Below are 230,686 nucleotides of genomic sequence, written 5' to 3'. Positions count from 1 at the left end.
AACCTGTACGAAAATCGTTTACTGAAATCATGTAAAAAAATCCTCCTGTGTATTACAAAATAATAAGTTCTTTTGGTGATTTCGTTATTACTTCATTACCTTCACTTGTTACAATGATATCATCTTCAATACGTACCCCGCCAACACCTGGAATATAAATACCTGGTTCTACTGTTACAGCCATACCTGGTTCAAGTACTGTATCAGAACGGAACGCTAAACCTGGTGCTTCATGGATTTCAAGACCGATTCCATGACCAGTAGAGTGTCCGAAGTATTCACCATATCCTTTTTCCGTTATGTAATCACGCGTTAATGCATCAGCCTCACGACCCGTTAAACCAGCTTTAATACCGTTCACACCACGTAGTTGTGCTTCTAAAACGATATTATAAATTTCTTTTAATTTATCAGATGGTTCACCGACTGCAATCGTACGAGTAATATCAGAGCAATATCCTTTGTAATAAGCGCCGAAGTCTAATGTAACGAAATCTCCTTTTTCTATCACTTTTTCAGATGCCACGCCGTGCGGTAATGCCGAACGAAGACCTGAAGCAACGATAATATCAAACGAAGAAGATGTTGCTCCTTGTTTTCTCATGAAAAATTCAAGTTCATTTGACACTTCAATTTCAGATACTCCCGGGCGAATGAATGATAGAATATGCTCAAAGGCAGCATCTGCAATCTGTGCAGCTTCCTTTAATATCTTAATCTCTGAATCAGTCTTTATCAAGCGTAACTTTTCTACAAGCCCAGAAGTTGGGATGAATTCAGCTTCGATCGCTTCATTATGCGTTACGTAAGAGCTATATGTAAGAGTATCTTGCTCAAATCCTAGCTTTTGAATTCCAAGTTCTTTAACTTGTTTCGCAACTTCATCAAGAATTAATCCTGCATGCTGCACTATTTCGTATCCAACCGCTTGCTTACTAGCTTGCTCTACATAACGGAAATCTGTAATAAATAGAGCACGCTCTTTTGAAATTAGTACAACACCAGCTGTTCCTGTGAAATTCGCCATATATCTACGGCTATGTTCATTCGTTAATACGATACCGTCAATACCAGCCTCATCAAACGCACTTCTTAATCTCTCGATCTTTTCCATTACTTTATGCCTCCCTCAATTTCTCCATTAATGCAAATAACGCTAACTTATAGCCATAAAAACCAAATCCAACAATTTGTCCCGCACAAACAGCCGCCGTCACAGATTCGTGACGGAACGATTCACGCTGGTGAATGTTAGAAATATGTACTTCAATAACAGGAATCGAAATGCTCGCAATTGCATCTCGAATCGCATAGCTATAATGCGTAAATGCTCCAGGATTTAAAATGATCCCTTCATATATATCTTCAGCCTCATGAAGACGATCGATAATAGCACCTTCATGATTCGATTGGAAACATTCTAACTCCACTCCCATTTTCTCTGCTTCGTGTTTCATATCTGTTTCAAGCGTCGCTAACGTTCCTTTTCCGTATACATTTACTTCCCTAACGCCAAGGCGATTTAGGTTAGGACCATTTACGAGGAGTAACTTTTTCATTTTCTTAAAACTCCTTAATATTAAAAAATGTCTATACGACATTTTAACATAGGAATCACTTATTTGAATAGTTTGTCTTCTCGACCCCTTCTCCTCTATTTGTATTATTCGATTCGAATGCTACAGAATACGAAATAAAAACACCATATAATATAAAGATACATATTGTCGTTACAATTGTTTCTTTCGGTAAATGGAGTGCACTTTTAATAACAGGTGCCATTAGCCCCATCCCCAAAAATAATAATGCCCACCAAAACAAACCGTATAGTACGCCAGGGAATACTCCTTCAAACTTTTTAAAAAGGGCTTTATAGAGAAATGCCACTAAAATTGAAAGAAGTCCCATACAAACGATACCTAGTACATTTCCCCAAACCCCTTCTTTCCAATCTCCAAATGCAAACGGTAAAAGTAAATAGTTAGGTCCAGCTTCTGTAAATGAGAATATATGAAGGAAATACCATATACCTCCCCAAAATAAGCCACCAAATAAACCAATTTGTACAAAGTTTCTTATTGTTGATTGTTCTTGATTCACATTGACACCTCCGCTCACTAGTATGCCCGAAACTATTTTGAGGCATGTTTAAATCCTGCAAAATTTGTCTATAAAAAGAATAAGAAATGTCCGACTCTCGTAACATTTTCCCTTGTCATCTGCCTGTATTTGTCGATAAAATAAAGGAAACTCGGTGATTGTCTTATTTCAAGATGACAAAACCAAGTATGACAATTGCCTCTTTTTCTACATAAGAGAGAAACAAATACAGGTTGGTGTTAACATGGCAGAAGAGTCAAAACAAATATATGGCGGGCAGGCAGTCATAGAAGGAGTTATGTTTGGTGGTAGAGAATATACTGTTACAGCGGTTCGTCGTAAAGATAAATCGATTGAATTTTATCGTTTACCACGCGTTCGTAATAAAGCATTGTCTCTACTAAAGAAAATTCCATTTTTACGAGGTATTGCCGCTATTGTGGATGCAAGTGCGAATGGAGCGAAACATTTAAACTTTGCTTCAGAACGATTTGATGTCCACCCAGAAGAAGATGAACAACTTGCAAATAAAAAAGAAGAACAATCAAAATTAACGATGGTATTAGGAGTTGCAGCAGTTGGTGTTTTATCGTTCATATTCGGTAAAGTAATTTTCACAGCAGTTCCTGCACTTTTAGCTGAATTAACGAGACCGATTTTCCCATCTCATACAGGGCAAATCATTGTCGAAAGTGTCATTAAGCTCATGCTATTATTGAGCTATATATACTTCATTTCTTTAACCCCACTTATTAAGCGGGTATTTCAGTACCACGGTGCGGAACATAAAGTAATCAATGCTTATGAGAATAATCTTCCACTGACTGTAGAAAATGTTCAAAAGCAAACTCGCCTCCATTATCGCTGTGGCAGTAGCTTTATTATATTTACAGTCATTATTGGAATGTTTGTCTATTTCCTCGTCCCTACAGATCCGCTTTGGGCAAGGGTAGTAAACCGAATTTTATTAATTCCAGTTGTTCTCGGTATTTCTTTTGAAGTATTACAATTTACCAATCGATTACGAGATGTCCCTGTTTTACGAGTACTTGGATATCCAGGATTATGGCTGCAACTATTAACAACGAAAGAACCAACAGATGATCAAGCGGAAGTTGCAATCGCATCGTTTGAAGAATTATTACGTTTAGAAAACAAACAATAATTATTTAAAAATGGTGTTCAACTCCTTTCCTCATCGTTAATATACTAATTTTAATATATGTTTTTAGGAGGTGTCCCTTATGAACGGTCGTTCGTTTACATTCGCTATATTTGTGCTTATTATCGGATTGGCAATATTCGGCCTTGTTTCATCTGTTATTACAAACCCAATGGAAGTATTGAAAAACATTGGTATCATGTTAGCTGTCGTCGGTATCTTTTACTTACTCTACAAAATGTTTACAAACTCTAGTGGTTCTGCAAATTCGCAAAGCTCATATAAGCGTGCAGCGAAACAATCGAACCGCAAACACGGGAAACAAAATGTAGCACCCCTAAGCAATTCTTTCTTGAAACGAAATGCTTCTGATGACAAGGGGAAAAAGGGTAATTCTCCATCGTTGAAAAGAAAAAGAAAACAATCTCATTTAACTGTCATTGAAGGTAAAAAAAACAAAAAGAAAGACCGTGCTTCCTTTTAGGAAATACGGTCTTTTTTTATCCCGGTTGGTGCGGGGCTAATAATCAGTGGAAGATGCGAAAAACCCTACTGATTAAAGTTTCACTTTATATGTTGAAGCACTTCTTTCAAACTTTTCTCTTTCATACTTTCGATACGAAGGTGATGGTTTTCAAATTGCAAATTTCTTGTCAAATCATTAGGTACGACGACACACTTTAATCCTGCTGCCACCGCTGCTTTCAATCCATTTAATGAATCTTCAAATACAACGGCTTCTGATGATTCAATTCCTAATTCTTCTATCGCAACTTTATAAAGAGCTGGATCTGGTTTTACCTTCTCTACATCTTCTCGCGTTTTAATCACTTCAAAATAATCTCTAATTTGTAGCTCTTCTAAAAAACGAACGACCCACTCCCTAGATGAACTAGAGGCTAATGCGATTTTCAATCCAAGTTCTTTCGCTTCTTCTAAATATTCTTTTACCCCGTCACGCGCTTTTGGTATTTTCATTTTCTCTTTATGTAAAGTTGTTACTTTTCCCTTTAATGCATGCTCGTTAAATTTTTCTTTTAATTGCTCTTTTAAATATGCATAAAGCACTTCATCTGTCGTTCCAATACATTTTGCAAATTCCTCTAAAGGTAACTCGCCGCCGTATTCACGAACAGCATCTCTGAAAGAGTGAAACCATATTGTTTCTGTGTCCACAATTAATCCATCAAAATCAAAAATAATTGCTTTCATTATTCTCCCGTCCTTTTCGATTGAAATAAAAAAGGAAACGCCACACGTTCCCCTTAATTACTTTTCTCTTCATTTGCTTTTTGAACACCACGAAGTGTTTCTACTCGAACTTCATCTTGTTCAAAGTATTGTACTAAATCACCGATACGGTCAATTGATTCCCAACTTAAATGATGTTCAATTCCTTCTACATCATTATAAATTTTGCTTTCATCCACACCGATAATGCGCATAAACTGTTCTAACAATTCATGACGATATACGAGACGTTCTCCGATTTTTTTACCTTTTGATGTTAATACAAGCCCTCTATATTTTTCATAAATTAGATATTCGTCTTTGTCTAATTTTTGTACCATTTTTGTTACAGAGGATGGATGTACACTAAGCGCTTCAGCAATATCAGATACACGGGCATAACCCTTTTCATCAATCAACAAATAAATTTGTTCAATATAATCTTCCATACTAGGGGTAGGCATCGGTTTCCTCCATCCAATTTCATTTTGCTTATTCCGTACGAAGCAATCAATAAAATGATACACCAGAAAGAATAACGTGACAAGGTGGAAACGAGCCTAAATATATAAAACAAAAAAAGAATCCAGATTCCCCTTATGTAAAATATTGAATTTCTGCATCGGGAAAATACTCATATATATAACCTCGTATTGTTTCTTCCAATACTTCTGCATCATCCTTTTGATATACATATTTCCCAATACCGTATCGTCCCCATTTATATTTCCGCTTCTCTTCATCCATTTCAAGTTTCGTATTCGGATAACGTTCTTGAATGACTTTTTTGGCTGGTTTCGTAAAACGATGTTGAATTAATTCGAACGTTAAATTTGGTATCGTCATGTCTTTTAACTCATTGTACAATCGTTCAAACAATTCACGGTACCCTTCTTCCCACCCTTCATGCATATAAATTGGCGCAACAATAAAGCCAAGAGGATAATTAGCCCCCGCTACTTTACGAGCAGCCTCAATTCGCTCTTCAAATGGCGATGTCCCTGGTTCAAAATTTTTAATCACATAACGTGAATTAATACTAAATCGAAAACGCGTTTTCCCATTATGCTTTGCATCTAATAAATGATCAACATGCGAATATTTCGTAACGAAACGTAAACGTCCATGTTCACTTTCTCCGATAAACTCTATCGCCCGCTTTAATGCATGTGTCAAATGATCAATTCCAACGATGTCTGATGTACACGCCGCTTCAAATCTTGTTATTTCAGGGGCCCTTTCATCCATATATTGCTTTGCCTTCTCAAAGATTTCATCTAGATTCACATACACCCTTACGTAAGGTTTACTCCCAAGTGTCGTTTGCAAATAACAATAATGACAATGTCCCATACACCCTGTTGCAAGCGGAATTGCATATTCAGCTGAAGGTTTTGATGTATCGAACTTTAACGTCTTCCTCACCCCAACGACAAGTGTTGCTTTTGCATTACGATACTTTTGCAATTCATTTTCCCCTGGAAAATTTCTAATTTGATTGTGTGATGTCGTTTCACGAATTTCTAATCCCATCTTCGTAAACTTCTCATAAAGCTCTTTTCCAAGCGGATATTCGAGTGCCCTCGGTTCAAAGTAAACGAGTTTTGGCATAAATGGTTTCATGTGCTTCCCTCCTCTCGTTAGTATGGGAAGCAAAAAAAAATTAACACAGATTAAAGTTTTCCACTTCAGTAACTTGCTTTGCAAGTTACTGACTGTTATAATTTAGATAACAGCTACCTTGCAAGGCAAGTTACCTGGATAAAAGGTGGTGAAATCATGCACAGCCAAATGTTAAAAGGTGTACTAGAAGGTTGCATTCTATATATCATTTCACAAGAAGAAGTGTACGGATATGAACTAAGTACAAAATTAAATAAACACGGCTTTACATTCGTAAGTGAAGGAAGCATCTATCCTTTATTGTTACGCATGCAAAAAGAGAAGCTTATTGAAGGAACATTAAAAGCTTCCTCACTCGGTCCAAAACGAAAATATTATCACGTAACCGATAAAGGATTAGAACAGCTTGAAGAATTTAAAAAAAGTTGGGGAATGGTTTCAACGACGGTAAATAACTTATTACAAGGGGAGTGATAGGGATGAAGGCGCAAGACATGGTTGAATTGAACAATAAAAAACGCGAATTTCTAACACCTGAAAACGAAGCTGCTTACGGTGATATGTTAGTATATGTTCGGTTATCTAACGTACCCGAACATCAAGTAGAAGAACTTTTATTAGAAATATTAGATCATCTCATCGAAGCACAAGCAGAAAATAAAAATGCTTATGATATTTTCGGAAATGATTTACGATCTTACTGTGATGAACTTATATCAGCTTTACCAACCCAAACAAAGCTAGAAAAAACTTCTTTAATCGGTTTTATTATTAGCTTACTTCTTGCTATACAGTTTGGAATAGATGCACTTGTTTCGACTTTCATTTTAATCTTCGGGAAGAATATCGAACAATTAAGCCCAGCTTTTAGCATCCCTGGAACCACTTTGTTCGTTTCACTTATTATACTAGGCATACTTTTCATTTTATATTTATTAAAGCGCTATTCCTTTGATCAAAAGATGAATTGGAAAAGAAGGATTCTATTTGGATTTGCATTTGCTACTCCATTTTGTTCAGCTGTATTTTTAAATGTCTATTTCAAAAAACAACCTTATCTCATTTATCATCTAACCTTTTGGCAAAACGCTTTAATCGCTATTCTATTTTATATTTTATATAAATTACTATACAAAAAATCAAATTTTTAACAGCCCTTCAAACGGCTGTTTTTCTTCTGTATAATTTTACAAATCGAAAAATTTCATAAAGAAAATAAGAAAAATGCAAAATAATTAAAGTTAATTGTTGACGTGATGCTTTTATTATCGGTATCATAAATCTTCGTGAGCAATTATTTTTCGTTATACGATTTTTTTATTATTACTGAATTTTTGAGAGGAGAAATTTGATGTCAGTTAAGAAGAAAACGCAAGTACGCACCGGCAAAATGGTACGTGAACTAATGTTAGCAGACGAAGATGTAAATGCTTCGCTAATTATGGTATATAGTGAAAACGGTGTAAACGCAGAAATTAAAATCGAGGGCTTAACGCCAAAATGTAACGAAGAATTATTTTTGAGCGGAAACGTGGATTGGAACAAGAGTGTTATTTATAAAATTGTTGATTTCACTGGGAACGCTGAGGTTGGTAAAGTTACATTAACAGCGATGAACAAAAACAATGTTTCTCTAGAAGTTGAACGCGTTATGTGGAGCAAAGAAAATAAAGAAGCTGCTGAGCAAGAAGAAACAGTTGTAGAAGCTACTCCGAAAAAAGAAGTAGTTGTAGAAGCTCCAAAAGCAGTTACACCTGCTCCAAAGCCTATTACGCGAGTAGAAACACCCGCTGCACCTAAACCTACTCCGGTACCAACGCCGAAGTCAGTAAGTGTTGAAGCAGCTATAGAACTATCTACTCCAGCACCTGTGAAAAAAGCAGTACCTACTCCAGTTACAAAGCAAGAGACAGCACCGGTTACTCCTACAAAACCGAAGCAATCTGCTTTGACTGAAACAAATACAAAACTACAAGAAAATTATGTTAAACTTGTGAAAAAGACAATTGAAGTTTGTCAAGATTACGAGCTTGGCATCGACATAGATGATTCTATTGAAGGATTAAAAAAAGAACTACAAAGCCAAGGTATTAGCGTTACATTCGACAAAGAAATTATGGACGTTGTAAATCGCCTTCGTTCTTTACAAGATAAAGGAATCAAAGTAGAAAAAGTACTTAATTTACTATAAAAATAAGGAGATGGCGGTCGCCATCTCCTTATTTTTTATAATTCCATTCATTACTTTCATACTTCTCTTTTGCTAAAGTTTGAACTTCATGAAGCTGTTCTTCTGTTAGTTCATACGGCACAAGCTCTATATCTAAACCTTTTTCAAATCCAGTTTCAAACGCTTTAATTAACTGTTCAATCGTAAATGTGCGGTCTGTTAATTCATTAATCGCTACCGCTTTAGAAGAAAACATGTTTTTCATACGCTCTTTTACTCGCTCATTTGGGAATAAAAATAGGTCGTATAACTCATCTAAATCTATTTCTAACGGAATAGAACCGTGTTGTAAGATAACACCTTTTTGACGTGTTTGGGCACTACCCGCGATTTTTCTTCCTTCAACTACAATCTCATACCAAGATGGTGCATCAAAACATACTCCTGAACGCGGATTTTTTAAATTCTCACGATCCGCTTCTGTTTTCGGAACTGCATAATACGCTTCTAATCCTAATGCCTTAAAACCGTCCAATAAGCCTTGCGAAATAATTCGGTATGCTTCTGTAACTGTTTTTGGCATATTCGGATGATCTTCAGACACAATAACACTGTACGTTAATTCTTTGTCATGTAGTACACCCCTGCCGCCTGTTTGACGACGAACGAATCCATATTTCTTTTCGTTAACTACATCCATATTTATATCTTTTTCAACACGCTGGAAATACCCGACTGTTAATGTTGGTACTTCCCATTCATAAAAACGAATTGTTGGTGACATTTTCTTTGCACTTTGCCAATTTAATAAACATTCATCTAACGCCATATTAAATGCTGGTGAACATTGACCAGAGTTAATATAACACCATTTTTCTTTTCCCATCCTGCACCTCATATAACCAATTATTTTTCACATTCTCTAGTCTACCAAATTCGACAAAATTTGTGAAAGAATACGAAATTTCTTCTTATATACAAATGAATCTGTTGCATAAATACATATGGGCATTATAATATTGAAAGTAGGATAAGAAAAAAGGGAGCGATAGAATCGTGTCAACAAACTTGATTATTATACTAGCCGCAATTGCAGCATTCATCGGCTACACTGTATGGATGTATTTCTATCAGAAAAAATTAATTAAAACACTTTCAGAAGATGAATTTCGCGCTGGCTACCGTAAAGCACAGCTTATCGATATTCGCGAAGCGGATGAATTTAACGCGGGACATATTTTAGGTGCGCGTAACATTCCATTATCACAAATTCGCCTTCGCCACAAAGAACTTCGCCAAGATCAACCGGTTTATTTATATTGCCAAAGCGGATTCCGTACAGGTCGTGCAGCTCAATACTTAAAAAAACAAGGCTACACAGATTTCTACCAATTAAAAGGTGGATTTAAATCTTGGTCAGGAAAAATTAAAAAGAAATAATATACAAAAAACTAGCTGCACAGTGCAGCTAGTTTTTCATTCCATATTGTTCGCAATGTACAGCAGATTTTGTTTAATCACATCTTCAGCTTTCTCATCTACATTACGATATAATAGCTGATATTCAATCCCCTTCTCTTTCCATATAAGCGTAGCAAATTCGTCCCCTCTCTCGTAATCATCCTTATTTTTAAAATAAGCAGGTGCTCCATTATTCAATTTCATTTGTTCTTGAAATCGATTCTCTTCTACGAGGTATGGAAAACTGTAAGAAAAGTTGGCCACTGTTAATTCTATATAATCGTGCCTTCCTTTCTCTTGTTGCTTATATTTAATCGTTAAGACAGCATTCTTCTTTCCCATCGTTCTTACCTCTCCCTTCACATCACTCGTAATGTCATAAGGTAAAAACGTTGGAACTTTAAACTTTGCCGGAAAATATTTTGGAAGTTCCTTTAGGGGAATCGGATCAGTAACACGGTCCTTAGCCCCTCCTGTTGTTCCTACAAATGTTTTTTCTTCTTGCATCGTTTGCTGAAATGAACATGAGCTAAGTATTACACTAGAAAACACGAAACAAATGATTCCTTTTTTCAATTTGTTTCCGCCCTTTCATACCGCTCTCTTAACGAGCGAAGCGTTTATACTCTCTTCTATTCGCTTCGTTATCAAACGCCTCCTCCGAAAACTTTCCACGTTATTCTCACACATTTTGACAAAAATTCTTTGCAGACATACAAAAAAGACCTCGCTATTCTTACGCCCAAATAAAAAGGTTACGCGAATAACAGAAGTCATGCTTATAACATAGATTGTGAAAAGCTTTTCAGGTCAAGATTTTTTCATTCTTATTATTTTCCCCTTATAATTAAGTAAAGAGGTGATACATATGGCCAATATAAAACAAATTGCAAAAACTGCTGGTGTATCTATATCAACTGTTTCTCGTGTTCTTAATAATCATCCTTACGTAAAAGAAGAAAAGCGTAAGCGTGTTTTAGATGCAGTTGAAGAATTGAACTATGCAAAAAATATAAATGCTATCCATTTAATAAAGGGAAAAACGTATACAATCGGGGTTATGCTCCCTTTTATTAATCTTCCGTACTTTAGCACGATCATTGAAGGAATCGGAAACGAAGCGTTAGCAGCTGGATATCATATTAATTTATGCCAAACGAATTACGATAGTATTGAAGAAATTCGCGTTCTTGAAATGATGAAAATGAAACAATTTGACGGGATGATTATTTGCTCTCGCACGAGTTCATGGGAACAAATTGAACCGTTCGCAAAATTTGCCCCTATTATTTCATGTGAAAAAATGAACCATCCCCTCATTTCATCTGTCTATGTAGATCATTACGAAGGATTCCGTCTCGGTACTTCCTATTTACTCAGTAAAGGTCATGAAAAAATCGGCATTTGTTTAGCAAGAAAAACAAGTGTTAATTCAATCGAGCGTGAAAAAGCTTTCGCCGATACTCTTCGTCACGAAGGAAAAACAGTATACCCTGATTGGATTTTCCATCAATGTTATACGATGCAGGACGGGGCAAAAATACTTCATCGTATTTTAAACATGAAAAATCGTCCAACCGCTATTTTCACAGCGAACGATCAAGTAGCTGCTGGTTTATTAACAGAGGCAAAAAAACATGGCATTCGCATACCTGAAGACCTCGCTATCCTGGGATTTGATAACCATGAAATTTCAAAAGCATTAGAAATTACAACTATTGAGCATCCTGGGCTCACAATGGGATCACGTGCTTTTTCTTTATTTCATAAACAGATACACAACGAACACATTATTGGAAACTCAGAAGAACTTTCATTCCATTTAATTGAGCGAAAAACAGTCTAGAAAAGAGTGCCAACCATAGCACTCTTTTTTCAGTTCTTCACCTATTGACTTTATATTTTTTATCTCATATAATGAACCTAACGAACGGTAGGTAGGGGATGAAAATGACAGCAAACCGCATTAAAGCTGTAGCACTTTCTCATTTCGCGCGCTACGGCTACGAAGGAACTTCATTAGCAAATATTGCTCAAGAAGTTGGGATTAAAAAGCCATCGATTTACGCACACTTTAAAGGAAAAGAAGAGCTATATTTTACATGCTTAGAATCCGCTCTTCAAAATGATTTGCAAAGCTTTACAGACGATATCGAAAATTTTTCCAAATCGTCTACTGAAGAATTGCTCTTAAATTTGTTAAAAGGCTATGCAAAACGATTTGGTGAAAGTGAAGAATCAATGTTTTGGTTACGAACTTCTTATTTTCCGCCGGATGCATTTCGCGAACAAATTATTGATAAAGCGAATGTACACATTGAAAATGTCGGAAAACTTTTATTCCCTGTGTTTAAAAGAGCAAGCGAACAAGATGAACTGCATAACATTGAAGTAAAAGACGCTTTGGAGGCTTTTTTATGCTTACTTGACGGCCTTATGGTTGAACTACTATACGCAGGTTTAAATCGTTTTGAGACACGTTTAGAAGCTTCTTGGAAAGTATTTTGGCGCGGACTTTCAAACTGACGGATTGCTCCTTTGCAATGCGTCGTTTTTAAGCCCTTTACCTAACGACTGGTAGGAAGGAGAAATGACATATGGCATGGATTTATGTAATCATAGCTGGTATTATTGAAATCTTTTGGGTTATTGGACTTAAAAAAGCGGAGGCACCACTTGAGTGGGCTGGTGTTGCTCTATTAATTACAATTAGTTTCGTCTTATTATTTAGAGCATATAAAGATCTACCTGTCGGCACTGTATACGCAGTCTTTACAGGAATTGGAGCTGGTGGAATCGTTCTTACAGAGATTTTCATCTTCGGAGAACCTTTCTCTATCGTAAAAGTTTTATTAATTGGTTTAATCTTCTTCGGAGTAATTGGTTTAAAACGAGTAACAGAAGAAAAAGAAGCGAAGGAGGCCGCATAAAATGGCTTGGGTATTTTTAATTCTAGCTGGTATTTGTGAAATTGTTGGTGTACTCTTTATGAAAGTAGCCACTGAAAAGAAGGGCTGGGCACCAAAAGTTATTTTAATCGCTAACTTCGGCGTAAGCTTCTTCTTCTTATCCCTTGCAATGAATACATTACCAATGGGAACTGCTTATGCAATTTGGACTGGAATCGGAACTGCCGGAAGTGCACTTCTCGGTATTCTTATTTTCCGTGAATCAGCGGATTGGCGCCGCCTTGCCTTCTTAAGCTGCATTCTATGCGGCGCTGTTGGCTTAAAATTATTAGGCTAACGTGAGGTGAATGTCATGTGGAAAGAAAAAGGAAAACAAATCTTAACATGGATCACACTTGGGGTCGTCATTCTATTACAAATAAGTTTTCATATAATAGAATGGCTGTTTCATAAAGTATTATCCATTCTTACATTCCTTCCTAACATGGCACTTGAAATTGCATCTATCGCTTGGTCAATTATCGCCTCCATTGCAATCGTAATTATATGGAGTATCGCCAAGCTATGGAACAAATTATTTAAAAAGGACAGTTCTTCTGACAAGAAGTAACTGTCCTTTTTTTATCCCGCTATTCGCGGGCAGTAAGACCCCCACCTCAAAATTCGGCGAATGCGAGGGAGTTAGGTGGGAGTCGGGCTGCCCGTAAACGCCCGATTGGTGAAGGCTAATAATCAGTGGGGATGGACAAAACCCCCACTGATTAAAGTTTCACTTTATATTCATTCAGATTTTCTATAGAAATTTGATGCGATCAGACAAAGCAGACCAGCTATGACAACACTCATACCAATCCCTTTATGCAAATTAGGAAATGGCGATGGTATATCTGAGTAAAAATTTGCTAATATGAGACCAATTGAAAATAAAAGGACTCCTATTCTATATAACCATTTTCTTTTTTTCATCATTCTCCCTCCTAAAATTTTTCATACCCTTCTTTCTTTTGGACATACTACCTAAAAAAGGAGTGGATAGTATGCAGAATTCTATACATAAGCAAATCCTGTTTTTATTTTTCCTCTTTCTCATTTTCGTTATCGTTTTCAGCTTTATATTACATACTCCGAAAGATGTGCCTAATAGCCTTTCTGTTTATAAACTTTTGCTCTCGTATTGCCGTTATTGAAAAAGGTGCCTTATATAAGGCACCTTTTAAAATTCTCTCTTCTCATACAATTTCACTGAAACGAAGATAGATACTATGAACATGCAAATTGAACTAACGAATAACACGCTGTTGTATAGTTGAATTTGTTCCAGGTTGATTTGAAACAAAGTTTCTAAAATAACAATCGGCGCCATGAATATTACTATCGTAATAAAAATAGTTTTTTTATACCCTAGCCAAAACGATATCGGTAAAACAAAACTTAAATACACTAAAATAAAGCTAATACTAGCAACCATTGTCGTTTCAATAAATTCAAATAGGTTAACCCCATTCTTCATTCCCATCGTGAAACAACCGATCGTTACGCTTATAAAAAGAATAATAATTGCTACTATATATTTCGTATACACAATTTGTTTTCTCAATATTGGCAAACTATTTACTATAACTTCACTCTCATTTTTACTATCTGCTTCAAATGTTTTTACTGTTGCCCCAATTGTAATAATTACTGACATAATTATGAACAGATTTTCCGTATCTGTTAAAGCCATATAAAAGAAAACAGGATACAATATGTACCAAATTAAAAATTTCCATTGAATGATGAAATCTTTTAAAATTAGTTGTTTCAACACTATTCTCCTCTCTCTTACAAATCACGCTCACTATACAAATTAATTGAGAATAACATAGACATGATATATAAAAGAAGCAGCACTGCTATAAAACAAACATTTACGACTAGACTCGTGCTCCAAACATTCTCTACATCTAACCATACGTTACTTACAATTAGTCCACTCAAATACCCAAATGCTATTCCGATAAAAGGAGCAATTTGTTTTGCACTGTTATATCCTACTGAGAATTCAATCGGAAGTACAATTATGCTACAAACAAGCCCACCTGTTATACCTCCGAGAATTTCTCCCCACAGCATAAATCCAGTTATATGTTCATTTTGTAACTGAATCAAACCAACCACAAGTGAGAGAATCCCCCCTAACGCAACTAAAATACTTACAAATATGTATTTTGCTATGACAATTCCTTTACGTTGTAACGGTAAACTATTTACTATTATTTCACTTTTATTTTTCCCCTCATAACTCATTGACAGTACCATGCCAAGAAAAGGTATAGATACGCTAATCGTCATAAGGAAGCTATCACTACGAAAATCAACAATAGCAAGGAAAAACAAACATATAAGATAAGCAAACCCTAACTTTCTTTGCAACATCATATCTTTTAAGACTAGTTGCTTGATCATTTATTGCACCTCCTAATATGAAAATGCTCCTTCTATAACTCTGTCTCCTGAAACATTTTCATTGAGAGCAACATGGATATGACTATACTTACTAACAATCCGATACCAAGAACACTCATTGATAATATAGCACCTTCAGAGTGAAGTACTTTTAGCATGATTGTTTTATCACCAAAAATATTGCACATAAGGCCAATCATACCCATTAAAGGAAAAATCATAATCACATTCAAGACAGTAGTAGCTTTATATCCTCCAATGTAATTAGTAGGTATCGTTACTACACAATAAATCAAAGTTGCTACTATTGCTGAAAATATTGCATATCCAGGAATAACTATATCTCTGTTCAACAAAATATTTCCTAATATTACGACTATAGAAGTTATACTCAAACCGACTATAATAAATAATGTGCTTGAAATATATTTAGCTATAACTATCTCTTTTCTCATTATAGGCAAACTCACTAATACTTTTTCTGTTTTACTTTTTTCTTCATAATAAAAAGAAATATATATAATCGTACTACATGTTATAAATAATCCTATTGCAATCCCCATCGGTTCTACGGAATTTCTAAAAACAGATAAAATAGGTATTAAAAAATAGAAAGGAAACATCTTCTTCTGTAAGAAAAACTCCTTCAAAATCAACTGTTGCATATGAATTCTCCTCTCTATAAATCACGCGTTTCATAAATTTTAATTGTAAGAAACATAGAAGCGATATATACACTAGCTAATATCATACCTCCAACTATAAACAAACCAAGATGTGATGGATTCATAATCCAATCAATGAATGATACAGTCGTACTTTCTCCGTCACCAATAAACATTCCAGTAATAACACCTATTCCAGCGGCTCCACCTGAAAATATTCCACGTACTATTTTTGATTTTGTCCCATAATAACTAGGGAACAATGCTGTAATATAAACTAAAGAATATATAGCCCCTCTGACTACTCCATACCAAGGAATTTCGATATACAAATTAGGATGATAAACTCCAATATCACCAATGACAGTGATGCCTCTTATAAGAAAAACAACTAGCATAGTAGAGATCATGCCACCTACAATGAATATTGCACCTGAAATATATCTAGCAATAATGATATCCTTTCTTCTTACAGGTAAACTATTTATAATAACATCACTTTTATTTTTTTCATCCATCGCTATTAATATCATAGAAGATGATATCGTTATGAGTAAGCAACTCAATGGAAATAACAATTCACCATCTGGCTCTAACCCAAAGAAAACAATGGGCATAATAAAATACACTAACCAAGTTACCCGAAAAAAGAATAAATCTTTATATACGAGCTGACGCATAGGCACCTCTCCCTTTCGCAGTGTAAACGATGATATCATCTAATGTAGGATTTTCTAGTACGACCTCATTTCCAAACCAATCTATAATTGCTTGTTTATCCTTCGCTAAACCTTCGAAACCAAACTTATTTTTTCGTAATCCAACAAATAGCTCTTTTCCTTCTTGATCTAATAAATCATTACTTCCCTTTACGATTACGTATTTCTCCATTAATTCATCTTTCTCACCAGTAAATATAATTTCTCCATCATTGATAAACGTAATATAATCTGCAATACGTTCTAAGTCTGTCGTAATGTGCGTTGAAAATAATACAGATACTTCATCTTCCATTACAATTTCTTGCAGCATATCAAGTAATTCACTTCGAACAACTGGGTCTAATCCTGCTGTTGGTTCATCCATAATAATGAATTCCGCATGGTGTGAAAGTGCGATTGCAATCGCAAATTTCATTTTCATCCCTTTGGATAACTCTTTAATCTTTTTATACGTTGGAACTTGTAATCTCTGCATATACGATTGATACTGCTTTTCGTCCCACTTTTTATATAACGGTGCAATAATCCGTTTCATTTGCTCACACGTTAAATCTTCGTAATAATGATTTTCATCATATACAAAACCAATATTTTGTTTTATTTCCTTTTCGGCTTTCTTATTGTCCTTACCAAAAATTTTTATATCACCGCTCTCTTTTCTGATTAAATTCATAATCATTTTGATCGTCGTACTTTTTCCAGCTCCATTCGGTCCGATAAATCCCATAATATATCCACGTGGCAATGTAAAACTTACATTTTTCACTGAGAAATCTTGATAAGTTTTACAAACGTTTTTTAGCTCTAACATCTCTTATTCCCCCTTGTATAAACACGCAATCATCTGTTGCAACTCTTCCAGTGAAAGCTGCAACACTTTACTTTCATTCACAATCTCTTCTACTTTACTTTCCAATAGACGTAGCCGCTGTTCTTTTAATAGTTCATTATTTTTACTTGAAACATAAGTCCCCTTCCCAGCAACAGTTTCTATATATCCTTCTTTTTCAAGCTCCTCGTATGCACGCTTCGTTGTAATTACACTAATTTGTAATTCCTTCGCTAAGCTGCGAATAGACGGTAATTGATCTCCACCCTTTAAACCACCATTTAAAATAAGCTGGCTTAATTGTTTTCTTATTTGCACATAAATAGGGTCTTGGGAAGAATTCGAAATAATAATATTCATGTTTTCCTCCAGTGTGTGTATATACTGTATATACCTTGTATACACAGTATATACACAACATCCTATTTTTGGCAAGAAAAAAAGACCAACATTTTCCTGTTGGTCTTTCGTATATGTATCACTTTTCAAAGCGATCTAACATTTCGTCTCTCATTCCGAAACTAACAACCGCAATTCCTACATACATAAAAAGAAGGAATGCTGGATGAACTGTATTGTACCAGCTGCTATCAACAATTAAATAAATCGTTAACGCCACAACAAGAACAAACGCTAAAATAAACATATAAAAGTGTCTTGTATTACCCATGATAAACTCCTCTCTTCTCTCTTCACCATTCAACAGTATATTGTATCGAATAATTCGATATGACTCAAGGTTAACTTTCTGTTATGTAATCAAGTTCTACCTTTACAATGTCCTCACACGCTATTGAAATGATTGTTCCTTGTTTATCAATCGCTGTCACTTCTCTATTATCCATTACACGGTGCGCTACTCTTTCTAACACTTTCCCTTGGTCTCGGTAACAAAATTCTTTTACATCTTTAATTGTTTCTCCATTTTCTAAATGGTATACCATTCTATAACATCGATATCCCACGCTTCCACCCCCGTCTTGCTCGTTTTTTCACATATACATAAAAATGAGTAATTTCTACCTCATCACATCTTCTTAATTTCAATAAAATTCTAACAAAAATAAATACTTTTATCAAACCGACTTTTTCAACAAAAACACCTATAAAACCGCATCTTTACAGCAATATGAAACAAAAAATATAAATTTTTAACATTTTTTTCATTCTATCCGCACCAATGTTGCAAAAAAAAAGAACCCGCATGTAGCGAGTTCTTTTTATTCCAATCACACTTGTACAGGTGCTAGCTTTTCATAACGTAAAACTGGTTTACGAGCAGCCAATGTTTCATCCAAACGCTTTATTACCGTTGTATGTGGTGCTTCTTGTACAACTTCTGGATTTTCTTCTACCTCTTTAGCAATTTGAATCATCTTATCAATGAAACCATCTAATGTTTCTTTTGATTCTGTTTCTGTTGGCTCAATCATAATACATTCTTCCACATTTAATGGGAAGTAAATTGTTGGTGGATGGTAGCCGAAATCAAGCAGACGTTTTGCAATATCTAATGTACGTACACCAAGTTTCTTTTGACGACGACCTGATAATACAAATTCATGCTTGCAATGTCTATCGAACGGAAGATCATAGAATGGTGCTAATCTTCTCATCATATAGTTCGCATTTAATACAGCATACTCAGTTACTGCACGCAAGCCATCTGGGCCCATAGAACGAATATATGTGTATGCACGAACGTTAATTCCGAAGTTACCATAGAATGGTTTCACACGCCCAATTGCTTCTGGACGATCATAGTTGAAGTGATAGCCATTTTCTGTTTTCTCCAAAATCGGTTTTGGTAAGTACGGAATTAAATCAGCTTTCACACCTACTGGACCAGAACCTGGGCCACCGCCGCCATGCGGACCTGTAAATGTTTTATGAAGATTTAAATGCACAACGTCAAATCCCATATCTCCTGGGCGTGCTTGGCTTAATACCGCATTTAAGTTTGCACCATCATAGTATAATTTACCGCCTGCGTTATGGACGATTTCTGCCATTTCTAAAATATTTTCTTCGAATAGGCCTAATGTATTTGGATTTGTTAACATAAGTGCTGCTGTTTCTTCGTTTACAACACGTTTTAAATCATCTAAGTCAACAAGACCATGTTCATTTGATTTCACCGTAATTGTTTCAAAACCAGCTACTGTTGCAGACGCCGGGTTTGTCCCGTGAGCAGAGTCAGGAACAATTACTTTCGTACGGTTAAAGTCACCGTTCGCTTCATGATATGCACGAATCAACATTAATCCTGTCCATTCTCCGTGTGCACCAGCTGCTGGTTGTAACGTAACAGTATCCATACCTGTAATTTCAATTAAATGTTCTTGTAAGTCATACATTAATTCCATTGCACCTTGCACTGTCTTTTCATCTTGAAGTGGATGAATATTTGCAAATCCTGCGAAACGAGCTACGTTTTCATTAATTTTAGGATTATACTTCATCGTACAAGACCCAAGTGGATAAAATCCAGAATCCACACCGTGGTTACGGTTTGAAAGCGCTGTGTAATGGCGCATAATATCAAGTTCAGATACTTCTGGAAGCTCTGCATCTTCTACTCGAATATAATCACTCTCAAACACATCTTCTAATTTTACTTCTTCTACATCTAATTTGGGTAAGCTATATCCTACGCGTCCTTCTTTAGTCACTTCAAAAATAAGTGCTTGGTCTTGGTTCTTCATTGGATAGCCCCCATTTCGTTTACAAGTGTGTCAATTTCCTCTTTTGTACGAAGCTCTGTTACTGCTACAAGCATATGATTTTCATGCTCTTTATAATCACGGCCTAGGTCGTAACCACCGATAATATTCTTTTGTATTAATACATCATTTATTTCTTTAACTGGACGTTTGCAATCTACAACAAATTCATTAAAGAATGGTCCAGCGAACGTTACAGTGAAGCCTTTCGCTTCGAATTGACGTTTTGCATATTGTGCTTTAGAAATATTTTGACGTGCCATATCTTTCACACCTTGTTTTCCAAGTGCCGTCATTGCAACTGATGCTGCTAATGCATTTAACGCTTGGTTTGAACAAATGTTAGACGTCGCTTTATCACGGCGAATATGCTGTTCACGTGCTTGTAACGTTAATACAAATCCACGTTTACCATCTGAATCTACAGTTTGTCCGACAAGACGTCCTGGAATTTTACGCATAAATGCTTTCGTTGTTGCAAAGTAACCACAGTGCGGTCCACCAAACTGCGTTGGGATACCGAATGGTTGTGCATCACCGATTACAATATCAGCACCGAATTTTCCTGGTGGTGTTAATGCGCCTAATGATAATGGATTTGAAGAAACGATAAATAATGATTTTTGTTGATGAACGATTTTTTCGATATCAGCTAACTTTTCCACTTGTCCGAAGAAGTTTGGATATTGAACGATTACACAAGCAACTGTATCATCTACTTCACTTTGTAATACTTCTAAATCTGTTACACCGTTTTTATGATCAATTTCAACAACTTCAAGATTTTGACCTTTTGCATATGTTTCAAGTACCGCTCTTGATTCTGGATGAACTGCCTTAGATACAAGAATTTTCTTTTTGCGAGTATGACCAGCTGCTAGCATTGCCGCTTCAGCTAAAGCTGTACCTCCGTCATACATAGAAGAGTTTGCTACATCCATTCCTGTTAATTCACAAATCATTGTTTGGAATTCAAAAATTGCTTGTAATTCCCCTTGTGAAATTTCTGGTTGGTATGGTGTGTAAGCTGTATAAAACTCTGAACGAGAAATAACATGATCAACAATTACTGGAGCGTAATGATCGTATACACCTGCTCCTAAGAAAGAAGCATATTCTTTTAAATTAGCATTTTTACTAGCCATTTGAGATAACTCTTTTAACAGCTCTGGCTCTGATTTTGCTTCTTTAATTTTTAAATCCCCTTTAAAACGAACACTCTCTGGAATATCAGAGAATAATTCGTCGATCGTTTGAACGCCGATCGTTTGTAACATTTCTTTTTTGTCTTCTTCTGTCATTGGAAGATAACGATGCAACATGAAATCTACCCCTCTCCCCGTTACTTTGAACGTTTATAAAATGGTGTTGGAACAACTACTGCTTTGACGCGTTTATTACGAATTTCAATTTCTACTTCTGTATCAACTGCTGCGTATTTTACATCAATTAGTGCTAAACCAATGCTTTTCTTTAACGTTGGAGATTGTGTACCACTCGTTACTTCCCCGATTTTTTCTTCTCCTATAAATACAGGGTAATGCGTACGAGGAATACCGCGTTCGATTACTTCGATGCCGACTAATTTACGAGATGCACCGTTTTCTTTTTGCTCTTTTAACGTTTCTTTTCCAAAGAAATCTGCTTCTTTATTTGGTTTTACCGCAAAGCCAATTCCCGCTTCAATCGGTGTAATATCTTTTGATAACTCTTGTCCGTATAACGGAAGTGTTGCTTCGAAGCGAAGTGTATCACGAGCACCTAAGCCACATGGTTTTAAGCCCTCTTCTGCTCCCACTTCAAGAAGTTTCTCCCAAAGTTTTGCTGCATCTTCACTCTTACAGTAAATTTCGAATCCATCTTCACCTGTGTAACCTGTACGAGATACAAGTGCAGGAATTCCATCTACAAGAATATTATTTTTAAATTTAAAGAACTTAATTTCTTTCAAATCTTCTGACACAACTTTTTGTAAAATGCCTTCTGCTTTTGGTCCTTGAATTGCAAGCTGCGCAACTTCACTAGAAACATTGACTACTTTCGCATCGCCAATTACATGGCTAGCTAACCATTCGTAATCTTTCTCGATATTTGATGCATTGATTACTAATAAATAGTCTTCTTCACCACGTTTGTAGATTAATAAGTCATCTACTGTGCCACCATTTTCATAGCACATAGCTGTATATTGTGCGCCCCCTACCTTTAAGGTAGATACGTCATTTGTAACAACACGTTGTAAAAATGCTAAACTATCTACACCTTTTACCTCTACTTCTCCCATATGAGATACATCGAACAAACCTGCTCCTATACGTACAGCTTCATGTTCCTCTTTAATGCTTGAAAATTGAACTGGTAATTCCCAACCACCGAAGTCGACTGTTTTCCCACCATACTTCGCGTATACATCAAATAACGGTGTACGTTGTAATGTAATCATGCTCTTTCCCCCTTATGCTCTGACAAATCAATAAAAGTTGCTTCCCATATCTAAACATTTTCATTCTGAAAAGATAAGGTTATACGGAATCTCAGTATATTTTTTTATGAAAGCGTAAATAAAAAGTTACTTTCTTGGATAAAATACGAAAGATTCCACACATTTCACACCATTATCCTAACATTATTCGCTATATTTCATCAATATTCTAGCATAAAAAATAATTTAGAATTTTTCATTCTTAATCTTATTAAATACAAATTTTGAAATTTAGCCCTTTATCATTGCCTATTCTTTAACTTTTAGTAATTGTGATAGCGCCTTATTACGAGGCTTATAATAAAGATTTTTTAAATAATCACTTTAGTTTATAAAAGGTGGGAGAGTCTTAATGAATGTCGATATTTCCGTAGATCGAACGTGGCAAAACAATTTTTTAAAAAGAATTGATGAAGATGGTCCTTGGACAAATTGGGATTTATATCATTTAGCTTATAAAACAGAGAAATCGTTACTCGTCCCTACTTTTGATGGATTGCAAGCACCGAAACATTTATCACATTTCACGCCGCTTCCACATCAATTAGAGGTCGCTCAAAATGTCATTGAACAAATGAATGGTAAAGCGATTCTAGCAGACGAAGTCGGACTTGGAAAAACGATTGAAGCTGGACTTATTTTAAAAGAATATATGGTTCGAGGACTTGTAAAAAAGGTACTCATTCTCGTTCCAGCTTCTCTCGTATCTCAGTGGGCGTATGAACTAAACACAAAATTTTTTATTCCTGCGGTCGCTCAAAAGAAAAGTTATTCTTGGGAACAAGCTGATGTCATCGTTTCATCAATCGATACTGCGAAACGTTCACCGCATCGCGATATCGTTTTAAACCTAGAGTATGACCTTATTATTATCGATGAAGCACATAAACTAAAAAATAATAAAACAAAAAACTATGAATTTGCACAGCGATTAAAAAAGAAGTTTTGTTTATTACTAACTGCAACTCCTGTTCAAAATAAAATCGATGAAATCTTCAACCTCGTTTCTTTATTAAAACCAGGTCATTTAGGCAATCAATCTAATTTTGAAGAATATTACGCTTCCAAAAATCGTTCCACTGAATCCGATGAAGATTTAAAAGCTCTTATCAATAAAGTAATGGTTCGAAATAGACGCAATAACACTGGCATTGATTGGCCGAAGAGGCATGTACGAACAATCTTCGTTGAATTCAATGAAGAAGAACAAGCTTTGTATAATGAAATTGAAAATTGGCGTGGACAAGATGCCGTCACATCTGCTTTCTCATCCTTAACTTTAAAACGGGAAGCATGTAGTAGTCGTGAAGCTGTTTACTATTCATTAAAAAAACATGTAGAAAAAAGACAGAAAGAAAATGAGCACTACATAAAGGACCCACATATTGATGTGCTGATGGACAAAATTAATCATATTCCGTTCAACTCCAAAGCAAATAAAGCACTAGAGCTTATAAAAGAAGTTGACGATAAAGTCATTATCTTCACTGAATATAGAGCTTCACAAATGTATTTACAATGGTTCTTACAACAACATGGCATTTCCTCTGTTCCATTTCGCGGTGGATTTAAGCGCGGGAAGAAAGATTGGATGAAGGAGCTTTTCCAAAATCATGCCCAAGTATTAATTGCGACCGAAGCTGGTGGTGAAGGAATTAACTTACAATTTTGTAGCCATATGATTAATTACGACTTACCGTGGAATCCAATGCGACTCGAGCAAAGGATTGGACGTATTCACCGTCTTGGACAAAAAAATGATGTTCATATTTATAACTTAGCAACAAAGCACACTGTTGAAGAGCACATTTTAAAACTACTATATGAAAAAATTAATTTATTTGAACGTGTAATCGGTGAACTCGATGAAATTTTAACGAGAATCAACATGAAAAATATTGATGCGCATATTCAAGAAATTTTCGCGCAGTCAAAAAGCGAAGGTGAAATTCGAATCAAGATGGAAAATTTAACATCTATTATCGATTTTGCGAAGCGCAATGAAGCAGAGGTGCAAGACTATGCAGCAAAATGAAATTCATAATTACTTATATAACTTTTTTGAGGCGAATAACTGCGAAATTTTAGAACGTTCCCCTCACCTATTAGACGTGCAGTTAACAATTGAAATGGATAAATTACTAATGAACCGCCCTTTCTATTGGCACTATCTTGAAAAAACAGGAGGCGTTCCGAACCCGATGCGCCTTACTCTTATTACAAATCCAGAAAACGAAGAAAACGACGGTGAACTTATTCATTACGGTTCACCCCGTTTGCATCAAATATTTGAAACAACAAAAGAACTAGGTTCATACATACGTTTATATGAGGAAGTGAAACATAGCGGGGCAACTCATACCCCCCTTCATCCTTGGCTTGGTGTAAATATAAAAGTATCTTATCAATGCGACCGAAAAAAAGACATACTTCATTCCATCGGTATTCATCTTATTTCCGGGACAATGATTGCAAACTTTCATGACACTTTAGCAGAGATCAAACTCACACCGAAAATACCTGACTTTTGTTTTACCCTCTCACCTATCATTAAGCCACAAAGTGGCTTACAACGTATAGAGGATGCTTTAAAAAATATAATCGCTGAAGATGACCACACGTGGGCAAAAGAAGCGAGAGTGCGTTGGAATCACGATTTAGACCTTTTAAATCGATTTTACGAAGATAGCGATGAACTTCCAGAAAGCTATGAAATTGAAAAGCAAGCATTACAAGAACAATACGAACCACGCATTACAATACAAATTATAAACGGTGGTCTCTTTTATGTTACCGCAAATCATTTTCTATCTTAAAGAAAGCTCCTTCAGATTGAAGGAGCTTTCTTTTAAGATATGTTCCCAGCCTATTCTCTATCTTCATTGCGCTCTTGCTGTTTTTTCTCTGTCATACGTTTCTGATATGCACGATCCTTTGCACTTACATGGTTTGCATCAGTTGGAAGATTCTCTTTTGAACGACCAATTCCATTACTCATCTTTTTCGCCTCCTTTTTGCATGTTTCAAAATGCATCTTTATTTTCAGCTAGAGGCACAATCCTTATACAAAAAAATAAGAGCAGCCAGTAGCTGCTCTTACTCATTCACGTATTTTTGAAACATATCATGGATGCCTTGATTTACGAGGTTCGAGATCTGTTCGTCAGATTTATTCGGATAACGATCACGTAATCTGATAGATGCCTTCACCATTAAATTTTCTAATACAGAACGGCCACCTTCTCCATAAATAATTTCAGCATACTTAACCAGTCTTCCATCCTCTAATGTTGCTGGATTATGATTGAAGAAAAATTTACTCATTGTCTCCACCTCTCTTTTGATAACGTTTACATTTATATAGATTATTTATGTTATTTATTTCACAATATTGTATGCATGTATATTTAATTAGTTTCATTATAAAGTAACATATCAATAGTAAATATGTGATTTTCCATCCATTTTGTGAACAAACCAAAAATGAAAGCGTTTCCTTTATTATATACTAAAAAAACTTACTAAGCTAGGGACAATTTTTTTAATCTACTAATCATCTACTTTTCTTTTTTTATTAAACCTTATACAATTTTCAGAAATTATATTATAAAATATATGTATGACTTAAGGAGGATTTGTATGAATCAAAATAAAAAAGCTATATTAGATCTTGTCTTTTATCTCGTATTCCCATTCCTCATTTGGAAATTTGCAAAGCCTTATATCGATCCTTATTACGCAATGTTAATTTCCTCTGTTCCGGGGATTATTTATACACTGTATACCTTTAAAAAGGAAAAACAGCTTAACGTTACAGGGTTCTTTATTTTAATTACACTCATTTCTAATACAACGGTAGACTTAATATCTGGATCAGCGGAACGAATGCTATGGAATGATGCATATTATCATATCGTACTTGGCTGCATCGTTATATGTACAATCTTTATAAAAAAACCACTTATGTTATATTTCGCAGCGGATATTTCAGCACTGCAAGGTCATGATCGTGATAAAAGTCGTGAGCTTTATCGTGATAGTCGTATATATCCAGCACTGCAATATTTAACACTATTTTTCGGCCTTCAATTTATATTAAAAAGCTTCTTAAAAATCTATTTCATCTCTGTTTTCGGTGTAGATGGATATGGTGAAATGAGAGCTATTATGACCGCTGTTGGCTGGGGTATTTCTATTTGCATCGGAATAGGGTTTGTATGGGTAAATAATAAGATACATGCGGTTACTGAAGAAAAAGAATCTGTGCAACAATAAATAAAGATCCCCTAGCAGCTTGTTGCACTAGGGGATCTTTATTTTGCCAGACATATTACGAAAAAGTTAGCTTGATTTTTTTCTTTTATTTTTTACATTTCGATAAAACAAAGCAGCGCTCAGTGGCATAACACCAAACCATTTATTTAAGAATGGCTCTTTCTCCGCACGACGTTGTTGTTTCTGTTGTTTTCGATCCTCTTTTGGAGCATCCATATATGACACAAATTGCTGTGTCACAAAGCGTACATAATCATTAGTAGACATATTATCATCACCTCTACTTGATTAGTATGTCCACTTTTTTATTCATTAATCTTTTGCTTTAATTCATTCATAATTTGCTTTACCGACTTATTTGTCGTATCGATATGAATATCAGCCTCTTCATAATAAGCTCGGCGCGATTCAAATTTCGTTATAAATGCATCTATATCTTTCTTCTGAAATAGTGGACGTGTCGTATCTTCACGAAGCCTTTCTGCAATTACATGTGGATCGCAATATAAATACACAACAGTTCCATTTTCCTTCATCCACTTTCGATTTCCCTCTCGTTCAATAATCCCTCCACCAGTTGTAATAATTACATTCTGAACCGGTAGTGAACGTAACATCTCACTTTCATACTCCCGAAAAGCCATTTCGCCTTCTTCGGCAAAAATATGCCGAATTGCCTTTTCCTGCTTCTCTTCAATTTTTTGGTCTGTATCGACAACATCCATATGAAGTTCTTTACTTAACGCTTTTCCAATTGTTGTTTTCCCAGCTCCCATATAACCGGTTATGTATATAGATTTCATTTTCGTTCCTCTCAATCATCCGTTATTATTTGTTATTATAACGAAAGATGTTACTTTATTTAATAAAAAAACGTTTTGTTCTTCTTATGCTATGAAGAACAAAACGTAACATACTCACTATTTTCTCGTAATCAAACAAGCTGGCTCACTTTTACTTATAAGTACCTCTTCTCACCCACTGCGTTGCAATCCATTTCTCACCTTTCGTTACAGGTGCTCCTCCATGTAACGTAAGCTCATTTAGTAATTGATCTTGATAAAAATACTCAAAGTATACTGCCATTCCCTTTCTAGGGTGTACAGAAAGATTTAATTTCGGAAAGAATGTTTCCCCGCCTTCTTCTACATCATTTAAGTACATCACAAGAGTACTTATACGATTATTAGCAGCTGACCTGCTATGTTCTGCAAAATAATCATAGTGCGCTTTATATTCTTGATCCACTTCATAATTTAAAATGTGCAATCCTTCTCCATGCGCTACAGGAACATTCGTGATAGATGAAATTCGTTTTTCAATCTTCGAAGTAAGTTCATTCTCTTCCAAAAATGCACCACTACTCGTTCGAATATCATTTACATCACGTGATGAACCAACTTTAGAACGTTTCATATTACTTTTAGACAATTCAATCAATTCAGCGCACTCTTCATCACTTAATACATTTGCTAATACAACAATAAGAGGTTCTTCGAATTTTGAAATAATTTGTATTTCCCTATCCTCTGTCATAATCGTATTTCCTTTATGATCAAAAATAGTTTGTTCCTTATTTTCACCTATTTGATTGTTATTTGTCATTTTCTTATCTCCCTAGAAAAAATGATTGGATAGCATGAATATATCACATTCTTTCTACCTTTCTCTTTTTTGAGAAAATTTAAACTTTTAAACATCGTTCTTATCCCTTTCCTCAAAGAAATTGACTCCCTCCACAATAGAAACTCATGGTTCTTCTCCATATATTTTACATATTATCCTTCTACCCAATCAAATATTTTATTATCCTTTTTCCTATAGTGAAAGCTCACTGTATAGAAAACTCTCTGTTTTGTAACACATTGCAAAGAAATGATAATAACATCATTTTCAAAGACGTACTTTCCACTCACTTCTCCTCTTTCATACTGAAATAAAAAAACATCCTCTTTTTCTTTTTGCTGTAAGTCTCTTTTTATATCTGAAATAGCTCGATCAACAAGTTCCTCCATGAAAAAACTTTGTTCTATTTCAGAATAAAATTTTTTATCCGAAAGTAACATATTCGTTTCGTACATCAAAAATGAAATGAATAAAATAAGAAAAATAATTGTTCCTGGCATTACAAATCCATCTTGTTTTCTCATGTTTCTATCTCAATTTCACTATAGCGCACAGCCACGCCTTCATATATTTCACCACTTATATCTTTCACATATATATATAACAAATGAGGTGTTAATTTATACGAAATCGCTTCAATCCTTTGTAATATAAATTCCCTTCCGCGCATATTTACTTTTCTTATTAAATTACTATTCAACTTTTCATACGTCACCTGATCACCATTACGAAGTTGGAAGCGTAAAATATTCCCACCGTTTTCTAGCTCTATCTTCCTCCCACTTAATACTTCACGAAACTCTAATTGCATTTGTCCTAAAAACACATCCCACTCCCAGTCATTTAATCCTTTTGAATGTGTATTTTCTATCCCCATAATATGAAGACGCGGTAAAAGTAAAAAGAACATTGATAAAAGCAACAAACATGCAATCATTTCTATTAATGTAAATCCCGCTTCTTTTTTATTTTTCCTTTGCATAAAGGCATTGCTCCATCGCTTTTCCTCTCATATCTTTCCACATCGTACAAACTTCATCTCCTCTCCAATATGTGTAATATACAATTCCTTTTATGACTTGCTCTTTTACTCGCTTTTCCTCATTCTCATACTTAAATAAGGCCGCTTCTTTTTTTAATAATATTAATGCTTTATAGCTCATTTTTATATTTTTTCTTTCTTGCATAATTAATAATGTTTGCGGGAGCAATAACGATGCCGCCATCATTATTAAACTTAACGCTACAACCATTTCAACCATTACTGATCCTTTTTGACACTTCACGATACGTAAATCTCCCTCTTCCAAGCTGAAATACAATCTCATATTTATACCCTCGATAGGAAAGTAAAATCGTACCACCCCTATTAATATTCCCGCTCGGATTATATGTCATTGGATTTGGAAAGGTATGCAAATCCATTTGGACATCTTTATCATATTCTCTCTTAACAATTAATAGGTCTGTCTCCGATTCCGAAATATAATACATATGTTTCTCTTTAAACCAGCGTAACGTATAATGTTTTTGACGCTTAATCGCTAACTGCTGCATATACAAAATATCATTTGAAAACTGTTTCAAAAACTGCTCAACTTTTTGTTTTTCATGTAATGAAGTAACGTTAAAATGCGTAACAACACTCAGTACAGAAATAGCAAATAAGACAAGTAGCATTTCTAAAAGAGTAAAACCTTTTTGCTTCACGATTTCCCAGCTGATACCGTACCATCATCGGAAATATGGATTGGTTCACCTTTCGGGCAAGTTTTTGAAGTAATATACTTTCCTGTTTCAAGTTCCTCTATTGATGGAATCTTATTATGTTGTAAGTGATATGCTTGTATTTGTGCTTCTATAGATTTCACATAGGCTGCACATCCTTTTCCTTGGACGGATGAGCGCTGTGTAACTACATTTGGAATAATTAATAGTAATAATACAGTTATGACAACCATAACTAATAACATTTCTAAAAGAGTAAAACCCTCCTCATTCTGCATGTAAATGCCCCCTATATAGAATTCATCATTTGAAACATCGGCATAATCATCGCTAAGTACATCAAAATGACTATAACCCCAAGACATGTAAATAAAATGGGTTGAATCACAAATAACATACGTTTAATTTTTTGTTCTACCTTTTCAATAATGAGCTCACTGTAATCACCAAGCTCATTTGCTAAATTACCGTTTGCTTGTCCATGCGTAATGATATAAGAAAGTTCTTTTTCGTAATAACCGCTTTTATCAATAATAGATTGTAACGGTTCTCCTGCAATTAATTGCCGCTCAATTCGGTCTGCTTCATACTGAAAGAACGGATGATACTTTTGCTTCATCATTATTGTTAATGCTTCGTGTACCGACAATCCACCGTGTAATAAACCACTTAATTGAGTGGAAAAATAATGCGAATGATTTAAAATAAGAAATGTTTTCATAAGGGGAATACGGATCATAATCTTTACCTTTTGAGTAGGCGGAAGTTTTCGGAAATAAAATATATATAAACTAAATCCCGTTATAACGATAAGAACAATCATATAAATGAAGTAGGGTAATAATTTAATTGCAACTAAAATTTGCTCCGTAAGTGGTGGTGCTGTAGAACGTAAAGAACTATACATCATTTCAAACTGAGGCAATAAAATGAGATTAAAAACAGAAAGCATAATCATTAAAAAAAATGATAAAAACATAGGATATCGCATTACTTTCATCATATCTTTCCTATATTTATCTTTCTTGTAAAGAAGTACGCTCCCTTGTTGCAAAGCAAAAGAAATGTCACCATGTCGCTCTGCATAAAACAAATAACTTAACATCTCAGAGTGAAACATTAATTGGTGAAAAGAAGCGTGCAAACTTTGTCCATTTTTCAATCCCTCGATCATACGCTGTAACTGTAATTTCTTCCCTAATGGTAGTTGCAACTGCAAAAATTCTAACGCCTGCAAAAGTGAGTAACCTTTCTCTAATAAATCACTTAATCTTTTACATAATAATGCTTGATCACTTAAACTCCATTTTCTCTTAAACATATACATCTTCTTCTAAAAAGCCTAAAGCATACCCTTTTCGAACCGACGATTCCAACGTTTTATAGTGATACGTAACATGTTCTCCACTTGCTTCTTTAATCGCTTGTTTTAATTCATATCCATATAACAGTTCATAAATGCTTGCCTGTCTCACTTTCCTCATTGATTTACATAAAGTTGCACACTTCCCTCTGCAAAATGGACATTTTAATTCGACGAGCCGCTGAGCAGCTACTGCTAATAATGATTGTTCAATTTCTTGCCTTGTAATACCATAATCCATAAATCGTAGTATCGCTCCTTTCGCATCATTTGTATGCAAGGTTGTCATTACTAAATGTCCCGTCAAACTGGCCCTTACAGCTACTTTTGCTGTTTCTTCATCACGAATTTCGCCAACTAAAATAATATCTGGATCATGGCGCAAAATAGCCTTTAATCCTGTTTTATATGTGATACCAGCTTTTTCATTTATTTGAATTTGTAATAAACCATCTTTTCTTTGCTCAACTGGATCTTCTAGTGTAATGATGCGACGTGTTTGCCATTTTCTAGCTACTTCTAATAACGCATACATTGTTGTTGTTTTTCCAGAACCAGTCGGCCCAGTAAATACGAGTAACCCATGCGAATGCTTTAAAAAAGAGAGTAATTTTTCCGCTGAACTTGGAAATAACGAAAGGTGAGACAACGGCTGTACAGATGCTTGTAAATGGAGGCGAATAACGAGACTTTCTTGATATACTGTTGGAAGTGTTGAAAGGCGTAAATACACTTCTTGTCCATCAATTTGTAAGTACAACGAACCATTTTGAGGTTTTCTCCTCTCTCCTATATCCATTGATGCTAAAAATTTAAAGTGCGAAACAAGCTTTTCTCCAAATCCCTTTTCAATACACCGTTTCGTAATTAAATCTTTTCCAATACGTAATTGAATCGCCACATCCTTCTGCCTGGGCACAATATGTAAGTCCGATGCTTGCACCCCACAAGCTTCTTTCATAATCATATTTGCAAAAAGCTCGACACTATTCATCAAGTTTCCCTCCTCACTATGTATATATCATGAAAAAATGCACAAGAAAAATTAGAGATTTTTTATTTTCACTAGGAGAAAAAGGGAAAATATGTTTGTGAAAATATGAACAATTTCTGAATTATTGTCTGAAATTACCTATATGGAAGTTTATCTGTATTATAATGTTAATATCTTGGATAAAGTGATAAAGGTGGAGATCCTAATGGAACAAGCTTTAAAAATTACAGGTGTGTTATCTGACCCTACTCGTTATTACATTTATAAATATATTTCGCAAAAGCATAATTACGTAACTGTACAAGAAATTGCAGATGAGTTTAACATTCATCCAAACGTAGCACGTTTACATTTATCTAAATTAGAAGATGTTAATATGCTCAAATCAGAAACAAAAAAAACTGGGAAAGGCGGAAGACCAAGCAGACTATACGTCTTGTCTCAAGATGTCATCCAGTTACAATTCCCATTTCGCGATTATCAATTATTAGCGCAGATAGCATTTAATTCACTGCTAAGCTTAGGTAGTGCTGGTGAAAAAGCGCTATATGAAACAGGGAAACAATTCGGCAAAGAATTAATGCAACAACATATGCATCGCTTAAATGTAAGTGCAGAAGCATTGACGATAGAACAAAAAATGCAAATCGCAAAAGAAGCATTCTCAACAGCTGGTTTATCTCCTGCTTTTGAAATAAGTACGGATGGTACAAAAATTTTCTATGATGTACACAATTGCCCATTTAAAGAAGTTGCTGTTCATCATCCAACTGAAATTTGTAATATGCACGGTGATATGATGAAGGGGATTTTTGAAATCCTATTCCCGAACGCGGAATTAACACGAAATGATAGCCTACTAGACGGATGTAAATCTTGTAACTATAAAGTGCAAATTTAATTTTCTATCTTATAAGAAGTCAATTATTGTAATTGGCTTCTTCTCTTTTATATGAATGAATATTTACAATAGTTAGAAAAATAAACTATAATGAAAAGAGGTTTTACTTTTTTAGAAAAGGAGGGAGATGGCATGGAGCGCATGTTTCGCGTTCTCGGCTTTTGGACTGGAATTTTCTCGGTTATGTTTTACGTAGGGGATATGCATTCGGCCGCACTACTATTTTTAGGACAAACAGGATTCTTCGTACTTTTAAGTTATTTAAAATTAACAGAGCGTATGTATATATACGTATTCGGGGCATATTTAACCGTTTTCTTCATCGGATTTACATGGTACACAACATTTTTACTTGTCCCTGGAGCTGGGCATTAAGAGATGGCAAATTGCCATCTTTTTTTAATCCCGCAATTCCCTAGTTGACTTATAGGTTTTATTACCTTATATTCTATATAACACATTGGAATTAGGGGGAATCAACATGAATACACTGCTTGTCGGAATTAACGTTGCAGTCATGCTCATTTTAGTTGGCGTATTATATTATATGCAACGTAAGCATGTATCTTTTAATAAACGTGTATTTACTGCTTTAGGAGTCGGAATTATATTCGGTCTTATATTACAATTTATTTATGAGCCTACTTCTAAAGTAATTATTGAATCAAATACCTGGTTTAGTTTAATTGGTAACGGTTATGTGAAATTACTTCAAATGATCGTTATGCCACTTATTTTAGTATCTATTATTTCAGCATTTACAAAATTACAATTAACGAAAAATCTTGGTAAAATCAGTGGTCTTATTATCGGAATTTTAATTCTTACTACAGGAATTGCTGCAGCTGTCGGTATAGCTGCAAGCGCGGGATTTGATGTATCAGCAACAGGATTACAACAAGGTGATGCAGAATCTGCTCGTCTGAAATTAGTAGAAGAAAGATTTACTTCTATTGAGAAGACAACAATTCCAGACAAATTATTAGAACTGTTGCCTACAAATCCGTTTCTTGATTTAACAGGTGCTCGTCCAACATCAACAATTTCTGTTGTAATATTTGCCGCATTTATCGGTATTTCCTTTATAGGTGTAAAACGAAAATATCCAGAACAAGCAGAGCTATTTAAGAAGATGCTTGATGCTGTATATGCAATCGTAATGCGTATGGTAACATTAATTTTACGTCTTACTCCATACGGCGTATTAGCTCTTATGGCAAAAACAGTTGCTGGTAGCGATATTAATGCTATTTTAAAACTTGGTAACTTCGTGTTAGCGTCTTACGTAGCTCTTATCGTAATGTTTATCATTCACTTATTATTAATCGCGCTATCTGGTTTAAATCCAATTCAGTATTTGAAAAAGGTGTTCCCTGTATTAACATTTGCATTCACATCTCGCTCTAGTGCTGGTGCAATGCCATTAAATATTGAAGCACAAAAAGAAAAGCTTGGTATTTCTGAAGGAATCGCAAACTTCGCAGCATCATTTGGGGTATCAATCGGTCAAAATGGTTGCGCAGGTATTTACCCAGCAATGCTTGCTATGATGGTCGCTCCAACTGTAGGAATCGATCCATTACAACCACAATTTATTTTAACTTTAATCGCTGTCGTTGCTATTAGCTCATTCGGTGTTGCTGGCGTTGGTGGCGGCGCAACATTCGCAGCGCTAATCGTACTATCTACAATGAACTTACCAATCGGCATTGTCGCTCTTGTTATCTCGGTTGAACCATTAATCGATATGGGTCGTACAGCTCTTAACGTAAGTGGTTCTATGACAGCAGGTCTTATTTCTAGTAAATGGCTTGGTGAATTAGATCAGGATACGTACAATCAAGATGATGTAAAAACTGGTGAGATTGCTTCATAATAAAAAAGGACGCTAACAAAAATGTTAGCGTCCTTTTTTAGTTCTTTTCATCTTCCTCTTTATCTTTTAAACATAAGGCATAACATATTGTTTCAAACACTATGTCTAAAGCTCTACCGATTACTTCAGCCATGGTAAAACACCACCTATATATTAGAATAGATAATTATAAATGAATTATATATATTTTCATATTTGTAAAAAAATTCATTTTTGTAATGTTTTACAAAAACACTCCGAATTTTATTCTTCTACTAAAAACTCTTCTAGTTGCTCTTTTAACTCCTCCTCAATCTCATAACAAGATTCATCAACAAGTTCCCCTACTTTCTTACTTCCCCAAATGCTTAATTGAATTTGCATTCCTAAAAAGATTCTTTCGCATTTCCAAATTGGAATATTATAAAATCCAATCATCTCTTTTTCTTCATCTATAGCTATGGCAACTGATGAATAATAACCCACCTCAAAAGGATGCTCTTTATCTTTAACAAGTTCCATAGATAGTTCCATGTTTTTCTCTATGTATAAATATGAATACTCTTTAAAAAGTTCAAGTGATATTCGCTCTATTTCATTCTCCATACATTGAATCTTCTCTTTCAACTCCAATGTAAGCTCCTTTGCTTTATATTTCATTTCCGCCTCCTTAAACATAGAAAAAGAGAATACAATAACATATTCTCTTTTCTCAAATATATTTCATTATCTCACAGCCCGTCCCTTTCACAAATAACCATTTTGCTCGCACCATTTATGAAATTGTCCTACATCTACTCCAACTAACACGATATCCTTTAGCTCTACATCAATACTTTGTTCCCCAATTACAATAGCAAAATGGGATTCTAATTGTTTTTCATTTTTCTTTACAGTTCCAATTCGGTTCCGATGCGGCCCATCTTTTATATATGCTTTTTGTCCTACAATATCAAAGTTCAAGATTCTCACCTCTTTTACTGCGCTCAAATTGGAAATACAATCTCCACCTCGGAAAATTTCCTTTCATTGCACTATTTCTCTATATATATGACGAAACAATAAAAGAGTCCTTCCTTCTTTACAATTATTTTTTCTTTGTTTCATTTTTATGATTGAAACGTAAAGTTTATAATAAAATACACTTGGAAGCGCTTTCTACGTATTTTTTTATGTTATAATATAAAAGTAGAACTTCGTAAAGAGGGTTAAAAAATGAATACAAACATGATTAACAAAGTAATTGAAGCATTAAAAGTATATGGCTTTCAGGATGTATCATTCTGTGAAGAAACGAAGCAATTTTTATTTCATAACGAAACCGATATTATGAGCGGCTATGCAGAAATAACATATAGTAGTCAATTCGAAAAATTCAATGTACAAATTCATCCAATTGAAACGCATCACCAAGCAGAGTTACAAGAGGTTGAAAGACATATACAAGCTTGCATACGAAAAGTAGAGTATTTAAATGCACTTCTTACTGGACAAACAAAGCTAGATGATAAAATTATTATTATGTAAAAAAAAAAGAACGTGAAGCTATCACGTTCTTTTTCATTATACGTTCATTTTCGCCTTCAGCTGTAATCCTATAACAGATTCTAATACATCCATCGCTTCTTCAAACGTCATATCAAAAATTGTCTTCTCTTCTATATAGGGAAACTGTCTAAAGCGCTTTTCTAACATTTTCACTGCATCCGATGTGAAGTTTGCGCTATCAATGCCAAATTCTGTTTCAAGAAGCACAATCCAATCTAACACATGAAAACCTAATCCATTTACGAATGAAATAAGTTTTTCTTCTGGCTGTGGAGATAAGAATACGTTTCGCTCCAGCTCACTGAAAAGTTCTTCTCCTAAAATTCCTGCTAACTCATCATCATGTTCGCGTTCAATAATCTCTTCATAACCGTAATCATCAACAAGCTCTTCTACTTCTTCACTATCCGCAAAAAGCAATTGACTAAGAATTGCATCTTTCTTAAATTCACTGTTTTGTACAACCTCTAAAAAACTTGTTTCCCATCCATTTTCTAATTTCATATTTATAACTCCTTTATATGCTTTACTTATAATAACTGTGCCCAAAATAGCCTAATGGTAACCTTCACTCTTTTTTGCAAGAAATATTTCTCGCTGCATTCCCACGTCTAACATTCCACTTTATTCAATATATATGAGACAAGCCCCTCAATTTCTCCTTCGAAAATATCAACTTCTCGTAAATGGTAGAATGTCGTTTGCAACTCATTGCCCTTGTGATATATATAAATTTTCTTTTCTAAAGCAATTGCCATCCCTAATTCTGTATGACTTCCATTCCCACCCTCTAGTATGAGTAAGAAAACATCAGCTTCTCGTATCGCTTCTTGTTCTTCTTCACCAATCTTTTGCAATTGTTCTCTATTGGTTGCTCTTTCATTTTTCGTCCAATCATATGTATGCTGCCATCCCACTTCTTTCAACTGGCTTGATACGAAACGAACAAGATGTTTATTTTGAAATCCTGAAGCAATATAAAATTTCATTTATATTCACTCCTTAAATATGTATGGGGAAACTCCTTTTTTAGCGTTAATGGGATTTTTTCAAAAAAAATCCCCATCCTTAGAACTTATTTGCGTTTCAATGATGGGGTGCCTCATGATCTTCTTTTATTTTTTGTTTTTTATAACTTTCATCAGCTAACATTTCTAGTTCAGCTGTTATTTCTGATTTTTCAAGCTCTCGTTCTTGTGAAAATTTCCGTGAAATATAAACAATAACACTACCAACGTACAACACAAAGCATATAATAAGTGCAGTATTTTCATAGAGACTTAGCTCCAACACAGTCACTCCTAATCCATTCGTATTTTCACGCTTAATCAATTGGAATTTCCCTATTAACCATTTGTTATCCCGCTATTTGAGGGCAGTAAGACCCCCACCTCAAAATTCAGCAAAAGCAAAGAAGTTAGATGTGGGATTAACTGCCCGTAAAAGCCCGATTGGTGAAGGCTAATAATCAGTGGGGGATGAACCCCCCACTGATTAAAGTTTCACTTTATTGTAACATAAAAATATCAATTCTTGGAATCTTTCATCCTACTAAAAAAGACATGATTGTTTAATCATGCCTCTGAAATATGTTGAATGATAGTTTTAATCGCTTCTTTTCCATTATATTTTTTTAATGCTGTTTTATACGTCTCATTATTATGAGATAGCTCTTCTATATGCTTTATAAGTGAGTTCACCGTTACATCCTCTTCATATAATACCGATGCATACCCTTGTCTTTTAAAGGATTCAGCATTTAAAATTTGATCTCCACGGCTTGCAAATTTCGATAACGGAATTAAAACCATCGGCTTTTGCATTGTTAAAAATTCAAAAATCGCGTTGGATCCCGCACGTGAAATAACAAAATCTGTTGCTGCTAATATATCCGGTAACTCTTCATGTACATATTCAAATTGTCTATATCCTTCTTTATTTTGTAAGGATTCATCAAGATTTCCTTTTCCGCAAAGATGCACAATTTGATAATTTTTCAGAAGATCTGGAAGTGCCGATCGAACCGTTTCATTAATTTTCTTTGCGCCTAAACTTCCTCCCATAACAGTAATAACTGATTTCTTCCGGGAAAACCCTAGAAACTTTAAACCTTTTTCAAGATTTCCTCTTAGTACGTCTTCACGTACAGGCGATCCTGTATATATTACTTTTTCTTTCGGTAAATGTTTCGCTGCTTCTTCAAATGTAACAAATATTTTCGAGGCAAAACGGAGCGCAATTTTATTTGCTAGTCCAGGTGTCATATCAGATTCATGTAATAAAACTGGCACCCTATTTAGCCATCCTCCAATTACGACTGGTACGGATACGAAACCACCTTTTGAAAAAATAACATCCGGTTTTAGTTTACGAATTGTTACATACGCATCCATAACACCCTTCATCACGAGAAAAGGATCTTTTATATTTTTTAAATCAAAATAACGACGTAGCTTCCCGCTTGCAATACTATGATACGGAATTCCTTCTTTTTCTATAATCGTTTTCTCAATCCCTTGATGAGAACCAATATAAGAGATATCCCAGTTCTGCTTTTGTAAATGTGGAATAATTGCTAAATTAGGCGTTACATGCCCTGCCGAACCGCCACCTGTAAAGACTATTTTTTTCATACGTCTCCCCCTTCTACACTATAGTACACTAAAATACCTTGCCTCAGGGTGAGAAAATACCATAGCCGTTACAGACGCTTCTGGCTCCATCATAAATCCTTCTGTTAATGAAATACCAATTTCTTCTGGATGAATTAAGCGAAATAATTTTTCTTGATCAGCAAGTTCTGGGCATGCTGGATAACCAAATGATACGCGTATTCCTCTATATTTCGTACGGAATCTCTCTTCCATCGTCAGTTCAGGTGAATCTGGAATTCCCCAACGATCACGAATGAGCATATGTGTTTTTTCAGCAAGTCCTTCTGCTAATTCAAGTGCTAACGACTGAATCGCATGACTGCGTAAATAATCTCCCTTCGCCTTCCATTCCTCTGCAATATCTCGAACCCCTTCTCCAACGGTAACAGATAAGAAAGCGACATAATCAATCTCATCTCCAATCGGGCGTATATAATCTCCTAAAGTACGGTATGGTGCTTTCCCTTGTCTCGGAAATTCAAATCGCTCTATAATACGTGTGTGATCTTCCGGATCGTATATAATTATATTTTGTCCATCACTTTGCGCCGGGAAAAATTGATACACCGCTTTTGGGCGTAACCAAGATTGTCCTTCTTGTAATAATTCATCAATTAAATCATTTAGCTCATGTGCTCTTTTATCCCCTTCTTGCAAGAGTTTTTTTACGTTTCCTTTTAACCCAAGATGGTGTCCAATTAACATTTGTCTATTTAAAAACGGTGCAAGATGAAGGGCAGGAATATCCCGTAATACAACTCGTTTCGTCGAATCTGGCACTATAACAGTTGCTTTTGGCAACGGCTCAATAACTGCGGGAATTTCTATCTTTTTCTCCTCTTGTTTCACAATATGAAGATGGCGTTGCTTTTTATCTCTCTTCATCTTTTCACGTTCTTCTTCTTTTTGTAATTTGTTAATAATATCAAGACCTGTCATTGCATCACTTGCATAACATACGAGCCCTTTATAAGATGGAGAAATACGATTATCTGTAAATTTCCTCGTTAGTGCTGCACCACCTACAACAATTGGAATATCAATATTCGCTGCTTTTAAATCTTCAGCAGTCGTTACCATTTGTTGTGCGGATTTTACTAACAGACCAGAAAGGCCAATAATATCAGGTTTCTTTTCTTGTACTTCTTGAACAATTCGATCCGAACGAACATTAATTCCTAAATTAATAATTTCATATCCGTTATTTGATAAAATAATTTCAACAAGGTTTTTCCCAATATCATGTACGTCTCCTTTAACAGTCGCTAATAATACTTTTCCTTTTTTTGCACTCTCACTAGATTCCATATGTGGCTCTAAATAACTTACGGCAGCTTTCATACTTTCAGCACTTTGCAATACTTCAGCAACGATAAGCTCATTACCATTAAATAATCGCCCAACCTCATCCATTCCTGTCATAAGCGGCCCGTTAATAATATCCAGAGGTTTTCGTCCTTCTGTAAGCGCGAGACTTAGATCTTCTTGTAGTCCTTGCTTCGTACCTTCTACAATATAATTTGCCAGTCTTTCGTCAAGTGTTAGCGTTTCTTGTATAACGACATCTTTCTTTTTGGCAACACGATAAAAGTTTGTAAATTTTTCTAACGTCTCTTTCGTCGTTTCAAATAATAATGCATCCGCAAGACGTTTTTCTTCCTCTGGAATTAACGCATAGCGTTCTAATTTTTCCGTATTAACAATCGCATAATCTAATCCTGCTTTCGTTGCATGATATAGAAAGACAGAGTTTAATACTTCACGTCCAGCTGGTGGTAAACCAAAAGATATATTACTCACACCTAGAATCGTTAAACATTCTGGTAACGCTTCTTTAATAAGACGAATTCCTTCTATAGTCGCTGCCGCTGAACCTATATATTCTTCATCACCTGTTCCTACAGGAAACACAAGCGCATCAAAAATAATATCAGATGGGCGTATACCATACTTTTTCGTTAGTAATTCATAGCTTCTTTTAGCAATCTCTATCTTTCTTTCTGCACTAACTGCCATACCATCTTCATCAATTGTCCCTACAACTATCGCAGCACCGTATTTCCGAAGAAGGGGTGTCACTTTTTCAAAACGTTCTTCCCCATCCTCTAAATTAATAGAATTGATAACACCTTTTCCTTGAATATAAGTAAGAGCTTTCGCCATAACATTTTCATCTGTTGAATCAATCATAATCGGTACTTTTAACACTTTCGTAACTTCTGCCAAGAATCTTTCCATATCTTCTATTTCATCACGATCAGGGTCTGCCATACAAATATCAATAATATGAGCATTTTTCTTCACTTGCGCTCTTGCCACTTCAGCAGCCTCTTCAAATTTCCCTTCTGCTACTAATCTTTTAAACTTACGCGATCCAATTACATTCGTCCTTTCTCCAACAAATAAAGGCCTCATAGAATCATCGTATTGCAACGCTTCTAGTCCACTAATTCCATGTCCAACCCTTTCATGATGCTCACGAGGATTAATCGAGGCAAGCGCCGATTTCATTACACGTATATGTTCTGGTGTTGTGCCACAACAACCACCAATAATATTAATCCATCCTTCTTCAGCAAAACGTTTTACTTTTTCAGCAAGTGACGCTGGAGATTCGTGATAATGCCCATCTTCATCAGGAAGACCAGCGTTTGGATAACACGAAATATAACACTCCGATAAATCAGATAGGGAACGTATATGTTCCCTCATAAATTCTGGACCAGTAGCACAGTTTAATCCAACCGATAATGGCTTCATATGCTCTACCGATAAATAAAAGGCTTCGATCGTTTGACCCGCTAAAGTCGTTCCCATCGGTTCAATTGTTCCAGAAATCATAATAGGTACTATTTTGTTTAGTTCTTCAAACGCCGATTGAATTCCAATGTACGCAGCTTTCACATTACGCATATCTTGACTCGTTTCAACGAGTAATACATCAACTTCTCCTCTTAATAGTCCTCTCGCTTGCCTTGTATAGGCTTCAATTAACTCTTCAAAAGTCACACCACCTGTAACACTAATCGCTTTCGTCGTTGGTCCCATCGCTCCCGCAACATACACTGCTTTCCCACTTTCTTTAACCGCTTGCTTCGCCAAAAGCGCTGCCCTTTCGTTTAACTCTTCATCTAAATGAGACAATGCATAATCACTTAATACAATATTTGTTGCACCAAACGTATTCGTTTCAATAATATCTGCTCCAGCTTCAATGTAGACTTTATGAATATTTAAAATAACATCCGGTCTTGTTTTTACTAAATATTCATTACAACCTTCGTATTCTTCTCCTCCAAAATCTTCCGCTGTTAAGTCTTCTTGCTGGATCATCGTTCCCATTGCACCATCTAATATTAAAATTTCATGTTGTAATCTCTCTTCTATTCGTTTCATCAATTAATACCTTCTTTCACTTCTTGCTTTTCTCTCACATATTTCACGAGATGTTCTGTAATTTCATATTTTAAAAACGGTGTAATAAGATAAATACCGTTAAAGTATTTCATCGCCGCATCGATCAACTCTTGTGAAATATGAATCCCTTCCTCTATGGCTGCCTCTTTCGTTTCATGTCCATCCATTCTTTTTCTTATCTCTTCAGGGAGAGTAATACCCGGCACTTCAAAATGAAGAAAATCTGCGTTCCGCTTACTTACTAACGGCATAATTCCAATAAAGATAGGTTGTTCCAAATGCTTTGTCGCTTCATATACTTCTTCTATTAAAGCAACATCGTATATCGGCTGCGTTAAGAAATATTCAGCACCAGCATCAATTTTCCGTTCCATTCGCTTGACCGCTGCTTTTAAATGCCTTACATGAGGATTGAATGCACCTCCGACAGAAAATCTTGTTGCCGGACCAATTGATTTCCCTAAAATAGAGCGTCCGTCGTTCATCTCTTTAATCATTTTAATGAGCTCTATCGATGACAAATCATATACAGAAGTTGCACCTGGGAAATCACCAACGCGCGCTGGATCACCAGTTAAAGCTAGCACTTCCTCCATACCTAATGCTGATAATCCAAGTAAGTGAGACTGTAGTCCAATGACGTTATGGTCTCTACACGTTAAATGCGTCAATACTGGAATATCATGCTTCGTTAATAATGCACCCATAGCCATATTCGAAACACGAGGAGATGCTAATGAATTATCTGCTAGAGTAATAGCATCCGCTCCAGCCCTTTTCAGTGCTCTTGCCCCTTCAAAAAAACGCTGCGTGTCTAACGTTTTCGGTGGATCTAATTCTACTACAACTGTCGTTTGTTTCTTTGCCTTTTCTGCTAGAGTAACATGAGCTCTCGAACGCTTCTCATGTGTATGGACCACTTTAGGCCTTTGAATCGTCTCCTTTGCTATTACAGGTGCAACATTTGCAATAGCACGTTTCATTCCCTCAATATGTTCCGGGGTAGTACCACAACAACCACCTAATAAACGAATACCTTGTTCAATAAAGTTTGGTGTCATCTCTTCAAAATACGCTGGACTTCCCTCATATACGTAACGCCCTTCCACATAATTCGGGAGACCTGCATTCGGATATGCTGATAAATAGCCATTTTGAGGAATCGATATCATTTTGAAAGCTTCCGTCATATGAAGTGGCCCTAATTGACAGTTCAATCCAACAACATTGGCACCGTAATCCAAAAGCTGTTTTAATATTTCATTGACATCATTCCCATTTTGAGTCGTACCTGCCTCATGTAACGCTAACTGAGCAACAATCGGAATACTCGTTTGTTTACGCAATACTTTAACGGCATGCAATAATTCAAATTCATCATAAAAAGTTTCTAATAGTAATCCATCAACCTGTTCTTCTAGTAAAGCACCTGCCTGCTCAAGTAACATAAATTCTCGCTCTATATCAGTCGTTGTAACAGCACCAATATGTTTCATACCTCCAATTGTCCCTAAAATTGCATTCCGATCTGTTACTGATGCTTTCGCAATATTCACTGCCGCTTTATTAATTTGGACAACTTGATTTTCTAGACCATACATGCGGAGTTTCGCTTCATTCGCACCATACGTATTCGTTTGAATAACATCCGCTCCAGCAGCTACATATTGTTTATGGATCGATATAATTAAGTCCGGATCAGACAAATTCAATTCTTCAAAACTACTTTGTAAACCATGCGAATGTAATAACGTTCCAACCGCACCATCACCTATTACAATTCCTTTTGATAATAAATCTAGTAATTTCACGAATCTCCCTCATTTCTATCAATATAAAAACCCCCTCTTCACTTTGAAGAGGGGGACATAATTGTTCCTCCTCTTATTATGCAAAACACACGTTTTGCAGGTTTTAGCACCGTTTCAAACATTTAGTTTGAAGGTTGCCGGGTTTCACAGGGCCTTTCCCTCCACCGCTCTCAATAAGAGTTTGTCTTTATTATTTTATTTATGTAGTTAAAAGGAAATACGTTCCCCTTTTAACAATGTTTGTTAATTTTTTATAAATTTAGCATGCACTAAAATAAAAGTCAATGACACTTGCGGAAAAATAAAAATTATTTAAAATAAAGTTGCAATTCAATTATCTTTTGTTGTAAAGTTAAAAACATAATAAAATTTCATACGAACATTCTTATCTAGAGAGGTAGAGGGACTGGCCCTTTGACGCCTCAGCAACCATTAACATCCATTCGTTAATAAGGTGCTAATTCCAGCAAATTGTGAAAGATTTGACAGATGAGAAGAAGACTCTATTCAATCCGAAAGCCTTCTTCTTAGAAGGCTTTTTTTATTTTCACTTATTCGTTCACTTTAAAAAGGGGGAATTTTCACATGTCAACAATCGAAACAAAACTAGCACAAATCGGGAACCGTAGCGAAACTACAACAGGAACTGTTAATCCACCTGTTTATTTCTCAACTGCTTATCGTCACGAAGGAATTGGTAAATCTACTGGCTTTGACTATTCAAGAACTGGAAATCCGACTCGCGGTCTTTTAGAACAGGCAATTGCAGACTTAGAAAGCGGTGAGCAAGGGTATGCCTGTAGTTCAGGAATGGCGGCTGTTCTCCTTGTCCTTTCACTATTCCGTTCCGGAGATGAGCTTATCGTATCTGAAGACTTATACGGGGGAACATATCGTCTATTTTCCGAACATGAAGACAAGTGGAATATTCGATGTAGATACGTAGATACACAATCTATTAAACAAATTGAGCAAGCAATCACATCTCAAACGAAGGCTATTTTCATAGAAACACCGACTAATCCATTAATGCAAGTAACTGATATCGTAAGTGTAGCAAGTGTAGCGAAAAGGCACGGACTACTTCTTATTGTAGATAACACGTTCTATACACCTTATATACAGCAACCATTAACAGAAGGTGCAAACATCGTCCTTCATAGCGCAACTAAATATTTAGGCGGTCATAACGATGTACTAAGCGGACTTGTCGTTGCGAAAGGGAAATCTCTTTGCGAGGAGCTTGCTCATTATCATAATGCCTCTGGTGCTGTCTTAAGCCCGTTTGATTCATGGCTATTAATTCGAGGCATGAAGACTTTAGCACTTCGCATGAAACAGCATGAAGAAAACGCTCATGCAATTGTTGCTTATTTAAATGATGAAGATGGTGTGACAGATGTATTTTATCCAGGAAGAGGTGGTATGATTTCATTTCGCCTTCAAGATGAAACTTGGATTAATCCTTTCTTACAATCTTTATCCTTAATTACATTTGCTGAAAGTCTTGGCGGCGTCGAAAGTTTAATGACTTATCCAGCAACGCAAACTCATGCCGACATTCCAGAAGATGTTCGAACAGCACGTGGTGTGTGTAATCGTCTTCTCCGTTTTTCAGTCGGCATCGAAAATAGCAACGACTTAATTCAAGACTTAAAGCAAGCAATTAAACTTGTAAAAGAAGGTGTAAGAATATGAGTTATTCCATAGATACGCTTTTACTGCATAATCAATACAAGCATGACTCACACACAGGAGCTGTTAACGTTCCCATCTATAACACATCAACATTCCATCAGTTTGATGTAGATGCTTTCGGAAAGTATGACTATAGTAGATCTGGAAATCCAACACGTGAAGCTCTTGAAGATATCATTGCTTTATTAGAAGGCGGGACAAAAGGATTTGCCTTTGCATCAGGCATTGCAGCGATTTCTACTGCTTTTCTCCTTCTTTCACAAGGCGATCACGTACTCATTTCAGAAGACGTATACGGAGGCACTTACCGAATTATAACTGAAGTTCTCTCTCGTTACGGTGTTTCACATACATTTGTTGATATGACCAATTTAGAAGCAATAAAACAAAATATCAAACCGAATACGAAGCTCTTTTATGTAGAAACACCATCTAACCCACTTTTAAAAGTAACAAATATTCGCGAGGTTTCTAAACTCGCAAAATCTATTGGTGCTCTTACATTTGTTGATAATACATTTTTGACACCACTATTCCAGAAGCCACTTGACCTTGGCGCCGATGTCGTTCTTCATAGTGCCACAAAATTCATTGCCGGTCATAGTGATGTTACTGCCGGATTAGCAGTTGTAAAAGATGCCGAACTCGCTCAAAAACTTGGATTTTTACAAAATGCATTCGGCGCTATTTTAGGTCCTCAAGATTGTTCTCTCGTACTTCGCGGCCTAAAAACATTGCATGTACGTCTTGAGCATTCAGCTGCAAACGCCAATAAAATTGCACACTATTTACAAGAGCACACTAAAGTTCAAAATGTCTATTATCCTGGCTTACAAACACATCTTGGATTTGACATTCAACAATCTCAAGCTACATCAGCCGGAGCTGTCCTATCTTTCACTTTACAATCAGAAGAAGCACTCCGCCAATTTTTATCAAAAGTAAAATTACCTGTCTTCGCAGTTAGTTTAGGAGCTGTCGAATCGATTCTTTCCTACCCAGCTAAAATGTCACATGCAGCATTGTCGCAAGAAGCTCGTGATGAAAGAGGTATTTCTAATTCATTACTTCGGTTATCCGTTGGCCTTGAAAATGTTGACGATTTAATATCCGATTTTGAAAATGCCCTTTCTTATGTAGAAGAACCTGTAAATGCATAAAGGGAAGAAACGAAGCTGTGTACGAATAATAAAACTCTTCAAGAAATAAAATAGTTGTTTAAAAAGATGAACTCTAGAATAAATGACTAATGACTTGATTATTCTAAGATTTATCAGTTACATCCAAACATTTCATTATCATCATAATGAAGCTGATCATAATCAGCTTCTTTTCTTTTAACCTGTTATATATTCTATATATAACATTACAATTCCTTTGTCATATTATTTTAAAAATTTTGTATATTCATTTGAAAGAATAAGAAAATCATGATAAAATTGTGTTACGAATATATCTATATCTTTCAATTTTTGAAACGCATCAAAATTTTCACTCAAAAATGTCATTTTACAAAACTGTGCAAATTTATCTATTTTATTTACATCAGGGTCTCTTTTCTTACAATTTCTTTACTTTAGGACTTTTTTTCTGCAACAACTGTTTTCTTTTCTTTGATTTTTTGGTATGTATAGTATGGTATAACAGCTCACACGGAGGTGGAAAAGAACATGTTAGAAACCTTTCAAAAAGAAATAGAACTATATGAAAGCAATGCAGAATTATTGAAAGTGCTTGCTCATCCTGTTCGCTTATGTATTGTAAAGGGATTAATTGAACGTGGCCCAAGCAACGTTTCTACAATGTACACAGGCTTAAACATGCCACAATCTACAATTTCACAGCATTTAGCAAAGTTAAAAAGTGCTAAAATCGTTTCTAGTGAAAGAAAAGGATTGGAAATTTACTACAAAGTAGAAAACGAAACAATTATTCAACTCGTTCGCGTATTATTAGGTTAGGGACCTATAGACAGAGAAAAAGAGTGTATTCTATATTTTTCATCTCATATCTTTAATATAAATATATATCATGAGAGAAAATATATAATGCTACATAATTAAAAGTCGTATTAAAAAACAAGACACAGAAAATACTGTGTCTTGTTTTTTTTCATATCGTTAAATATTGATTCAAAAGTAAATTCTTCATATCTTTTGTGTGTATAACAACATCGAAAGCATTACCTAATCCTCCGTTCAAAATCATAGAGCGAATAGCTCTATTTAGTTTTTGAGTTTCAGAAAAAGGGTTGGTATCTTGATGGCTAGCAAGCTGATCTAATATTCCTGCTGCTAACAAAAACTCTGATTGCTTCCTATGCCATATCGTATTAATTCCTTGCAGCTCAAAATTCATCTTCAACTCATCCCAATGAACATGCGTAGTAAGGTCCATTTCTCCTGGATATGCAAGAGGATTACGAATTAGCTTGTGCTTATAATATCCTCTTAAACTTCCTTCACGATGTGCAGGATGCATCCATTCTTCTTTTGTATATCCATAATCAACTGTAATACATATACCTTTCTGAAACCATTTCGCAATCTCTTCTATATACTCTTCCATTGCAATAGGCACTTCAAAGCGCTGTCCCTCAGCAATATGAATGTTATATTTCAATAAGTAACGACCGACTCTTTTCTCTATCGGTCTAAATACTTCTGTAAGGTTTCCCTCATCTGTATACGTGATACGTGCTTCATACAAAATTCCATTTCTTTTCTCAACTATCTCAACAGGAAACGCATCAAATAATTCATTCGAAAAAATAATTCCTTCGAAAGACTCTCCCATTTCAATATAAGATGTATAATACGACACATTATCAAATAAGCAAAGCCTCTCCTGTTGTAGCCTTCTATGAAAAGGGCTCACTTCAATAATTGAATAGTTTAAATTGATAAAGGTTTCCGGAGATAATTGTTTCCATTCTTGTAAAACATCATAGGCAAACTTTCCTGTTCCCCCACCAATCTCACAAATATTTGGAGAAACTTCTCCCTTTTCAACAAGACGAATAAAAAACTTAGCAAAAGTCTTCGCAAATACAGAAGATACATTGCTACTCGTAAAAAAATCTCCCTGCCTTCCAATTTTTTCACGTTCTCTCATATAATACCCATGTTCCTCTGCATATAATACGAGGTTCATATACGTACTATATGAAATCGAATGATCCTTTTCTTTTCCCATCCATTCTCTTAAATTGAGCTCCATCCCCATAATGACTCCTTATTGTAAAAATGGATTATTTTCTTTTTCAAAACCAATGCTTGTTTCTGGACCGTGTCCACATAGCACCGCTGTTTCATCTGGTAATACAAATAATTTCTCTTCAATACTTCCAATTAATTCAGCAAAACTTCCACCAGGTAAATCCGTTCTTCCAATACTCATTTGGAACAATACATCTCCAGAAAATACAGCATTCGCTTCTTTACTGTAATAAGAAATACTTCCTGGAGAATGTCCTGGTGTCTCAAAAATTTCAAAACTAAAAGAACCGATCGTTAATGTACCCTCTTCGTCAATAATATGGTCTGCTGGTTTTGCTGTAATACTGCGGTTCATCATAAAAATTTGCGAGCCATTCACAGTTGCATCGCCTAACCAATCCGCTTCTTCTTTATGTACGTATACAGGAATATGAAAAGCGTCTCTCACCGCATCAACAGCACCAATATGATCAAAGTGAGCATGTGTTAATAAAACCGCAAGTGGCTTTAACTGCGCTTCCTGTAAATATGTAACAAGTTTCTCTCCTTCATGACCAGGATCAAAAATAATACACTCATTTTGATCATTCGTTAAAATATAAGCATTTGTTTGTAATGGGCCTAAAGGCATTTGTATCCATTTCATATGAAAATCTCCTCCAGTTATTTAATTTACTTTTAATGATACAACATTTCTTTCTCTTAGGAAAAGAAGGCGTGTTATCTCGACAATCATTTTTAAAACATGTACAATATAAAAGAGTAAATATTCTAAAAACTCATTCTAAGGAATGAGTAGACAGAGGAGGATATTGTATGGGCCTTGTTATTATTTTTACGCTAGTCACTCTGTTAGCTGTATTTGCTACGCTTAGAACACTTCGCGAAAAAAACTTATTCGCGGGCGGCTTCGCTATTGCAACCGTACTTGTTTTCGGATGGTTTACAATCATGACTGTTCTATATAATGGGTACCCACCAACAGCTTAATCCATTTACATTTTTATTCTCCAACAAGATCTTGCATAAAAAGAGGAAGGGGGGCCCCTTCCTCTTTTCATTATTCACAACTTATATCATCTTCGCCTCGTATTTGTGCTTTTTTACAAGCCACGCTCCTCCAATTACACCTGCATCATTACCAAGTATTGCAATTGCTAACTTTGTGCTCTTTACAGCACGAGAGAAAGCATATTGCTCGAAATAACGTTGAATTGGCTCTAATAGTGCGTCTCCAGCTTTAGATACGCCACCACCAATTACGATTTTCTCTGGGTTCAACGTACTAGCAAGATTCGCTACAGCTAATCCTAAATAAGAAGCTACTTTTTCCACTACTTCACCTGCTAGTTCGTCACCTTGTCCAAGCGCTTCAAACACATCTTTTGATGTAATAAGCCCTTCTTCTGCTAACATAGAACGTAAAACACTTTCTTTATCTGTCTCTTGTATTTGTTGCATAGCAACACGTACAATACCTGTTGCAGAGGCTACCGTTTCTAAACAACCCAACTTCCCGCAATTACATGGAAAAGCGTTCTCTGTAACAACTGTAATATGTCCAATCTCACCAGCAGCACCGCTTATACCATGTACAATCTCACCATTGGCGATAACACCACCACCAACACCGGTGCCAAGTGTCATACAAATTAAATCTTTTGCTCCTTCACCAGCACCTTTCCACATTTCACCAAGCGCCGCTAAGTTTGCATCATTATCAATAACAACAGGTAATCCCGTTTCTACTTCTAGTAAATCTTTTAACGGATAGTTTTTCCATCCTAAATTAACCGCTTCATAAATCATTCCAGATGCCACATGTACAGGACCAGGAGCTCCCATACCAATACCAATTAGCTTACTTTTTAATTCACCTAATTCTTCTAACTTTTTATCAATAGCTTTCGCTACATCAAGTGTAATATGTTTTCCTTGTTCATTTGTATTCGTAGGGATTTCCCACTTATGTAAAATTTCACCGTACACATTAATAAATGCTAATTTAATCGTTGTACCACCAAGGTCAACACCAACTAACCATTTCTCTTCCATGTTACGTACCTACCTTTATCTATTTCTTATTTATCTCTTTTTGAATTTCTTGCTTCAACAAAAATAAAGCTGTTTGATAGTCTTGTGGATCGATTAGCTGTGATTGATTTAATTCACGCAATTCATCTTGCATTAATTGTAAATCAGCGATTCGATCACCCGTATAAATAATCGTGCCAAATTTCTTTAGCAATTGCTGAATATCATAAATGGATATCATTTCATCACCCTTTATGCTCACTTACTATAAAAAAATTATAATAAGAAAACGTTCACATATTTTATTATAATCAAGAAGAAAAAGTCTCGTCAATTTTTATTTGTCTATACAAGCCCATTTATAACCATTGTTCCTTTTTCTGTAATAATTTTTTCTACATTTTTATCAAATGGCTCTACCGGAATATGTTTTACAATTTGAAAATCATAAGCTAATGATAGCGTTTTCCCTTTATAGTGCACGAGATAACGATCATAGTAGCCACCGCCATATCCAATCCGTTCTCCTCGGCGTGTATAAGCTACTCCTGGCACGATAAGAAGATCAATTTCACACGCATTCACTTCTTCCGTAAGTGCTGGAATCGGTTCACGTAAATTCATATATACTGTTTCTAATTGATTTAAATTACTAATTTGTCGAAAAGACATCGTTCTTGTCCCTTTATTACACTTCGGAACAACAATTTTCTTTCCTTCTTCCCAAGCTTTTTCGATAATAGGATATGTATTCACTTCATGCTCCATTGAGAGAGTGATTCCAATTGTTTTAGCTTCAACCCACTCTTTTTGTCCATACACCGAAACTGCAATTTGTTCCGATAAAGTTGTATACTGTTCTTCAGATAAAGAATTCATGTGTTCTATTATTTGTTTGCGTAAACGTATTTTCTCTTCTTTCACACACTTTTCCCCCTTGCAGTGACACTTTACTCTACGAAGATAGTGTATCACTTTTACGTAGGAATCGCATAAAAAAAAGAAACAGTAGGAAAATATTCCTACTGCTTACTTTGTTTCACGGTGTAACGTAGACTTCTTGTCACGCTTGCAATACTTTTTAAGCTCGATACGCTCAGCGTTGTTACGTTTATTTTTCTTTGAGATATAGTTACGATCTCCGCATTCTGTACATGCTAGAGTAATATTCACACGCATTCTTATTTCCCTCCAGTCACTAATAACTTAAATCAGACTATACTATAATACCACTTTTAAAATAAAAATTCTACACCTTTTGATATTGTCTAATTTTTTCTATAAGATTTTTCATGTTTTCCCTTGCTATTACTGGGTTTCTAGCATGTGAATACACCAAAATTTTTGGTTGTTTTGTATCAGAAACGATATAAGACCACTCTTTTTCGGTATATTTGAACTGTATCCCTTCAAATATACCTTCTTCTTTTCTTTCCATATCGGCCAATAATTTCCTCATTACTTTCCCTTTTTCCTTCCATGAACATACAACTTCATCATAAAGTAGATACAGTGGCGGTGATTGCTCTGCTATGCTAAGTAATGTTTTTCCTTGCAACGCTATTAATTCGAATAATTTTCCAATTCGATATAAAATATCTCGTTTCCATCTTAATTGAAAAGAGTTTTTTTCGTTATGCATATAAAAGAGGAGATAACATTCCCCTAATTTCAAAGACATTGGGTAAACATTATCTGCTGATTCGAGTAATAAATCTGGAATATCTACTTCTTCAAAATCAGTCCCTTGGTAAATATTACTGTGAGTGTCATATAATTCGAAGCGATTTCCGTGTTCAGAAAACATAAGCGCCATATTTGCTTTACTCGATTTCATCAGAGCTTTCACATGATCTTTTTGTTCACTCGCGTAAATCCATGTAACTGTGCATCCAAGCCTTTGTAGAAAGATCATAAGTAAATGTTGTAACATATCATTTCTCTTATTAATAAGAAGATGAAACTTCTGTTTTTGTATCGTTTCAATATCAATACGCTCTAACACAGCTTCTACATAATTATTTACAGAAACGTGAACTAGCTTATTTCGCCCCATTTCTTTCTCAGAAGCGTAATAAAACGACTCAGACATATATACTTGTTCTATCGCTTTTTGCTGCTTATACGTTAAAAACGAGCCCTCCTTGCCATACAGTTGTATAACAATTCCTCTTTCGCTTTCCACTTGAACGAAAACTCCACCTGCACATTGCAAATTATGAATGGCATACTGAAAAAGCGACTCATTCATTTCTTTACATTCCATCGTATGAATCCCGCTGCCATGAATGGCATGGAGGAATAAATTTTTAAAGGAAGTTGTTTCTATATTTTCCTGACTTCCAATCAATATACTCTCTCCTTTGGCAAAAAGAGATCCATAAGCCATTGCAACTTTCACAATAAATTGAGGAGTAATTTCAACATTACCCCTTCCTACAATCCGGCTTTTTTGTAACCATCCTGCACTCTTTTCACTCTCTTTAACACCGGCAGAACCTACTATCGAATGACTATCTATCTCCTTATATGGCCATATTTTTCCTTTTTGCTTAATTACTGTACTTTTCCCTATATGACAATGATCCGCTACAATACTTTTTTGAAAAAGTGTAACATCATCTTCGACCATTGTATGATCTCCTATTGTTGTTTCTAACAACTCACAATTTTTTCCTATATGAGAGTTTGCAAAAATGATGCTTTTTTGAAGATGAGAATAACTTGAAACGATACTATTTTTCCCGATAATAGAGTACGGTTCAATTACAGCCCCTGCACCAATCATTGCTCCTTCTCCAATAAAAGAAGGGCCATGAATTTTCGTCCCTTTTCCTATCGTTACACCTTCTCCCATCCACACCATCGGTAATACTTCTGTATATGGAATAGGCACCTTCAATTTTTTCGTCAATAAATCGAATTGAGCTTGCCGATATTGATCAAATGTACCAATATCTAGCCAATAGTCTTCTGATAAATATGCAAATAAAGCATTTTTATTTGCCAATAAAGGAAACACATCATGACTGAAATCCGAAAATTCCATGGATGGTATATAAGAAAAGATTTCTGGCTCCATTATATAAATACCTGTATTCACAATATTAGAAACTACCTCATTCCAGCTCGGCTTTTCTATATATCGTATAATTTCTTGTTCTTTATTCATTACAACTAAGCCAAATGAGAGTGGGTTTTCTACTTCTTTCACAAACATCGTTACCATTCTCTTCTTCTGTTCATGAAATGCAATTCCTTCTGATAATTGAAAGTCAGTTAGTGCATCCCCACTAATAACAACAAATGTTTCATCTAAAAAACTTTCCGCTTGCTTAATACTACCTGCTGTTCCAAGCGGAGGAGAATCTTCAAAATAATACAAGTTAACTCCCCACTTACTACCATCACCAAAGTATTGCTTAATGGCAGTACTCATATATTGAACTGTAATTGCAATTTCACGAATACCATGCTGACGTAATAATTCAATATTATATTCAAGAACTGGTTTTTCTAACAATGGTAACATCGGTTTTGGAGTATTACATGTTAATGGTCTAAGGCGTCTCCCTTTTCCTCCAGCTAAAATAACCCCCTTCATATACTTCAGCCTCCACTTATATAATGTTCAAGAACTCCGTATATCATTTACCCCACATTAACTGCAGTAAAAGTCCGTTTTGGTGTGATCTAACAATCAGCGAGAGACAGCCCCACTAATTAAAGCCTCACTTTATAAATAAATGTACCTTTTAACTCCCATCAAAAAGAAAGCGCTTTCCATTAACTTGGTAAAATACTTAATAAGACGTAACTAACACATATGTACTTATTTTCCCATCAATTATGATACATCTTATCATCATAGACTAAAGGAAACAACGAGCTTTTTTTGTCATGTTTTGACTAAAAAAAGCAGGTGATTTCTCATCACCTACTTTCCCCCCTACTCATTCAATAAATAATGCTTTCCTTTTACTACATAAAATACATTCTCGGCAATATTTGTAACATGGTCTGCTACACGCTCAATATATCTTGCAACAAAGGATAGTTGTGTAATTTGTGTAATCGCTTCTGGTTGTCCAGGGATAGAGGAAATAAATTCACGAATCGCCTTCCCATAAATTTCATCAACTGAATCATCCATTTCAGCAATTTGTTTAGCAAAAGTTAAATTTTCTTGCTCATATGCTTCTAATGCTAAATTTAACATCTTATGAGCAATCTCAAACATTTCCTCAAGATTATGTAAGCTAACAACCACTTCTTTTTCACCAAGACGAATTGTTGATTTCGCAATATTAACAGCATGGTCTGCAATACGTTCTAAATCTGTCGCTGTTTTAATTGAAATGAAAATTCTTCTTAAATCACTTGCTACAGGCTGCTGCTTTGTAATAAGCATAAGCGCAAGGTCATTTATTTCCTCTTCTAAATTATCCATGCGATAATCCCCATCAATGACTTCTAACGCTTTCTCTACATCCCTGTTGTGAAGACCTTCCATAGCAATCAATAAAGCTCCACTTGCTAGCTCACCAAGCTCGATCACCTTTTGCTGTAACGTTTTTAAATCACATTGAAACTGTTCTCTTACCATCATTTCTTCCCCCTCAATATTATGTGCCATTTTATATAAAGTGAAACTTTAATCAGTGGGGGTTTTGTTCATCTCCCACTGATTATTAGCCTTCACCAATCGAGCGTTTACGGGCAGCCCGACTCCCACCTAACTTCTTTGCTCCATCCGAATTTTGAGGTGGGAGTTTTACTCCCCCCGCAAATAGCGGGATAAATCCCCTACCCAGCCTCTTGTATGTTTATTAAGCCTTAAGAAAAGAGAAATATTACTCCCCTATTTAAAATGAGGTGAAAATGAGAAATGCCCTCTGTTAAGAGGGCATTTACTCTTAGCCTTGCTAGCGATATCAACCAAATCGTCCTGTAATGTAGTCTTCTGTACGCTTATCTGCAGGTGTTGTAAATAATTTGTTCGTATCTGTATATTCCACAACTTCTCCACTTAAGAAGAAAGCAGTTTTATCTGAAATTCGTGCTGCTTGTTGCATGTTGTGCGTTACGATAACAATACTAAAATCTTTCTTTAACTCTTGAATTAATTCTTCTACTTTTGATGTTGAAATTGGATCTAGCGCCGATGTTGGCTCATCCATTAAAATTACGTCTGGCTCAATCGCTAAGCAGCGTGCAATGCATAGACGTTGTTGCTGACCACCAGATAAACCGTATGCATTATCATGCAAACGATCTTTTAACTCATCCCAAATAGCTGCGCCGCGCAAGCTATTTTCAACAATTTCATCAAGTGTTTTTTTGTCACGAACACCATGGATTTTCGGACCATATGCTACATTTTCATAAATAGATTTTGGGAATGGATTTGGCTTTTGGAACACCATACCCACATGCGTACGTAATTCTTCAACCGGATATGATTTATCAAATATGTTTCGTTCTCTATATTCGATAACGCCCGTAGTTCGAACGATAGGCACTAACTCTACCATACGATTTAGCGTTTTTAAGTATGTTGATTTCCCACAACCACTCGGACCGATAATCGCTGTTACTTCATTCTCATGAATACTTAAGTTGATATCTTTTAAAGCATGGTCTTCTCCGTACCATAAATTTAAATTTTTCGTATCAAATACTATTTTTTTTGGTGCTGTCTCAATTTTTTTCTCATTTTTCACCTGTACATTTACTACTGTTGCTACCATTTGAATTCCCCTTTCATCCACTTCCAACTTATTTTCGATTTCGTAACCATAAGACAAATATATTTATAAAGAGCAACAATCCTAGCAAAACAATCATCCCAGCTGCTGCTACATACTGAAATTCTTCTTGTGGTCTACTCATCCAATTAAAAATTTGAATTGGTAAAACCGTAAATCTATCAAGCATACTGAACGGAACATAATTTGCAAAGGCAAGGGCCCCAATAACTAATAATGGTGCTGCCTCACCAATTGCTCTCGATACCGCTAACGTACATCCCGTTACAATCCCTGGCAAAGCGACTGGCAATACAATTTGATACATCGTTTGCCATTTCGTAGCACCTAATCCGTAAGAAGCCTCTAGTAATGAGCTCGGCACAGTTCTAATCGCTTCTTGACTAGCTACAACAACAGTTGGTAAGACGAGTAAACTCATCGTCAGTGCCGCTGCCATTATGCTCTCTCCCAAATGGAGAGCGTATACGAAAATAGTTAACCCGAGTAAACCAAACACAACGGAAGGTACCCCTGCTAATGTTTGATTATTTAATTCAATTAACTTTTTAAAAACGGACTCCTTCGCATAATGCTCTAAATAAAGAGCTGTTCCGACTCCAAATATAAAAGAGACTGGTATAACAATGCTCATAAATAGTATTGTTCCTGACAAAGCAGCGACAATCCCAGCTTCTCTTGGATTACGTGAGGCGAAGTTTGTAAAGAAATCTATTGAAAGATAACTTATACCTTTTTCAAAAATTTGAAAAAGCAATATAAAAAGTATTACTACTGAAAACAAAATTGCTATATAAAACAAACACTTGTAAATCCGATCTTTTAAAAAACGCGATGCCATATTTTCTTGTATGTTCTTATGGTTTAACATTCGCATATTATGTCAACCTCCTAAAACGGCGCATAATATATTGCGAAATGATATTCATAATAAAAGTAAACATAAATAACGTTGCACCTACAGCATACATGCTGTAATAAGTAATCGTTCCGTGCGGAGCATCACCTAAACTCACTTGTACAATATAGGCTGTTAATGTTTGAATAGAATGAGTCGGATCTATCGATACATTAGGTGTTGATCCAGCTGCAATAACAACAATCATCGTTTCACCAATTGCCCTGGAAGCTGCTAATATAATCGCTGCCATTATGCCCGTAAAAGCCGATGGAAACACCACTTGTTTTACCATCTCAAAACGAGTTGCTCCTAGCGCTAATGAGGCTTCTTTAATTCCTTTCGCTACAGCTCTCATCGCATCTTCAGCGAGAGACGCAATCGTCGGTATCATCATAAACCCTATAACAATACCTGGACTAATAGCATTAAAAAACTGCAAATCTGGTATAACCCGTTGTAAAAGTGGTGTGACAACTGTTAACGCGAAAAAACCATATACAATTGTCGGGATGCCTGCTAGTAGCTCTAACAACGGTTTTAATATTTTCCGAGCGCCATTCGAAGCGTATTCGCTTAAAAACACGGCACAACCTAAACCAATAGGAATTGCTACGAACATGGCAATTGCTGTTACAAGGATTGTTCCACATATAAGTGGTAATATACCGAATTTTGGATCTTCAAAAAAAGGTAACCATTCCTTTTCTGTCAAAAAAGAATACAATGATATCTTTTGAAAAAACATGATTGTTTCATTTGCCAACGTAATAATAATTCCAAGTGTCGTTACAATGGACACGCTAGCAATGGCTTTTAGTATTAACGGAACAATTCGATTGATTCGCTGCGTTTTTTTTCTTCTATTTGTATTTCTCTCAATCAAATGTTGTACAGAAAATGTAATTTGACTTTTGTCATTATGAGCCAAAGATGAAAACCCCTTTCCACCCTGACATTACCTTTTTATTTCTGTTAACATTCGCAGCTGTTCATTATATTTTTCTTTTGGTAATTTTACATATCCGACCTCTTCAGCAAGGCTTCCAACATGCTTAATCATAAACTCAACATAATTTGCTACATTAATTTTATTTCTGATAGATGCATGATTCACATACGTAAATAGCGGCCTAGATAATGGCTTATACGTACCCGACTGAATGGTCTCTTTCGTTGGAAATACACCATCCACCTGTATTGCTTTTACCTTATCTCGATTGGCCATATAATAAGCATATCCTACAAAAGCAATGGCATTTTTATCATTCATTACCCCTTGCATAATAACTTGATCGTCTTCAGACAAGGAAACCGTTTTTACAAGGCGATTATTTTGTAAGACAACATTTTGGAAATAATCATAAGTACCAGAGTCTACGCCTGGCGCATAAAATTTAACTTGTTCACGAGGCCATGATGAATGAATTTGTGACCATCGTTTCAATCTTCCATTTTCACTCCATAATAGACGTAACTCGTCTATCGTCATATTGTTTACCCACGTATTTTGACGATTCACAACAATCGTTAGACCGTCATAAGCAACCTCAAATGGTGTAAATTGAATGGATTTTTTCTGCATTGCATTTTCTTCTACCGGTTTCATCAATCTCGAAGCATTGTTTATATCTACTTCTCCTTTACTGAAACGATTAAATCCTCCCCCTGTCCCAGAAATACTAATAGAAATTTTCACGTTTGGATGGGCCTTTGTATATTCCTCTGCTACTGCCTCTATAATGGGGAAAACCGTTGAGGATCCATCAACTCTCACTTCTCCCATTTCATTTGTAGCGAATGCAGTAGACATATTAAAACAAAGGAAACATGTCGATAATGTCAAAACTTTAATCGATGCGCTCATCCATTTCACGTGTTCTTCCTCCTAGAAGTAACCGGAAATAACAGGATTACAGATATAAGAATACTGCTAAACTATTAATTCGGTTTTAATTATTTGTAAAAGTTTTGTAAAGTCCCACAAAAACAACTGTATACACATACTTTATTTTCACTTTTGTACTTTAGATGCAGGAAATTTTCTAATCATCCATAAAGCGAAACTTTAATCAGTGGGGGTTTTGTTCATCCCCACTGATTATTAGCCTTCACCAATCGGGCGTTTACGGGCAGCAGGGCTCCCACCTAACTTCTTTGCTCCAGCTGAATTTTGAGGTGGGAGTTTTACCGCCCTCAAACGCGGGATAAAACTGCTATCGCCTATCACACACAACAAACTTAGAGCGTATGCACTAATCTTGTTGTGTTCATCGTTTTTGAAACTACATGTTTTTTCAATATTTTATGCTTGTCCACATTTACTAAACCATATGCGTAAGGCATAAAAAAAAGCACACTATCTTTTCAGATAGTGTGCTTTTTTTACAACTTTTTTATTCATCATCTTGATTTTTATTTTTTTTCGCTTTTTCATCTTGCGGAGCTTCACCAGTTAATGCTTGTTTTTTCAAATCAAAGTAAGCGTCCATTATTTCACGACTGATATATCCATTAATCCCTGTTTTATCATCATGTACCCATGGCACAACAACAGAAAATGCTACTTCTGGATCTTCAAGTGGCGCATAACCTACTAATGTTAAGTTATACGTTTCAATACGCTCACCCTTTGCATTTCTACCAATCTCTTTATCTCCGCCATACACAGTTTGAGCTGTACCTGTTTTCCCAGCGGCTTTATATGGTGCACCTGCAAAGTATTTTGTAGCTGTACCACCTGTATCGTTAAACACTTGTCTAAATCCTTCTTGAACACGTTTAATTTGTGATTCAGGCATATCAATACGATTTAATACTTTCGGTTCCATGGATTGAACCACTTTTCCAACTTCCTCTGGCTTCGCCGATGGCTGACGAATTTCCTTTACAACTTGTGGTTGCATACGATATCCACCATTTGCAATCGTCGAAATATATTGCGCTAATTGAAGCGGTGTATACGTATCATACTGCCCGATTGATAAATCTAATAAGAAACCTGGTTGATTTCCTTTACCTATTTGACCAGCAGTTTCATTTGGCAAATCAATTCCTGTTTTCACACCAAGTCCAAACTGACCAAAATAGTAACGCATAGTATCGAACGCACTTTTCGGAATATCTAACGTACCGCCTCGTACATATGGAACCCCAGCGATATTCATCGCTGTTTTAAACATATAAACGTTTGAAGACTGTTTTAACGCTGTAAGGTCATTAATATACCCCATCTGTTTCCAAGATGACTTCGTAGGTGTCCCTTTTAATTTAATTGGTTCATCTAACTGTACAGATCCAGGTTGAATCGCACCAGTTTGATACCCCGTAAGTACTGTCGCACCTTTTACAGTTGAACCCATCGGATAAGAACTTGTCATCGTTCCTAATGCAAAATCATCTACTTTCGTTTCTCCGTCTTTATTCACTAATTGTTTCCCCGCCATAGATAAAACTTCACCATTTTTCGGGTTCATCATTACAACGAATGCACGGTCTAAAAGAGGCTCGCTCCCTTTAAATCTCATTAAGTTTTTTGTAAGAATTTCTTCTACGCGCTTTTGTAATTTCATATCAATCGTTAAATTCAGATCGTTACCTCGTTGTCCTTGTGACACATTAATAGTTTCTAAAATATTACCGTCTTTATCTGTAACATTTCTAACTTCAGCTTTTGTGCCGTGTAAACTATCTTCGTACTGTTGCTCAAGGTAACTTTTTCCTACGCGATCGTTACGATTATAATCACGAACAAGATAGTGATCTAATCTTTCTCTCGGTAACCCTTCATCAGAAGAAGTTACACCACCAAGTACACTTCGGAACATATCGTCATACTTATATTTTCGCTCCCAGTCAACATTTGTATCTACACCTGGTAATTTCGCTAAATTTTCACTAATAATCGCGTATTCTTCCGGTGTTGCATTTTTTTTAACGATTTGCGGCGTCATTGCATATCCGCTTTCCATCTTGCTTTTGATCGCCAATATTTCTAAATCTTTTGCTGACAATTGATTAATCTCTTCTTCTGTTACACGATTTCGTTGACGTTCATCTAGTTCTTTATCGTCAATTTTATTCGCTTTAAACTCTTCACGATCTTTTTTTGTGATTTTTGCTTCTGCTTCTTCTTTATGTAAAGCAAGCCAATAATCTTTCTTATCGCGATCTGTTAACTTATCTGTTGGGACTTCAATTAAATCTGCTAACTTTTTCGCCGTCTCTAAGCGATCTGCTGCAGTTGATCCCTTCATTTTTGTAAATGTAATTGTACGAATAGGCTCATTATCTACGACCGCTTCTCCATTACGATCAAATATTTTCCCGCGTGGTACAGGATTACTTATCGTTGAGTTTTCTTTTTTCTCAACTTCATTTTTATATTCCTCACCACGAACAATTTGTACGTATCCAAGCCTTACAATAACCGCGGAGAACATTAAAAACACGCAAAAAAACAACACGTTTAACCGAAAAGGAACGTGGGTCTTTTTCTTTTGTTGTTTCTGCTTCTTGCTCATACAAACCCCCTCTACCAACAGCTATGTAATGTGAAAGGGACACCTTCATACAGGTGCCCTCACTGCTGTCTTACATCTTTTTCTATTCTAGCATAAAACACGCGATAAGTTAACCTTCTGGTTCAGTTTGATTCTGCGTGCTTCCTTGCGCTACAACACTGGTTTTGTTCACATTCCCCTCATCATATTTGACATTTTTAACTGCAAAATAAATAAGAAAATGTCCAGCTCCTAAAATACATAGTAAGAAAGGTAAACTTTTTTCAGGCGGAAAAAATATGACAGCACATAAAAAACTTAAAATGGAACAAATTCTTCCGGCATTTAACCATAATTCCCTGACCACTATATATTCTACACGCCATTCTCTCGCCTGTTTTGCTCTACCAATTACATCGTATGTCATTGAGCCGTACGGAACGAGTAAAATCGGATATGCAACCGCAATACATGCTGCATAAATAAGTAATTTCGTATATGTAACATTAAAAATAACTAAAAATACGACCGCATATAAAATAATGCCACCAAGTAAAATTGCTTTTTTTCGCCATTCTTTCTTTAACATACGAGCAACTAAATAATAGCATACAAATGATACTGCAGAATTCACTAAACTATATTTCCCTAGTGCTAACTCGCTACCAGATGCTAAATAGACATATACCGAAATAACGAAAATAAACGTTCCCTCTCTCAAACCTTGGAAGAAATGAGCGCGCGTAATTCTTCCCCAGTTTTCATCAACTTGCCGCTCTTTCAATACTTGCACAATTTCATAGCGTCCTTCACATTCTCTCTTCGATAAAAAAAAGCTTAGAACGACAGCAACCGCAAATAGCATTAACGAGAGGAAGAAAACGACAGTATAACCACTCCATTTTTCCATACGTGAAATTGTATATCCTGCTGCTATCGGTCCAATCATTCCAGAGAACGATGTAAGAAGTCCTAGAAAACCGTTAAAAAAATCTCTTGTTTCTGGTTCTGTAATCTCAAATGTCAACAAGTTAAAAGCGAGCCAATAAAAACCATAACCAACTCCTAAAAGGGCTCCCATTAATAAAATATAGTGAGATGCACTTTTTCCCGCTACTAAAACGACGATAAAAAAAACAGCTAACGTGCCTACACCGATTCTCAATAAAATCGAGCGATCAATACGTTTCGCTAATTTCCCGCCCACAAGAAATGTTAGAGGCTGCAATACAACGCTGGCCAAATTATACAAGCCCAGATTCACATAATTTTGTGTTTGCTTCCATAAATAAATGTTTACAAACGTATTCGATAAAGAAATTGCGAGCGTGTATAAACCTCCTATAACGAGCAATAATACTAAATCCCGATTCACTTCAACATCACCGATTACATGTTTCCACTTCATACACAACTCTCCTTTACTTCATGTTCTAGTCTTCCAAAGACAAGCTCAATTATGTAAAAGGAGAACATAGAAAAAAGCTAGGAGAAAACCCCCTAGCTTTTTTCTAGCTGTATTAACTTTAATTATTTTGCTTCTTGGTAAAGTTTTTCAGCAACGTTCCAATCTACAACGTTCCAGAATGCACCGATGTAGTCAGGACGACGGTTTTGGTAATTTAAGTAGTAAGCATGCTCCCAAACATCTAAACCGATAACTGGAGTTTTACCTTCAGTTAGAGGAGAATCTTGGTTTGGAGTGCTTGTTACTTCTAACTCACCATTGTTTACTACTAACCAAGCCCAACCAGAACCGAAGCGAGTTGCGCCAGCTTTTGCGAATTCTGCTTTGAATGCATCGAAGCTACCGAATTTCGCTTCAATCGCAGTTGCAAGTTCGCCTACTGGTTGTCCCCCGCCGTTTGGAGATAGGATTGTCCAGAAGAATGTATGGTTAGCATGTCCGCCACCATTGTTACGTACTGCTGTACGGATTGCTTCAGGTACTTCGTTTAAGTTTGCAACTAATTCTTCAACGCTTTTGTCAGCTAATTCTGCATGACCTTCTAAAGCAGCGTTTAAGTTTGTAATATACGTGTTGTGATGTTTTGTATGATGGATGTTCATTGTTTCTTTATCAAAGTGAGGTTCTAAAGCATCATACGCATAAGGTAAATTTGGTAATTCGTGTTTTGCCATTGTTATATTCCTCCCGGTTTATGTATTGTCACTACATATGTGACCTACAACTTCATTCTACCCTAATTGCCATAGGGTGCAAACAAATAAATCGCTTTGTCTTGCTATCATTAAAGTAGCAAAATTCCCACTTCTTTTCAATTAAAATGCTCATATATTCCAAAAAAAGCTTCCTTCTACAAGGAAGCTTCCTGCTGACATAATAAACATATGAAATGGATATGGACCCTGTAGGACTCGAACCTACGACCGGACGGTTATGAGCCGTCTGCTCTAACCAACTGAGCTAAGGGTCCATGATTATGTATGTACCATTAAAAACAACTATATTCCAATCGGATATATCGTTTGAAAAATGTAAGATAAATTTACCATATACGAAAGAAAAGTGTCAATTGTATTTTTCTCTACTAAAAGAAGTAAATTAACAAGAAGGAATTTAGTCCTCTCTACTATATGTAAATATAATATATCTTGAGCTTCTCTAGATTCGTACGTTACAATGATTTTATACATACATAAAGGAAGTGAATCTATGTCCATTTTTACACAGCTAGCAAAAAGCGTATATTCGCCTAAAGATATGGCGCTTTTCCGTTTTCAAAAAATCGGTAAAACCATTTTGTATATTATGCTTCTTTGCCTAATCACTACTATTCCAAGAACTTTCTTGTACGGTAGCGTTATTCAAGATGGTGTTAACATGGTAAATAAAGTAATCGAAAAAGATTTACCTGATTTTAAAATTGAAAATGGCGAGCTAACAGCTGATATTGATCAACCTATCGAAAAAGAAGATGGAAATGCCCTTTTCGTATTTGATCCAAATTCAACAGACTTAGAAAAATATCAAAATAAAACAGGTTTATTTGTTTTAAAAGATAAAGTAGTCTCCATGGGGAATGGTCAAACACAAACATACTCCTATAATGACTTATTAGGCGCATCTCTTGAGAAAAAAGATTTACAAGATTTCATTTCGTTATTTGACAGTATTTATCCAATCTTATTATTCGTTATTGGGTTCTTACTGTACTTGTTCCAATTATTTATTACCTTTGTAGGAGTTACATTGCTTGCCTTCATCGGTTCTGCGATGAGCGGTCAACGCAAATTATCTTATAAACAAGTTTGGACATTAACTGCTTACAGCTACACAATTCCAACAATCTTCTTTATGATTATGGATTTATTCAAAATAAACGTACCTGGCGCAACATTCATTTACATTGCAGTTGTTTTAATCGTTCTATACTTAACAATTAAAGAAGTTCCAAAGCCGAAAGAAAAACAAGAACTATAAAAAAATGCCTAAATAGGCATTTTTTTTTTGGACAAGCATATATTCCTAGCAAAGGAGTGAAGGATATGAAGAGATTAGGTGTACTCTTATTCGTGCTTGTCCTCGGTTATATATTTTATTACGACATAAAAATCGGTACTTTACCGATGTTAAGTTCATACAAAAAAACATCTGCTGCCCAAACGATAAAAAAAGAAAATACAGATACAAAACAAAATAAAGAGAAAGAAACAGAAAAAGAAACGGATACAGCTTATAAAGCAATCGAAGTAAAAACTGGCGATACAGTTCTTTCTATTACAGAAGCGATTAATAAGAAAAAAATTCCTTCTATTGAAAAAGTAATTGATGATTTTAAGCAATTAAATAAAAATACATCTGCTACAAAAATCCAAGTTGGAAAGTCTTATAAATTCCCCTTATATCAATAAGCAATCACTTAATCCTTGTCAATTACATAAAGGCGCTGATACAATAGTAAAAGTGAAACCGAGTACTTTGGTTTCTATAGCCCTTTCTCACACATACTATCATTGATGTAAGGGACTAAAATAAGAAACTTCTTTTATAAGGAGAGCGATCAATTCGTGAATGAAATGACTCAACGCACAAAAACACGTCCAGTTAAAGTCGGTAATTTAACAATTGGCGGTAACAATGAATTAATTATACAAAGTATGACGACAACAAAAACGCATGATGTTGAGGCTACAGTTGCTGAAATTAAACGTTTAGAAGAAGCTGGCTGTCAAGTTGTTCGTGTTGCTGTTCCAGACGAACGCGCAGCAAATGCTATTGCTGATATTAAAAAACAAATCAACATTCCACTTGTTGCTGATATTCATTTTGATTACCGCCTTGCTTTAAAAGCAATCGAAGGCGGCATTGATAAAGTACGTATCAATCCAGGTAACATTGGACGTCGCCATAAAGTAGAAGCTGTTGTAAATGCAGCCAAAGAGCGTGGCATTCCAATCCGTATCGGTGTAAATGCCGGCTCATTAGAACGTCATATTTTAGAAAAGTATGGATATCCAACTGCTGATGGTATGGTCGAGAGCGCACTGCACCATATTAAAATTTTAGAGGACTTAGATTTCCACGATATTATCGTATCAATGAAAGCCTCTGATGTTAACTTAGCAATTGAAGCATATGAAAAAGCTGCTCGCGCTTTTGATTATCCATTACATTTAGGTATTACAGAATCAGGAACATTGTTTGCTGGGACTGTAAAAAGCGCCGCCGGTCTTGGAGCAATTTTAAGTAAAGGCATCGGAAATACACTTCGTATTTCTTTAAGTGCTGATCCAGTTGAAGAAGTAAAGGTTGCACGTGAACTATTAAAGTCATTCGGTCTTGCATCTAATGCCGCAACACTTATTTCTTGTCCAACTTGTGGTCGTATTGAAATCGACCTAATTAGCATTGCTAATGAAGTCGAAGAATACATCTCTACACTTAAAGTTCCAATTAAGGTTGCAGTACTCGGCTGCGCTGTAAACGGTCCTGGTGAAGCTCGTGAAGCCGACATCGGTATTGCTGGTGCACGCGGAGAAGGTTTATTATTCCGCAAAGGGCAAGTCGTTCGTAAAGTACCAGAAGAAACAATGGTAGAAGAACTGAAAAAAGAAATTGATGTAATCGCTGCTGAAATGGCTGCTGAACGAGAAAAAGAAAAACAAGAACAATAAAAAAAGGTTGCCCACAATTTTTGTGAGCAACCTTTTTTACATTTAAATTAAAAACTCGTCAGTTATATAACCGACGAGTTCTCTTATTTTGCACATTTTGGACAACGACCATATATTTCGAACTTATGTCCCGTTACCTCATAACCTTTAAAATCTTTATTCATAAAATCCATTGGGCAAGAAGTGATTTCTTTCGTACCACCACAATCTAAACAAATGAAATGATGATGATGTTCCATAATAGAGCACATAAAACGAAAATGTTTTTCACCATTTAATTCCGTTTGCTCTAAAACACCAATTTCAGCAAAAACCGTTAAGTTACGATAAATCGTATCGAAACTAAGTCCTGGATAATCATCCTTCATATGTTCTAAAACATCTTTTGCGGTTAAATACCGATTATGCGCCGCGAATAATCTTAGCATCTCTTCCCTTTTCCCCGTATGTTTATATCCTTTTTCCTTCATTAGGCGTAAAGCTTCTGTTAGATTCATACCTATCCCTACTTTATGCAGTTTTTTTCTTCTTCCATAAAATCGCACCGATTAAAATAAGAACCGCTATCATAACAATTGTACCACCTGGTGCTAGATCAAGTTGATACGAAGCAAACATTCCACCAATTACTGCAATTTCACCAAATAAAATGGAAAAGAAAATTGTTTGTTTAAATCCTTTTGCAATACGAATACTTGCTGCAACTGGTAACGTCATTAAAGATGATACGAGAAGAACACCTACAACACGCATTGATACCGCAATTACAAGAGCAACTAATATAATGAAGATAAAGTGAATCCACTTTGCACTTAAACCGGTTGATACAGCGTATTCCTCATCAAATGATAGTAAAAACAACTCTTTGTATAATAAAACAATCGTCGCAATAACAACAATTGCTACTATACCAATAATAATTAAATCCGCACTTGTTACAGCACTTACACTACCAAATAAATAACTAAATAAATCCGTATTGAATCCATTAGCAAGTGAGATGAAGATAACTCCAATCCCCATCCCTGCTGAAAGTATAATCGGGATTGCTAACTCTTGATAATGTTTATATACAGTACGTAATTTTTCAATTAGCAATGCTCCACCGATTGAAAAAAACATCCCCATATATAAAGGGTTTAAAAACCCACCGGTAAAGATTGTCTTTTCAAGTAATAAACTTGCTGCAATTCCTGATAACGTCACATGACTTAATGCATCCGCAATAAGCGACATGCGGCGAATTACAACGAACACGCCGATAAGTGGTGCGACAAGCCCTATTAAAACACCAGCGTATAAGGAATTACGTAAAAAATCATATTGTAAAAAATCCTGTATCATTATATCCTCCCGTGATGCCCATGTTCATGTTCTAAGCGATGAACATGATGTCCATATAAAATCGACATTTCTGCATCTTCTAACTCTCGGAATTTCTCTACATTCCCATGGAAATGTAAATGCTGATTCAAACATGCAACATGCGTCACCTTCTCTGTTACAGCACCCATATCGTGCGTAACAAGAATTAACGTAATTCCCAATCTTTTGTTTAAATCCTCTAGTATCTCATAAAAACTTGCCACATTCTTCACATCAATCCCAACAGTAGGCTCGTCCAAAATAAGCAATTCCGGATCACTTACAAGTGCACGAGCAATAAATACACGCTGTTGTTGTCCACCAGAAAGTTCTCCAATGTTGCGACCTCGAAACTCGCTCATACCTACATCAGCAATCGCTTTTTCTACTTTCGCATTATCGTCTTTCGTAAAAAAGCGAAAAAGCCCTTTTTTCGAAACGAGCCCCATTGAAACAACCTCGAAAACAGTTGCCGGGAAACCTGAGTTAAAGCTACTTGCCTTTTGGGATACATAACCAACTTTATTCCACTCTTTAAATTTCTTACTATCAATGCCAAACAATCTAATACTTCCTTGCTTTGGTTTTAAAACACCCAATAAGCATTTAAGTAAAGTCGATTTCCCTGAACCATTCGGTCCAACTAAACCTAAAAAAGCTCCCTTCGGAACTTGCAAATTAATATCTTCTAACACGTTGCGATCTTCATACCGAAACGTTAATCCTTCTATTTCTAATATATTATTCATAGCATCTCACCTATTTTAATTCAGAATGATTCCGATTTATCTCTATTTGAATTATAGTACAGCTTATTATAGTTGTAAACCAATCTGCCCAAAATATATTCTTTATTTCAAGAAACCTTATTATTATAACAAAAAGCAGAGAATAATTCTCTGCTTTCAAAAGATATTACAATTAACTTTTTAGTGAATTGCTGATTTAAACTTACCACCATTTGTCTCTTGTGTATTCATAATTGTAACAAATGCGTTTTCATCAATTTCATGCACAATTGATTTTAACTTCGTCACTTCCAGACGTGTCACAACTGCATAAATAACTTCTTTTTCTTTATCTGTATAGCCACCTTTAGCAACAAGTTTTGTTGTTCCACGACCAAGGCGGTGTAAAATTGCATTTGATACTTCCTCATATTGATCCGATACTATTAAAACTGCTTTCGTTTCGTCTAATCCTTGAATTACCGTATCAATTGTTTTGAATGCGATATAGTACGTCATAACAGAATACATCGCTTGTTCAACACCAAAAACAAATGCTGCCCATGCAAAAATGAATAAGTTCACAAACATTACGAATTCACCAACAGAAAACGGTAATTTCTTCGTTAATAGAATTCCCATAATCTCGGTCCCGTCTAACGATCCACCATGACGAATAACAAGTCCTACACCAATCCCTAAAATAAGACCGCCGAAAACTGTTGCTAAAATCGGCTCTGTTGTAAATGGCGGGATAGCATGCAACGTTGATTCAATAAATGCTAAAGCTACAATTCCAAATGCTGAAGATAACATGAATGTTTTTCCAATTTGCTTATACCCGGAGTACATAAAAGGAATGTTGAGGATAACAACTAAAGTAGAAAAGCTTAACCACCAAATATTAGGAGTAAGATAATCTAATATAAGAGAAATACCAATAATTCCACCATCAATAATTTTATTTGGCATTAAAAACAGTTCAATCGCTACCGCCGCACATGCTGCCCCAAAGACAATCATAACTAAACGATATACAAGATGAATAACACTTTCTTTTCGATGTTGCTTTTTTTCCATAAGTCCTCCTTATACTCTTTATCTATAGTTTTGTTCTTATATTATAACATAAGCTTCTTTTCCCCATTGAAAAAATGCACCTTAATACGAATATGTACAAGCTATGCATACATATATTTCGATAGAAGAACGTGTGAAGGAGGACAACACGATGAACCTCATTAAACAAATTGTGAACAAAAAATTAAATCATATTTCCACAAAAGAACTATTGAAATATAGTAAAGAATACGAAGTTCCAATCACAACTGCACAAGCTGATAAAATCGTTTTACTTATGAAAGGGAAAAACATTAACATTTACGATAATACCGAGCGACTAGATTTGTTAAAACAAATCGCTAAAGTAACTACTCCTGCCACTGCCCAACAAGTAAATATTTTATTTCAGCAGCTATTAAAATAAGGAGGGGAAAATCCCCTCCTTATTGCTCTTTAATTTTTTCAAGAATTCCTTCATCAAAAGTACCATTTTTCAGCATTTCGATTTCTAATTTATATGGTGGCTTCTTATCTTTTTTATCTTCACCTACATACGGCGTTTCAAGAATTTTTGGTACGTGCGTAAGTTGTGGGTGATGCACAATGTGATGCAATGCCTTATAGCCAATATGACCAAAACCAATATTTTCATGACGGTCTTTTCCAGCTCCGCGTACATTTTTGCTATCGTTAATATGAAGTACTTGTAAACGATTTATCCCAACAATTTTATCAAATTCGTTTAACACACCGTCAAAATCATTTACAAGGTCATAACCTGCATCATGCGTATGACACGTATCAAAACATACAGATAGTTTTTCATTATATTTCACACCATCAATAATTTTCGCAATTTCTTCAAAGCTACGACCGCATTCCGTTCCCTTTCCTGCCATCGTTTCTAACGCAATGTTAACCGTCTGCTCTGGCGTTAATACTTCATTAAGCCCTTTAATAATTTGTTGAATACCAGCATCCGCTCCTGCACCAACGTGCGCACCTGGGTGAAGAACGATTTGTTTCGCTACACCTAATGCCGATGTTCTTTCAATTTCCATGCGAAGGAAGTCTACACCTAATTGGAATGTTTCTGGCTTCGTCGTATTCCCAAGATTAATAATGTATGGCGCATGTACGATAATTTCTTCAATACCGTTTAGTTCCATATGTTTTCTTCCTGCTTCTATGTTCAATTCTTCAATTGGTTTTCTTCGTGTATTTTGCGGTGCACCTGTATAAATCATAAACGTCGTTGCACCGTATGAAACAGCCTCTTCACTTGCTGCTAATAACATTTTCTTACCACTCATAGAAACATGAGATCCAATCTTTAACATACAATCACCTCTTCAATATACAATAGATATAATGATAGCATAATTTGTAGAAATATGTAGCGAATTGTTTGTTCACACAAAAGGCACTACATAAATTAAACGGACTATTCAAACAATCTGAACTCTATACTTAAATTAACCCAATAAAGCGAAACTTTAGTCAACCTTTTTTCTACCCCTCACTAATTATTAGTCTACATTAATCGACTTTCTCTCAAGCAGTGAGATAAAAAAAAATAAGGGAAATCCCTTATCTTTTTTTATTGCTATATTTTTTCTTCACTTTGTCACGTTCTGTTGCAAGTTTTCGTTTATAGTTTGGTTTTACTTTTTTCGGCTTCTTAACAACTTTTGTTGCCATAACATCTAGTCCATCACTTGGTTTTTTACGGCTCTTACGACGACGACGGTCACCTAAATCCGCCCATTCATCTCCGCGTAAATCTACATGTTTAAACTCGATATGACGTTGTTTTTCCAAACTATCTAACGCTTCTTCATTTGCTGGATCATAAATCGTCACTGCAATACCTGAATGACCCGCACGTGCAGTTCTTCCAACACGGTGAACGAAGAAATCTAAATCTGGTGGAAGTTCATAGTTAATAACATGGCTAATTCCTTCAATATCAATACCGCGTGCCGCCAAATCTGTTGCGACAATGTATTGGAACTCTAAATCACGAACTTGTTTCATCATTTTTCTACGATCACGTGGTGATAAATCACCGTGTATACGCCCTACTTTTAATCCACGTTCTGCTAATCCATCGGCTACTTCGTCAGCCTTCTTCTTTGTGTTTGTAAAGACAATTGCTAAATATGGTTTAAATTGAAGTAGCATATTTTTCACTAATTCAGTTTTATTACGGTGTCTTGAAGGCACAAGGTAATGATCAATATTTCCTGCTGCAACTTGCTTCGGATTAATATGAATATGTTCTGGATTCTCCATATATTTCTTCAAAAATGGTTTTAATTTTTGAGGAATTGTTGCAGAGAAAACTAACATTTGCAGATTTTTAGGCATACGTGCCGCAATTTTATCTACATCTTGAATGAATCCCATATCAAGCATTAAGTCCGCTTCATCGACAATAATAGTATCCGCTTTATAAACAAATAGCGCCTTTTCTTCTACTAAATCTTTAATACGTCCTGGCGTTCCAACTACAATATGAGGTTGTTTTTTCAACTTTTCAATTGATCGTTGTTTATCAGTTCCACCAATTAAACAGCGTGCTGTAATCATTTGATCTTCTGCACAGAACTTTGTTAGTTTCACAATTTCTTCGTAAATTTGTTGTGCTAACTCACGAGTAGGCGCTGTAATAACAAGTTGTACCTCTTCACGACTTGCATCAATTCTGTTTAATGTAGGAAGTAAGTATGCATGTGTTTTCCCAGAACCAGTTTGGGATTGTCCAATTATACTCACACCTTTTTTCACGACCGGGAAAATTTTCTTTTGAATTCCTGTTGGCTCTGTAAAGCGTAGTTCACGAACTGCATCTATTAAAAATGGTTTAAAATCATACTGTGTAAAAGTTTGTAGTGTCATAAGTTACACCTTCTTTCTAAAATTTCTACTGCGCACAAATCAGTCAAGTCTACATTATATCGAAATCTACAAGTAAAATCCATCTTTAGTTTAGGTTTTTATCTCAAAAACTAACCTTCTTTCCTTCCATTGCATATTGTATGTGTATATACCTAACTGAAGAAAGGAGGATTTCCCACATGTTTCCGAAATCCCCTATAAGACAAATGTATCCGAATCGAGGACAACAATCTTACACACCATATCCGATTCCACAACTACCACCGATGGCTCAAAAAAAGAAAGGTTTCCTTGCTAAACTCTTTAAAAAACACGATCCAACCGAACCTTTCATGCAAATGGTCCCTCCTTATCGACAAATGGAAGGGCCACCGATGATGCACCAACAACCGCCGCCCCAATATCAACAGCAACAGCCATACCAACAACAATATACACAACAATATCAGCCATACATGCAGCAATATCCAGAGCAGATGATACCACCTCAAATGTATGAATCAAATGATACACGTGGTGCTGCGTCAGCTACAACTGCAGCGGCATCTAGCAGCGGCATCGGTAGTTTTTTTTCAAATTTAATTTCGAACCCAACTAATATGATAAATAATATCGAAAAAGTATCTCAAGTCGTGCAATCTGTCGGTCCTGTTGTCGAACAGTACGGTCCCATTATGCGTAGTCTACCAAGCATTGTTAAAATCCTCACCTCTGGAAAAAGTACGGAAGAAAATCAAACTGAAGATGCAACAGAACAGGTTGAGGTAGCAACTCCACCTCCTCCACCTCCAAAAAGGAAACGAAAAAAAATAGTGCTTGAACCAGTAATAGAAAAAGAGGTTCCGAAAGAACCCGTTCAACAATCAGCAACAAAACCAAAACTATATGTGTAACAATCCTTTGTTTTCTATCCACTCCTCCTTTATAATGTAATGGACTATGCACAAAAGTATCCCTTGTTTAGAAGGAGAGGATTACTCACATGAAGATTGTTAAAATTTCCCCTCGTGGTTATTGCTACGGTGTTGTTGACGCAATGGTTATTGCACGTAACGCCGCATTAGATAAATCATTACCGAGACCCATTTATATTTTAGGTATGATTGTTCACAATAAGCATGTCACAGATGCTTTCGAAGAGGATGGCATCATTACATTAGACGGTCCAAGTCGATTAGAAATTTTAGATAAAATCGATTCTGGTACTGTTATTTTCACTGCACACGGTGTTTCTCCAGAAGTTAAACAACGTGCAAAAGAAAAAGGTTTAACGACAATTGATGCAACTTGTCCAGATGTTACAAAAACACATGACCTTATCGAAGCAAAGAAAGCTGAAGGATACCATGTCATTTATATCGGCAAAAAAAATCATCCAGAACCAGAAGGTGCAGTTGGTATCGCACCTGATATCGTTCATCTTATCGAAAAAGCTGATGATTTAAAAACACTAGAAATTCCAACGGATAAAATTTTAGTTACGAATCAAACAACAATGAGTCAATGGGATGTTCAACATTTAATGGAGGACATTCAGAAAAAATTCCCAACAGCAGAATTCCACAAGGAAATTTGTTTAGCAACTCAAGTTCGCCAAGAAGCTGTCGCTAAACAAGCTGATGTTGCAGATTTAACAATTGTTGTCGGTGATCCGAAAAGTAACAACTCAAACCGTTTAGCACAAGTATCACAAGAAATCGCTGGTACGACAGCATACCGCGTTGCAGACGTAAGTGAAATCCAATTAGAATGGCTACAAGGTGTAGAAAACGTAGCTGTTACAGCAGGTGCTTCTACTCCAACGCCAATTACAAAAGAAGTTATTGCTTTCTTAGATCAATATGACCCAATGAATCCAGCTACATGGGAAAGAATTCGAAAAGTACCACTTCAAAAGATACTACCTCGTGTAAAAGTGAAAAAAGAACAATAATAAAAACCGTTGCCTACATGAGCAACGGTTTTTATTTTTCTTATACAAATGTGAATGGATCTGTATGTAACTGCGAAGCGTGAATGTGTACATTGAATTTCTTCACATCTACTTTTTCTTGCAATTGTTTTTGTACACCTTGCTTCATTACTTTTTCAACGTTATGTCCTGGATCGACTATATTTAAACCAATCATCATCGCATCGTGAGCAACATGATAATACATATCACCTGTTACATATACATCTGCTCCTTTAAATTTCGCTTGGTTTATATATTTATTACCGTCACCACCAAGTACAGCTACTTTACGCACCTTATCATCTAACTTTCCAACAACTCTTGCACCCTTTACATGTAATGATTGTTTCACATGTAAAGCAAACTGCTCAAGCGTCATTTCTTCTTGTAAATACCCTATTTTACCAAGACCTAATGTTTCACCTTTATTATCAAGCGGATATACATCATATGCCACTTCTTCATATGGATGGGCTGCCAACATCGCTTTAATAACTTTTCTTTGTAATGAAGCTGGAATAATCGTTTCGACACGCATCTCTTCCACACGTTCTAACTGCCCAGTTTCTCCGATATAAGGACTTGTACCTTCTCGAGGGATAAACGTACCTACCCCTTCGCTACCGAACGTACAGTGGCTATAATTACCGATATGACCTGCATCCGCATCTCCAAGAGCTTTGCGCACTTCTTCTGCATGGGTTACTGGAACAAATACAACAATTTTTTTCATTTCTTCTGCATATGTAGGAGCTAATACTTCTGTATTTTGTAACCCTAACGCATCAGCAAGTAAATCATTTACCCCGCCCTTAGCAATATCTACATTTGTATGTGCGGCATAAATTGCAATATCATTTTTAATACACGTTTCAATAATTCTTCCGTACGCCTTATCTGTATGAATCGCTTTTAATGGATTAAAGATTAAAGGGTGATGCGCTATAATGATATTTGCTCCTAATTGGATTGCCTCGTCCACAACTTCCTCAGTTACATCTAATGCGATTAATACGTGCTGCACAGGTTTATTAAGCGCTCCAATCTGTAAACCAACCTTATCCCCTTCCATCGCTAAATGCTTCGGATACATACCTTCAAATAAAGAAATAATTTCATGGCCATTTGGAATTTTACTCATGATAAAACCTCTCCTATCATTTTCATTTTCGCTTCTACTTCTGCACGCTTCGCTTTCTTCTCTTCAGACTCTGCTGCACGCTCTAACTGTTTTAAAATATTTTGGAAGTTTTTCAATTCCCCTTCCCACTTTTCAACAAAAGCTTCACTTTTTTCTTTTATTAGAAATGGACCCATAAACAATTCAGTTTGTTTATTTTCAGAGTAAGGTACCGCTATATCTCCTCGCTCTCCGACTAAAATCTCATAAATCTTTCCGTCCTCTATTATAATTTTCTCACGGATAAGCTCCCATCCGTTTTCAATAAACCATTCACGAATATGGTGTGCTGCAATATTCGGCTGTACGATTAAACGTGTTACACCTTCTAATTTTTCTTTACCACTTTCTAAAATGTCACGAATTAACGCTCCACCCATACCAGCAATCGTAATAACATCTACTTCTCCTGGTGCAATAACAGCTAATCCATTCCCTTTTCGAACGTCTACTTTATCTTGTAAGCCACTTTCAGCTACAGTTGCTTGTGCAGAGCGAAACGGTCCATCTACAACTTCTCCTGCAACTGCTTTTGTAGCAATATTATTTATAATTGTATAACACGGTAAATACGCATGATCCGATCCAATATCAGCTACTGTAGAGCCTACCGGAATCTCCCTCACAACTTCTTCTAATCGTTTCGAAAGCTTTACTTCATTCATGTATTTCCATTACTCCTTCTCTTGTCAGTCTGTCTCCATGATAATGAATTTATAGTAGTTGTTGCAAGTCCATAACAACACTTCAATTCTCTATTACTAATCGTATTTTAGAAAGTATAGAAAAACAAGCCTTTTGCACAAAAGCAAAAGGCTTGTAATACGAAACTTTATTTTTTCTTCGATAACCAATCAGCTACTTTCGTTGCTTGATCAGCTGGAATTAAATTAGCTGGCATATTTCCTTTTCCTTTTGAAAGAACTTCTTTAATTTCATCTTTCGAAAGTTTCCCACCAATTTTTTGTAAATTAGGTCCCACTGCCCCTTGTAACTGATCACCGTGACAGCTCGTACAGCTTTGCTTTACAATATCCTCTGGCTTTGATGCTGTTTGTGCTGGTTTCCCACCATTTTTTGCATCAGCTAACTCTTTAGATTTATTTAGCCCCTGAAATGAAAATACAAACATAACGATAATACCTAATGCTGCAATAAGAGCGAACGGAATCAACGGATTACGTTTCATATCTCTTCTCCCCCCTCTATACCGCTAAATAGTTAGATGATTCAGTCATTTATATTGTACTTGAAAACACTCTATCAGAAAAGAGCAAACTACTACTTGTTAAAAATATTCCGTAAATTCATTTTATTGATTTTCACTATTATATCGCATATTATTTCGATAATTACTAACGTTTCTCATCATATTTTTTACTTTTCTACATATTATTTTGTATGGAATAAACAAAATTAATCGAAAAATCGAAAAATGAGCATTTGCAAATCAAAAGACAATTCTGTAAAATAAATTACAAGAAATTGTAATCGTTGCCGATAGATAAATTTTAACAAAAATTAACAAAATAAAAAAGTTTACTTCACAAAAGTGAAGTAAACTTAAAGGTAGCCTATTCTAAGAAATCCTTAAGACGCTTACTACGGCTTGGATGTCTTAATTTGCGAAGTGCTTTCGCTTCAATTTGACGAATACGTTCTCTCGTTACGCCGAATACTTTCCCAACTTCTTCAAGCGTACGAGTTCGTCCATCATCTAAACCAAAACGAAGACGCAGAACATTTTCTTCACGATCTGTTAGTGTATCTAACACATCTTCTAATTGTTCTTTTAGCAACTCATACGCTGCATGGTCCGCAGGCGATGTTGCTTCTTGGTCTTCAATAAAGTCACCTAAATGGGAGTCATCTTCTTCACCAATTGGTGTTTCAAGAGAAACTGGCTCCTGTGCAATTTTTAAAATTTCGCGTACTTTTTCTGGAGCAAGATCCATTTCTTCACCAATCTCTTCAGGAGATGGTTCGCGTCCTAAATCTTGTAATAATTGACGTTGTACACGGATTAACTTATTAATTGTTTCAACCATATGAACTGGAATACGAATTGTTCGCGCTTGGTCTGCAATCGCACGTGTAATAGCTTGGCGAATCCACCAAGTTGCATACGTACTAAATTTAAAACCTTTACGGTAGTCGAACTTTTCAACTGCCTTAATTAGACCCATATTTCCTTCTTGGATTAAGTCTAAGAAAAGCATACCACGGCCCACGTAGCGCTTTGCAATACTTACTACAAGACGTAAGTTTGCTTCCGCAAGACGGCGTTTTGCTTCTTCATCGCCTTCTTCAATACGTGTCGCAAGTCGAATTTCTTCTTCAGCAGATAGTAAGTCTACACGACCAATTTCTTTTAAGTACATACGAACAGGGTCATTGATTTTCACACCTGGCGGCACACTTAAATCATTAAGGTCAAATTCTTCTTCCGTTTTTGTAATTTGACGATTATTAGGACCTTCGTCGTTGTCATTGTCACCAACTAAGTCAATCCCTTGTTCACCTAAATATTCATAGTATTCATCCATTTGATCGGATTCAATTTCAAATCCATTCATGCGTTCTGCAATCTCTTCATATGTAAGAACGCCACGTTTTTTTCCGAGCTCAGTGAGTTGTTCTTTCACTTGCTCAAGGGTCATTTCAGTTTCAATTTGTTTAGAACGAGCTGGTTTATCAGCCATCTGTTCCCCTCCTTACGCGAGATACAAACATTCATTATACTAAAACTTTATCGAAAAAGCTATTTTCTTGCTTTTTGACTTTGTAAATATGCCACATAATATTTAGCAGCCTCTACAGGATCTGTTTTTTCCATTTGTTTTACTTTAAAGATAATTTCCATCTTTTCAAGTTTTTCTTTATGGCGTCTTAGCGCCTCCAAATGACCTTGTAACGCTTCTTCTGTGTACTCTGGATTAATAAATTCATCCGTCGAAATATCAGTAATAATATTTTTCAACTTTTCATCAGAGAGCCAACTTAAAAATGTTCCGACTGAAGGTTCATTTCCCTTTTCATAATATGCGTATAGTTCATATAAAATCCCTTTATGTTCTTCTGTATAAAAATCTTCTATATGAGGTTCCATACGCACTGTCACTTCTGCACTTTGCAACATATGGTAAATAATTTCTCTTTCTGCCCTTTCAAAACCTGTTAATTTCGGTTTCGTTTGAACAATTTGAGATGGCTTAGAAACCTGCTTTATTTGTTTTTGCTGTACCTTTTGTTCTTTGCGATATTGGTGCAATTGATTCAAAAGTGTTTCCATTGAATACGAAAATTCTTGCGATAATGATTTTAAATATGATTCCGCCTGCATCGCATCCTGTAGCAATGATAACTCTTTTAAAACACTTTTTACATATTCTTCTTTGCCAGACTCATCTTGCAAATTTTTCCCTAAACGCAAATGATTTATTTTGAAACCAACAAAACTTATACTTGATTTCACAAGATTTTCAAAAGCGGTCGTCCCATATTGTTGCACATATTCATCAGGGTCAAGCTTATCTGGCAAGGATGTAACTTTCACTTGGCAACCAACTTGCAATAGTAATTGCCCTGCTTTCATCGTCGCTTCTCGCCCTGCTTTATCACCATCATAGCAAAGAACAACAGTTTCAACGTTACGTCGCAGAAGTTTCGCTTGTTCTTCAGTTAAAGCTGTTCCCATTGTCGCAACAGCTTCTTCCACACCACTTTTCACCGCGGCTAGTACATCGGCATAACCTTCAAAAAGGACAACCTGCCCACGTTTTCTAATAAACGGCCTTGCTTGGTGGAAATTATACAACAGCTTACTTTTGTAAAAAATCGGTGTTTCAGGACTATTCAAATATTTCGGAGTGTCATCTCCTAATGCCCTTCCACTAAACGCTATCACCTTACCTTGTAAAGTATAAATCGGAAACATAACTCTTCCGCGGAAGCGGTCATAATGACTGCCATCCTTCTCACTTCTTACAAGAAGGCCAGCCTGTTCCATACTAGATAGCGACAAACCTCTTTTTTGTAAAATTTTCGTTGCTGCATCCCAAGCTTGTGATGCATAACCAATTTCAAATTTCTCAATCATCTCTTTTGTAATACCACGTTTTAATAAATATGAAAGTGCTTCATTTCCTTCTTCTGTATTTACTAATAAATGATGATAATACTTTTTCAAAAGTTCATGAGCCTGTTGCATGATGACAGTGTCATCAGATATGTCTTCTTGTTGTTGTTGTCCTTGCCCTGATGTATATTCTGCAACTGCAATTCCATTTCTTTCGCCAAGCTTTTGAACAGCCTCTGTGAAAGCAAGTCCTTCCATTTTCATAAGAAAAGAAAATACATTTCCACCTTCTCCACATCCGAAACAATGAAAAATTTGCTTATCAGATGAAACAGAGAATGAAGGAGAATTCTCACCATGAAATGGACAAAGGCCGAAATAGTTACGCCCCTGCTTTCTAAGTTGAACATACTCACCAATCACTTCTACAATATCGGATGATGTCCGAATCTGTTCAACAACTTCTTCAGGAATTCTGTTCCCCATAACTCCATCTCCGTGTCGTATTTTGTATTCGATATAAATTAAAAGATTCCTTTATAATTCGACAATATTTTTCTAAATTTGTTAGAAAGTACTGTCGATCACATTGTGTAAACGATTTTGGACCTTTCGTATAAGTCCCCAGTCTGCGTAAATTCGCAGATACATACTACTATATAAAATTGTATACATTTGCTCATCTGTTACAAATGTATCTCCTGGAGACAATACATATACTCCTTTTTCACAAGAAGACTAGCAAGAAGCACTATAGCCTGTATGATCATGAGATCTGTAGCTTTTGCATGTTAATAAATATAACAGTCAACTTCATCTTGCTCAGAATCTACATAGACCCAATTACCTTGCTGTTTTCTTGAACGATGAGCATAGGATACGACAAACAAAATTTCGACATAAAATTTTGTTCCAACTTGCACAATTGCATTCTTCACGGGATACGCATCTGCATCAAATAATATCTTATCTGATGTTTTGCATATTTCTGTATTCTACATCCCTTCTGTGAATCCTTCCATAATGTGCGTTTTCTTGTCTAGATTTTGTCGATTTAACGTAAATACATGTCTTTTTCGAAAATCCTATCCCTAGTTTATTCTGAAAAATTAAAGTCTAAACGTAAAATATAGGTTTTTATCACAATTTTTTATTATAATATATTTTCTTCAACTACGCTACATATCCCTTTAATTTTCATCTTACACTTAAAGATAACGAAATCGTTCCTTTAGCATAATTAAAAAACAGAAGAATATAAGTATAACCATTCCGCTATATTCTATTACTAAGCTGAAAGTTCATGCTCTACTTCACATCTTCCTCTAACGCCTTCTCACGAGCGAAAAAAGCACATTCACCTTTGGTAAATGTGCTAAAACATTTTTTGGTTTTGCACTGCATTCACAATAATATTTGCTGTTTCTTCAATTGCCTTATTTGATACATCAATCACTTGACAATTTATTTTACTAATTACTTCCTCAAAATGATCAATTTCTTCTTGAATACGATTAATATTTGCATATGTTGCTCCATCACTTAATCCAAGTGATTTCAATCGTTCTTTTCGAATATGATTTAACTTATCTGGTATAATTTTCAAACCGAAACATTTCTCTTTTGCCACTTGATATAATTCCTCAGGCGGATCCACTTCCGGTACAAGTGGTACATTAGCAACTTTCAAACGTTTGTTATGCGCTAAATATTGTGAAAGTGGTGTTTTTGATGTACGTGAAATTCCAATCAACACGATATCAGCTTTTAAAATACCACGTGCATCTCTACCATCATCATACTTAACTGCAAATTCAATCGCTTCAATTTTTTTAAAGTACTCTTCATCTAATCTTCGAACGACACCTGGCTCATACCTTGGTACTTGCCCTGTAATTTCTTCAATTTGATCGATAAGAGGTCCGATAATATCGTATGCCTCTACTCCTTCTTTTGCCGCTTCTGTCAATAAATATTGACGCATATCAGGCTTTACTAACGTAAAACAAATAAGCGCTTGATTGCTCTTGGCAATCGAGATTACTTCTTTTAATGTCCCTGTATCTTCTACATACGGTACACGCCTAATATCAGGAGCGAATGGGAACTGTCCCATTGCCGCTCTAACAACCAAATCAGCCGTTTCTCCTACAGAGTCAGATACGACATATACGATTTTATTATCCATTACATTACCTCACTTTAAACAAATTACACTTATTCGTTATTTACTAAATTTACAAACGCACGTGTAATATTTGTTTTTGTAATTCGTCCAATCACTTCTAAACCTTGTTTCGTATCTTTCACAACCGGCATCGCATCAATCTGTCTTTCTATTAATTCCATCGCAATATCATATAAAGAATCCTCCCTGCGACACATCGCAATGTTTGGCATCCTTGTCATGATAATATTAACCGGAAGAGAGGTTAAATCCTGCTTTCCTAAGCTAGCTCGTAATAAATCTTTACGAGATACAACGCCAACTAATAAAGTAGCTTGATCTACAACAAATAATGTACCAACGTCCTCTAGAAACATAGTACAGATTGCATCGTATACTGATACATTTTTATCAATTACAGCCGGTCTAGATTGATAATCTTGCACTTTAATTTTTTTAACAGCTTCAGATAATAGCTGTCCCCCGGTTTTACCCGTATAAAAATAACCTACACGTGGACGCGCTTCTAAATAACCAGCCATCGTTAAAATTGCTAAGTCTGGTCTTAGCGTTGCACGTGTTAAACCCAATTGCCCAGCAATTGACTCCCCTGTAATAGGACCGTGATCTTTTACAATCTGAATGATATGCTCTTGCCGTTTATTCAGCTCTATGATAATCACCACCTTTAATGCACAACGAAAAAAGTTATACTATCTCTTAAATATTATATACTAAATATGCTATTCGAAAAAGAAAGTATGTAAAAAGGACCGTATACGGCCCTTTTTATATTTGAAACTTATCAAGTTGTTCCAAGAAACGCCTTGTTTTCAAATAAATTCCACAATATTCGTCATAATATGTATTCAATACTGTGCGCATTTGTTTTTTTGTACTATCCTTCACCGATACATTACCGAGCCGGTGTAAATCAAAGTGAAAAAAGAGACGTAATAATTTATGAACAGCCTCTCCCACCGGAATACGATACGGATCTTGCTCCGCATGACGCGAGCACAGAAAACCGCCTTCCCGGACAGAGAAGGCGACAAAATCTGTTTCTTGATGACAAATAGCACATGTATCAAAGTACGGGCGCATCCCTAATACCGGAAGCATTTTCGTTTGATAAATTAATGATAATACTTCTGGATCAACACCCTCACACATATAATGCAACGTTTGATATAACATTTCAAATAAATACGGATTATGCTTCTTATCTTCTGTTGCTTTATCGGTTAATTCAATAATAAATGATGCATAAGCAGTTAAAAATATATCCCCGCGAATTTCTTTCATAGATGAAATAATCTCGCCTTGTTGCAAAGTTCCAAGTCCAGATCCCATTTGAATAAGAAAATGACCATGTGTCATAAGTTGCGAAATAGCTGCTAACCGACTCTTCGGCTTTTTCGCCCCTCTTGCCATTGCACTTACCTTACCAAATTCCCGTGAGTATATTGTAACAATCTTATTTGTTTCTCCGTAATCTGTCGTACGGATAACAATGCCCTCAACTTTTTGAAACATGTTCGTCACCATCCAAGGTTTGAACAAAACGGGTCAAGAAATTGGAGAGTCTAGATGCGCTAACTCCTCTTCATGTTGATCCATCTCATCGTTTACGTCTTTTTCCATTTCTTTCAAAAGCAAATACGTTTCAATGCTTCCTGTTTTGGAGAAAAACTTCCAGGTAAAATCTAGCATAAGAATCCACCTTTCTCAATAAGCGTAGCCTATAAACCAATTTCTTTTGTTGTTATTAAGTTGACCCATTTTGTTCATTTTCATGTGAGAAAAATTTTTCCTAATTTATCAAGGTTCATAAAAACCAATAATCAGCGGATGAACAAAACATCCACTGATCACAACTTTACTTCATATTAATACTCGTCTTCACGGAAACCAAGGTCACGAAGCTGTGACATCTTATTACGCCAATCTTTTTGCACTTTCACCCATACTTCTAAAAATACTTTAGAACCAAGAAGTGCTTCAATGTCAAAACGAGCTCTCTTACCGACTTCTTTTAACATCTTCCCTTGCTTACCTATAATAATCCCTTTTTGTGATGCACGTTCAACAACAATCGTTGCGTTTATATAAACCGCTCCGCCCTCACGCTTTTGAATTGCATCAATAACAACCGCTACAGAATGCGGTACTTCTTCACGTGTTAAATGTAATACTTTTTCACGAATAAGCTCTGAAATAATAAATCGCTCTGGATGATCCGTTACTTGATTATCCGGGTAATATTGCGGTCCTTCTGGTAAATACTTTTTAATTGCTCCGATTAACGCTTCAACGTTATTACCGTCCAATGCAGAAATTGGCACAATCTCCGCGAACTCATATAATTTACGATATTGATCAATCAACTCCAGCAATTGCTCTGGATGAAGTTGGTCAATTTTATTAATTACCAAAAATACCGGTTGTTTCGTTTCTTGTAATTTCTCAATAATAAATTCCTCACCACGACCATATCCTTCAGTTGCATTGACCATAAACAAAACAATATCAACTTCTTTTAATGTCGTTTGAGCCATCTTCACCATGAAATCGCCTAGTTTATGTTTAGGTTTATGTATTCCTGGTGTATCAATGAAAACTACTTGTGAATCATTTTCTGTATATACACCTTGAATTTTATTACGAGTTGTTTGTGGCTTATCGCTCATAATGGCAATTTTTTGGCCAATAATACGATTTAAAAATGTAGATTTCCCAACATTCGGTCTGCCAATAATAGAGACAAAACCTGATTTATAACCTTTTCTATTCATGTAAATCCTCCGCTAAAAATGCTCCTGGTAACAATTCTCCGACTGTTGTCTCTTGAACATCACCATGTAAGTTTGATAGGTATACTTTCGTATCCTGTTTACATAATTCTATCATAACTTGTCGACATGCTCCACAAGGAGGTACTGGACGCTTTGTATCCGCTACGACTGCAATAGATACAAACTCGTTATCCCCTTCAGAAATTGCCTTAAATAATGCTGTTCTTTCTGCACAATTACATAAACCATATGATGCATTTTCAACATTACATCCACGATATATTTTCCCATCCTGAGTTAGTAAAGCTGCACCTACTTGAAATTTAGAATATGGTACGTACGCTCGTTTACGCGCTTCGGTTGCTTCTTGAATTAATTGTTTGCTATTCATATTCCCGCATCCTTTCCGTTCATAGATGTGAATAGATACACTCTTTCATTAAAGGCCTTCACGGCGCTCCCAAAGCTTAATAAAAGCTTCGGAATGCAACTATACCATATACGGTAAAAAGATAATAGCACCAATTACAGCAGCTATAATTGCAAATAATAAAACTGCCCCTGCTGCAACATCCTTTGCAATTTTTGCAAACGGATGAATATCGGCGGTTGCTAAGTCTACTGTTTTTTCAATAGCCGTATTCACCATCTCTAAACTCATTACAATCCCTATCACAATAAGTACTACAATCCATTCCATTGTTGTAATATGGAAATAAAAGCCGCAGCATATAACGATGACTGCGGCTAAATAATGAATTTTCATATTTCGTTCATGACGAAGACAAAAGTATATACCAGCTATAGCATATCCAAAACTATCTAAAAGTTTTCCTGTTTTCATCGTCCTAATCCAAAGGCCTCTAAAATTTCTTTTTGTCTTCCAAACATTTCTTTCTCATCTTCTTCTGTCATATGATCATAACCAAGCAAATGCAAAAAGCCATGTAGTGCTAAAAATCCAAGTTCTCGATCAAAAGAATGTCCATATTCTTCAGCTTGTTCTTTTGCTCTTGGAATAGAAATAATAAGATCTCCTAACATACGCGGCATCTCTGCACCGACAATTTCCATTTCGCCTTCTCCCATTTCTTCCATAGCAAAAGAAATAACGTCCGTAGGCTGATCCTTATCTCGGTAATCACGGTTTATTTCACGAATACGTTCATTATCTACAAATGTAACCGATAATTCTGCGCCTTCTTCTATGTTCTCCATTTGGGCTGCTTTCTCTACTAAACCTCGAATCAAACTTATATATTCGTCTTTCACTTCTTCTGTTTCATCAATAAAATCAATTAATAAACTCATTCTTTCTCCTTTTCTTCCGGCGGTTCCGGATATGTAATACGGGAATGGAAAATACCATTTAACGTTTCACATAACGTTTTTCCAACGATTTGTAGTTCCTTAAATGTCAAATCACATTCACTAAATTGACCATCTTGCAGGCGATCTTTAATAATACTTTGCACTAAATTATTAATCTGATCTGGTGTTGGATGGTTCATCGAACGTACCGCCGCTTCCACACTATCAGCAATACCAACGATCGCCGACTCTTTAGAAGTTGCTTTTGATCCTGGATAGCGGAACATTTTCTCCGTATATTTCTCTTTATCTTCTTTAATCGCATTATAATAAAAATATTTAAGTAACGTTGTACCATGATGCTGTCCAGCAATATCGATAATTTCTTGAGGTATATGGTGTTCTTCTAACATTCTCACCCCATCGGTTACATGAGCAATTATAATATCTTTGCTCGTTACAGGGTCTAATCTATCATGCGGGTTTTCAATACCCATTTGGTTTTCAATAAAAAATTGTGGTTGTACCGTTTTCCCTACATCATGATAATACGCCCCTACACGCGCTAATACTCCATTTGCTCCAACTGCTTCACAAGCAGCTTCTGAGAGATTAGCTACCATTACACTATGATGATATGTACCTGGTGCTTCTAATAAAATTTTACGCAAAAGCGGGTGATTCGGACTTGAAAGTTCCATCAATTTCATACTCGATACAATCCCAAGACCACTTTCTAAATACGGTAAAATCCCCATAGCTAGAACAGAAGAGATAATACCCGAAACAGCAGCCATTAATAATTGCACCCCAATTTCAAGAGGCGAAAAATTCCCGTTACGTAATAATAGCAAAGCCGCTAATACGACTACATTTAATACAGAAACGAGTATACCAGCTTGTAAAATCATCGTACGACGATTTTTTTCTCTCAAGAAAATACTAACTGATAATGAACTTAATAAAACATAAATCCCCACACTATAATTCAGTGTACTCGTTACACCTTCATTAAACATAATACTTCCGCATACAGAAAAGATCATACTCGTTAAAAATACAAATCGATCACCAATCATTAATTTTACAAGTATTGTTCCCATTGCAACTGGAACAACATACGCGATTCCTGCATACTCAAGCTTTTGAAACAAACTAATGATTTTCATTAAAACAATCGTGATAGACAAAATTGTAATATACGCTAAGACATACGGCCTATCTTCTCTTTTCCGCTGTAAAAACACTTCAAACTGCTTATGCATAAAGTACAATAGCACACCAATGAGTACCGCTAACCCAACATAGGGTTGAAAACTGTTCCCTTTTTCTAACAGGCCAACTAATTTCAACTGATTGTACATATCACTTGAAATCGTTTCACCTTCTCTAACAAGGACTTGCCCTTGAAGAATATAAACAGGTGGAACTAAATCTTCTTCCGCTTTTCTCTTCTCTTTTGTTAAGGTCGGATCATAAAAATAGTTTGCAGAAATCGCATATTTCCCTAACGCCTTAATAGATTCCTTTAAACCATTATCAACATTAACACTATTCATCTCACTTACATATCGTTCCTTCGCATCCTTCAATTCATCCATTTTAACATGCTCAGTCATGATACTATTAATAGCTGTAACTGTTGCATCTTTCGCTAATACTAATTGGTTCGAATCTGCATTAATTAAGTTTAGTAAGTTTGAATCAGATAATTCTTTCGTTAAATCAGTAGGCAATTTTTTTTTCAACTTGTCCACTTTTTCAGCATCAGTAATCTTCTTTTGCTCATCCGGTCCAACCGCTTTAATCTCTTGTATCACTTCATCTACTTTAGCAAAGACGTCATTCACAATATCCACTTTATTTTGTTTATACTCACTTTTATATGTATACTGATCTTCAACTTTTGTAGCGGCTTCTTTTTTCTTTTTGTCCGTTGTAACTTTATCTTCAATTTTAATAGGAGAATGGATTGTTTTTTTCGCAATAGAATATGTTGTAACATCTAATTGCTCTGGTTTTACATTATTCATAAGTGCAAAAAACAGCACTGCCCCTAATAAAACGTAAGAAATCCAACTTAGTTTTTTCGAATGTTGTAAATTACGAAACCACTTAGAAATTTCTTGAGATCTTGACATGATTTCAATACCTTCTCCTCTCCAGAAATAAAGTGAAACTATTTATAGCTTTCATTTCTTCTAGGTAACGATACTTTTTGGACAACATTTTTATCCACTATCACCTATAGTTTATTTCCCTCGTCTTTAATGATAGTAAAAAATATGCCATTCGCCAACCTTATCATACAAAAAGAAATGACCCTGACAAATAGGATCATTCCATTTTATCATATGCCTCAATAATACGTTGCACTAATGGGTGTCTCACAACGTCTGTTTGTTCCAGTGTTATGAACGAAAGACCTGATACACCAGATAAAATATTAGCAGCAATAGAAAGACCTGACTTTACCCCTTTTGGCAAGTCTACCTGTGAGGGATCCCCCGTAATAACCATTTTAGAACTAAAACCTAATCGTGTTAAAAACATTTTTATTTGAACACCAGTTGTATTTTGCGCCTCATCTAATATAACAAATGAATCATCAAGAGTACGCCCTCTCATATAAGCAAGAGGTGCAATTTCAATTACACCACGTTCCATCATACGTTGTGTATATTCTTGTCCAAGAATATCATGTAACGCATCATATAGTGGACGTAAATACGGATCTACTTTTTCTTTCAAATCACCTGGTAAAAACCCTAAGCTCTCTCCAGCTTCTACAGCAGGTCTTGTTAAAATAATTTTCTTTACATACCCTTGCTTTAAAGCTCTCACAGCCATTACTACGGCTAAGTATGTTTTTCCTGTCCCAGCAGGTCCTATCCCAAATACAATATCATTCTTTTTCATTGCATGAATATATCGTCTTTGCCCCATCGTTTTCACACGAATGGATTTACCTTTTGCCGTTTTAAAAATTTCCTCTTCATATAATTCTTCGAATTGAGTAATTTTCCCTTGTTGCCCAAGCTGAATCGCATACGCAACATCTCTTTCCGAAATTGATACACCTTTACGGATAACAACAAGTAACTGTTGTAAGATTTTTTCTACGAGCACCACAGTTTCATCTGCCCCAGATACACGAACAGATTCTCCTCTAGTCACAATCGATACACTAAGTTCTCGTTCAATTACTTTTAAATGAGCATCATTTACCCCAAAAAGAGCGATTGCTTCGTTGGGATTTTCCAATTGTTGGTTCATTTCTACTAATTGTTCTGCCATTACTCAGTCTCCTTGAATATCGGATTCAGATATTGGTTGTGGCTCTGCAATATTTTCAATCACTGTATAATGTAATGTGACCTTTAGGTGATCCGCCTCAACCTCTTTACTCAAAATGTTATCACTTACAATCATAGCATGTTCATCCAATTTTTTCTTCAGTTCTTTTTCTGCCATCTCTTTCGCTACTTTCATTGCTTGTTTTTCGGTATATTCTCGGTTCGCTTCTTCCTCTTCTCGTACAATATCTTTCTCGTATGCAATTGGTAATGTAAATCCAAATAATTTCACATCATGTTTTACACTTTCAGTACGAGAGCGCTTATACTTATCCTGTAGAAATCCCCATATTTTTATTTTAGTACTCCCAAATTTAAGGAAATATTCATTGTATGAATTACCAGTATACACTTGAAATTGTGTCTTTAACGGAACATCCACCTCAGATTTATACCACGTTTCTCCATATACAATCCCTTTAGCCGAAACAACTGTCGGATTCTCCTCATTACCATACATCCCGGATACGAGAAGTTGCCCCTTTTCCACATGGTCATTTTTCATGACAACCGGCTTCCCAACTTCCACAAATGTTTTTGTAATAATCCCTTCTTTTTTTGCTACTAAGTTTTGTGGCTGTTGTTCACTTTCTTTTTTCGGTTCATTTTTTTCAACAATCTTAAAATGATATGTTGTCCCTCTTATTTCTAATCCCGCCCAAGTAATCGCATTAATATTGTCTGTCAAATGACGTTGAACATCTTCTACACTCGGCATTTGGAATTGTAATTTACCTTTTTTTATACCCATTTTATCCAATTCTTTCATCAATATATATTCTGTTTCAGGTTTTGCCCCTGTAATTTCAATTTTCCACACCATATTTGACAATGCGATCATTCCGAAAAAAATATTAAAAACCCAATTAAAAATCCACTATTTTTAATTACACGCTTATTCCAAAAAGGAAAACCGTAACGTCCAATAAAATATAATTTACATTCATTTTTTCTATAAATTGGTTTTATCTTTTTTACATCTCGTAATAACATACAAAAAACTAACGTTTCATCAGCTATCTTCTTTACATCCCAAACGAGTAATTTCTTCCGCACACACTCGTTAACAAAGCGTTCCGCTCCTCTACCTTCAATTCGCACCTTTACATACCCAAGCCATTTTATAAACCATTTATTTTTCATCGACTATCTCCACTACCTTTCTAAAAGTAGATACACTACTTTTCAATTCGATTATCAAACTAGCTCGTACTAAAATTAGCAGATTCCTTGATCCTCACTAATTATTAACCTTCACGAGCCAGTTTTTTACGTGGAACTCAATTCCCACCTATCCTCTTTGTACGAACCGAATATTGAGGCCAGAACGTTACCGCCTGTTAATACAAGGTAACGAAGAAAAACTTCACAAACGGAAGTTTCTCCTCACTCCTCTTTCTTTTCATTTTCTAAAAACGTCACTTGTTCAATAATCCCTTCAAGCAACAGTTCTTCTGGAAGGATTGTTTTAATAACAAAGGATTGACCTTTAATTAATAATTGACCATGTTTCAATAGCAATCTTACCTCTTTATCTGAAAACACTAATAATCCTCGATGATTTTCTATATAGATATGTACTTGCCCAACAAGCGTGATCCGAGGTAGATCCATTAACACATCCACTGGCAGGTCTATTTGCTTCGTTAACCAATTCTTCATTTGTTCTATTTTTTTCATCTCAAAAGACCCCCTCTCATCCCATATGTATGAAAAAAGAGCTTGTAATATCACGTCCAAACTGAAAAAAGCATAAAAAAACGTCTCATACGAAATGAGACGCTTTTTTATGCTAATAGCTGGATAACCAGCTTATTCACAAGTGATCCGTCTGTTTTACCTTTTACTTTCGGCATAACAGCAGTCATCACTTTACCCATATCTGCTTTAGATGTAGCACCAACTTCAGAAATAACTTGCTTAATTATATCCGCTAGTTCTTCTTCTGTTAATTGCTCCGGCAAATATGCGCTTAAAATCTGAATTTCACTTTGCAGTTTATCAACAAGGTCTTCACGACCAGCTTTTTTAAATTCAAGGAGGGAGTCCTTATACTGTTTTACTTCACGAGCTAAAACTGTTAATTCCTCTTCTTCAGTAAGAGTATGTTGCAGTTTAATACCTTCATTTTGTAAAGCAGCCTTAACCATACGAATAACGGTTAATTTTTCTTTTTGTTTATTCTTCATCGCTTGTTTCATATCATCGTTTAAACGACCGAGAAGACTCATAACTTACACCCTCTCTTAGAACTTACGCTTTCTTGCCGCTTCAGATTTCTTCTTACGTTTTACACTTGGCTTTTCATAAAACTCGCGCTTTCTTGCTTCAGCAAGTGTACCAGTTTTAGAAACCGATCTTTTAAAACGGCGAAGTGCATCCTCCAAAGACTCGTTTTTACGAACGACTGTTTTTGACATTCTCTTTCCCTCCCTCCGAAACATCACACTTACATACTAATTTCAGCATGCAAAAAGAAACCCTTCTTCAGCATGTCTTTTACGATTATAATACATTTTATCACTTCAGGTCAACTATTTGGCAGAATAAAAGAAGAATAGATGCCCTTACCTGTTCAAAAGCTATGTAGATAGCTATTATCCTTTTCCCCTGAAGAAAACTATATTTTTTATCATAACACCTTTTTTAATACAAGAAAGCATTAAATAACTACTCATTCAACGTACCTGCCTTTTCAGTACTTAACTTCTCCACAAAAAAAAGAAAGCATGCAAATCGTTTCCGTTTGCATGCTTTTTTATCCCGCTATTTGCCAGGACAGTAAGACCCCACCTCAAAATTCAGCGAAAGCAAAGAACTTAGGCGGGGGTCAGGCTGATAATCAGCGGGGATGAACACCCCCCCACTGATTAAAGTTTCATTTTATGCGCTTGCTGATTCTTTTTTTACATCATCTTCAAGAACACGAACAAACTGCGCTTCGTTATATGGATAACCAGCTTTTGTAATTTTCACTTTTACTAGCTTACCAATCAATTCTTCAGATCCTTCAAACACAATTTTTAAGTAGTTATCTGTATAACCTACATATAAACCTTCACGGTCACCATCTTTAAATGTCTCTTCCGGAATGATTTCAAGTACTTCACCTTCAAATTTAGAAGCATACTCTTTCGCTAATTGATTTGATAGCTCAATTAGACGGTGAACACGATCGTTCTTCACGTCTTCAGGAACTTGATCTTCCATACGTGCTGCTGGAGTACCTGTACGTTTCGAATAAGGGAAAACGTGTAATTCAGAGAAACGATTCTCTTTAATGAAATTGTACGTTTCCATGAATTCCTCTTCTGTTTCGCCTGGGAATCCAACAATTACGTCTGATGTAATCGCAAGACCTGGTAACGCTTCTTTCAAACGATCTAAACGCTCTTGGAAAAATTCCATCGTATACTTACGGCGCATACGTTTCAATACAGTATTAGATCCTGACTGTAATGGAATATGCAAGTGACGTACAACTACTTCTGATTTATCTAACACTTCAATTACTTCATCAGAAATTTGACTCGCCTCAATAGAAGAAATACGAAGGCGTTTCAATCCGCCTACTTCCGCTTCCATATCGCGCAGTAATCCAGCTAAGTTATACTCTTTTATATCTTCACCGTATCCACCTGTATGAATACCTGTTAATACGATTTCTTTATAGCCCGCATCTACTAATTGCTGCGCTTGTTTAATAACTTCTTTTCCATCACGAGAACGCATTAAACCACGCGCCCAAGGAATGATGCAAAATGTACAGAAGTTATTACAACCTTCTTGTATTTTTAAAGATGCACGTGTACGGTCCGTGAAATATGGTACATCGAGCTCTTCATATACACGTGTTTTCATAATATTGCGGACAGCATTAATTGGTTGACGCTCTTTACGGAATTCTTCGATGTATCCTAACATCTTCTCACGATCTTGCGTACCAACAACAATATCTACACCTGGAATCGCCATAATTTCCGCTGGAGATGTTTGTGCATAACATCCAGTTACACAAATTACCGCATCTGGATTTTGACGTACAGCACGTCTAATTACTTGACGGCTTTTTTTATCTCCAGTATTCGTTACTGTACATGTGTTAATAACGTATACATCAGATTTTTTTTCATATTCAGTTCTTTCATAACCACCTTGTTTAAACAATTGCCAAATCGCTTCTGTTTCATAGTGGTTTACTTTACAACCTAACGTGTGGAACGCAACAGTTGCCATTGATTATCACCCCATCAATTCAAAATGATAAGAAGCGGCACTTAACGCATAAAGCGGAGCCGTTTCTGTTCTTAAAATTCTTGGTCCTAAACTACATGGTACAAATTTATGTTCACGAAGTGCGGTTATCTCTTCCTCCGCTAAACCGCCTTCTGGTCCAAATACAATCAGCAGCTTTTGGCCTGGTTTAATCGTCGCTAAAGCTTTCGCAAAATTAGATTTCTCACCTTGTTTCGCTTCTTCTTCATACGCAACAAGACAAACATCATACTCGCTACTCATCGACAGCAGTTGTTTAAATGATGAGGGAACGTGTACTTCTGGAATTTCACTTCTATGCGATTGTTCCGCAGCTTCTTTTACAATTTTTTTCAAACGCTCAACTTTTTTATCTGCTTTTTTCGCATCCCACTTTACAATAGATCGAGATGCTTGAAATGGTAAAAATGCAGCTGCCCCAAGCTCAGTTCCTTTTTGAAAAATTAACTCTAGCTTGTCTCCTTTCGGCAGTCCACTTGCAATCGTCACGAACACAGGAAGTTCGCTTGACGCCTCTACCCATTCTACAATAGTGGTATCCACAAATTCACTGGTAATTTCAGCAATTGAACACTCTGCTGTTTTACCATTTACACAGCAATAAATGTGGTCACCAGCTGACATACGCATCACTCTTGCGATGTGATGGACATCATCACCCATTATGCGAATACTTGTCTCATTTACATATTTCTCTTCTACAAAATAACGTTGCATATAATCACCTTAGTAGAGTTTCGTTCCTTTCGTAAGTCAACACTTACGAAAAGAACGAAACGTTATCATTTTCATATAACAAACGGCAAGTCCCTCACCTTATACGGTGAGAGACTCCCCTGTTCTTTATAGACTAAAATCTATATTACGCATTTCGTGCAATAATTGCTACCCAATCTTCCATTCGAAGTACTTCTTCAATTGAAAATCCAGCTGTTTCTAACGCTTCAGAAATTACTTTTTCTTTCGCCCCAATAATACCAGATGTAATAAATAATCCACCTGGCTTCACAACTCTCGCTGCATCTTCAGGGAATAGTAGAATAATTTCCGCTAGTAAATTTGCTACGATTAAATCAACTGGACCTTCAATACCTTCTAATAGACTATTCTGTCCAACATTGACAATGTCATCTGTTTTATTTAAGCGCACATTCATTTCTGCACTTTCAACTGCAACTGGGTCTAAATCATACGCTTGAACAGAAGCCGCACCTAATTTTGCCGCAGCAATACTAAGTACCCCCGAACCTGTCCCCACATCAATCACAGTATCACCTGGCTGAACCGTTTTTTCTAACGCACGAATACACATCGTCGTTGTTGGATGTGTCCCTGTACCAAACGCCATACCTGGATCTAATTCAATAATTTTTTCATCTGGAGAAGACGGTGTATACTCTTCCCACGTCGGCACAATTGTGAATGTATCAGAAATTTGAACTGGATGATAATACTTCTTCCAAGCAGTAGCCCAATCTTCCTCATCGACTTCATTAATTGTAATAGTTCCTTTACCAATTTCGATGTCGAAAGATGGTAGTGCATCAATAGATGATTTTACACCTGCAACCGTTTCGTGTAAAGAATCCGTTTGTGGGAAATATGCTTTTACCAAAACACCCTCACTTGGATATTCATCTGGGTTAAGTGCATAAATCTCACCGTATTGTTGCTTGCGCTCTTTCGTCAACTCCGCTGGGTCCTCAATCGCAACCCCGCTAGCGCCTGCTTCATGCAAAATATGAGAGACAGCTTCTACTGCTTCTTCTGTTGTATGAATACTAATTTCTGACCATTTCACAATTTACCAACTCCATTTTTTATTTCCATTATTCCCCTTTGAAAGCACGTTTAAGCTTTCTGAATAAGCTATCATCCTGCTCTTCTTGCCCTGCAAATTCACGCAATAAATCTTTTTGATGTGAAGTTAATTTCGTCGGCACAACAACACGAACGACTACATATTGATCTCCTTGACCATATCCACGTACGTTCGGAGCACCTTTTCCTTTTAAGCGGAATTCTGTTCCTGTTTGTGTTCCTGCTGGAATTTTCAGCTTCACTTTGCCATGAACGGTAGGAACTTCTACTTCCGCACCAAGTGCCATTTGCGCAAATGTTATTGGCATTTCGCAAATAATGTGATCCCCTTCGCGTTCAAAGAATTCATGATTTCTCACATGAACAACAACATATAAGTCACCTGCCGGTCCGCCATTTACGCCTGCTTCACCTTTTCCAGATACACGAATTTGTTGACCATTATCGATACCCGCTGGAATTTTAACATTGATTTTTTTACGTTTACGAACTTTACCAGAACCATGGCATGTCGTACATTTCTCTTTAATCATTTGACCTGTTCCTGAACAATGTCCACAAGCTTGACGGTTTACAATACGCCCAAATGGTGTATTTTGTTCTACACTTACTTGCCCTGATCCTGAACAATGTTTACATGTTTCTTTTGAAGTCCCTGGTTTTGCTCCACTACCCTTACAAGTATCACATGGATCCTCCACTGGAATCTCAACGTTTAATTCTTTACCAAAAATAGCTTCTTCAAACTCTAAAGTAACTTGATATTGTAAATCAGCACCTTGACGTGGAGCATTTGGATCACGACGTCTTCCGCCGCCACCGCCAAAGAATGAACTAAAGATATCTTCGAAACCGAAGCCACCGCCGAAGTCTCCTCCGCCACCGAAACCTTGATTCGGACCCGCGTGACCAAATTGATCATACTGCGCGCGTTTTTGATCGTCACTTAATACTTCGTATGCTTCTTGTACTTCTTTAAACTTTTCAATTGCATTTTCTTCTTTACTTACGTCTGGATGGTACTTTTTAGCCAAACGACGATACGCTTTTTTAATTTCATCTTTTGAAGCGCCCTGGCTAAGTCCAAGGACCTCATAATAGTCTCGTTTATTCATAAATTTGCAACCCCCGAATCTTTCACATAAACGTAATTTTAACACCGAAAGAAAGTGCTTTGCAACAAAGTTTCCTCACTTACAATATGCAAAATAAAAAACTTAAGATCCTCACACATTTCTTCTTATTCGTGAAAAAAGCCAAAGCCAAGGCACGCTTGACTTTGACTTTTTGTCATCTTACTTATTTTATTTCACTGTATTACTTGTCTTCTTTTACTTCTTCAAACTCAGCGTCTACTACATTATCTTTTTTCGCGCCAGCGTCTTGTGCTCCTTGTGCACCTTCTGCTTGCCCTGCAGCCGCTTGAGCTTGCTCGTATAATTTAACAGTTAATTGTTGTACGATTTCTTGAAGAGCATCTTTTTTCACACGGATTTCTTCAAGTTCGTTTTTCTCGATTGCCGCTTGTAATGCTTCTTTCGCTTCCGTTGCTTTCGCTACTTCAGCTGCATCTACTTTACCTTCTAAATCTTTTACAACTTTGTCTGTTTGGAATACAAGTTGGTCAGCTTCGTTACGAAGTTCAACTTCTTCCTTACGTTTTTGGTCAGCATCAGCATTTGATTCAGCTTCTTGTACCATACGATCTACTTCTTCATCAGAAAGACCTGAAGAAGATTGGATTGTAATAGTTTGCTCTTTGCTTGTTCCTAAGTCTTTTGCACGTACGTTAACGATACCGTTCGCATCAATATCGAATGTTACTTCGATTTGTGGAATTCCACGTGGTGCTGGCGGAAGGTCTGTTAATTGGAAACGACCTAACGTTTTGTTGTCAGCTGACATTGGACGCTCACCTTGTAGTACGTGAATGTCTACCGCTGGTTGGTTATCAGCAGCTGTTGAGAATACTTGTGACTTACTTGTCGGAATTGTAGTGTTACGCTCGATTAGTTTCGTGAACACACCGCCCATAGTTTCAATACCTAAAGAAAGTGGAGTTACGTCTAATAATAGAACGCCCTCTACATCACCAGTAAGTACGCCACCTTGAACTGCAGCACCTAATGCTACAACTTCATCTGGGTTTACACCTTTGTATGGCTCTTTACCAGTTTCACGTTTAATTGCTTCTTGTACAGCTGGGATACGAGTAGATCCACCAACAAGGATAACTTTATCTAATTCGCTTGGAGCAAAACCAGCGTCTTTTAATGCACGACGAGTTGGCTCTAATGTTCTTTCAACAAGACCAGCTGAAATTTCTTCGAATTTAGCTCTTGTTAACGTTAATTCTAAGTGTAATGGGCCAGCAGCTCCAGCACTAATGAATGGTAATGAAATTTGTGTTTGTGTTACACCAGAAAGATCTTTCTTCGCTTTTTCAGCTGCATCTTTCAGACGTTGAAGTGCCATTTTATCTTGGCTTAAATCAATGCTATTTTCTTTTTTGAATTCAGCTACTAAATGATCGATGATAACTTGGTCAAAGTCATCTCCACCAAGACGGTTGTCACCAGCAGTTGAAATAACTTCGAATGTGCCGTCTGCTAACTCAAGGATAGATACATCAAATGTACCGCCACCTAAGTCATATACTAAGATTTTTTGCTCTTCATCTTGTTTTTCTAAACCGTAAGCAAGTGCTGCGGCTGTTGGTTCGTTAATGATACGCTCAACTTCTAAACCAGCGATACGACCAGCATCTTTCGTTGCTTGACGCTCTGCATCGTTGAAGTATGCAGGTACTGTAATAACAGCTTTCGTTACTGTTTCACCTAAGTATGCTTCAGCAGAAGCTTTTAAGTTTTGTAAAATGATTGCAGAAATTTCTTGAGGTGTAAAATCTTTACCTTCAACTTCTACTTTGTAGTCTGTACCCATGTGACGTTTAACAGACATGATTGTATTTGGGTTTGTAATTGCTTGACGCTTCGCAACTTCCCCAACTTGACGCTCTTCATTTTTGAAAGCTACAACAGAAGGTGTTGTACGGTTTCCTTCTGGATTTGGGATAACCTTTGGTTCTCCACCTTCCATAACAGCTACACAAGAGTTTGTTGTACCTAAGTCAATACCGATAATTTTACTCATGGCGATTCCTCCTACTTTTATGTAAATTATTGATTTACTTTTACCATTGATGGGCGAATCACACGGTCTTTTAGTTTATAACCTTTTTGGAATTCCTCCACAACCGCGTTTGATTCAAATTCACTGTCTTCGACTTGCATAATAGCTTGGTGCTCATTAGGATCAAACTGTTTACCAACAGATTCAATCGCTTCAACACCTTCTTTAGTCAGCGCTTCTAGCAATTGACGATGCACCATTTCCATACCTTGTAACAAGGATTTCGTTTGCTCATCAGTTGTTTCCACTTGCATCGCTCTTTCAAAATTATCAAGAGCTGGCAAAATATCTGAAACTAAACTTTGTGCTCTATATTTTTCAGCAGCCTGTTTATCCATTTGGACACGGCGCTTATGATTTTCAAAATCAGCTTGTAGACGTAATGTGCGACCTTCCGTTTCCGTTAGTTTCGCTTGTAACTCATCTACTTTTTCTTGTAAAAGAGCAGCCTCACTTTTTTCTTCTACAGCTTCTTCACTGTTTTCTGGCGTGACAGCTTCTTCAACTTGCGCTTCTTTCACTTCTTCTACCACTTGTTCGTTACGCTCTTCCACAATTTTCACCTCCTTAAAAGGTATTAGGTATCACGCTTTGCACGATTACCTAAGCATTATATATTACACACAGCAATGAAATTTCCATCACTTGAGCGAATGTATTACTCTCATTTACTTTTTAAGTCCGTCTGTAAATTGTCTTGTAAATAACTGCAACAAACTAATTACACGAGAGTATTGCATTCTCGTCGGACCTAAAATCGCAATTGTTCCTAGTTGCTCTTCTCCAATCGAATATGTTGCAGAAATTAAACTACAATCTTCCATAGCTATTGAAGAATTTTCCCTACCAATTTTCACTTGAATACCAACTTGTTTATGACGCAAAATATCATAAAACTCAGCTTCGTTATCAATCATCGTCAGCAAGGATCTTACTTTTTGAATGTCATGGAACTCTGGTTGCGAAAGCATATTTGCTTTCCCTCCAAAGTATATCTTTTCCGATAAAGGAACTTGAAATGTACCATCTAACATTTTTATTGCACTATCGTAATTATGAACATACCCACGCAAGACTGTAACAATCTCTTTAAAGATTTTATTATGAAGTTCTGCCATAGGTATACCAGATAGCTTTTCATTTAAAATATTAACCATTTTTTCTAAATCTGATAAATCAACAGATTCCGGAACGGTAATCGTTTTACTTTGCACATGCCCTGTATCTGTTACAATAATAGCGACTGCTGTTTGACGATCAAGCGGTACAATTTGTACATTTTTAAGTTTATTTGTGCTCAATTTCGGACCAAGAACAATGGCCGTATAATTCGTAAGCTCTGATAAAATTTGAGCTGATTGTTGTGCAATTTTTTCTGCTTCAAAAATTCTTTCAGCAAATAAATCTTTAATTTGTACAATTTCATCGGTCGGTAAGTTTTGCGGCGCTAAAAGATGGTCTACATAAAAACGATACCCTTTTTCAGAAGGAACACGCCCAGAAGAACTATGCGTTTTTTCAATAAATCCTAGTTCTTCTAAATCAGCCATTTCATTTCGAATAGTAGCTGAACTAAACGTAATTTCATCTTTCTTAGCCAACGTCCTCGAACCAACTGGTTGCGCTGATCCAATAAAGTCATCAACAATTGTTTGTAAAATTAAGAGCTGACGTTCCGTAAGCATCTCATCATCACCTCTGTTAGCACTCTTTGTCTTCGAGTGCTAAATCTATTAATAACTTACCAAAATTGACATTCAATTGTCAACGGAAACGTCACGAAATAACGAAACTTTTTCACGCTTATGGCACATTTAATTAATCAATCAAAAATGACTGGAATACTTCATTCCCTAATAGTTTCCCTTTCCTCGTTAAACAAACATGTCCATCTCTGTTTTCAAGTAATCCTTGTTCTTGATTACTTTGTAACTGCTTTGCAAAAACATGATCCATCTCCACATTAAATTTCTTTTGGAATTCTAACTTAGAAACACCTTTTGTTTTTCGAAGTCCTAAGAACAACTCTTCTTCCATTTTTTCTTTCTCTGTCACTGGGTGAACATCTAAATATGGAAATCCTGTCTCATCAATTTTAGTGAAATATTGCTTGAGCGGACCTACATTTTGAATTCGTTCCCCGTTCACATAGCTATGCGCTCCAGCTCCAAATCCATAATACTCTTCATTATTCCAGTATGTGAGATTGTGTCTACTTTCATTATTACCTTTTGAGAAGTTACTAATCTCATACTGGTTATAACCATGTTTCTCCATTTCATCCATTACCATTTCGTACATTTTCGCTTCATGGTCTTCACCTGGAAGTCTTAATTTCCCTTTATTCATTAAGTTATAAAATACGGTTTTCGGTTCCACAATTAAGGAATATGCCGAGAAATGTTGTACACCAAGCGTAAAGGCAACGTCTAATGTTTCCTTTACATCTTCTATCGTCTGTCCTGGCAGAGCATAAATTAAATCTACATTAATATTTGTAAAACCGACTTCCTGCGCTTCTCGAATTGCTAGGAATGCATCTTCTCTCGTATGCCTGCGTCCAATCTTCTCAAGTAGCTCATCACGAAACGTTTGCACGCCAAAACTAATTCGGTTTACTCCACCTTCTAGCAATACGTTCAATTTCTCTTTCGGTAAATCACCTGGATTCGCTTCAAATGTTAATTCACAATTCGGCGCAAATGGACGCAAACGACGGTTAATGATGTCGAGTAGTTTTTTTGTCTGTTCCATATTTAATGCCGTCGGAGTTCCTCCGCCAACAAAAATCGTTTTCATACTTTCAAACGGTACTTTTTGAACCGTATTTATTATTTCTTTCTCTAAATATTGTAAGTATTGATCAACCGGTTGGCGTTCAATAAATACTTTATTAAAATCACAATAGTGACAAATATGCTGACAAAATGGAATATGAATATATGCAGCTTGTACCAAATATAACTCCTACCTTTCTAAAAAGAAAACCTCCGCACTCCGGAGGATTCTTTACTTCTCTACTGTATTACGGATTTGTTCCATTCGCATTTTTCCCCAATCATACATCATTTCAACGATCGGTAAAAGCGACATACCTAATTCCGTCATATAGTACTCAACACGCGGAGGAATTTCCGGGTATACCGTTCGATCAACAATCCCGTCCTCCATTAACTCTTTCAATTGATTTGACAACACTTTATGAGAAATGCTCGGGAACAGACGTTGCAATTCACTAAAACGATGCGGACCTTCCACACCTAAGTGCCACAATATCACAACTTTCCACTTCCCACTAATTATAGAAAGCGTCAGTTCCTTTTCGCAATTAAAATTACCTTTTTGTATTTTCTCTCGAATATCTTTTCGAATATTTTCGGACATTAATAGTCTCCTAACTCTATATCAATCACTAAAAAGCTCTCTCACTATTGTAAATGAGAGATGCTAAGATGTCTAAAAAGTAGCATATAAAAAAGAAGCCGAACGAACGGCTTCTACTTTTATCACGATTGGTGCGGGCTAATAATTAGCGAAGAATAGAAAAATCTCCACTAATTATAGTTCACTCCATTAGTTATCATCCATTTTCAGTACAGCCATGAATGCTTCTTGCGGCACTTCTACAGAACCAACAGACTTCATACGTTTTTTACCTTCTTTTTGCTTATCAAGAAGTTTACGCTTACGAGAAATGTCACCACCGTAACATTTTGCAAGTACGTTTTTACGCATCGCCTTAATTGTAGAACGAGATACAACTTTATTTCCGATAGTCGCCTGAATTGGCACTTCAAACTGTTGTCTTGGAATTAATTTCTTTAATTTCTCTACAATTACTTTACCACGGTCATACGCTGAATCACGATGTACAATAAATGATAAAGCATCCACTTGTTCATTATTTAAAAGAATATCCATTTTCACAAGTTTAGATGGTTTATAACCAATTAACTCGTAGTCAAATGATGCATATCCTTTCGTATTTGATTTCAATTGATCGAAGAAATCATATACGATTTCTGATAACGGGATTTCATATGTCAATGTAACACGTGTTTCATCTAAATATTGCATATCAATAAACGTTCCACGTTTCCCTTGGCAAATTTCCATTACAGCTCCAACATAGTCATTCGGAACCATAATTGCAGCCTTCACAAACGGCTCTTCTACACGATCGATAGTCTGTGGATCTGGCATATTAGATGGATTATCAACAATAAAATCTTCACCGTTTGTTAAATACACTTTATAAATAACGCTTGGCGCTGTTGTAATTAAGTCAATCTTGAATTCACGTTCAATACGTTCTTGAATAATCTCCATGTGAAGCAGCCCTAAGAAACCACAACGGAAGCCAAAACCTAAAGCTTGAGATGTTTCAGGCTCAAATTCAAGAGCAGAATCATTCAATTCTAGTTTTTCTAACGCATCACGTAAGTCGTTATAACGTGCAGAATCGATTGGATATAAACCACAGAATACCATTGGATTTAATTTACGATACCCTTTTAACGGCTCTACAGCCTGACGTTTCGCATGTGTAATCGTATCACCAACACGTGTATCGCCTACGTTTTTAATAGATGCTGCTAAGAAACCTACATCACCTACTGTTAACTCGTCACGTTGCGTTGTTTTTGGTGTAAACACACCTACTTCTGTTACTTCAAATTCTTTTCCAGTTGCCATCATACGTACTTTATCGCCAACTTTTACCGTTCCATTTACAACACGGATATATGCAATTACACCACGGTACGGATCATATAAAGAATCGAAAATCATACATTGTAACGGCTCTTCTGAATCACCTGTTGGAGCTGGTACCTTTTCAACGATTTGTTCTAAAATATCTTCAATACCAATGCCAGCTTTCGCTGAAGCAAGTACAGCTTCCGATGCATCTAAACCAATTACATCTTCTACCTCTTGACGTACGCGTTCTGGGTCTGCACTTGGTAAGTCGATTTTATTAATAACTGGTAAGATTTCTAAATTATTATCAAGCGCTAAATATACGTTCGCTAATGTTTGCGCCTCAATTCCTTGCGCTGCATCCACAACAAGAATTGCACCTTCACAAGCCGCTAAACTACGAGATACTTCGTACGTAAAGTCGACGTGTCCTGGAGTATCGATTAAGTGAAGAATATACTCTTCACCGTCTTTCGCTTTATACGTTAGTTGTACTGCATTTAATTTAATTGTAATACCACGCTCACGCTCCAACTCCATAGAGTCAAGCAATTGCGCCTTCATTTCGCGCTGTGCCAACGCGTTTGTTTTCTCCAAAATACGGTCTGCCAACGTTGATTTCCCGTGGTCAATGTGAGCAATGATGGAGAAGTTACGAATTTTGGACTGTCTTTTTGCTCTTTCTTCTTTATTCATCTATGTTCTCAACTCCTAATAGTCTCGCCAATATACACTAGCACTGATTATATCAATAGAGCAGCAAAGATTCAATGAAAACTCGTGCTGCTTACAATACAAATCACTCTATCTATATCTTATGCGAACAAACCATAAGAGACAAACCTTTTTCAAATTAAAAGACAGCTCTCTTACAAACATAAGACAACCATCCTTCCCGCTACCCTTAACTAAAAATTCCTTTTATTGCCCCAACAACTATATCCGTTCCAAACTTTGTCATATTACGAGCAACACTTGCTATCGCCATACCGATACCTTCTACAACATTAAAACTTCTTAAGCTTTCTAACTGTTTTTGTTTTTCAATAGCCGAAAACGTCTCTCCCGAAATTCCGGGTTCAGCCCCAGCGCCTTCTGTTCCTGTCATATGAGCAATTTGTTCATATGACAGCTGACGATATCCCTTCATACTTTTTAGACCATGATTAGCGAGTCCCACTCCAGCTATCATCATAAGCAAACATAAGACTGTACCGCATATACATAACAGCGTAAATTGACTCAAGCTATTTCTGCCTCTTTCCATCAATGTGTATATGCCCCTGTATTATCCTGATCAATCTGATGATGCAGCGCTGCATTTAAACCGCTGGCTATTACATTTGCCATATCCTCAATAAACGCATCTACTTCTTTTGGAGTTACCATTAAATTATGACCAAGAGGAGATAACACTTCATAAATTAACTTTCTCTTTTCCTCTTCTTCTAACGTACCAATAGCTCCTAAAAACATATTTCGACTCTTTTCATCTGGCATATCTTCTTCTGTTAATTTTTTCTTTTCTCCAAATGTAAAACCTGCTGGCAATAAAGAGCGTGACGGTTTGTTTCCTTCTTTCAGTTCTCGGCCAAAATGTTTCAAAATAAAATCAATTGTATCACTCGTAATCGAAACAGCATCTACCACAGTTGGCACACCAATTGCGATAACAGGAATACCTAATGTTTCTTTACTTAGTTCCTTACGCTTATTCCCAACACCAGATCCTGGATGAATTCCTGTATCAGAAATTTGTATCGTACTATTTACTCGTTCAATAGAACGCGCAGCTAATGCATCAATTGCGATGACAAAGTCTGGTTTTGTTTTCTCAATAATTCCGTAAATGACATCGCTCGTTTCAATCCCTGTAATTCCCATTACCCCTGGACGAATGGCACTAACAGGTCTAAACCCTTCTTCCACACTTTCAGGCTGCAATTTAAACAAATGTCTCGTCACCAATACGTTCTCTACAACTATCGGTCCGAGTGCATCCGGCGTTACATTCCAATTCCCAAGACCTACGATTAAACAACTCGCTTCTTTTGAAACTCCAACCTCTTCTAAGAAATAAGAAAATTCTTTTGCAAAAATACGCTCTACCTTTTGCTGAAGTTCCGTATCTTGTTGTCGTATACCTTGCACCTCAAGAGTTAAATAACTTCCAGGTTTTTTCCCCATCGACTCAGATGCAATTTCATCAATAGTTACTTTTGTAATTGTAACTCCCTCTTCTTCCCTCTCTTTTACAATAACTCCCTGTATCCCTTTTTGTTCTTCTTGGCGCTCTTGTAGCATTTGGTGCGCCTCTACAGCAAGGTCAGTTCTAACACTATATTTACTTAAATCTAATGGTTCTTTCATCGTATCTCCTCCGTAATTCATAGTAAATATCGTTAGATTTCCCCAAGTTATATTAGGTCATTCTTTCCTTTACGTGAAATTTCATTGATATACTATTGCAATTCTCTTCACCGTTTGATAAAATATCACTTGTTCTATGTAAGAATCGAGTCATTCGATTGCACCAGGGAGGTGAAAAGTATGGCAAACATCAAATCTGCTATCAAACGCGCTAAACTTAGCGAAGAGCGTCGTTCACATAACGCTTCTATCAAGTCTGACATGCGTACTGCTGTTAAAACTGTAGAAACTTTAGTTACTAATAACGATCTTGAAAATGCTAAAGAAGCTTTCAAAACTGCTTCTAAAAAACTTGACAAAGCAGCTCGTAAAGGTCTTATCCACCAAAACGCTGCAGCTCGTCAAAAATCTCGCTTAGCGAAACAAGTAAACGCGTAAGGCGTTTAAAAAACGATCCATTCGGATCGTTTTTTATATACACAAAAAAGTTCACGTACTAAGTACGTGAACTTTTTTGTGTCACTACATATGATTTAACCGCATTAAGAAAAACTCAAGCACAAGTTTCTTATCCATCTTTCCAGTCTTCATACTATAATCAGCTTCCGCCAATTCTATAATAATTTTTTTTAATTCTTCAAAAGAGAAAAACTTCGTTTGATTCATCGCCAACTTTACCCGGTACGGATGTACACCAATATGGGACGCGATTTGATTTTGTCCGTAACCACGCTGTTGCAACTCTTTCACTTGATGTAGCAAGCGGAACTGACTTACTAATAAAGCGAGCAGTTTAATCGGTTCTTCCTGCTGTGTAAATAATCCGTCTAAAATTTGCATCGCACCAGCGATATCTTTTTTCACCACTTTTTCTGTTAAAGCAAACACGTTTTGCTCAACAGATTTCGGCACAAGTTCCGTGACAAGTTTTGGCGTAATTTCTCCGCCCATACCGACGTATAACGTTAACTTGTCCATTTCCTTCGCCAACATTGTTACATTACTTCCCACAAGCTCTAACAATAAACTAACAGCTGCATTATCAATATGCACATGCACCTCATCCGCACGAGAAACAATCCACTTCTGAACATCCTGCACTTGCATCGCATTTGCTTCTATTACATCCGCTGTTTTCTTTAATAGTTTTGTAATTTTTTTTCGTTCGTCTAATTTTTCATAAGGCGCAACAAAAACAAGAATAGAAAAAGGAGATGGCTCCCCAATATATTCTTCTAAAATTTTTATATTTTGTTCTAATTTTTCTTTTTGTGCCGTTAAAAATAGTGGTGATTTTATTAATATAACTTTACGCTCTCCAAAAAAAGGAAGCGTATGCGCATCCTCAACTACATCTTCTAAATACGCTTCTTCCAAATCGTATGTCACAACATTAAACTCTCGATCTTCCTCTTCAAGCGCGTACGTTGTAATAAGCTTTATCGTTTCATTTATAAAATAGGCTTCCGTTCCATACAGTACATACAACGGAGCGAACTGTTTCTTTTTAATCTTCTTATGTATATCACTCATATTTTTTCCTACTCCCTAACTTGGCAATATATATTTATACTAATGCCCTAGCTTTTGTTTTACAAGTACAAAGGGACGGTCTTTATAACCCGCCCCTTTATTTATATAAAACGCCACGCAATAAGCCCCGGATTTCTTATTGGTGTGCGGTAATCACCTTCCCTTTATTATTTACAATAATAATCTTAGTATAAGTGCCAACTGTTAACATGATTGGAAATGAAAAATTCACGCTACTTAACTAACTAGAAAAAGTATATAAATACTCTATTTCACTTCATATGGAAATTGTAGATTTTTTTCTGACAATATTTTATACTAAAATGGAATGTTGGGGAGGGATTCTAAATGAATGATTTTGAACAAAACGTTCAAAGTAAACGCAATGACGCTATTGATTCAGGGGTAGGATTTATCGTCTCATTTGGTTTTTTCGCAACACTTTTCATTATTGCAACTGTTATTAAATTCATCGGTTCTTAAAGGCTGCTGCTTAACGGCAGTCTTCTTTTTTTCATCTTCTATGTGTTTCATCATATGTGATTTTACTTTGAAAGGTTCCTTTTTCTCCATTAAAAACATAGGAAATAGCACCTTGCTTATCCGTACGCCATATATCAATACCCATCTTCTTAAAACGCTCTATAACTTCCTTATGTGGGTGCCCATACCTATTACGCTCCCCCACAGAAATAATCGCTACAGCAGGCTGTACAAGGCTTAAAAATGGATCTGTAGACGATGTTTTACTCCCATGGTGGGCAACTTTTAAAATATTAGCCCGCAAATCAGGATATGTTGATACTATAAACTTTTCTCCTTCTTCTTCTAGATCACCCGTAAATAGCCATGTTAGTCCCCCTAGTCTGGCCCATAGTACAATCGAAGAGTCATTTTCTCCCTTTTCTTTCCCCTTTGGAGCTAATACGAAAAATTCCGCTTCATTTACCCTCCAACCTTCCCCTTCTCCTACCACACTTATCTTCATGCTCTTTTCTAACGCCTTTTTCTTCACCACTTTTTCCAATACAGCATCTTGTTCCTTTCTCCCAAATACAACTTCTTTTACAATAATAGATGACAGCAAATCCAGCGCAGCACCTATATGATCCGCATCTCCGTGCGTTACAATTAATTTATCAATCGTTTTTATACCTTCTTTTTGTAAAAAAGGAACAAGAATATCATGCCCAACAGAAAATTCATGCTTTTTCTGTTGCCACGCTTCCTTCTTGACAGGAAGGGCTCCTCCTGTATCAATAAGATAAACCTCTTTATCGTACGGAAGACGAATTAATATCGCATCTCCCTGTCCAACATCAAGAAATGTAACACTCCCACTTTCGCGAAAATATGGATATACATAATGACAAGTACTAATAAAAAGAAACACACCCACAACTATGCACAAAATTTTTTTCGTTATTACCCTTTCCCAAAACACAAATATACTAACGATACTAAAACAATATATAGCCACAAGAAATAAAGGAGTTTGACCAAAAGTAAGTCGGATGAAAGGGAAACTTTCACAGTAACTTAGAAAATCATTAGAAATGGTTAAACATAGTGAAAGTACATATGCAATTCCTTTTGCGAAAAATGGAATAACCGGCATACATATAAGAATGATGATGCTACACGGCAATACAATAATGGATAGAAAAGGAACATATATAAGATTGAGGAAAATGCTATAAGGAGAAAAATAACCAAAATGATATAACAAGATGGGGGTACTAGCGAGCTGTGAAATTATAGAAATGTAAATAGAATTTCGAACTATCCCATTACTACGCCCTAATAATATCGGCGCAGATAGTAGTAAAGAAAAACTACCTACAAATGAGAATTGAAATCCAATGTTGAAAATAAGATACGGATCGTATATAAGCATACATATAGCCGTTATACTTAAGGCGTCTAGACTAGATAAGCGAACAGAGCACATGAAAGCTACCAATAATAAAACTCCTGTTATAGAAGCCCTCACAACAGATGGCGACGCCCCAGCTATGATCATATACAGAGGAATGCAAACTATAAGGCATACTGTTGCTATCTCTTTCGTCACACCACTTCTTAGCAAAACAAAATACATTATAACCATTAATAATACGATATGCGATCCTGAAATTGCTAACAAATGTATAAGACCAAATTGTTGATATTGCTCTTCTACTTCAAACGTCATTTGTTGTCGATCTCCAAATAATAATGCGTTCATAAATGCACCTGATTGTTCCGGGAACATTTCTGTAACTTTCGAGATTGTTTGTTGCCTGAGAAGGAAAATCCATTGCACGAGTGACAACGATGTTTTTTGACATTCAGAAATGTATGTCACATCAAATATAAAATGTATTTTTTGCTGATATAAATAATTACGATAATCAAAAACATGAAAATTCCGGGCAGTTTGTGGTTCTTTCACCTCCCCTTTAAATGTACACGATATACCTGCATGTAATTGTTGCAACTGCTTCTTTTCCGAAGCAGATTGTATTTTATAATTTAACTGCACTAAGTTTTTATTCTGATCTTCAATTTGAAAAGAGAGACGATCCCCATTAATTAGAGGTGTATTTTGCACGACCCCTCGTGTAACTTCATAGGACTCCCCTAGCGGCTTATTTAGACTCTGAACATACGTGGTGTACATAACGCCACTAAAACACGCTATTATACAAAATATGAAGGTTTTACGCGAAGTACGATATAAACAAAATAAAACATAACAAACGAAACAACAAGCAGCCAACAAATGCGATGCGGAAAAGGTAATTGCAATCCCAATTATAAACGAGATTGCAACATAGCCCCATTGCCCATTCAACTCATACTCACTCCTTATAGCATCATTTTCGCTTTAGTGAATACACGCTGTAATTCTCCCATTGATAAATTATCTTTTTCTAAAGCTGCGAATAATTCCTTTAACTGTAAATGACGCTCTTGTTCCTCTAGCGATGTAATATCGTATTCTAGCGGAACGTGCTTTACTGTTACACTCGCTTGTTCAAATAACTCTACGGCATACGGATGATTTTTATAGTCCTGTGCATAATAAACCGCTGTAACACCACTTTGAATAATCGCCTTACAGCACTGCAAACAAGGAAAATGTGTGACATAAATTTCCGCTTCCTCTGTTTTTGCACCAAATTTCGCACATTGCAATAAAGCATTCATTTCAGCATGAATTGTACGAACGCAATGATTATCAATGACATAGCAACCATCGTCTATACAATGCACACCACCTTTAATTGAACCGTTATATCCACCAGCAATAATTCGTTTATCACGAACGATTGTCGCTCCTACCGCAAGCCTTGTACATGTACTACGTAAAGATAGTAGATGGCTTTGCGTCATAAAATATTGATCCCATGAAATTCGTTCCATATTTTTCACCTTCTTTTTTGTCTACTTGTAGTGTAGCGAAAAAAGAAAAACTTCGTCAATCTTTTATGGAATAATAATTTGATCTTTTATTTTCTCTAAAGACTTCGCACCAATCCCATCAATTTCTAATAAATCTTCTATTTTCTGAAACGGACCATGTTCTTCTCGGTATTTCAAAATACTTTCCGCTTTCCGAGAACCAATGCCTGTTATTTTTTCAAGTTGCTCTTTAGAAGCTGTATTTATTTGCACTTTACCCTCGCTTTTTGAAAAAGTAGCCCCTTCTTGCACTGGCTCATTCTTGTTAGGAACATAAAGAAGCATTTGGTCTTGGACCATTTGCGCCAAATTCACTTTCTTCACATCTGCATCCGGCAACAAACCACCAGCTTTTTCAACCGCCTCCTTCACCCGGTCCCCTTCCTTCATTTCATACACACCCTCTTTAAAAACCGCCCCTTTCACATCAATTATAATTATTTTTTTCTGCTCCTTTGTATCCAATACTTTCGGTTTACTTTTTTTCTCCACATCTTTCACTTGAACTTCCGTTGTAACGAGCGATCGCTCTGTTTGCTGATTCGTTTTCCAGAAAAAAAGAAAAATCAAAGTGCCAATAATAACCACTAATCCCAACCATTTTTTCGGAAAATCCCACATCATTTTACACCTCTAATCATAAATTTATAACATCATTCATATTGTTTAGGAGAAAGCTGTTACGAAGGAGGGATGAAACATTGAACATAGGAATTATAGGGACAGGGAACATGGGGAATATACTAATCGATGCATTTTTAGAAACCCGTGCTGTCAAACCTTCGTGCCTTACTATTATTAATCGGACGCCTGCCAAAGCATATCATATAAAAGAAAAATACCCTTCTGTTCATATAGCCAAAACAATCCAAGAGGTAATCGAACAATCCCAGCTTATTTTCATTTGCGTAAAACCGATAGACATATACCCTATTCTACAAAAATACGCTGACCATTTTTCAGACGAAGATTGCTTAGTTTCTATCACAAGCCCCATATCTCCATCACAATTAGAAACACTTATACCTTGCCACGTCGCTCGTATCATTCCAAGCATCACAAACCGCGCCTTATCCGGCGCATCACTATTTACATTTGGAAATAACTGCTCTCTAGAATGGCAACAAAAACTACTTCGTCTATTCAAAAACATTTCTACTCCCCTTGTTATAGAAGAAGATATAACGCGCGTTTCATCTGATATAGCAAGCTGCGGCCCTGCTTTTTTTAGTTATTTATTACAATGCTTCATTAACGCTGCTGTAGATAAAACAAATATTACACATGAAGAAGCCACTACTTTAGTAAGTGAAATGGTCATTGGAATGGGGAAATTACTTGAAAAAGAAATTTTCACATTACCTACTTTACAAGAAAAGGTATGCGTTAAAGGCGGTGTTACAGGAGAAGGTATTCGTATTTTAGAAGAGCACGTTGGGGATATGTTTCATAAATTAATCGAACGGACACATGAGAAATTTGATGAAGACTTAAAATGCGTTGAGCAGCAATTCAATAAACACACATAATAAATACGCCATCGTAATCCCAAACCCTTTTTATTAATACTTATCTTTTTCATGCTACATTTTCACTAAAACTAGCATTTTTACACTTTGCACATATCATCTTTTTATTTTTCTAGAACTAAAACTACATCTTTTCTATAAAACAAAAGCAACCTTATCGGTTGCTTTTCTTTTATCCATTCTTCTTCGCCATAAAAAAGATGCGCTCTGTTTGTTCTGTCACTTCAATTCGTTCAAAGTCACCTGTGACGCGAAGCACTGTAAACCCAGCTTCTTCAAGCCATTTTGTTAACACTTCAACCGAATACGCACGTTGCACGTGACATTCGTCAAAACGATGATACACATCTTCTTCTGAATCTTGTACAAAGAATGTCAAATCATGTTCCACACTATCTGATTCTTCTCCAGGGAAGCAGTTCCAAATAAGTGATATTTCTTCGCCGTTCACTGTATATGTTTCATTTTGAAATACGTGATGTATTTTATATAAAGAGTGTACATCGAATAAAAACAAGCCATCCTGACGTAAATGGTGGAAAACTCTTCTAAATGTTTCTTGCACTCCATCTTCTTGCAATACATAATTTAATGAGTCACAAAAGATTGTCACACAATCAAATTCACCAGGAACATCGAGCTCTCTCATGTCTTGTTGGTAAAAAGGAATAAAATAGCCTTCTCCCCCCAATTTTTGCTGCGCGACAGTTAACATTTCTTCCGAAAGATCTACACCAATTAAGTCATAACCTTTTCGCACAAGCGGAAGTGTTACGTTACCAGTTCCACATGCTACGTCAAGGATTCTTGCCTCTTTCATAGATGCCTGTTGTAAACTTTCCTCTGTGAATTCCACCCATTTATCATAAGGGACATCATTCATCAGTTCGTCATACAGCAAAGCAAATTGTTCGTATTTCATTGATCTAGCTCATCTGCAATATCTTCACGCGGCACATCGCCCCATAGACGCTCTAAATTATAGTGATTACGCTCATCTTTATGGAATACATGAGCAACCACATCACCAAGGTCTACTAAAACCCAACGTGCTTCATCAAAGCCTTCCATACGTTGTACGTTAATTTCGAACTCATGTGCCTTCGCTTTAATTTCACGTGCAATTGCTTGTACTTGCTTGTCTGAATTTCCGTGACAAATAATAAAATAGTCTGCAATCGGTGAAATACCTTGCATATTTAGTACAACCATATCTTCTGCTCTCTTATCATCAGCTGCTTTTGCCGCTAATACTAATAACTCTTTATCTTTCATTTATTAATTTCCTCCTTGATAACTTCATTGTATGTTTGGAATGTTAATGGATAAATCGTTTGATCTTTTTCCATTAAAAATTGAATTGTTCGCTTTAAAGCAAACAGTAAAGCTTGATTTATATCTTTATATGCGAGTTTCCTCGCTTCTTCCACACCAGGAAACTTACGTCCTGGTTCAATGTAATCTGCTACATAAATAACTTTATCTAACATTGTCATTTTTTCATGACCACTTGTATGATATGTAATAGCTTGTAGAATTTCAGGATCAGTAATGCCTACTTCTTTTTCTACTAAGTATGCCCCAACAGGTGCATGCCATAACTCTTTGTTATAGTGCAGTAGATCCTTTGGCAAAGCTTCTCTCTTAATAATCTCTTCCATTTCTGGAATCGCTCTACATTTTGCATAATCGTGAAATATAGCAGCCGTCTCTGCCTTTTTCTCATCTACACCATATAACCCAGCAAGTTCAATCGCTGTTTCCATTACACCAACCGTGTGTATATAACGTTTTTCATGCATTTGTTGTTTGACAATACTAAGTGCTTCCTCACGATTCATACAACCCATTCCTCTCGATATATACCTGTACTTTTTCGGGGAGTAAATATTTGCACGTTTTCTTCGTCATATATCTCTCACGTAACAGAGAAGAAGAAACTGCAAACTCCGGAATTTCCACTTTTACGATATCATAAGGCGTATGTAATGTATAACCTGGTCTTGCAACTCCAACGAAAGTCACAAGCTTAAGTAACTTTTCAATGTTATACCACTTCGGCAAATACTCAACCATGTCTCCGCCAATAATAAAGTGAAACTGCACATCCGGATACTTCTCCGTTAATTGTACCATAGTATCGTACGTATAAGATGGGCCTTCTCTGTCTAGCTCTTCTAAACAAATTGAAAAGTATGCTTCTTCCTCAATCGCTATTTGCAGCATGTTGAATCGACTTTTCACACTCGTAATGTTACGTCCTTGCTTGTGCGGTGGAATTTGATTCGGCAAAAACCATACCTCTTCCAACCCTAAAGCATGATACACTTCATTTGCAATTAACAAATGCCCATTATGAGGTGGATCAAACGTGCCACCAATAATGCCAATTTTTCTCAAAAGAAACGCCCCTTCCTTTTACATACAGCAACTCTCCCCATACATATTCGAAGAGAGCCTACTGTTAATAAAAGTTCAATTGGTTTCGCTTTCTACATATCAAGCGTCCATTACGAAATAACTCACGTATATCTTTTATCGAGGAAGCTTAATCTGCTTATTTTCTCTTGATTCTTTGTATAAAACAATTGTGCTTCCGATTACTTGAACGATTTCAGCTCGTGCACCTTGTGCAAGCTCTTCTGCAACTTCACTACGATCAAATTCACAGTTTTGTAATACGCTCACTTTAAATAGTTCACGAACTTCTAATGCTTCTCCAATTTGTTTCACCATATTTTCATTCACGCCACCTTTTCCAACTTGAAAAATCGGTGTTAAATGATGTGCCTTTGCACGTAAAAATCTTTTTTGTTTTCCTGTTAACATATAATTAGCCTCCAAGCTCTCTCATTACTAATTGTTTCATTCTATCAATATTCGGCACACACCCTGTCCACATTTCAAATGCAAGTGCACCTTGATAAACGAACATATCGATTCCATTTTGAATTATTGCACCTTGTTCTTTCGCATCGCCTAAAATTTTCGTCTCAAATGGATTATAAATAATATCAGAAACAATCGTTCCTTGTTTCAATGAACGAATTTCCAGCGGCGTATACTCAACATGTGGATGCATACCTATCGTTGTTGTTTGGATGATAATATCATATTCCCCTTGATTTTCTGCTGCACATTCTAACGATAGAGCATGCGAATTCACATTTGCCATGCACCCAGAGATAAGGTTTTTCGCCTTATCTCTCGTACGATTAGCAATATCAATTTCTTTCACACCTACATCGGCAAGCGAGAAGTAAATAGCTCGGCTAGCACCACCTGCACCGATTAATAAAATACGTTTCTCTTGAAGTGGATCTTCACTAATTGACTGCAGGGCACGAACAAAACCAATTCCATCTGTATTATACCCAATCAATTTTCCATCTCGATGAACTACTGTATTTACCGCACCGATTTGCCTTGCTAACGGGGCAATCTCATCCAAGTACTCCATAATTGCAACTTTGTGCGGAGTCGTTACATTAAATCCTGAAATACCTAATGCTTTCAAACCTTTTACTGCTTCCCCTAGCGCTTCTTCTTCTACAAGAAACGCATGGTAATGGGCATCCATATTCAAGTGTTCAAATGCATCGTTATGCATAACGGGTGATAATGAATGTCCAATTGGATTTCCGATTACACCATATAATTGTTTCATAAATCCCTCTCCATATTAAATTAAAGATTTACGTAATGAAACACTTACTCCTTTTGGTACATGAGCAACAATTTTCGCTCCTGATTCATTTACAGTAACCCAGCCCAATCCAGAGAATACAACATCCGTTTTCGGCTCACGAATATTAAATTCATATTTCACAAACTTAGGCATATTTTCTAATTCTTCTGGTGTCGGTGGATTCAATAATTCTCCAGCGTGTTTTTCGTACAATTCATCAGCCTTTTCAAGCTTTGTACGATGGATTGTTAAACGGTTTGAGAAATGACAAGTGAATGCACGACGGCCCCCACTTACATAATCAAATCGTGCTAATCCACCAAAGAATAATGTTTGTTCTTCATTTAATTGGAATACCATTGGCTTAACTTCTGTAGTCGGTGTAATAAGCTTTAAGCTTTGTTTCCCAACATAATGCGCCATTTGATGATGATTAATAATACCTGGTGTATCGTATAAAGATGACGTTTCGTCTAATGGGATATCAATTAAATCAAGCGTTGTTCCTGGGAAATGTGATGTTGTAATTACATTCTCAGTCTCATCACTAAACTCTTTAATCATACGATTAATAAATGTTGATTTACCAACATTCGTACATCCAACAACATAAACATCTTTACCTTCGCGGTAATGCTCAATTGCATCAGCAAGTTCAGCGATTCCTTGTCCTTTAGCTGCACTAATTAAAAAGACATCTTCTGGTTTTAAACCAAGTTGCTTTGCACTATAGCGCATCCAATGTTTTACTTTATCATGCTTAACTGACTTTGGAATTAAGTCAGCCTTATTCCCTACAAGTAATACTTTATTGTTCCCTACAAAACGATGTAAGCCCGGTAACCAGCTACCATTGAAATCGAAAATATCTACGATTTTAACCACTAGTGCGTCTGATTGTCCAATTCCGTTCAAAATACGAAGGAAATCATCATCTGTTAAAGATACATCTTGAATTTCGTTATAATGTTTCAAACGAAAACAACGTTGGCAAATTACTTGTTCTTTTTCTAAAGATGATACAGGAGCGTATCCTACTTCATTTTTATTTTCTGTTTGAATTTCTACACCGCAACCAATACATTTAATTGTTTCAGTCAAACTTTATTCCTCCCAGTTAATTAAGCCTTTTTTCTTCATGTTTCTCATAATTCTTCGTTCAATTTTCCGATTAAATCGTGTCACCAATCCGTCCGTTTGCGCTACCGGTACAACTAAAATTGTATGAAGTCCCACACGATTCCCGCCGAGCACATCCGTTAGTAACTGATCTCCAATTACTACAACTTCATCTGGCTGCAGGTGCATCTCATGTATCGCACGCTTAAATGCGCGAACAAACGGTTTGCGTGCACTATGAATAAACGGAATACCTAATGGGTCAGCGAAGTCTTTAACCCGTTGCTCGTTGTTATTTGAAACGACCGTTACTTGAATATCATTTTCTTTCATTTTCAAAAACCACTCTTCAAGCTGTGGCGTTGCGTTTGGACGATCCCATTCAATTAAAGTGTTATCTAAATCAGTAATAACTCCTTTAATTCCACGTTTTTTCAAATCTTCTGGTTGAATATGATATATATTTTTCACATATTCATTTGGTAAAAATAACTTCAATTTCTTTCACCTCTTTGAGGATTTTCCATAAAATTTTTCGACAACATTTTTCGATAGATAACCTGTGGATAAACTTGTACACACTTTCCACGTTAGTTTTTCAGTCAATTTGGAATTTACTAACAATCTATTCACATTTTATCCACTGAGTTATGTGGATAACCTCTTGTTTGTGACTGTCATATTTTTTTGGTACATTAAATGCAACAACGAATCAATCCTTATATTATTAGGAGGTGACTCACCTTGAAAACAAAACATATGGAACAGTTATCTACTGATTTACTCACTGAGTCTTATTATAAAGCAAAAGAACTAAAATTAAATCCCGACTTCATTTTACTTATAAAACAAGAAATTATTAGACGCTCGTTAGAGGACAAGCTTGTCAAATCTTCTTGAGTACATATAGATTGCTGATTGACCTGTAAAAAGAGCCATCCTGCGATGGCTCTCGAATAAACAAGTACTCCCATCTAGGGGATTTCTCCATTAAGCATCTTTGTCCACATTTCTTAATTAAAGCTTCATAAGTATATTATAAAACCTTTTCTTTACTTATGAGATACTCGGGTTGCAATTTTTTCACCAAGACGCAACTCTTGCCCACTTGTCAATTCCTGCACTGCTTCAATCATATCTTTTTCAAATAATAAAACAACTGTTGAGCCAAATGTAAAGTATGCCATCTCTTCACCTTTTTGAACAGTACTTCTTTCATGAAGGAGCTCGATACTATTAACAAACATAGCACCTACTTTTACAAGTGCCATATGTTCGCCGTCACTATTTACTTCTGTAACAGAGCGATAATTTTTTGACAATGGTTCTTTCCCATACTCCATACCCGCTGCATTTACCGGATATGATTTTCTACCGAGTACAAATCTTTCAGTCACAGAGCCAGAAAGCGGGCTATGAATACGATGATAATGACTTGGGCTCAAATAAATTACCATATATGTACCGCCTGCATATCGCTTTGCACGCTCTTCATTACCTAGCATATCCACAATTGAATAACGCTTTCCTTTTATATCGAATGTTTTTGTATCCTCAATAGGACCTTGATCAGCAAAAACACCATCAACAGGACTAACGATACTCGATGCATCAGTATCAATACTACGCTTTCCTTCTTTTAGCCTACGTGTAAATAAATCATGCAATGTTCGATATTCCTTCAAACCCTTTTCCATCTCATCTTGATTAATTTGAAAAACTTTCACATACGATGGAATAATGATAGAGCTCAAACGAGATTGTGCAAATTTACGTAATATATAAGAAGTAAAACGACCATTTGTAAGTTCGATCATAAGTCGATATAATGTCCGTCGCAAATTACGAAACCTCCTAATCAGCCTATAACTTTAGTTTCCCCTTCTTTTCTCTCTATATCATATGTAAAATTGGTTCTTATTCCCACATATAGAATGGAGCCGTCTCGTTATACACGAAGAAAAACTAAGTATAATTTTTATTCTTAAATTGTTTAGCACCTTCTAATATTACAGATAGAACCCGCCATTTTCAACAGTGAACATGTATTTCTTCTTAGAACAGCTCGTTTTCTTTCCGTTTTCCCGAAAGAAAAGCAGCCACTTTTAAAGTGTAGCTGCTTACAATACACATTATTCTTTTGCTTTTTTCTCTTTCTCAGCCCGCACAAATTCATGGAACATTTTCATTAAAGCACGCTTTTCAATTCGCGATACGTAGCTTCTTGAAATACCGAGTGCCTTCGCAATCTCCCTCTGTGTTTTCTCTTTATCAAGCCCCAGTCCAAAACGCTTCACAATTACCTCTTTCTCTCGTTCGTCCAAAATATCGATATACTCTTTAATTTTTTCTAACTCCATACTAAGCTGAATCATATCAATTACATCTTCAGATTCTGATTTTAATATATCAATAAGCGATATTTCATTACCCTCTTTATCTTGCCCAATCGGATCATGAAGTGAAACGTCTTTTTTCGTTTTCTTCAGCACACGTAAATGCATCAAAATTTCATTTTCGATACAGCGTGCTGCATATGTTGCAAGCTTAGTTCCTTTCCCTGCTGAATAGCTTTCAATCGCTTTAATAAGCCCAATGGTACCAATTGAAATTAAATCTTCTGCATCTTCACCAGTGTTTTCGAATTTCTTAACAATATGAGCTACAAGCCGTAAATTATGTTCAATTAAAAGATTTCTCGCTTGAGCATCACCTTGCTCCATTAACTCTAAGTACTTTCTCTCATCATCTGATGATAACGGCTGCGGGAACGCATTGTTCTTCACATAAGAAACAAATACAAACACTTCTCGAACCATATATCCAATTGCGGCGAATAGACTCAAACCTTTCACCTCCGCCAAAATAGTGGTCTTTACTATGTGTATGTGGGCATGAGGTTGTTTGTGTCTGTACGATATCATTCCAACATGTTTTTAAGCATGATATTTGTCGCACAAAGCTTCGTTACGTATACTTAAACAAAAGATAGGAGGGTAAAATGTGAAACATTTTATTACCTTCTTGTACCAGAGTAGCTTGTAAGAGATGAACTCCTTGTACGCTCTTGCAAGCTGCTTGTACTACAAGGAGGGATTACAAATATGAAATTTGAAAGAACACGCGCTTATACAAGACACCAACGTCAGCGTACAATGCACCGAAAGATGAATATTGCAAAACACGCATGGGGATATACTCCTGAAATTGTCGGTATTTTTGCAAAAGGAAAAGTTCACTGTTCTTGCGGAATGTGTACAACAAAGTGGAGAACAGAAGGACCACCTGCCAGTGTACAGAAGTGGTTATACAAAATTGATACATGCGAAGAATAATCGTTCTTTCTAAAAAAGGTCTTCTCTCGAAGACTTTTTTCCCTATTTAAAGACTTATTTACTCCAAATCTTTTCCCCAGTGTGGGCATCAATATAACGAATTTCTCGACTACAATCGAAGGGCTCTTTATGATTTTCATCCGTCGTTTGTTTATACAGTAATTGATATACCGTTTCCTCTGCATCATTATCTATATACCATTCTAATTTAACTCGGATGGCTTCTTTGTATATTTCTAACGCTTTTTCTTTTGTCACTTTTGGTGTTGTTTCATATGTGAGCAATTCTTTTATAAAGTTGCTAGATTCTCCTGAGTAGTGCATCACAGCACCATTTTCTGTATTGATGTTGATCATAAATTGCATATAGTCTATTGGAATCCCATTCACATATACGGAAAAGGTAAATCTTTCAATCCCATCTTCTGCTTCTTCACGTTCTTCCCAAAGACGAAGATATTGTGTGATATCTGGAATAACTCGTTCTAAAAATTGAAGTGCTTTTTGTAAACATTCCTCTCTAGACAGTATTTGTTTTACTTCTTTATCGTCTGCCAGTTTTATAAAACCAGTTAATTCATTGGTTGATTTATCAATCGTAATGCCAACTAAATTATTATATTTTAACATCGGTAAATGCTTTTTAAAGAATTCATTCATTAAATATGGATTTTTTTCTTCTTTCTGCTTTTGTAATTCCTCTTTCGGAACAAATTTCATCCTTATTCCATCTTCATTTTCCGTCTCAGCTACTTTTATAAAACTTTCTTTATCCCAGTCAAATAAATCAAATATATCATCTTGCCTGCTACCTTTTTTCGGTTTTTCAACAGCTATAGTTGGAGGCAATTTATAATGATCTGGGCCAAACAAATCTTTACTTGTACTTGCATCAATAAACGCATGACTAGGTTCTGGCTCATACACAAGATGGTACCCTTTTACTTCTTCTCCACTTTCATATTCAAATGAGGAGTATGTTAAATCAGCAAATACAAGTCTTATATCTTGTCTAGCCTTGAGGTTATCTAAAACCGTGTTCTCATCAACAATTTCAATTGGCCATAACGGTTTTCCCTGTATACTTTCCCCTCCGTTATAACGGAAATTTACAACATTACCTGAAGGATGAACTCGCACAACACATCCTGTATCCGGCAATGGATATCCACTCACTTCTTGCATATAATTTATTTCTTTCCAACCACGCCAGTCATCCTTAATTGACACATATGTATAAAATTCTAATTCTTCTTCCACATATTTTTTTATAAATACATTTGCAATCTCTCTTGCCTTATTCTCCTCTATCACTTCTTTATCACTCGAAAAATAATTTTCATCATCTATCCTGAATTCAAATAAATTACCCGTATGTCTATTTAATGTAATTTGTATCTTTTTCTCCTCATCCTCTTTATGCCCCCACCATAATAGATGATACGGATCATCCACTCCTTCTTGATCATCTACAACAAGCCTATATTCATCTGGAATTTCAATAATATGAGCCACTTGCTCTTTTCTTTTTTTATCTTTTGGATTCATCATACCCTCTCCCTTATTACAATTTAAGGTAATTATAACAAACAAAACCAAAAATCATTAACAAAAAGACAAAAAGCTGAAACAATTAGTTCATACGAATTTCACATGAATCTATTACTATAAGAATTGTACATAGTGAAATTACTAACAATGACGTTTATTCATATATAATTTTATTTGAAAGGGGTTGAAAAGATGAAAACTAAATATCGCTTTATGATCTCATCATTTGCTGCTTGCGCCTACATGATTTGGTGTTTAGTATAGTAACAACTTCACTTGTAAATAAGAAAAGGTGTGTATATAAATGGAATATAATCAATCAACCGTTAACTACTGGAAAGCTTTTGTATTACCTTATACATTCGCTTTAGAAGAGTTAAAAACTAAATTTGAAATTATGAACCGGGAAGCTCAATTTTTAGAAGACTACAACCCGTTTGAACATATAAAAACAAGACTTAAACAACCCGAAAGTATCATTAGAAAGCTTGAGCGTAAAAACTTATCACCAACAGTTGAAAATGCTCAAACACAATTACAAGATATTATTGGCATCCGTATTACATGTTGCTTTGTAGAAGATATTTATCATTTAAAAAAAGTTATTGAAAATCGTGGAGACATGGAAATTGTAGAAGTAAAAGATTATATTGCTAATCCAAAAGGAAATGGCTATAAAAGTTTGCATATGATAATAAAATATCCATTGTCACTAAATTCTGGTACGAAAGATGTCTTTGCAGAAATTCAATTACGTACACTTGCCATGGACTTTTGGGCAAGTTTAGAACATAAACTTTACTACAAATATGAAGGAAATATACCTGACTATTTGAAAGATGAACTACATGACGCTGCTATGAAAGCTGAAGACCTCGATAATAAGATGGCAACAATCCGTCAAGATATTGATGACATTGAAGCATGTTCAAATCAAATTTTATTACCACTATAAAAAGGTTCTCTCCTATGAGAACCTTTTTTTATTTCTTCTCTATCGTACGAACCTCTTCAATCTTCCACCCTTCTTCTTCTTTTCCAAGTGCGTACTGCATTTTCTTCTGAAGAGTAACCCCTCCATCTACTTCTTTTTCCGCCGTTTCAACAATAACAAGCCCACCTTTACGAGCTTTCATATTCATATGTTCTAATTCTATTTTCTTATTTCCCTTCTGAAATGCCGCTTCCTTTTGTGTTTTTAAGTCTTCAGCACTAGGCATCTTCTTTGAAAATAACTCCATATGTTCAGCAAGATTTTTTTCATTCGTCGTCCGTACAAATGCCTCAATAACATCTTGAATGGATTTCTCTTCTTCTTTCGTTATATGTACCTTTTCCTCAGTTTTTTCAGCAGATTTTTGTTCTATATTATTCTCTTGAGATTGACACCCAACTAGCAATAATACAAATACTAGAAGGAATCTTAATTTCCCTAAAAAAAATCTCATCTTTCCATCTCCTAAAAAGAAAAGTGAGGCATTTCGCCTCACTTTCATTTATAATTAGCGTCTTCCTTTATTCGGGTCGCCGCCGCCAACAATGTCAAAGACACGTTTAGCTATATTTGTATTCTCTTGAACGCCAGAGAATAAGTATTTACCTGGTCCGAATGCATATACGTTCACATCTTCACCTGTATGTCCACCCGTTGTCCAACCTGTAACCGAACGCTTATTGAAGATATCTTCAATTGCATTATCAATCTTTGTTACATCTTTTGATGGAGCTATATCATTTACAGCTTTAATTTCTTCTGGTGTTAATTGTAGATCAATATACTTTTTCAATGTTTCTTCTACATTTGCACCTTTTACAATCTCATTTGCCATAAAGTCTGGCGTACGTTTCGCAGCTTTAATCGGATCTACTTTAAAATTATACTCACCATTCGCACCTAAAGATAATCCGCCAGTAGCATGGTCTGCAGTTGCAACAACTAATGTGTTCTTATCTTTTTTCGCAAACTCAATTGCTGCTTTAAACGCTTTTTCGAAGTCTTCCATTTCACTCATTGCACCGACAATATCATTATCATGTCCAGCCCAATCAATTTGACTACCTTCGACCATTAAGAAGAAACCATTTTTATTTTTGTTCAAGCGCTCAATCGCTGCATTTGTCATCTCTTCTAATGAAGGTGTTTTGTCAGTACGATCAATCATTTTATCTAAACCACCTGGTGCAAATAAACCAAGAACTTGATCGCTTTTATCATTTAATAATTGATTACGATCTGTTACATAACTATAACCAGACTTCTTAAATTCTTCTGTAAGATTTCGGTCTTTTCTAACAAAGTTATTTACGCCACCGCCAAGCATAACATCTATTTTATGCTTATCTTTAATTTTCTCATCAAAGTAATCATTTGCAATTGCATCCATATTTTTACGACTAATATCATGTGCACCGAATGCAGCTGGTGTTGCATGCGTAATTTCAGAAGTTGCAACGAGTCCCGTTGACTTCCCTTTTTCTTTCGCTTGCTCCAATACTGTTTTCACTTCAGCTTTATCATTATCTACTGCAATAGCTGCATTATATGTTTTTATACCTGCTGACATCGCAGTAGCTGCCGATGCAGAGTCTGTAATATTTTCATGTTCATCTTCTGGATATGTTTTTTGTGTTCCTACAAGATGCTTATCAAATTCTGTAGATTCCATCTCAAATGTTTTTGGATTATCTTTCATATAACGATGAGCTGTCATATATGAAGGCCCCATACCATCCCCAATTAATACAATAACATTTTTAATTTTTGCATTGTTTCCGTTCTCATCCGCATTAACCTCACTAGAACGCGTAAAATTCCATGTTGCTACCGAAGTAACTGCTAACGACGCCACAACTGCAAATGGCCATGCTTTTTTTACAAACTTTTTCACTGTCTTGTCCCCCTAATTAGGTTATTCATTTCCCACTATCAAATTTAATAGAAGACTGTTAAGAGAAAATGAGTTATATGTAAATTTTTTGTTAACTTATGTAAATTTCAGTTATAATTTGTATAAGTTTGTCTTTTCATATCAAGCATACTCCCCTTTACAAAGAAAAATATAAACATGTTGGATTTCTTTTAATACGAACCTATTATTTTACATTTCGTAATATTATTCTTATTTTTTCTAATTTAAATAGAAATATGGTGAACTTTATGAAAACAGTAAAACTAGACGAATCTTCCATTCCAGATTTACTCTCTCTTTGCAAATCAGTCGGGTGGTTACAGCATGAGATTTTTATGAAAGAGCAATTCCATATGTACCTTTCCATTGGCACAATTTTTGGCTATGTACATGAGAATAAACTTATTGCAGCGGGCGGCGTCTTTTCATTTGCCCCTGGATTTTCTTCTATCGGTATGTTAATCGTGCATCCTGATTTTCAAAGAAAAGGAATTGGCCGTATTTTGTTAAACAATAGCTTAAAAGTAACTCATCCATCGCTCCCTATTACGCTCATTGCAACAAAAGCTGGTGAATCCTTATATGAATCTTATGGATTTCAATCAATAACAACCATTCATCGTTTCGAAAAACAAGCGACTTACAAAAATACAAATTTTGTTCCCATAAAACAAATTCAGCAGACGGATGTTCAATCTCTAATTTCTCTTGATGAAACTACGACTGGTGCATATCGTTCTAAGCTTTATTCATCACTACTATCGAGAGCAACTTACTCCTTTAAAATAGAACGGGATAATCAAATAGATGCTTTTGCTTTATGCATACAAAAAGGAGATGTACTATGCATCACTCCACTTATTTCAAAAAAAGAAAAAGACTCTATTCAGTTATTAGAAATGATTTGTAAATCGTGGAATGGGACAATACGCATTGATGTTCCGCATTCACAATTCATTTTCCGCCAATTTCTTCAAACAGCAAATTTCCAGGAAACGCTCCTTTCACCTCTTATGATAAAGAATGGTAATCAACTTCCTGGAAATCGTAATATGCTATTTGCTATGATAGATGCAGCGTTATGTTAGAAAGGGGACACCTAATTGAAGCGATTTAGCTATTTTATGGTAGGTTGTCTTACTCTTACACTATTAGTAGGATGTAGTGCAGCAGAAAAGCCAGTAGAACAAGTAAAACAAGTTAAAAATACAATTACAGCGAAACTAGCTACCGAGGAAAAAATGGTAGAGATAGATGGTCAAACGATTTACTTTAAAAAGATTGGTGATGAAAAACCACCTTTACTTATGATCCATGGATTTGGAGGATCATCCGATGGTTTTCAAAAGATTTACTCAGATTTAGCAAAAGATCATACGATTATTTCTATTGATGCTTTAGGGTTCGGACGTTCCTCTAAGCCGATGGATTTTTATTATTCTTTCCCAACTCATGCAAATTTGTATTATAAGTTAATGAAAAAACTAGGGTATGACTCATTCGCAATACTGGGACATTCGATGGGCGGAGAAATTTCTCTTAATTTAACATATTTATACCCTGAAGCGGTTACCCACCTTATTTTAACTGATGCTACAGGCGGCCCTCATACGTTCGTTAATAAACAAGGTTCACCAAAACCAAAGTTGTCGACTGATTTAAGTGCCATTTCTTCTATTGCAGATTATGATGAGAGCAAAGTTAAATTCAAGCGCAATGATGAGGAACATTATAATAAAATGAAGTTGTGGCCTAGACGTCTTCAAATCAATGCAAATGAAATAAAACAACCAACTTTAATTATATGGGGAAAAAATGATAGTAGCGTTTCTTGGAAAGAGGGAGAAACTTATCATCAATTCTTAAAAAATAGCACTTTCCATATTATTGAAAAAGGTTATCATGCTCCATTTCGTCAAGAGCCACAAGAATTTGTAGGGTATGTAAAAGATTTCTTCGAGAAAAATCCTATAAATGCTGAAAAATAAACGGGTATCTCATGTTGAGATACCCGTTTTCATATATTAAGCAGCTTGCTTTTGACGATTTTGAGTTTTTGATCCCAATACTTTCGGGATAACGAAACCATCCATTCCAAATTTCCCAGCATTCATACCGGAAACAAGAACGAACATAGATAAGATAACCATCTCAGGGTTCACACCAATTGACCCACTAAACATATAGGAAAAGTTCATTAAAAGACCAAAAAAGACCGCTGTTTTTGTTAAACAGCCTACAATTAAACCAATTCCAACTAAAATTTCTCCCCATGTTACAAGTGTATTAAACAGATCTACATTTGGAATTGCAAATTCTTGTAAAAATGATGCCCACCAAGATTGAACAGCCGGTTGTGCTCCTTTAGATTTTTCAATTGCACCTTGTAAATAACCCGTTGCATCGAATCCTTTTCCTTGTAGTTTACCGATTCCAGCCATTAACCATGTGTAACCAAGATATACTCGAATTACTGCTAATACAAAAGAAACTGCTTTGTTTTCTCTTAAAAATTGAATAACCATATCTTCCTCCTAAAGGTGTAATTAAGTCAGTTACAGATAATATAATAACATTAGTTACTTATTTTTCAAACGTTAATTATGAATAATTTGTGACATACATATTAAACATTAAAAACTAACGTTTATATAGTAACTTTTATTACCTGTAAAAACTTGAACATATCATACCACAGGTGATAATCATTTTCATTGAATAAAATGTAAAAAAACTGTGAGTTAAATGTGAAACACATTTATTCGAATATAGAACAAATGTGTTTCATGCTATTTATATAATCGAAATGTATGCGTCTCCTCATCGATTACTCTTGCTTCTTGAAAAGCCTCTTCTAACGTTTTTTATGGTTAATAAACCCGTAAAATAAGCGTATTGTAAATATAAATGCTACATTTCCATCTACATAATCTATCTATCTAACATGCGATTTTGCATCATTATGTAAAATGAATTCTACTAGTTTCAACTCCCCAGACTTACACCAACCATTTAAAATATGTGTAATATGCAATTTTGCATATTACTTAATTTTCGCTACGTTAAAGTATACTCTCTGCTCATTTAAGTCATACACATCTTCTCCTAACTCTTCCATTACAAATCCTACTCCTATAAGTCCATTTCATATATACCCGTTTCTTTCAAAAAATCAGCTCTAGTTAAAGCGACTTTATGTAAATATTGCCTATACGCTGTAATTGTTCCATCATGTGAAACGATACAAATTTTTTCTGCTTTTAACTGATAGCACCAGTGCAGAAATTCATCTACTATTTGTTGAAATTCCATCTCCGAGATGATATTGACTCCCTCATTCCATAACAATTCATTTCTACTTTCTTCTAATGAAAAATGTGGAAATAAATTTTGTATTATCTTTCGATCTAACAATTGATCGCACGGTAATGTTTTGGCGGATTCCCGATAAGGAAAAATACGCGGGGATATATATGGGTGAACAATTTTTTGACAAGCAACTTCCGCACTCCATATTGTCGCAGTTTGTAAAGTTCGACGTGTAGGACTAGCGATTAATATATCCTTTTCTTGTAATGGCACATCGCACTGAAGCAATTTAGCCTGCTTCTTTCCCACGCCCGTCAATGGCGGATTCACCGCTTGTAAACTTAATGGTAAATCTTTCGTATGCTCACCTTCACCATGCCGAACAAAGACAAGTTTCATTCTCCTCTTCCTCTCACTATGAAATAGTCTCACATATTTCTTCCCTATTTTTTTCTTTACTCCTGCTATTTTAAAAGTAGATTATAAAAAGCGTTTGACATCAACGTTTGGAAAATATTACAATTATTTATGTAAAATACTTTTTACAAGAAGAGGAGAATTACAAATATGAAATGGATTATCATCTTTATCGGAATGATCATATGGGGATACATAAATGGCTTTTTTAATAGTGATAAAACTGCTAATCCTTGGATTACAGATGATGAACGTGAAACAAAAATTAAGCAAAAAGCAATTATCACAAGCTGGTCCGGTGTTTTCATATTTTGTATCATGAACCTCTTAAACAAATGGTTAGGTTTAGGAACGAGCGATACATCCCCTTACTTACCATCTTCTGTCGCAACTATTTTAAAAGAAAATGTAGAGTTACAAGTTTTACTTATGTTATTCATTACAGCTTTTCCCGAACAAGAAAGCCCATCGCCTTTAGGCATGGGATGAAAGTGAGGTTGGATACGGAGTACCACTAAAAATCGCAAGGTTCGTGGTACTTTAAGTATCCAAAGTATAGGTGGTTTCTTCGGGGTTTTATTGGAATCTTTCGAAAATAAATGATATAACTAGAATAAATGATGATAGAAGAATATTTCAAAGTGTTTGAGAGGAAGATCTCCTCGTTTCATGCAGTTGTAAAGTTTATAAACACGTTCTGATTTTGTTATGATTGCTAGAAATGTATCAGATGAACACGATGTTGAAAATCAAAAAAACAAGGGGATGAAACGTATGTCACAGACCCTAACAGTAACAGTGAAAGTGAAATTGATTCCAACAAAAGGACAAATCTGTTTATTGGAACAAAGCAGTCAAGAATATATAAAAGTTATAAATACACTTGTATCGGAAATGGTGGAAGCAAAGAAAAGTACGAAAAAAAGCACAAAAGATATTGAAGCAAATATCCCAAGTGCAGTGAAAAATCAAGCGATTAAAGATGCGAAAAGTTTGTTTGCTACAAAAGTAAAGAAAAGCCATTATAAAATCATCCCAATTCTAAAGAGACCTGTTTGTGTATGGAACAATCAAAATTATTCATTTGAACCTACTTATATTTCAATCCCATTTAAGGTAAATGGAAAGTCGACTCGTGTAAAAATCCGAGCTTTATTAAGTGATAAAAACAATCGTAATCTGAATCTGTTAAAACATAAATTAGGTACACTTCGCATCACAAAGAAATCGAATAAATGGATAGCCCAAATATCTGTCACACTTCCTATCAATAAAAGGACAGGAACGAAAATTTTAGGCGTAGACTTAGGTCTCAAGGTCCCCGCGGTAGCAATCACAGATGATGATAAGGTTCGTTTCTTTGGGAGTGGTAGGCACAATAAATATAAGAAGCGTAAGTTTCGTAGTGTTCGTAAGAAGTTAGGAAAAGACAAAAAGGTGAAAGCCATTCGGCGAATGGATGATAAAGAGCAAAGATGGATGCAAGATAAAGATCACAAAATAAGTCGTGAGATTATTAATTTTGCGATTGCAAATCATATTTCTGTCATTCGATTAGAACAACTAACGAATATAAGACAGACGGCAAGAACAAGCCGTAAAAACGAAAAAAACCTACACACTTGGTCATTCTATCGTTTGTCACAATTTATTTCGTATAAAGCAATGATAGCTGGTATTCAGATTGAATATGTGAATCCAGCTTATACAAGTCAAAGTTGTCCGAAATGTGCTAAAAAGAATAAGGCTCAAGATAGAAAATATAAGTGTCCATGTGGGTTTAAGACACATCGTGATATCGTTGGAGCGATGAATATTCGCTGCGCAACTGTGATTGATGGTAACAGTCAATCAGCCTAAGCACCTTTATGGTCTGGTTTAGGAGGGGCAATGAGATGCCCTTATCTTGAAGGCTGTTCAAAGCAGAAATGGATTGCGAACGCTTAGTCATTCAAGAATCCCACCCGTAAATCCGTAAGGATTCGGGCTTGCGACTTTAGTCGTGGGAGTCTCAAGTATGGACTATTTTACTTATACTACCGAAGAAAACTAAGCGCTTAACTTTTATCTCATGATTTTCCTCCTAAATGGTTATAGTAACTAGGACGCAATGAAAAAAGGAGAGATATAAAAATGAGTAACTCAAATGATTTTTTAGATACATTACATGAAAAACAAGCAAAAGATGAACAAAATAGAAAGCGCCAAGGAAACGGGAACCCCGCGAAAAAAAAGCCAAATAAAACACATAAATAACATTGAAAAACCTGCCTAAAAATTATATTTTAGGCAGGTTTTTTTACTCGTCTTTAACCGAAACGACATCTTCCCAATTCCATTTCTCATAATACCACTCTGGCACATCTATATTTTCAATCCACTTCTTTTCATATTTCCCATCGCTATGAGCAAGCCATACATCAGCTTTCTTACGATTTGAACGGAGCCACATTAATTGGTTGCTCTTCTTAATAAAAATAGGGTTATAATCACCTTGGCTATTTGATGGCTTTGTAATTTGATTTTGTTCATCGTTTATACTATTTACTGCATATAAAGATGGTAGTGGTCTTTTTTCTAGAGGGACCGATAGCTCTGCTTCCTTTGCCCTTGAAACGATAATTACATTATCGTTCTTCCATGTGAAATCCCAATCAACATAGCCTTTTGGAGTAAATGTATTTTGCTGGAGAGCCGGCAATTCTTTTATTTTTAAATGCTTATTCTCTAAAGCAACTCTCCCGCTTCCTTCAATATAGGCTAATATATTTTTTGATGGCGCCCATTTGAACCATTGTGTGTTTAATAACATTTGATCTACTGTTTCAAAACGATTGCCGTCTGTTCGGATTAAGCAAAGTGTATTACTATCCGCTGACAAAGAAGCTGTTGGTACTGCCAAAAACGAAATCCATTTTTGATCTGGCGACCACTTAAATCCACTTCCGACTAATGCTAAAAAGTCATCATGCTCATTCGGTAGTGCATATAAATGTTTCATCTTATGAGGATTCATATTTGCATCCTTTTGTATTTCATATAACTGAGCACCTGTCCATCCTGTTGGAAGCAAGTACGCTTCTGATGATACAAGAAACTTCTTACCATCAGGATACCATGCATAGTCACCTACACCATTGGCTACATTTTCAAAATCTGCTTTCTTTTTTTCAGCATCAAATATATTTAATGTACGTGCAAATACAAAGGCAATTATATTCTCTGTTGGTGACCATTGATAATTCGATGCTTCTGATTGAGATGGTGTAACTTTCTTTCCATCTTTCAGCCGATACAGTTCCAAATGATTTCGCTTCTTTCCTTTTGCATATGCAAGCCATTCTCCATTATGTGACCATTTCGGCCCTGTTATGTACTCTCCTTTTGTAATTTGTTTTTCTTTCTCATCGATTTTAACCCATAGATTATGATTACGAATAAAAGCAACTTTTACTCCATTATTTTCTGCGCTAGTAATAGAAGTTAAACATAAAAAAAGGCACAGAATCACGATTCCACTTACTATAAATCTTTTCATATAGCACCCCCATTTCCCTCATAGCATTCCTCACTTTCCACCTACAATATGTGAAAAATATCCATTCGACATAATCCCCAAAAATTTCCCGAGAAATTTTCAATTCAAAGAGGATTGGTATGAATTATGTCGAAAATATAGTTTAGCCAACATTCGTTTTTATATTTAATGATAAAAATGTAAGATAATTTTTCGGAATATTAGCACTTTTTATTAGGGGGAGTTTCAATGAAAAAAACTACATCTACACTATTAAGTATGGCGCTCGTCTTTTCGAGTTTTGGAGCTTTAAGCGCCCATGCTGAGTCACTGCAAAAAGAGAAGCAATTTAGTCCACAGTTAAAAGCGAATATTGAGCAATGGGGAGAAAATAAAATCGCGCAAAATGTTGAAACAAAAACATCAAAAGAAATTTCAGTCATTGTAGAATTGCAACATGCTCCACTCGCTTCACAAAGTAACATTCAGCATGCTCCAGATTTAAAAAATAGCAATGTGCAATCATACCATGCGCAACTAAAAAAGGCACAAGAGGATACAACAAAGAAAATTAAAGAAAAAGCACCGAAGGCAACGATAAAAGAAACATATAGTACATTATTTTCTGGATTTTCTATTTCTATCCCCGGAGATCAAATTGCTGCTTTAGCTTCTTTACCTGAAGTAAAAGCAATTTATCCGAACTTAACATATAAGTTACATGAAACATCAAAAAACCCAGCAGATCAAGCAACACCAAACGTTGGGGGCCCTACAGTTGGTGCACCTGAAGCTTGGAATTTAAAAGATCCAACTGGCAAACCCCTTGATGGAAAAGGAATGAAAGTCGCTATTATCGATTCAGGTGTAGACTATACCCACCCTGATTTACAAGCAAATTATATCGGTGGCTATGATACAGTCGATGAAGATAATGATCCGATGGATGGAAACGTCCACGGTACCCATGTTGCTGGAATTATTGCTGGTAACGGAAAAATAAAGGGGATCGCTCCGAATGCTTCTATACTCGCTTACCGTGTCATGAATGATGGTGGTACTGGTACGACCGATGATATTATTCAAGGTATTGAGCACGCTATTCAAGATGGTGCCGATGTTTTAAATCTATCTCTTGGTCAAGATTTGAATGTACCTGATCAACCTGTAACAATGACGTTAGAACGCGCAGCAAAACTTGGTGTTACTGCGGTCGTCTCAAATGGAAATGATGGACCAAAACCTTGGTCTGTTGACGCTCCTGGTAATGCAAGTAGTGTCATCTCTGTTGGAGCATCTACAGTTTCTATTCCGTTTCCAACATTCCAAGTAGCTGGTTCCAATAAATCTTACCAAGGATTACCTTTATCAAAATCGGATTTCCAAGTAGGAAACGATGCCCAACTTGTATATGTTGGATACGGTAATCCAAGTGATTACGCTAAACAAGATGTCAAAGGTAAGTTCGCTCTTGTCTTGCAAGGAACTTCGAGCACGTTAGTAAAAGCAGAACAAGCAAAACAAGCTGGCGCTCTCGGCGTGCTACTAATTTCTAACGAAAAAGAAATTAATATTATGCCTGAATATTTTGGACGTGAAGAAGTAGCTCTTCCAGTTATGCAACTATCCAATACGAATGGTGAAGAGTTGAAAAATTTAATTACAAAGCGCAAGAAAAATATAAAAATTGGACAACCAAACCAAACAGAACTTATTGGGAACTTTAGTTCAAGGGGACCATCGCAAGGAAGTTGGCTTATAAAGCCTGATGTTGTTGCACCTGGCGTGCAAATTACAAGTACAGTACCAAGAGGTGGCTATGAATCTCACAATGGGACAAGTATGGCTGCACCGCAAGTAACGGGGGCAGTTGCTCTATTACGTCAAATGCATCCTGATTGGACGACAGAACAATTAAAATCATCTCTTGCCAATACAGCAAAAACATTAAAAGACGTAAATGAAAATACATATCCTGTGATGGCACAAGGATCCGGTTTAATTAATATTCCAAAAGCAGTAAAAGCGGATGCATTAGTTACACCAAACAATGTAAGTTTCGGTCTAATTAAACCGAATAGCGGAAAAGTAAAATTAACACAAAATATTACATTGCAAAATCTTTCTAGCAAAAAGAAAAACTTTTCAACTCGTATTGAACTATTAGATACAAAAACGAAAGTTCAAACTTCTTTCTCTTCTTCTGTTAGTGTAAAACCTAATAGTAACATCGAAAAGCCTTTTACAATTACTGTAGATAGCTCCTTACCACAAGGTGTATATACAGGAAATCTATATGTAAAAGAGCAAGGGAAGACTGAAGAAATGCGTATTCCATTTACATTTAGCATTGATCCGAAAGAATACAAACGTATTGATGGCCTTGAAATTGTTAATTCTACTTTCAGTCCAAATAATGACCGAATACTAGATGACAACCTTATCAATTACTATTTAGTTACACCAGTTGAGGATGTAACGTTTCATGCTAATTTAATTACGAAAGACCGAGTAACATATCAAGGTATGGTGTATCAAGGTAAAAACGAAACACCTGGTTATAAATCTTTCAAATGGAATGGTACAAAAACTGATGGATCCCCTCTGCCTGATGGCTTATACCAAATCGAAGCTGTTGCTTCTAACTCTGGTGGAGAAACGAAACAGACAGGAGCTGTGTTTGTCGATCGTACTGCACCGAAATTATCGTCTGAAGTAGATCAAGAAAACCTCGTAATTAGAGGTAAAGTAGATGATATACTTTTGGATTGGATGACAGAATCCGGATGGGTTGCTCCAGGACATCCCATAACGATACAGTATGAAATTAACGGAAATGGAGCATGGGAAAGTGCATACCTAAATCCTTGGGAGAAAAACTATGAAATTTATTTCGATCGTAGTCAATTACAACAAGGAAAGAATACAACTCATATTGTAGCAACCGATGCAGCTGGAAATAAATCTAATTTAAACGTCGATTTAGAAGTGAAATAATAAAATTATTGTTGACAAGCTTTTAAATATAGTTTTATAATACAAAACATAGTTTAGTTGAACGAATTATATATCGGCTTTGAAGGAATACTAGTAGCGACTTATATCCCTGTCTCAGAGAACTGATGGTTGGTGTGAATCAGTACATATACAAGCGTGAATTACAATTCTGGAGCTTCTTTCCCGTAATGCTTTTTATGCATGAAGAGAAAGACGGATCTTTCCGTTATCTTAAAGTGAGTGGTAAACAATTTTTCTGTTTACAAATAGGGTGGTACCGCGATTTTTATCGTCCCTATCGGATTTTCCGATAGGGGCTTTTTTGCGCCTTTCCCTTTTAAATAAATTCATATATTACGCGTTGAAAGAATCGCAGTAGTATCTTATATCCCTGTTACAGAGAGCTGATGGTGAGTGTGAATCAGCACATATATAAGTGCGAATTACAATTCTGGAGCTTCTTTTTCGTAGTGCTTTTATGCATGAAGGAAAAGACGGATTTTTTCCGTTATCAGTATTTGAGATGTAAGTATATTTTCCGCTTACAAATAGGGTGGTACCGCGATTTTTTCGCCCCTATCGGATTTTCCGATAGGGGCTTTTTCTATTTATCACACAAACAAATATTAAATAATTCCGAATCTTATGATAAAATTTTATAAGCGCTTACAATTATAAAAGGAGGTGGTGCAATCTATACGAAACAGGTATTCATTTTTATAGAGAAAAAGGAGGATGTCTAAATGACAAAGAAAACAGAAATTCCATCACATTTAAAACCATTCGTATCTACACAGCATTATGATCAATACACACCGGTGAATCACGCTGTTTGGCGTTACATTATGAGACAAAACCATAGCTTTTTAAAAGATGTTGCTCATCCATCCTATGTTAACGGACTACAATCATCTGGTATTAATATAGATGCAATTCCAAAAGTAGAAGAAATGAATGAATGCTTAGCGCCAAGCGGCTGGGGAGCTGTAACGATTGACGGACTTATTCCCGGCGTAGCATTCTTCGATTTTCAGGGGCACGGATTACTACCAATCGCAACAGATATTCGTAAAGTAGAAAATATCGAGTATACACCGGCTCCTGATATCGTTCATGAAGCAGCAGGACACGCACCGATTTTACTTGATTCTACATATGCAAAATATGTGAAGCGCTTTGGACAAATTGGAGCGAAAGCTTTCTCAACAAAAGAAGAACATGAGGCTTTTGAAGCTGTTCGTACATTAACGATTGTAAAAGAAAGCCCGACTTCTACTCCTGATGAAGTTGCAGCTGCTGAAAATGCGGTAATCGAAAAACAAAACTTAGTTTCTGGTTTATCAGAAGCAGAACAAATTTCACGTCTATTCTGGTGGACAGTGGAATACGGCCTAATCGGTAATATAGATGACCCCAAAATTTACGGTGCTGGTCTCCTTTCCTCTGTCGGTGAAAGTAAGCATTGTTTAACAGATGCTGTAAAGAAAGTTCCATTCTCAATTGAAGCTTGCACCGGGACAACTTATGACGTAACAAAAATGCAGCCACAGCTATTTGTTTGTGAATCATTTGAAGAGTTGACTGAGGCACTTGAGCAGTTCTCTACAACAATGGCATTTAAAACAGGTGGCACAGAAGGATTAGAAAAAGCAATCCGCTCCGAAAATCATGCTACAACTGAGCTAAGTAGTGGATTACAAATTACGGGTACATTTACAGAGACAATTAAAAATGATACTGGTGAAGTTATTTACACACGAACAAGCTCACCAACTGCATTAGCAATTCATAATAAACAACTAGCAAATCATTCTACATCTGTGCACAGCGATGGATTCGGGACACCAATCGGATTACTAGATGGTGATATTGCATTAGAAAATTGTACAGAAGAACAATTACAATCATTAGGCATTACAATTGGAAATAGCGCAGAGTTTACTTTTGCAAGCGGCATTCATGTAAAAGGAACAGTAACAGACATTGTAAGAAATGATAAAAAAATTGCTCTTATCTCCTTTATAAATTGTGCAGTTACTCATAAAGATCGCTTATTATTTGATCCTTCATGGGGAGCATTTGATATGGCTGTCGGCTCACAAATCACTTCTGTATTCCCAGGAGCGGCAGATGCGGCTGCATTTTTCCCGATGAATGAAGAAGTACAAGAAACTCCTGATCCACTTGTACTGAATGAGCTTGAACGTATGTATCAAACAGTTCGAGATATACGTAACGATAGTATTTTACACGATACTCATACTGATCAATTAATAGCTATTCAAGAAGTATTAAATAAATTTCATCCGAAAGAATGGTTGCTTCGTCTTGAAATTTTAGAATTGCTTTTAGAACATAACAAAGGTCACGAAGCATCAGCAGCATTATTACAACAACTTTCTACTTTCACAACTGAAGAATCTGTAACACGTCTTATTAACAATGGTCTTGCGTTACTGCAGGTAAAGGATGTGAAAAATGATGCTACGATTAACTAATGAAGAAGTACACGAGGAATTAACAAAGCTGGATAAATGGACAGTGAAAGATGAAAAATGGATTGAAAGAAAATATATGTTTTCCGACTACTTAAAAGGAGTCGAATTTGTCTCTGAAGCCGCCAAACTATCAGAAGAACATAATCACCACCCATTTATCCTTATCCAGTATAAAGCAGTCATTATTACTTTGTCATCATGGAATGCAAAAGGTTTAACGAAACTAGATTTTGACCTTGCAAAGCAATTTGATGACCTATTTTTACAAAATGAAAAAGCTATTATAAGAAAGTGAAAAAAGAGAAGCCTTTTTAGGCTTCTCCTTTCACTTTAAAATGTATACAATGTCCAAACGGATCCTTGGCCTGTAATATTCCATCTTTATACGTAGCAACTACGCCAATATATTTTAAACTTTCACACACTTGCTCTTTTTGTTTTTCATCTGCTAGTACGATTGTGAAATATTTCAAACCAACGGAATTTGGCATTTGTGGTGGTATACCTTCACCCTGCCATGTATTTAAACCGATATGGTGATGATAACCACCTGCTGATACGAACAACGCTCCATTACGAGCTGGAATCGTTACATCAAAACCAAGGCCATCAACATAGAAACGTTTCGCTTCTTCTAAGTCAGCTACATGTAAATGAATGTGCCCCATCACAGTACCAGCCGGGAACCCATTCCATGTACCTCCTTGCTGTAATAATCCTTCGCCGTCTAACGGGTTACTAACAAATGGTAGCTCTCCATTTTCATCATGCCAAACTTCTTTTTGGCGATCATGATAAATTTCAATCCCGTTTCCATCTGGATCAGCTAAATAAAGAGCTTCACTAAAGTAATGGTCAGCCCCACCATGTAATGGGTGTACTCTCTCAACAAAATGACGAAGAATATTTGCTAAGTCTTGTCTGTTTGGTAATAAAATTGCATAGTGATATAAACCAGTTCGACCTCTTTGCTTCGGAAGAGCGTCTTCCTTTTCTTCTATTATGAGAAGTGGCTCATTGTCCTCATTACCAAACGTAACGATTGTACTTTTTTCTTCCAGTACCTTCATACGCAATACTTCTGTATAAAACTCTAGCGATTTCTTTAAATTTGATACATATAAATGAACAACCCCAAGTGTTGTTTCGGGATGAAGTGGAAAGCCCATTTTGTTATACCCCCATTTTAATTAATTCTTATTTAACATTTTCTCTTTTAAGAAATTATCTACAAAACCATTAGCTTTCGCAACAAATAAGTAAGCACCCATCGCTAATAATGCAAGTTCTAACTCAAATCCAGGATTTTTCCCGTCTCCTAACAAACCAGCTGACCATTTTACTTTCACAATCGCTCCAACCATAACAAGTGCAAATAATAAGCCAATATACCTTACACCTAAACCTAGAATTAACAATAGACCTCCAACTAATTCAAATGTTGCTACACCGTATGCAAGTCCTCCTGGTAAACCAATGCTTGTAAACCACCCTGCAATATTGTCAATTCCTGATTGGAATTTTGTTAAACCGTGCATAAAGAACGTTACCCCTAACACGATACGAATAATTAAGTTACCAATATGTTGATTCATTTCTTTCTCTCCTTTATAGTTTTGTTATACAAAACTTTTATTCACATTACAAAACATACACTAATTATTTTTATTCGTCAATTCATTTTTCATGAGAAAAAATATTTTTTTTTTGCTATGATACAAATAGTTGTTTACAAAAAGGAGCATGATTTTATGAATATCGGTTCTGCGATTCGTGAAATTCGTCAACGTAGAGGAATTACGATTGCCCAAATTTGTGAAGGAACAGGTCTTTCTAAAGGCTTTATGAGTCAGGTTGAAAACAATAAAACATCACCATCTATCTCAACTTTAGAAATGATTGCTAATTTTTTAAATGTTCCCCTTCCATATTTATTGTTAGAACAAAAAGATCGTTTGAAAATTATAAAAAAAGAAGAGCGTAAATACAGTGTGTATGGAAAAGATGAACAAAGAATTGAGCATGTTGCGGAGCAAGGTGGTCTCCGCCTATCTCTAGTAGAAATTTCTGCCGGATTCCCGAAAGAAAACTCACCAAATGCTCATGAAGGTGAAGAGTGTCATCTTGTATTACGCGGAAAACTAGAAGTTCAACATGGAGAAGATATTGCGATTGTAGAAGAAGGTGATTCTTTCTCTTGGAATGCATGCGTTCCTCATATTGTTCGCAATATAGGTGAAGAATCTGCATTATTACTTATCTCTAGTCATGCGGAAAATCGAAAACGTGTTTACTAAACGATAAAAAAGAAGCCTGTTTCGTAACAGGCTTCTTTTTTATTCCCTTATAATTCCATAACTCGTCCCAACCAGTACGGTCTTTTCATGTTGATTGCGATAAACTGACTCAATTGAAACTTTTTTATATCCTTCCATTTGCTCAATATTTGTTAAAGTTAATTCACAAGTAACCGTATCCCCTGTAAAAACTGGTCTAATAAACTCACTTACTAATTCCCTCGCTATGTAATGTAACTCTTCGCCTACTTTCGTCCCAATGCTAGCAGTCAATAAACCATGGACCATTAATCGTCCATTCTCATCATATTCCATATGATGTCTACCTTTATCGCCTGTAATATTTGCAAATTCAAAAACTTCTTCCTCGGTAAATCTTCTTTCGTATTTAAATATATCCCCAACTTTTACATTCATTTTTATCCCCCGTTTAATAAACTGAATTTTCTTTTATTTTATCACAAAATGAGTCTCAGTTCAGTTTATATTATTAAAATAGCAATCCTTTTTCTTTATTACCTTATAAGTTATCGATGCCCTTCCTTTTTTGCCACTTGATACCCATAGTACGCACATGTTCCATTTCTTGATAACTCTCTTACTTCAAAATCACAACTTCTATAAAAATCAAAATTGTTAGCGGACGTATGCGCAAACCAATCGCCATGCGGAAGCTTTTGTAAACAAAGAGCTACAAGTTTCTTACCTAACCCTTTCCCCCTATACTCACACTTCACAACTAAATTTACTATGTTAGCAACCATGATTTGATCAGAAATCACTCTAACCATCGCGACCATTTCTTCTTCATCCCAAATTGTGAAAGCCCATGTGGAATTTTCAAATGCAATCGTAAACTTTTCAATTTGCCAAGAAGGGATATTATCATTACTCCAGCCAGCATCTTCAAATAATGTCTTAATCGCATATGCTGGCACTCCATTCGTTCCTTCACGAATAATTAGTCCATTATGATAAATATACATGTAACCCCTCCCTTTATTTTTTATATACCATTCTCCAAAAAATGCAATTCACCTTTTTTCATCCAACCCGCTTAATGGAATAAACGAGAACATCCATCTCATGAAATGAAGTTGTTTTCTCATAACTAAGCCCTGTTTTTCTAGCAACAAATATTGAAGCTGGGTGGTCCGGATTAATAAGTGAAATTAATTTATTCATTTGTAATGCTTGAAAACCATAGTCTCGAAATGCCGCCGCAGCCTCTTTCGCATACCCTTTCCCCCAATACTTAGGAAGTAGCCAATAGCCAATCTCAATTTCCTCTTTTCCATCTACCTTCTGCTTGACAAGTCCTGCATGACCAATTCTTATCCCTGTTTCCTTTTCAATCATTACAAATAAACCGAGACCATTTTTATAATTTGGAAGTACCCTCTCCTCCAAACTTTTTTTACATTGCATAAATGTTTTTAACGTTCCATTTCCAATATAGCGCATTACCTTCTCATCCCCCCATAAAGAAGCATAAAACGGTAAATCATCCATTGTATATTTGCGAAATTGTAAGCGATCTGTATGGAACACTCTTTTATTCACTCCCATCATTTTGAACATCATTACATAACTATATATTTCAAACTACTTAAGTGTTAAATAATTTTTATCAAGAAAGCTAAAAAAGAAAGAAAATTCAGTCTTACAAAAATGTATTATATCAAAAAAAAGCAGTAGACAAAAGAGTGTCTACTGCATCCATATCATTACTAGTATAAAGAAAACTACAATTGAGGGGGTGTAGGATTTTCAAATATACTAGATACTTATCCCGTTCTAACGGGCGGTAAACTTTCCAATCTTTTGAGTGGAAAGTTTACCGCACATAAGAACTTTGCGGTCATTAAGAAAGCACTGTTAAGTACTCAAATACACGCTGAGCTTTTTCTCCACCCATTCGTGCATGTTGAAGAAGAGAGATGCCATGTGGGCCAGATGCACGTAATGCTTCTGGTTGTGCTACTAAAATGGCTTGTACGACTTCAAGTTCACCCAGCATAGCTGCTGCAAAAATATCCATCCGAGCTCCCTTTTCCAGTAAATAAAGAGCAATATCTTTACGTCCTACATGGGCCGCTGCTCCTAAGGCACTTTCCCAATCTGAGCCACCCCAATTATAAGAAGCATGAAGTAAGCTTGGCGATTCGACCAATAGCTCCTGTACTCTTTCTAGATCTCCGTGAGCTGCCATAACAAATTCCCTTACTAACTCAGTGGTAATACGCTCGTCTGTTTGCATCTCTCTTCTCCCTTTTCACAAATTCGTTTCGGTGTAAAAAATGGCTTGTCACTCCCTTGGAATATATCAACTTCAATTCCAAATACACGCTGAAACATTTGATGACATAGTACTTCTTCTGGTACGCCATCATACTGAATCTTCCCTTGTTTTAATACGAGTAAACGATCGCTATATTGAGCCGCTTGATTAATATCATGTAAAACCATTACAATCGTCATACCAAACTCTTCGTTTAATCGTTTAACAAGTTCCATTACTTCTAACTGATGGACGATATCTAAAAAGGTTGTTGGTTCATCTAATAGTAAGACATTTGTGCGTTGTGCAAGCGTCATTGCAATCCAAGCACGTTGCCTTTCTCCTCCTGATAAGGATTGTAAAAGACGATATTCATACCCTTCAAGCTTTGTAACAGACAATGCCCAATCAACAATTTCTTCATCTTCTTTATTTAAGCGACTACTCCATGATTTATGAGGACCTCTTCCGAACTCTATTAGTTCTTTCACTGTTAAATCTAATTGATGATCGTGCATTTGTGGTAACATCGCTAATTGCTTCGCTACATCTGCACTCTTCATCGTATAAATATTTTCCCCATCTAAAATGATGTCTCCTTCGCTTTGTTTCAGTAGCCGTGCTATTAAACGAAGCAAAGTAGATTTCCCCGATCCATTCGGACCGATTAAACTAACGATTTCTCCAGCTTTAATATGTACATTCATATTTTGCATTTGAAATCTTTCAGAATGTGCGTAAAACACTTTGTTAACGGAAATCACGTTGTTTTCCTCCTCTATGGATTAAATATAAGAAGAACGGACCACCTAAGAAGGACAATAAAATACCAACAGGCAATTCGATTGGATCGAACCAACTTCGAGCTATCGCATCCGCAAAAACAAGTAATATCCCACCGCCAAGGCATGATAATGGCAGTAAATATTTATAGTCATTTCCAACTAATAAACGTAACATATGCGGTACAACAAGACCGACAAATCCAATAAGACCAGAAACACTAACTGCTATTCCAGCTAACATTGTACTTACTACTATTAAATAAAACCGACTTCTTTCCACGTTATACCCTAATAATTTTGCCATTTCATCCCCAAGCATTAATACTCGAATATGTTTAATACCGAAGAAAGCTAATATAATAGCGAATATCGCATAGTAAATAATCATATTTAAATGTGCCCAACTAACACCACCAATACCACCAGCTAACCACGGTAAAACTGATTGTACTTTATCGCTATGTAATAACATTAGCGCTGAAGTCGCTGCACCAATTAAGGCGTTTATTGAAACACCTACTAATACAATTCGTGAAGGTGGCGCCCCCTTTTGCCATGATAGTGCGTAAATGACCATTGCTGTAATAAAAGCTCCTAAAAACGCTCCTAGTGGTAAGAATGCCATATGTTGAGGAAATAAAATCATGATTATAATTGCTACAAGACCTGCTCCTGATGAAACTCCGATAATTCCAGGATCTGCAAGAGGATTTCTCATAACCCCTTGCAATAATGCTCCTGATGCAGCTAAACACGTTCCTACTATAAAACCAACGAGCACTCTCGGTATACGAAGATCCCATACAATTCGATGAACTGTCGAACCTTCATCTTGTATACCTTCTATAATGTCTCGTAAAGAAAAAGATAAGCTCCCTGCAAAAAGGCCATAAAAAAGACCTAGAACAGTTAATACGACTAAAGTAATTGTTATTATCCACCTTTTTCTCGCAAAAGGATGTTCCTTTTCTCTTACTATTTCACTACTCTCCATACTTATCATTTCCTTACATTTTGTATACTTTTATACATAAAGTCCATCGCTTCTGTAACTTTTGTCCCAGGATTTGATCCAAATAAATCTGGTGGTAAAATAACTACACGATTTTGTTTTACTGCATCCAAATTTTTCCATGCTTCATTTTTCATCATTTCGCCTTCAAATGCTTTTTTCACACTATTGGGATCTCCATGTGTAATTAAATAAATCACATCTGGATTTGCTTCAATAATACGTTCTACACTTAGCTGTGCATATTGCGGATACTCTTTCATTTCTGGAAAACTAGCTGCGATATTTTTCCCGCCTGTTTTTTCTAAAATATCCCCTGATAGAGATGTTGGTAATGCTGCTAAATAAGTGCCTGGTGCTCCATAAACTAGCAACGCTTTAACGTCACTCTTTTTCTCATATTTCTTCATTTGATCATTAATTTTTTGGTTAAGCTCTTTTGCTTTATCTTCTTTCTTCATTACTGTTCCATACATTTCAATACCCTTTTGAATATCTTTTACAGAGTTGGCTGAAGAAATGATTACTTTTGTTCCTTGTCCTTCGACCGTTGGAATGTTCTTTTGGAATCCATTGTTAGCAACAAGTACATCCGGTTTTAAACTAGCAATTTGCTCAAAATTCGGTTGATGTGCATTCCCGATTACTTGTGCTTTCTTTAATTCCTCTGGGAGAGTTAATTTTGTATCAGGACGACCTACTATTTTTCCACCTAAAGCATGAATAATATCCATGTCTCCCATACTCAACGTAGCAAAACTTTCAGGAACTTTATTGAATGTTATCTTTCTGTCTGAAAGATCGGTAATTTCGATTTTGTCTGTTCCTTTGTCTGTTTTTGTTGCGGATGCTTTTTCGTTTTCTTTTGCACTGCAACCTATTAATAAGAAAAAAATAGATAAGATCGCTGTGAACAGCGTAATAGATTTGTTCATTCTTTCACCTCTAATTGATAATAATAATCATTAACTACTATTCTACTTTAATTGATAAGGATTATCATTGTCAATATGAAACGCATACATTTTCTACAAAAATGAAAAAACGCTACAAAAAGATTTCTTCTTTTCGTAGCGCCCTATTTAACAATTTTCTTCATATTCGCTCTCCTCTAATTGATTACGCATCGTTCTAACACGCTTAAAGAAGAAAAAAGCAAGAACTAAAAATACAATAATACTCCCCATCATAACAAAAGACTGTACCATACTTTTTATTCCACTTGGAATTAATAAACCGATCATTAAAAATGTACTTATAGCTAAAAGTACTTGTGCAAACCGGGTATAATCTGCTATTTTTTCTTGTAATTCTTTCATCCGCTTATCACTCCCATCCTCACTTTATCACATTCTATCAAGCTTAAAGACAAGTAAATAGAACCAATCTGGGAGATGTTTTCCAAAGTAAAAAAGAGCCGCTTACTCGCGGCTCTTTTTTATCTATTATACGCCTTTATATGCTTCCATATAGATTTCTTTCAGCTCTGAAATGAGCGGTAATTTTGGATTAGCTGTTGTACATTGATCTTCAAAAGCTCTTTCTGCTAATAATCCAACAACCCCTTCAAATTGGTCTTTAGCAACTCCTTGCCCTGCAATACTCATATTTATATTTAAGCTTTTTCCAAGCTCAATAATTGCTTGGACGAGTGATTCCACACCTTCCCCTGTTGAGCTTGCTGGAAGCCCGAGCATTCTCGCAATATGTGCATAGCGTTCATCAGCCACAAAGTGCTCATATTTTGGGAACAATGCGTGTTTTCTTGGCTTAATAGCATTATAGCGAACTACGTGCGGCATAAGAATTGCATTCGCACGTCCATGCGGAATATGGAATTCCGGTCCAATTTTATGCGCTAAACTATGATTAATACCTAGGAAAGCATTTGCAAATGCCATCCCTGCGATTGCGGAAGCATTATGCATTTTTTCTCGTGCTTCTTCATCATTTCCATCTTTATATGCTCTCGGTAAATATTTAAATACGAGATCAATTGCTTTTAATGCTAAACCATCAGTATAGTCATTTGCCAGAACAGACACATACGCTTCAATTGCATGTGTTAATACGTCCATACCAGTATCTGCCGTCACATGAGGTGGTACTGTCATTACAAATTGCGGATCAACAATCGCTACATCTGGTGTTAATTCATAATCCGCAAGCGGGTATTTAATATTATTTTTCTTATCTGTAATAACCGCAAATGGCGTCACTTCTGATCCCGTCCCTGATGTTGTTGGAATGGCAACAAATTGTGCTTTATTTCCCAAGTTCGGATACTTACATGTACGTTTTCTTATATCTAAAAACTTCTGTTTTATTCCATAGAATGTCGTTTCTGGGTGCTCATAGAATAGCCACATCCCTTTTGCTGCATCCATAGCTGAACCGCCACCAAGCGCGATAATTACATCTGGTTTAAAGCTTTTCATCATGTCCGCACCTTTAAATACAGTTTCATCTGATGGATCTGGCTCAACTTCAAAGAAAACTTCAACTTTCACATCATTTGTATGCTTACGTAAATAGTGCGTAACTGTATCTACATAACCGTGCTCAACCATCCCTGGATCCGTTACAATAAATGCGCGGGAAATGTTAGGCATGTTTGCTAAATATGCTGTCGCATGTTTTTCAAAATAAATTTTGGGTGGTAATTTGAACCACTGCATATTCTTTTTTCTATTTGCCAACCTTTTTATATTTAATAAATGAGTCGCCGTTACGTTTTGGGAAACTGAGTTTTTCCCGTAGGAGCCACAACCAAGCGTAAGTGATGGAATAAATCCATTATATATATCACCAATTCCACCTTGTGATGAAGGTGCATTTACAATGAGACGGCAGGCTTTCATACGTAACCCAAATTGTTTTTGTACTTCTTTATTTGTAGAATGGATAACCGCTGAATGCCCTAGGCCACCAAGCTCTAACATCTCTTCGCAATATGTAAATCCTTCTTCTAATGAATTTGCTTTTACACAAGCTAACACTGGGCTCAGTTTCTCACGAGATAGTGGATACGCTGCTCCGATGCCTTTAATTTCAGCTACAAGCATTTTTGTATGTTCAGGTACAGTAATTCCTACTAATTCAGCAATATACTGTGCTGATTTCCCAACAATATCACTATTTACTGCACATGTATTTTCATTAATAACAAGCTTTTCTAATTTCTTTCTCTCTTCCTCTGTTACAAAATAACAATTATTTGCAATCATTTCTGCTTTAACATCATTATAGATTTCCTTATCTACAATGATGGCTTGTTCTGACGCACAAATCATACCGTTATCAAATGTTTTCGATAAAATCAAATCATTAACAGCACGTTTTACATGTGCCGATTTCTCTATATAACATGGTACATTACCTGGCCCTACACCTAGCGCGGGTTTACCAGTAGAATAAGCCGATTTCACCATACCAGCCCCTCCAGTTGCTAGAACGAGTGCGACACCATCATGGTTCATTAATTGTTTCGTTGCTTCCACAGAAGGTCTTTCAATCCATTGAATACAATGCTTTGGTGCACCAGCTTTCACTGCTGCATCATATACTGTTCTTGCCGCTGCAACGGAACAGTTTTGTGCAGAAGGATGAAATGCGAAAATAATTGGATTTCTCGTTTTTATCGCGATTAATGCTTTAAACATTGTTGTCGATGTTGGGTTCGTTACTGGCGTTACCCCAGCTACTACACCGACAGGTTCTGCGATTTCTATTATTTCTTCATGAGGATCTTCATGAATAATTCCTACCGTTTTATCTTTCTTTATACTATGCCAAATATATTCAGTGGCAAAAATATTTTTTATGCATTTGTCTTCATAGACACCACGGCCCGTTTCTTCAACAGCCAATTTCGCAAGCGGCATATGTTGATCAACACCTGCTAGTGCCATTTCATGAACAATGTTGTCAATCTGCTCTTGTGTAAAACTTTCTAATGCTTGTAAAGCTTCTTGACCGTTATTTACTAACGTATCAATCATCTCTTTTACCTCTTGCATTTCATTTACAACTTTCTCTTTGACTACCATGTAAATTTCCTCCTATTCTGTTATCACGGTCTTTATAAGTCCCTATAGGTCATAACAAGTCCCGATTAGCGAAAAAAAATAGAGTTACCGTCCTACATGAATCTCATTGTTTGTGAAACATTTCACAAGTTTATTCGTGAATAACATTTCATGAATTCAATATACATGAAATCATTTCATTTGTGTATGTCTAATTTGTGAAATGTTTCACAAATTAATATAATAAAAATGCACTGCTCTACATTAGCAGTGCATTTTTATTATGCTAGCGCTTGTGCTAAATCTTCAATTAAATCTTCACCATCTTCAATTCCGACAGAGATACGAATTAATGTATCTGTAATTCCTAATTCTTTACGGCGATCCGCTGGGATTGATGCATGTGTCATTTGAGATGGGATAGAAATTAAACTTTCTACTGCTCCTAAGCTTTCAGCAAGTGTAAAGTATTGCAGTTTCTCAAGTACTTTATTCAACGTTTCCGCACTATCTACATCAAATGAGATGATAGCACCAAATCCATTTGCTTGTTCTGTTGCTAGTTCATGGTTTTGATGGGATTCAAGACCTGGATAATATACTTTATTTACTTTTGGATGGTTATTTAAAAACTCGGCAATCGCACGTGAATTCGTTTCATGTTCTTCCATACGAATTCCTAATGTTTTTAAACCACGAAGTAGTAAGAAGCTATCTTGTGGGCCAAGAATACCTCCTGTTGAGTTTTGTACAAAGTGAAGGTCTTCTGCTAATTGCGGGCTATTTACAACTACTAGGCCTGCAACTACGTCACTATGTCCTCCTAAATATTTCGTTGCACTATGAAGCACAATGTCTGCTCCTAAAGAAATTGGCGACTGCCAATATGGCGTCATAAATGTGTTATCAATAATTGTTAATAAATCTTTCTCTTTAGCAAGAGCAGATATTTTCTTAATATCAGTAATTTTTAGTAATGGGTTCGTTGGTGTTTCTACATAAATCGCTTTCGTATTTGGACGAATCGCTTCTACAACTTCCTCTAGGTTTGTTGTATCTACAAATGTATGCTCAATACCGAAGCGGTTTAATACTTTCGTAATAACACGGTATGTTCCGCCATAAACATCATCTGTTAAAATGACGTGGTCACCTTTTGAGAACAACATAATTGTTGCTGTAATAGCAGCCATTCCTGAACCAAATGCAAATCCAGCATGACCGTTTTCTAATACAGCAATCATTTCTTCTAAAGCTGCACGTGTTGGGTTGCCTGTACGTGAATATTCATATCCTTGATGCTTACCAACTGCTTCTTGTTTATACGTACTTGTTTGATAAATCGGTACGTTTACAGATCCAGTTGAAGGTTCTCCTATGCGAATACCATGGATTAATTTTGTCTTTGCTCTCATTTTTTATTCCCATCCTTTGTATATGTCTTTACTTAAATAGCGCTCACTACTATCAGGAAAAATCGTTACAATATTCGTACCTGGTGCTGCTTTCTCTGCCTCAAGTAAGCTTGCATGAAACGCTGCTCCTGAAGAGCTCCCAACGAGAAGGCCTTCTTTTTGCGCTAACTCTTTCACTCGTAAAAATGCATGTCGATCAGAAATTGTATGAATTTCATCAAAATAAGATGTTTTTAAAAATGGCGGGATGAATTCAAGACCAATCCCTTCTGTTTCATGTGAACCAGCTTTACCACCATTTAAAATAGATCCTTCTGGTTCTACAATAACCGTCTTAATATCAATGTTTTTCTCTTTTAAATAAGACGCAGTTCCCATAAACGTACCGCCAGTTCCTGCCCCTGCAACAAATATGTTAATTTCTCCATTCAATGCATCCCAAAGTTCAGGACCTAATGTTTTGAAATAAGCACGAGGGTTTGCTTCATTCGCAAACTGACTTGGAGAGTATGAATTCGGTATTTCATTTACTAATTCTTTTGCCTTTGCAATCGCGCCGGTCATTCCTTGCTCAGTCGGTGTATGCACGACCGTTGCACCTAGCGCTTTCATTAATTCTTGTTTTTCAATACTAAATTTCTCTGGTACACAAACAATGACGCGTAAATCATGTTCTAACGCTGCAAGTGCCAGTCCAATGCCAGTATTCCCAGCCGTCGGTTCAATAATTGTTCCGCCCTCTGCAACAAGCCCTTTTTCTAGTGCATCTTCGATTAATTCTCTTCCTAAACGATCCTTAACGCTTCCGCCTGGGTTGTAAAATTCAAGCTTTGCAAATAAACGGACTCCTTTCGGAAGTGAAAAACGAGTAATTTCCACGATTGGTGTATGACCAATCAACTCATGAACTCCACGATATACATTCATCGTGTTCTCCCCCTTATTTGCCAATAAAGAAAAGGCAACTGTATGTATTTTCTTTATATGAGACAGTTGCCTTTTTGTTACATTACTTTAACTCTTCTAGTACTTTTACGATAAAGTTTGTAGAATGAAGAGCTGCTTGATCTAAAAATTGATCAAATGAAACATTTGATTCTTTACCAGCAATATCAGAAAGTGCACGAATAATAACAAATGGAACTTCATATTGGTGGCATACTTGCGCAACAGCTGCTGCTTCCATTTCTACTGCATAAAGGTCTTCAAATTTATCACGAATTGCTGCAACGCGGTTCGGATCACTCATAAATGAATCACCTGTTGCAATCATACCTTTTACAACTTGAATATTTTCTTCTGCCTGCATACATTTCTCAGCTAATGCAACTAATGCCTCATCAGCTTTAAATCCAGGTGGCATTCCTGGCACTTGACCATATTCGTAGTTAAATGCTGTTACATCTACGTCATGGTGACGAACTTCTGTTGAAATAACTACATCACCAACATTTAGAGAGTGATGGAATCCACCAGCTGAACCAGTATTAATTACTTTTTCAGGCTTATATTTTTCTAATAAAATTGTCGTTGACATCGCTGCATTTACTTTACCAATACCAGACTTTAACAAGATTACTTCATGTCCTGCCAATAGCCCTTTCGTAAATTCACAACCTGCAACAGTTTCTGTTTCTGCTTGTTCTAGTTTGTCACGTAAAATACGTACTTCTTCTTCCATTGCTCCAATTACAGCAATTCTCAATCTAATCCCTCTTTCTATTGCTTAGTTGCCTCCATTACCCAAACGAAATGATTTAATCTCGTAAACGTTACGTGGAAGCCATTGTTTTCAAAAATAGATTGCATGATCGGAATACGTGTATAGTATTCTGTTTGCAAATCGTTTGCTAACTGATGAAAACCTCTTTGTTTTGCTACTTCGACAGTTTTATCATATGCATCTTGATCTGCAAATATCGTATCAGCAAACACTATTTTACCACCTTTGTTTAGCAATTGACTATACTTCGCAATTGCTACGTCTTTTTCTTCATCTATTAAATGATGAAATGCGTAAGTGCTCACAATAGTATCGATTGAATTTGGGACTTCAAATGAAAGAAAATCACCCTCTGTAATTGAAAACTCTTTTGGTAATTTCTCTTTTGCAATAGTACGCATTTCGCGTGACGGTTCTATACCGTAAACTGTGCGACCAGCAAGTAATAATTTATTTGTTAAATTGCCAGTACCAACACCGAATTCTAATACGTTGCCAAATGACTTGTTAACTACATCCTCTAAAATGTCCTCATAATGGGCGAAAACTTCTTTATATTGTATATCTTCGCCTTGTACAAATGAGTCGTACGTATGAGCCCATTCATCAAATAAACCATTAAATTCTGTTCCCATAAAAATTCCCCTTTTTCTTATCGGTTTTATCAGTATGATATTCTCTCTTTCTAAAAATGTCAATTGAAATGTACGTAGTATTTCCTTCTTTTCTTTGTTACACTATAGGTGATTATCATAGGAGAGGGGGCATCTTCGTGTCATTTACCTTTGAAATGTTAGAAGATAAAGTAGAATTTTTCGAGGCTGCAAACTTAGTTTCTCTAGAAAAAAAAATTAACGAACAAATTGATAATAATAAAGCACTTATGCTCGAAGTTCATCATATTTCTCACCAAATGATTATGGATCCTGAAAGCAAAAGACCATATTATAGCGCGGTTGTTCATTTTAAATTAAAGAAATTACGCTAACTAAAAAAGAGAAGCTCCTAATGAGCCTCTCTTTTTCAGTTTAGAGTTTGAACAAGTACTGGTTTCCAGCCCTCATTGTCTACCCAATCAATATTCACATAATATTTTTTACCTGATTGTTTATCTTGTACGTTACCGTAAGCTTTATTCTTACCGTTATTTCCAATTCTATGGATAACTAATTGATTTACTGGAACGTCAATTGCAGCTGAAATCGCTTGATTCATCTCATTCCAATCTGCTGTACCTTTTTTAAACGTCATCGCAGGTGTTGCACCTTGCTCTGTACCTACTGGCTTCCAAGAAGATTTCGTATAAGCATCTGTTGCCTGTGACTGTGTTTTTTCAGCTGGTGCTTTCTCGTTAGCTTTCGCTTCTTCTTCAGCTTTTTTCTTTTCTTCCTCAGCCTTTTGCTTCTCTTCTTCCTTCTTCTTAGCCTCTGTCTTATCTTGCTCATTCTTCTTCGGCTCTTCTTTACCTTTAGCTTTCTCAGCTTTATTCTCTTTTGTTGTTTGCTGAGCTACCTTTTTATCATTAGAAGACGCTTGCTCTTTTGTGTCAGGAACAAACAATTGATATGCTACAATAGCTACTGCTACTAATACAATAGCGATTGCAATATTTAAAACACCGTTTTGACGACGTTTTTGTTGTTTCTGTTGGAATCTAGATCCTCCTGCCATTCTTCAAACCTCCATGCAGTTTTTCATACTTGCTATTGTAACATTAAATCTAGAAAGGTTGAACATTTACAATAATATTTTCACGAAATGAAAACATTTCATAAATAATTGCAAGATTACTTTTCAATTTCTAATTGATGAATTGCCTCTACCATTTCTGCAAAAACTGGTGTGACTACATTTTCATTACTATCTGTTTCTATATCAACTACAACTAAAGCATATCTTGGGTTTTCATATGGAAAATAACCTGCAAACCAGCGATTCACCCTCTCTCCTTTTCCTGTTTGTGCCGTCCCAGATTTTCCAGCGACAGTTAGTGGCAACGAACGGAATGCGGTTCCCGTTCCTTTCTCCATCGTTACAACGGCTCTTAACAACTGTTGTAATTTTTTCATCGTTTCATAAGAAAGCTGTTTCCCATTTAATTTATGATTTTCAAATGTAAAAAAGTCGGTTCCATTTTTATACACTATTTTTTTCACAGCTTTCACTTCCATCTTCTCTCCACCTCTAGCAATTGTCGCCATCATATTCGCTATAGCTAGAGGTGACACACGTACATCTTTTTGTCCGACCATCGTTTGAGCAATCGCTTTTCTACTATCTTTATTTTCTTCGCTTCCCCAAATAATAGCACTCTTTTCTTCTGGCAATTGCTCAAATTCTGGTGTATGAAACACTGAACCTTTCCAACCTACCTTCTCACTTGCTCCTAAGGCCTCTAAATACGTTTCTAATACTTCCCTATCCTTTTGCATTAGTTCATCACCTAATACGGCAAACGTTCGATTACAGCTTCTAGCAAAGCTTTCCTTAAAGTTTAATGACCCCATCATAACTTGTGGAAGATTTTCACCGTATAAATCCGTATTACAGTTAAATGTACGATTAAACCGCACCAAATTCTCATCAATTACTGCTGCTGCAACTACTGTTTTAAAAACAGACCCCGGAAAATGAGGAGTTAACATTTGATTTTCAAGTGTAGATTTATATATCCTCCTATCATTCATCTGTAAAGAAGGCCTACTTACCATTGCTAAAACTTCACTATTCTTTATGTCTAGTAATACTAACCCACCTTTTTTTATTCCGTTTTCATCTATAATCTTCTCTGCTCGTCGTTGCAACGTTTTATGCATTGTTGTTTGAATAGTAACTGGATAAAATGGATTTCCTGGTGAAGTGTATTTCGCCTGCTTCCCAAAAATCGGTTCTCCTTGTCGATCCACTTGATATAGTACTTTTGCTTCTCCATCAGTCAGTAAAAATTCATCAAATGATTGTTGCAATCCAGAAATACCAATTGGCGTTTGTTTCGAAGTTTTTTTCATTTCTCCATAACGCTTTTGAAATTCCTGTTCATTCTCTCCCACATCACCAATTAAATGATTTGCCTCCCCCATTTGCTTCAGTCGAACTTCTGCTGCTACAATACCTAAAATATCTAATTGATTTACCTTCTTCATCTGCTCGAGCGTTAATTGAAATGGGGTATTCTCCTTTCGTAATATAAATGCTTGATTCTTATTTTTCATTTGCAGTCTTATCTCTTGTCTCGACACACCAATGATATGCGCAATTTTCTCTAACATGTCATTTTTTATTTGTAAAAATGGAAAAACAATTAAGACTGGATATTTCTCTTCACCAATTTCCTTACCATTTCGATCTGTAAAATGCCCTCTTCCATTATCTACTGTAAGTGATTGTGTTCGTTGCGTAACACTTTTTTCAATCAGATTGATATTTCGGTCAGTAAATGATTCCGTATCTATAATCTGTATTTGGATTAAACGACAAAGTAATAAAAAAATCACACCCATAAAACAAATTAAAACAATTATAATTCTCCGTTTCATTTTCATAAAAAACACCTCGTCTATTGTAGTTTAGACGAGGTGTTTCACCTTTTATACAAATAAAAAATCACTCGTTTTTACACGAGTGATTTTTTACGTTATTTTACAGAGATAATCTCTACTTGCATTTCTCCACCTGGTGTTTGGATTGCTACCTTCTCACCAATTTGCTTACCTAATAAGCTTTTTGCGATTGGAGAATCGTTAGAAATTCTTCCTTCAAATGGATCGGCTTCTGCGCTACCTACGATTATGTACGCTTCTTCGTCTCCACCTGGTAACTCTTTAAATATTACTGTTTTACCTAATGTTACAACTGTAGACTCTTCACCATTGTCTTCAATGATAACCGCATTACGAATCATGTTTTCAAGTTGTGTAATACGTCCTTCTACGAATGCTTGCTCATCTTTCGCTGCATCATACTCAGAGTTCTCTGAAAGATCTCCGAAGCTACGTGCGATCTTAATACGCTCTACAACTTCTTTACGTCTTACTGTTTTTAATTGTTCAACTTCGTTCTCTAGTTTTTGCTTACCCTCTTGCGTCATAGGGTATGTTTTTTCTGTTGCCATGTTTTCCACTCCTTTTATATACCAATCCCCCGAAAAAAAGAGGAGTTCCATATGAAAACTCCTCCGCTTATATAGCGGAGGTTTCTAGCACACGTAGCACTAGTGGAGTTGTCACATACAACCCCTTATTCTCCAATTCTTCCTTATATAAAGAAGGTATGTATGGAAAGTTGATATAAATATGCCCTCACCTATTGGTAGGTGAGGTTTCATGTTTCATTGTATTCGATAAGAAGGGAAAAAATCCCTTCCTATCGTATATCTTTTACTATGCTATTACAAATTTACTTTTTGTTCAAGAATTGTTGCAATTTTTGTAACCATAATATCAATTGCAACATGGTTTTGTCCACCTTCAGGGATAATAATATCCGCGAATTTCTTAGAAGGCTCAATAAATTGATTATGCATTGGACGTACAACGTTTACGTATTGGTCGATAACTGAATCCATTGTACGACCGCGCTCTTCAATATCGCGCTGCATACGGCGTAAAATACGAAGGTCTGCATCTGTATCAACGAACACCTTAATATCCATTAACTCACAAAGACGTGGGTCTTCTAAAATAAGAATTCCTTCTAAAATGATTACATCTTTCGGCTCAACTGGAATAATTTTTTCTGAACGCGTATGCAATGTATAGTCATATATAGGCTTTTCCACTTGCTCATATGCAAGCAACTGCTGCAAATGGTCAATTAACAAATCATTATCAAACGCTAACGGATGATCGTAATTTGTTTTTAAACGTTCTTCCATTGGTAAATGGCTTTGATCTTTGTAATAATAATCTTGCTCCAAGATTAAAATGGAATGACCTTTAAAATGGTCAAAAATCGCTTTCGTTACACTTGTTTTTCCTGATCCTGAACCACCAGCGATTCCAATTACAACAGGCTTATTCGTCCCCATTCGACTACCACTCTTTCTTATTGAAGTATGTTTTTGCGCATCATATTATTCACATACACTGGTTGATCCACTTTGAATTTCACGATTTGCAACGGATGTCTCGCTGCATCTAATTCGTTTCCATCCTCATCCCAAATTTTCTCCACCGTCTGCGTAAAGTTTTCTATTTCTGGCCCAAAGAACTCCACTTCATGTCCTGGTTTGAAGTGATTACGTTGCTCAAGCGTTACGATGCCCGTTTCTTCATTATAATCTAACACTAAACCAGCAAAATCATACGTTGTTTTCTTACTATGATTTCCAAACATTTGCTCTTGATGTCCTGGAACCCCTTCAAAGAATGCAGGAGCTGTATCACGATTTGCACATTTATCAAGTTCATCTAACCATTCTTGTTTAAACTCAAAGTTATCCGGATCCGCACAATACGCATCAATTACTTTACGATATACAGTTGCTACAGTCGCTACGTAATGGATAGATTTCATACGTCCTTCAACTTTTAAGCTATCAATTCCAATTTCAATCATTTTCGGAATTGATAAGATTAAATTTAAATCTTTTGGGCTCATCGCAAAGTGAGCATCTTCTTCTTGGAATAGAGGAAGCTCTTTTGCATCTTTATGTTGTGATACCGTTTGAACTAAATCATAATCCCAGCGGCAAGATTGACAACAACCACCACGGTTAGAGTCACGCGCTGTCATATGGTTACTTAATGTACATCTCCCTGAATACGCGATACACATTGCACCATGGACGAATGCTTCAATTTCAACATCAACTTTTTCTTTAATTTCTTTCATTTCTTCATAGCTTGCTTCACGAGCTAATACAAGACGATGTAAACCTTCTTCTTTCCAATACTGTGCTGCTTTCCAGTTGGATAGTGATTGTTGTGTACTTAAATGCACCTCAACAGAAGGAGCTACACGTTTACATGTCTCAATAATAAGCGGATCGGCAACGATAATTCCCGTTACGCCAGCTTTTTCAATCCCTTTTAAATATTCCTCTAGCCCATCCATATTTTCATTATGTGCAAAAATATTTGTTGTTACGTATATTTTTGCTCCATATTTCTTTGCAAATTCAACGCCTTCTGCCATGTCTTCCAGCGTAAAGTTACCTGCATTAGAACGAAGACCAAATTCTTGTCCACCTAAATATACAGCATCTGCCCCATAATGGATAGCTACTTTTAATTTTTCTAAGTTACCCGCAGGGATTAACAGTTCAGGTTTTTTCACAATAACGCGTTTGCCATCGATCACTCGTGAAATTTCTTGTACAGTCATTTCCTACACCCTCCTCGTTTAGTAAACCGTTTCTTTAAAGAAGAATCCTGTATCTAACGGACGATTTACCGGTTGTATTTCTTCTATCTCTTTAAATAAATCATCTTTCACGTCATAATACGCATCACGATCTTCTACACATAAATCAATCGCCTTACGATATTTCTTCGTTACCTCAATAATGTACTCAGAACTTTTTAGGACACCATCAATTTTTAAGCTATCGACTTCAGCATCGATTAGTTCCTCTAACTCATCGATGAAACAAATATCATTCGGACTCATAATGTGAGTACCATTTTCATCTTCATAAATTGGATATTTGTTATTACGTTCCGGGTCGTATAAGAACATATTCTCTTCATACTTTTTCTTTTCGATGTCGATATTACGCCCTTGATACTCAAAGTAGTTTCCTACTAGTGAACGCTTCGATTGGAACATGCAAGTCATACCGTGAATTTGCACTTCAAGTTCCACTTCAGCATTTTCTTTTAATTCAGCAATTTCATCTAAGCTAAGCTCACGAGCTAATACAGCGCGTTTCGCTCCTCTTTGCCCCCAATAGTTACAAGTAAACCAGTTTGTTGCTGTCGTTTCTGTATTCCAGTGAAGTTGCATATTTGGTGCAACTTCACGAACAGCCATTAATACCGCTGGATCTCCGAAAACAATCGCATCTACATTTACCTCATTTAAAAAGGCAACATAGTCCGTTAATTCTTCTACTTTATCATTGTGGAACATCGCATTCATTGCAACGTATACTTTCACACCATTTTCATGCGCAATGTTTACAGCTTGTTTCACATCTTCACGTGAAAACTCTCCTGCCAAACGTAAACCAAACTTTTGTTCACCAACCATTACTGCATCTGCCCCTGCTTTCGCAAGAGGTTCAATATCCGCCACCGCTCTAGGCGTTACTAACAATTCAGGTTTCTTCATACTTTTGTCACCCTCTCTTTTTACTTACAGCCACTCCATCGCCAATTGGGAAAATCGTTGTATCATATCCTTCATGATTCATAAGCCATTCATTGTACGTCTTAATACGACGAATCAAACCACGGGTACGTCTATTTTCAATTTTCTCTTTTGTCGTCACAAGACCATGGTACATAACGTTATCTGAAATAATAACGCCACCAGGATTTAATAACGGTTCGTATAAGTCAAAAAAGCGACGATACTGCCCTTTCGCTGCATCAATAAAAATAACATCAAATGTTCCATGTTCTTTCACTTGTTCGCCCGTTTCTAAAGCATCACCGTAAATAACAGAAATACGGTCTGTTACCGAGGAACATTCTATATATTCAAGTGCCTTTTCATATCGTTCACGATTGCGCTCTACTGTCACAATGCGAGAGTTCGGAATAGCTTGCATCATACGAATACTAGAATAACCGATTGCTGTTCCAAGTTCTAAAATACTTTCCGGTCCAATTAAACGTAAAAATTGCAGCATAAATTCCATTCCAAGTCGATCCATAATCGGCACATGGTTTTCAGTTGCATACTCTTCCATTTCAAGAATTAATTTATCTTTTGGATCAATAAATGATAATAGGTACTCGTTAACTGCATCCTCCATAATTGGTCCTCCTTATTTACATGGAGAAGTGCCTCTATGACGCGTCAACCTTTGTCTTTTCACACATAGAATGCAATAAAAATACAAGCCAGTTTCACCCTTAGCTTGTACGTCCCGTTTTGATATTAAAAACGATTCTTCTGCCAGTTTTTAACCCGATATATTTTACCACAAAAAAGAGGGATATGCGACCCTTTTCGCTATCCCTCCCCATTTCACTGTTTTTTCGTAATGTATTTTTGCTTTAATGCATTATGTTCTTCTAATGTTTTCGCATAATACACTTCACCACTTGGTGCAGCTAAGAAATAATAATAATCTGTTTGCGCAGGATCTAACGCTGCTTCCACTGAATGTTTACCAGAGTTTGCAATCGGTCCAACCGGCAACCCTTTCACAACATACGTATTGTACGGTGAGTTTACTTTCAAGTCTTCGTATAATACACGTTGTTTATGCTTTCCAAGCGCGTATAATACCGTCGGATCCGTTTGAAGCGGCATACCTTTCGCTAAACGATTATAGAAAACACTAGAGATTTTCTGGCGATCAGTAAAGCCAGTAGCCTCTTCTTCAATAAGTGAAGACAACGTGAGAAGTTGATGAACATCCCAGTTCTTCGCTTTCATTTTCGCCTCATTTTGAACAATAATTGCATTTGTTTTCTCAAGCATCGGGATTACAATTTCTTCTAATTTCGTATCCTTTTTATAGAAAGAATACGTTGCTGGATATAAGTATCCTTCTAGTGGATATTTAATGTTACTATCAAAAATTTTATCCGTTAATAGCTTCGGATACTTTTGCTGCATTTTTTGGATAAATGCTTTATCGTTTAATTGACGCACAACATCATCTTTATTCCACTTTAATTCTGCCGCAATCACTTCAGCAATTTCAGTTACTTGCGCCCCTTCTTTAATCGTCACTTTATAAAGAGCCGGACGATGTACGTTGCCAGATGACATTTGTTCAATGACATCGTTGGCGCTCATCGAAGGATTTAATAAATATGTACCTGCTTGTAAGCTTTTCGACTTAAATTTCGTATAAAAACTAAAAACTGTACTGCTTTTCACAGCACCTTTTTCTTCTAAAATCTCACCGATTTTACTTGTAGATGACCCCTTTGGAATCTCTACCTCAATCTCTTTTTTATTTCCACTATCAACTGGCCCTAATGCAGATGAAATATACGCATAGACTGATCCACAAACTAAAAGCAGTGCGATAATCGAAATTAAAAAAATGCGTCTACGCTTCTTCTTCACTTGATTCTCTACCAAAATTCTTCCTCCTTATTCAATTGTAGACCGTATACACTTCCTCTATACAATGCCCTACAAACATAAAGCAAAACCAATCATTTCTAAATAATCGGTGACAGCTACTTATTTAAAGCCTTTTTTCATACAACCCGTCTTATTATACTATAAACAATTAAGTAGTTTCGACAAAAAATCTGTCATTTTGCATATGAATACAAAAAAGGCGAACTGTGTACACAGTTCGCCTTTTTATCCATTACTATTCTTCTTCTTGCTCATCAGCAAGAGTGTTAAACATTTCTTGTACCATTTCCCACTCTTCTTCAGATTCAATTGAAAGTAATGTTCCGCCCTCTTCTTCACTTTGCTCATATGCCATTGCATCGAAGATTTGGTCTCCATCTTCGTCTACTTCACCGATTGGAGAGAAGACTACGTAAGATTTTTTGCCGAATTTTTCAGCATCAAAAGTGAAAATAATTTCACATAAATGTTCGTTTCCTTTTTCGTCTACAATTGTAATTTGATTTTCTTCCATTTTGGTCACCTCTTATTTACTATCTAAAAATCCTTGTAAGATCACGACTGCAGCCATCTTATCGATTACCTGTTTTCGCTTCTTACGGCTCACATCAGCTGAAATGAGCAGACGTTCCGCTGCCATCGTCGACAAACGCTCGTCCCACATTACAACTTCTAATTGTAACAGATTTCGCAGGTTTTCTGCAAATTGCTGGCACGCTTCACCACGAGGGCCGATTGTACCATTCATATTTTTAGGTAAACCTACTACTATTTTGTCCACATTGTACTGTTTTACCAACTCAGAAATACGGTCAAAACCAAAGTGGCCTCGTTCTTCGTTAATCCTGATTGTTTCCAGCCCTTGTGCTGTCCAGCCCATTTCATCGCTCATTGCAACACCGACTGTTTTAGTACCAACATCTAAACCTAATATCCGCATAAACTACTCCTCACGATGATGTTTCAAGTAAGACTTCACAAGCTCTTCAATTATCTCATCACGTTCAAGCTTACGAACGATGCTTCGTGCATCTTTATGGCGAGGTATGTATGCTGGATCTCCACTTAATAAATAACCGACGATTTGGTTAATCGGATTATAACCTTTTTCTTGAAGTGCATCATACACAGTTAAAAGTACATCATTTACATGGACACTCTGTTTTTCATCTTGAATGCTAAACTTCATTGTCTTATCAAAACCGTCCATTTCAAGCACCTCACTTGTAAGTAGTAAGTATAGGGAGAAGAACTTCTCCTCTCCCTACCATTGTACACTACTATCTCTTTATTTTGAAACAGATTTAACGTACTCTTGTACAAACGCTAAAGCTTCCTCTACTTGCGCTGGGTTTTTACCGCCTGCTTGTGCCATATCAGGACGGCCACCACCGCCGCCTCCACAACGAGAAGCTACTTCTTTCACAAGTTTACCCGCATGGTAACCTTGACTAATTAAATCTTTCGTTACGCCAGCTAAAATGTTTACCTTATCGTCATTTACAGACGCTAATACAACAACTGCAGACTCTAATTTATTTTTAAGGTCATCCATCATTGTACGTAAGTTGTTCATATCTGCAACATTTACTTTCGCCGCTAATACGTTCACGCCATCAACTGTCATTACTGAATCAGTTAAGTTTCCAGCTTCGATATTGCTTAATTTCGCAGCAAGAGATTCGTTTTCTTTTTGAAGTTGTTTTACTTCAGTAAATAAACCATCAACTCTTGTTAAAATATCTTTTGGATTTGTTTTCATTTTTCCTGCTGCTTCTTTTAATAAACCTACTTGATCGTTCATTAATTCGTATGCAGACTTACCAGTTACCGCCTCAATACGACGAGTTCCTGCACCGATACCAGACTCAGCAACGATTTTGAAAATACCGATAGACGCTGTGTTATCAACGTGACAACCACCGCAAAGCTCTAAGCTGTAATCGCCTACTTGCACAACGCGTACAACATCACCGTATTTCTCACCGAATAATGCCATTGCGCCCATTTCTTTCGCTTCTTCGATTGCTTTTTGAGAAATCGCAACATCAATACTTTCCCAAATTTTTTCGTTTACGATACGCTCAATTTTTTCTAATTCATCAGCTTGTACTTGACCGAAGTGAGAGAAGTCAAAACGTAAACGTTCAGATGTTACAAGAGAACCCGCTTGGTTAACATGCGTTCCAAGTATATCTTTTAATGCTTGGTGCAGTAAGTGAGTTGCTGTATGGTTTTTCACAACGCTACTACGGTTTTTCGTATCGATAAGAGCTTTTACAGCCGCTTCTTTCGTTAATGTACCCTCTTCAACAACAACTTTGTGTAAGTTTTGACCATTTGGTGCTTTTTGTACGTCTTTTACAACAACTTTCACGCCGTCAGCAAGAAGATAACCACGGTCTGCAATTTGCCCACCGCTCTCAGCGTAGAATGGCGTTACATCAAGCATTAATTGTCCTTCTTCACCTGCTTGTAAGCTATCTGTATACTCACCATTTTTCACAAGGGCAACAACGTTACTTTCTGTTGCAACTGTACCGTAACCAACGAATTCGCTCGCTACTTTAACTTCACCAAGTACACCGCCTTGAACTTGCATAGAATCAACGTCTTGACGAGCAGCACGTGCACGCTCACGTTGTTTCTCCATTTCATTTTCAAAGCCCGCTTGATCAACTGTCATACCAGCTTCTTCTGCATATTCTTCTGTTAATTCAATTGGGAAACCGTACGTGTCGTATAGGCGGAACGCATCTACGCCAGAAATAACAGTTGTTTTTTCTTCTTTCGCTTTTGCAATTACTTCAGCTAAAATTGATTCACCATCATGAAGTGTTTCATGGAAACGCTCTTCTTCATTCTTCACAACTTTTGCGATGAAATCTTTCTTTTCAAGTACTTCTGGATAGAAGTCTTTCATTACTTCTCCAACAACCGGTACTAATTCAAACATGAACGGACGGTTGATGTTTAATTTCTTAGAATAACGAACAGCACGGCGTAATAAACGACGTAATACATAACCACGGCCTTCGTTAGATGGAAGAGCACCGTCACCAACAGCGAATGTTACTGTACGGATATGGTCAGCAATTACTTTAAACGCCATATCTTTTTCTAAATCGCCATTACGATATTTCTCACCAGAAATTGATTCTGTTGCACCAATCATCGGCATGAATAGGTCTGTATCAAAGTTCGTAGGTACATCTTGAACGATAGATGTCATACGCTCTAGACCCATCCCTGTATCGATGTTTTTCTTAGGAAGCGGCGTATATGAACCGTCTGGATTATGGTTAAATTGAGAGAATACAAGGTTCCATACTTCTAAGTAACGCTCGTTTTCTCCGCCCGGATATAATTCTGGGTCACTAAAGTCATTACCGTAAGATTCACCGCGGTCATAGAAAATTTCTGTATTCGGTCCACTTGGTCCTTCACCGATATCCCAGAAGTTTTCTTCTAAACGGATGATGCGTTCTTTTGGAACACCCATTTTCTCATTCCAAATTGTGAATGCTTCTTCATCTTCCGGATGAATTGTAACAGATAGTAATTCTTTATCGAATCCGATCCATTTGTCGCTCGTTAGAAATTCCCAAGCCCAAGTAATTGCTTCTTCTTTGAAGTAATCACCGATTGAGAAGTTCCCTAACATTTCAAAGAATGTATGGTGACGAGCCGTTTTCCCAACGTTTTCAATATCGTTTGTACGAATTGATTTTTGTGCATTTGTAATACGTGGATTTTGTGGGATTACACGACCATCAAAATATTTCTTTAATGTCGCTACACCACTATTAATCCATAGAAGAGATGGATCCTCATGAGGAACTAGTGATGCACTTGGTTCTACTGCATGTCCTTTTTCTTGGAAAAAGTCTAAAAACATTTGACGAATTTGTGCGCCTGTTAGTTGTTTCATTGTATTTTCCTCCTTAAATATAAAAAACTCCCGCCCCTAATAAAAGGGACGAGAGTTAACTCGCGATACCACCCTAATTATGAATTGATTATTATAACAATCAATTCATCACCTCATGGTGCCGTAACGTGGCAAGACGGCAGTGATTAGCTGCTCTCAGGATTAGCTTTCTGTTACCCTTCATTTAAAGCTTCTTTCAGCCATTGGAAGCTTCTCTCTATAAATGGACTGTAACATACTTGTTCCGTCATTGATTTAATGTATTATATGACTAAATATAATAGAATTCTCTTAAGTTTGTCAATGTAGATAATAATAATTATATTGTACTACACACATTTTCATTAGCTACATAAGCATCTACTTTTCATTTTAAATATCTTCTCTTTTCCAAAGAGGCCTCACATGAACGACCACTGTCCGAATGACCGCTAAAATAGGAACCGATATTAGTAATCCTACAATCCCCGCAACTTCTCCCCCTACTAGTAACGCAAACATAATGATCACAGGATGCATACGAAGCGACTTACCAACGATGTAAGGCGATAAAATGTTACTTTCCAAAAATTGCAAAATAGCAATCGTAATCCCCGCCTTAATGAGTAAACTCGTTGATACCGTTGCCGCAATCATCAACGTCGGAATCGCCCCTAAAATAGGACCAAAGTACGGGATTATATCCGTTACCCCAATAATAATGCCGAGTAATAACGGATATTTCATACCGATAAACCAAAAAGAAAGAACAGATACTCCCCCTAATACTAAGCAAACAAATAACTGTCCTCGAATATAACTTCCGAGTGACTTATCAATTTCTTTCGCAAGCATTTGACCCGTACTACGCCACTTACTCGGAACTAGTTTCCAAAAAATATGATAAAACTCACCGTAATCTTTTAATATGTAAAATACAATGAACGGAATTAAGAAAATAATGAGCAATGAATCCAATACACCACGTGCTGTGCTCATAACTTTATTTAAAAGCGTTTGTATCTTCATTTCTACACCAACGAAAATTTGCTTTACCTTTTCATGAATAAATGATGGGAAATTCGCTGTTTGTTCTGTAACTCCATCCATCCAAGAATCGTACATTTTTGTAAACTGCGGAAATTGTTCATTAATTTCTTGTAACTGTTTAATAACAACTGGCGTTCCTTTATAAATTCCATAGCCAATTCCGCCAAAGAAAAGAATATAAATGAGCAAAATAGCAAGTGTGCGTGGCATTCCTTCCTTATGGATTTTTTCAATTAAAGGGTGTAATAAATAAGCAATAAAACAAGCAATAAGGAACGGTGTGATCGCTACTTTAAATACAAAAATAATCGGTGCCCATAGTGGCTTGATTTTTAAAAAGACGAGCAAACAAAGAAAAACGAGTAACAATAATCCTAAACGATATATCCAAATGATTTTAAGATTCTTCACACGAAAAACCTCCTCCACCTTTATTTTGAAAATAAATAGGTTAGGTTATGTGCAAAAGTTTTAAAATCTTTTTATACAGACCATACTGTTTTTTAAAGACGTACATATATTTAACATAATAAGGACAACCACCCCTGAAAATACAAAATGTCAAAATATAATCAGGAGGGCTCATAATGATCTTATTTATGCTTGCATTATCCGCACTTTTTATGCTTCTTGAATGGATTTGTATCGGGTTTGGTATTTGGAAAGGCTTCTTTATTCGTTCCTCGCGAAAGGAAAGAGCTAAGCACTTATGGCATTATGGAATGCTTGGCGTTGGATGCTACGGTTTATCTTATCTCTTCTCTGAAATCGGACTTTTATATTTGCATACAAGCGCATAAAAAAACTCCCTTATCATGAAGGGAGTTTTTTACGCCTTATAAATAAGACTTAATCATCTTACGTGCTTTTTTCACATTGCGTTTTGAGAATACATCTTGTTTGCGAGCATATTGATATGCTGCAGCTCCAACACCTAATGCGATTAATGAATTGCGTAGATTCAAAGTAAATCCCCCTTTTCGTTATCCGATCGTTCTTTCATTATCATCAAATAAATCATCAAGAGAGCTTAATGAACCATCTTCCTCTACTTGATGTGTATGGATTTTCCCCTTTGAAACCGATAATTCGATATAACAATTCCAGCAATAAAATTGGTTGACACCTATTTTTCCGATGTCTTTCCCTTTGCAATTTGGACAACTGAACATATGGCTTTCATCTCCTTACAGTCTCCCAGATTCTATTCGCCATTATGTCCAAACTGCATTCATTTATACATTGCTAGAGCCTTTCAACGTTATACGTTTGAAAGTTTCACTATATAATTTCACCTTGTTACATGAAATCATACGGTGAAATGTTTTCCACATCCATTTCTTCACCATTAACCGTCACCATCTGCACTTCTCCTTGTGATTCTTGCAATCGGCCAGCTAAAGTCGTTTGACGCATTGCATCATCAAGGCGATTTACACCGGATTGAAACGCTGCTTCCTCCCCGCAAATAATAAGGAATTTCTTACTCCTTGTAATACCCGTGTAAATTAAATTACGACGTAACATACGGTAGTAGCTCTTTACAATTGGCATAATAACTATTGGGAATTCACTACCTTGCGATTTATGAATCGAGCAGCAATAGGCATGCGTAATTTGATTTAAATCCGGCTTTGTATATGTTACTTCAATTCCATCAAATGAAACGATAATCATATCTTGTTGCTCGACATTTTCTTTCGCATAAAATACTGAAACAATTTCTCCAATATCACCATTAAACACTTGGCTTTCCGGCTGATTGACTAATTGAAGTACTTTATCACCTCTCCGGTATACAACGTCACCGTAGGCAATTTCTTTACTCTTTTCTTTTTTCGGATTAAACACTTCTTGAAGAGCTTCATTTAACACATTAATACCTGCTGGTCCGCGGTACATTGGTGCCAACACTTGTACATCTCTTGCGCTAAACCCTTTCGCCTTCGCGTTTTCACATACTTTTTTTACAACTTCAACAATTTGAGCACCTGCACAGCTGATAAATGAACGATCTTTTTTATTTTGCGCTAAATCTGGTGGAAGTGTTCCGCCTTTTATCGCATGGGCAAGTTGAATAACAGATGACCCTTCCGCTTGACGATAAATTTCTGTCAGCTTGACCGTTGGAACCGCACCTGCATTCAATAAATCTTTTAACACTTGTCCAGGTCCTACAGATGGCAACTGATCTTCATCACCTACAACGATAACTTGAATATTTGTCGGAAGTGACTTGAATAGCTGATTTGCAAGCCAAATATCTACCATCGAAAACTCATCAATAATAAGGAGTTTCCCTTGTACAGGGTCTGTTTCATTGCGCTGAAAAGACCCTTCTGGCGTCCATCCCAGCAGACGATGAATTGTGCAAGCTGGAAGTCCTGTCGATTCACTCATGCGCTTCGCCGCTCTTCCAGTTGGGGCCGTTAATAATATTGGAAATGGATTATCATCACTATATTCATTCGGATTTAATGATACTCCGTGAAGTGACGCATACATTTCAACAATTCCTTTTATAACTGTTGTTTTCCCCGTCCCTGGTCCACCTGTTAATAACATCATCGGCTTATGAAGTGCAGTTTGAACTGCTTCTTGCTGAAGCGGCGCATACTGTACCTTTAGCTGTTCTTCAATTTCTCCTAATGTTTTTAACACTTCTGCTTCAGGGAATGCAGGGGTTTCTTCTTGATTCATAAGACGTCGAATTGACTTTACAACGCCTTTCTCAGAATAGAATAAAGAAGCTAAATACACTCGCTCTTCTTCTATAATGACTTTCCCTTCGCTTTGCATCATTTCAACGCAGCCTACAATATCTTCCTCAGTCACTCTGCCTTCTTGATTATTTAAAAGTGACATCGTTTCTCTTACAAGCTGACCTTTTTCCATATACACGTGACCGAGTTGTAATGAAATATTCTCTAACGTATAAAAACACCCTGCACGTACACGGTCGTCGTGATTGCCCGTTATTCCGATTGCACGCCCTATATCATCTGCTCTTCCAAATCCAATTCCGTCCACTTCTTCAATAAGTTTATACGGATTATTACGAATCACTTCTAATGTCATCTCTTTATATTGCTGATAAATTTTAATAGAAAGTTTTGTTCCAAAACCGTAACCATTTAAAAAACTCATCACTTTCTCGAGCCCTTGATGCTCAATAATCGTCTCATATATTTCCTGCGCTTTTTGCTTGTTTACAACACCACTTAACGCATCCGGATCATCCATAATTTTAGAAATCGCATGCTCACCAAGATGGTCTACGATTTTTTCGGCTGTACGCTTTCCAATCCCTTTAAATAAATCGCTCGCTAAATATTGCACCATACCTGCTTTTGTTTGTGGCAGTTCTTTTTTAAACGTTTCCACTAAATATTGTTTTCCATACTTTGGGTGGTCTTTAAAATGACCTGTTAATGTAAACACTTCATCTTCATGCATACGGGGAAAATGACCGTTTATCATTACTTTTTTTTCGTCGTATGTTTCATTCGTTTCAATGACTTTCATACTGACAACGGAATAGAGGTTTTCTTCGTTGTGGAAAATGGTATGAAGAACTTGCGCTTTTATAAATTTTTTTTCTTCCTCAAACAAATCCATTGCATGTTGATTTCCCATATTTCCTCTCCTTTCCGAGTTCTTTTCACTTTAATGAGCAGTACATCCCCCACCTCTTTCACAATCTTTAGATGAGGGGTAACTGCGCATTAAACTATAATTTCACTTTATTCAGCTTCTTGCTCTAATAAACGAATACCATTACCAGCTAAAAAGTGGTCTGCTTGAATTTCAGTCGCTTTCTTAAATAAAGTAAGAGCTTTCTCGTTATTCTCCTCAAATACGTACGCAACACCTAAATTATAATACGCATCTGCATGCTCTTCATCCATTTCTAACACCTTTTCAAAATAAGGTTTTGCCTCTTGAATATGTTCTAGTCGTGCGAAGCAAAGTCCGCATTGGAAAACAGCTTCTACATCGCCTTCATCTAATTCCGTCGCTCTTTGTAAAAATGGAAGTGCAAGACGATCATTTCCAAGTTGCACATGTGTGATACCTAACATAAATGTTACGTCAGCTGATTGTAATCCCACTTGCATCGCTTGTTCAAATACAGCCTTCGCCTCTGCAAATTGCTCTTGACCGTAATATACATTTCCTAAGCCATAATAAGCAGCCGCAGATTTACCATCTAATTCTAATGCACGTTTATAAAATAAAATTGCTCGCTCACTATCACCTAATACATCTAATAAATTCGCAAAGTTAATGTATCCAAGCGCATCTTTCGGATTTTCTTCGATTGCTTCTGTGAAATTTTCAGCTGCTTCTTCCCAGTTTCCTTCTTGCATATATTTAATACCTGTTTCAAGTTTGTTTGACATATCCTTCACCTCTACAACAAATTATAACAAAGAATGTATTTTCCAAGCGAACAAAAATTCGCTTTATGTAAAAGAAACCTCTAACCGCTAATCGGCAGAGGCTTCTCGTGTTATCCTAAATAATCTAATTTCTTACCACTATGATATACTTCATCAATTGTAGCGCCGCCTAAGCACTCATCTCCATCATAGAAAACAACTGCTTGGCCTGGCGTAATCGCACGAATTGGCTCATCACAAAGAATACGAACTGTATTTTCATCAACGATTTGAACCGTTACTTTATTGTCTGCTTGACGATAACGGAATTTCGCTGTACACGTAAATTCTTTTTCCTTCGCTTTATTACTTACCCAGCCTACATTCGTAGCAATAACTTCATCACCATATAGAAGTTCGTTATGGAACCCTTGATCAACATATAAAATGTTTTCTTTCAAGTTTTTTCCCACAGCAAACCACGGATCACCATTACCACCAATACCAAGGCCATGACGTTGTCCAATTGTATAATACATTAAACCATCATGTTTCCCTTTCACTTCACCAGATAATGTTTGCATCACACCTGGTTGCGCCGGTAAATAGTTACTTAAGAAATCTTTAAAGTTACGCTCACCGATGAAGCAAATACCAGTACTATCTTTCTTCGCCGCTGTCGCTAAACCAGCTTCTGTCGCCATTTCGCGAATTTGTGGTTTCTTTAATTCACCTAATGGGAACATTGTTTTTGATAGTTGCTCTTGGCTTAATTGATTTAAGAAATATGTTTGATCTTTATTGTCATCAACGCCGCGAAGCATTTTATATTCGCCGTCCATATAAGCAACGCGTGCATAATGACCTGTTGCTACATAATCAGCACCAAGTGCAATTGCATGCTCTAAAAATGCTTTAAATTTAATTTCTTTGTTACACATTACATCTGGGTTTGGTGTACGACCAGCTCGGTACTCATCTAAAAAGTACGTAAATACTTTATCCCAGTATTGTTTTTCAAAGTTTACTGCATAATACGGAATGCCGATTTGGTTACACACTTCAATTACATCATTGTAATCTTCTGTTGCTGTGCAGACACCATTTGCATCTGTATCATCCCAGTTTTTCATAAAAATTCCGATTACATCATAACCCTGCTCTTTTAATAAAAGAGCTGCTACAGATGAATCGACGCCACCGGACATCCCGATGACAACGCGTGTTTCTTGAGGTAGTTTGTTCATCATGTCACCTCCCATGCTAATTTTGTGTTAATCGCTTCACGATTTTCACTGTTTCGTACGCCGCTTTTTCAATTTGCTCTTTCGTATTTCCAAGTCCGAAACTAAAGCGTACGGATGAACGTATTTGATCGGAGTCTTTTCCGAACATCGCCACTAATACATGTGATGGATCAATCGAACCAGCTGTACAAGCAGAACCACTTGATACTGCAATACCAGCTAAGTCTAGGTTTACAAGAAACGGTTCAATATTCATTCCTGTAAAACTTATATTAAACACATGTGGTAAGCGATATTCCAAGTCTCCGTTTACCTCGAAATGAATGTCCTCATTTTTGAAGACAGATACCATTATATCTTTAAACTCTTCATATTGGGCATTTTTTTGCTCACGAGTTTTTTCAGCTAGCGAAACTGCATGTTGAAGTCCAGCAATACTAGGTACATTTTCAGTACCAGCACGACGTTTTCTTTCTTGCTCTCCGCCTATTAATAACGGTTCAAATTTCACATTTGCACCAGCATATAGGAATCCTACACCTTTTGGGCCATTAATTTTGTGAGCGGAAATCGATAATAAATCAATACCAAACTCTTTCACATCTATTTCTATTAAACCGTAAGCTTGTACAGCATCTGTGTGGAAATAAGCTTGATGCTCTTTTAACAACTTTCCTATTTCCACAATTGGTTGTATTGTCCCTACTTCATTATTCCCGAACATAATAGATACAAGAATCGTCTCTTCCGTTAGTGCCTTTTGTATGTCAGAAACTTGAACACGCCCTGTTTCATCAACAGGTAAATACGTCACTTCAAATCCTTCACGCTCTAACAATTCACACGTATGCAAAATCGCATGATGTTCAATTTGCGTTGTAATAATGTGGTTACCTTTATGACGATTCGCACGCGCTACACCTATAAGTGCTAAATTATCAGCTTCTGTACCACCGCTCGTGAATATAATTTCATTTGGACTCGCGTGAATGCTACGTGCACACACACGTCTCGCCTCATCTACCGCATGGCGCGTTTGACGCCCATAAAAGTGAATACTAGACGGGTTTCCAAATGTTTCTGTCATATATGGAATCATCTTTTCGACCACTTCTGGGTGAGTCGGAGATGTCGCAGCATGATCTAAGTAAATGCGTTCCATTAAATCTCCTTCTTTCCAAATCGTTTCACAAGGAATTAAATGTAAAACATATAGCCCCCGTGATTTTCTTCCTCATAACGTACTAAATCTTCTAAAGTTGTACTATCTAATACTTCTTGCACTGCATCACGAACACGCATCCATAATTGGCGTTGTGCTGGTTCTTCTTCTTCTATCATTTCTACAACACTAATTGGACCCTCTAGTACACGGATTACATCTCCAGCTGTAATGTTGACTGGCTGATCAGATAATACATATCCGCCATATGCACCACGCGTACTCTTTACAAGACGAGCGTTACGAAGTGGTGAAATTAATTGCTCTAAGTAATGCTCAGATAGGTCATGTGCCTGTGCAATTGATTTTAATGAAATTGGGCCTTCACCAAACTTTTTTGCAAGGTCGATCATAATTGTTAAGCCGTAGCGGCCTTTCGTTGAAATCTTCATCTATTTGCACCTCATTTCAAATTTTCACTTCTATTGGTTATATCTTATTTATCCCGCTATTTGCGGGCAGTAAAACTCCCACCTCAAAATTCGGCTGGAGCAAAGAAGTTAGGTGGGGGATGAACAAAACCCCCACTAATTAAAGTTTCACTTTATAAAAGAACACAATTTAAAATCCTATGAAATTATAGCATAATATAGTATTATAAGAAATTTCAACTTGTGTATCAAAATGATAACATAAAATCACATTGAAAAACTCGGAAATTATTACAATTGAAAGAAAAATAGGAATATTCATATTCATTTTCCCCACAAAACAGCATCCTATTTCAAATTTCATCAAAAAAAAATGATACGATAGAATGAGATTATACATTAAGGGAGAGGGTCAAATGAAACAACCACTCGCACATCGAATGCGCCCTACAAATATTCAAGAAATTATCGGACAACAGCATTTAGTTGGTGAAGGCAAGATTTTATGGCGTATGGTCCAAGCAAATCATTTTCAATCAATGATTTTATACGGTCCTCCAGGCACAGGAAAAACATCAATCGCTAGCGCAATTGCAGGAAGTACTGGAACCCTGTTTCGCCTCTTAAACGCTGTTACTCATAATAAAAAAGATATGGAAGTTGTCGTACAGGAAGCGAAGATGCATCGGCACCTCGTTTTAATTTTGGATGAAGTTCATAGGCTAGATAAAGCGAAGCAAGACTTTCTATTACCCCATTTAGAAAGCGGACTTCTTACTTTAATTGGTGCAACGACAAGCAATCCGTTCCATGCTATTAATTCTGCTATTCGAAGTCGTTGTCAAATCTTCGAATTACACGCATTAACAGAAGATGATATTTTAATTGGCTTAAAACGAGCGCTTGAAGATAAAGAAAAAGGGCTTGGGGAATATGATGTAACTGTTACGGATGAAGCATTACATCACTTTGCAAATGCGTCAGGCGGAGATATGCGCTCAGCTTATAATGCACTTGAACTAGCTGTTTTATCTAGCTTTACAACTGACGACAAAGCCGCGGAAATTACACTTGAAATCGCAGAAGAATGCTTACAGAAAAAGAGTTTCGTTCACGACAAAGGTGGCGATGCTCACTATGACGTTTTATCTGCTTTTCAAAAATCAGTACGCGGAAGTGATGTGAACGCCGCGCTTCATTATTTAGCACGTCTTATTGAAGCTGGTGACTTACAAAGCATCGGTAGACGTCTGCTTATTATGGCATATGAAGATATCGGACTTGCTAGCCCACAAGCTGGACAACGTACACTTGCAGCGATTGAATCAGCTGAACGGGTCGGCTTCCCAGAGGCACGCATACCACTTGCAAATGCTGTTATTGAACTTTGTCTATCACCGAAATCAAATTCGGCCTATAAAGCACTCGATGCCGCACTACACGATTTACGTAATGGCCAAACAGGCGATATTCCAAGTCATTTAAAAGATAGTCATTATAAAGGAGCCGAATCGTTAGGAAGAGGCATCGGATACTTATATCCACACGATCACCCAAACGGTTGGGTACAACAACAATACTTACCTGATAAAATTAAAAACAAGCAATATTATAAACCGAAAACGACAGGAAAATTTGAACAAGCACTTTCTACTGTTTATGAAAGATTACAAAGTTCGCATAAAACGAAGAATAAAGGGTAATATAAGCGAAAACGTCACCATTACGGAGGGTTCGCTTATGAAAACACGTCAAGATGCATGGACAAAAGAAGACGATCTCCTTTTAGCAGAAACTGTTTTACGACATATTCGCAGCGGAAGTACACAAATAAAAGCATTCGATGAAGTTGGTGATACATTAAACCGAACTTCAGCAGCTTGTGGCTTTAGATGGAATGCTGAAGTAAGACCATATTATGAAGATGCGGTGCAAATCGCAAAAAAACAACGTAAAGAATTAAAGCGTTCGGAAGCTAAAATAGAAAAAGAGCAGTTCACACAAACTCGGCAGCTCGTAATCGATGCCGAGTTTTCAGAAGATATTGTCCCAAATAAACAAGATCTTACAATGCAAAATGTCATCTCATTTTTGCAAAACTTGGAGCACAATAACCCTTCACTCGCAAAGTTACAAACTGAAAATGACGTATTACAAGATCAGCTCACTTCCCTGCAAAAAATGAATAATGAACTTGAAGCAAAATTAGCTGTTCTCACAAAAAAACAACAAGCAATCGAAGAAGATTATGCAATGCTTGTTAGAATTATGGATCGTGCTCGAAAACTTGTTTCGGTCGAAGAACAAGAAGAGCAAATTGCTCCGATTTTCAAAACCGATCAAAATGGAAATTTAGATATTATATATTCTGCAGAAAACTAAAAACAGGGATGCCACTTTTTCAACTAAGTGACATCCCTGTTTATTTTCCCTTAGTGAAAAAGCAACACAGTAAATGAAATTATATTAACGATTCGACATCGACATTTCTTTAAAACATACAAAAAGCATATATCCGAAATGGATATATGCTTTCCTTTTATTCTTGCCCTACACGCTTCACTTCTACGTTTTTAATACGCTCACGTACAACGTGACTTGCCATAATTAAACCAGCCACAGATGGCACGAATGCATTTGAAGAAGGTGGTAATTTCGCTTTACGAATTTTTGCATTTTCGTCTGGTACGATTTCTTTACGTACTTCTTCACGAATTACGATTGGGTTTTCGTCAGAGAAGACAACTTTTACACCTTTTTTAATACCATCTTTACGAAGCTTCGTACGAATTACTTTCGCAATTGGATCTGTATGTGTTTTAGAAATGTCCGCAATACGGAAACGAGTTGGGTCCATTTTATTTGCCGCACCCATACATGAGATAATTTTGATTTTACGACGTAAACATTGTTTAATTAAATGAATTTTGAACGTAATCGTATCAGATGCATCTACTACGAAATCTAAACCGTGTTTAAAGAACTCTTCATATGTTTCATCTGTATAAAACATCTCTAGTCCAATTACTTCACACTCTGGATTAATATCTGCAATACGCTCTTTCATTAATTCTACTTTTGAACGTCCTACAGTAGATACTAACGCGTGAATTTGACGGTTTACGTTTGTAATATCTACAACATCTTTGTCAACTAATACAAGACGTCCTACGCCAGAACGTGCTAACGCTTCTGCCGAAAATGATCCTACGCCGCCAATACCTAAAATACCGACTGTACTATTTTTTAATATTTCAAGGCCTTCTTTTCCAAAGGCTAATTCATTACGTGAAAATTGATGTAACATTCAGCTCTACACTCCTATTACAAAAATGGTCTACCATGTATTCTAGCGTTTTTCCGACTATTTGTATAGAAAAAGTTATAGAATTCCTAAAAATACATATTTCAAACAAGGAAAACATAATGTAAACCGGACTTTTTAAACAACCTCTATAAAAAAAGCCTAGACGGCTATAGTATAACCATCTAGACTCTATTCTTACTTCTCTTCTTTCAAGCTCAATTTTAAGCTTAGCTCTTCAAGCTGAGCTTCTGCAACTGGACTTGGCGCTTCTGTTAATAAGCAGCTTGCGCTTGCTGTTTTCGGGAATGCAATTGTATCACGAAGGTTCGTACGACCTGCAAGTAACATAACAAGACGGTCTAAACCTAATGCGATTCCGCCGTGTGGTGGTGTACCGTATTCGAATGCTTCTAATAAGAATCCGAATTGTTCTTGTGCTTCTTCTTGTGAGAATCCAAGTGCTTTGAACATTTTTTCTTGTACGTCACGCTCGTAAATACGAAGTGATCCACCACCAAGCTCATAACCGTTTAATACAAGGTCATATGCTTGTGCACGTGCTTTTTCTGGTGCTGTTTCTAATAACTCAACGTCTTCACGGAATGGCATTGTGAATGGGTGGTGAGCTGCGAAGTAACGATCTGCATCTTCATCGTACTCAAGAAGTGGCCAATCAGTTACCCATAGGAAGTTAAATTTACTTTCGTCAATTAGCTCAAGTTCTTTACCTAAACGTAAACGAAGTGCACCTAAGCTATCTGCAACAACGCTCTTCTTATCTGCTACGAATAATAATAAGTCACCAGCATCCGCTTCTAATGTACTCATTAACACGTTTGCATCTTCTTCACCGAAGAATTTCGCAATCGGTCCTTTTAAGCCGTCTTCTTCAACTTTAAGCCAAGCTAGACCTTTTGCACCGTATACTTTTGCGAATTCAGTTAATGCATCGATGTCTTTACGAGAGTATTTGCTCGCTGCACCTTTTGCGTTAATCGCTTTTACTTGTCCGCCGTTTTCTACAGCACTTGTAAATACTTTAAATCCACAACCTACTGCAAATTCAGATAGGTCTTTTAGTTCCATTTCAAAGCGTGTATCCGGCTTATCAGAACCAAAGCGAGCCATTGCATCAGCATATTTCATACGAGGGAATGGTGCACTAACTTCTACACCTTTTGCATCCTTCATGACTTTCGTCATCATACGCTCCATCATTTCTAAAATTTCATCTTGTGTTAAGAATGATGCCTCGATATCAATTTGCGTGAATTCCGGTTGACGGTCCGCACGTAAATCTTCGTCACGGAAACAACGTGCTACTTGATAGTAACGCTCAAATCCACCGACCATAAGAAGCTGTTTAAATAGCTGCGGAGATTGAGGTAATGCATAAAATTCACCATCATGCACACGGCTTGGTACTAAATAGTCGCGAGCTCCTTCTGGCGTGCTCTTCGTTAAAATTGGTGTTTCAACTTCTAAGAACTCTTCTGTATCTAAGAAGTTACGAATTGTTTTCGTTACGTCATGACGCATTTTGAATGTGTTGAACATTGCAGGACGACGTAAGTCTAAGTAACGATATTTTAAACGCACATCTTCTGATGCATCTGTATCATCAGCAATAATGATTGGCGTTGTTTTCGCTGCGTTTAATACATTTACTTTCGATGCTTGTACTTCAATACGACCAGTTGCCATATTATCATTAATTGCGCCTTCACCACGTTCAACAACTGTACCTTCTACGTGTAATACGTATTCGCTACGAATCGTTTCTGCTACTTCTAACGCTTCTTTTGATGTTTCTGGATTAAATACAACTTGTACGATACCTGTACGGTCACGTAAGTCGATAAAGATTAATCCACCTAAATCACGGCGTTTTTGTACCCAACCTTTTAATTGAACTGTTTGTCCAACCGCTTCTACTGTTACTTTTCCGCATGCATGTGTTCTTTCAGCCACTTTAAGTTCCCCCTATATTAATTTCTCTGCTACATATGAAGCAAATACATCTAACGCTACTTCTTCTTGTCCGCCTGTTGCCATATCTTTTAAGTTAATGATGCCTTTATCTAGCTCATCTTCCCCTAATACAGCTACGTATTTCGCATTTAAACGATCTGCAGATTTAAATTGTGCTTTCATTTTGCGATCTAAATAATCTTTTTCAACTGCTAGTCCAGCTTTACGAAGATCAAACGCAATTTTCGCAGCTTGGTCTTTCGCTTTTTCACCAAGTGCTACAACGTAACAATCAATACTATGTTCAATTGGTAACTCAATATTTTCAGCCTTCAGCGCCATAATTAAACGCTCAATACTCATCGCAAAACCGATACCTGGCATTTCCGGTCCACCGATTTCTTGTACAAGTCCGTTATAACGGCCACCGCCACTTAATGTTGTGATAGCACCGAAACCTTCTGCCTCACTCATAATTTCAAAAACAGTGTGTTGGTAGTAGTCTAAACCACGCACTAAATTCGGATCTTTCTCAAATGGAACATCCATCATCGTTAGTAGTTCTTGTACTTTGTCGTAGTATACTGCTGAATCTTCGTTTAAGTATTCTGTAATAGATGGTGCCGTGCTCATTAATTCATGATTACGGTCCTTCTTACAGTCTAAAATACGAAGAGGGTTTTTTTCTAAGCGAGATTGGCAATCAGAACAGAATTCTCCGATGCGCGGCTCAAAGTGAGCAATTAACGCATCACGGTGTGCTTGACGACTCGCTGCATCACCTAAGCTATTTAATACAACTTTAATATTTTTTAAGCCCATACCGCGGTAAAACTCTACAGCAAGTGCAATTACTTCTGCATCAATTGCTGGATCGTTACTACCAATTGCTTCAATACCGAATTGTACGAATTGACGATAGCGACCTGCTTGTGGTCTTTCATAACGGAACATTTGGCCGATATAGTATAATTTTGTTGGTTGTGTTGCATCACCGAACATTTTGTTCTCAACGTAAGAACGTACAACAGGTGCAGTACCTTCTGGACGTAATGTTAAACTACGCTCTCCACGGTCTTGGAATGAATACATTTCTTTTTGTACGATATCTGTCGTATCACCAACACCACGTAAAAATAGCTCTGTGTGCTCAAAAATTGGTGTACGAATTTCTTTATAATTGTAACGACGGCAAATGTCGCGCGCTTGCCCTTCGATATACTGCCATAACTCAACACTACCTGGAAGAATATCTTGCGTTCCGCGTGGGATTTGAATAGACATATTCAGTTCCTCCTCAAATTGTTTTAATCTTAATAAAAATAAAAAAACTCCCGCCTCTACTGTTTGAACAGTAGGGACGAGAGTATTATACCCGTGGTGCCACCCTAATTGAAGCACGTATGCTTCCACTTTTTTAATAACGCTTAAATTTGCGTTCATCTCTACTAAGCGTATAAGCCTTTCAAGTTGAAACCTACAGAGTGTCATTCAATCAGTCATCATGTAGAAATGTTTTCAGCCTAGGACATTTCTTCTCTTTCCATGTGTATCTCATTTACTCTCCTCTATCAACGGCTATATTCATATGTAAATATAAAATTACTATACGTTTGTTGAGTAGGATTGTCAAGTGCTCTAAGAGCGCTCAATTTGCTTCTTTAGACGCTTTACATCTTGTAGTGAAATTCCAAACTCAGAAGCAAGCTCCATTGAAGTATTGTTTTGTTCTTTTGAAATAAAATCATGTAAATTTACGTTAAACAGTTGATTTGCACCATTTGTAACAGAATGCCCTTTTTCATTCATACGCATACGTATATCCCTCACATTCAATATGGTTGTTTTACTTTTTATTGTTCCATATTGATGAGATAGTTATACATAGCCGAAACAGTTATTGATTCCAAATAAACATAAGAATGCGATTAACAATAATAACGGTAGCCAATCCACTCGCAAGTAAAGGGTGCTTCAAATGATACAACGCTGCAACACCTACTCCAAACACGATAATTTCTAACAATACATGCAATATACCACGCAATTCCCACTCTGCGTGTGGAGCTCCAAATAGCCCCCATATGACAGCAACAACAATCGGAAGAATAATAGCCAGTGTACTTTTTACAACAGGTATTTCTCCTATTCGGAACCCCCAGTATCCAACAATCCCAAGAACGCATAACTCCAGCATAAAACGTAAAGCTATATTGAATTCTTGAAGCATGCTACACCTTCTTTTCCTTTTATTCCTCTTCAAATTAAATCCTATTGTAACTAAACAAAACATACCACAATGTATGAAAAAAGAGAGGATTCTATAATCCTCTCTTCCCCGGCAACACTATTTACTTTCTACAATTAAGGTCACCGGACCATCATTGATTAAAGAAACGTCCATCATTGCTCCGAACTGTCCTGTCTCCACATGCAGTCCTTGTTTACGAACTTCTTCATTAAAGAAATCATATAAATGCTCTGCATAATCAGGTTTCGCAGCATCCATAAAGTTTGGACGTCTTCCCTTGCGGCAATCTCCGTATAATGTAAATTGCGAAATAGATAGAACTTGTCCCTTCATATCAAGTACAGAGTGGTTCATCTTTCCGCTCTCATCTTCAAAAATACGTAGGTTTGCAATTTTTTCTGCGATATAAGTTGCATCTTTTTCTGTATCTTCATACGTAATGCCAACTAGTAATGTTAAACCGAATGGAATTTGTCCTACAATCTCGCCATCTACTGTGACAGACGCTTCCTTTGATCGTTGTAAAACAACTCTCATCTTTTCTACACTCCCTATTAATGCATCATGCGTCGTACGGCATAAATTTCCGGAACACGTTTAATGCGCTCTACTACTTTTTTCAAGTGTTGTAAGTTTCGAATAGAAATCGACATGTTAATCGTTGCCATCTTATTACGATCACTTCTACCAGAAACAGCTGAGATATACGTCTTCGTTTCTGTAACAGCTTGTAATACTTCATTCAATAAACCACGACGATCATAGCCTGAAATTTCAATATCAACATTGTACTCAATTTCTTTTTCAGGACTACCTTCCCAATCTACTTCTAGTAAACGCTCCACCGCTTCTTCTGTATGCACATTGACGCAATCGCAACGGTGAATTGATACGCCTCGACCTTTCGTAATATACCCAACGATATCATCGCCTGGAACTGGGTTACAGCATTTTGATAAACGAATTAACAAATTATCTGCACCACTTACCTTTACACCAGAATCCCATTTTCGAATTTTCATCGGTTTACGAACTTCTTTAACTTCAACGATTTCTTCTTCTTCACGTTGTTTACGGAACTTGTCCGTTAGTCGCGTAACAATTTGTGCAGCTGTAATGCCGTTGTATCCAACTGCTGCAAACATATCTTCTTCATTTGCAAAGTTAAACTTCTCAGCAACACGTTTTAAATTATCAAGTGCTAATACTTCTTTCATCTCATACTCTAAGCCACGCACTTCTTTTTCAACAAGTTCACGGCCTTTTTCAATATTTTCATCTCTACGTTGCTTCTTAAAGAATTGACGTATTTTATTTTTCGCATGAGATGTTTGAGCAAGCTTTACCCAATCTTGACTTGGGCCATAAGAATGTTTCGATGTTAAAATTTCAATGATGTCACCAGTCTTCAGCTTATAATCAAGTGTCACCATTTTCCCGTTTACTTTTGCACCAATTGTTTTGTTTCCAATTTCCGAATGGACACGATATGAAAAATCAATTGGGACAGAGCCAAGAGGTAATTCCATTACATCGCCTTTCGGTGTGAAGACGAATACCATGTCAGAGAACAAATCAATTTTTAATGATTCCATAAACTCTTCTGCATTAGAAGCTTCATTTTGCCATTCTAATATTTGACGGAACCAAGTTAGTTTCTTCTCTAATGTACCCGTTGTTTCTGCTGTTTTTCCTTCTTTATACGCCCAGTGTGCCGCGATACCGAATTCTGCAATTTCGTGCATTTCTTTCGTACGAATTTGCACTTCTAGCGGATCACCTTTCGGTCCAATTACAGTTGTATGAAGAGATTGATATAGATTTGCTTTCGGCATTGCAATATAATCTTTAAAACGACCTGGCATTGGCTTCCAGCACGTATGAATAATTCCAAGCACCGCGTAACAATCTTTAATACTATTTACAACGACACGTACAGCTAATAAATCGTAAATTTCATTGAACTGTTTATTTTGCAATGCCATTTTACGATAAATACTGTAAATATGTTTTGGTCTTCCAGAAATCTCAGGTTGAATTGAAACTTCTTTTAATTTCTCACGAATACCAGTCATTACTTCATCTAAATATTCTTCACGCTCTGCACGTTTACGCTTCATTAAATTTACAATACGATAATATTGCTGTGGGTTTAAATAGCGGAGTGACGTATCCTCTAACTCCCATTTAATAGTACTAATTCCGAGTCTATGTGCTAAAGGTGCAAAGATTTCTAACGTTTCATTCGCAATGCGACGCTGCTTCTCTTGAGGCAAATGTTTCAATGTACGCATGTTATGAAGACGATCAGCTAGTTTAATTAAAATAACTCGAATATCTTGAGCCATTGCAATAAACATTTTGCGATGGTTTTCTGCTTGTTGCTGCTCATGGGATTTATATTTAATCTTTCCAAGCTTTGTAACACCATCGACAAGCATAGCGATTTCTTTATTAAATTCCCGTTCAATGTCTTCTAATGTAATTTCTGTATCTTCCACTACATCATGTAAGAAACCTGCCGATACTGTAGCCGGATCCATGTGTAAATCAACTAAAATACCTGCAACTTGAATTGGGTGAATAATATATGGTTCACCCGATTTTCTATATTGTTCGCTATGTGCATCACGCGCATATTCATAGGCACGTGCCACTAGCTCAATATCTCCATCCGCTAAATATTGACTTGCTTTCTCGAGTACCTGTTCAGCTGTTAGTACTTGCTCATTTGCCATCGAATCACCTTTTATTGAAAATTGACTTTATCTTTATTAAGTAGAATAAATTATATTCTATCATTATAACCCAATGATTGTGAATTGTGAAAAGGAAAAGATTTTACTGACATTTCACCATGTTTTTTTGTGCAATTATACAAAAGTACCCGCTCCTCTCCAAGAGATTCACGGGTACTTTTTTATCACCGTAGTTTCACCTATATAATGATTAGTATTTTTCTAATACTAATACATCGTAACCATCTAACATTTTACGACCATCTAAGTAAGTAAGCTCTACTAAAAATGCAATTCCTGCTACAACTCCACCAAGTTCTTCAACTAGTTTAATTGTCGCTTCGATTGTTCCACCTGTAGCTAATAAGTCATCTGTAATTAATACACGTTGGCCTGGCTTAATTGCATCTTTATGGATTGTTAAAACGTCCGTTCCATATTCTTTACCGTAGTCAACTGTAATTACTTCACGTGGTAATTTCCCTAATTTACGAACTGGTGCGAAACCTACTTCTAATGCATAAGAAACTGGGCAACCAATAATAAAACCACGCGCTTCTGGTCCTACTACAACATCAATGTCTCTTTTATTTGCATACTCAACGATTGCATCTGTTGCTGCTTTATATGCTTTTCCGTCGTTCATTAAAGGTGTAATGTCTTTAAACACAATACCTTCTTTCGGATAATCTGGTACAATTGCGATATGTTGCTTGAAATCCATATTTCTGAATCCTCCTCAGATATAAAAGGTTTGTAAATACAAATCCTTTACCCTAACTGTTCTACTTATTTATGATCACGAATCGTTTCAAACCATGTATATAGTTGCTGATATGTGCTATAAACCAATTCTTTCTCTAATTGTAAGTGGTTCATTTTCTCACGATATGTGTTCGATTCAATTAAATCACGCTTTTGTTTTTTGTCTGCCATAAAAATGACACCGTCTTTTATTGTAACAAATTCTAACTCAAAAAACACCTGTGTCATGAAATTTACTGTATCTTTTGACCAACCTTTATGACGACACAGTTGTTCCCCATATTGCTTTAAAGAAAATGGTGTTTTTTGGTTTAAGAAAGAATAGTACCATTTAAAATGTTCCCTCGTTGGGACCGTACTAAATAAATGATTGTTCTCTTGATAAAATAGCGTGTAAATTCGAGATGGAAATCCTACTTTAAATAAATCACGCAATTCATCTGTTCCTTTCGGCAAATCGAGTAACACAATATATTGATCATCTAAATGTGTTACCTCTGATGCATGCACGAGCTGTTCTTTATAGCCTTCTAAAGAAAACTTATTCAATACCTCTTCAGAAAAATACACCATGGTTATTTTTTCTTTCGGAAGTTCTGCTAAATTTGCTTCTACATTACGCATACTACGCCAGTCAAATAATTGCCATGCCTCTACAGCAATATCTTGCACCATTAATTGCGGCTTTTTAAAGTTATTCCATTCATTAATGGACACTTCTCCTACTACAGAAACCTTCGCAACTGGAGAGATTTCTTTCGCATAAGCACCAAATCCAAATCCAATTGTATCCAGTGTTGCTTGTCCCTCACGAAGAGCCATTTTCAAATGAGATCCATCAGATCCAATTGCACGGATACTTTCTAAGTCAGCATCTTTCACCGCAATACGCGGTTTCGGATTTCCTACGCCAAATGGCGCTAACTTTTGCATCTCCTCAATCGCGGCAAGCGTTACATCCTCTACTTTACAAAATGCATCCACTGCTGTAATCGGAATAAAATCTTCTGCTGTTAAAATTACATCTGCTTGCTCATTTAACCTGCGTCTTAATTCATCCACATCATTCATATTAAGCGTCATTCCCGCTGCCATCGGATGACCTCCGAAATGCGGTAACAATTCACGGCAATCTGAAAGGTTTGCAAACAAATCAAATCCTGCAATACTACGAGCCGATCCCTTTGCTGTTTCTTTATGAGGATCAATGCTTAATACAATCGTTGGACGATAAAAACGTTCAACTAACTTAGAAGCGACAATTCCAATTACCCCTGGATTCCAACCTTCTTTTGCAAGGACTAATACTTTATTTTCTTCTGGCGGGAAATTATTTTCGACTTCAGCGATAGCTTCTTCAGTAATTTGCTTTACAATATCTTTTCGAAGTTTGTTCAGCTCATCAATTTCTTCAGCTAGCTCTTTCGCTTCCTCTGGATCTTCTGATAATAAAAGGTGTACAGCAGGTGTTGCATCTTCCAAACGACCAACTGCATTAATACGAGGTGCGAGTGCGAACCCGATGCTTTCTTCTGTAATTTCGCTTTGCGAAACGTTAGCAACTTTAAATAACGCCTTTAAACCGATATTCCGAGTCATTCGCATATGCTTCAGTCCACGCTGTACTAACAATCTATTTTCACCATGAAGCGATACTAAATCGGCTACCGTACCGATTACTGCAATTTCCAACAAATGCTCTGGCACACGGCCCAAAAGTGCATGTGCAACTTTAAATGCAACACCAACACCCGCTAAATAATGAAACGGATAAACACCGCCTTCTAATTTCGGGTGAATAATCGCAAGTGCCTCTGGTAATTCTGGTGGTGGCTCATGATGATCTGTAATAATAAGATCTATTCCAAGTTCCTTCGCTACCTTCGCTTCATGTACCGCTGCGATACCAGTATCGACAGTAATAATTAGTGAGAACCCTGCACTGTGCGCCCAACGAAACGCTTCTTCATTTGGCCCATAGCCTTCAGTAAAACGATTTGGAATATAAAACTCTACTTCTGCACCTAATTCTTTGAGAGCAAGATATAACACAGTCGTACTACTTACTCCGTCCGCATCGTAATCGCCAAATATTAATATTTGTTCTCCATTTTCAATAGCTTTTTTCACACGTTCTACAGTCCGATCCATTCCTTCAAGTAAAAATGGATCATGAAATTCTTGATCTGCTGTATTTAAAAAGTCTACAATCTTATCTTCTGTATTTAAGCCTCTGCCAAGAAATAATGAAGTCACAAGAGGTGATAGTTGCAATTTATTTGCTAATTCACTCACTAGTTCCTCATTATATTCTTTTTCTTTCCAACGCGTCTTCGGTTGTAACACGAAATCACCCCTTAACCTATCCATTATACAAGACAGATTAAGGGGTGACAATATAATGCAAACTACGATTCGATATCTATATAATTAAATATCTGTTATGTTTAATTTGGAGAATACGGATTAATATGTACAAAAACGTTTTGTACGTTATCTTGTTTCATAAGTTTTTCTTTTACATGTTTTCCGATGCGGTGACCTTCTTCTACAGTGATATATGGATCTACAGATACTTTAATATCGACAATAACATAGTGACCATGTTCTCTTGCATATAAAGAGCCGATTTTTTTCACACCTTCCACTTGAAAAACTGCCTCCCTAAGCGGAACAACATCTTCTTCATGCAGAACATGATCGAGCGTTGCATGAATAGCTTCTGCTCCAATACTCCACGCCATCTTAGCAACGAGAATTGAAACAAATAATCCCGCAATTGGATCGGCATATACAAGCCAATCTATACCTAACTTACCGCCGATAATAGCTGCACAAATGCCGATTAAAGCTGCAATTGAAGAAAAAACATCCGAACGATGTTCATATGCATTCGCAATAATTGCAGCACTATTTATCCTCTTCCCTAATCGATATTTATACTGAAACATCCCTTCTTTCACTACAATCGAAAGAATAACTGCAAAAATCGTAATTCCTTTTGGTGGTTCCAAATCTTGTGAAAAAGCTTTTATAGACGAAATCGCTATCTCTATTCCAACAATAAATAATAATACCGCAACAATAATCGCTGAAATCGATTCCGCTTTACCATGACCATACGGATGATCTTCATCAGGCGGTTGCTTTGCCGCTCGTAATCCAAAAAGTACAGCTAACGAGCCAATTACATCTGATCCAGAATGCACTGCATCCGCTAAAAGTGCCTTACTGTTTCCAATATAACCAATTACCGCTTTTACAATCGCTAATATAATATTACCAACGATTCCGACAATAGCACCAAACTCGGCCTGTTTAAAACGTTCATCTTTTTCCATAATTGAAATCCCTTCTTTTCTTAACCTATCTTTTTATCCCGCTATTTGCGGGCAGTAAGCCCCCCACCTCAAAATCCAGCAAATACAAGGAAGTTAGGTGGGAGATCAACTGCCCGTAAAAGCCCGATTGGTGAGGGCTAATAATAAGTGGGGATGAACAAAACCCCCACTTATTAAAGTTTCACTTTATTTTAACAAAATCAGCGATAAAATTACCACTTTATTCCATTTCGTTCTTTCAAAAGTTGCTATCTTATTGTATCCACAAACGAAAAAAGAGATGCCTCATAATGAGACATCATCTTTTTTATACTTGCGGTTCAGGTTCTTCTTTCTCAACCTTCTTCTTGTTTTTTCCCCTTTTCAAACGACGGTTTTCAAGCATCAACCAAATTTGAGAAGCCACGAAAATAGAAGAATACGTACCTACAACTAATCCAATTAATAATGCAAGTGAGAAGTTACGCAGTGATTCACTACCGAAAATAAGTAGTGTGATTACTGGGAATAACACTGTTAACACTGTATTAATTGAACGACCAATTGTTTGACGAATACTTGAGTTTACGATTTCTTCTAGGTCTTTTATGTCGCGAACTCGTTTTTTCTGTTTGTATAACTCACGGTTTCTATCAAACGTAACGATTGAGTCATTGATAGAGTAACCAATAATCGTTAATACCGCAGCGATAAATGTTAAATCTACCTCTATCTGGAAAAGACTAAACACAACCATCATAACGAACGCATCATGTAATAATGCGATTACTGCAGATACTGCGTACGTAAGACGGAAACGAATACTTACGTATAAAACAATTACTGCAGAAGCAATTAATACTGCGATAAATGCATTTCGTGCAATCTCTTTACCGATTGTCGGCGAAACTGTACTTACGTTTGGCTCCGTACCGTATTTATCATGGAAGAATGTTTTTGTTTTCGCAATTTCATCTTTTGATAGAACACCTAATGTACGAACTGCGAAACCTTTATTGTCATCTCCGGTCGGTACAATATCTTCTTCCTTCACATCGATGTTCAATTCTTTCAAATCTTTATGAACATTAGAAACAGTAGTTGCTTGTTTTGATTGCAAGTCGATACGTGTACCACTTGCAAAGTCAATACCAAGATTCATTTTGAAAATCGGTAATATAATTGCCCCAGCAATTACAACTACAATTGAGAATAAGAAAAATTTATGACCGATATTTACAAAGTTAATACGATCAAATCTCGTCGGTGGATGTACTACACCTTTTGTTAATGGAATAATATCCTTTTCCTTAACACCAAAGTAAGATAGTTTCTTATCAAAGTAACGGCTCTTTACAAGTAAACCTAGTAAGAAACGAGTACCGAATACATTCGTAATGAAACCAACTAAAATACTTACGATTAAACTTGTTGCGAATCCTTTTACAGAGCTATTACCGTAAGCGAATAATACACCAGCTGCTGCAATTGTTGTAACGTTCGCATCTAAAATTGTCGATAACGAGCGATGGTTACCAGCACGGAATGCTGACATCATCGACTTACCAATTTTAAGCTCTTCCTTCAATCTCTCGTACGTAATGATATTCGCATCAACTGCGATACCAACCCCGAGCACTAATGCCGCAATACCTGGTAATGTAAGAACTGCATGCATCCAGTTAAAGACAAGCAGTGTAACGAAAATGTATAAACCTAACATAATAACCGCTACAAGTCCTGGTAGACGGTAGAATACAAGCATGAATAAGAAGATCATAGCAATACCAATTGCACTAGCGAAAATCGTTTGCTCTAATGCTTGTTGACCAAATTTCGCTCCAACAGATGTTGAATACATTTCTTTTAAATCAACAGGAAGTGCACCTGCATTTAATAAAGATGAGAGTTCTTTCGCACTTTCAACTGTAAAGTTTCCACCTACGATAGATACTTCAGCTTGGTTAAATACTTGGCTTACTGTTGCTGCTGATAAAAACTTCGGATTCGGTTTTGCAGCTTCTGCTTTATACGAATCTTTTCCTTCTTCAAAATCAAGCCAAATTACCATTAAATTCGTTGGTGGTGGCATTTTTGAAATCTTTTCAGTTACTTCACGGAATTTTTCAGCGCTTTTTAGTGTAAGACCTACGCTCGCACGGCCTTGCTCATCAAATGTTTGCTTCGCTCCGCCGCCTTTTAAATCCGTTCCGTCCATAAGAAGGTTATCATCCACATCACGGAATGTTAGTTTCGCTTGTGTTGATAACATTTCACGTGCTTTTTGCTGATCTTGTACACCAGCAAGCTGTACACGAATTCGATCTTCCCCTTCGATTTGAATGTTCGGCTCACTTACACCAAGAACATTGACACGATTTTCAAGAGCACCTACTGTACTTACAAGTGCATCACGATCGATTTTATCACCTTTTTTGGCTGGTTTTACTTCATACAGAATTTCAAAACCACCGCGAAGGTCTAGTCCTAGACTAATTCCTTTTGCTATGTCTTTTCCTGCCGCACCAATTACTCCACCAATTAATAAAACGATGAGGAAAAAGGCGGCAATTCTTGTACCACGCTTTGCCATATGTACCCTCTTTCTGCTACTAACACTTTCAATAAATCTCTTACGATTCATTTTTACACGTGTGCATACGCCTAGTTAGTAGACTTACTTTCTATAAAATACATGTATTTCCGCTAGTTCATCACTAGCTGTGTCGGTAAGCTTTTCACAATACCTACACTATTCATTATTTATTTTTCCTCTTCACTACCTCCTTTATATATAATCTTAGACATAATTAATTCCTCTTTATCAATACCTATCATTATACTGCAAAAGGAAGAACAAACCAATTACAGTCGGTTATTTATTTTCATATTCATCAAACGACCAAAGTGGCGCTTGATATGCTTCAACAGTTAAATAATTCATATATTCATTAGTACTTACTCTTAATACATCATTTACTAATTCATATAACCTAACATCACTATTTATCTTTTTCCACTTTTTTGCCTTGAGAAACTTCCAAATATCATTATCTGTCACTCGGTCGTAACCGAACAACTGAAACTCTTCTACTTTACTTTCTAAAACGACTTGTAACTGTCCGCGGTATGATTCTACCAAAGCCTCTTTATCCAACATATATAACATCTCCTTCTTATTTCAGCACGAAAAGTCGCTTTTAATCCCGCTCTAATGGACAGCAATAACTTCTTTCAAGAGTACCATTCATACTTCACTCTCTTAAATGCTTGTCATTCTTGTCTCATACGTGCATATAAATTATTGTAAATCATTCCATTGATTTTGAGAAGGTAGGAGAAGAGTATGACGAGACAAAGCTTTTTAAAAGGCGCATTTATTTTAATGATAGCCGGTTTTATTACAAAAATCCTTGGATTTATTAACCGCATTGTAATGGCACGTATTTTAGGCGAAGAAGGCGTTGGCCTTTATATGATGGCTGTCCCCACCTTCATTTTAGCAATTACATTAACACAAATTGGCCTTCCTGTTGCAATCGCAAAATTTGTAGCAGAAGCGGAAGCAGTGAACGATAAGCAAAGAGTTAAAAAAATATTAACTGTCTCGCTAGCCGTTACATCCATTATTAGTATCATTTTAACAATTGGGATTATGCTACTCACACCTATTTTAGCAAAAACATTATTAACAGATGAAAGAACTTACTATCCATTAATGGCTATTTTACCTGTCGTCCCCGTTATTGCAGTTTCTTCCGTTTTACGTGGTTATTTCCAAGGGAAACAAAACATGAAGCCGAGCGCTTACGCTCAAGTCATAGAACAAGTTGTCCGCATTACAATTATCGCTGTATGCATTCGGTTATTTTTACCTTACGGCGTAGAATATGCTGCAGCCGGTGCTATGCTATCAGCTGTTCTTGGCGAAGTTGCATCTTTATTATTTTTACTTACTTTATTCCAACGCGAAAAACATTTATCTATACGCTCTGGATTTTTCACTACTGTAAAGGAGAGCAAAAACACATTTTATTCCCTTATGGACATTGCTTTACCAACTACAGGAAGCCGTTTAATTGGTTCCATTTCTTATTTCTTTGAGCCTATCGTCGTTATGCAAAGCTTAGCGATCGCCGGCGTTGCTGCTTCTGTCGCAACTCAGCAATACGGTATATTAAACGGATATGCGTTCCCACTTCTATCACTGCCAGCCTTTATTACATATGCTCTTTCTACAGCACTCGTCCCATCAATTAGCGAGGCAATGGCAAAGAGACAACACAAATTAGTAGAACACCGATTACAACAAGCACTTCGAATTTCCTTAATAACCGGCGGATGGTCAGTCGTTATATTATATGTATTTGCTTCTCCAGTTTTAACTCTCATGTACGGATCAGACAACGCGGCCGCGTTCATCCAGCTTCTTGCACCTTGCTTTTTATTTCATTATTTTCAAAGCCCCCTTACATCTGTGTTACAAGCTTTAAACTTAGCACGCGCTGCTATGATGAACACATTCATTGGCGCTATCGTAAAATTAATCGTTATCTTTGTACTCGCTTCACGCCCAGAGTTCCAAATGATGGGCGTTGCCCTCGCCATCGCAGCAAATATAGTAACCGTAACATTCCTTCACTACGCCACTGTTTTAAAGAAAATTGCATTTACCATTTATGCAAAAGACTATATTTTCGGCGGAATTGCTATCGGGATTGCTGGTACCTTCGGTTTTTATCTTCATAAGTATATCGTTTTTTCTCATTCACTTGGCATACAAACATTATGGGAAATCACTTTAACAACAATCGTTTATATCGTTCTCCTCTTCGTTTTCAAACTCATTCGAAAAGAAGAATTAAGTCGTCTCCCTATCATTCGGAAACTTTCATTTTTGAAGTAAGCAGGCTTGCCATTCAAAATGGTAAGCCTCTAATTTTCTTTCAAATCAACGAAAAACTGTCCATTTTGAAAACTACAATATAAAATCTGTTTCACATCTTTATAACCTAAGTTATTCAGTTTCTCAACGAGCCACCCATCTGTATGTTCGATCATTTGCAAATGATTGTATTGAATTTCTCCATCAATAATTAGTGGGAGTGTAAAAATTGGTGTATCATTTTTGCTCTTTTTACTTTTTTGTTTTTGAAAGACAGATAACTTTCCAGATGGTTCTAAAATAGCGTATTCTACATCACGCACATCTCCGATTCCTTGCTCACGTAGTTGCATCAATAAATCATCTATGTTATATCGCTGCTTCCGCATCTTTTTTTCATCAATTTTACCTGCATTCACAAGAATCGCAGGCTCCCCTTCTATTAAATGCCGAAAACGCTGAAACTTTAAAGAAATGACCGACAAAATGATTTGTATACACATAAGAAAAGTCATTGGAACTAATTGATGCCAAAGTGATTTATCTGTATTTTCGATTGCCACTACAGCCATTTCACCGAGCATAATGAATACAACTAAATCTAATACACTTAATTCTCCAATTTCACGTTTACCCATAAGACGAAAAATAATTAAAATGATTATATACAAAAGCATTGTTCGTCCGATTATTGATACCCATTCCATTTCTACATCCCCTTTTTTTACTTATAGGCTCCCCTACAAAAAAGAAACTAGTCTAACTTAAGCAAAATGAAAATATGCTTGTATTAAAAAGGGGGAATGCATAATGGATGGAACGAAAAAATTATCGAGCGCAATCGGCTTCGGTATTATTACCCTATTAATCCTCGCATCTATTACAAGTATGATCATGGCTCTTTTATTAAAATTTACGAATATTAATGAAGGGACATTAGTAATTATTATTTTTATAATAGCCCTTCTATCTATGCTTATGTCTGGATTTATTGCTGGTAAAAAGGCACAAGGAAAAGGATGGCTAGTAGGTTTCACAACAGGCCTTACATTCGCTATTCTCGTCTTTCTCGTTAACTATTTAGGCTTCTCTCAAACTTTATCGAACTCACAGTTACTCTACCAATTAGCATTAATGGGTGCGAGTACACTCGGAGGTATTTTCGGTGTAAATATGTCAAAACAAAATAGTTAAAAAAAGGCCCTGCACATTTCATGCAGGGCCTTCATCATTAGTTTTTCACAACTTCACGAATCGCATTGCGATCGAAAGTTAAGTGTGCACCACCAGATTTAACAACAATTTTTGTTTCATCCACTGATTCGATTGTAGCGTGTAAACCACCGATTGTTACGATAGCATCACCTTTTTTGATTTCATTTTGCATTTGTGCAACTGCTTTTTGACGCTTTTGTTGCGGGCGAATTAATAAGAAATAGAAAATCGCAAACATCGCAACAATCATAACGATATTCATCATACCTGCATTCATCTTGTGTTCCTCCTTTTAAATTATGTATTAGAAGTTTTTAGCATTCGGTTTATTAAAGCCATACTGTTCAAAGAACTCTTCGCGGAAATCGCCAAGACGGTCTTCACGAATAGCTTGTCTCACCTGCTCCATTAAGTTTAACAGAAAATGAAGGTTGTGATAAGACGTTAAACGAATTCCGAACGTTTCATCACATTTCATTAAGTGACGAATGTACGCACGAGAATAGTTTTTACATGTGTAGCAATCACAGTTCGGATCAAGCGGCCCGAAGTCTCTAGCGAATTTCGCATTTTTCACAACTAAGCGGCCTTCACTTGTCATACATGTACCATTTCGAGCGATACGAGTTGGAAGTACACAGTCAAACATATCAACACCGCGAATCGCACCATCAATTAACGAGTCAGGAGAACCTACACCCATTAAGTAACGTGGTTTATCATCAGGAAGAAGTGGTGTTGTAAACTCAAGAACACGATTCATAATATCCTTCGGTTCACCAACAGATAGACCGCCTATAGCATAGCCAGGGAAGTCCATTGAAACAAGATCTTTCGCACTTTGACGACGAAGCTCTTCAAACTCCCCGCCCTGCACAATACCGAATAAACCTTGATCTTGTGGACGTTCATGCGCCTTTAGACAACGCTCTGCCCAGCGGCTTGTACGCTCTACAGACTTTTTCATGTATTCAAAAGTAGCTGGGAACGGTGGACACTCATCAAATGCCATCATGATATCTGAACCTAATGCATTTTGGATTTCCATCGCTTTTTCTGGTGATAAGAATAATTTATCGCCATTTAAGTGATTGCGGAAATGAACGCCTTCCTCTTCAATGCGTCGGAAATCACTTAAGCTAAATACTTGGAATCCACCTGAATCCGTTAAGATTGCACGATCCCAGTTCATAAACTTATGCAAGCCACCTGCTTCACGAATAATTTCGTGGCCTGGACGTAGCCATAAATGATACGTATTGCTTAAAATAATGCCAGAATCCATTGCTTTTAATTCTTCTGGTGACATTGTTTTAACTGTTGCAAGTGTACCAACTGGCATAAATGTCGGTGTATCAAATGAGCCGTGTGGCGTGTGCACTCGACCTAAACGCGCACCCGTTTGTTTACAAGTTTTAATAAATTCATAACGAATTGCTGTCATAATTTACTCCTTTTATTTGTTTCTCATTTTAGCGTGAGATGCAACGAACATCGCATCACCGAAACTAAAGAAACGATATTTTTCTTTTACTGCTTCATTATAAGCATGAAGTACATTATCTCTATTTGAAAATGCACTTACAAGCATAATTAATGTTGATTTCGGCAAATGGAAGTTTGTAATTAAACCATCAATTGCTTTAAATTCATATCCTGGGTACATAAAAATATCTGTCCAGCCAGAAGCTGCGCAAAGCTTACCACTATGATCTGTTGCAATCGTTTCTAACGTACGAGTTGATGTCGTACCTACTGTAATAATACGGCCGCCATTCTCTTTCACGCGGTTTAATAACGCCGCAGTCTCTTCAGACATATGGTAATACTCTGCGTGCATATGATGCTCTTCAATAGTATCTGCAGAAACTGGTCTAAATGTTCCAAGTCCTACATGGAGTGTAATGAATGCTAACCCGACGCCTTTTTGCTTCAATTTCTCTAGTAACTCTTCTGTAAAGTGAAGGCCAGCCGTCGGTGCTGCTGCTGAACCGATTTCCTTCGCATATACCGTTTGATAACGATCGCGATCTTCTAGCGTCTCTTTAATATATGGAGGAAGTGGCATTTCTCCAAGCTCGTCTAAAATTTCATAAAAGATGCCGTCATATGAAAACTCAAGTTGACGCCCACCTTGATCTGCTGTTCCAATGCAAGTTGCTTTTAACTTTCCTTCACCAAAAGAGATGACAGTTCCTTCTTTTACACGCTTCGCTGGCTTTATAAGCGTTTCCCACTTATCGCCTTCCTCTTGTTTCAAAAGAAGCACTTCAATGTGTGCACCTGTATCTTCTTTCACACCGTGCAAGCGAGCTGGCATCACTTTCGTTTCATTTAAAACTAAGCAATCCCCCTCTTGTAAGTAAGAAAGAATGTCTGTAAAATGTTTATGCTCAATATCTCCTGTTTCACGGTCTAACACCATCAATCTTGATGTTTCACGCTCTTCAAGCGGAATTTGTGCAATGAGTTCTTCTGGTAAATGAAAATCAAACAGATTAATATCCATAACTGTATCCACCTATTTCTTATTTGAATCGATTTATTATATACATAATGAAAGATAATGCAATACTTAACACAATACATGTAATGATAGGAAAATAAAAGGTAACGTTACCTTTTTTCACAAAAATATCGCCTGGAAGCCTTCCTATGAACTTCCAAGCTAATCCAACAACAATGAGCAAAATACCAGCTGTAATAAGCAGCTTTGGCATCTCCGTCATACTTTTGGCATCTCCATTCCGAAATGCTCATATGCGAGCGGTGTTACGATCCGGCCTCTTGGCGTTCTTTGTAAAAAGCCAATTTGTAATAAATACGGTTCATACACATCTTCAATCGTATGCGATTCTTCCCCAATCGTTGCTGAAACAGTTTCTAATCCAACTGGACCACCGCGGAACTTTTCAATAATACCAAGCAGTAATTTATGGTCGATATGATCAAGTCCTAATTTATCTACTTGTAATAGTTCTAACGCCATTTGTGTAATTTCCATCGCAATCGTTCCGTCACTGCGAACTTGTGCGAAGTCACGTACACGTCGTAATAGACGATTCGCAATACGAGGTGTACCACGGGCACGTCTTGCAATTTCTAATGCTGCTAACGAATCTATTTCAACTTCAAACACTTCTGCTGTACGTTCTACAATCGCAGAAAGCTGATCTACTGTATAATACTCTAATCGTGAAAGTACACCAAAACGGTCACGAAGTGGTGCTGATAATGCACCTGCACGCGTCGTTGCCCCAACTAGCGTAAATGGAGGTAAATCTAGACGTACAGAGCGAGCTGACGGTCCTTTCCCAATAACGATATCAAGGCAAAAGTCTTCCATCGCTGGGTATAGCACTTCTTCAATAGATCTATGCAAACGATGAATTTCATCAATAAATAATACATCTCCTGGCTGAAGCGCTGTTAATACAGCCGCTAAATCTCCTGGTCTTTCAATTGCGGGACCTGACGTCGTTCGAATGTTAACACCCATTTCATTGGCAATAATATTCGCAAGCGTCGTTTTACCAAGTCCAGGTGGGCCATATAAAAGTACGTGATCTAACGTTTCTTCACGCATTTTCGCCGCTTCAATAAACACTTCTAAATTATGTTTCGCTTTATCTTGGCCAATGTACTGACGGAGCGTCTGTGGCCGTAATGAATACTCTAAATCCGCATCTTCGTATCCAGATTCCCCTGAAAGGAGACGTTCGTCCATTATACTCACCTCTTACCATTTAGTAAAAGACTAAGTGCCTTTTTAATATATTGATCCGTCGTTAGTGATTCTTTTAATAACTCTGGTACAACGCGAGAGACTTCTCGTTCTGCATAGCCAAGTGCACGCAGTGCTTCCAGTGCTTCATCAAGTTCAACTGATGAACCTTTCTTCGCATCAAAACTTTCAGTATCTGAGAACAAATCAACAAACGCATCTGGTACAACATCTGCTAGTTTTCCTTTTAAATCTAAAATCATTTGGCGCGCTGTTTTCTTTCCGACGCCTGGGAACTTCACTAAGAACTTCTCATCTTCATGTTCAATCGCTTGAACGACCTGTCCGGTTTGACCAGAAGCTAAAATTGCAAGAGCACCTTTTGGTCCAATCCCCGATACACCTAACAATTTTGTAAATAATAAACGCTCTTCACGTGTTTTAAAACCGTAAAGTGCCATAATATCTTCTCTCACATAATGATATGTATAGACACGGATTTCTTGCTTACTTCTTTGAAATACATACGGATTTGGTGTAAAAATTTGATAACCAATTCCATTATGGTCAATTACGACATATTCCGGTCCTACATACTCCACGTAGCCTGTAACATATTCAAACAAAATACGATCTCTCCCTCTTAAATCATGTATTCCATTTTAACATATTTAATGATAGAAAAGCGAGAATACCCCAACGAATGTTCTCTGTTTAAAACTTCTGTTATTTTCCATTGACAGAAAGGATAAAGCCCCTTAATATACAGAAGTCGATAATGATTATCAATACTAATTAAAGGGGTTACATCAGGATGAAACAAAAGCTATTTATTTTATTTACTATTATGCTAGTTGTTCTTTCTATCGTTGGCTGTTCTTCTCAAAAAGAAGAATCAAAAGCAAAAGAACAACCGAAAACGAAAGTTGTAAAACATGCTAAAGGGGAAGCAACAATTCCAGCTAATCCAAAGAGAATTGTTGATTTATCTGGATCAACAGAGGAATTATTAATCCTTGGACATAAACCTGTCGGTACAGCAAACACATATAAAGATAAAATCCAAAATCATTTAACTGAAAAGTTAGACGGAGTAAAAGCAGTTGGCTGGTATTGGGCACCTAAAGTTGATTTAGAGGCTGTTACAGCTCTAAAACCAGACTTAATTATTTTAAACAATCGTCAATTGAAAATTTATGATCAACTAGAAAAAGTGGCACCGACAGTTGTTCTGGAAACAAATCTAGAAGACTGGCGCGGTAAGTTTAAAGAAGTAGGTAAACTATTTGACGAAGAAAAGAAAGCAGACAAATGGATTGCAGATTACGATAAAAAAGCAGACTCTTTATCTAAAAAAATTAAAGAGAAAACAAAAGATGAGAACTTTATGTTCGTTGCAGTAACACCACAAAACTTCCGTGTATACGGTAGCTTCGGATATGGTGACATCATCTTTAACGACTTAAAACTTCCAGCAACAAAAGGTACAGATTTAAAACAAACGATGGCACAAGTATCACTAGAAGGTCTTGTTGCATTCCAGCCTGATCAAATGTTTATTGTAAACTTCGGCGGAGAAGCTGATAAAGTGTACGAAGACTACAAAAACAGTGCGGTTTGGAAAGATAATAAAGCAGTAAAAAACAATCACGTATATGAAGTATCAAATGAAGTCTTCAATACGAAAGCATTCAATCCAATCGGAAAAGATATGCTAATTGATGAAATCGCAAAAGAGATTTTAGCTAAGAATAAATAAAAAAAAGCAGCTCACCCTGAGCTGCTTTTTTTCTTATTTTGCACTGCGTATTGCTTCATTTTTTCGATTGTCTTCACGAATCCTTCTTTTGACTTAATACGAATACCACGCTTTAGTTTTGCTCGCTCATAGCTCTCAAGCTTTTTCATATCAATTTGAAAGAAGGAATGGATCGCGTTATCACTTTTCGGTACCCCTTTAAAAATTTGCAATATCCCTTCCTCTGAAACACCAAAATAACCGCTCGTTTTCAGTAAAGGAGAAATATCATCAACTTTCCTTTGTAATACGATTTGCACATCATCACGATCAACAAGTTGCCATTCTTTATATTGCTGCAAAAACTTTTCTAAATCCGCTACTTTTTCTGTCAGTATTTCCTCGCTTACTTCTCCATCAACATACATACGCTCTAATAAAATTGTAACTTCAGGTACTTTTTCTGTTATTTCTGCCCTCACATCGGATCCATAAGCTAAGCAAAACATCACAACGAAAGCTTGCACTGCAATTAGCATCCATTTCATTTCCGTTCACCTCTTCTAGGCAAAATCATACTTTCATTTGTAGCTTTTCCGGAAATGGGGGTTTTATCCATATAAACAATAGCATTAAATTTCTAAGGAAAATAAAGTGAAACTTTAATCAGTGGGGGGTTTTGTTCATCCCCCCACTGATTATTAGTTGAACCAATCGGGCTTTTACGGGCAGTTAATCTCCCACCTAACTCCCTCGCATTCGCCGAATTTTGAGGTGGGAGTCTTACTGCCCGTTAATGCGGGACAAAAAATGCAGATAAGGGTTAATCCTTATCTGCATGTATCATTTACTTTTATATAAAATGAAAGACGCCTGCAAAGCAGGCGTCTGATGCGTTTACGGCGAAAGACCAGGCGACCACATTCGCGTGTTTAGCACTTAAGCATATCTCTCGACTTACGTAAATTAGCTCATCGCTTTGCTAATATAACATTAACAAGGTAGAAGCGCAATATATTTCTAAATATATTTTTCTTCCTCTTTCAACCAATTGAAATTTATGTAAATTATAAATTGATTAATGTAATGTATACGTTACAATTAATACTATAAATATAAACAGGGGATGAATGCCTTGAAAAAAATTAAAGATGAACGCCTCATACTTCAAACGTTAAAAAACATACGTATTGCCTTTCTTTTTCAATCAATTGGTATAATCGGAATTTTAGGCTATATCGGATTCACAGAAGGAATGGATCAAATTACGAAATCTCCATTGTGGTTATTATTTATTCTTACAAGTATTGTACTCAGTTATTTACAGTTAAGCGTTTCTATCGATGTAGAAGAAAGCGAAAATGAAATAAAGTTAACTCCTTATTACAAAATTATTTTACGCTCTCTTATTGTAGGAATTATCATGGCTATTATTTATATCATTTTCAGTCCAGAAAGACCTCTATTTGAAGCTATTTTAACAGGTGGTATTCTCTTCATATGCTTTTTAGCGTCTTACTCCGTTAGTTATTTTATAAAAAAACGCCGTTTACAAGACGACGATGAATAAAGAGGAAGGGCTAGCCCTTCCTCTTTATTTTGTTATCGCATAGTACCAGTCAGACCGTAACGAATGTCTCGGAACATATTTGTTATGTCACGATTAAAATCGTTTGTAGCTGTGCCGTTACGTAAACGCGTACTCATTGCATCGACACGAGTAAACATGTCATTTCTTACAGAAACATATACGTTTCTATTTCCAACCTCATTCACAACAGCTTGACGAATTTCGTTCGCCATCGCTGTTTCATTCGTCGCTGTATTACGCGGTTTTACCGCAATCGCTACATCGTTTCCATATACAACTGTAGAAACTCGGTCTACGTTATTCATACGTTTCACACGATTCGTAATTTTCTCCGCAGTTTTACCATCATTGTTAATGTATGAATTGTTCATTGTAATATTACGAGTTGGATGTGGATTAGCAATTTGCCCATTGTAATTTACATCACGGTAATAATTATTATATCCTGTATCGTTACGACCGTTTCTATATGTTACATAATCTGTAGAACGATCGTTACGCGCTACATTATCACGATACTGGTGTGTATCATTATAAGATGTACGCTCGTAATTGTGGTTACGTCCATCCATCGCATTATTATCTTTCGGTGTACCACATGCAGCTAATGCACTGGTAACTAACAAAGAAGCAGCAATAACTTTTACTTTCGTATTCAATACAAAAACCCCCTCTGTTAGAATGAACTTCTCTTTCGAAAAGCTCCCCCTTATGATGAGTAACAGAGAGGGTTTTTACACTGTTAATATTTCACTAGGAATTTTCTAGCACTTAATGTAAATTCACCATATTCCTGACTATCATGAATACAAAAAAGGTGGGAATAACCCCACCTTTTTTAAACTTCCTCTTCATCCTCTTCTTCTGAAACTGGTTCACCAAATACATTTGGTGGGTCCGGCTGATAATACATCGTTCCTGGCTGCGGTGCATATGCTGGCTGAGTCGGTTGATAATATAAAGGATTGGCGTATTGTGGTCCACCCGGTTGCGGACTATATAACCTACTCTCTCCTCCGCATCCACAATCTTCTTCCCCTTGTACGAGTGGTGGCATATTATTATCCATTGGCATCATATTTGGATTTGGCATAGAAGTATATTGCGGTGCCATTTGTTGATACGGCATTTGATTGTATGGATTTTGTTGCTGATACTGCGGATATGGCGGCATCATTGGCTGTTGATATGGCATCATGTTTGGCATTTGATTGTTATCCATTATTGGCATCATGTTTGGCATTTGATTGTTATCCATTATTGGCATCATGTTCGGCATTTGATTGTTATCCATTATTGGCATCATGTTCGGCATTTGATTGTTATCCATTATCGGCATCATGTTTGGCATTTGGTTGTTATCCATTATCGGCATCATATTTGGCATTTGGTTGTTATCCATTATCGGCATCATATTTGGCATTTGGTTGTTATCCATTATCGGCATCATATTTGGCATTTGGTTGTTATCCATTATCGGCATCATATTTGATATTTGGTTGTTATCCATTATCGGCATCATGTTTGGCATTTGGTTGTTATCCATTATCGGCATCATGTTTGGCATTTGGTTGTTATCCATTATCGGCATTATATTTGGCATTTGGTTGTTATCCATTATCGGCATTATATTTGGCATTTGGTTATTATCCATTATTGGCATCATATTTGGCATTTGGTTGTTATCCATTATTGGCATCATATTTGGCATTTGGTTGTTATCCATTATCGGCATTATATTTGGCATTTGATTGTTATCCATTATTGGCATCATATTTGGCATTTGATTGTTATCCATTATTGGCATTATATTTGGTGGTTGATTGTTATCCATTATTGGCATTATATTCGGCACTTGAATATTAGGCGGTATTACTTGCGGGATAATAACACTTTCTTTTGATACGTTTGGTGAGACTATGCTTCCTATATTTTCTTTCTTCACTTGTGGCGAGACTATGCTTCCTACATTTTCTTTTTTCACTTGCGGCGACACTATATTCCCTACATTTTCTTTTTTCACTTGCGGCGACACTATATTCCCTACATTTTCTTTCTTCACTTGCGGCGACACTATATTCCCTACATTCTCTTTCTTCACTTGCGGCGACACTATATTCCCTACATTTTCTTTTTTCACTTGCGGTGAGACTATATTCCCTACATTCTCTTTCTTCACTTGCGGTGACACTATATTCCCTATATTGTCTTTTTTCACTTGCGGTGACACTATGTTTCCTATATTGTCTTTTTTCGTTTGCGGAGAAATGACATTGTTAGGTTTCATTTTATTAATTTGAGGAGCAATTAACTCGCTTCCCTTTTTTATTACGTCTGAAATTTTATATTCTTTTTTCGCTTTAATTGGTGGTTGCGGCGGCTGCGGTAATACATTGATAGAAAATTTAGTATTTTCTTTTGTAGTAGGTTTTAGTTTTTCTACTTTCTCTACAACAGGTGGTTTTTGAATGACAGGCGGCTTTTCAACTGGCTTCTCTTTTTGAATCGGAATTTCTTTTTGCACTTCTTTTTGTGGCTTCACTTGCACTTCCTTTTGCGGCTTCACCTGTATTTCTTTTTGCGGTTTTATCTGCATTTCTTTTTGCGGTTTTATCTGCATTTCTTTTTGCGTTTGTTGCATAGCTGGTTGTTGTGTAATAGGTGTTGATTGATACGTGATCTCATCTTCATCTTCTATTGCAAGTGGCGTTGGTGTTGATGCAAACTCTTTTTGCTGCACCTCTTTTACATATTGTTTCGGGGGCGCTGAACCCGATCCAGTTTGTTGTTTCACATGAACGCTATGCGATGGCACTTTAATTTTCATCCCTGGCATAATTAGGTCTGGATTGCTAAGCTGTGTATTTGTTTTTTTTAGCGTTTCAAAATCCACTCCGTACTTTTTTGCAATTTTCCAAAGGGTCTCTCCTTTTTGCACGATATGAATTTTCAAATTTTCCCCCTCCTGTATAACTTATCTATAAGTAAAAACACTTTGAAGTAACACTTTCTAAACAACATTAACTTCTTTTACTTTTATCACTTCTTCTATTTTCAATATGATTCGAAGTGGAATAAGCATAGAAAAACCGCAATGATTTCCTCAACACAATGTATGCCTATTTCATCCTTGTTATGATTATATGTACAAAAAAAAGCAACGGAAATCCCGCTGCTTTAAACGCGCTCTAACATACGATTTAATGCAAGAACTGCCTCTTCTGTTACTTGTTTCTCTACACGAATAACGTTAATTTGTTCTCCTCTTTCTATGTTCTCAAGTGCCCATAACAGGTGAGGTAAGTCAATTCGGTTCATCGTTAAGCAAGGACACATAAACGGATTTAGCGAAATAATTTCTTTATCTGGATGTTGCTGAATAATTCGGTTCACTAAATTCATCTCTGTACCAATCGCCCACTTACTTCCCGCCGGAGCTGCTTCAATCATATCAATAATATATTTCGTTGATCCTGCATAATCAGAAGCAGCAACCACTTCATAACAACATTCAGGGTGAACAATAATATTCATATCCGGATGATTTTCCCGCACATTTTCAATATTTTTCACAGTGAAGTTTTGATGAACAGAACAATGGCCTTTCCATAAAATCACTTGAATTTCTTCTATATCTCCATCGTACTCTAATGAATCTGTATGCGGGTTCCACACTGCCATTTTTTCTAACGGAATACCTAAATCATACGCTGTATTTCTTCCTAAATGTTGGTCTGGTAAAAAGACGAGACGCTCTTTTTGTGTAAACGCCCAAGACACCATTTGTTTTGCATTAGAAGAGGTTACTGTTGCCCCTCCATTACGACCACAAAACGCTTTGATCGCAGCTGTTGAATTTACATACGTTAATGGGATCATCGTATCCCCAAATAATTTCGCGAGCTCTTTCCACGCTCTTTCTGTTTGTTCAATATCTGCCATATCTGCCATAGAACAGCCGGCACGCATATCTGGTAAGATGACAATTTGATCATCTGTCGTTAACATATCTGCCGTTTCTGCCATAAAGTGCACACCACAAAACACAATATATTTTGCCTCTTTATTATTCGCTGCAACTTGCGCGAGTTGCAGTGAGTCCCCTGCTGCATCTGAAAATTGCACCACTTCATCTTTTTGATAATGATGTCCTGGAATAAATAGCAATTCACCCATTTTTTCTTTAATTTCGCGAACACGCTCTTCCATCTCTAATGTAGACATCATTTGATAACGCTCTGGTAACATTACTTCGATTGGCTGAACTTTCTCTAAAATACCCATTTATGATTCTCCCCCTCTAAACCACTCTCATTAGGCCTCAATATTAAAACTAATATCAAGTGCTTTCACTGAATGTGTTAACGCTCCAAGTGAAATATAATCTACCCCTGTTTTTCCGTATTTTGATAAATCTTCAATTGTAATACCACCTGAAGCCTCCGTAACGATGGCACTTGGTACAATTTTTGAAAACTCACGAATCTCTTCTGGCGTACGATTATCGAACATAATAACATCTGCGCCGGCCTCTATCGCTTCTCTCACTTGCGCCTCTGTCTCTGTTTCGACTTCTACTTTCACCATATGTCCCAATCTTTCTTTCACCGATGTAACAGCTTTTGTAATCGAGCCAGCAAAAGCAATATGATTGTCTTTAATCATGACACCATCATATAAACCGAATCTGTGGTTAAACCCGCCCCCGCATACTACAGCATATTTATCAAACATACGTAGTCCTGGCATCGTTTTTCTCGTATCACAAATGCGTGTATGACTGCTATCTAAAGCAAAAACCGCCTTACGTGTCATCGTCGCTATCCCGCTCATACGCTGAATAACGTTTAATATAACGCGCTCTGCCGTTAATAATGATGCGATTGGGCCTTGCACGGTTGCAATTATTTCGCCTTTTTCTACAAGATCCCCATCTTTTTTATGAAGTTCAACTTCAATTCTCTGATCAATTAATTTAAATCCTTCTTCAATTACTAAGCACCCTGCAAATACTCCTGTATCCTTTACAAGAAACGTTCCTTTCGCAAGTGCATTATCGGGAAAGATAAGCTGAGATGTTACATCTCTTTCTCCTATATCTTCTAGAAAAAATCGATTTAATGCTTCCTTAACTTTTAACGTATTCATAAAACCCCTCTTCCCCTTATTAAACAAGTTGTAGTTTTCTTCTCACTCGGATAATCTCTTTTTTCACGCTATTTCTTTCTGGATAATCAATGCGATAATGACCACCAATACTGTCTTCTCTTTGCAAAGCTGATACTGTTATAAGCTCACAAACTGTTAACATATTAATAAGCGTTATCTCTTCATTTGTAAGTGCATCATATTGCAAGATCATATTTCGCACACCGTACCTACTAAACCATCTCTGAGCATATGATAAATTTTTCTCAGTTCGCACAATCCCAACATATTTCATCATGCATTCTTGTATTTCTTCTTTCAACGGTAAATCATTAAGAGCTATAAAACTTTTCCCTCTCTCTTCCGGCACATTTTTTCTTTCCTCTGCTGGCTTAGCTAAAATGTGTTTTCCTATTCGTCTTCCAAACACAAGACCTTCTAATAATGAATTACTCGCCAATCTATTCGCACCATGAACTCCATTACAAGCCACTTCACCGACCGCATATAAGTTTGAAATGGACGTCTCTCCGTCACAATTCGTCTTCACGCCGCCCATATGAAAATGAGCGCCCGGTACGACCGGAATAGAATTTTCTTTTAAATCAATACCATTCTTTTTACATAATGATGAGACGGTCGGAAAACGTTGTTCAAAGTTTTGAATGGTTTCGATGTTTAAGTACACTTTTTCACCTGCAAGAAGTTGTTCATGAATAGCCCTTGCCACTACATCACGCGGTGCGAGATCTTTCCCGGGATGTATATCCATCATAAAACGCTGTCCTTTTCCATTTATAAGGACAGCTCCTTCACCACGGACTGCTTCAGAAACGAGACCACAACATCGCCCGTCCACGTATAACATCGTCGGATGAAATTGTACAAATTCTAAATCAACAAGTTCCCCCCCAGCTCGATATATCATCGCAAGTCCATCGCCTGTAATTGTCTCATCATTCGATGTAAAGGCGTACAAACCACCTATCCCTCCTGATGCTAACACCGTATTATCAGCATAGTAACGCTTCAGCTTCCCTTCACTATTTCGCGTTAAAGCTCCTATGCATTTATTATTTTCTATAATAAAATCGAGCACCATTTCATGCTCAACGACAGTAACGTTCGGAACTACTTCTTGTATTAAATGCTCTAATAGATTTTTACCAGTTGCATCTCCTCCGGCATGTAAAATGCGCCGTTTTCGATGCGCCCCTTCTTTACCAAGGTGGATCCCTTTTTCATCCCCATCAAATTTCATTCCATTCGTAATAAGCTTACTTATTTCTTTCGGTCCCTCTTCAACTAAATAACGAACTGCTTCTTCGTTGTTATAATGGCAACCTGCCACTAATGTATCTTCAAAATGCCCACTCGGATCGTCATATGTAGCAACTGCTGCTGCAATTCCTCCTTGAGCTAAATGTGTATTATTATTACGTCCTGTTTTTTTTGTGATAATTATCACATTCTTTTCGTGACAAAGCTCTTTCGCAACACGAAGCGCTGCAACGCCGCTTCCGATAATCAAGACATCTGCACTTGGCATAATTGTTGCCTCCTACTTTACACTTTTCAACTGTCTTGACACCTATATTTACATAGTTTTAAAATAATGACAAGAGTTTTTTTACAATTCTTATTTTCACTACCATTCTAAAAACGAAAACAAATGTCACTCTTACTGAAGAGAGGAAATCACATGATGATATATCTAGATTATGCAGCGACAACACCTATGAGCGAAGAAGCTTTAGAAACATATATAGCAGCGGCAAAAACATATTTCGGAAATGAACAAAGTTTACACGATATCGGCGGAAGTGCATCATCTTTATTACAAGTTTGTAGAGAAACATTTGCAGAAATGATTGGAGGTAAGGAACAAGGTGTATTCTTTACAAGCGGCGGTTCAGAATCTAACTACCTTGCGATTCAATCCCTTCTAAATGCCAGAAATGGGAAGCACATTATTACGACACCTATGGAACACGCATCGATTCGAAGTTATTTTCAATCCTTACAATCGCAAGGTTATACTATTACTGAGATTCCTGTTGATAAAAGTGGGATAATTCATTTAGTAGATTTAGAAGCAGCTATTACAGAAGATACTGCTCTAGCAAGTATACAGCACGGAAACCCTGAAATCGGGACCGTTCAAAACATTGCAGAGATCGGAGCACTTTTAAAAAAATATAATGTTTTATTTCATTCGGATTGTGTTCAAACGTTTGGTAAACTTCCAATAGACGTTAAAGCGATGGAGATTGATAGTCTCTCTGTTTCAGCCCATAAAATATACGGACCAAAAGGAGTTGGAGCTTGTTATATAAATCCGCAAGTTCGCTGGGAACAAGTATTTCCGGGAACTTCTCATGAAAAAGGCTTTCGCCCTGGTACAGTGAACGTTCCTGGAATCGCTGCTTTTTTAACAGCCGCAGAGCATATATTAAAGAATCAAAAGGAAGAGAGCTTTCGTTTTAAACAATTACGATCTTATTTTTTAGAGCAATTACAAACACTTCCTCTAGAAATTGAAGTGAAAGGACATTCTACTTCTTGTTTACCACATATTATTGGGGTTACAATAAAAGGAATAGAAGGTCAGTATACAATGTTAGAATGTAACCGTCATGGTATAGCCATTTCAACTGGAAGTGCTTGCCAAGTCGGTAAACAAGACCCTTCAAAAACAATGCTTGCAATTGGAAAAACGTATGAAGAGGCAAAACAATATGTCCGCTTTTCTTTCGGACATCACACAACGAAAGAACAAATTGATACAACTATTCATGCACTACACACAATTGGAAATCAATTTTATAGAGGTGTTAAATCATAATGAAACAAAATGATCAAAAAAAGATTTTAGGCGAAGAAAGACGACAACTCATCCTCCAGTGGCTTCTTGCTGCAAATGAACCGTTATCAGGGAATGAACTATCTAAAAAGACAAACGTAAGTAGGCAAGTTATCGTGCAAGACATTTCCTTACTAAAAGCACGAAATGAACCAATTATTGCGACTGCACAAGGGTATTTATATTTAAAGCCACAAACAAGACAACAAGCTTTTGAACGCGTAATCGTATGCCAACATAAACCGGCAGAAGTACGTCAAGAACTTACTATGTTAGTTGACCACGGCGTTACAATTAAAGACGTAAAAGTTGAGCATCCTGTATACGGCGACTTAACAGCATCGATTATGGTAAGTAATCGCTTCGATGTAGAGCAATATTTACAAAAAATCGAAAACACAAACGCTTCCTATCTTTCGCAACTAACAGATGGTATTCACTTACATACAATCGAAGCAGATTCTAAAGAGAAATTAGATGCTGCCTGTGAGGCACTAGACCGCGCTGGATTTCTCGTTTATTAATGTAAAGCACAGAGTTTTTTATCATTCTCTGTGCTTTTATTTTGTAAATGATATAATATTGTAATCAATTGTAAAGGAGGTCAAATATGGGAATTGAACTCGTTCACTTTAGCACCGGTAAACCGAAACAAATGAAATATGGCGAAGATAAAGAAATGATAACAGGTATATGTAAAGATCCTACAGAAGAGGCCTTCCTCTCAAAAGACGGATTCCGTGGTGATGATGTAGCGGATTTAAAACACCACGGGGGACCTGATCGCGCAGTTTGTGTGTACCCACACGAGCATTACGCACTATGGGAAGAGGAATTTCAAACTACACTTCCAGCTTCCACATTTGGCGAAAACATTACCGTAACAAATATGTTAGAGCGTGATGTTTGCATCGGAGATACATATCAACTAGGCGAAGCAATCATTCAAGTAACACAAGCTCGCGTACCTTGTAGCACAATTTCAAAACGTGTCGGTATTCCTGGCATTTTACCACGCATTGTAGCAACTGGATATACTGGCTACTTATGCCGCGTTCTTCAAGAAGGTACTGTGCGTAAAGATTCTAAAATTACATTACTAGAGCGTCCATCAAACAATGTATCTGTTTTGTTCTCTAACGAAATTTATTTTCATAATAGGAAAGATAAAGATGGCATTGAGAAGGTTCTTGCTGTACAAGAACTAGCCGAGATTTGGCGTGGTCAGTTAGAGGATCGTCTTTCGAAGTTAAAATAATAAATCCCACCTTTTATAGGTGGGACTCTATTTATCTATCATACGGTATACTAGCGACCGAAATTATATCGACTTAACTACAAAATACGACAAACACTCCCCTTACAACCAATAAGAAGAATAACTCCCCAGCACAGTAACAGAAAACCCGAGTGCTTCAAGTTCCATTGTTACGCCTGGCAATAATACATCATCGTATGCTTTGTCGACGTCGATTAAGAAAAAGTAATTTCCAAGGCCTGTTTTCATCGGGCGCGATTCAATTTTGGATAAGTTTAATTTTCTCCATGCGAAAGCTGATAACACTTGATATAGTGCCCCTGCGTAATCAGCAGGTAACGTTATCATAAGCGTCGTTTTCTCTCCTCGGTTTTCTCCGTTATTTGGGAGTACTGCTTTCTTTTTCTTATGGAGAACAAGGAAACGTGTATGATTGTTTTTATGCGTATGAATATCACGCCTTACAATTGTTAATCCGTATTTTTCTGCCGCTGCTTCATTTGCAATGGCGGCAACTTTTTCTTCAGGATGTTCTTTCACATATTGCGCAGCAGCGCTTGTTGATGTCATATCTCGAACTGTTACGCCTTTTAATTCCTCATTTAAAAATTTATGGCACTGTGCAATGGCATGCGGATGAGAATGTACAGCGTATACTTCTTTCCACACTCCTTCGTACTGCGGGTGTACGAGTAAATGTTGCTGAATTGGCACTGTAATTTCTCCTACAATGGAAAGTGGCTGCTCATGTACGAGATAATCAACCGTTATATTAACTGAACCTTCTATGGCGTTCTCTAACGGCACAACTGCGAAATCTACGTTTTCATTTGCGGCTGCATCAATACAATCTGGAATCGTTCGGTACGGCACATGCTCTGCTTCCGGAAAAAAACGACTCACCGCCATATTTGTAAATGTTGCCTCTGGTCCTAAATATCCTACTCGAATCATCGTCTTTTCCCCTCTTTTTCGTTTTCTTACTGTTATACCATAATTTTTAATATTCTTCTATGTAAATTTCGAATATTAAAAAAAGACTAGTCTTCACTAGTCTATATGTTTTCTATATTCTCTTTGAGCGAAGAAGAAATAGATGATACATGCAGAAATATAAAACAGAATGAACAAGCCCACTTTTCTTAATGAACCGTCCATAAAGAAAGTATTATGAAACGTATATAACGCAACTGCACTATGCATACTTCCTACTATAATAGGCGCAAAAAATAACATACATAATTGCCAACGAGAAATTTTCCATACTTCTTCCTTCGTCATTCCAAGTTTAGATAGTGCTCCGTACTGCTTTCGATCCGATGCAATATTATGAAACCATTTAAAATATACGATACTACATGAAGTGAGAAAGAATAATATACTAATGAATGAGCCTACAAATAGAGTAATGTCGCCGCCTTCTTTCATATTCACATATAACTCCATATTACTTCGAAACGCATCATTTATATTTTGTTTCATATGTTTCCGTAAATCTTCGTTTAATCCCTTCGTATTCTCGATATTTGGTAATGTATAACCTCTATATATCATTTTTTCAGAATCTGGAATTGTATTTGCTATACTGTTAAAATCTTCATCATTCATGACAAAAAACAGACCATTAATGTATGAAGGGTGATGGTTAAATTGTACCCCTTCTTTCTGACCGTTAAATGCGAATGGATACGCTTGATTCATTACTTGCAATTGAATCTCTTTTCGATTATATACATTTGGATAATTGCGTTTATTATAATAGACAAGTGTAACTGTTCCTTTTTTAGGATGATACATTTTTTGTTTTTGTTTTCTTGCCTCTTGATTGTATTCACTTTCCCTTATAAGCGGTGCCACTTCTATTTCTCCCTTATTAGACTGAAAAGATGCATACACTCCAACAAAACTCATAGATTGAAAATCATCATATCCATATTGATGCAGTAATTTTTCAACCGCACCTTCCTCAAAAACTTCATGAGTAGAAGTACCTTTTTCTATGTACGAAAACGAGTGTACTCCTCCGCCACGCCACATATCTTGCATGCTAGAAAAATATAAGAACACCATACCTGTCGCCGTAACGACAAACGTTGTTGCCATAGACAACAGAAAGAAAAAGCGACTATTTTCCTTCATTCGATGTGACAATTGATTCACTATAAATAAATACGGATATGTATACATAATCTTTTTATTTCGTTTTATCACTTCTAACAATTGGCTAACACCATGTGTAAAAGAAAAATACGTTCCAAAAAAGATAAGTATAGACACAGGGAAAAAGTATAATGCTATCGTTTGCATCGTCACTTGTAGTGCTAACGCATATCCACCCACTAAACAAGCAAAACCGAATAAACAAAGCCACTTTGATGTTTTCCTCTCCCGTTTATCTGTTCGAAATTCTTTCAATAACCGGATGATTTTTATATTCCATATACGTAAAGCACTTATAAAAGATAAGACAATAAAGACGACCATATATGTAACAAACGTTACACCAATCGCTCTCATGTCAAATATAACAGGAAGTTCTTTCGGAAGGCGAAGTAACATGCTAAACACCATAAAAAAGAGTTTTAAAAAGATCATACCAAGCCCGATACCGAAAATATTTGCGAAAATCCCGATCAATATTTGCTCGGTCATAATCACCCCTATTACGTTAGACTTCGTCGCTCCCATTAACATATATAATCCTAATTCTTTCTTACGTGCTTCTATAAAAATAGAAGTAGAATACAAAATAAATATGACGAAAAAAGAAATAATTATAACGTTACATATGATAAGTCCCCAGCGTACATTTTGATACCACATCGTCTCTTGCATATACGGATGTACAATGACAGACATGTATGCAAAAGAAGCAAATATCGCAAAACAACTACTTAAGAAAAACACTTTATAATTACGCCAATTCCCCTTTATATTTTGCAGCGCCAGTTGCTGAATGTTCATCTATCGTCCTCCTGTAACTTACTACACACGTAAAAAGCTAGAGGTTTCCCTAGCTTTTTACGTGTTTTAAATATCCTCTTTGCGCGATCATAAAGTAAATGGCAGAAGCTAAAATATATGCTCCAATTACAATCGCACCTGATTTCCATAAATCGATATAAAGCATTTTCCCTAACGTATGAAGAGCAAATCCACTATGAATTGTACCGATTAAGATTGGGATAAAGAAGATAACGCCCATTTGACGAATTGCAATTTTACGAATTTCCTTATCTGTCATACCAATTCTTTTTAATGACTTAAATTGAATACGATCTTGTTCTTTATCATTAAACCATTTAAAGTATGTCATGCTACACGCAAAGAAGAAGAACAGTACTGCTACGAAGAAGCCGATGAACATTGTAATTGCTCCTTGCTCCTTTATCGCTTTATACGTAAGGATAGAATTGTGGAAATTCTGTTGTTGTTCTTGTGCAATTTCTTTCTTTAAGTCTAGTACAAGATTTTCTGTTCCTTTCCAATCTTCAATATAATATCCATAATATTTTGTCTTTTCTTCATCTGCTACGAGCTGTGAATATTTCACAAAATCCTCATCATTCACAATCAAATAGCCATCATCATTAAAAACAGACTTTGATACTGGATCATTTAGCTTAATAGACTGTTTTTGTCCGTTCAATTTAAATTCAAATGGCTTCGTAAGATCCGGCTTGACAATATCATTCATCATATCAACTACAACCATCGTTGCACTTCCCGGCTTATTTTGCACTTCTGGCACGTTCTGTTTACGCGCTTCTTTATTATATTCCTTTTCAGAGATAATCCCTAACGGCATCTCATGTTCACCGTTAAACATCGTTACCTTTTGAGTTGCAGGAAGTTTTACATACGTTACTTTTCGCGCTTCTTCAAATCCGTGTTTTTTTATTAGTTCTTGTGCTTTCCCTTCACTGATGATGTTATGCGTATTTACCCCCTTTTCTTCATACGAAATAGCATGCGGAGCACTAGCCACTGTTTTATAACTCATATCCTCAAAGAACACGTACAGTGTACCAACTGCTGAAGAAACAACCGCCGTAATGATAGAAATTACAAATAGAAAACGAGCATTATCTTTCATTTTGTAAATAAGATTGCTAAATACGAACATATTTGGATACGTATAAAAAGATTGTTTTCTTTTTTGCAGTGCTTTTAATACGACTGTACTACCTTGCGTAAACAGTAAATACGTTCCGCCTATTGTCAGCCCTACAATCGGTAAAAACAGCATTATAAAATTCATAAATGTCACTTGGAAGCTAAGCACATATGCAGCAATAATACAGCCTATACCAACTACCCCTAACCATGTAAATGCAAAAGGTTCTACTTTTTGTTTTCTTGCCTCTCTTAATAAATCAATAATTTGCAAGCGGCCTACTGTCCAAACACTAAACAATGATAGTATTAAAAAGAGGACAAAGTATATACCAACTGTAATAAGAACTACTTTTCCATTCCACACAAGCGGCAGTGTTTTATCAATTTTTAGTAAGACACTGAGTGCTTGGAAGAAAAGTTTTGAACAAAGCATTCCAATCCCAATACCTACTACAATGGCAATACTCCCTAACATCAGTTGCTCTAATATAATCATTCGGCCAAGTTGAGACTTCGTTCCACCTATTAACGTTAATAAGCCAAATTCTTTTTTTCTTGCTCGTAAAAACGTTGAATTCGCATATAAAATAAAGAGTGCTGAGAAGATGACTACAATATAATTCATCGATTCTAACCCTTTTGTAATCATCGTCTTCATACTAATATTACCGCTTACGACATCTGGATGATAAATGAAGGAAGCATACATGAAAAATACGACAATCGATAAACAACTACTAATAAGAAACGCTTTATAATTACGCCAATTTCCTTTTACGTTATTAAGCGCGAGCTGGCGAAAGTTCATGATATTCTCCTCCTAGCATCGCAAGTACGTCTAAAATTTCTTGGAAAAAGGCTTGCTTCGTTCTTCCTTTATGTATTTCTGAAAAAATCTCTCCATCACGTATGAAAAGGATACGTTCGCAATAACTAGCGGCTACTGGATCATGTGTTACCATTGCAATCGTTACTTTCTTTTGCTCATGCAAATCTTGAAGTGCTCCCATTAATGATTTCGCTGACTTAGAATCTAAGTTGCCTGTTGGCTCATCCGCTAAAATTAATGTTGGTTCATGAATAATCGCCCTTGCAGCTGCTGCACGTTGTTGTTGTCCACCTGATACCTCGTATACTTTTTTATTTAAAATTTCTTCGATGTTTAAAAACCTCGCAATTTCAAGTACTTTCGCATCAATTTCTTTTACAGATTTCTTCGCCATTACAAGCGGCAAAATAATATTTTCTTTAATCGATAATGTATCAAGTAAGTTGAAATCTTGGAAAATGAATCCTAAATGTGTACGGCGAAATTCCGCCAATTTTGCAGCACGCATTTGATTAATTTCTTCACCATTTACAAGCACATGACCTGAAGTTTGCTTATCAATTGTTGCTAATAAATTTAAAAGCGTTGTTTTTCCGCTTCCTGAAGGCCCCATAATCCCTACAAACTCACCTTCTTCAATTTTAAAATTTATATCATTTAAAGCAGTCGTCGCTACTGAACCTTTTGATTGGTACACCTTTGTTAACCCTTTTACTTCAAGAACACTCATTTCTAATCCCCCTACGTGTTTTCTTCTTACATTTACTATAAGAAAAATAAGAAAAAGAAACGAGTGATTTCCCTTACAAAACGTTTTGTTATCTTACAGTTTTGTCATTTTTCTCATTAATGTATGATATTCTTCATCTTTTGCAAATTGGAACGTAACTGTTGTTCCTTCCCCTTCAGTTGATTGTACATACACTCCATGATGTAAATTATCGCAGATTTCCTTCGTAATATATAAACCCATACCTGTCGCTTCCCTTGTTTTACGGCCGTTTATTCCCGTAAAGAACGGATCAAATATACGCTTTACATCTTGCTCAGGAATACCAATTCCATTGTCCTTAATATGTAATAACACCTTTTGATCTTTCTCTTCAATTTGAAATTGAATTTCTTTTTTCTCTGCTTCTGAAATTTTTGTATACTTAATTGCATTCACAACAATTTGGCTCATCGCGATACTAAGCCACTTTCTATCAGACGCAATCATACAAGTCTCTTCTTCAAACATCATTTTCGGAAATACAGAAGATTGAATGAACGACTTCCGATTTTCATTAATAATATCTCGAATGACCTCTATAACATTTACTACTTCTACTTTATAGTCTTTCGAAAATTGATCTAACCTTGCCATATGTAACGCTAAATCTAACCCATTTAAAATACGGTTATTTTCTTCACGAATACTTTCAATCGTTCCCCTTGCTTCACGGTGTTCCTTACCATATTTCTGTAACAATAATTCAATAACGGATACTGGTGTTTTCATTTGATGGATCCACTGGTTCATAAAAATCATTTGCTGTTGCTCTTTTGCATGCTGCTTATGAACCTCATTCATATATTGCTGCCTTAATAGCGTAAACGCTTCAACGACCAGTTCTTGCTCTGCTGTATAAGAAGTATCAATAAGTAAAGAGTCATGTAATGTATGTCCACCGGCAATATACTGTTCTATCCTCTTTAAAAACACACTTCGTTTTCGGTAATCGTAAATAAGGTATACACTAAACACAACTGTCCCTAATAAAAGTCCGTATAACCATGTACTCCAGTCCAGCGCACGCTTTTCTAAAAGGCTTTGCAGCTGCAATACGAGTCCAAATAAACAAAGGCTTACAATATAAGTAATAATTAAAGAAAAGCGGTCTATGAGGTAATTTTTAACCTTCATGCCCTTCGCCCCACTCAGTAAGAAGAGCATAACCGTACCCACGCTTTGTGACAATTGCATTTTTAATGCCTAACTCCTCAAGTTTCTTCCTTACACGCTTTACATTCACGGTTAATGTATTATCATCAACAAAAGCTACTTCATCCCATAAAGCCTCTAACAACTCTTCACGTGTCGCGTATTGATTTGCTTGTTTCATTAAACATTCTAATAAATAAAACTCATTTTTTGTAAGTTCCGTTTGTTGACCTTTCCACTCTACCGTGTGCTGTGATGGGAATAATAACAATCCATTAACACCTAAGCAGTCACTTTCCGCGGCCAAAGCATACTCACCATACCCGCGGCGGAGTGCACTTTTCACCTTTGCCATTACGATATCTAAATGGAATGGCTTCGTAATGTAATCATCTCCGCCATTTTCAATCGCCATTACTTGATCCATTTCCCCTGTTCTTGCAGAAACAAAAATAATCGGCGCATTCGATACAGTGCGGATTTGGCGGCACCAATAGAAGCCATCAAAGTATGGTAAATTAATATCAAGTAACACAAGATGAGGACTTACTTTTACAAACTCATCTTTTATATGCCGTAAATCGCTCACTCTGAAAGATTGATATCCATACCTTTCTAAATGCTCCTCTAATATCTCTGCAATTTTTTCATCATCTTCTACAATTAATATTTTATACATATTCCTTTTCTCCCCATAAAATATTCTTCTAAAATCACTCCTTTTTCTATTATAAATTGAAACTTTAATCAATGGGGATTTTTTCCTATATCGACTTATGGTTCTCCTATATGAATTGGGTTTTTACTGGACTCAAATAACGAAAAAAAAAGACCGCCATATTTCGGCAGTCTTAATCGATAAATTCAAATTGATATTCAAGAATTTTCACAATATCTCCGTCTGTTGCACCACGTGCACGAAGGGCTTCATCAATACCCATTCCACGCATTTGACGAGCAAATCGGCGTACAGATTCATCACGTGAGAAGTCTGTCATCTTGAATGTTTTCTCAATGTCATAACCAGAAATAACAAATGTGCCATCACTTTCGCGTGTAATTTCAAAATTAGATTCAGATTCAAATTTGTACATTACACTTGCTTCAGATTCTTCTACATCATCGTACATTGGGAATTCTGGTGTTGTTTCTAATAAGTTCGCTACTTCAAATAGTAAGTCACGAACACCTTGTTTCGTTACAGCTGAGATTGGGAAAATTTTCACTTCGTCTCCCAATTTCTCTTTAAATGCTTGTAAGTTTTCTTCTGCATCTGGCATATCCATTTTGTTTGCAACAACAACTTGTGGACGCTCAGTTAAACGCATATTGTATTCTTTTAGTTCATTATTGATTGTGACATAATCTTCATATGGCTCACGTCCTTCTAAACCAGACATATCGATAACGTGTACGATTACACGTGTACGTTCGATATGACGTAAGAATTGGTGTCCAAGTCCAACGCCGGAGTGTGCGCCTTCAATTAGTCCAGGAAGGTCAGCCATAACGAAGCTGCGGTTATCACCAGTTTCAACAACACCAAGATTCGGAACGATTGTTGTAAAGTGATATTCTGCAATTTTCGGACGCGCTGATGATACAACAGATAATAATGTAGATTTACCTACACTTGGGAATCCAACAAGTCCAACATCTGCTAGCACTTTAAGTTCTAGCGTGACATCACGTTCTTGACCTGGTTCCCCGTTCTCAGCGATTTCTGGCGCTGGGTTCGTCGCTGTTGCGAAACGTGAATTACCACGGCCACCACGGCCACCTCTTGCGATTACAGCTGTTTGTTCATGCGTTACTAAATCGGCAAGAATTTCACCTGTTTTTTCATCTTTCACTATTGTTCCTGGTGGAACCTTTACGATTAAATCTTCAGATTTACGACCGTGCTGACCTTTACTCATTCCGTGCTGACCGCGATCAGCTTTGAAATGACGTTGGTAGCGGAAGTCCATTAATGTACGTAAGCCTTCCTCAACAACAAAAACAACATCTGCACCTTTACCACCGTCGCCACCTGCTGGGCCACCTTTAGGTACATACTTCTCACGACGATACGCAACCATTCCGTTACCACCGTCGCCGCCTTTTACATATATCTTGACCTGATCTACAAACATTATTTCACCACACTTTTTTCGATTAGTTGTAATATAACTGAGACTTCTTCGTCTCGTACTGTATAAGAAATGGAATACCATTTATTGTTTTCGTTCGCAAGCCACGTTTGTAGTTCTTCTACATTCGTTAGCTTTCCACGAAAATCAAAAAAGAAACGAGCATTCTCCGCGTCACTTTCAATTGTGATACAAACATAATTTTCAACATATACGTCTAAACTATGCTGAAGCATTAAGAAAAACTGATTCGTCCATGTACATACAGTCTCATCTAGATGAGATAAGTTATGTAATTTCCCTAATACTTCGTACTCCAATAAGCACGGTTGCTGTTTCCAATTATATGTTAAAATCCACTCTGAAAATAAAGGCATTGATAGCCCCATCAGATTGGATTCTTGTCTCGCTTCTTGGACAAAACGATCGATGAGCCTATGAATCTCTTCCACTTTTCCAAGGGAAAGATTTCCTTTAACCATCTGCAAACGATTGAGCCAATCATGTCTCGAGTGGCTCAACGCATCTATAATTGTCCATTTTTCATTCATTTAGATACCCCTTAATATAGAAAAACTCTAACCTGCACTCAGGTTAGAGTTTTCCGTGAGTTCTTATGCTTCTTGAGCAACAGGATATACGCTCACTTGTTTGCGGTCACGACCAAGACGCTCAAAGCGTACTACGCCGTCAACTTTCGCGTATAAAGTGTCATCGCCACCACGACCAACGTTAACACCTGGATAAATTTTTGTACCGCGTTGACGGTAAAGAATTGAACCACCTGAAACCGTTTGACCATCTGCGCGTTTAGCACCAAGACGTTTTGACTGAGAGTCACGACCGTTCTTTGTACTACCTACACCTTTCTTAGATGCGAAAAACTGAAGATCTAATCTTAACATACGTTACACCTCCTGCACTTTTTCTATTAAACGGATATACTTTCCGTAATCAAGTTCAATCGTCTTAAGTGAAACAACCAATCCTTCTAAAAGTATTTGTGCTTTTTCTGCTGTATGAACGTCTAAATCATTAGGCAATTCATACGTCAAGAATCCGCCATCACTTCCGAGTTCAATAGTTGCCTGCACATTACAAAGTTCTTCCACTGCATTTATAGAACCAAACACAACCGCTGTAGTTCCAGCACAGACAAGATCTTGTCCATGTGGCGCATAATTGGCATGTCCAGTCATTTTAAATGATCGGATACTTCCTAGTTTCGTGCGACTTATCGTAATCTTAATCATCTTAACCAGAATTAAGCGTTGATAGCTTCAACTACTAGCTTAGTGTAAGGTTGACGATGACCTTGTTTCTTACGATTGTTCTTTTTCGCTTTGTATTTGAAAACGATGATTTTCTTAGCGCGACCTTGTTTTTCAACTTTCGCAGTAACTGTTGCACCCTCTACAACTGGGCTACCAACTTTCACGTTTTCGCCACCAACGAAAAGAACTTTGTCAAAAGTAACAGTTTCACCAGCTTCAACATCTAATTTTTCAATGTAGATTGCTTGACCAGCTTCAACTTTAATTTGTTTTCCACCTGTTTCGATAATTGCGTACATACTTGCACCTCCTCTTAATTACTAAGACTCGCCAAAAACGAGGTAGACATAAAATGTCTTTAGGGAACCTGTCTTGTGCGGTTGTAGCATATAGCAGTTTAGGTGCTATAAACTATAACATAAAAATATTACCATGACTCATTGACTATTGTCAATGAATGTTCTGCTAACTATTTTTTCCGTTCTACAATTTCTTTCTTACTTCCAAAACGGATAATAGCGTACTTTTCGATAATATCATCTTTGAAATAAATTTCAAATGGAATATTTTTTTGTAATTCTTTTTGTGAAAAATGTTTTTGTACTTTTTTTGAAGCACCAATCAATACAGCTTCATCCTCTATATTACCATAAGTAATAAGCTCTCTCTCTAGCTCATACGCAATTGTTTCATTAGATATAACGTAACCTGTCGCTTTACAAGGCGCACACTCTTCTAATAATACGTCACGTAACGAATGTTTCTTGCGCTTACGCGTCATCTCTAAAATACCTAACTCTGTAAACCCAAGCACTCTTGTATATGTGCGATCATCTTGTAAAGCTATCATTAAACGCTCTCTTACCTTCTCTTTATCTTCCCGTCTTTTCATATTAATAAAATCAATTAATATCATCCCGCCAATATCACGAAGTCTTAATTGACGAGCAATCTCTTCAGCAGCCATTTCATTTGTGCGAAATACGGTATCTTGTAAATTTTGTTTTCCAGTAAATTTACCTGTATTCACATCAATTACAGTCATCGTCTCCATTTGTTCTACAATTAGATAGGCACCATTTGGTAGCCACACAATTTTTTGAAGTGCTTTCTCGATTTCACGATCTATTCCAAAGTGGTTAAACATCGAAGATTTTTCATTATAAAAGGATACTCTTTCTTTCCCTACTTTTTCTTCTAATTCTTTTACTATACTTCTCGTATCTACAACTATTTTTTCAATTGTTTCAATTGGGTTCTCCTGAAATACACGATCTAAAAACGTCGCTGGTTGATGAAGTAGTAAGGGCGCCTTCCCTTGATCTTCTTTTCTTTTTAACTCTTCATATAACTGCTGCAACCCTTGCATTTCAGCTTGTATTTCATCGATCGTTCCTTTTTCAGAAGCAGAACGGAAAATGTATCCACCTGTTCCTTCTACTTCAATTCCCAGTAACTGTTGTCTTCTTTTATTATTTTTTATTTTCCGAGAAACAGCGCGCATGTCATCATAGGGCATGTAAACGACATATTTTCCGGTAACTTCTATCTTCGCCGTTAATTTTGGCCCCTTCGTATCAATTGCCTCTTTCACAACTTGTACAAGTATCGCCTGTCCTTCATGTATGCGATATGAAGATGGTACATCATCAAATGAAAGATATGCATGTTTTTCTAATCCGATATTTACAAAGGCTGCGTTCATTCCAGCAATTGTTCTTACGATACGCCCGACATAAATATGTCCGACAATCTCCTGCTCTTCATTCCGTTTCCATAAAAGCTCTACAATTTTTTGTTTCTCTTCTATCACAACACGCTTTTCCGAACCAGTGTAGTTAATATATAACGTCTTCAAAATTCTTTCCTCACTTTTCATTTCTTTTCCTTACAATATAAAAGGTTAGTGTCGTCGTCAACACTAACCAATTAATTCTTCAACAGATGAGGTTGTTCGTTTTTCAGCAAAATACGCATACAACAATTCATTTTCGTCCAATGTGTAATGCTCTTTATATTTTCCATGGACGATAATAGAGTGTTTATATCCTCTGCGAAATTTTGTGAAAATCGTATATAAATGATCTTCCGTTTTCACCTCAATAGGTGCTATTTTTTCAATATCTCTTTTATTCCCATAATAACGCTCTAATAAAAAACGCATAAATGCGTACCGTCTTTGTTTCCATTCTTGATATAAAGAAATCGCTAGAAAAACGAGTAATACCCACATCATAATGTTATTACTATTCCAAAGTAACTGCCATCCTAATATTACACTAAAAAAAACACATGACAATTTCATCATCTTTTCATGTGCTTGTAAATAGGGAAAACGATATGATAATACATTAAATAATACTTTTCCGCCATCAAGTGGCCAAATAGGCAATAAATTAAACCCTAAAATAATGACATTATTCCATACAAAGAAATGGTACAAATCGTCAGTTACCCAGCCCGCTTTATACAAAATGTAAGCGACCGCAATCATCCATATATGCTGAATTGGCCCCGCCATAACGACAATTAATTCTTCTTTTAACGATTTATTCCCATGTTCTTCCATCTCAACTACGCCACCAAACGGCAAAAGCTGAATTTGTTTAATACGCCAATTATAATACGCTGCGGCAAAAGCATGCCCAAGTTCATGAACTAAAACGATACAAAATAACAATAGTAACTCTTTAAAACGCGCCGTAAAAATACCAATGACAATAATAACCCAAAACAACGGATGCACAGAAATTTTCGTGAAAACATCCCTATATTTAATCAAATGAAATCACCTGAATTGGATCAATAAATTTTTCATTCTTTTTTATTGCAAAATAAAATTTCCCATTTTTATTATTGTCATCATTACTCACTATTCCAATTTTTTGTTTCTTTGAAACGTAATCATATAATTTTACTGACATATCATTTAAATTTGCATACCATGACTCCGTGCCATCAGCGTGCTGAATTTGAACTGTATTTCCAAGTTCCTCTTTCTTGCCCGCAAAAACAACTATACCTTCATTTACTGACTCCACCGTTGCATTTGTAGCCGTTTGAACAAATACACCCTGGCCGTTTTTTTGAAATCCTTGCATCACCTTTCCAGAGGCAGGAATCGCATAATCCTTTTGCTGAATTGCCTCTTCTTTTTTCTCATTTGGAGAAAAGAAAACGAGAGGTTTTCCAAACTGATTTTCATACCATTTCGATATAGTAGCAAATTGAAATTCTTCTTGCATAACTTTTTCTGTAACAGCTCTAGTACCATCAAAAGAAGAAGGTGCGTTCTTAAATAAAATAGCAACCGAAAGAACTAATATTGCTGATAGCAAAACTTTGAAGAGAAAAACTTCTTTTCGAAATAGAGGATGAATTTCCTTCTCCCCCTCTTCAATAAAGACCGTTTCGCTATCAAAATCTCCTCCCGCAAAATACTGCTCTTCTTCTAGCAATTCTTGCTCTGCTTTCCTTTTCGCAATCCGCTTTTTAATTTCTTCCACACGTCTATTCTTCATACTGTCTCCTTTCTTTCGTTAGCCTTATTCAAATAGAAACAGTTATATACAGTTTGTACATATGTATGAGTTATAGAAGGAAGATATTCATGCGAAGAAAAAAGAAAGCACTCCGCATTTATGCGAAGTGCTTTTAACGGATTCCAAAGAAATTTTTCATCTTTGTAAATACCGATACTTTTTCTTGTTCAAATGCTTGTAATGGTACATTCTCACCTAACAAGCGTCTTGCAATATTACGATAAGCTATTGCTGCTTTCCCACTAGGTTGCAGCGCTACAGGTTCACCTGTATTCGTAGCACGAATAACTTCATCATCATCCTCGACAACTCCAAGAAGCTCGATTGACAGTGTACGTACGATTTCATCAACGTCTAACATATCCTGTTCATGAAGCATATGACTACGCACACGGTTAATGACAAGTTTCGGTGGTTCAATATCCTCTTTCTCTAAAAGCCCGATAATACGATCCGCATCACGCATTGAGGATACTTCTGGTGTTGTTACAACGATTGCTTTATCCGCACCTGCTACTGCATTTTTAAACCCCTGCTCAATCCCCGCAGGACAATCAATTAATATGTAATCATAATCTTGACGTAATACTTGTATTAATTCATCCATTTGTTCAGGTGTTACCGCCGATTTATCGCTCGTTTGTGCTGCAGGTAATAAATAAAGATCATCAAAACGCTTATCTTTAATAAGAGCCTGAGGTAAACGACAACGCCCTTCAACGACATCAACAAGATCAAATACAATACGATTTTCTAGCCCCATTACTACGTCTAAATTGCGTAAACCGATATCTGTATCAATTAAACACACTTTTTTTCCAGATAACGCAAGGGCTGTACCAATGTTCGCAGACGTTGTAGTTTTACCTACTCCGCCTTTTCCAGATGTAATTACTATTGCCTCTCCCACAGCTATACAATTCCCCTTTCTAACTTTGTTAAATTAGGTCTAAGATGAGTGAGAAGTTGCAGGCGATCGACAACAATGTGATTATTCTCATTAATGTACGCACATTCTGCCGCCTCTGCTCCGTCTTCTTTCTCTTCCGGAGCCCGCATTGTCACATCACTAATTCGGAGTTGCATAGGGTTCATACTAGATGCAGCAATAACAGCTTCTGAATCTCCATCATACCCCGCATGTGCAATTCCTCTTAATGATCCCAAGACAAAAATATTCCCCCCAGCGATAACCGTTCCGCCTGGATTAACATCTCCAATTAATAATAAATTGCCTTTTACATGTAACACTTGTCCAGAGCGAACAATTTTGGAAATAGGGACAATTTCTGTTTCTTCTTTCCAAGCTATTGCTTCTGCTTTTGTTATAACATCACTTTCGATTGATTCTACAACAAGGTTCTTCTTATTGCGAATTAACGTACGAATCTCTTCTTGTTGTACTTCTGTTAAATAGCGATTTCCTACTTTAACACGCACTTCAATTAAAGAACGTCCGTCACTCTCATAGTAATGTGTAGAAAGCTTTTCATCCAATTCTTTTAGTAGCTCAGAGAATGAACAGCAATCATCTAAATGAAGTGTTATTCCATCTTTTGTCCCTTTTATCGTTACATTTTGTTGCTTTTTTTCTTCCACTAAAGTTCACCCCACCGATTCAATTCGACATAAAATTAGAAAATCCTTTTTTCTTTTTCTTCTATCGCTTTTGAAAGACGCACTAAATATCGTCTCAGTGGGAAACAAACTATTAATAAGAAAATTCCATTTAGCAATAAAGTAGCAAGGAGACGATCTGTGAAAAAGACAGATGCTGACATGTGAGTACGTCCTAACAAAGTTAAAAACCCATACACATAATACTCTAATGCTGCAATGCCAGCCAGTACGATAGAAGCGACAATAAATAAATTCAATTGTAATACTTTCATCACACTATAAACTAAATAAGCTAAAATCGGATAAGCAAATATATATATACCGACAAGTTCCGTGTATACGGTATCAAATAAGAAACCAAATAATAGTCCGTAGTAAATCCCTTGAACCGGACTATAGTACACTGTAATAAAACATAACACAATTATAAAGAAATGCGGTGCTGCTATACTGCCTTTCCAAAAGACGTCTGTTGGAACAACAGTAGAGAACATATTTTCAAATAAAAAAACAAAAAGGAGCAAAAGAGGAAGAGCTGCTCTTTTTAAAATCGTCATCATCTCTTCTCTCCCTCCTATTCTAACGGCGCTGTAGGCATATCACGTTTTGCAACTATAATATGCTCTACATCATTCAAATCAGCGGATGGTTTTACATAAGCTGTTTTTGTTAAACCGTATGGATCTGGCTGAACATCAACAATTTTCCCAATCGCAAGACCTTTTGGGAAGATATCACCAAGTCCAGATGTTACAACTAGTTGATCTTTTTCTACTTTTGCATCAGAGCTAATCTTTGTGAAAAGAAGTAGTTGTTTTTCTTTATCGTAACCTTCAATCAATCCAAAGATATTTTCTTGTCCTTGTACAATAGCAGAAACACGGTTTGTTCGGCTCATCGAACTTAACAACTCTACTGAAGATGTAAACTGAGATACACTTTTTACGCGTCCAACTAAACCTTTCGGAGTTACAACAGCCATATCTTTTTTGATCCCTTGCTGTGCTCCTTTATCAATTCCAACTAAATCGTACCATTTATCGGGATTACGAGAAACCACACTAGCTTGTACTTCCGTATAATCACCACGGGACTTTTCTTTACCAGTTAATTCTCGTAGTTTTTTATTCTCATCGTCTAAATTTTTCACTACTGCAGATAAATCTGCGGTAGAATCTAATTTTGCTTTCAGCTTTTTATTCTCTTCATACGTGCGCTTTACATCTTCTACGTTCTCGAAGAATCCGGCAACATAGTTCGCTGGCTTTTGGAATACACGTTCTACAACACCGACAGTATCTTTTATAAACTGCTCTGGCCATGATAAACTGTTCCGTTCTTTCAATGAGATTCCAATCAATGCCACGAGAAGAATAATACTAACTAACAAAACAATTAATCTTTTGTTTAAGAAAAACTGTGGCACGTTCACACCCTCTTAATTTCATTGATTTTTATTTTGCAATATTATCGAGCAGCAGTTTTGAAAAGGTCGATATTGTCTAATGCTTTACCCGTTCCAATTGCTACGCAATCTAATGGATCCTCTGCAACAAGAACTGGCATATTTGTTTCTTCACTAATAACTTTATCTAAGTTACGTAGTAATGCCCCGCCACCCGTTAATACGATACCGCGGTCCATAATATCCGCTGCTAATTCAGGTGGAGTTTTTTCTAACGTATTTTTAACTGATTCTACAATTGCATCTACTGTATCTTTTAATGCATCTGCAATTTCTTCTGGTTGAATTAGTACTGTTTTCGGTAAACCACTTACTAAATCACGACCGCGAATTTCCATAGGCTCAATACCTTCTGGCTCGCCTGCAGAACCGATTTCTAATTTTAGTGCTTCTGCTGTTCTTTCACCGATCATTAAGTTGTAGCTTTTCTTAATGTACTGAATGATTGAATCGTCCATATCATCACCAGCAACACGAACTGATTGACTTGTTACAATACCACCTAAAGAAATAATTGCAACTTCTGTTGTACCGCCACCGATATCAACAACCATACTACCAGTCGGCTCCCAAACAGGTAAGTTTGCACCAATTGCTGCTGCAAATGGCTCTTCGATTGGATAAGCATCACGAGCACCAGCTTGACGAGTCGCATCGATTACTGCACGTCTTTCTACAGCTGTAATACCAGATGGTACACATACCATTACATATGGTTTACGTGAGAAGAATCCATTTGATTTTTGAGCTTGTTGAATGTAGTATTTCATCATTATTGCTGTTGTTTCGTAATCAGCAATTACACCATCTTTCATAGGGCGAAGTGCCACTACGTTTCCTGGTGTACGACCAATCATTTGTTTTGCATCGCTACCTACCGCAACGATTTGTTTCGTATCAGTTTGTAATGCTACTACTGAAGGTTCACGTAAAACTACACCTTTCCCTTTCACATATACAAGCGTGTTCGCTGTTCCTAAGTCTATTCCAAGATCGCGAGTAAATCCACCAAATCCAAACATATCATTTATCTTCCCTTCTTATTTTCACGGACTCATTTTTCTTACTTTATATTTATAAAAACAGTACGTTTTTTTATATCTGCATCCTTTTTGTAGATAATTTTCTACAAAAAACTCATAAATCACATTATAAAACAAAATAAGTAAAAAGAATAGTCTTAAATATGACCTTTTTCCTTTAAACTCACGAATTTATGGTCACCTATTATGATATGATCAAGTACTTCAATTCCGATAATTCGACCACATTCTACTAATCGTTTTGTAACTTCAATATCTTCACGGCTCGGCGCCGGATCTCCTGAGGGATGGTTATGAAGACATATAATAGAGGCTGCTGCCCGACGGAACGCTTCTTTAAAAACTTCCCTTGGGTGCACAATCGACGTATTTAAACTTCCAATAAAAATAGTTTGCCTATGTATAACTTGATTTTTCGTATTCAAATATAAACAAACAAAATGCTCCTGTTGCAAAAAACGCATCTCTTCCATCATATAACTCGCACAATCTTCTGGACTTCGAATACTATATCTATTTTGATATTCTAAACGTACCATTCTTCTACCTAATTCAAAAGCAGCCATAAGCTGCGACGCCTTTGCAACCCCAACACCATGAATGCTCATCATCTCTTCTAACGTTGCATCCTTTAACATTCGTAAGCCGTCAAAATGATGTAGAATATTATCTGATAACGTTAACACCGTTTCTTCTTTAGAACCCGTTCTGAGTAAAACTGCAAGAAGTTCTCGATTCGATAAACTTCCTGCTCCTTCTAACAATAAACGCTCCCGTGGCTGTTCTTCTCTCACAACATCACGAATACCGTTCATCTCTCCACCCCTTTTTTTACGATTTCTCCTAAAGAAAACCCCATGCAATTTTACGCATGGGTTACATCGCTATCAAACTGTTTTAATTCACGGACAAGACGCGCAATTGGCAAGCCAACTACACTGTAGTAGTCCCCTTGAATATGTTGAACAAAAATAGACCCTTTACCTTGAATTCCATAGCTTCCTGCCTTATCAAGTGGTTCCTTCGATGCAACGTATACGTCTATTTCTTCTTCTGTTAATCCCCAAAATGTTACTTCTGTACGTTCATAAAAAGTTACCGTTTTTTCTTTCGATATAATTGCAACACCTGTGTATACTTCGTGTGTTTTCCCTGATAATAATTGTAGCATTTCTTTCGCCTCAGCCTCATTAGACGGCTTTCCAAGAATACGTGAATCATATGTAACAATTGTATCTGCACCTAATACAACGTGATCACTATGATTTTCTGCCACAGCAGATGCTTTTTGCAAAGCAAGCGACATAACAATATCAGAAGGTGATGAATATGCACCAATCGTCTCTTCTACTTCACTAACAACGATTTCAAATGGCACATCAGCTAATTCAAGCAGTTCCTTCCTCCTAGGTGATCCTGAAGCTAAAATAATTTTCCTCATATTTTCTCCTTCCCTTCTTGCATGAAGCAGAATAATTCAAATCAATCGTATCAAAGGAATAGTTTCCCCACAAATTCTAAAAATATCATTTTCTCTAAACAAAATAATAGTTCTTTTTAAATACGATTATATTCTGCCCATACAGAAAGCACTTTGCTCTAAATTCAAAAGAAAAGAAAGAAGTATATGTACTTCTTTCCCCTTCATCATTATCTTATTATTTTACTTTTTGTGAAACCATTTTTTCGTACGAAAGTAATCCATCAATAATAACTTGATTTAATTTAGCTATAGATTCCTTATCGCTCTTCCCTTCCTTAATCGTTTGCACCGCTATTGACGTATACGTATAAAGCTTCTTTGCATCTTCACGCTTCATACTCTTCCCTTCCTTTTCCATAGCTTTCCACTCTTTTTGAATCGCTTCTATATCTTTTGGATTACTTTTTCCACTAGTTTGTACGCTGGACACATATTTTGCTAAATGAGTATATAATGGCTGCACTTTCGCTAAAAACATTCCTACTTC

Annotated in this window: 249 protein-coding genes, 1 tRNA gene, 4 pseudogenes, 2 riboswitches and 5 other annotated features (2 of these 261 running past the window's edge); of the genes and pseudogenes, 55 read left to right on the top strand and 199 right to left on the bottom strand. The window is 36.5% G+C overall.

Translation table 11 applies throughout. The annotated features are described in order from the left end of the window. The 4 genes in view from efp to JFT89_RS27160 are tightly spaced (at most 55 nt apart) and all read right to left on the bottom strand, a layout consistent with a single transcriptional unit that may run on beyond the window. Window positions 1-31, bottom strand: partial view of an elongation factor P gene (efp, locus tag JFT89_RS27175; RefSeq protein WP_002015051.1) — the start only. It extends 527 nt beyond the left edge of the window; only the first 31 of its 558 coding nucleotides appear in the window; it begins with the start codon at window positions 29-31; its stop codon lies beyond the left edge, outside the window. Between the two features lie 21 nt (window positions 32-52). Beyond that, window positions 53-1,114: a Xaa-Pro dipeptidase gene (gene pepQ, locus JFT89_RS27170; RefSeq protein ID WP_002015050.1), complete on the bottom strand. Its 1,062-nt coding sequence runs from the start codon at window positions 1,112-1,114 to the stop codon at window positions 53-55. Between the two features lie 4 nt (window positions 1,115-1,118). Next, window positions 1,119-1,559, bottom strand: a complete 441-nt coding sequence (aroQ, locus tag JFT89_RS27165) for a type II 3-dehydroquinate dehydratase (RefSeq protein WP_002015049.1) — start codon at window positions 1,557-1,559, stop codon at window positions 1,119-1,121. Between the two features lie 55 nt (window positions 1,560-1,614). Next, window positions 1,615-2,100 (bottom strand): YqhR family membrane protein, encoded by a 486-nt coding sequence (locus tag JFT89_RS27160; protein WP_002015048.1) that lies wholly within the window; start codon window positions 2,098-2,100, stop codon window positions 1,615-1,617. 244 nt (window positions 2,101-2,344) lie between these two features. Between JFT89_RS27160 and JFT89_RS27155 the strand changes: the two genes are divergently transcribed. Continuing rightward, entirely contained in the window at window positions 2,345-3,265 is a 921-nt protein-coding gene (locus tag JFT89_RS27155; protein WP_002015047.1) for a DUF1385 domain-containing protein, read from the top strand. Window positions 3,266-3,344: 79 nt separating this feature from the next. Further along, the gene (locus tag JFT89_RS27150) at window positions 3,345-3,746 is read left to right on the top strand and encodes an SA1362 family protein (protein ID WP_002015046.1); all 402 of its coding nucleotides are present in this window, start codon (window positions 3,345-3,347) and stop codon (window positions 3,744-3,746) included. A gap of 80 nt (window positions 3,747-3,826) precedes the next feature. Here the strand turns inward: JFT89_RS27150 and JFT89_RS27145 are convergent, their stop codons facing one another. The 3 genes from JFT89_RS27145 to splB form a co-directional block, all read right to left on the bottom strand. Then, entirely contained in the window at window positions 3,827-4,474 is a 648-nt protein-coding gene (locus JFT89_RS27145; RefSeq protein ID WP_016096121.1) for an HAD family hydrolase, read from the bottom strand. A gap of 53 nt (window positions 4,475-4,527) precedes the next feature. Then, window positions 4,528-4,956 carry a transcriptional regulator MntR gene (gene mntR / locus JFT89_RS27140; RefSeq protein WP_001143080.1) on the bottom strand — a complete coding sequence of 143 codons (429 nt, stop codon included), beginning with the start codon at window positions 4,954-4,956 and terminating at the stop codon, window positions 4,528-4,530. A gap of 133 nt (window positions 4,957-5,089) precedes the next feature. Continuing rightward, window positions 5,090-6,115 carry a spore photoproduct lyase gene (gene splB / locus JFT89_RS27135; RefSeq protein ID WP_002067092.1) on the bottom strand — a complete coding sequence of 342 codons (1,026 nt, stop codon included), beginning with the start codon at window positions 6,113-6,115 and terminating at the stop codon, window positions 5,090-5,092. Window positions 6,116-6,271: 156 nt separating this feature from the next. On the opposite strand from splB, the gene JFT89_RS27130 reads away from it, so the two are divergent. The 3 genes from JFT89_RS27130 to JFT89_RS27120 all read left to right on the top strand — a co-directional run bounded on the left by JFT89_RS27130 (window position 6,272) and on the right by JFT89_RS27120 (window position 8,306). Continuing rightward, window positions 6,272-6,589, top strand: coding sequence for a PadR family transcriptional regulator (locus tag JFT89_RS27130; RefSeq protein WP_000556081.1), 318 nt, complete (start codon window positions 6,272-6,274; stop codon window positions 6,587-6,589). A gap of 5 nt (window positions 6,590-6,594) precedes the next feature. Beyond that, complete coding sequence (locus tag JFT89_RS27125) at window positions 6,595-7,266, top strand: DUF1129 family protein (RefSeq protein ID WP_016096120.1); 672 nt, start codon at window positions 6,595-6,597, stop codon at window positions 7,264-7,266. 200 nt (window positions 7,267-7,466) lie between these two features. After that, window positions 7,467-8,306, top strand: coding sequence for a hypothetical protein (locus JFT89_RS27120; RefSeq protein ID WP_016096119.1), 840 nt, complete (start codon window positions 7,467-7,469; stop codon window positions 8,304-8,306). A 28-nt stretch (window positions 8,307-8,334) separates the two neighbouring features. On the opposite strand, the gene JFT89_RS27115 is transcribed toward JFT89_RS27120, so the two are convergent. After that, window positions 8,335-9,171 (bottom strand): lipoate--protein ligase family protein, encoded by an 837-nt coding sequence (locus JFT89_RS27115; protein ID WP_002015039.1) that lies wholly within the window; start codon window positions 9,169-9,171, stop codon window positions 8,335-8,337. 170 nt (window positions 9,172-9,341) lie between these two features. Here JFT89_RS27115 and JFT89_RS27110 point away from each other — a divergent pair, with 170 nt between their 5' ends. Then, window positions 9,342-9,725, top strand: coding sequence for a rhodanese-like domain-containing protein (locus tag JFT89_RS27110; RefSeq protein ID WP_002015038.1), 384 nt, complete (start codon window positions 9,342-9,344; stop codon window positions 9,723-9,725). Between the two features lie 36 nt (window positions 9,726-9,761). On the opposite strand, the gene JFT89_RS27105 is transcribed toward JFT89_RS27110, so the two are convergent. Then, window positions 9,762-10,298 carry a hypothetical protein gene (locus JFT89_RS27105; RefSeq protein WP_002129065.1) on the bottom strand — a complete coding sequence of 179 codons (537 nt, stop codon included), beginning with the start codon at window positions 10,296-10,298 and terminating at the stop codon, window positions 9,762-9,764. A 316-nt stretch (window positions 10,299-10,614) separates the two neighbouring features. On the opposite strand from JFT89_RS27105, the gene JFT89_RS27100 reads away from it, so the two are divergent. From JFT89_RS27100 to JFT89_RS27080, 5 genes are all read left to right on the top strand, one after another. Next, window positions 10,615-11,592 carry a LacI family DNA-binding transcriptional regulator gene (locus JFT89_RS27100; RefSeq protein ID WP_016096118.1) on the top strand — a complete coding sequence of 326 codons (978 nt, stop codon included), beginning with the start codon at window positions 10,615-10,617 and terminating at the stop codon, window positions 11,590-11,592. A 98-nt stretch (window positions 11,593-11,690) separates the two neighbouring features. Continuing rightward, window positions 11,691-12,272, top strand: coding sequence for a TetR/AcrR family transcriptional regulator (locus tag JFT89_RS27095; RefSeq protein ID WP_002160509.1), 582 nt, complete (start codon window positions 11,691-11,693; stop codon window positions 12,270-12,272). Between the two features lie 71 nt (window positions 12,273-12,343). Further along, window positions 12,344-12,676 (top strand): DMT family transporter, encoded by a 333-nt coding sequence (locus JFT89_RS27090; protein ID WP_000312339.1) that lies wholly within the window; start codon window positions 12,344-12,346, stop codon window positions 12,674-12,676. 1 nt (window position 12,677) lies between these two features. After that, complete coding sequence (locus JFT89_RS27085) at window positions 12,678-12,992, top strand: DMT family transporter (RefSeq protein ID WP_002015033.1); 315 nt, start codon at window positions 12,678-12,680, stop codon at window positions 12,990-12,992. A 15-nt stretch (window positions 12,993-13,007) separates the two neighbouring features. Next, window positions 13,008-13,265 (top strand): DUF3975 family protein, encoded by a 258-nt coding sequence (locus JFT89_RS27080; protein WP_002067087.1) that lies wholly within the window; start codon window positions 13,008-13,010, stop codon window positions 13,263-13,265. A gap of 170 nt (window positions 13,266-13,435) precedes the next feature. On the opposite strand, the gene JFT89_RS27075 is transcribed toward JFT89_RS27080, so the two are convergent. The 12 genes from JFT89_RS27075 to gcvT all read right to left on the bottom strand — a co-directional run bounded on the left by JFT89_RS27075 (window position 13,436) and on the right by gcvT (window position 22,485). Further along, on the bottom strand, window positions 13,436-13,621 hold the full coding sequence (locus JFT89_RS27075) for a hypothetical protein (RefSeq protein WP_016096117.1): 186 nt from the start codon (window positions 13,619-13,621) through the stop codon (window positions 13,436-13,438). A gap of 247 nt (window positions 13,622-13,868) precedes the next feature. After that, on the bottom strand, window positions 13,869-14,465 hold the full coding sequence (locus JFT89_RS27070; protein WP_002067133.1) for an ABC-2 transporter permease: 597 nt from the start codon (window positions 14,463-14,465) through the stop codon (window positions 13,869-13,871). Window positions 14,466-14,479: 14 nt separating this feature from the next. Continuing rightward, a complete protein-coding gene (locus JFT89_RS27065; protein ID WP_002067132.1) occupies window positions 14,480-15,103 on the bottom strand; it encodes an ABC-2 transporter permease in 624 nt (207 codons plus the stop codon). A gap of 32 nt (window positions 15,104-15,135) precedes the next feature. Then, a complete protein-coding gene (locus tag JFT89_RS27060; RefSeq protein WP_002067131.1) occupies window positions 15,136-15,768 on the bottom strand; it encodes an ABC-2 transporter permease in 633 nt (210 codons plus the stop codon). A 14-nt stretch (window positions 15,769-15,782) separates the two neighbouring features. Beyond that, on the bottom strand, window positions 15,783-16,448 hold the full coding sequence (locus tag JFT89_RS27055) for an ABC-2 transporter permease (RefSeq protein WP_002138319.1): 666 nt from the start codon (window positions 16,446-16,448) through the stop codon (window positions 15,783-15,785). Next, window positions 16,429-17,301 carry an ABC transporter ATP-binding protein gene (locus JFT89_RS27050; RefSeq protein WP_002067128.1) on the bottom strand — a complete coding sequence of 291 codons (873 nt, stop codon included), beginning with the start codon at window positions 17,299-17,301 and terminating at the stop codon, window positions 16,429-16,431. The genes JFT89_RS27055 and JFT89_RS27050 overlap by 20 nt, the downstream gene beginning before the upstream one ends. 3 nt (window positions 17,302-17,304) lie before the next feature. Further along, the gene (locus JFT89_RS27045) at window positions 17,305-17,679 is read right to left on the bottom strand and encodes a GntR family transcriptional regulator (RefSeq protein ID WP_016096115.1); all 375 of its coding nucleotides are present in this window, start codon (window positions 17,677-17,679) and stop codon (window positions 17,305-17,307) included. Between the two features lie 118 nt (window positions 17,680-17,797). Then, window positions 17,798-17,989 (bottom strand): hypothetical protein, encoded by a 192-nt coding sequence (locus JFT89_RS27040; protein ID WP_002088608.1) that lies wholly within the window; start codon window positions 17,987-17,989, stop codon window positions 17,798-17,800. 70 nt (window positions 17,990-18,059) lie between these two features. Beyond that, on the bottom strand, window positions 18,060-18,263 hold the full coding sequence (locus tag JFT89_RS27035; RefSeq protein ID WP_000262495.1) for a DUF3929 family protein: 204 nt from the start codon (window positions 18,261-18,263) through the stop codon (window positions 18,060-18,062). 285 nt (window positions 18,264-18,548) lie between these two features. Next, on the bottom strand, window positions 18,549-20,024 hold the full coding sequence (gcvPB, locus tag JFT89_RS27030) for an aminomethyl-transferring glycine dehydrogenase subunit 2 (RefSeq protein ID WP_002122485.1): 1,476 nt from the start codon (window positions 20,022-20,024) through the stop codon (window positions 18,549-18,551). Further along, on the bottom strand, window positions 20,021-21,364 hold the full coding sequence (gcvPA, locus tag JFT89_RS27025) for an aminomethyl-transferring glycine dehydrogenase subunit 1 (RefSeq protein ID WP_002067121.1): 1,344 nt from the start codon (window positions 21,362-21,364) through the stop codon (window positions 20,021-20,023). The genes gcvPB and gcvPA overlap by 4 nt, the downstream gene beginning before the upstream one ends. A gap of 20 nt (window positions 21,365-21,384) precedes the next feature. Further along, on the bottom strand, window positions 21,385-22,485 hold the full coding sequence (gene gcvT, locus JFT89_RS27020) for a glycine cleavage system aminomethyltransferase GcvT (protein ID WP_002067120.1): 1,101 nt from the start codon (window positions 22,483-22,485) through the stop codon (window positions 21,385-21,387). Between the two features lie 391 nt (window positions 22,486-22,876). Here gcvT and JFT89_RS27015 point away from each other — a divergent pair, with 391 nt between their 5' ends. Continuing rightward, window positions 22,877-24,559 carry a DEAD/DEAH box helicase gene (locus JFT89_RS27015; protein ID WP_002015016.1) on the top strand — a complete coding sequence of 561 codons (1,683 nt, stop codon included), beginning with the start codon at window positions 22,877-22,879 and terminating at the stop codon, window positions 24,557-24,559. Then, a complete protein-coding gene (locus tag JFT89_RS27010; protein WP_002138323.1) occupies window positions 24,546-25,340 on the top strand; it encodes a YqhG family protein in 795 nt (264 codons plus the stop codon). Before JFT89_RS27015 ends, JFT89_RS27010 begins: the two co-directional genes overlap by 14 nt. Window positions 25,341-25,390: 50 nt before the next feature. Here the strand turns inward: JFT89_RS27010 and JFT89_RS30545 are convergent, their stop codons facing one another. Both JFT89_RS30545 and JFT89_RS27005 read right to left on the bottom strand, forming a co-directional pair. Beyond that, window positions 25,391-25,522 carry a hypothetical protein gene (locus JFT89_RS30545; protein WP_002088613.1) on the bottom strand — a complete coding sequence of 44 codons (132 nt, stop codon included), beginning with the start codon at window positions 25,520-25,522 and terminating at the stop codon, window positions 25,391-25,393. 98 nt (window positions 25,523-25,620) lie between these two features. Then, the gene (locus tag JFT89_RS27005; RefSeq protein ID WP_000032698.1) at window positions 25,621-25,848 is read right to left on the bottom strand and encodes a hypothetical protein; all 228 of its coding nucleotides are present in this window, start codon (window positions 25,846-25,848) and stop codon (window positions 25,621-25,623) included. A gap of 71 nt (window positions 25,849-25,919) precedes the next feature. On the opposite strand from JFT89_RS27005, the pseudogene JFT89_RS27000 reads away from it, so the two are divergent. Together JFT89_RS27000 and JFT89_RS26995 are read left to right on the top strand one after the other, a co-directional pair. Further along, a pseudogene (locus tag JFT89_RS27000) lies at window positions 25,920-26,036 on the top strand (GTP pyrophosphokinase). 127 nt (window positions 26,037-26,163) lie between these two features. Next, window positions 26,164-26,799 (top strand): VC0807 family protein, encoded by a 636-nt coding sequence (locus JFT89_RS26995; protein WP_002138325.1) that lies wholly within the window; start codon window positions 26,164-26,166, stop codon window positions 26,797-26,799. 66 nt (window positions 26,800-26,865) lie between these two features. Here the strand turns inward: JFT89_RS26995 and JFT89_RS26990 are convergent, their stop codons facing one another. The 10 genes from JFT89_RS26990 to comGA form a co-directional block, all read right to left on the bottom strand. Then, complete coding sequence (locus JFT89_RS26990) at window positions 26,866-27,066, bottom strand: YqzE family protein (RefSeq protein WP_002015009.1); 201 nt, start codon at window positions 27,064-27,066, stop codon at window positions 26,866-26,868. Window positions 27,067-27,104: 38 nt separating this feature from the next. Next, a complete protein-coding gene (locus JFT89_RS26985; protein WP_016096114.1) occupies window positions 27,105-27,602 on the bottom strand; it encodes a shikimate kinase in 498 nt (165 codons plus the stop codon). 151 nt (window positions 27,603-27,753) lie between these two features. Then, on the bottom strand, window positions 27,754-28,404 hold the full coding sequence (locus JFT89_RS26980; RefSeq protein WP_002138329.1) for a 2OG-Fe(II) oxygenase: 651 nt from the start codon (window positions 28,402-28,404) through the stop codon (window positions 27,754-27,756). Between the two features lie 173 nt (window positions 28,405-28,577). Further along, entirely contained in the window at window positions 28,578-28,949 is a 372-nt protein-coding gene (gene comGG / locus JFT89_RS26975) for a competence type IV pilus minor pilin ComGG (RefSeq protein ID WP_016096113.1), read from the bottom strand. Continuing rightward, window positions 28,946-29,407 (bottom strand): competence type IV pilus minor pilin ComGF, encoded by a 462-nt coding sequence (comGF, locus tag JFT89_RS26970; RefSeq protein WP_002088620.1) that lies wholly within the window; start codon window positions 29,405-29,407, stop codon window positions 28,946-28,948. The genes comGG and comGF overlap by 4 nt, the downstream gene beginning before the upstream one ends. After that, window positions 29,391-29,687 (bottom strand): hypothetical protein, encoded by a 297-nt coding sequence (locus JFT89_RS26965; RefSeq protein ID WP_002088621.1) that lies wholly within the window; start codon window positions 29,685-29,687, stop codon window positions 29,391-29,393. The genes comGF and JFT89_RS26965 overlap by 17 nt, the downstream gene beginning before the upstream one ends. Beyond that, window positions 29,680-30,135 carry a competence type IV pilus minor pilin ComGD gene (gene comGD / locus JFT89_RS26960; RefSeq protein WP_002088622.1) on the bottom strand — a complete coding sequence of 152 codons (456 nt, stop codon included), beginning with the start codon at window positions 30,133-30,135 and terminating at the stop codon, window positions 29,680-29,682. Before comGD ends, JFT89_RS26965 begins: the two co-directional genes overlap by 8 nt. Further along, the gene (gene comGC / locus JFT89_RS26955) at window positions 30,132-30,431 is read right to left on the bottom strand and encodes a competence type IV pilus major pilin ComGC (protein WP_002088623.1); all 300 of its coding nucleotides are present in this window, start codon (window positions 30,429-30,431) and stop codon (window positions 30,132-30,134) included. Before comGC ends, comGD begins: the two co-directional genes overlap by 4 nt. Before the next feature lie 11 nt (window positions 30,432-30,442). Beyond that, complete coding sequence (comGB, locus tag JFT89_RS26950; RefSeq protein ID WP_016096112.1) at window positions 30,443-31,480, bottom strand: competence type IV pilus assembly protein ComGB; 1,038 nt, start codon at window positions 31,478-31,480, stop codon at window positions 30,443-30,445. Continuing rightward, entirely contained in the window at window positions 31,467-32,510 is a 1,044-nt protein-coding gene (gene comGA / locus JFT89_RS26945) for a competence type IV pilus ATPase ComGA (RefSeq protein WP_002138337.1), read from the bottom strand. The genes comGB and comGA overlap by 14 nt, the downstream gene beginning before the upstream one ends. 205 nt (window positions 32,511-32,715) lie before the next feature. Between comGA and JFT89_RS26940 the strand changes: the two genes are divergently transcribed. The 3 genes from JFT89_RS26940 to JFT89_RS26930 all read left to right on the top strand — a co-directional run bounded on the left by JFT89_RS26940 (window position 32,716) and on the right by JFT89_RS26930 (window position 35,287). Further along, window positions 32,716-33,411, top strand: a complete 696-nt coding sequence (locus JFT89_RS26940; protein WP_002067110.1) for a helix-turn-helix transcriptional regulator — start codon at window positions 32,716-32,718, stop codon at window positions 33,409-33,411. Between the two features lie 132 nt (window positions 33,412-33,543). Then, on the top strand, window positions 33,544-33,786 hold the full coding sequence (locus JFT89_RS26935) for a DUF2626 domain-containing protein (protein WP_002088627.1): 243 nt from the start codon (window positions 33,544-33,546) through the stop codon (window positions 33,784-33,786). A 106-nt stretch (window positions 33,787-33,892) separates the two neighbouring features. Beyond that, the gene (locus JFT89_RS26930) at window positions 33,893-35,287 is read left to right on the top strand and encodes an L-cystine transporter (RefSeq protein WP_016096111.1); all 1,395 of its coding nucleotides are present in this window, start codon (window positions 33,893-33,895) and stop codon (window positions 35,285-35,287) included. Between the two features lie 243 nt (window positions 35,288-35,530). Here the strand turns inward: JFT89_RS26930 and JFT89_RS26925 are convergent, their stop codons facing one another. After that, window positions 35,531-35,926 carry a hypothetical protein gene (locus JFT89_RS26925; RefSeq protein WP_016096109.1) on the bottom strand — a complete coding sequence of 132 codons (396 nt, stop codon included), beginning with the start codon at window positions 35,924-35,926 and terminating at the stop codon, window positions 35,531-35,533. An 87-nt stretch (window positions 35,927-36,013) separates the two neighbouring features. Beyond that, window positions 36,014-36,229, bottom strand: coding sequence for a DUF3912 family protein (locus tag JFT89_RS26920; protein ID WP_002067106.1), 216 nt, complete (start codon window positions 36,227-36,229; stop codon window positions 36,014-36,016). 252 nt (window positions 36,230-36,481) lie between these two features. Between JFT89_RS26920 and JFT89_RS26915 the strand changes: the two genes are divergently transcribed. Beyond that, complete coding sequence (locus tag JFT89_RS26915; RefSeq protein ID WP_002129099.1) at window positions 36,482-36,793, top strand: hypothetical protein; 312 nt, start codon at window positions 36,482-36,484, stop codon at window positions 36,791-36,793. 36 nt (window positions 36,794-36,829) lie between these two features. Here the strand turns inward: JFT89_RS26915 and JFT89_RS26910 are convergent, their stop codons facing one another. The 6 genes from JFT89_RS26910 to JFT89_RS26885 form a co-directional block, all read right to left on the bottom strand. Next, complete coding sequence (locus tag JFT89_RS26910; protein WP_016096108.1) at window positions 36,830-37,318, bottom strand: hypothetical protein; 489 nt, start codon at window positions 37,316-37,318, stop codon at window positions 36,830-36,832. Window positions 37,319-37,425: 107 nt separating this feature from the next. Then, window positions 37,426-37,803 (bottom strand): nucleoside 2-deoxyribosyltransferase, encoded by a 378-nt coding sequence (locus JFT89_RS26905; protein ID WP_002034029.1) that lies wholly within the window; start codon window positions 37,801-37,803, stop codon window positions 37,426-37,428. A 97-nt stretch (window positions 37,804-37,900) separates the two neighbouring features. Beyond that, window positions 37,901-38,143: a DUF3966 domain-containing protein gene (locus tag JFT89_RS26900; protein WP_085960924.1), complete on the bottom strand. Its 243-nt coding sequence runs from the start codon at window positions 38,141-38,143 to the stop codon at window positions 37,901-37,903. 245 nt (window positions 38,144-38,388) lie between these two features. Beyond that, window positions 38,389-39,447, bottom strand: a complete 1,059-nt coding sequence (locus JFT89_RS26895; RefSeq protein WP_002067149.1) for an undecaprenyldiphospho-muramoylpentapeptide beta-N-acetylglucosaminyltransferase — start codon at window positions 39,445-39,447, stop codon at window positions 38,389-38,391. A gap of 18 nt (window positions 39,448-39,465) precedes the next feature. After that, on the bottom strand, window positions 39,466-42,864 hold the full coding sequence (gene metH, locus JFT89_RS26890; protein WP_201040919.1) for a methionine synthase: 3,399 nt from the start codon (window positions 42,862-42,864) through the stop codon (window positions 39,466-39,468). Further along, a complete protein-coding gene (locus JFT89_RS26885; RefSeq protein WP_002067147.1) occupies window positions 42,864-44,696 on the bottom strand; it encodes a bifunctional homocysteine S-methyltransferase/methylenetetrahydrofolate reductase in 1,833 nt (610 codons plus the stop codon). The genes metH and JFT89_RS26885 overlap by 1 nt, the downstream gene beginning before the upstream one ends. Before the next feature lie 70 nt (window positions 44,697-44,766). Beyond that, a riboswitch (SAM riboswitch) is annotated at window positions 44,767-44,876 on the bottom strand. A 202-nt stretch (window positions 44,877-45,078) separates the two neighbouring features. Then, a riboswitch (SAM riboswitch) is annotated at window positions 45,079-45,192 on the top strand. Window positions 45,193-45,281: 89 nt separating this feature from the next. Here JFT89_RS26885 and metI point away from each other — a divergent pair. The 3 genes from metI (at window position 45,282) to JFT89_RS26870 (ending at window position 48,355) form a co-directional block, all read left to right on the top strand. Next, window positions 45,282-46,394, top strand: coding sequence for a cystathionine gamma-synthase/O-acetylhomoserine thiolyase (gene metI / locus JFT89_RS26880; RefSeq protein ID WP_002067146.1), 1,113 nt, complete (start codon window positions 45,282-45,284; stop codon window positions 46,392-46,394). Beyond that, entirely contained in the window at window positions 46,391-47,554 is a 1,164-nt protein-coding gene (gene metC, locus JFT89_RS26875; RefSeq protein ID WP_016096107.1) for a cystathionine beta-lyase, read from the top strand. Before metI ends, metC begins: the two co-directional genes overlap by 4 nt. Window positions 47,555-48,064: 510 nt before the next feature. Then, window positions 48,065-48,355, top strand: coding sequence for an ArsR/SmtB family transcription factor (locus JFT89_RS26870; RefSeq protein ID WP_000894375.1), 291 nt, complete (start codon window positions 48,065-48,067; stop codon window positions 48,353-48,355). Window positions 48,356-48,506: 151 nt separating this feature from the next. Here the strand turns inward: JFT89_RS26870 and JFT89_RS26865 are convergent, their stop codons facing one another. Together JFT89_RS26865 and JFT89_RS26860 are read right to left on the bottom strand one after the other, a co-directional pair. Continuing rightward, a complete protein-coding gene (locus JFT89_RS26865; RefSeq protein ID WP_002067144.1) occupies window positions 48,507-49,619 on the bottom strand; it encodes a class I SAM-dependent methyltransferase in 1,113 nt (370 codons plus the stop codon). A 9-nt stretch (window positions 49,620-49,628) separates the two neighbouring features. After that, the gene (locus JFT89_RS26860; protein ID WP_002015137.1) at window positions 49,629-50,258 is read right to left on the bottom strand and encodes an MBL fold metallo-hydrolase; all 630 of its coding nucleotides are present in this window, start codon (window positions 50,256-50,258) and stop codon (window positions 49,629-49,631) included. Between the two features lie 170 nt (window positions 50,259-50,428). Here JFT89_RS26860 and JFT89_RS26855 point away from each other — a divergent pair, with 170 nt between their 5' ends. Beyond that, complete coding sequence (locus JFT89_RS26855) at window positions 50,429-50,602, top strand: DUF2759 domain-containing protein (protein WP_002015138.1); 174 nt, start codon at window positions 50,429-50,431, stop codon at window positions 50,600-50,602. Between the two features lie 81 nt (window positions 50,603-50,683). On the opposite strand, the gene glcK is transcribed toward JFT89_RS26855, so the two are convergent. The 14 genes from glcK to JFT89_RS26785 all read right to left on the bottom strand — a co-directional run bounded on the left by glcK (window position 50,684) and on the right by JFT89_RS26785 (window position 65,252). Then, a complete protein-coding gene (gene glcK / locus JFT89_RS26850) occupies window positions 50,684-51,667 on the bottom strand; it encodes a glucokinase (protein ID WP_002067140.1) in 984 nt (327 codons plus the stop codon). A gap of 19 nt (window positions 51,668-51,686) precedes the next feature. After that, entirely contained in the window at window positions 51,687-51,887 is a 201-nt protein-coding gene (locus JFT89_RS26845; protein ID WP_002015140.1) for a YqgQ family protein, read from the bottom strand. Window positions 51,888-51,991: 104 nt separating this feature from the next. After that, window positions 51,992-52,570, bottom strand: coding sequence for a 5-formyltetrahydrofolate cyclo-ligase (locus JFT89_RS26840; RefSeq protein WP_002015142.1), 579 nt, complete (start codon window positions 52,568-52,570; stop codon window positions 51,992-51,994). A 105-nt stretch (window positions 52,571-52,675) separates the two neighbouring features. Continuing rightward, window positions 52,676-52,825 carry a 50S ribosomal protein L33 gene (gene rpmG, locus JFT89_RS26835; protein WP_001265616.1) on the bottom strand — a complete coding sequence of 50 codons (150 nt, stop codon included), beginning with the start codon at window positions 52,823-52,825 and terminating at the stop codon, window positions 52,676-52,678. 70 nt (window positions 52,826-52,895) lie between these two features. Then, window positions 52,896-55,250 (bottom strand): sugar phosphate nucleotidyltransferase, encoded by a 2,355-nt coding sequence (locus tag JFT89_RS26830; RefSeq protein ID WP_002067138.1) that lies wholly within the window; start codon window positions 55,248-55,250, stop codon window positions 52,896-52,898. Between the two features lie 345 nt (window positions 55,251-55,595). After that, the gene (phoU, locus tag JFT89_RS26825; RefSeq protein WP_002015145.1) at window positions 55,596-56,252 is read right to left on the bottom strand and encodes a phosphate signaling complex protein PhoU; all 657 of its coding nucleotides are present in this window, start codon (window positions 56,250-56,252) and stop codon (window positions 55,596-55,598) included. 328 nt (window positions 56,253-56,580) lie between these two features. Then, a complete protein-coding gene (gene pstB / locus JFT89_RS26820; RefSeq protein WP_002088644.1) occupies window positions 56,581-57,396 on the bottom strand; it encodes a phosphate ABC transporter ATP-binding protein in 816 nt (271 codons plus the stop codon). A 28-nt stretch (window positions 57,397-57,424) separates the two neighbouring features. Continuing rightward, window positions 57,425-58,291: a phosphate ABC transporter permease PstA gene (pstA, locus tag JFT89_RS26815; protein WP_016096106.1), complete on the bottom strand. Its 867-nt coding sequence runs from the start codon at window positions 58,289-58,291 to the stop codon at window positions 57,425-57,427. Between the two features lies 1 nt (window position 58,292). After that, window positions 58,293-59,243, bottom strand: coding sequence for a phosphate ABC transporter permease subunit PstC (gene pstC / locus JFT89_RS26810; protein ID WP_002138358.1), 951 nt, complete (start codon window positions 59,241-59,243; stop codon window positions 58,293-58,295). A 27-nt stretch (window positions 59,244-59,270) separates the two neighbouring features. Continuing rightward, window positions 59,271-60,188, bottom strand: a complete 918-nt coding sequence (locus JFT89_RS26805) for a PstS family phosphate ABC transporter substrate-binding protein (RefSeq protein ID WP_002138359.1) — start codon at window positions 60,186-60,188, stop codon at window positions 59,271-59,273. Between the two features lie 520 nt (window positions 60,189-60,708). Further along, window positions 60,709-62,835: a peptidoglycan D,D-transpeptidase FtsI family protein gene (locus JFT89_RS26800; protein WP_016096105.1), complete on the bottom strand. Its 2,127-nt coding sequence runs from the start codon at window positions 62,833-62,835 to the stop codon at window positions 60,709-60,711. A gap of 109 nt (window positions 62,836-62,944) precedes the next feature. Next, on the bottom strand, window positions 62,945-64,222 hold the full coding sequence (locus JFT89_RS26795; protein WP_002015154.1) for an MFS transporter: 1,278 nt from the start codon (window positions 64,220-64,222) through the stop codon (window positions 62,945-62,947). 122 nt (window positions 64,223-64,344) lie between these two features. Next, the gene (gene sodA, locus JFT89_RS26790) at window positions 64,345-64,956 is read right to left on the bottom strand and encodes a superoxide dismutase [Mn] (RefSeq protein WP_001052029.1); all 612 of its coding nucleotides are present in this window, start codon (window positions 64,954-64,956) and stop codon (window positions 64,345-64,347) included. Between the two features lie 222 nt (window positions 64,957-65,178). Next, window positions 65,179-65,252, bottom strand: a tRNA-Ile gene (locus JFT89_RS26785). 239 nt (window positions 65,253-65,491) lie between these two features. On the opposite strand from JFT89_RS26785, the gene yqgB reads away from it, so the two are divergent. From yqgB to ispG, 3 genes are all read left to right on the top strand, one after another. Then, a complete protein-coding gene (yqgB, locus tag JFT89_RS26780; protein ID WP_002034056.1) occupies window positions 65,492-66,259 on the top strand; it encodes a protein YqgB in 768 nt (255 codons plus the stop codon). A gap of 65 nt (window positions 66,260-66,324) precedes the next feature. Further along, window positions 66,325-66,690, top strand: a complete 366-nt coding sequence (locus tag JFT89_RS26775) for a hypothetical protein (RefSeq protein ID WP_002129120.1) — start codon at window positions 66,325-66,327, stop codon at window positions 66,688-66,690. A gap of 165 nt (window positions 66,691-66,855) precedes the next feature. Beyond that, window positions 66,856-67,953: a flavodoxin-dependent (E)-4-hydroxy-3-methylbut-2-enyl-diphosphate synthase gene (gene ispG / locus JFT89_RS26770; protein ID WP_012261716.1), complete on the top strand. Its 1,098-nt coding sequence runs from the start codon at window positions 66,856-66,858 to the stop codon at window positions 67,951-67,953. An 83-nt stretch (window positions 67,954-68,036) separates the two neighbouring features. On the opposite strand, the gene JFT89_RS26765 is transcribed toward ispG, so the two are convergent. From JFT89_RS26765 to JFT89_RS26750, 4 genes are all read right to left on the bottom strand, one after another. Beyond that, entirely contained in the window at window positions 68,037-68,450 is a 414-nt protein-coding gene (locus tag JFT89_RS26765) for a Fur family transcriptional regulator (RefSeq protein ID WP_002067192.1), read from the bottom strand. Between the two features lie 13 nt (window positions 68,451-68,463). Next, a complete protein-coding gene (locus JFT89_RS26760; protein ID WP_002067190.1) occupies window positions 68,464-69,297 on the bottom strand; it encodes a metal ABC transporter permease in 834 nt (277 codons plus the stop codon). After that, window positions 69,297-70,067, bottom strand: coding sequence for a metal ABC transporter ATP-binding protein (locus JFT89_RS26755; protein WP_002015167.1), 771 nt, complete (start codon window positions 70,065-70,067; stop codon window positions 69,297-69,299). Before JFT89_RS26755 ends, JFT89_RS26760 begins: the two co-directional genes overlap by 1 nt. Window positions 70,068-70,247: 180 nt before the next feature. Beyond that, window positions 70,248-71,126 (bottom strand): YitT family protein, encoded by an 879-nt coding sequence (locus JFT89_RS26750; RefSeq protein WP_002015168.1) that lies wholly within the window; start codon window positions 71,124-71,126, stop codon window positions 70,248-70,250. A 151-nt stretch (window positions 71,127-71,277) separates the two neighbouring features. Here JFT89_RS26750 and JFT89_RS26745 point away from each other — a divergent pair, with 151 nt between their 5' ends. Continuing rightward, window positions 71,278-71,532, top strand: a complete 255-nt coding sequence (locus JFT89_RS26745; protein ID WP_002088657.1) for a DUF2624 domain-containing protein — start codon at window positions 71,278-71,280, stop codon at window positions 71,530-71,532. A gap of 19 nt (window positions 71,533-71,551) precedes the next feature. Here JFT89_RS26745 and JFT89_RS26740 read toward each other — a convergent pair whose 3' ends face one another. Both JFT89_RS26740 and JFT89_RS26735 read right to left on the bottom strand, forming a co-directional pair. Beyond that, window positions 71,552-72,448, bottom strand: a complete 897-nt coding sequence (locus JFT89_RS26740) for a deoxyribonuclease IV (protein WP_002167660.1) — start codon at window positions 72,446-72,448, stop codon at window positions 71,552-71,554. Window positions 72,449-72,698: 250 nt separating this feature from the next. Further along, the gene (locus JFT89_RS26735) at window positions 72,699-74,009 is read right to left on the bottom strand and encodes a DEAD/DEAH box helicase (RefSeq protein WP_002015172.1); all 1,311 of its coding nucleotides are present in this window, start codon (window positions 74,007-74,009) and stop codon (window positions 72,699-72,701) included. A gap of 179 nt (window positions 74,010-74,188) precedes the next feature. On the opposite strand from JFT89_RS26735, the gene vrrA reads away from it, so the two are divergent. Continuing rightward, window positions 74,189-74,902 carry a VrrA/YqfQ family protein gene (gene vrrA, locus JFT89_RS26730; protein ID WP_002138368.1) on the top strand — a complete coding sequence of 238 codons (714 nt, stop codon included), beginning with the start codon at window positions 74,189-74,191 and terminating at the stop codon, window positions 74,900-74,902. An 89-nt stretch (window positions 74,903-74,991) separates the two neighbouring features. After that, window positions 74,992-75,942 (top strand): 4-hydroxy-3-methylbut-2-enyl diphosphate reductase, encoded by a 951-nt coding sequence (locus tag JFT89_RS26725; RefSeq protein WP_002067184.1) that lies wholly within the window; start codon window positions 74,992-74,994, stop codon window positions 75,940-75,942. A 40-nt stretch (window positions 75,943-75,982) separates the two neighbouring features. Here JFT89_RS26725 and JFT89_RS26720 read toward each other — a convergent pair whose 3' ends face one another. From JFT89_RS26720 to gpr, 32 genes and pseudogenes are all read right to left on the bottom strand, one after another. Then, window positions 75,983-77,104: a Nif3-like dinuclear metal center hexameric protein gene (locus JFT89_RS26720; RefSeq protein WP_016096104.1), complete on the bottom strand. Its 1,122-nt coding sequence runs from the start codon at window positions 77,102-77,104 to the stop codon at window positions 75,983-75,985. Continuing rightward, window positions 77,101-77,808: a tRNA (adenine(22)-N(1))-methyltransferase gene (locus tag JFT89_RS26715; RefSeq protein WP_002067181.1), complete on the bottom strand. Its 708-nt coding sequence runs from the start codon at window positions 77,806-77,808 to the stop codon at window positions 77,101-77,103. The genes JFT89_RS26720 and JFT89_RS26715 overlap by 4 nt, the downstream gene beginning before the upstream one ends. Before the next feature lie 167 nt (window positions 77,809-77,975). Beyond that, on the bottom strand, window positions 77,976-78,332 hold the full coding sequence (gene cccA, locus JFT89_RS26710; RefSeq protein ID WP_002015178.1) for a cytochrome c550: 357 nt from the start codon (window positions 78,330-78,332) through the stop codon (window positions 77,976-77,978). A gap of 385 nt (window positions 78,333-78,717) precedes the next feature. Beyond that, a complete protein-coding gene (gene rpoD / locus JFT89_RS26705; protein WP_000764062.1) occupies window positions 78,718-79,845 on the bottom strand; it encodes an RNA polymerase sigma factor RpoD in 1,128 nt (375 codons plus the stop codon). Between the two features lie 59 nt (window positions 79,846-79,904). Next, window positions 79,905-81,707: a DNA primase gene (gene dnaG, locus JFT89_RS26700; RefSeq protein WP_002067179.1), complete on the bottom strand. Its 1,803-nt coding sequence runs from the start codon at window positions 81,705-81,707 to the stop codon at window positions 79,905-79,907. An 81-nt stretch (window positions 81,708-81,788) separates the two neighbouring features. Next, window positions 81,789-81,932, bottom strand: a complete 144-nt coding sequence (locus JFT89_RS26695) for a hypothetical protein (protein ID WP_162836445.1) — start codon at window positions 81,930-81,932, stop codon at window positions 81,789-81,791. 664 nt (window positions 81,933-82,596) lie between these two features. Next, window positions 82,597-83,409 (bottom strand): pyruvate, water dikinase regulatory protein, encoded by an 813-nt coding sequence (locus JFT89_RS26690; RefSeq protein WP_002015180.1) that lies wholly within the window; start codon window positions 83,407-83,409, stop codon window positions 82,597-82,599. 29 nt (window positions 83,410-83,438) lie between these two features. After that, window positions 83,439-84,071, bottom strand: a complete 633-nt coding sequence (ccpN, locus tag JFT89_RS26685) for a transcriptional regulator CcpN (protein WP_002015181.1) — start codon at window positions 84,069-84,071, stop codon at window positions 83,439-83,441. A 106-nt stretch (window positions 84,072-84,177) separates the two neighbouring features. Further along, window positions 84,178-84,924 carry a DNA repair protein RecO gene (gene recO / locus JFT89_RS26680; RefSeq protein ID WP_016096103.1) on the bottom strand — a complete coding sequence of 249 codons (747 nt, stop codon included), beginning with the start codon at window positions 84,922-84,924 and terminating at the stop codon, window positions 84,178-84,180. 33 nt (window positions 84,925-84,957) lie between these two features. Further along, window positions 84,958-85,101, bottom strand: coding sequence for a YqzL family protein (locus JFT89_RS26675; RefSeq protein WP_000883924.1), 144 nt, complete (start codon window positions 85,099-85,101; stop codon window positions 84,958-84,960). 176 nt (window positions 85,102-85,277) lie between these two features. Continuing rightward, window positions 85,278-86,183, bottom strand: a complete 906-nt coding sequence (gene era / locus JFT89_RS26670; RefSeq protein ID WP_002088672.1) for a GTPase Era — start codon at window positions 86,181-86,183, stop codon at window positions 85,278-85,280. Then, the gene (locus JFT89_RS26665; RefSeq protein ID WP_002067177.1) at window positions 86,176-86,574 is read right to left on the bottom strand and encodes a cytidine deaminase; all 399 of its coding nucleotides are present in this window, start codon (window positions 86,572-86,574) and stop codon (window positions 86,176-86,178) included. Before JFT89_RS26665 ends, era begins: the two co-directional genes overlap by 8 nt. Window positions 86,575-86,673: 99 nt before the next feature. Further along, the gene (locus JFT89_RS26660) at window positions 86,674-87,027 is read right to left on the bottom strand and encodes a diacylglycerol kinase family protein (protein ID WP_002088673.1); all 354 of its coding nucleotides are present in this window, start codon (window positions 87,025-87,027) and stop codon (window positions 86,674-86,676) included. Continuing rightward, entirely contained in the window at window positions 87,024-87,494 is a 471-nt protein-coding gene (gene ybeY / locus JFT89_RS26655; RefSeq protein WP_002088675.1) for an rRNA maturation RNase YbeY, read from the bottom strand. Before ybeY ends, JFT89_RS26660 begins: the two co-directional genes overlap by 4 nt. Next, window positions 87,491-89,635, bottom strand: a complete 2,145-nt coding sequence (locus JFT89_RS26650) for an HD family phosphohydrolase (RefSeq protein ID WP_002067173.1) — start codon at window positions 89,633-89,635, stop codon at window positions 87,491-87,493. The genes ybeY and JFT89_RS26650 overlap by 4 nt, the downstream gene beginning before the upstream one ends. Window positions 89,636-89,831: 196 nt before the next feature. Beyond that, window positions 89,832-90,791, bottom strand: a complete 960-nt coding sequence (locus JFT89_RS26645) for a PhoH family protein (RefSeq protein WP_002067172.1) — start codon at window positions 90,789-90,791, stop codon at window positions 89,832-89,834. A 3-nt stretch (window positions 90,792-90,794) separates the two neighbouring features. Continuing rightward, window positions 90,795-91,993 (bottom strand): annotated as a pseudogene (gene yqfD / locus JFT89_RS26640) (sporulation protein YqfD). A gap of 243 nt (window positions 91,994-92,236) precedes the next feature. Continuing rightward, window positions 92,237-92,530 (bottom strand): sporulation protein YqfC, encoded by a 294-nt coding sequence (yqfC, locus tag JFT89_RS26635; RefSeq protein ID WP_002067170.1) that lies wholly within the window; start codon window positions 92,528-92,530, stop codon window positions 92,237-92,239. Between the two features lie 107 nt (window positions 92,531-92,637). Continuing rightward, window positions 92,638-93,081 (bottom strand): GatB/YqeY domain-containing protein, encoded by a 444-nt coding sequence (locus JFT89_RS26630; RefSeq protein WP_000054578.1) that lies wholly within the window; start codon window positions 93,079-93,081, stop codon window positions 92,638-92,640. A 15-nt stretch (window positions 93,082-93,096) separates the two neighbouring features. Beyond that, window positions 93,097-93,270: a 30S ribosomal protein S21 gene (gene rpsU / locus JFT89_RS26625; RefSeq protein ID WP_000048061.1), complete on the bottom strand. Its 174-nt coding sequence runs from the start codon at window positions 93,268-93,270 to the stop codon at window positions 93,097-93,099. A 463-nt stretch (window positions 93,271-93,733) separates the two neighbouring features. Continuing rightward, window positions 93,734-95,086, bottom strand: coding sequence for a tRNA (N(6)-L-threonylcarbamoyladenosine(37)-C(2))-methylthiotransferase MtaB (gene mtaB / locus JFT89_RS26620; protein WP_002067163.1), 1,353 nt, complete (start codon window positions 95,084-95,086; stop codon window positions 93,734-93,736). A gap of 6 nt (window positions 95,087-95,092) precedes the next feature. Further along, window positions 95,093-95,842 carry a 16S rRNA (uracil(1498)-N(3))-methyltransferase gene (locus JFT89_RS26615; protein ID WP_002015195.1) on the bottom strand — a complete coding sequence of 250 codons (750 nt, stop codon included), beginning with the start codon at window positions 95,840-95,842 and terminating at the stop codon, window positions 95,093-95,095. A 145-nt stretch (window positions 95,843-95,987) separates the two neighbouring features. Beyond that, the gene (gene prmA, locus JFT89_RS26610) at window positions 95,988-96,926 is read right to left on the bottom strand and encodes a 50S ribosomal protein L11 methyltransferase (protein WP_002067162.1); all 939 of its coding nucleotides are present in this window, start codon (window positions 96,924-96,926) and stop codon (window positions 95,988-95,990) included. A gap of 28 nt (window positions 96,927-96,954) precedes the next feature. Further along, window positions 96,955-98,061 carry a chaperone protein DnaJ gene (gene dnaJ, locus JFT89_RS26605; protein ID WP_002015197.1) on the bottom strand — a complete coding sequence of 369 codons (1,107 nt, stop codon included), beginning with the start codon at window positions 98,059-98,061 and terminating at the stop codon, window positions 96,955-96,957. 202 nt (window positions 98,062-98,263) lie between these two features. After that, complete coding sequence (gene dnaK, locus JFT89_RS26600) at window positions 98,264-100,099, bottom strand: chaperone protein DnaK (protein WP_002015198.1); 1,836 nt, start codon at window positions 100,097-100,099, stop codon at window positions 98,264-98,266. A 26-nt stretch (window positions 100,100-100,125) separates the two neighbouring features. Beyond that, the gene (grpE, locus tag JFT89_RS26595; protein WP_002138384.1) at window positions 100,126-100,692 is read right to left on the bottom strand and encodes a nucleotide exchange factor GrpE; all 567 of its coding nucleotides are present in this window, start codon (window positions 100,690-100,692) and stop codon (window positions 100,126-100,128) included. Between the two features lie 114 nt (window positions 100,693-100,806). Next, window positions 100,807-101,823, bottom strand: a complete 1,017-nt coding sequence (gene hrcA / locus JFT89_RS26590; protein ID WP_002067157.1) for a heat-inducible transcriptional repressor HrcA — start codon at window positions 101,821-101,823, stop codon at window positions 100,807-100,809. Between the two features lie 133 nt (window positions 101,824-101,956). Then, window positions 101,957-103,096, bottom strand: coding sequence for a radical SAM family heme chaperone HemW (gene hemW, locus JFT89_RS26585; RefSeq protein WP_002088689.1), 1,140 nt, complete (start codon window positions 103,094-103,096; stop codon window positions 101,957-101,959). Between the two features lie 51 nt (window positions 103,097-103,147). Further along, the gene (locus JFT89_RS26580) at window positions 103,148-103,522 is read right to left on the bottom strand and encodes a winged helix-turn-helix transcriptional regulator (RefSeq protein WP_002015203.1); all 375 of its coding nucleotides are present in this window, start codon (window positions 103,520-103,522) and stop codon (window positions 103,148-103,150) included. 189 nt (window positions 103,523-103,711) lie between these two features. Then, window positions 103,712-105,535: an elongation factor 4 gene (lepA, locus tag JFT89_RS26575; RefSeq protein ID WP_002067153.1), complete on the bottom strand. Its 1,824-nt coding sequence runs from the start codon at window positions 105,533-105,535 to the stop codon at window positions 103,712-103,714. 208 nt (window positions 105,536-105,743) lie between these two features. After that, window positions 105,744-106,106 carry a DUF3679 domain-containing protein gene (locus JFT89_RS26570; RefSeq protein WP_033707185.1) on the bottom strand — a complete coding sequence of 121 codons (363 nt, stop codon included), beginning with the start codon at window positions 106,104-106,106 and terminating at the stop codon, window positions 105,744-105,746. Next, window positions 106,106-107,209, bottom strand: a complete 1,104-nt coding sequence (gene gpr, locus JFT89_RS26565; RefSeq protein ID WP_002088693.1) for a GPR endopeptidase — start codon at window positions 107,207-107,209, stop codon at window positions 106,106-106,108. Before gpr ends, JFT89_RS26570 begins: the two co-directional genes overlap by 1 nt. Before the next feature lie 180 nt (window positions 107,210-107,389). On the opposite strand from gpr, the gene rpsT reads away from it, so the two are divergent. Beyond that, window positions 107,390-107,647 (top strand): 30S ribosomal protein S20, encoded by a 258-nt coding sequence (gene rpsT, locus JFT89_RS26560; protein ID WP_002088694.1) that lies wholly within the window; start codon window positions 107,390-107,392, stop codon window positions 107,645-107,647. 84 nt (window positions 107,648-107,731) lie between these two features. Here the strand turns inward: rpsT and holA are convergent, their stop codons facing one another. Beyond that, window positions 107,732-108,742: a DNA polymerase III subunit delta gene (gene holA, locus JFT89_RS26555; protein WP_016096101.1), complete on the bottom strand. Its 1,011-nt coding sequence runs from the start codon at window positions 108,740-108,742 to the stop codon at window positions 107,732-107,734. Between the two features lie 348 nt (window positions 108,743-109,090). On the opposite strand from holA, the gene JFT89_RS26550 reads away from it, so the two are divergent. Beyond that, entirely contained in the window at window positions 109,091-109,225 is a 135-nt protein-coding gene (locus JFT89_RS26550; protein ID WP_000997609.1) for a YqzM family protein, read from the top strand. A gap of 31 nt (window positions 109,226-109,256) precedes the next feature. Here JFT89_RS26550 and JFT89_RS26545 read toward each other — a convergent pair whose 3' ends face one another. The 3 genes from JFT89_RS26545 to JFT89_RS26535 form a co-directional block, all read right to left on the bottom strand. After that, window positions 109,257-111,578 carry a DNA internalization-related competence protein ComEC/Rec2 gene (locus tag JFT89_RS26545; RefSeq protein ID WP_016092335.1) on the bottom strand — a complete coding sequence of 774 codons (2,322 nt, stop codon included), beginning with the start codon at window positions 111,576-111,578 and terminating at the stop codon, window positions 109,257-109,259. A 14-nt stretch (window positions 111,579-111,592) separates the two neighbouring features. Beyond that, complete coding sequence (locus tag JFT89_RS26540) at window positions 111,593-112,150, bottom strand: ComE operon protein 2 (RefSeq protein ID WP_016096099.1); 558 nt, start codon at window positions 112,148-112,150, stop codon at window positions 111,593-111,595. A 63-nt stretch (window positions 112,151-112,213) separates the two neighbouring features. Beyond that, window positions 112,214-112,813, bottom strand: coding sequence for a helix-hairpin-helix domain-containing protein (locus JFT89_RS26535; RefSeq protein ID WP_002067328.1), 600 nt, complete (start codon window positions 112,811-112,813; stop codon window positions 112,214-112,216). A gap of 77 nt (window positions 112,814-112,890) precedes the next feature. Between JFT89_RS26535 and comER the strand changes: the two genes are divergently transcribed. Further along, the gene (comER, locus tag JFT89_RS26530; RefSeq protein WP_002015213.1) at window positions 112,891-113,718 is read left to right on the top strand and encodes a late competence protein ComER; all 828 of its coding nucleotides are present in this window, start codon (window positions 112,891-112,893) and stop codon (window positions 113,716-113,718) included. A 172-nt stretch (window positions 113,719-113,890) separates the two neighbouring features. Here comER and JFT89_RS26525 read toward each other — a convergent pair whose 3' ends face one another. From JFT89_RS26525 to JFT89_RS26490, 8 genes are all read right to left on the bottom strand, one after another. Continuing rightward, window positions 113,891-114,640, bottom strand: coding sequence for a class I SAM-dependent DNA methyltransferase (locus JFT89_RS26525; RefSeq protein WP_002088700.1), 750 nt, complete (start codon window positions 114,638-114,640; stop codon window positions 113,891-113,893). Beyond that, window positions 114,637-114,993, bottom strand: coding sequence for a ribosome silencing factor (gene rsfS / locus JFT89_RS26520; RefSeq protein ID WP_000653209.1), 357 nt, complete (start codon window positions 114,991-114,993; stop codon window positions 114,637-114,639). Before rsfS ends, JFT89_RS26525 begins: the two co-directional genes overlap by 4 nt. After that, window positions 114,990-115,559 (bottom strand): bis(5'-nucleosyl)-tetraphosphatase (symmetrical) YqeK, encoded by a 570-nt coding sequence (gene yqeK, locus JFT89_RS26515; RefSeq protein WP_016096098.1) that lies wholly within the window; start codon window positions 115,557-115,559, stop codon window positions 114,990-114,992. The genes rsfS and yqeK overlap by 4 nt, the downstream gene beginning before the upstream one ends. Next, on the bottom strand, window positions 115,549-116,118 hold the full coding sequence (locus tag JFT89_RS26510) for a nicotinate-nucleotide adenylyltransferase (protein WP_016096097.1): 570 nt from the start codon (window positions 116,116-116,118) through the stop codon (window positions 115,549-115,551). The genes yqeK and JFT89_RS26510 overlap by 11 nt, the downstream gene beginning before the upstream one ends. 135 nt (window positions 116,119-116,253) lie before the next feature. Continuing rightward, window positions 116,254-116,547: a ribosome assembly RNA-binding protein YhbY gene (gene yhbY / locus JFT89_RS26505; protein ID WP_002015220.1), complete on the bottom strand. Its 294-nt coding sequence runs from the start codon at window positions 116,545-116,547 to the stop codon at window positions 116,254-116,256. A gap of 4 nt (window positions 116,548-116,551) precedes the next feature. Next, window positions 116,552-117,385, bottom strand: a complete 834-nt coding sequence (gene aroE / locus JFT89_RS26500) for a shikimate dehydrogenase (protein WP_002015222.1) — start codon at window positions 117,383-117,385, stop codon at window positions 116,552-116,554. A 15-nt stretch (window positions 117,386-117,400) separates the two neighbouring features. After that, the gene (yqeH, locus tag JFT89_RS26495) at window positions 117,401-118,507 is read right to left on the bottom strand and encodes a ribosome biogenesis GTPase YqeH (protein WP_002015224.1); all 1,107 of its coding nucleotides are present in this window, start codon (window positions 118,505-118,507) and stop codon (window positions 117,401-117,403) included. 3 nt (window positions 118,508-118,510) lie between these two features. Beyond that, window positions 118,511-119,023: a YqeG family HAD IIIA-type phosphatase gene (locus JFT89_RS26490; RefSeq protein WP_002015225.1), complete on the bottom strand. Its 513-nt coding sequence runs from the start codon at window positions 119,021-119,023 to the stop codon at window positions 118,511-118,513. A 246-nt stretch (window positions 119,024-119,269) separates the two neighbouring features. Here JFT89_RS26490 and sda point away from each other — a divergent pair, with 246 nt between their 5' ends. Further along, complete coding sequence (sda, locus tag JFT89_RS26485) at window positions 119,270-119,425, top strand: sporulation histidine kinase inhibitor Sda (protein ID WP_002015226.1); 156 nt, start codon at window positions 119,270-119,272, stop codon at window positions 119,423-119,425. Window positions 119,426-119,577: 152 nt separating this feature from the next. On the opposite strand, the gene JFT89_RS26480 is transcribed toward sda, so the two are convergent. Both JFT89_RS26480 and sigK read right to left on the bottom strand, forming a co-directional pair. Beyond that, window positions 119,578-120,366, bottom strand: coding sequence for a phosphatidylserine decarboxylase (locus JFT89_RS26480; RefSeq protein WP_016096096.1), 789 nt, complete (start codon window positions 120,364-120,366; stop codon window positions 119,578-119,580). Between the two features lie 291 nt (window positions 120,367-120,657). Next, complete coding sequence (gene sigK / locus JFT89_RS26475) at window positions 120,658-121,371, bottom strand: RNA polymerase sporulation sigma factor SigK (RefSeq protein WP_000051382.1); 714 nt, start codon at window positions 121,369-121,371, stop codon at window positions 120,658-120,660. Between the two features lie 258 nt (window positions 121,372-121,629). Here sigK and JFT89_RS26470 point away from each other — a divergent pair, with 258 nt between their 5' ends. Continuing rightward, window positions 121,630-121,860 (top strand): hypothetical protein, encoded by a 231-nt coding sequence (locus tag JFT89_RS26470; RefSeq protein ID WP_002138398.1) that lies wholly within the window; start codon window positions 121,630-121,632, stop codon window positions 121,858-121,860. 54 nt (window positions 121,861-121,914) lie between these two features. On the opposite strand, the gene JFT89_RS26465 is transcribed toward JFT89_RS26470, so the two are convergent. Further along, window positions 121,915-123,411, bottom strand: coding sequence for a YcdB/YcdC domain-containing protein (locus JFT89_RS26465; protein WP_016096095.1), 1,497 nt, complete (start codon window positions 123,409-123,411; stop codon window positions 121,915-121,917). A gap of 304 nt (window positions 123,412-123,715) precedes the next feature. Between JFT89_RS26465 and JFT89_RS26460 the strand changes: the two genes are divergently transcribed. Then, window positions 123,716-124,366 carry a GTP pyrophosphokinase gene (locus JFT89_RS26460; protein WP_002067312.1) on the top strand — a complete coding sequence of 217 codons (651 nt, stop codon included), beginning with the start codon at window positions 123,716-123,718 and terminating at the stop codon, window positions 124,364-124,366. 28 nt (window positions 124,367-124,394) lie between these two features. Here the strand turns inward: JFT89_RS26460 and JFT89_RS26455 are convergent, their stop codons facing one another. Then, window positions 124,395-124,859: a hypothetical protein gene (locus tag JFT89_RS26455; RefSeq protein ID WP_016096093.1), complete on the bottom strand. Its 465-nt coding sequence runs from the start codon at window positions 124,857-124,859 to the stop codon at window positions 124,395-124,397. 54 nt (window positions 124,860-124,913) lie between these two features. Then, on the bottom strand, window positions 124,914-126,299 hold the full coding sequence (locus tag JFT89_RS26450; RefSeq protein WP_002067306.1) for an alkaline phosphatase: 1,386 nt from the start codon (window positions 126,297-126,299) through the stop codon (window positions 124,914-124,916). Between the two features lie 269 nt (window positions 126,300-126,568). Here JFT89_RS26450 and JFT89_RS26445 point away from each other — a divergent pair, with 269 nt between their 5' ends. Together JFT89_RS26445 and JFT89_RS26440 are read left to right on the top strand one after the other, a co-directional pair. Continuing rightward, on the top strand, window positions 126,569-127,408 hold the full coding sequence (locus JFT89_RS26445; protein WP_016096092.1) for a GNAT family N-acetyltransferase: 840 nt from the start codon (window positions 126,569-126,571) through the stop codon (window positions 127,406-127,408). 15 nt (window positions 127,409-127,423) lie between these two features. After that, the gene (locus JFT89_RS26440; protein WP_016096091.1) at window positions 127,424-128,308 is read left to right on the top strand and encodes an alpha/beta fold hydrolase; all 885 of its coding nucleotides are present in this window, start codon (window positions 127,424-127,426) and stop codon (window positions 128,306-128,308) included. Between the two features lie 36 nt (window positions 128,309-128,344). On the opposite strand, the gene JFT89_RS26435 is transcribed toward JFT89_RS26440, so the two are convergent. The 3 genes and pseudogenes from JFT89_RS26435 to JFT89_RS26430 all read right to left on the bottom strand — a co-directional run bounded on the left by JFT89_RS26435 (window position 128,345) and on the right by JFT89_RS26430 (window position 130,028). Beyond that, window positions 128,345-128,845 carry a DoxX family protein gene (locus JFT89_RS26435; RefSeq protein WP_002145675.1) on the bottom strand — a complete coding sequence of 167 codons (501 nt, stop codon included), beginning with the start codon at window positions 128,843-128,845 and terminating at the stop codon, window positions 128,345-128,347. 264 nt (window positions 128,846-129,109) lie between these two features. After that, a pseudogene (locus JFT89_RS30415) lies at window positions 129,110-129,444 on the bottom strand (delta-aminolevulinic acid dehydratase); the annotation flags it as partial. 8 nt (window positions 129,445-129,452) lie between these two features. Further along, the gene (locus JFT89_RS26430) at window positions 129,453-130,028 is read right to left on the bottom strand and encodes a histidine phosphatase family protein (RefSeq protein ID WP_002067296.1); all 576 of its coding nucleotides are present in this window, start codon (window positions 130,026-130,028) and stop codon (window positions 129,453-129,455) included. Between the two features lie 168 nt (window positions 130,029-130,196). Between JFT89_RS26430 and JFT89_RS26425 the strand changes: the two genes are divergently transcribed. The 3 genes from JFT89_RS26425 (at window position 130,197) to JFT89_RS26415 (ending at window position 132,302) form a co-directional block, all read left to right on the top strand. Next, a complete protein-coding gene (locus JFT89_RS26425; RefSeq protein ID WP_002067294.1) occupies window positions 130,197-130,535 on the top strand; it encodes a hypothetical protein in 339 nt (112 codons plus the stop codon). Window positions 130,536-130,820: 285 nt separating this feature from the next. Further along, window positions 130,821-131,906, top strand: a complete 1,086-nt coding sequence (locus JFT89_RS26420) for an RNA-guided endonuclease TnpB family protein (RefSeq protein WP_033707199.1) — start codon at window positions 130,821-130,823, stop codon at window positions 131,904-131,906. A 273-nt stretch (window positions 131,907-132,179) separates the two neighbouring features. Further along, window positions 132,180-132,302 carry a DUF4023 domain-containing protein gene (locus tag JFT89_RS26415; RefSeq protein ID WP_000071861.1) on the top strand — a complete coding sequence of 41 codons (123 nt, stop codon included), beginning with the start codon at window positions 132,180-132,182 and terminating at the stop codon, window positions 132,300-132,302. Window positions 132,303-132,345: 43 nt separating this feature from the next. Here JFT89_RS26415 and JFT89_RS26410 read toward each other — a convergent pair whose 3' ends face one another. Then, window positions 132,346-133,584: a TolB family protein gene (locus JFT89_RS26410; RefSeq protein ID WP_016096090.1), complete on the bottom strand. Its 1,239-nt coding sequence runs from the start codon at window positions 133,582-133,584 to the stop codon at window positions 132,346-132,348. A gap of 228 nt (window positions 133,585-133,812) precedes the next feature. Between JFT89_RS26410 and JFT89_RS26405 the strand changes: the two genes are divergently transcribed. The 3 genes from JFT89_RS26405 to JFT89_RS26395 all read left to right on the top strand — a co-directional run bounded on the left by JFT89_RS26405 (window position 133,813) and on the right by JFT89_RS26395 (window position 139,353). Beyond that, complete coding sequence (locus JFT89_RS26405) at window positions 133,813-136,560, top strand: S8 family peptidase (protein ID WP_016096089.1); 2,748 nt, start codon at window positions 133,813-133,815, stop codon at window positions 136,558-136,560. A 70-nt stretch (window positions 136,561-136,630) separates the two neighbouring features. Next, window positions 136,631-136,860: a binding site (T-box leader), on the top strand. 52 nt (window positions 136,861-136,912) lie between these two features. Then, window positions 136,913-137,141: a binding site (T-box leader), on the top strand. 162 nt (window positions 137,142-137,303) lie between these two features. Continuing rightward, the gene (locus JFT89_RS26400) at window positions 137,304-139,058 is read left to right on the top strand and encodes an aromatic amino acid hydroxylase (RefSeq protein WP_016096088.1); all 1,755 of its coding nucleotides are present in this window, start codon (window positions 137,304-137,306) and stop codon (window positions 139,056-139,058) included. Next, window positions 139,039-139,353: a 4a-hydroxytetrahydrobiopterin dehydratase gene (locus JFT89_RS26395; RefSeq protein ID WP_016096087.1), complete on the top strand. Its 315-nt coding sequence runs from the start codon at window positions 139,039-139,041 to the stop codon at window positions 139,351-139,353. Before JFT89_RS26400 ends, JFT89_RS26395 begins: the two co-directional genes overlap by 20 nt. Window positions 139,354-139,369: 16 nt before the next feature. Here the strand turns inward: JFT89_RS26395 and JFT89_RS26390 are convergent, their stop codons facing one another. Beyond that, the gene (locus JFT89_RS26390; protein WP_002067283.1) at window positions 139,370-140,227 is read right to left on the bottom strand and encodes a VOC family protein; all 858 of its coding nucleotides are present in this window, start codon (window positions 140,225-140,227) and stop codon (window positions 139,370-139,372) included. 21 nt (window positions 140,228-140,248) lie between these two features. Next, window positions 140,249-140,653 carry a DoxX family protein gene (locus JFT89_RS26385; protein ID WP_002067281.1) on the bottom strand — a complete coding sequence of 135 codons (405 nt, stop codon included), beginning with the start codon at window positions 140,651-140,653 and terminating at the stop codon, window positions 140,249-140,251. Between the two features lie 156 nt (window positions 140,654-140,809). On the opposite strand from JFT89_RS26385, the gene JFT89_RS26380 reads away from it, so the two are divergent. After that, on the top strand, window positions 140,810-141,355 hold the full coding sequence (locus tag JFT89_RS26380; RefSeq protein ID WP_002067280.1) for a helix-turn-helix domain-containing protein: 546 nt from the start codon (window positions 140,810-140,812) through the stop codon (window positions 141,353-141,355). A gap of 39 nt (window positions 141,356-141,394) precedes the next feature. On the opposite strand, the gene JFT89_RS26375 is transcribed toward JFT89_RS26380, so the two are convergent. The 13 genes from JFT89_RS26375 to JFT89_RS26315 form a co-directional block, all read right to left on the bottom strand. After that, window positions 141,395-141,772 (bottom strand): hotdog family protein, encoded by a 378-nt coding sequence (locus tag JFT89_RS26375; RefSeq protein WP_002015250.1) that lies wholly within the window; start codon window positions 141,770-141,772, stop codon window positions 141,395-141,397. Window positions 141,773-141,882: 110 nt separating this feature from the next. Continuing rightward, window positions 141,883-142,341, bottom strand: coding sequence for a GNAT family N-acetyltransferase (locus JFT89_RS26370; RefSeq protein ID WP_002015252.1), 459 nt, complete (start codon window positions 142,339-142,341; stop codon window positions 141,883-141,885). Window positions 142,342-142,399: 58 nt separating this feature from the next. Then, a complete protein-coding gene (locus tag JFT89_RS26365; protein WP_033707196.1) occupies window positions 142,400-142,927 on the bottom strand; it encodes a GNAT family N-acetyltransferase in 528 nt (175 codons plus the stop codon). A 292-nt stretch (window positions 142,928-143,219) separates the two neighbouring features. Further along, window positions 143,220-143,615: an ankyrin repeat domain-containing protein gene (locus tag JFT89_RS26360; RefSeq protein WP_016092349.1), complete on the bottom strand. Its 396-nt coding sequence runs from the start codon at window positions 143,613-143,615 to the stop codon at window positions 143,220-143,222. Beyond that, window positions 143,582-144,400 carry an ABC transporter ATP-binding protein gene (locus tag JFT89_RS26355; protein WP_002129193.1) on the bottom strand — a complete coding sequence of 273 codons (819 nt, stop codon included), beginning with the start codon at window positions 144,398-144,400 and terminating at the stop codon, window positions 143,582-143,584. The genes JFT89_RS26360 and JFT89_RS26355 overlap by 34 nt, the downstream gene beginning before the upstream one ends. Next, entirely contained in the window at window positions 144,387-145,415 is a 1,029-nt protein-coding gene (locus JFT89_RS26350; RefSeq protein ID WP_002067273.1) for a FecCD family ABC transporter permease, read from the bottom strand. The genes JFT89_RS26355 and JFT89_RS26350 overlap by 14 nt, the downstream gene beginning before the upstream one ends. A gap of 5 nt (window positions 145,416-145,420) precedes the next feature. Then, window positions 145,421-146,368: an ABC transporter substrate-binding protein gene (locus JFT89_RS26345; RefSeq protein WP_002067272.1), complete on the bottom strand. Its 948-nt coding sequence runs from the start codon at window positions 146,366-146,368 to the stop codon at window positions 145,421-145,423. 147 nt (window positions 146,369-146,515) lie between these two features. Continuing rightward, window positions 146,516-146,752 carry a YrhC family protein gene (locus JFT89_RS26340; protein ID WP_002067270.1) on the bottom strand — a complete coding sequence of 79 codons (237 nt, stop codon included), beginning with the start codon at window positions 146,750-146,752 and terminating at the stop codon, window positions 146,516-146,518. A gap of 126 nt (window positions 146,753-146,878) precedes the next feature. Beyond that, on the bottom strand, window positions 146,879-149,482 hold the full coding sequence (adhE, locus tag JFT89_RS26335) for a bifunctional acetaldehyde-CoA/alcohol dehydrogenase (RefSeq protein WP_016096083.1): 2,604 nt from the start codon (window positions 149,480-149,482) through the stop codon (window positions 146,879-146,881). Window positions 149,483-149,742: 260 nt separating this feature from the next. After that, complete coding sequence (locus tag JFT89_RS26330; RefSeq protein ID WP_002067265.1) at window positions 149,743-150,876, bottom strand: bifunctional cystathionine gamma-lyase/homocysteine desulfhydrase; 1,134 nt, start codon at window positions 150,874-150,876, stop codon at window positions 149,743-149,745. Window positions 150,877-150,879: 3 nt separating this feature from the next. Next, window positions 150,880-151,803 carry an O-acetylserine dependent cystathionine beta-synthase gene (locus JFT89_RS26325; protein WP_002067263.1) on the bottom strand — a complete coding sequence of 308 codons (924 nt, stop codon included), beginning with the start codon at window positions 151,801-151,803 and terminating at the stop codon, window positions 150,880-150,882. Between the two features lie 82 nt (window positions 151,804-151,885). Then, entirely contained in the window at window positions 151,886-152,581 is a 696-nt protein-coding gene (gene mtnN, locus JFT89_RS26320; RefSeq protein ID WP_002015266.1) for a 5'-methylthioadenosine/S-adenosylhomocysteine nucleosidase, read from the bottom strand. A 14-nt stretch (window positions 152,582-152,595) separates the two neighbouring features. Beyond that, complete coding sequence (locus tag JFT89_RS26315) at window positions 152,596-153,234, bottom strand: class I SAM-dependent DNA methyltransferase (RefSeq protein WP_002015267.1); 639 nt, start codon at window positions 153,232-153,234, stop codon at window positions 152,596-152,598. A 137-nt stretch (window positions 153,235-153,371) separates the two neighbouring features. Here JFT89_RS26315 and JFT89_RS26310 point away from each other — a divergent pair, with 137 nt between their 5' ends. Then, on the top strand, window positions 153,372-153,587 hold the full coding sequence (locus JFT89_RS26310) for a YrzA family protein (protein ID WP_002015268.1): 216 nt from the start codon (window positions 153,372-153,374) through the stop codon (window positions 153,585-153,587). A 35-nt stretch (window positions 153,588-153,622) separates the two neighbouring features. Here JFT89_RS26310 and JFT89_RS26305 read toward each other — a convergent pair whose 3' ends face one another. From JFT89_RS26305 to JFT89_RS26245, 13 genes are all read right to left on the bottom strand, one after another. Next, the gene (locus JFT89_RS26305) at window positions 153,623-154,270 is read right to left on the bottom strand and encodes a YrrS family protein (RefSeq protein WP_002067259.1); all 648 of its coding nucleotides are present in this window, start codon (window positions 154,268-154,270) and stop codon (window positions 153,623-153,625) included. Between the two features lie 116 nt (window positions 154,271-154,386). Beyond that, window positions 154,387-156,141 carry a peptidoglycan D,D-transpeptidase FtsI family protein gene (locus JFT89_RS26300; RefSeq protein WP_016096082.1) on the bottom strand — a complete coding sequence of 585 codons (1,755 nt, stop codon included), beginning with the start codon at window positions 156,139-156,141 and terminating at the stop codon, window positions 154,387-154,389. A 92-nt stretch (window positions 156,142-156,233) separates the two neighbouring features. Further along, window positions 156,234-156,710 (bottom strand): transcription elongation factor GreA, encoded by a 477-nt coding sequence (greA, locus tag JFT89_RS26295; protein WP_078213491.1) that lies wholly within the window; start codon window positions 156,708-156,710, stop codon window positions 156,234-156,236. A 276-nt stretch (window positions 156,711-156,986) separates the two neighbouring features. After that, on the bottom strand, window positions 156,987-157,625 hold the full coding sequence (udk, locus tag JFT89_RS26290) for a uridine kinase (RefSeq protein ID WP_002015274.1): 639 nt from the start codon (window positions 157,623-157,625) through the stop codon (window positions 156,987-156,989). Between the two features lie 17 nt (window positions 157,626-157,642). Next, window positions 157,643-158,923 (bottom strand): peptidase U32 family protein, encoded by a 1,281-nt coding sequence (locus JFT89_RS26285; RefSeq protein ID WP_002015275.1) that lies wholly within the window; start codon window positions 158,921-158,923, stop codon window positions 157,643-157,645. Window positions 158,924-158,941: 18 nt separating this feature from the next. Next, a complete protein-coding gene (locus JFT89_RS26280; RefSeq protein WP_201040917.1) occupies window positions 158,942-159,871 on the bottom strand; it encodes a peptidase U32 family protein in 930 nt (309 codons plus the stop codon). Window positions 159,872-159,878: 7 nt separating this feature from the next. Next, on the bottom strand, window positions 159,879-160,520 hold the full coding sequence (locus JFT89_RS26275) for an O-methyltransferase (RefSeq protein WP_002034114.1): 642 nt from the start codon (window positions 160,518-160,520) through the stop codon (window positions 159,879-159,881). Window positions 160,521-160,735: 215 nt separating this feature from the next. After that, a complete protein-coding gene (mltG, locus tag JFT89_RS26270) occupies window positions 160,736-161,806 on the bottom strand; it encodes an endolytic transglycosylase MltG (RefSeq protein ID WP_002015278.1) in 1,071 nt (356 codons plus the stop codon). A 241-nt stretch (window positions 161,807-162,047) separates the two neighbouring features. Beyond that, window positions 162,048-162,326, bottom strand: coding sequence for a DUF1292 domain-containing protein (locus JFT89_RS26265; RefSeq protein ID WP_002034112.1), 279 nt, complete (start codon window positions 162,324-162,326; stop codon window positions 162,048-162,050). Window positions 162,327-162,338: 12 nt separating this feature from the next. Beyond that, the gene (ruvX, locus tag JFT89_RS26260) at window positions 162,339-162,752 is read right to left on the bottom strand and encodes a Holliday junction resolvase RuvX (RefSeq protein ID WP_001221204.1); all 414 of its coding nucleotides are present in this window, start codon (window positions 162,750-162,752) and stop codon (window positions 162,339-162,341) included. 3 nt (window positions 162,753-162,755) lie between these two features. Then, complete coding sequence (locus JFT89_RS26255) at window positions 162,756-163,022, bottom strand: IreB family regulatory phosphoprotein (protein ID WP_000348591.1); 267 nt, start codon at window positions 163,020-163,022, stop codon at window positions 162,756-162,758. A 78-nt stretch (window positions 163,023-163,100) separates the two neighbouring features. After that, entirely contained in the window at window positions 163,101-165,743 is a 2,643-nt protein-coding gene (gene alaS / locus JFT89_RS26250) for an alanine--tRNA ligase (RefSeq protein WP_002015283.1), read from the bottom strand. Between the two features lie 41 nt (window positions 165,744-165,784). Beyond that, window positions 165,785-166,003: a binding site (T-box leader), on the bottom strand. Between the two features lie 112 nt (window positions 166,004-166,115). Next, window positions 166,116-167,183 carry an AI-2E family transporter gene (locus JFT89_RS26245; RefSeq protein ID WP_002138436.1) on the bottom strand — a complete coding sequence of 356 codons (1,068 nt, stop codon included), beginning with the start codon at window positions 167,181-167,183 and terminating at the stop codon, window positions 166,116-166,118. Between the two features lie 176 nt (window positions 167,184-167,359). Between JFT89_RS26245 and JFT89_RS26240 the strand changes: the two genes are divergently transcribed. After that, the gene (locus JFT89_RS26240) at window positions 167,360-167,572 is read left to right on the top strand and encodes a hypothetical protein (RefSeq protein ID WP_002015285.1); all 213 of its coding nucleotides are present in this window, start codon (window positions 167,360-167,362) and stop codon (window positions 167,570-167,572) included. Window positions 167,573-167,608: 36 nt separating this feature from the next. On the opposite strand, the gene JFT89_RS26235 is transcribed toward JFT89_RS26240, so the two are convergent. The 7 genes from JFT89_RS26235 to cymR all read right to left on the bottom strand — a co-directional run bounded on the left by JFT89_RS26235 (window position 167,609) and on the right by cymR (window position 174,015). After that, window positions 167,609-167,737, bottom strand: a complete 129-nt coding sequence (locus JFT89_RS26235) for a YrzQ family protein (protein ID WP_002015286.1) — start codon at window positions 167,735-167,737, stop codon at window positions 167,609-167,611. An 18-nt stretch (window positions 167,738-167,755) separates the two neighbouring features. Then, window positions 167,756-167,944, bottom strand: coding sequence for a hypothetical protein (locus JFT89_RS26230; protein ID WP_002015288.1), 189 nt, complete (start codon window positions 167,942-167,944; stop codon window positions 167,756-167,758). Window positions 167,945-168,071: 127 nt separating this feature from the next. Beyond that, entirely contained in the window at window positions 168,072-170,408 is a 2,337-nt protein-coding gene (gene recD2, locus JFT89_RS26225) for an SF1B family DNA helicase RecD2 (protein WP_201040915.1), read from the bottom strand. Between the two features lie 107 nt (window positions 170,409-170,515). Continuing rightward, entirely contained in the window at window positions 170,516-171,175 is a 660-nt protein-coding gene (locus tag JFT89_RS26220; protein ID WP_002088750.1) for a tetratricopeptide repeat protein, read from the bottom strand. A 110-nt stretch (window positions 171,176-171,285) separates the two neighbouring features. Continuing rightward, on the bottom strand, window positions 171,286-172,401 hold the full coding sequence (gene mnmA / locus JFT89_RS26215; protein ID WP_002088752.1) for a tRNA 2-thiouridine(34) synthase MnmA: 1,116 nt from the start codon (window positions 172,399-172,401) through the stop codon (window positions 171,286-171,288). 16 nt (window positions 172,402-172,417) lie between these two features. After that, window positions 172,418-173,563 carry a cysteine desulfurase family protein gene (locus JFT89_RS26210; RefSeq protein ID WP_002067246.1) on the bottom strand — a complete coding sequence of 382 codons (1,146 nt, stop codon included), beginning with the start codon at window positions 173,561-173,563 and terminating at the stop codon, window positions 172,418-172,420. A gap of 35 nt (window positions 173,564-173,598) precedes the next feature. Beyond that, window positions 173,599-174,015: a cysteine metabolism transcriptional regulator CymR gene (cymR, locus tag JFT89_RS26205; RefSeq protein ID WP_000704117.1), complete on the bottom strand. Its 417-nt coding sequence runs from the start codon at window positions 174,013-174,015 to the stop codon at window positions 173,599-173,601. 395 nt (window positions 174,016-174,410) lie between these two features. Here cymR and JFT89_RS26200 point away from each other — a divergent pair, with 395 nt between their 5' ends. Both JFT89_RS26200 and JFT89_RS26195 read left to right on the top strand, forming a co-directional pair. After that, window positions 174,411-175,697, top strand: a complete 1,287-nt coding sequence (locus JFT89_RS26200; RefSeq protein ID WP_002067244.1) for a replication-associated recombination protein A — start codon at window positions 174,411-174,413, stop codon at window positions 175,695-175,697. Between the two features lie 37 nt (window positions 175,698-175,734). Continuing rightward, a complete protein-coding gene (locus JFT89_RS26195) occupies window positions 175,735-176,376 on the top strand; it encodes an RsfA family transcriptional regulator (RefSeq protein ID WP_002034101.1) in 642 nt (213 codons plus the stop codon). A gap of 157 nt (window positions 176,377-176,533) precedes the next feature. Here JFT89_RS26195 and JFT89_RS26190 read toward each other — a convergent pair whose 3' ends face one another. From JFT89_RS26190 to JFT89_RS26135, 12 genes are all read right to left on the bottom strand, one after another. Next, on the bottom strand, window positions 176,534-177,301 hold the full coding sequence (locus JFT89_RS26190; protein ID WP_000903181.1) for a tRNA threonylcarbamoyladenosine dehydratase: 768 nt from the start codon (window positions 177,299-177,301) through the stop codon (window positions 176,534-176,536). Between the two features lie 195 nt (window positions 177,302-177,496). After that, window positions 177,497-179,272 carry an aspartate--tRNA ligase gene (aspS, locus tag JFT89_RS26185; RefSeq protein WP_002067242.1) on the bottom strand — a complete coding sequence of 592 codons (1,776 nt, stop codon included), beginning with the start codon at window positions 179,270-179,272 and terminating at the stop codon, window positions 177,497-177,499. A 12-nt stretch (window positions 179,273-179,284) separates the two neighbouring features. After that, window positions 179,285-180,556, bottom strand: coding sequence for a histidine--tRNA ligase (hisS, locus tag JFT89_RS26180; protein WP_002145627.1), 1,272 nt, complete (start codon window positions 180,554-180,556; stop codon window positions 179,285-179,287). 69 nt (window positions 180,557-180,625) lie between these two features. After that, window positions 180,626-180,856 (bottom strand) — a binding site (T-box leader). A gap of 54 nt (window positions 180,857-180,910) precedes the next feature. After that, window positions 180,911-181,087, bottom strand: coding sequence for a hypothetical protein (locus JFT89_RS26175; RefSeq protein WP_002015300.1), 177 nt, complete (start codon window positions 181,085-181,087; stop codon window positions 180,911-180,913). 82 nt (window positions 181,088-181,169) lie between these two features. Then, window positions 181,170-181,502, bottom strand: a complete 333-nt coding sequence (locus tag JFT89_RS26170; protein WP_002067230.1) for a YrdB family protein — start codon at window positions 181,500-181,502, stop codon at window positions 181,170-181,172. Window positions 181,503-181,619: 117 nt separating this feature from the next. Next, a complete protein-coding gene (locus tag JFT89_RS26165) occupies window positions 181,620-182,060 on the bottom strand; it encodes a D-tyrosyl-tRNA(Tyr) deacylase (protein ID WP_201040913.1) in 441 nt (146 codons plus the stop codon). Between the two features lie 17 nt (window positions 182,061-182,077). Next, window positions 182,078-184,261 (bottom strand): GTP diphosphokinase, encoded by a 2,184-nt coding sequence (gene relA / locus JFT89_RS26160; protein ID WP_002067229.1) that lies wholly within the window; start codon window positions 184,259-184,261, stop codon window positions 182,078-182,080. A gap of 211 nt (window positions 184,262-184,472) precedes the next feature. Continuing rightward, a complete protein-coding gene (locus JFT89_RS26155) occupies window positions 184,473-184,985 on the bottom strand; it encodes an adenine phosphoribosyltransferase (protein ID WP_002015305.1) in 513 nt (170 codons plus the stop codon). A gap of 65 nt (window positions 184,986-185,050) precedes the next feature. Beyond that, window positions 185,051-187,372 carry a single-stranded-DNA-specific exonuclease RecJ gene (gene recJ / locus JFT89_RS26150; RefSeq protein WP_016096080.1) on the bottom strand — a complete coding sequence of 774 codons (2,322 nt, stop codon included), beginning with the start codon at window positions 187,370-187,372 and terminating at the stop codon, window positions 185,051-185,053. Between the two features lie 101 nt (window positions 187,373-187,473). Next, window positions 187,474-188,367, bottom strand: coding sequence for a cation diffusion facilitator family transporter (locus tag JFT89_RS26145; RefSeq protein WP_002034095.1), 894 nt, complete (start codon window positions 188,365-188,367; stop codon window positions 187,474-187,476). A gap of 307 nt (window positions 188,368-188,674) precedes the next feature. Continuing rightward, window positions 188,675-190,939, bottom strand: a complete 2,265-nt coding sequence (gene secDF / locus JFT89_RS26140) for a protein translocase subunit SecDF (protein ID WP_002067226.1) — start codon at window positions 190,937-190,939, stop codon at window positions 188,675-188,677. Between the two features lie 282 nt (window positions 190,940-191,221). Then, window positions 191,222-191,506: a post-transcriptional regulator gene (locus JFT89_RS26135; protein ID WP_002067224.1), complete on the bottom strand. Its 285-nt coding sequence runs from the start codon at window positions 191,504-191,506 to the stop codon at window positions 191,222-191,224. A 186-nt stretch (window positions 191,507-191,692) separates the two neighbouring features. On the opposite strand from JFT89_RS26135, the gene spoVB reads away from it, so the two are divergent. Continuing rightward, window positions 191,693-193,252, top strand: coding sequence for a stage V sporulation protein B (gene spoVB, locus JFT89_RS26130; RefSeq protein WP_016096079.1), 1,560 nt, complete (start codon window positions 191,693-191,695; stop codon window positions 193,250-193,252). 29 nt (window positions 193,253-193,281) lie between these two features. Here the strand turns inward: spoVB and JFT89_RS26125 are convergent, their stop codons facing one another. Next, entirely contained in the window at window positions 193,282-193,938 is a 657-nt protein-coding gene (locus tag JFT89_RS26125) for a DUF421 domain-containing protein (protein ID WP_002015314.1), read from the bottom strand. A 103-nt stretch (window positions 193,939-194,041) separates the two neighbouring features. Here JFT89_RS26125 and JFT89_RS26120 point away from each other — a divergent pair, with 103 nt between their 5' ends. Beyond that, on the top strand, window positions 194,042-194,425 hold the full coding sequence (locus JFT89_RS26120) for a TIGR04086 family membrane protein (protein WP_002015315.1): 384 nt from the start codon (window positions 194,042-194,044) through the stop codon (window positions 194,423-194,425). A gap of 37 nt (window positions 194,426-194,462) precedes the next feature. Here the strand turns inward: JFT89_RS26120 and yajC are convergent, their stop codons facing one another. From yajC to ruvA, 6 genes are read right to left on the bottom strand one after another with little or no spacing between them, the layout of a single operon-like run. Further along, entirely contained in the window at window positions 194,463-194,723 is a 261-nt protein-coding gene (yajC, locus tag JFT89_RS26115; protein ID WP_002015317.1) for a preprotein translocase subunit YajC, read from the bottom strand. A gap of 27 nt (window positions 194,724-194,750) precedes the next feature. Then, entirely contained in the window at window positions 194,751-195,890 is a 1,140-nt protein-coding gene (gene tgt, locus JFT89_RS26110; protein WP_002015319.1) for a tRNA guanosine(34) transglycosylase Tgt, read from the bottom strand. Between the two features lie 12 nt (window positions 195,891-195,902). Next, window positions 195,903-196,955: a tRNA preQ1(34) S-adenosylmethionine ribosyltransferase-isomerase QueA gene (gene queA / locus JFT89_RS26105; RefSeq protein WP_002088783.1), complete on the bottom strand. Its 1,053-nt coding sequence runs from the start codon at window positions 196,953-196,955 to the stop codon at window positions 195,903-195,905. A 19-nt stretch (window positions 196,956-196,974) separates the two neighbouring features. Continuing rightward, entirely contained in the window at window positions 196,975-197,175 is a 201-nt protein-coding gene (locus JFT89_RS26100) for a DUF2905 domain-containing protein (RefSeq protein ID WP_000138161.1), read from the bottom strand. Then, on the bottom strand, window positions 197,172-198,173 hold the full coding sequence (gene ruvB / locus JFT89_RS26095) for a Holliday junction branch migration DNA helicase RuvB (protein ID WP_000344470.1): 1,002 nt from the start codon (window positions 198,171-198,173) through the stop codon (window positions 197,172-197,174). Before ruvB ends, JFT89_RS26100 begins: the two co-directional genes overlap by 4 nt. A gap of 5 nt (window positions 198,174-198,178) precedes the next feature. Further along, window positions 198,179-198,796 (bottom strand): Holliday junction DNA helicase RuvA, encoded by a 618-nt coding sequence (ruvA, locus tag JFT89_RS26090; RefSeq protein WP_016096077.1) that lies wholly within the window; start codon window positions 198,794-198,796, stop codon window positions 198,179-198,181. A gap of 188 nt (window positions 198,797-198,984) precedes the next feature. Here ruvA and JFT89_RS26085 point away from each other — a divergent pair, with 188 nt between their 5' ends. Continuing rightward, window positions 198,985-199,929 carry an iron-hydroxamate ABC transporter substrate-binding protein gene (locus JFT89_RS26085; RefSeq protein ID WP_002067212.1) on the top strand — a complete coding sequence of 315 codons (945 nt, stop codon included), beginning with the start codon at window positions 198,985-198,987 and terminating at the stop codon, window positions 199,927-199,929. A gap of 11 nt (window positions 199,930-199,940) precedes the next feature. Here JFT89_RS26085 and JFT89_RS26080 read toward each other — a convergent pair whose 3' ends face one another. Next, entirely contained in the window at window positions 199,941-200,456 is a 516-nt protein-coding gene (locus tag JFT89_RS26080; protein WP_002067204.1) for a BofC C-terminal domain-containing protein, read from the bottom strand. A gap of 587 nt (window positions 200,457-201,043) precedes the next feature. Between JFT89_RS26080 and JFT89_RS26075 the strand changes: the two genes are divergently transcribed. Continuing rightward, window positions 201,044-201,478 carry a hypothetical protein gene (locus JFT89_RS26075; protein ID WP_016096076.1) on the top strand — a complete coding sequence of 145 codons (435 nt, stop codon included), beginning with the start codon at window positions 201,044-201,046 and terminating at the stop codon, window positions 201,476-201,478. 32 nt (window positions 201,479-201,510) lie between these two features. Here the strand turns inward: JFT89_RS26075 and JFT89_RS26070 are convergent, their stop codons facing one another. The 6 genes and pseudogenes from JFT89_RS26070 to nadB form a co-directional block, all read right to left on the bottom strand. Further along, a complete protein-coding gene (locus JFT89_RS26070) occupies window positions 201,511-202,158 on the bottom strand; it encodes a YhcN/YlaJ family sporulation lipoprotein (RefSeq protein WP_002067201.1) in 648 nt (215 codons plus the stop codon). Between the two features lie 179 nt (window positions 202,159-202,337). After that, window positions 202,338-204,239, bottom strand: coding sequence for a spore coat protein (locus JFT89_RS30930; protein ID WP_483862151.1), 1,902 nt, complete (start codon window positions 204,237-204,239; stop codon window positions 202,338-202,340). Window positions 204,240-204,295: 56 nt separating this feature from the next. Then, window positions 204,296-204,452: pseudogene (safA, locus tag JFT89_RS30845) on the bottom strand (SafA/ExsA family spore coat assembly protein); the annotation flags it as partial. A 224-nt stretch (window positions 204,453-204,676) separates the two neighbouring features. Beyond that, window positions 204,677-205,783, bottom strand: a complete 1,107-nt coding sequence (gene nadA / locus JFT89_RS26060) for a quinolinate synthase NadA (RefSeq protein ID WP_016092367.1) — start codon at window positions 205,781-205,783, stop codon at window positions 204,677-204,679. 30 nt (window positions 205,784-205,813) lie between these two features. Further along, a complete protein-coding gene (nadC, locus tag JFT89_RS26055; RefSeq protein ID WP_002067403.1) occupies window positions 205,814-206,647 on the bottom strand; it encodes a carboxylating nicotinate-nucleotide diphosphorylase in 834 nt (277 codons plus the stop codon). Window positions 206,648-206,666: 19 nt separating this feature from the next. Beyond that, entirely contained in the window at window positions 206,667-208,196 is a 1,530-nt protein-coding gene (nadB, locus tag JFT89_RS26050) for an L-aspartate oxidase (protein ID WP_002067402.1), read from the bottom strand. A 153-nt stretch (window positions 208,197-208,349) separates the two neighbouring features. Between nadB and JFT89_RS26045 the strand changes: the two genes are divergently transcribed. The 3 genes from JFT89_RS26045 to JFT89_RS26035 all read left to right on the top strand — a co-directional run bounded on the left by JFT89_RS26045 (window position 208,350) and on the right by JFT89_RS26035 (window position 210,768). Beyond that, complete coding sequence (locus JFT89_RS26045) at window positions 208,350-209,492, top strand: IscS subfamily cysteine desulfurase (RefSeq protein WP_201040908.1); 1,143 nt, start codon at window positions 208,350-208,352, stop codon at window positions 209,490-209,492. Beyond that, window positions 209,492-210,034: a transcription repressor NadR gene (locus JFT89_RS26040; protein WP_016096073.1), complete on the top strand. Its 543-nt coding sequence runs from the start codon at window positions 209,492-209,494 to the stop codon at window positions 210,032-210,034. The genes JFT89_RS26045 and JFT89_RS26040 overlap by 1 nt, the downstream gene beginning before the upstream one ends. An 86-nt stretch (window positions 210,035-210,120) precedes the next feature. Next, window positions 210,121-210,768 carry an MOSC domain-containing protein gene (locus tag JFT89_RS26035; protein ID WP_002129246.1) on the top strand — a complete coding sequence of 216 codons (648 nt, stop codon included), beginning with the start codon at window positions 210,121-210,123 and terminating at the stop codon, window positions 210,766-210,768. A gap of 102 nt (window positions 210,769-210,870) precedes the next feature. On the opposite strand, the gene pheA is transcribed toward JFT89_RS26035, so the two are convergent. From pheA to JFT89_RS25925, 22 genes are all read right to left on the bottom strand, one after another. Then, a complete protein-coding gene (gene pheA, locus JFT89_RS26030; RefSeq protein ID WP_002067399.1) occupies window positions 210,871-211,722 on the bottom strand; it encodes a prephenate dehydratase in 852 nt (283 codons plus the stop codon). 96 nt (window positions 211,723-211,818) lie between these two features. Beyond that, complete coding sequence (locus JFT89_RS26025; protein WP_201040907.1) at window positions 211,819-213,732, bottom strand: ABC transporter permease; 1,914 nt, start codon at window positions 213,730-213,732, stop codon at window positions 211,819-211,821. A gap of 49 nt (window positions 213,733-213,781) precedes the next feature. Then, window positions 213,782-215,695 carry an ABC transporter permease gene (locus tag JFT89_RS26020; protein ID WP_033707208.1) on the bottom strand — a complete coding sequence of 638 codons (1,914 nt, stop codon included), beginning with the start codon at window positions 215,693-215,695 and terminating at the stop codon, window positions 213,782-213,784. Then, window positions 215,670-216,446, bottom strand: a complete 777-nt coding sequence (locus JFT89_RS26015) for an ABC transporter ATP-binding protein (RefSeq protein WP_002015381.1) — start codon at window positions 216,444-216,446, stop codon at window positions 215,670-215,672. The genes JFT89_RS26020 and JFT89_RS26015 overlap by 26 nt, the downstream gene beginning before the upstream one ends. 93 nt (window positions 216,447-216,539) lie before the next feature. Beyond that, the gene (locus JFT89_RS26010; protein ID WP_050399547.1) at window positions 216,540-217,622 is read right to left on the bottom strand and encodes a HAMP domain-containing histidine kinase; all 1,083 of its coding nucleotides are present in this window, start codon (window positions 217,620-217,622) and stop codon (window positions 216,540-216,542) included. Continuing rightward, a complete protein-coding gene (locus tag JFT89_RS26005) occupies window positions 217,612-218,319 on the bottom strand; it encodes a response regulator transcription factor (RefSeq protein ID WP_002067394.1) in 708 nt (235 codons plus the stop codon). The genes JFT89_RS26010 and JFT89_RS26005 overlap by 11 nt, the downstream gene beginning before the upstream one ends. A 172-nt stretch (window positions 218,320-218,491) precedes the next feature. Further along, complete coding sequence (gene obgE / locus JFT89_RS26000) at window positions 218,492-219,775, bottom strand: GTPase ObgE (protein ID WP_002015378.1); 1,284 nt, start codon at window positions 219,773-219,775, stop codon at window positions 218,492-218,494. Continuing rightward, complete coding sequence (locus JFT89_RS25995; protein ID WP_002015377.1) at window positions 219,775-220,323, bottom strand: sporulation initiation phosphotransferase B; 549 nt, start codon at window positions 220,321-220,323, stop codon at window positions 219,775-219,777. Before JFT89_RS25995 ends, obgE begins: the two co-directional genes overlap by 1 nt. A gap of 63 nt (window positions 220,324-220,386) precedes the next feature. Further along, complete coding sequence (gene rpmA, locus JFT89_RS25990; RefSeq protein WP_000944957.1) at window positions 220,387-220,677, bottom strand: 50S ribosomal protein L27; 291 nt, start codon at window positions 220,675-220,677, stop codon at window positions 220,387-220,389. Window positions 220,678-220,680: 3 nt separating this feature from the next. Further along, window positions 220,681-221,025: a ribosomal-processing cysteine protease Prp gene (locus JFT89_RS25985; protein ID WP_002138477.1), complete on the bottom strand. Its 345-nt coding sequence runs from the start codon at window positions 221,023-221,025 to the stop codon at window positions 220,681-220,683. A gap of 11 nt (window positions 221,026-221,036) precedes the next feature. After that, window positions 221,037-221,345: a 50S ribosomal protein L21 gene (rplU, locus tag JFT89_RS25980; protein ID WP_000270907.1), complete on the bottom strand. Its 309-nt coding sequence runs from the start codon at window positions 221,343-221,345 to the stop codon at window positions 221,037-221,039. Between the two features lie 14 nt (window positions 221,346-221,359). Then, window positions 221,360-221,438 (bottom strand) — a sequence feature (ribosomal protein L21 leader region). 77 nt (window positions 221,439-221,515) lie between these two features. Beyond that, on the bottom strand, window positions 221,516-222,925 hold the full coding sequence (locus tag JFT89_RS25975) for an Rne/Rng family ribonuclease (protein WP_201040906.1): 1,410 nt from the start codon (window positions 222,923-222,925) through the stop codon (window positions 221,516-221,518). A 42-nt stretch (window positions 222,926-222,967) separates the two neighbouring features. Next, on the bottom strand, window positions 222,968-223,828 hold the full coding sequence (locus JFT89_RS25970; RefSeq protein ID WP_002088816.1) for a M50 family metallopeptidase: 861 nt from the start codon (window positions 223,826-223,828) through the stop codon (window positions 222,968-222,970). Next, window positions 223,821-224,567 (bottom strand): M23 family metallopeptidase, encoded by a 747-nt coding sequence (locus JFT89_RS25965; RefSeq protein ID WP_002067390.1) that lies wholly within the window; start codon window positions 224,565-224,567, stop codon window positions 223,821-223,823. The genes JFT89_RS25970 and JFT89_RS25965 overlap by 8 nt, the downstream gene beginning before the upstream one ends. Window positions 224,568-224,700: 133 nt before the next feature. Further along, window positions 224,701-225,498 (bottom strand): septum site-determining protein MinD, encoded by a 798-nt coding sequence (minD, locus tag JFT89_RS25960; protein WP_000503308.1) that lies wholly within the window; start codon window positions 225,496-225,498, stop codon window positions 224,701-224,703. Between the two features lie 2 nt (window positions 225,499-225,500). Further along, a complete protein-coding gene (gene minC / locus JFT89_RS25955) occupies window positions 225,501-226,187 on the bottom strand; it encodes a septum site-determining protein MinC (protein ID WP_016096069.1) in 687 nt (228 codons plus the stop codon). A 35-nt stretch (window positions 226,188-226,222) separates the two neighbouring features. After that, complete coding sequence (mreD, locus tag JFT89_RS25950; protein ID WP_002015371.1) at window positions 226,223-226,768, bottom strand: rod shape-determining protein MreD; 546 nt, start codon at window positions 226,766-226,768, stop codon at window positions 226,223-226,225. A gap of 14 nt (window positions 226,769-226,782) precedes the next feature. After that, a complete protein-coding gene (gene mreC, locus JFT89_RS25945) occupies window positions 226,783-227,634 on the bottom strand; it encodes a rod shape-determining protein MreC (RefSeq protein WP_002138478.1) in 852 nt (283 codons plus the stop codon). A gap of 41 nt (window positions 227,635-227,675) precedes the next feature. Continuing rightward, a complete protein-coding gene (gene mreB, locus JFT89_RS25940) occupies window positions 227,676-228,695 on the bottom strand; it encodes a cell shape-determining protein MreB (protein ID WP_002015369.1) in 1,020 nt (339 codons plus the stop codon). Window positions 228,696-228,853: 158 nt separating this feature from the next. Further along, window positions 228,854-229,531 (bottom strand): DNA repair protein RadC, encoded by a 678-nt coding sequence (gene radC / locus JFT89_RS25935; protein ID WP_002088819.1) that lies wholly within the window; start codon window positions 229,529-229,531, stop codon window positions 228,854-228,856. Window positions 229,532-229,581: 50 nt separating this feature from the next. After that, window positions 229,582-230,157, bottom strand: a complete 576-nt coding sequence (locus tag JFT89_RS25930) for a Maf family protein (RefSeq protein ID WP_002067382.1) — start codon at window positions 230,155-230,157, stop codon at window positions 229,582-229,584. A 217-nt stretch (window positions 230,158-230,374) separates the two neighbouring features. Continuing rightward, window positions 230,375-230,686, bottom strand: partial view of a stage II sporulation protein B gene (locus tag JFT89_RS25925; protein WP_201040905.1) — the 3' portion only. 651 nt of this gene lie beyond the right edge of the window; the window shows 312 of its 963 coding nt (coding positions 652-963); the start codon falls outside the window, past its right edge; the stop codon is at window positions 230,375-230,377.

Origin of the sequence: Bacillus sp. TH25 (assembly GCF_016650935.1) — a bacterium.
Lineage (GTDB): Bacteria > Bacillota > Bacilli > Bacillales > Bacillaceae_G > Bacillus_A > Bacillus_A mycoides.
This window is presented reverse-complemented; position numbering and strand designations above follow the sequence as displayed.

Excerpts from the sequence above, each read along its gene's own strand:
- JFT89_RS26935 (WP_002088627.1), top strand. The coding sequence starts at position 33,544 with ATGGAGCGCATGTTTCGCGTTCTCGGCTTTTGGACTGGAATTTTCTCG.
- pstA (WP_016096106.1), bottom strand. The coding sequence starts at position 58,291 with ATGCGAATGTTAAACCATAAGAACATACAAGAAAATATGGCATCGCGT.
- JFT89_RS27065 (WP_002067132.1), bottom strand. The coding sequence starts at position 15,103 with ATGATCAAGCAACTAGTCTTAAAAGATATGATGTTGCAAAGAAAGTTA.
- JFT89_RS26375 (WP_002015250.1), bottom strand. The coding sequence starts at position 141,772 with ATGAATGTAAAAGTTGGGGATATATTTAAATACGAAAGAAGATTTACC.
- nadB (WP_002067402.1), bottom strand. The coding sequence starts at position 208,196 with ATGCCAAGTGCAGATGTCTTGATTATCGGAAGCGGCGTTGCAGCGCTT.
- JFT89_RS27145 (WP_016096121.1), bottom strand. The coding sequence starts at position 4,474 with ATGAAAGCAATTATTTTTGATTTTGATGGATTAATTGTGGACACAGAA.
- JFT89_RS26425 (WP_002067294.1), top strand. The coding sequence starts at position 130,197 with ATGAAATGGATTATCATCTTTATCGGAATGATCATATGGGGATACATA.
- JFT89_RS27085 (WP_002015033.1), top strand. The coding sequence starts at position 12,678 with ATGGCTTGGGTATTTTTAATTCTAGCTGGTATTTGTGAAATTGTTGGT.
- JFT89_RS26345 (WP_002067272.1), bottom strand. The coding sequence starts at position 146,368 with ATGAACAAATCTATTACGCTGTTCACAGCGATCTTATCTATTTTTTTC.
- JFT89_RS25985 (WP_002138477.1), bottom strand. The coding sequence starts at position 221,025 with ATGATTAAGATTACGATAAGTCGCACGAAACTAGGAAGTATCCGATCA.
- ruvX (WP_001221204.1), bottom strand. The coding sequence starts at position 162,752 with ATGCGGATATTAGGTTTAGATGTTGGTACTAAAACAGTCGGTGTTGCA.
- JFT89_RS26535 (WP_002067328.1), bottom strand. The coding sequence starts at position 112,813 with ATGATGTGGGATTTTCCGAAAAAATGGTTGGGATTAGTGGTTATTATT.
- JFT89_RS26085 (WP_002067212.1), top strand. The coding sequence starts at position 198,985 with ATGAAACAAAAGCTATTTATTTTATTTACTATTATGCTAGTTGTTCTT.
- pstB (WP_002088644.1), bottom strand. The coding sequence starts at position 57,396 with ATGGTAGCAACAGTAGTAAATGTACAGGTGAAAAATGAGAAAAAAATT.
- mntR (WP_001143080.1), bottom strand. The coding sequence starts at position 4,956 with ATGCCTACCCCTAGTATGGAAGATTATATTGAACAAATTTATTTGTTG.
- JFT89_RS27115 (WP_002015039.1), bottom strand. The coding sequence starts at position 9,171 with ATGGGAAAAGAAAAATGGTGTTATATTAACTCTGGTCAATGTTCACCA.
- gcvT (WP_002067120.1), bottom strand. The coding sequence starts at position 22,485 with ATGATTACATTACAACGTACACCGTTATTTGATGTATACGCGAAGTAT.
- JFT89_RS26285 (WP_002015275.1), bottom strand. The coding sequence starts at position 158,923 with ATGACTGTACAAGAAATTTCACGAGTGATCGATGGCAAACGCGTTATT.
- era (WP_002088672.1), bottom strand. The coding sequence starts at position 86,183 with ATGAATAGAAAAGGTTATAAATCAGGTTTTGTCTCTATTATTGGCAGA.
- JFT89_RS26010 (WP_050399547.1), bottom strand. The coding sequence starts at position 217,622 with ATGAAGGTTAAAAATTACCTCATAGACCGCTTTTCTTTAATTATTACT.
- JFT89_RS26990 (WP_002015009.1), bottom strand. The coding sequence starts at position 27,066 with ATGTCTACTAATGATTATGTACGCTTTGTGACACAGCAATTTGTGTCA.
- JFT89_RS26570 (WP_033707185.1), bottom strand. The coding sequence starts at position 106,106 with ATGGAAAGAGGCAGAAATAGCTTGAGTCAATTTACGCTGTTATGTATA.
- JFT89_RS26380 (WP_002067280.1), top strand. The coding sequence starts at position 140,810 with ATGAATATCGGTTCTGCGATTCGTGAAATTCGTCAACGTAGAGGAATT.
- comGF (WP_002088620.1), bottom strand. The coding sequence starts at position 29,407 with ATGCAAAGGAAAAATAAAAAAGAAGCGGGATTTACATTAATAGAAATG.
- holA (WP_016096101.1), bottom strand. The coding sequence starts at position 108,742 with ATGAGTGATATACATAAGAAGATTAAAAAGAAACAGTTCGCTCCGTTG.
- JFT89_RS25930 (WP_002067382.1), bottom strand. The coding sequence starts at position 230,157 with ATGAGGAAAATTATTTTAGCTTCAGGATCACCTAGGAGGAAGGAACTG.
- rpmG (WP_001265616.1), bottom strand. The coding sequence starts at position 52,825 with ATGCGTGTGAATATTACTCTAGCATGTACAGAATGCGGAGATCGTAAC.
- JFT89_RS26795 (WP_002015154.1), bottom strand. The coding sequence starts at position 64,222 with ATGAAGTGGAAACATGTAATCGGTGATGTTGAAGTGAATCGGGATTTA.
- gpr (WP_002088693.1), bottom strand. The coding sequence starts at position 107,209 with ATGAAAGAACCATTAGATTTAAGTAAATATAGTGTTAGAACTGACCTT.
- yhbY (WP_002015220.1), bottom strand. The coding sequence starts at position 116,547 with ATGTTAACAGGAAAACAAAAAAGATTTTTACGTGCAAAGGCACATCAT.
- JFT89_RS26315 (WP_002015267.1), bottom strand. The coding sequence starts at position 153,234 with ATGGGAACAGAATTTAATGGTTTATTTGATGAATGGGCTCATACGTAC.
- JFT89_RS26395 (WP_016096087.1), top strand. The coding sequence starts at position 139,039 with ATGATGCTACGATTAACTAATGAAGAAGTACACGAGGAATTAACAAAG.
- JFT89_RS26175 (WP_002015300.1), bottom strand. The coding sequence starts at position 181,087 with ATGCGTATGAATGAAAAAGGGCATTCTGTTACAAATGGTGCAAATCAA.
- JFT89_RS26155 (WP_002015305.1), bottom strand. The coding sequence starts at position 184,985 with ATGGATTTCAAGCAACATATCGCAATTGTACCAGATTATCCGAAAGAA.
- aroE (WP_002015222.1), bottom strand. The coding sequence starts at position 117,385 with ATGAAACAATTATATGGTGTAATCGGAAATCCAATTGGACATTCATTA.
- gcvPA (WP_002067121.1), bottom strand. The coding sequence starts at position 21,364 with ATGTTGCATCGTTATCTTCCAATGACAGAAGAAGACAAAAAAGAAATG.
- dnaJ (WP_002015197.1), bottom strand. The coding sequence starts at position 98,061 with ATGAATAAACGAGACTATTATGAGGTCCTTGGACTTAGCCAGGGCGCT.
- JFT89_RS27095 (WP_002160509.1), top strand. The coding sequence starts at position 11,691 with ATGAAAATGACAGCAAACCGCATTAAAGCTGTAGCACTTTCTCATTTC.
- comGC (WP_002088623.1), bottom strand. The coding sequence starts at position 30,431 with ATGCAGAATGAGGAGGGTTTTACTCTTTTAGAAATGTTATTAGTTATG.
- JFT89_RS26750 (WP_002015168.1), bottom strand. The coding sequence starts at position 71,126 with ATGGAAAAAAAGCAACATCGAAAAGAAAGTGTTATTCATCTTGTATAT.
- JFT89_RS26170 (WP_002067230.1), bottom strand. The coding sequence starts at position 181,502 with ATGCTTCAAGAATTCAATATAGCTTTACGTTTTATGCTGGAGTTATGC.
- JFT89_RS26015 (WP_002015381.1), bottom strand. The coding sequence starts at position 216,446 with ATGAGTGTTCTTGAAGTAAAAGGGTTAACAAAGGTGTACCAATCAAAA.
- obgE (WP_002015378.1), bottom strand. The coding sequence starts at position 219,775 with ATGTTTGTAGATCAGGTCAAGATATATGTAAAAGGCGGCGACGGTGGT.
- nadC (WP_002067403.1), bottom strand. The coding sequence starts at position 206,647 with ATGAATACGTTAAAAGTTAAGGAAGCATTAAATCGATTTTTTCTAGAA.
- mreB (WP_002015369.1), bottom strand. The coding sequence starts at position 228,695 with ATGTTTGGATTTGGTGGATTTACTCGCGATCTTGGAATAGACTTAGGA.
- JFT89_RS26100 (WP_000138161.1), bottom strand. The coding sequence starts at position 197,175 with ATGACGGAGATGCCAAAGCTGCTTATTACAGCTGGTATTTTGCTCATT.
- JFT89_RS26665 (WP_002067177.1), bottom strand. The coding sequence starts at position 86,574 with ATGAATAGCAAACAATTAATTCAAGAAGCAACCGAAGCGCGTAAACGA.
- JFT89_RS27005 (WP_000032698.1), bottom strand. The coding sequence starts at position 25,848 with ATGAGTAAATTTTTCTTCAATCATAATCCAGCAACATTAGAGGATGGA.
- JFT89_RS26385 (WP_002067281.1), bottom strand. The coding sequence starts at position 140,653 with ATGAATCAACATATTGGTAACTTAATTATTCGTATCGTGTTAGGGGTA.
- gcvPB (WP_002122485.1), bottom strand. The coding sequence starts at position 20,024 with ATGAAGAACCAAGACCAAGCACTTATTTTTGAAGTGACTAAAGAAGGA.
- JFT89_RS26760 (WP_002067190.1), bottom strand. The coding sequence starts at position 69,297 with ATGATACAGGATTTTTTACAATATGATTTTTTACGTAATTCCTTATAC.
- JFT89_RS26910 (WP_016096108.1), bottom strand. The coding sequence starts at position 37,318 with ATGAAATTAGAAAATGGATGGGAAACAAGTTTTTTAGAGGTTGTACAA.
- JFT89_RS27060 (WP_002067131.1), bottom strand. The coding sequence starts at position 15,768 with ATGCAACAGTTGATTTTGAAGGAGTTTTTCTTACAGAAGAAGATGTTT.
- JFT89_RS26870 (WP_000894375.1), top strand. The coding sequence starts at position 48,065 with ATGTTAGAAACCTTTCAAAAAGAAATAGAACTATATGAAAGCAATGCA.
- vrrA (WP_002138368.1), top strand. The coding sequence starts at position 74,189 with ATGTTTCCGAAATCCCCTATAAGACAAATGTATCCGAATCGAGGACAA.
- JFT89_RS27075 (WP_016096117.1), bottom strand. The coding sequence starts at position 13,621 with ATGAAAAAAAGAAAATGGTTATATAGAATAGGAGTCCTTTTATTTTCA.
- JFT89_RS27045 (WP_016096115.1), bottom strand. The coding sequence starts at position 17,679 with ATGAATATTATTATTTCGAATTCTTCCCAAGACCCTATTTATGTGCAA.
- relA (WP_002067229.1), bottom strand. The coding sequence starts at position 184,261 with ATGGCAAATGAGCAAGTACTAACAGCTGAACAGGTACTCGAGAAAGCA.
- adhE (WP_016096083.1), bottom strand. The coding sequence starts at position 149,482 with ATGGTAGTCAAAGAGAAAGTTGTAAATGAAATGCAAGAGGTAAAAGAG.
- JFT89_RS26190 (WP_000903181.1), bottom strand. The coding sequence starts at position 177,301 with ATGTTACATCAATTTTCACGTAATGAATTAGCCTTTGGAAAAGAAGGC.
- JFT89_RS26230 (WP_002015288.1), bottom strand. The coding sequence starts at position 167,944 with ATGTTCAGTTGTCCAAATTGCAAAGGGAAAGACATCGGAAAAATAGGT.
- JFT89_RS26370 (WP_002015252.1), bottom strand. The coding sequence starts at position 142,341 with ATGTATATTTATCATAATGGACTAATTATTCGTGAAGGAACGAATGGA.
- metI (WP_002067146.1), top strand. The coding sequence starts at position 45,282 with ATGTCAACAATCGAAACAAAACTAGCACAAATCGGGAACCGTAGCGAA.
- aroQ (WP_002015049.1), bottom strand. The coding sequence starts at position 1,559 with ATGAAAAAGTTACTCCTCGTAAATGGTCCTAACCTAAATCGCCTTGGC.
- metC (WP_016096107.1), top strand. The coding sequence starts at position 46,391 with ATGAGTTATTCCATAGATACGCTTTTACTGCATAATCAATACAAGCAT.
- JFT89_RS27010 (WP_002138323.1), top strand. The coding sequence starts at position 24,546 with ATGCAGCAAAATGAAATTCATAATTACTTATATAACTTTTTTGAGGCG.
- JFT89_RS26275 (WP_002034114.1), bottom strand. The coding sequence starts at position 160,520 with ATGGAGGATGCAGTTAACGAGTACCTATTATCATTTATTGATCCAAAA.
- splB (WP_002067092.1), bottom strand. The coding sequence starts at position 6,115 with ATGAAACCATTTATGCCAAAACTCGTTTACTTTGAACCGAGGGCACTC.
- rplU (WP_000270907.1), bottom strand. The coding sequence starts at position 221,345 with ATGTACGCAATTATCGAAACAGGTGGAAAACAAATTAAAGTTGAAGCT.
- JFT89_RS27150 (WP_002015046.1), top strand. The coding sequence starts at position 3,345 with ATGAACGGTCGTTCGTTTACATTCGCTATATTTGTGCTTATTATCGGA.
- JFT89_RS26660 (WP_002088673.1), bottom strand. The coding sequence starts at position 87,027 with ATGAAAACAGGAAAACTTTTAGATAGTTTTGGATATGCTATAGCTGGT.
- yqeK (WP_016096098.1), bottom strand. The coding sequence starts at position 115,559 with ATGAATCGTGAGGAAGCACTTAGTATTGTCAAACAACAAATGCATGAA.
- JFT89_RS26580 (WP_002015203.1), bottom strand. The coding sequence starts at position 103,522 with ATGTCCGAAAATATTCGAAAAGATATTCGAGAGAAAATACAAAAAGGT.
- JFT89_RS26745 (WP_002088657.1), top strand. The coding sequence starts at position 71,278 with ATGAACCTCATTAAACAAATTGTGAACAAAAAATTAAATCATATTTCC.
- JFT89_RS26330 (WP_002067265.1), bottom strand. The coding sequence starts at position 150,876 with ATGAGAGCAAAGACAAAATTAATCCATGGTATTCGCATAGGAGAACCT.
- JFT89_RS26430 (WP_002067296.1), bottom strand. The coding sequence starts at position 130,028 with ATGAAACTTGTCTTTGTTCGGCATGGTGAAGGTGAGCATACGAAAGAT.
- alaS (WP_002015283.1), bottom strand. The coding sequence starts at position 165,743 with ATGAAACAACTAACAGGCGCACAAATTCGTCAAATGTTTTTAGACTTT.
- JFT89_RS26980 (WP_002138329.1), bottom strand. The coding sequence starts at position 28,404 with ATGACAAATAACAATCAAATAGGTGAAAATAAGGAACAAACTATTTTT.
- queA (WP_002088783.1), bottom strand. The coding sequence starts at position 196,955 with ATGGATATTAATCTGTTTGATTTTCATTTACCAGAAGAACTCATTGCA.
- yqgB (WP_002034056.1), top strand. The coding sequence starts at position 65,492 with ATGTCCATTTTTACACAGCTAGCAAAAAGCGTATATTCGCCTAAAGAT.
- tgt (WP_002015319.1), bottom strand. The coding sequence starts at position 195,890 with ATGACAGCAATTCGTTATGAATTTATTAAAACTTGTAAACAAACGGGT.
- dnaK (WP_002015198.1), bottom strand. The coding sequence starts at position 100,099 with ATGAGTAAAATTATCGGTATTGACTTAGGTACAACAAACTCTTGTGTA.
- greA (WP_078213491.1), bottom strand. The coding sequence starts at position 156,710 with ATGGCAACAGAAAAAACATACCCTATGACGCAAGAGGGTAAGCAAAAA.
- mtaB (WP_002067163.1), bottom strand. The coding sequence starts at position 95,086 with ATGGCAACTGTTGCGTTCCACACGTTAGGTTGTAAAGTAAACCACTAT.
- JFT89_RS26725 (WP_002067184.1), top strand. The coding sequence starts at position 74,992 with ATGAAGATTGTTAAAATTTCCCCTCGTGGTTATTGCTACGGTGTTGTT.
- comGB (WP_016096112.1), bottom strand. The coding sequence starts at position 31,480 with ATGTATATGTTTAAGAGAAAATGGAGTTTAAGTGATCAAGCATTATTA.
- JFT89_RS26675 (WP_000883924.1), bottom strand. The coding sequence starts at position 85,101 with ATGCTAGATTTTACCTGGAAGTTTTTCTCCAAAACAGGAAGCATTGAA.
- JFT89_RS26830 (WP_002067138.1), bottom strand. The coding sequence starts at position 55,250 with ATGAAGGGGGTTATTTTAGCTGGAGGAAAAGGGAGACGCCTTAGACCA.
- JFT89_RS26365 (WP_033707196.1), bottom strand. The coding sequence starts at position 142,927 with ATGATGGGAGTGAATAAAAGAGTGTTCCATACAGATCGCTTACAATTT.
- JFT89_RS26415 (WP_000071861.1), top strand. The coding sequence starts at position 132,180 with ATGAGTAACTCAAATGATTTTTTAGATACATTACATGAAAAACAAGCA.
- JFT89_RS26025 (WP_201040907.1), bottom strand. The coding sequence starts at position 213,732 with ATGAACATTCAGCAACTGGCGCTGCAAAATATAAAGGGGAATTGGCGT.
- JFT89_RS27100 (WP_016096118.1), top strand. The coding sequence starts at position 10,615 with ATGGCCAATATAAAACAAATTGCAAAAACTGCTGGTGTATCTATATCA.
- JFT89_RS27040 (WP_002088608.1), bottom strand. The coding sequence starts at position 17,989 with ATGGGTAATACAAGACACTTTTATATGTTTATTTTAGCGTTTGTTCTT.
- JFT89_RS26740 (WP_002167660.1), bottom strand. The coding sequence starts at position 72,448 with ATGTTAAAGATTGGATCTCATGTTTCTATGAGTGGTAAGAAAATGTTA.
- JFT89_RS26930 (WP_016096111.1), top strand. The coding sequence starts at position 33,893 with ATGAATACACTGCTTGTCGGAATTAACGTTGCAGTCATGCTCATTTTA.
- spoVB (WP_016096079.1), top strand. The coding sequence starts at position 191,693 with ATGACGAGACAAAGCTTTTTAAAAGGCGCATTTATTTTAATGATAGCC.
- JFT89_RS26550 (WP_000997609.1), top strand. The coding sequence starts at position 109,091 with ATGAATGATTTTGAACAAAACGTTCAAAGTAAACGCAATGACGCTATT.
- JFT89_RS27080 (WP_002067087.1), top strand. The coding sequence starts at position 13,008 with ATGTGGAAAGAAAAAGGAAAACAAATCTTAACATGGATCACACTTGGG.
- JFT89_RS26855 (WP_002015138.1), top strand. The coding sequence starts at position 50,429 with ATGGGCCTTGTTATTATTTTTACGCTAGTCACTCTGTTAGCTGTATTT.
- yajC (WP_002015317.1), bottom strand. The coding sequence starts at position 194,723 with ATGAATGCAGGTATGATGAATATCGTTATGATTGTTGCGATGTTTGCG.
- JFT89_RS27055 (WP_002138319.1), bottom strand. The coding sequence starts at position 16,448 with ATGCGTCAGCTCGTATATAAAGATTTATTCTTTTTTCGGGTAACTTGG.
- JFT89_RS26435 (WP_002145675.1), bottom strand. The coding sequence starts at position 128,845 with ATGGTTATTCAATTTTTAAGAGAAAACAAAGCAGTTTCTTTTGTATTA.
- JFT89_RS26540 (WP_016096099.1), bottom strand. The coding sequence starts at position 112,150 with ATGGAACGAATTTCATGGGATCAATATTTTATGACGCAAAGCCATCTA.
- JFT89_RS26120 (WP_002015315.1), top strand. The coding sequence starts at position 194,042 with ATGGATGGAACGAAAAAATTATCGAGCGCAATCGGCTTCGGTATTATT.
- JFT89_RS26080 (WP_002067204.1), bottom strand. The coding sequence starts at position 200,456 with ATGAAATGGATGCTAATTGCAGTGCAAGCTTTCGTTGTGATGTTTTGC.
- rsfS (WP_000653209.1), bottom strand. The coding sequence starts at position 114,993 with ATGAAAGATAAAGAGTTATTAGTATTAGCGGCAAAAGCAGCTGATGAT.
- JFT89_RS25995 (WP_002015377.1), bottom strand. The coding sequence starts at position 220,323 with ATGAATGAAAAATGGACAATTATAGATGCGTTGAGCCACTCGAGACAT.
- JFT89_RS27050 (WP_002067128.1), bottom strand. The coding sequence starts at position 17,301 with ATGTTAGAGCTAAAAAACGTTTGTAAAACTTATCAAGATTTCTCAGTG.
- JFT89_RS26615 (WP_002015195.1), bottom strand. The coding sequence starts at position 95,842 with ATGCAACGTTATTTTGTAGAAGAGAAATATGTAAATGAGACAAGTATT.
- JFT89_RS26965 (WP_002088621.1), bottom strand. The coding sequence starts at position 29,687 with ATGGTTGAAATGGTTGTAGCGTTAAGTTTAATAATGATGGCGGCATCG.
- JFT89_RS26735 (WP_002015172.1), bottom strand. The coding sequence starts at position 74,009 with ATGACACTACAAACTTTTACACAGTATGATTTTAAACCATTTTTAATA.
- JFT89_RS26020 (WP_033707208.1), bottom strand. The coding sequence starts at position 215,695 with ATGAACTTTCGCCAGCTCGCGCTTAATAACGTAAAAGGAAATTGGCGT.
- mnmA (WP_002088752.1), bottom strand. The coding sequence starts at position 172,401 with ATGAACAAACTACCTCAAGAAACACGCGTTGTCATCGGGATGTCCGGT.
- pepQ (WP_002015050.1), bottom strand. The coding sequence starts at position 1,114 with ATGGAAAAGATCGAGAGATTAAGAAGTGCGTTTGATGAGGCTGGTATT.
- JFT89_RS26255 (WP_000348591.1), bottom strand. The coding sequence starts at position 163,022 with ATGGACGGTTTTGATAAGACAATGAAGTTTAGCATTCAAGATGAAAAA.
- nadA (WP_016092367.1), bottom strand. The coding sequence starts at position 205,783 with ATGGGTATTTTAGAGAAAGTTCAGCCAATCGAAGTAATGTTACCAGAG.
- JFT89_RS26200 (WP_002067244.1), top strand. The coding sequence starts at position 174,411 with ATGAAACAACCACTCGCACATCGAATGCGCCCTACAAATATTCAAGAA.
- ybeY (WP_002088675.1), bottom strand. The coding sequence starts at position 87,494 with ATGAGTTTATTAATTGATTTTATTGATGAAACAGAAGAAGTGAAAGAC.
- JFT89_RS26040 (WP_016096073.1), top strand. The coding sequence starts at position 209,492 with ATGAAACAAAATGATCAAAAAAAGATTTTAGGCGAAGAAAGACGACAA.
- JFT89_RS26845 (WP_002015140.1), bottom strand. The coding sequence starts at position 51,887 with ATGATATCCATTTATGATATTCAGCAATTGCTAAAGAAATTTGGCACG.
- JFT89_RS27125 (WP_016096120.1), top strand. The coding sequence starts at position 6,595 with ATGAAGGCGCAAGACATGGTTGAATTGAACAATAAAAAACGCGAATTT.
- JFT89_RS26240 (WP_002015285.1), top strand. The coding sequence starts at position 167,360 with ATGATCTTATTTATGCTTGCATTATCCGCACTTTTTATGCTTCTTGAA.
- JFT89_RS27155 (WP_002015047.1), top strand. The coding sequence starts at position 2,345 with ATGGCAGAAGAGTCAAAACAAATATATGGCGGGCAGGCAGTCATAGAA.
- JFT89_RS26860 (WP_002015137.1), bottom strand. The coding sequence starts at position 50,258 with ATGAAATGGATACAAATGCCTTTAGGCCCATTACAAACAAATGCTTAT.
- JFT89_RS26470 (WP_002138398.1), top strand. The coding sequence starts at position 121,630 with ATGAAATTTGAAAGAACACGCGCTTATACAAGACACCAACGTCAGCGT.
- JFT89_RS26350 (WP_002067273.1), bottom strand. The coding sequence starts at position 145,415 with ATGGAGAGTAGTGAAATAGTAAGAGAAAAGGAACATCCTTTTGCGAGA.
- JFT89_RS26650 (WP_002067173.1), bottom strand. The coding sequence starts at position 89,635 with ATGTCAAGATCTCAAGAAATTTCTAAGTGGTTTCGTAATTTACAACAT.
- cymR (WP_000704117.1), bottom strand. The coding sequence starts at position 174,015 with ATGAAGATTTCAACGAAAGGCCGCTACGGCTTAACAATTATGATCGAC.
- JFT89_RS26765 (WP_002067192.1), bottom strand. The coding sequence starts at position 68,450 with ATGAATCTAACAGAAGCTTTACGCCTAATGAAGGAAAAAGGATATAAA.
- JFT89_RS27015 (WP_002015016.1), top strand. The coding sequence starts at position 22,877 with ATGAATGTCGATATTTCCGTAGATCGAACGTGGCAAAACAATTTTTTA.
- JFT89_RS26165 (WP_201040913.1), bottom strand. The coding sequence starts at position 182,060 with ATGAGAGTTGTTTTACAACGATCAAAGGAAGCGTCTGTCACAGTAGAT.
- JFT89_RS26455 (WP_016096093.1), bottom strand. The coding sequence starts at position 124,859 with ATGAGATTTTTTTTAGGGAAATTAAGATTCCTTCTAGTATTTGTATTA.
- JFT89_RS30545 (WP_002088613.1), bottom strand. The coding sequence starts at position 25,522 with ATGAGTAATGGAATTGGTCGTTCAAAAGAGAATCTTCCAACTGATGCA.
- comGA (WP_002138337.1), bottom strand. The coding sequence starts at position 32,510 with ATGAATAGTGTCGAGCTTTTTGCAAATATGATTATGAAAGAAGCTTGT.
- JFT89_RS26390 (WP_002067283.1), bottom strand. The coding sequence starts at position 140,227 with ATGGGCTTTCCACTTCATCCCGAAACAACACTTGGGGTTGTTCATTTA.
- rpmA (WP_000944957.1), bottom strand. The coding sequence starts at position 220,677 with ATGTTAAGATTAGATCTTCAGTTTTTCGCATCTAAGAAAGGTGTAGGT.
- JFT89_RS26265 (WP_002034112.1), bottom strand. The coding sequence starts at position 162,326 with ATGGAAGAAAATCAAATTACAATTGTAGACGAAAAAGGAAACGAACAT.
- JFT89_RS26525 (WP_002088700.1), bottom strand. The coding sequence starts at position 114,640 with ATGAAATACGAACAATTTGCTTTGCTGTATGACGAACTGATGAATGAT.
- JFT89_RS26905 (WP_002034029.1), bottom strand. The coding sequence starts at position 37,803 with ATGAAATTTTATATTGCTTCAGGATTTCAAAATAAACATCTTGTTCGT.
- metH (WP_201040919.1), bottom strand. The coding sequence starts at position 42,864 with ATGAAACGAATAGAAGAGAGATTACAACATGAAATTTTAATATTAGAT.
- recD2 (WP_201040915.1), bottom strand. The coding sequence starts at position 170,408 with ATGGGAAATCAACATGCAATGGATTTGTTTGAGGAAGAAAAAAAATTT.
- JFT89_RS26895 (WP_002067149.1), bottom strand. The coding sequence starts at position 39,447 with ATGAAAAAAATAGTCTTTACAGGTGGCGGTTCGGCAGGGCATGTAACG.
- JFT89_RS26985 (WP_016096114.1), bottom strand. The coding sequence starts at position 27,602 with ATGAAATCTATATACATAACCGGTTATATGGGAGCTGGGAAAACAACA.
- JFT89_RS26005 (WP_002067394.1), bottom strand. The coding sequence starts at position 218,319 with ATGTATAAAATATTAATTGTAGAAGATGATGAAAAAATTGCAGAGATA.
- JFT89_RS26325 (WP_002067263.1), bottom strand. The coding sequence starts at position 151,803 with ATGAATGTATATCGTGGAGTTCATGAGTTGATTGGTCATACACCAATC.
- JFT89_RS26720 (WP_016096104.1), bottom strand. The coding sequence starts at position 77,104 with ATGAGTAAAATTCCAAATGGCCATGAAATTATTTCTTTATTTGAAGGT.
- JFT89_RS26405 (WP_016096089.1), top strand. The coding sequence starts at position 133,813 with ATGAAAAAAACTACATCTACACTATTAAGTATGGCGCTCGTCTTTTCG.
- mreD (WP_002015371.1), bottom strand. The coding sequence starts at position 226,768 with ATGATGACGATTTTAAAAAGAGCAGCTCTTCCTCTTTTGCTCCTTTTT.
- JFT89_RS26340 (WP_002067270.1), bottom strand. The coding sequence starts at position 146,752 with ATGAAAGAATTACAAGAAAAAATAGCAGATTATACCCGGTTTGCACAA.
- JFT89_RS26645 (WP_002067172.1), bottom strand. The coding sequence starts at position 90,791 with ATGGCAGAACAATTAGTAGAAATGAACCAACAATTGGAAAATCCCAAC.
- JFT89_RS26195 (WP_002034101.1), top strand. The coding sequence starts at position 175,735 with ATGAAAACACGTCAAGATGCATGGACAAAAGAAGACGATCTCCTTTTA.
- JFT89_RS26715 (WP_002067181.1), bottom strand. The coding sequence starts at position 77,808 with ATGAATGAAGTAAAGCTTTCGAAACGATTAGAAGAAGTTGTGAGGGAG.
- JFT89_RS26035 (WP_002129246.1), top strand. The coding sequence starts at position 210,121 with ATGGGAATTGAACTCGTTCACTTTAGCACCGGTAAACCGAAACAAATG.
- dnaG (WP_002067179.1), bottom strand. The coding sequence starts at position 81,707 with ATGGGGAACAGAATTCCTGAAGAAGTTGTTGAACAGATTCGGACATCA.
- JFT89_RS26755 (WP_002015167.1), bottom strand. The coding sequence starts at position 70,067 with ATGAATAATATATTAGAAATAGAAGGATTAACGTTTCGGTATGAAGAT.
- yqfC (WP_002067170.1), bottom strand. The coding sequence starts at position 92,530 with ATGAAAAAAATAGAACAAATGAAGAATTGGTTAACGAAGCAAATAGAC.
- JFT89_RS27090 (WP_000312339.1), top strand. The coding sequence starts at position 12,344 with ATGGCATGGATTTATGTAATCATAGCTGGTATTATTGAAATCTTTTGG.
- JFT89_RS26460 (WP_002067312.1), top strand. The coding sequence starts at position 123,716 with ATGGAATATAATCAATCAACCGTTAACTACTGGAAAGCTTTTGTATTA.
- JFT89_RS26865 (WP_002067144.1), bottom strand. The coding sequence starts at position 49,619 with ATGGGGATGGAGCTCAATTTAAGAGAATGGATGGGAAAAGAAAAGGAT.
- JFT89_RS26445 (WP_016096092.1), top strand. The coding sequence starts at position 126,569 with ATGAAAACAGTAAAACTAGACGAATCTTCCATTCCAGATTTACTCTCT.
- JFT89_RS26220 (WP_002088750.1), bottom strand. The coding sequence starts at position 171,175 with ATGTCAAACAAACTTGAAACAGGTATTAAATATATGCAAGAAGGAAAC.
- JFT89_RS26775 (WP_002129120.1), top strand. The coding sequence starts at position 66,325 with ATGAAGAGATTAGGTGTACTCTTATTCGTGCTTGTCCTCGGTTATATA.
- JFT89_RS26125 (WP_002015314.1), bottom strand. The coding sequence starts at position 193,938 with ATGGAATGGGTATCAATAATCGGACGAACAATGCTTTTGTATATAATC.
- JFT89_RS27035 (WP_000262495.1), bottom strand. The coding sequence starts at position 18,263 with ATGGTATACCATTTAGAAAATGGAGAAACAATTAAAGATGTAAAAGAA.
- JFT89_RS26300 (WP_016096082.1), bottom strand. The coding sequence starts at position 156,141 with ATGAAAATGAAACGGAGAATTATAATTGTTTTAATTTGTTTTATGGGT.
- JFT89_RS26145 (WP_002034095.1), bottom strand. The coding sequence starts at position 188,367 with ATGGAAAAAGATGAACGTTTTAAACAGGCCGAGTTTGGTGCTATTGTC.
- JFT89_RS26400 (WP_016096088.1), top strand. The coding sequence starts at position 137,304 with ATGACAAAGAAAACAGAAATTCCATCACATTTAAAACCATTCGTATCT.
- rpoD (WP_000764062.1), bottom strand. The coding sequence starts at position 79,845 with ATGGCTGATAAACCAGCTCGTTCTAAACAAATTGAAACTGAAATGACC.
- JFT89_RS26420 (WP_033707199.1), top strand. The coding sequence starts at position 130,821 with ATGTCACAGACCCTAACAGTAACAGTGAAAGTGAAATTGATTCCAACA.
- ruvB (WP_000344470.1), bottom strand. The coding sequence starts at position 198,173 with ATGGACGAACGTCTCCTTTCAGGGGAATCTGGATACGAAGATGCGGAT.
- phoU (WP_002015145.1), bottom strand. The coding sequence starts at position 56,252 with ATGGTAAGAGAACAGTTTCAATGTGATTTAAAAACGTTACAGCAAAAG.
- JFT89_RS25965 (WP_002067390.1), bottom strand. The coding sequence starts at position 224,567 with ATGAAGAATAGACGTGTGGAAGAAATTAAAAAGCGGATTGCGAAAAGG.
- JFT89_RS26995 (WP_002138325.1), top strand. The coding sequence starts at position 26,164 with ATGAATCAAAATAAAAAAGCTATATTAGATCTTGTCTTTTATCTCGTA.
- hrcA (WP_002067157.1), bottom strand. The coding sequence starts at position 101,823 with ATGCTTACGGAACGTCAGCTCTTAATTTTACAAACAATTGTTGATGAC.
- recO (WP_016096103.1), bottom strand. The coding sequence starts at position 84,924 with ATGTTTCAAAAAGTTGAGGGCATTGTTATCCGTACGACAGATTACGGA.
- JFT89_RS26800 (WP_016096105.1), bottom strand. The coding sequence starts at position 62,835 with ATGAGCAAGAAGCAGAAACAACAAAAGAAAAAGACCCACGTTCCTTTT.
- JFT89_RS26360 (WP_016092349.1), bottom strand. The coding sequence starts at position 143,615 with ATGCAAACAGACGAGCGTATTACCACTGAGTTAGTAAGGGAATTTGTT.
- glcK (WP_002067140.1), bottom strand. The coding sequence starts at position 51,667 with ATGGAAGAGAAATGGTTAGTTGGTGTTGACCTTGGTGGTACAACGATT.
- JFT89_RS26630 (WP_000054578.1), bottom strand. The coding sequence starts at position 93,081 with ATGAGTCTTCTCGGTCGTTTAAACGATGATATGAAACAAGCGATGAAG.
- JFT89_RS25975 (WP_201040906.1), bottom strand. The coding sequence starts at position 222,925 with ATGAAAAGTGAGGAAAGAATTTTGAAGACGTTATATATTAACTACACT.
- JFT89_RS26280 (WP_201040917.1), bottom strand. The coding sequence starts at position 159,871 with ATGAAGAAACCTGAATTGTTAGTAACGCCTAGAGCGGTGGCGGATATT.
- JFT89_RS26690 (WP_002015180.1), bottom strand. The coding sequence starts at position 83,409 with ATGGATAATAAAATCGTATATGTCGTATCTGACTCTGTAGGAGAAACG.
- lepA (WP_002067153.1), bottom strand. The coding sequence starts at position 105,535 with ATGAATAAAGAAGAAAGAGCAAAAAGACAGTCCAAAATTCGTAACTTC.
- udk (WP_002015274.1), bottom strand. The coding sequence starts at position 157,625 with ATGGGGACGAATAAGCCTGTTGTAATTGGAATCGCTGGTGGTTCAGGA.
- ispG (WP_012261716.1), top strand. The coding sequence starts at position 66,856 with ATGACTCAACGCACAAAAACACGTCCAGTTAAAGTCGGTAATTTAACA.
- JFT89_RS26940 (WP_002067110.1), top strand. The coding sequence starts at position 32,716 with ATGGAACAAGCTTTAAAAATTACAGGTGTGTTATCTGACCCTACTCGT.
- rpsT (WP_002088694.1), top strand. The coding sequence starts at position 107,390 with ATGGCAAACATCAAATCTGCTATCAAACGCGCTAAACTTAGCGAAGAG.
- JFT89_RS27130 (WP_000556081.1), top strand. The coding sequence starts at position 6,272 with ATGCACAGCCAAATGTTAAAAGGTGTACTAGAAGGTTGCATTCTATAT.
- JFT89_RS26305 (WP_002067259.1), bottom strand. The coding sequence starts at position 154,270 with ATGGCAGGAGGATCTAGATTCCAACAGAAACAACAAAAACGTCGTCAA.
- radC (WP_002088819.1), bottom strand. The coding sequence starts at position 229,531 with ATGAACGGTATTCGTGATGTTGTGAGAGAAGAACAGCCACGGGAGCGT.
- rpsU (WP_000048061.1), bottom strand. The coding sequence starts at position 93,270 with ATGTCAAAAACAGTCGTTCGTAAAAACGAGTCTTTGGAGGATGCACTT.
- secDF (WP_002067226.1), bottom strand. The coding sequence starts at position 190,939 with ATGGCAAAGCGTGGTACAAGAATTGCCGCCTTTTTCCTCATCGTTTTA.
- hisS (WP_002145627.1), bottom strand. The coding sequence starts at position 180,556 with ATGTCTATTCAAATCCCACGCGGAACGCAAGATATTCTTCCAGGTAGT.
- JFT89_RS26465 (WP_016096095.1), bottom strand. The coding sequence starts at position 123,411 with ATGATGAATCCAAAAGATAAAAAAAGAAAAGAGCAAGTGGCTCATATT.
- JFT89_RS26915 (WP_002129099.1), top strand. The coding sequence starts at position 36,482 with ATGAATACAAACATGATTAACAAAGTAATTGAAGCATTAAAAGTATAT.
- sodA (WP_001052029.1), bottom strand. The coding sequence starts at position 64,956 with ATGGCAAAACACGAATTACCAAATTTACCTTATGCGTATGATGCTTTA.
- JFT89_RS26210 (WP_002067246.1), bottom strand. The coding sequence starts at position 173,563 with ATGGAACGCATTTACTTAGATCATGCTGCGACATCTCCGACTCACCCA.
- JFT89_RS26135 (WP_002067224.1), bottom strand. The coding sequence starts at position 191,506 with ATGTTGGATAAAGAGGCTTTGGTAGAATCATACCGCGGACAGTTACAA.
- JFT89_RS26045 (WP_201040908.1), top strand. The coding sequence starts at position 208,350 with ATGATGATATATCTAGATTATGCAGCGACAACACCTATGAGCGAAGAA.
- pheA (WP_002067399.1), bottom strand. The coding sequence starts at position 211,722 with ATGATTCGAGTAGGATATTTAGGACCAGAGGCAACATTTACAAATATG.
- comGG (WP_016096113.1), bottom strand. The coding sequence starts at position 28,949 with ATGAGAAAACAAGATGGATTTGTAATGCCAGGAACAATTATTTTTCTT.
- JFT89_RS27120 (WP_016096119.1), top strand. The coding sequence starts at position 7,467 with ATGTCAGTTAAGAAGAAAACGCAAGTACGCACCGGCAAAATGGTACGT.
- JFT89_RS26925 (WP_016096109.1), bottom strand. The coding sequence starts at position 35,926 with ATGAAATATAAAGCAAAGGAGCTTACATTGGAGTTGAAAGAGAAGATT.
- JFT89_RS26410 (WP_016096090.1), bottom strand. The coding sequence starts at position 133,584 with ATGAAAAGATTTATAGTAAGTGGAATCGTGATTCTGTGCCTTTTTTTA.
- cccA (WP_002015178.1), bottom strand. The coding sequence starts at position 78,332 with ATGAAACGTAATCCGTTGATTCCGTTCGCTCTTATTGCAGCATTAGGT.